A 230,686-nucleotide genomic window follows, 5' to 3' on the forward strand; every position below is an offset into this window, starting at 1 on the left:
AAGGTCTGTTTTAGAAGAAATTAATCCAGAATTCTGTTTTAATTTGCATGATCAAAGAACAATTTTTGGCGTTGAGGGTACTTCAAATCCAGCAACAATTTCGTTTTTAGCCCCTTCAGAAGAAGAATCTAGGCAAATTACTAAGGGTAGAGCAGAAACGATGAATGTGATTATAGCAATGAATAAGTTATTGCAGCAAATCATACCGAATCATGTTGGAAGATATACAGACGAGTTTTATCCAACAGCAACTGGAGATAACTTTCAAAAATTAGGACATAATACTATTTTGATTGAAGCTGGGCATTATCCTAATGATTATGACAGAGAAGAAGTAAGAAAGTTCAATTTTTATGCTTTAATTCAAGGTTTTTTTCATATTTCAACAAATACTGAGTTCAGTAATTATGAAGAATATTTTTCTATTCCTAACAATATCAAGAACTTCTATGATGTTATTTATAGATCAAAAAATAATGAAAAAGATATAGCATATCAGTACGCTGAGAAGATAGAAAGTAATAAATTTGTGCTTACTTTAATTAAGGAGAAAGAAGGAGATTTAAAATCATATTTGTCCCATCAAGAATTTAACATAAATGATTGATCTTTGTTTTTCTTCTAATGAAAGTATATAAAAATTGAAAAAAAATCATATTTTAGCAGTATTACTTGAAATAAAACAAAAATGAAGAAATTTGTATTAGATGAAATAGATCATCAAATCTTAGACATTTTAATAGAAAATGCTAGAACACCTTTTACTGATATAGCTAAGAAGTTATTAGTGTCTGCAGGAACTATTCATGTACGAGTAAAGAAAATGGAAGATGAAGGTATAATAGAAGGATCTACATTGACATTGAATTATGAAAAAATGGGATATTCTTTTATAGCTCATGTAGGTGTTTTTTTAGAAAAAACATCAATGACACAGCATGTTTTAGAAAGCTTAAGATTAATACCTAATGTAACTGTAGCTTACGTTACAGCAGGAAAATATAATATTTTTTGTAAAGTTAGAGCAAAGAGCACAAACGATGCGAAAGATATTATTTATAGAATTGATGACATTCATGGTGTAAATAGAACTGAAACTATGATATCATTAGAAGAAAGTATTAATGATAAAAAGCGTTTAATGCATGCTATTTTTAAAGAAATATAGTTCTTTCTAAAAAAAAAGTAATAAAAAAACTGCCTTTATTTAAAGGCAGTTTTTTTATTGACTAATGTAAAGTAATTTCTAGATATAGAAAATATAGAGTATCATAATAGTTCGGGTTAATTCAATATATTTGAAAAATAAATATTATTTAATATAATGAAATTAACAAATAGAAGTTTACATCGTGACTTTGCTTATTTTTATGTAGGTTTAATTATTGCTTTTTCTTTTTCAGGAATTATTTTAAATCACAGAGAAGATTGGTATCCTATGAATTATACTTTCGAAAGTAAAGACGTTCAACTTAATTTGCCTGAAAACTTAGATTTGTTAACGAAAGAATATATTCAAGAAGAAGTAAGGAATATAGATGAAAAATATGATGGCCATAGAGTAAGAAAGAATACACTTAGAGTATATTTTAAAGGAAATATAATATTAGATGTTGATACAGCTACAGGAAAAGGAATAATAGAGTACAAGAGAAAAGTACCATTATTAGGACATACCATGTATTTACACAAGTCTACTAATAGTTTTTGGATTTGGTATTCAGATATTTTTGGAGTAGCTATGTTATTAATAGCAATTACTGGAGTTTTAATTCCTGCTGGTAAAAATGGTTTTTCTAAAAGAGGCTGGAAATTAGCCGTTTTAGGGATGTTGTTTCCTATAGTATTCTTAGTACTATTTTCTTAAATTTCCCAATTGAATTTATCGAAGATAACTTTCCAATTCTCAGTGAAATTAGATGTTAATTTGATTTCTTTGTTTAAGAAAGGATGAATAAATTCAAGATTATGTGCATGTAAAAATAAGTTGTCACAATCAAAATTTTCAATAAACATCATATTATGGTTTTTATCTCCATATTTTGGATCACCTATTAAGGGGTGACTTATTTTGTTTGTATGTATTCGTAATTGATGTAATCTTCCAGTTTTTGGAGTTAATTTCACTAAACTATACCTTGATGTATCATATGGTTTTACAGGTATATCTAAAATCTTCTGTTTTATAGTTTCAAGTTTAGTTTCTGCCTCTTTGTATACATTTGAATCTCTTCCTTTTACTGGACTATAAATAATGGTACTTTGTGGAGAATGACCTCTTACAATCCCATAATAAGTTTTTTGAATTAAACTTTCTGTAAAAAGGTTTTGAAATTTTGAAACAAACTTGGTTTCTTTAGCAAGTAAAATAATTCCTGAAGTTTTTCTATCTAGTCTATGAATAGGATAATATTTACCCTTAATTTGTTCATCAAGTAATTGTAATAATGATTTTTCGTCAGAAACATTTCTAGAATGATGTGCATGATGTACAACAACATTGTTAGGTTTTGTTACACAAACTATATACTCGTCTTGATAAATAACTTCTAGTTTCAAAATTAAAAATACTTTTAAATGAATGATTTGATTTATAATTGTACCTCTTTCTTAACGTATACTAGCATCGCTAATGAAAGTAATCCACAAGCCAAAAAGCCTATAAAAAGAGGAATAGATGTCGTTGTTATATAACTACCTATAAACATAGCAATAGGAACTGCCATTATTGTAGATATAAAACCATTAAATGCTGCGCCAATACCAGCAATATGACCTATAGGTTGCATTGCTAAAGCTCTTAAGTTTCCAAATAAAAAACCTATCGAAAAAAATTGAAGCGCAAAAAACAATAAAATAATTTCAATACTAGGGTTTTTAGAACCATAAAATAAAGCGATATAAATAATAGGAACTAGAATAAAAACATAAGTAAAAAAATAGACTAGTTTAAACATACCAAACTTCATGACTAAAGTTCCATTTAAAAATGTTGCAAAACCTACAGAAATAGCTAGCCCAGCAAAAATAAAAGGAAATTCTTCATGTAAGCTATATTGTTCTTGAAAAATATATTGTGAAGCACTTAAGTATACCATAAAAGAGCCTGTAATTAGCCCAGAAATTAAAGTAAAAACAAATGCTTGCTTCTGTTTTTTAAATTCTTTATATCCGTTAATAAAAAGCTTATATGAAAAAGTAGTTTTATGCTCTTTTTTTAAAGTTTCTGGCTGTCTTTTCCACAGCCATATCATAATTAATACTCCAAATATTAATTGACTATAAAATATAGATTTCCACCCATAATTATCAAGCATAATTTTACCTAATGAAGGAGCTACTACTGGTACTAAAATGAAAATTACAACTATAAAAGACATTATTTTAGCCATATAGTTACCACTAAAACTATCACGTACCATTGCTATACTAATGGTTCTTGGTGCTGAAAGACCAATTCCTTGTAAAATTCTACCAATTATCATCATTTCAATACTTGAAGCTGTAACACAAATAAAACTAGCTAAAACAAAAATAATAAAGCCAAAATATATTATTGGTTTTCTACCAAAACTATCAGAAATAGGACCTGCAATTAATTGACCAAAACCAAGACCTAAAAATATCATAGTAACAAGAAGTTGATTATCACTTGTGTCTTTTAGATTGATAGAGTATCCTATTTGATCCAAAGCAGGTAGTAAAGCATCAATAGATAAGGCAACTAATGACATTAAAGAAGCCATTAAAGTAATGAATTCTAATTTAGAATTATTTGAAGTTTTATGCATTTTACAAAATTACAACAACTAGTAAGTTAAATAGTGAAAAAAGGAAATTAAAAAGAAAATAAAAAATGGTGCCATTAGCTTTAAGAAGGGTTAAGGTTCACTAATAGCACCCAGTATATAATTAATTTGTTATAAAACAATTAAAAAATAAAATACCCTACCTTTTTTTTAAAAAAATGTTAAGTTTGTTGCAATGAAAACAAAAAAAACAATTTGTCAACCAAAAGTATTTGAAGATGTTTATGATAAACAATCAAAATCTTTACATAATTTTATGTATTACAAATGTGGTGATAAAGATTTAGCAGAAGATTTTGTTCAAGAATCTTTCATTAAGTTATGGGAGAATTGTTCAAAAGTACTTATAGAAAAAGCTAAATCATTTTTATTTACTGTTGCTAACAATATGTTTTTAAATCATGTTGCACATAAAAAAATTGTATTGAAGCATTCTTCTGAAAACAAGAAAGGTTACACAAATGAGACCCCCGAATTTATAATTGAAGAGAAAGAGTTTTTAAGTAAGCTTAAAAATGCTATAGCAGATTTACCTGAAAAACAGCGTGAAGTTTTTTTATTAAATAGAATTAATAAAAAAAAATATAGAGAAATTGCTGAAATGCTAGATATATCTGTTAAAGCAGTAGAAAAAAGAATGTCTTTGGCATTAAAAGCATTAAGAGATAAAATAGGGAGGAATTTAAAGTAGGGTAGCTTATACTTTACTTGTTATACAATAAGAAAGGCAGAAAATGAATAAAAAGATAGATGATGATTTTTTAGCTAAGTGGTTAAATAATCAGCTTACAAAAAATGAATTAGAAGATTTTAAAAAGACTTCTGATTATGCTTTGTATGAAAAAATAATGAATGTATCGTCAGAGTTTGAAGAACCTATATTTGAAAAAGAAAAGGTATTTGAAGGTATAAAAGAAAGTACAAGTGCTTTGTTAAGTACAGAAAAAAGAAAGTCTAAGGTTTATAAACTAAATTGGTTATCAGCAGCAGCGTCAGTTTTAATTATATTTAGTGCTTTATATTTTTTTAATAGTTCTACGAGCCATGAAACTGGTTATGGTGAACAGTTAGCAATAATATTACCAGATAGTTCTGAAGTGCTTTTAAATTCAAAATCATCAATTAGTTTCAAAAAAAGAGATTGGGAGAGCTCTAGAGAACTATTTTTGAAAGGTGAAGCACATTTTAAAGTGAAAAAAGGAGAAACCTTTAAAGTAGTTACCGATTTAGGTGAGGTTAAAGTACTAGGTACTCAATTCAATGTTCAATCAAACAAGGAATATATTGAAGTCCATTGTTTTGAAGGTAAAGTAAGAGTAAACTCTGGAAAGGCTAATAATATTTTAACAAAAGGTAAAGCAGTAAGGAATTTTAATAATGGTCTAGAAGAAAAATGGAATATAGATCAAGAAGAACCTACATGGAAAAATGGAGAAACTTCATTTAAAAGTATAGCCTTGAAATTTATAGTTTTATCTATTGAAAATCAATATCATATTAAAATAAAAACTTCTGATATAGACCTAACTCAAAAGTTTACTGGAAGTTATACCCATGACAATTTAAAAGTTGCTTTAAAAACTGTTTTTGAACCTATGAAAATAGGAGTTATCTTTACAGATACAAAAATGGTTACATTAGTTAAAAAGTAAATGAATTTTAAATTTCATGTTTTATTAATATTACCTTTTTTTTGGGCAATAAATTCTTTACATGCTCAAAAAAATAAACAAAAGGACTCTATACAATTAAGAGACCTTTTTGTTGTTTTAGAAAAAAAACATGAAATAAAATTCTCCTACAATGATAAACTCATTAAAAATAAGTTTGTAGAAAACTCATTTATTAAACTACCTCTAAACAAAGTTCTTGATAAAATAGCCATTAATTTTAAATTAAGGTTTGAAAAAATAACAGAAAGATACATTACTGTTTCAAAATCAGGAAAATTATATCAGATTAGTGGAAATATTTTTGATAAAAAAGATAAAAAGCCAATTCAAGGAGCTAGTGTTGTTTCGTTACGTAGAAACAAAGGTGTGATATCTAATGAAAATGGCTTTTTTAAACTATCTAACCTTATTGAAGGTGATAAAATTGAAGTGTCCTTTATAGGTTATGATACTAAAACATTAATAGTCAATGAAGAATTGACTTCTGAACAATTATCATTAATATTGAGTGAATCTACTACTTTATTAGAAGAAGTTTTAGTTTCCGACTACATGGTTGGAGGTATTGATAAAAAAACTGATGGATCTTTAGTAATTTCTCCTAAAAAATTAGGTACAGTTTCTGGATTAACTGAACCCGATATATTACAAAGTGTACAATTATTACCAGGAATTAACAGCCCTGATGAAACTGCTTCAGGTTTGTTTATAAGAGGAGGTACTCCTGAACAGAATTTAATACTTTTTGATGGTATTAAAATGTATAACTCATCACATTTCTTTGGAATGATATCTGCATTTAATCCTTATATTGTTGATAAGGTTAAAGTTTTTAAAAGTGGAGCTAGTGCTGAATATGGTAATCATACTTCTGGTGTAATTGATATAGAAACAAATAAAGAAATACCTAAAAGTTTTAATGGAGGGTTTGGTGTAAATATGACACATTTTGATGCGTTTATGAATATACCTATTTCAAAAAAAATTGGAATTTCTTTATCAGGAAGAAGATCTTTTACTGACGTTTTCAAAACAAATACGTTTAATAGATTATCAAAAAAAGTTTTTCAAAACTCAATTATATCAAGAAACGAAAGTGTTGGGACAGAATTATATGATAGTAAAAATGATTTTTATTTTTTTGATGTTAATTCCAAACTTACTTATAAACCTTCTTCTAAAGATATTATTACATTTAATTATTTATTAGTTAGGAATAAATTAAACTATGTTTTTAATACTAAAAACTCTAATAGGTATATAACAGAAGATGATTTACAAATAAAGAATACTGGAATTAGAACTATGTGGGAACGTAAACTAGGAAATAATTCTATTTTAAGAACAAATTTTTATTCATCAACTTATGATTTGAATTATGAATACAATGGGTCATTTGACTATGGTAGTCCATACACGCAAAAGGCGCTGAAAAGTAATATCATTAAAGATTTAGGATTTAAAAGTGTTTTTGAGAAAAAATTAAATGAAAAATCGTCTTTTCTAACAGGTTATGAATTTTCAAATAATAGTGTAAGTTACAGTATTGAAAGAGGAGTTAAATCTACAATTTCAAGTACAAAATATAAAATAGCTGACTCTGGAAATAATAATTCCCATGCTTGGTTTTTTAATTATGGATTTAATAATTATAAAAAAACAATTGTAAACGTAGGAGTTAGAACAAACTATTTTACACTTTCTGATAAAGTTTATTTTGCACCTAGAATCTATTTTCAACAACAATTATTACCTAATTTATCATTTAAAACTTCTTTTGAGTTCAAACAGCAAAATATAGGAAGGTTGTTAGAAGTTCATACTTCAGATTTTGGTTTAGAAAATGAAGTTTGGTTACTGATTGATAATGAAGAGTTACCAATTTTAAGAAATAAACAATATACTTTCGGTGCTATATATAAAGCTAATGGATTAACATTTGACATAGATTATTACAGAAAGTATAGTAAAGGAGTAACTTCAGCTACAAAGGCTACTGAAGGAAATATTAGAGGTTTTTATCAAGGTACGAGTAAGGTTGATGGAGTTGATGTATTGTTAAAAAAATCTATTAATAATTATAATACTTGGGTGAACTTTAGTTACAGTAAATCTAGGTATATTTTTGATGAAGTTAATAATGGGAAATTTTTCTCTACAAATTTTGATACAACCAATAGTTTTTTGTGGGCACATAATTTGAATTTAGGTAACTTTAGTTTTTCATTAGCCTGGATTTGGAAAACAGGAACACCTTATTCACCAGTTGAAAGAATTGAAAATAATGGAAATCTTGTCTTAGGAGATCTTAATTCAAAAAGACTGCCAGCTTACCATAAAATGGATTTATCATCCAGTTATTCTTTTAATTTTGATAAAAATAAAAAGTGGAAAGGAAAAATAGGGATTTCATTATTAAATTTATACGACAGAACAAACTACTTGAGGAGAAGTTATAGTAGTGTTTGGGATGGTACAAAATATAGTATTCAACAAAGTGAGCAGCTATCTTTAGGTATGACTCCAAACCTAGTTTTGAGAATTTTTATCAAATAAATTTTTATTTTAAAAAAACAAAGCTATCTTTGTTTAAAGAAAATAAAAATATATTGAACAATATAAAAACCATATTCACAATTAAAGATCTAGAAAATATTTCTGGAATCAAGGCACATACTATTAGGATATGGGAAAAAAGATATAATTTATTTCAGCCTAAAAGAACGGACACCAACATTCGTTATTATTCTTCAGAAAGCCTTTTAAAGTTATTAAATGTAGCCTTATTAAATAAGCATAAGTATAAGATATCAAAAATTGCAGAAATGTCTGATGAGCAAGTAAAAGTGACTGCTCGTGAATTATCTTTTAATTATGCTGTAGGAGATGAAGCTATAAATTCTTTTAAAATATCAATGTTTCAATTTGATAAAGTATTGTTTAATAATACATATAACAAGCTTTTACATAAAAAAACATTTAGGCAAATCTTTAAAGATGTATTTGTTCCTTTTCTTGAAAATATTGGTTTATTATGGCAAACAGATACTTTACTTCCAGCTCATGAGCATTTTATATCTAATTTAATAATTCAAAAAATACAACTTAATACTGAAAATTTAGAGTACATAACCACTAAAGAAGATCTTACGTATGTTTTATTCCTTCCTGATGGTGAAATACATGAGATAGGGCTTTTGTACTTAAATTATGAATTGGTATTAAGGGGCTACAGAACTATCTATTTAGGACAAAGTTTACCATTGAATAATTTAAGTTACTTTTTTGATAGTGATACCAAAATGTGTTTTGTTTCTTCAATGACTGTAAAGCCTTACGAAGATAAAATAAAAGGTTATTTTAAAGAAATAGATGAAATACTGAGTACAACTAACCATAAATTCATAGGTATTGGTAATAAAGCCATGTTAGTTGAAAATGAACTATTCAATTCGAATATAAAGGTTTATCCTTCGGTTATAAAAGTATTAGAGAAAATATAGTTATTAAGTCTCTAATTTGTTAAGTTGTTATTGTTTTAACAAAAAAATGACACTTTAAATTCTATATATAAATTAATTTTGTTTAACTTTGTGTTGATATGATTAAACAAGAAAATAAAATATCAATAATAGGATCAGGTTTTTCATCATTGTCTGCAGCATGCTATTTAGCTAAGTATGGTTATGAAGTTGTAGTTTATGAGAAAAATAAAACTATTGGTGGTAGAGCAAGACAGTATTTAAATGATGGGTTTACATTTGATATCGGACCAACATGGTACTGGATGCCAGATGTATTTGAAAAGTTTTTTGCTGATTTTGGTAAGAAACCCTCTGATTATTACAAGTTAGAAAAATTATCGCCAGCTTACCAAGTTTATTTTGGTAAAAACGATAGTATTGTTATTCCCGACAATTTTCAAGAAATATGTGATGTTTTCGAAAAAGAAGAAAAAGGCAGTTCTAAACACTTAATTAAGTTTATGAAATCTGCCGAAGATAATTATGATATAGCTGTGAAAGATATGGTATATAAGCCAGGGGTTTCACCGTTAGAGTTGATTTCATTTAAAACAGCAGTCAGATTAAGTCAGTTTTTTTCTACGATACGAAAGCAAGTTAGAAAGAAAATAAAAAGTGAAAAATTAATTCAGATACTAGAGTTTCCTGTATTGTTTTTAGGTGCAAAACCTAGTAATACACCTGCATTTTATAATTTCATGAATTATGCTGATTTTTCTTTAGGTACATGGCATCCGGTCGGAGGAATGTATAAGGTAATTGAAGGAATGTCTAAATTGGCAAAAGATTTAGGAGTTCAGTTTAAAACTAATGCTACAATAAATTCTATTGAAGTAGATGAAAGTAATAAAGTTTCAGGAATGCAGGTAAATGGGGAAAGAGTTGAAACAAATTTAATTTTAAGTGGTGCTGACTATCACCATACTGAAACACTATTACCAACTAAGTTTAGGCAATATTCAGAAAAGTATTGGTCAAATAAAACATTTGCACCATCATCTTTATTGTTTTATATTGGGTTTGATAAAAAATTAAAAAATGTATGTCATCACACGTTGTTTTTTGATACAGACTTTGATGAACATGCAAAAACAATTTATGACAATCCTAGTTGGCCAGAAAAACCTCTATTTTATGCAAGTTTTCCATCAATAACTGATGATTCATTTGCTCCTGAAAATAAAGAAGCAGGAACAATTTTAATTCCTTTGGCGCCAGGTATAGAAGATACTCCTAAAATAAGGGAAAAGTATTTTAATATTGTTATAGAAAGGCTAGAAAAATTAACAGGTCAAAAAGTAAGAGATTCTATTTTATTTAAAGAAAGTTATTGTGTAAATGATTTTATAAAAGATTACAATTCTTACAAAGGAAACGCTTATGGATTAGCTAATATTCTAACACAAACTGCTTTTTTAAGACCTAAAATCAAAAGTAATAAGGTAAACAACCTATATTTTACAGGACAATTAACGGTTCCAGGACCGGGTGTACCACCGTCTTTAATTTCGGGTAAAGTAGCTTCAGAACTAATTTTAAAAACACGTAAATAATGAAACAATTATTTGATCAAGTATCCTACAATTGCAGTAAATTAGTAACTAAAAAATACAGTACTTCTTTTTCTTTAGCAACAAGAATGTTAGCCCCCGAAATTAGAGCTGCAGTATATAATATTTATGGATTTGTAAGATTTGCAGATGAAATAGTTGATACATTTCATGAATATGATAAAGAAGCATTGATGTATCAGTTTGAAAAAAATTATTATTTAGGCAAGCATCAGGGAATTAGTTTAAATCCTATTTTGAATTCTTTTATACAAACTGTAAATAAATATCATATAGAAGATGAATTAATTCAAGCATTTTTAAAAAGCATGAAAGCAGATTTATTTAAAACGGAATATACTACTCAAGAAGAATATAATGAATATATATATGGTTCTGCTGACGTAGTTGGTTTAATGTGTTTACGAGTTTTTGTTAAAGGTGATAATGAGAAATATGAAGAATTAAAAAAAGCTGCAATGAGATTAGGTTCAGCTTTTCAAAAAGTTAATTTTTTACGTGATTTAAAAGATGATATTGAATTATTAAATAGATCTTATTTCCCAAATATCGATTTAAAACAGTTAGATAAGGCCTCAAAAGAACAAATTATAAATGAAATTGAAGATGATTTTGAGTTTGCTTATAAAAACGGAGTTTTAAAATTACCAGTTGAAGCTAAATTTGGAGTATATATTGCTTATAGATATTATAGAAGATTATTAAAAAAACTTAAGTCTGTCCCTTCTTCTCAAATAATGGATACAAGAATACGAATTTCAAATAGCTTGAAAATTAGCTTACTTATGAGAGGGTATGCTAGGTATAAATTAAATTTATTATAAATGAAGTGGTTGTTTACCTTTTTATTTTTTAATGTGTTAATTTTTAATAGCATTCCTGATTATGTTCAATCATATCATAAAGCAACAACTAAAAAGCAAGAAGTTGAGTTTATAAATAAATACAAAAACAGTTCTAAAATAAATATTATTGCTTATGTCGTTTCTCTAGAAATGAAGCAAGCTAAATATAAATTTTTCCCTTGGAAAAAATTATCAATTTTTAATAAGGGAAAAAATAAATTAGAAGGATTAATTAGGGATAACCCTGATAATGTAGATTTAAGGTACATACGATTAGTTATTCAAGAGAATGTTCCTTCGTTACTAAATTATAAATCAAACATAACAGAAGATAAATTGTTCTTAAGTAATATTATGAAAATAAAAGATACTTCAGACTATTTAGATTTTTATATAAAAAAGAATACATCTTTATGATCACATTTGCAGTTGTAACAATAGGAACTTTTATAATTATGGAAGGTGTTACTTGGTGTACACATAAATATGTGATGCATGGATTTGGATGGTTTTTACATGAAGATCATCATCAACCAGGATATCCTCATGTTTTTGAAAAAAATGATGCTTTTTTTGTAGTTTTTGCTGTACCAAGTATTTTACTTTTTTATTTTGGGATTAGGCCTGAATTAAACTCCTTGTTTTTTATTGGTTTAGGTATTTTGCTTTATGGCTTAGCTTACTTTTTAATTCATGATGTTCTTATTCATCGTAGATTTAATTGGTTTAAAAACACAAGTAATAGATATTTAAGAGGTTTAAGGAAAGCACATAAAATTCATCATAAACATTTAGGAAAACCAGATGGAGAATGTTTTGGAATGTTGTTTGTTCCTTTTAAATATTTCAAAAAAAGACAGTAGCAATGAACAATTACTTATATCTCATATTAAATTTAGGGAGTTTAAGTATTCCTTTACTGTATAGTTTTTTTGAAAAAGAATTTCACTTTATTCAATATTTTAAAGCAGTTGTATTAAGTATTATTTTGGTAGCGATACCATTTTTAATATGGGATGGTATTTTTACTTACTATAGAGTTTGGGGGTTTAATCCAGATTATCATTTATCAATTGATATTCTAGGAATGCCACTTGAAGAATGTATGTTTTTTTTCTGTATTCCTTATGCCTGCTTATTTACTCATGAAGTTTTAAAATTCTATTTACCAAACTTTAAGTTATCAAAAGGAACAACAATTATAGTTTCAACTTTGCTATTGGTATTAGTGTGTTTTTTATTAATTTTTAATTTTGGTAAATGGTATACAACTGTAAACTTTATATTTTTCATACTATTATTAATTTATAGTATTAAGAATCATTTACATGTTTTAGCTAATTATTTGCCAAGTTTTATAGTAATAATGATTCCATTTTTATTAATTAATGGAATTTTAACAGGAAGTTTTATTGATGAACCAGTAGTATGGTATGATAATACTGAAAATTTAAATTTTAGAATATTTACTATTCCATTTGAGGATGTGTTTTACGCTTTTAATTTACTATTTTCAATACAATTATTGTTTAATTATTTAAAAAAAGGGAGCATGAAAAATAAACCTCTTGTACGCTTTGTTGTTTTTTTAATTGTTAATTATTTAGCGTTATATATAGGTGTAATATTAATGGAAAATGGACCTAGAGCTGAATGGTACCTTTCGCTAAATAAAGCTCCATGGACCCCACCAGGTTGGGTGTTTGGAGTTGCTTGGTCATCAATTATGTTCTTCTTTTCTTTCTACATGACTAAATTGAGCTTTAAGTTTAATTTTTTTAATAAAGAATTGATTGTATTGTATACTGTTCAGTGGATATTGAATGTAAGTTGGAACTTATCTTTCTTTAATAATCATCAAACTATATTAGGACTTGTAGTAATAATGATTTTATGGTTATTAATAGGTTATTTTACTTTTAAATACATAAAAACCTTAGGAGTTTATACACTATTAATAGTACCTTATTTGGTTTGGATGACTATCGCAACTAGTTTAAATGCTTATATAGTTTTAAACAATTAAAATAAATAACAATGGCTCGAAAAAAAAATATAACAGCAGATAAAATAATAGAATTATATATGGATGAAGTATTAATGGGAACAAATACTTCAAGTACAATATATGCTTTTTCAAAGAATAATAATTTTGAAGAAAGTGAATTCTATAGACACTTCAATAGTTTTGAAACTCTTGAGAAAAAAGTTTTTGCAATTTTTTGTAGTAAAACGGTTGAATTATTATTAAAAAATGATGATTACAAAATGTATGATTCTAAAAGTAAATTATTAAGTTTTTACTATACATTTTTTGAATTGTTATCAGCTAATAGGTCCTATGTAACTTTAAAGTTGAAACAAAACAAGAATAAATTAGAATCTTTAAAATTATTATCAAAATTAAGATTAGAGTTTCAAGAATATATTTCAGCAGAAATTCACACAGATAAAATTGATTTTAAAAATAAAACAGCAAATAAAATTCAAGACAAAGGGTTTTTAGAAGCTTCATGGATGCATTTACTATTTACAATCCAATTTTGGCTAGATGATGAGTCAGAAAATTTTGAAAAAACAGATATTTTTATTGAAAAATCAGTGAAAGCAAGTTTTGATTTAAGAGATATAACACCTGTTCAAAGTGTGTTTGATTTTGCTAAATTTTTGTGGAAAGAAAAAATGCCTACAGTATGAAAAGTATAGATAACATTCCAACATCAAAAATTCAACGTGCTTCTAAATTAATTACTACTGGATTAAAAGTAGGAGTTAATTATGCTAAATACTATGGAGAGAAGATAGTAAAATCAGAAGAGGAGGCTAAGGAAAATTTAAATGAAGCTAATGCAACTGATATTTATGATGGATTAAAAACCTTAAAAGGATCAGCTTTAAAAGTAGCACAAATGTTAAGCATGGAAAAAAACATTTTACCAAGTGCTTATGTAGAAAAATTTTCGTTATCGCAATTTTCTGTTCCTCCATTATCGCCTCCTTTAGTTGTGAAAACCTTTAAAAATTATTTTAAAAAATCACCTTTAGAAGTTTTTGATACGTTTACTGCTAAATCAGTGAATGCAGCTAGTATAGGGCAGGTTCATAAAGCAACTAAAGGAAGTAAGAATTTGGCAGTTAAAATTCAATATCCTGGAGTGGCTGAAAGTATTTCTTCTGATTTAGCAATGGTGAAGCCAATAGCTATTAAAATGTTTAACATAAAAGGGGAAGGTTCAGATGAGTATTTTAAAGAGGTTGAAAATAAATTAACTGAAGAGACTAATTATGTATTAGAGCTTAAACAAAGCAAAGAAATTGCTGAACAGTGTAAGAATATACCAAATTTGAAATTTCCAAATTACTATTCTGAATATTCCTCAGAGAAAATTTTAACTATGGATTGGATGGAAGGAGTTCATTTATCTGAATTTACTTCAAAAAATAATTCTGTTGAAGTTTTAAATAAAATAGGACAAGCTTTGTGGGATTTTTATATGTATCAAATGCATGTTTTAAAAAAAGTACATGCAGATCCACATCCAGGTAATTTTTTAGTTTCAGAAAAAAATGAATTGATAGTAATTGATTTTGGGTGTATGAAAGAGGTTCCTGATAGTTTTTATGTACCCTATTTTGAATTAGCTCAAAAAGAGAATATAGAAAACTCTGAGTTTTTTGAAAGTAAGTTATATGAGCTTGAAATTTTAAGAGATGATGATACTGATGAAGAAAAGAAATTTTTTAAATCATTATTTTATGAAATGTTATCTCTTTTTACCCAACCTTTTCATGAAGAGGTATTTGATTTTTCAGATGACGTTTTTTTTAATAGAATAGCTGAGTTAGGTCAGAAATATGCTAAAAGCACTGAATTAAAAAAAATGAATGGTAATAGAGGTTCAAAGCATTTTATATATATAAACAGAACATTTTTTGGATTGTATAATTTAATGCATGATTTAAAAGCGAACCATATTCAAATTAATAACTTTAAAAGTTTATAAATGTATTTAACAAGGGCTTATATTGATAGTTTAGAGCATTTGTATAAAATTAACTTAATTAATGGTGTTTCTGGTTTTAAATCAGCGAATCTAATCGGTACTAAATCAACAAAAAATATAACTAATGTTGCAGTTTTTAGTTCAGTAGTTCATTACGGTTCAGCCCCACCAATACTAGGTTTCGTGGTTAGACCTACTTCTGTTAGGCGAAATACATATGATAATATTAAAGAAACAGGTTATTTTACAATAAATCATATTCATCATGATATTATTGAAGATGCACATCATACTTCTGCTAAATATTCATCAGAAATATCTGAATTCGATAAAACTAATTTAAAAGAAGAGTATTTGAATGATTTTTATGCTCCTTTTGTTGAAGGCTGTCCAATTAAAATTGGATTAAAATATATAGATGAGTATTATATAAAAGCAAATGGTACAATACTAGTTTTAGGAGAAATTATCGATTTGCATATTAATGATTCGCTAATAAAAGAAGATGGTTTTATCGATTTATTAGAAGGTAATATTGCAGCAATTAATGGATTGGATGCTTATACAGTTCCAAAAATAAAAACAAGGCTAAGTTATCAAAGACCTAAAAACTAAGGTTTTTCTGTAATTGCCTAAAAATAATATATATGAAAATACTTATTACAGGCACTACAGGTTACATAGCAAAACGTTTAATTCCTAGTTTACTAGAAAATAATCACAGTTTAGTTTGTTGTGTTCGCGATTTAACTAGAATTCCAGAGGATTTAAAGAATAAAAAGCAAATAGAATTTCTTAAAATAGATTTTTTAAATGTAGAAGCTGTTAGCGTTCCTATGGATATTGATGTAGCATATTATTTAATACACTCTATGTCTACAAGTAGTGAGAAGTTTGAAGAGTTAGAATATACATGTGCTATAAATTTTAAATCTATAATAGAAAAAACTATTTGTAAGCAAGTAATTTATTTAAGCGGTATTGTTAATGATGAATCATTGTCAAAGCATTTACAGTCTCGTTTTAAGGTAGAACAAACTTTAAAATCTAATAACTATGGACTAACAACATTTAGAGCAGGAATTATTGTAGGTAGTGGTAGTGCTTCATTTGAAATAATACGTGATTTAGTAGAGAAGTTACCGGTTATGGTTGCTCCAAAATGGCTAAAAACTAAAACGCAACCAATTGCAATAAGAGATGTTTTAACATATTTAAATAAAGCTTTGTTAGAGGAGAAGTTATATAATGGTTCTTATGATATTTATGGACCTGAAGTACTCACTTATAAACAGATGCTACTACAGTTTGCTGAAGCTAGAAACTTTAAAAGGTTTATTTTAACCTTACCAGTTTTAACTCCTAAATTATCTTCTTATTGGTTGTATTTCGTTACGTCTACCTCATTTAAATTAGCTAGCTCTTTAGTAGACAGTATGAAAGTAGAGGTAATAGGAAAACCTTCTAATATTAATTCTATAATAAAAATTGAACCTATTTCTTATAAGGAAGCAGTTAATAAAGCCTTTGCTAAAGTAGCCCAAAATTCAGTTATATCTAGCTGGAAAGACGCAATGATAAGTGGGGTTTTTAATAAACAATTAGGGCAATATATTAATGTACCACAGTATGGTTGTTTTAAAGATGTAAGAAGTAAAGAAATAGTAAATGAAAAGCAAACTTTAGATAAAATATGGAGTATTGGAGGAGAAAATGGTTGGTATACATTCAACTTCTTATGGAAAATAAGAGGATATGTAGATAAGTTATTTGGAGGAGTTGGATTAAGAAGAGGTAGAAGGCATAAAACAGATTTAGTTGCTGGTGATGCACTAGATTTTTGGAGGGTTCTTTTAGTTGATAAGGAAGAAAAAAGATTACTACTGTTTGCTGAAATGAAACTTCCTGGTGAAGCTTGGTTAGAGTTCAAAATAGTAAAAGGAAAGTTGTATCAAAGAGCTGTTTTTAGGCCTCAAGGTGTATTAGGAAGGTTGTATTGGTATAGTGTTTTGCCTTTTCATGCTTTTGTTTTTCAGGGTATGTTAAATCATTTAGTGAAAAAATAATAGTGAAAGGCGTAAAGAAACAGCATCTTCCTTTTAAAACATGTTTAGTGTGTAAATTACCTTTTTCATGGAGAAAGAAATGGGAAAAAAATTGGGATACTGTTAAATACTGTAGTAAAAAATGCAGAAAAAACTCAAAAAATGTACTTTAGTATGGTTTAGAAATGATCTTAGACTTCATGATAATAAAGTTTTAGATGAAGCTATAAAAAAGAAACTTCCAATAATTGGCATGTTTCTATTTAATAATGAAAGTAACTTAAACAAAGCATTCGGATATAGAAAGGTTGGCAAATTCCGTTTAAAATTCCTAGCAGAAACAGTATTATGTATTCAAAATAAGTTGAAAAAATATAATATACCATTGTTTATTTATAATAACTCTGTTAAAGAAGTTTTTTTTGAATTAAATAAACATTTTGAAATAGTAAATCTATTTTTTCAAAAAAATTGGACTCAGGAAGAATTAAATGAAGAAGAAAAAGTTATAGTTCATTTATCAAAAAAGACAATTGTTAAGCCAATTTTTAATCAATTTTTATTTGATGTAGATGATGTAATGAATTTGTTTTCTGAACTTCCTAGATCATTTAGTAGCTTTAGAAAGAAAATTGAAAAACATTGCGATGTTCCTAAACTATTGAATTATAAAATACCTCTTCAAGATAAAATAGATGTAATGTTAGGGGAGACTTTAGAGTTTTTTCAAGCAACAAATTATGAGCCTAAATATAAAAAACAAACAGCATTCCCCTTTGAAGGTGGAGAGGATGAGGCTATTAAAAGAGTAAATGATTATTTCTTTAAAACTAAAAATTTAACAGTTTATAAAAAAACAAGAAATCAATTATTGGGTATTAATTATAGCTCTAAATTTTCTGCATGGCTGGCTAATGGCTCTCTTTCTCCAAGATTTATTTATTGGAAAATTAAAGAGTTTGAAAATAAAATTATAGCTAACGAATCTACGTATTGGTTGTTTTTTGAGCTTTTATGGAGAGAGTTTTTTAAGTACGTATCTATGAAGCATGGTAATTTAATTTTCAAAAAAGAAGGTATTCAAAATAAAAAAGTTAATACTAAAATAGATAATAAAGTAATAAAGAATTGGGTAGAAGGTAATACATCGGATGATTTTGTTAATTCAAATATGTTAGAATTAAAGCGAACAGGGTGGATGAGTAACAGGGGGAGACAAAATACAGCTTCATTTTTTATTCATGACTTAAAACAAGATTGGCGAATAGGTGTAGCATATTTTGAAAGCCTATTACTAGATTATGATGTACATAGTAATTATGGGAACTGGATGTATATAGCTGGGGTTGGTAATAATTTAAGAAACAGCCCTTTTGATGTAAAAAAACAGGCAATATTTTATGATCCAGAAGGAGAATACAGAAAAAAATGGTTAAAGAGTTAAAATAAGTATTTTGAAAACATTAAGACTAATATTAGGAGATCAGCTGAACATAAAGCATTCTTGGTTTAAAGAAGTAAACGATAATGTGTTGTATTGCATGTTTGAAACAAAGCAAGAAGCTAGTTATGTTAAGCATCACATTCAAAAAATAGTTGGTTTTTTGGGGGCTATGAGAGATTTTTCTGTTAAGTTAAATGAAAAGAGACATAGCTTGATATACTTTAAAATAAATGATGAAAATAACTTTCATGATTTTAAAAATAACATACTACAATTAATAGAAAAGGAAGATATTAAACATTTCGAATACCAATATCCAGATGAGTATAGGTTAAATGAAGAATTAGAAACATTAGCTTCTAGCTTACCTATAAGTACATCTGTACTTTCTTCTGAACATTTTTATACAGAAAGAGAAGAGCTAACTGTTTTTTTTTAAAGATAAAAAACAAACTGTTATGGAGTCTTTTTATCAATATATGCGAAAAAAACATCAAGTTTTAATTGAAAATGACAAACCTGTAGGAGGAAAATGGAATTTTGATAAAAGTAACAGAAAAAAGTGGAAAGAAGAAAGCCTTATTCCTATACCATATGATATAAAACACGATGTAACAAAAATTGTAGCAGAAGTTAAAAGAGCTGGAGTCAAAACATTTGGTACTATTAATGAAAGGTATTTTGATTATCCGTTAAATAGAGATGAGGCCATTGGGCAGCTAAATTATTTTGTTAAAGAGTTGCTACCTTTATTTGGAGATTATCAAGATGCTATGCATGTTAATGAAGTGTATCTTTATCATTCAAAGTTGTCATTTGCTTTAAATATAAAATTAATAACTCCAAAGGAGGTTGTTAAAAAAGTTGAGACATCATATTATAATGATGAAGCTATAAGTATATCACAAGCTGAAGGTTTTATTCGTCAAATTTTAGGATGGAGAGAGTTTATGAGAGGTATGTATTGGAAGTTAATGCCTAATTTTAAAAAGACTAATTTTTTTGAACATAAAAATAAGTTACCTGATTTTTTTTGGACAGGGAATACTAAAATAAATTGTGTTAAAAATTGCTTGAAAAATTCATTAAACAATTCATATGCACATCATATTCAAAGATTAATGGTTTTAGGAAACTTGGCTTTATTATTAGAGGTAGATCCTGAAGAAGTAGATAAATGGTACTTAGGAGTATATATTGATGCTATAGAATGGGTACAATTACCAAACACAAGAGGGATGAGTCAATATGCTGATGGAGGAATCATAGCTACAAAACCTTACATTTCTAGTGCGAATTATATTGATAAAATGAGTAATTATTGTTTAGACTGTAGTTATAATAAAAAAGATAAAACTTCTGTTAACGCATGCCCTTTTAATAGCTTGTATTGGAACTTTTTAGCTTCAAAACAAGAAAAGTTGCAAAAAAATAGAAGAATGTTTATGATGTTTAATCTTTTAAACAAGATGGATTTAAAGCTTCTAGAATCAGTTAAATCAAGGGCTAAGAGTATAATTAATGAACCAGATAACTATTGATTGTTTATTTTGTTTAACTAAATATTGTTTTTGTTAAACAAAAATAGTATCTTTGATTAGGTTAGTATTATAACAATGATCAAAGAAGAAAAAATAGCAGTTGTTTGGTTTAAAAGAGACCTTAGATTACATGATAATGAAGCAGTTTTTAATGCAATTCAGTCAGGTAATAAAGTGTTGCTTTTATATGTATTTGAACCAATTCTTTTAAATGATCCTCATTATTCGGAAAGACACTGGAACTTTATTAAAGAATCTATTTATGATATAAATAAAGAATTAGAAAAGCTAAATACAAAAGTTTTAGTTGTACAATCAGAAATACTTCCAGTTTTTAGTTATTTATCATCACAAAAAAAAATAAAATCTGTTTTCTCTCATCAAGAAACAGGCATCCTAAAAACATATAATAGAGATAAAACTTTTAAGCGATTTTGTAGGAATAATTCAATTGATTGGATAGAGAATATTAATAATGGTGTATTTAGAGGAAGATCTGATAGAACTAAATGGAAAGAGGATTGGGAGTCTTATATGCAATCTAACCAGTTTCTATTTAATCCAAAGTCTCAAAATAATTTTGTTAATCAAGAAGAAATAGAATCTTTAGAAAAGAATTTAGATAAGTTATCATTAGAAACAAATAAAAACACTTCATTTCAATTTGGAGGAAGATCAACAGGGATTAAATATTTAAATTCTTTTTTTAATGAACGTTATGTTAATTATTCTAAACATATATCAAAACCTAATGAAGCAAGAAAAAGTTGTAGTAGACTTTCTCCATACATAGCTTGGGGAAACTTATCAGTTAGAGAAGTTTTTCAATATGCACAAGGGTATAGAATAAAAGCAAAAAATAAAATAGCTATTGATGCATTTACCTCACGACTAAGATGGCAAGCACATTTTATTCAAAAGTTTGAAATGGAATGTATTATGGAAAGTGAAAGTTTAAATAAAGGGTTTCATAAATTAAAAAAAGAAATTTCTGAAAAATACCAAAAAGCTTGGATAAATGGATTAACTGGAGTTCCTTTTATTGATGCATCAATGCGTTGTTTAATAGAAACGGGATATATAAATTTCAGAATGCGAGCAATGCTAGTATCCTTTTTCATTCATAATTTATGGCAACCATGGCAAGATGCTTCTAAATATCTTTCAAAAATATTTTTAGACTTTGAACCTGGAATTCATTTTCCTCAATTACAAATGCAAGCTGGTGAAACAGGAATCAATACTATTAGGATTTATAATCCTATAAAAAATGGTTTAGAACATGATTCAGATGCTAAATTTATTACAAAATGGGTTCCAGAACTTGAACAACTACCTGTAAGGTTTAGGCATGAACCTTATAAATTAACAACCTTAGAGCAAAAGTTATACAATTTTAACCTAGGTGTAAATTATCCAAAACCTATAGTAAATATATCATCTACTAGAAGGAAAGCATCAGATGTTATATGGAATATGAGAAAAGATAAAGATGTAATAGAAGAAAGTATTCGAATATTAAATAAACATATAGTTAAGTAATTATGCTAGTTTTTAATACCACATACACGGATAAAAGTGAAGAAAATGAAATAAACGCATTGGTTGGTTCTCCATTTTCTTTAATAAAAAAAATAAAATTAAAAGGAATTGGTAGCAAGAGGATGATAATTTATTCTGTAAGTGAAAATTTTAAAAAGTTAATAAATAATGTTTCAGACATTAATTATGCAAATATTGAATTAAGACCCAAAGGTATTATAGTACATTTTACACAACAACTCAAACGATTTTCGTGGGTAATACCTTATTACAAACTTGTAATTTTTAATGGAGATTATTTTAGTATTCATTCCAATTCAAGTTATATACAGCTAACTAAAGGAAAACGTAAAAATGAAAACAAAAGTATTATTCAGAAAATACTTTTATTAAAAAGTAAAATAAGTGAAGAATATCAATTTAGATAACGATATAAATAGAATTATAGAGATGGCTTGGGAAGATAGAACCACATTTGATGCTATTAAATTCCAATTCAATTTAAAAGAACAAGATGTAATAGTTTTAATGAGGAAAACCTTAAAGCCTTCAAGCTTTAAATTATGGAGAAAACGAGTACAAGGAAGGAAAACTAAACATGAAGCTAAGCGTACTTATGATTTAGGTCGGTTTAAGTGTTCAAGGCAACGCAGTATTAGTAATAATAAGATATCAAAAAGATAAATGAATAAAATAGCGATAACAAGGAAAGAACACTTTAATGCAGCGCATAGGTTACATAATAAACATTGGAGCAAAGAAAAAAATGAAGAAGTTTTTGGTAAGTGTAATAACCCCAATTATCATGGACATAATTATGATTTAGAAGTTACAGTTATAGGTCATATTAATGTAGATACTGGGTATGTTATTGACACCAAAATATTGTCAAGTATTATTAAGGAGAAAGTATTAGAGCCATTTGATCATAAAAATTTAAACCTAGATGTTCCTTTATTTAAAAATAAAAACCCAACAGTAGAAAATATTGCAGTAGTAATATATGATGAAATAATAAAAGAAATTTCCAATGATTTGGAATTAAAAATTAAACTTTATGAAACACCAAGAAACTTTGTTGAATACCCTTATAAATAAAAATTCATTAAATGATTTTTCAATAGAAGATATAGGAGACGATCATTTATATACAGGAATAGATACACCTTTAAAAAATGATGCATTTTCATTATCTGATAATGAGAAAAAGGAAAAAATAGCTAGTCTTTTTTCTCAAATAATGGATGTTATGGGGTTAGATTTAACTGATGACTCATTAAATGGAACACCTAAGCGAGTAGCTAAAATGTATATAGATGAAATTTTTTCTGGTTTAAACCCTAAAAATAAACCTAAAATAGCCTTGTTTGAGAATAAATATAGGTACAATCAGATGTTAATTGAAAAAGACATTCAATTTTATTCTAATTGTGAACATCATTTTGTACCAATAATAGGTAAAGCTCATGTTGCGTATGTTTCCTCAGGAAAAGTTATTGGGCTATCTAAGTTAAATAGAATAGTGCAATATTATGCAAAACGACCTCAAGTACAAGAACGTTTAACAAATCAAATAGCAACAGATTTGCAGGCTATTTTAAATACTAAAAATGTAGCTGTTATTATTGATGCGAAACATTTATGTGTATCATCTAGAGGTGTAAAAGATGATTCATCCTCAACAATTACCTGTTTTTATGGAGGAGTTTTTAATACAAAAGAAAAAATAGTTGAATTACAAAATTATATAAAATGAGTACACTAAATTTAATGGAAGAAGTTCTAAATTTTGAGAGTAATTATAAAAGTTTTAGAACTAGAAATGAAAAAATATTAGCTTCTAGAAAAGCAAAGGAATTGGTTTTGTCATTAAATAGTATCTATAAAAAAACAAAAGATAAAACCTTAATGGATACAATGAAGCGTATAACAGAAATTAAAAGAAAAATAGAGAAGAGGTTAAGGGGAAGAATGTAAAAAGAGTAATTATAATTTAAAATTATTATTTAAAGATGAAAACAGTTCTTGTAGTTGGAGGAAGTAAAGGTATTGGAAAAGCAATAGTTGATAAATTGAAGAATACTTGTAATATTATAATTATGAGTCGTTCTAAAGTTGATATTAGTGATAATGTGATTCAGTATTCATTAGATGTTTTAGCAGATGACTTACCAGATATTGAAAAAATTGATGGATTAGTATATTGTCCTGGTAGTATAAACTTGAAATCACTTACTCGCCTTAAAATAGAAGACTTTCAAAATGATTTTAATATTAATGTTTTAGGAGCTGTCAAAGTTATAAAAAAATACGAAAAATCATTAGTTAGTAACCAAGCAAGTGTTGTACTATTTAGTACTGTAGCAACGAAACTTGGAATGCCTTTTCATGCAAGTATTGCTGTTAGCAAGGCAGGAGTTGAAGGTTTGGCTAAATCTTTAGCTGCTGAATATGCTACAAAAATTAGATTTAATGTAATTGCTCCAACTGTTACAGATACACCTTTAGCAGCTCGTTTATTGAGAAATGATAAACAAAAAGAGACAATGAAAGAACGTCATCCTTTAAAGGATTATTTAGATCCTAAAGAAGTAGCTGCTTTGGCTAACTATTTATTGTCTGATGAATCTAAATCTATTTCAGGTCAAGTGTTTCCTATAGATGCTGGTATAATAAGTTTAAAGCTTTAAATTATGAAAAAATTAATTTTATTGTGTGCTTTTATGTTATTTAATAATGAAATTACAATTGTTGATTTTAAAAAATCAATTAAAGTAAATGAGTGGTACCAAACTAATGATAGCGTAATGGGAGGGATATCTACTTCTAATATGATTATTAATGATAGTGGTGTAGGTATTTTTAAAGGAAGTGTTTCTATTGAAAATAATGGAGGTTTTGCAATGACTCGATTATCAGTAGATGTAAATTTAAAAAAGTCTTCTAAAAATGTTATCTTAAGAGTAAAAGGAGATGGAAAAAAATATCAGTTTAGAATAAAATCAAGAAAATATCAAAGATATTGGTACGTTCAATCGTTTCAAACTTCAAACGAAATGGAAGAAATTGTGATTCCTTTAAATAGCTTTTATGCGTCTTTTAGAGGATATAAATTGAACATTGATAATTTTTCTGAATCAACAATAAAAGAAATAGCTGTATTAATAGGAAATAAGAAAAATGAAGAATTTAAATTAACCATAGAAAAAATTAGTATAAATTAAAACGCACTATGAGTAAGCTTCAAATAAAACAACAACTTTTTTTAAAATTATTTATAATTATGTCAATTTTTAGTTCATCAGTAAAAGCACAAACGTTAGAACCAAAAACTTCGGTTTATGACATTAAAATAAACGATATAAATAACAAGCCTATTGATTTAGGTATATACAAAGGAAAGAAAATATTATTTGTAAATGTAGCATCAAAATGTGGATTTACAAATCAATATAAAGGTCTACAAGAGCTATATAATACACATAAAGAGAATTTAATGATTATAGGAATACCTTGTAATCAATTTGGAGGTCAAGAACCTGGAAATTCTTCAGAAATTCAATCCTTTTGTGAACTTAATTATGGAGTAAGTTTTCTCATGACTGAAAAAATAAATGTAAAAGGAGAAAAGCAACATCCTTTATATACTTGGTTAACCAAGAAATCTTTTAATGGTAAATCTAATTCATCTGTAAAATGGAATTTTCAAAAATATTTAATAGATGAGAATGGAAGGTTTATTGATTATTTTTATTCAACAACAAGTCCTACAAGTTCAAAAATAAAAAAACACTTAATATAGTGAGTAAAAAGCCAGATAATATTGTATTCAATGAAGAAATAAATACGTACGATGCGTATTTAAAGCCTTATGCTACAAACCTATCTTCTCCAGTTATTAAAATTACTGATAGTATAAGTTGGAAAAAGCAAAACATTTATAAGGCAAACAATCAATTCAAAGCCGAATATGACGAATTAAAAAAAGCATATCAATCATTGATGAACAAATATCAATACAATGATATTGTATATAATGCAAAATTTAGTTTTGAACCTATTGTAGGAAAAGAGTATCATTTGTATAGAAGGAAAGGAGATGATCTTTTTTTATCAATATTAACTCCAAATGAATGTAATTTTAATTTTGTTGGTAGCTTTAGATTAACTCCAGACAAAATATGGCAAAAAACCGCGTAAAAAATGTTAGAATTTAAAGAGCACTCCGGAATATATACATTAGAAACTGAACAAGTTTTAAATGTAAGTTTAAAAGAAGCATGGAATTTTTTTAGTTCTCCAGAAAACTTAGAAAAAATTACACCTTCACATATGGGGTTTCAAATTACTTCATCTGTAGATAAAAAAGCATATGCTGGTCAAATAATTACATATAAAGTAGGAATTTTACCAGGTATAAAACAAAATTGGGTAACTGAAATAACACAAGTAAAAGAACAAGATTTTTTTATTGATGAGCAGCGCTTCGGTCCTTATAAAATGTGGCATCATGAACATTGGTTTAAAGAATTACCTAATGGTAAAACAGTAATGAATGATAAAATATCGTATAAAATACCTTTTGGTTTTTTAGGAGTAATTGCTCAGAAAATATTTATTAAAAAACAATTAACTACTATTTTTGAACATCGTTTTAAAACATTAGAGACATTATTTAATGAACAATAAAATTTCTATTCATTGGTTTCGAAGAGATTTGAGACTCGATGATAATACCTCTTTATATCATGCTTTGAAAGCTGAAAAATTAGTATTGCCTATATTTATTTTTGATGATGAGATTTTAGATAAATTACCTAAAGATGATGCTAGAATAACTTTTATATATAATTCCTTAAAAGAAATTCAGCTAAAATTAAATGCTTTGGGAAGCTCTATTCAAATAAAGAAAGGTGATCCATTTTTAGTTTGGAAAGAATTAATAAAGGAATATGACATTGAAAGCGTTTTTTTTAATAAAGACTATGAACCTTATGCGCTTAAAAGAGATCAAAAAGTAACTGATTTATTAGAGCTAAACAATATTAAAGTTAATACGTATAAAGATCAAGTTATCTTTGAAGAACATGAAGTTCTTAAAAAAGATAATACTCCTTATACTGTTTATACTCCTTATAAAAATCAATGGTTAACAAAATTCGACACAAAAAATAATACTAAATATTTTGATTGCAATGAATATTATAAAAATTATTTATCAATTAAAATTACTTTTCCAAGTATTGAAAGCTTGGGTTTTACTATAAGTAATATCAAAGTAAAACCATACTCTATAGATAACTTATCTAATTATGAAGAAGTAAGAGATTATCCTTTTATACAAGGAACTTCTAATTTATCACCTTATTTGAGATTTGGTCAGATTAGTATTCGTAAAATGGTTATTCATGCTTTAAAAATTAATAGTACTTTTTTAAGTGAATTAATTTGGCGAGAGTTTTTTATGCAAATCTTATATCATTTTCCTAAGGTGGTTACTCAAAATTTTAAATCGAAATATGATGCTATTCCATGGAGGAATAATAAAGAAGAATTTGAAAAATGGTGTAAAGGAGAAACTGGATATCCTATGGTAGATGCAGGCATGAGAGAATTGAATGCCACTGGTTATATGCATAATAGGGTTCGCATGATTACTGCAGGTTTTCTATGTAAGCATTTGTTAATTGATTGGAGATGGGGAGAGGCGTATTTTGCTTCAAAGTTATTAGACTATGAATTAGCATCAAATAATGGTAATTGGCAATGGGCTGCTGGTACTGGTTGTGATGCTGCACCTTATTTTAGAGTTTTCAATCCGGAAACACAATTAAAAAAGTTTGATAAAGAGTTAATTTATATTAATAAGTGGATTATTGATTTCAATGAATTAACGTATCCAAATACTATAGTAGAACATAAATTTGCTAGAGAAAGAGCTATAAGTACGTATAAGAACGCACTATAACTTTTCACGTCATTTTTTATCACACTTTCGTCATTTTTACTATTACTAACGTCATAATTTTGTCTTAACTATTATTAAGACTAAATAAAAATAAATGACACTAGACGAAACCCCCGTACTCGTTGATTCATCACTTTATGAAGGAATATTAAGTGATGAGTCATTTGGGAAAATAGAAGAATACACTATATCAATAAACAATGTTTTAAAAGAATTTTATAAAAGAAAAACTTTTTACAAAGGGGATAATATAACAGCAATCAAGCAACATAAAATAGATGCTAAGATTGACGATAAAACATATACATTTAAAGAAGCATTAGAATCTCTTAACGAACTTTATATAGATAATGCAATATCATTTCATAGTCCCAATTATGTAGCCCATTTAAACTGCCCTGTAGTTATTCCTTCAATATTAGCAGAAACTATTGCATCAACTATAAATACAGCAGTTGAAACTTGGGATCAAAGTACCTCAGCAACATTTATAGAACAAGAAGTTATTCGTTGGATATGTAATGAGTTTTCAATGCCAATTAACTCTGATGGTATTTTTACCAGTGGAGGAACGCAATCAAATTTTATGGCTTTATTAATGGCAAGAGATAACTATGCTTTTGCAAATTATGGAGTTAACTTAAAACAGCAAGGTTGGTTTAATGAAGTAAGTAAGTTTAGGATTTTTTGCTCAGAAAAATCTCATTTTAGCATTAAAAAGAATGCAGCTTTATTGGGAATGGGATATGATTCAGTTATCGCAATAAAAACTGATAGTGAAATGAAAATGGATGCTAATGAATTAGTATTAGCAATTGAAAAAGTTAAACAAGAAGGTAATATTCCAATTGCTGTAGTTGCTACTTTAGGTACAACAGATTATGGAAGTTTTGACCCGTTAGAAACAATTTCAATTATAGCAGAAGAGCATAATATGTGGTTGCATGCTGATGGTGCTTATGGTGGGTGTTTTGTGTTAACTGATACTCATAAACATTATTTTGAAAATATGAAGTCAGTAGATTCTATAACTATTGATTTTCATAAAACTATGTTTCAACCTGTTTCTTGTAGTGCTTATCTTGTTAAAAACAAAGAGCATTTTAAATATGTGTCATATTATGCTGATTATTTAAACCCACTAGAAGATAAAGACCCTGAACGACCAAACCTGATAGAGAAGTCTATTCAAACTACAAGAAGATTTGATGCTTTAAAAGTTTGGTTTACATTAAAAACATTGGGAGTAAAAACCATAGCTTCATATTTAGAAAAAGTACATTTTTTAGCAGTTACTATTTATCATGAAATAAAGAAAGATATACTATTTGAAACTGTTCATGTACCTGAGTTAAGCACAATTGTATTTAGATATAAAGTATTAAATGAAACTGATAATAAAGTGCATGATGCTACAAACTTATACATCAAAAACACATTATTTAAATCAGGTAGTGCTTCAATAGCAAGTACAAAACTACAGGGGAATATTTATTTAAAGTTTACGCTATTAAACCCTATGAATTCAGTTAAAAATCTCCGTGAAATTTTAAATATGATCAAACAAAAAGGAGAAGAATATTCAATAAATAATTAAAATGAAAGAAATATTAGATTTTATAGCAGTTGGTGTTGGCCCATTTAATTTAGGTTTAGCTTGTTTAACTGATCCAATTGATGGAGTAGAAGGGATTTTTTTAGATAAACAAGAGAGATTTGATTGGCATCCTGGTATGATGTTACAAAGTACCACGTTACAAATTCCTTTCATGGCAGATTTAGTAACATTAGCAGATCCAACAAGTCCATTTAGTTTTTTGAATTATAGTAAAGAACAAGGAAGAATATACTCATTTTACATTCGTGAAAACTTTTTGCTATTAAGAAATGAGTATAATAAGTATTGTCAATGGGCAATAAATAAATTACCTAATATTTATTTTAATACTGAGGTAAAGAATATTCATTTTAACGAAGAAGAAGAAGTTTATGTAGTTACAAGTCAATGTACTAAAACAGATGAAATTAAAACTTATAAAGCTAAGAAAATTGTTTTAGGAACTGGTACGCAACCATACATTCCTAACTGTGCTAAAAAATTAAAAGATAGAGCTACACATTCATCAAAATATTTGAATCATAAAGATGAATTGCAAACTAAAAAATCAATTACAGTAGTAGGAGGTGGACAAAGTGCTGCAGAAATATTTTATGATTTATTACAGGATATAGATACTAAAGGATATGAATTGAACTGGATAACAAGATCTCCAAGATTTTTTCCATTAGAGTATTCTAAACTTACTTTAGAGATGACTTCTCCTGAATATGTTGATTATTTCTACAATTTACCATCAGAGAAAAGAGATGATTTGATTAAAAATCAAAAGCATTTATACAAAGGTATAAATCAAGATTTGATTAATGATATTCATGATTTATTATATACTAAAAGATCGTATTCTGAAAAACCTTTAAAGGTATCACTAAGAACTAATACCGAGCTTAAAAACACAATTGTAAAAGAAAATCAAACTCTTTTAGAGTTACATCAAGTAGAGCAGGATAAATATCTTAAAATTAACACAGAAGGTCTGGTTTTGTCAACAGGGTATTATTACAAGTTACCAGAGTTTATAGAAGGTATTTCAAATAGATTAGAATGGGATAATAAGGGGCGTTATGATGTACATAGAAATTATAGTATAGATAAAAACCATAATGAGATTTTTGTGCAAAACGTTGAGCTATATACTCATGGTTTTGTTACTCCAGATTTAGGTATGGCTTGCTATAGAAATTCATATATAATAAAAGAGATAACAGGCAAAGAATATTACCCAGTTGAAACAAGTATCGCTTTTCAACAGTTCGGTGTACATGAAGAGGAGGAAATAGAAAAACCGTTAAATGTAGTAGTCGAATGAAGTTGAAATCATTTTTAATTCTAATGACGTTTATAGCGGTAGTAAGTGATTATTTATTACACCCATTTTATCCTCAGTTTTTTGCTATTCGTTTCGGAATGACCAATCCAGAAAATGTAGGTTTTTATTTTGCTGCAATTTGTTTTATGGTAATGATAGCGTTTCCTTTTTGGGCATATATATCAAAAAAAGTAGCTGAGCTTAAAATATTAATTTATACACAAGCTATAGCTGGTGTTTTAGCACTTTATTGTTATTGGACGAGTTCTTATATAAGTTTTTGGATAGTGTCATTAATAATGGTTTTATTTAAAGGTAGCTATTTATTAGTATATCCATATATACTTAAAATAATTAAAAAGGAAGAGCATGTATCAACTATTGGTTTATTATCTGTAATTGTTCACTTGGGCGGAATCCTAGGAGCCGTAATTGGAGGTTTTACAGTTGATTATATTGATCCTAGTTCAATATTTTTAATTATGGCACTTGGTGATTTTATTCAAATGTTGATGAGCGCTTATTTATTAAAAAGTAAAAAGTTTAATACTACTGTTATAATTTCAGCTGAGAATAAAAAAGAAAAAAACTCACTATCAAATGGATTGATATTAAAAATTGGGTTGCTAACGTTGATTCTTTATTTCAGTGATTTTATAATACGACCATTCTTTTCAATGTATTGGGAAAGTTTTTCTAATTATGATTCAAAATTAATATCAGGTACAATTTATGCCATACCAGGGTTTGTAGCATTAATAGCATTATGGATTAGTAATAAGCAAAAATCGAATGGATATGAAGGCATTATAATGGCTTTACTTATAGGTTTAGTAGGTTTGTTTTTACAAGGAATACCATTAGATAGTGTAGTTATTGTAGGAAGAATTATTTACGGATGGGCTATTTTTCAAGGAGTAGTAAAATTTGATGTTTTATTATTTGAAATGAGTACTCCCGAATCGTATGCATTAGATTATAGTAAGGTTCATTTTTTTCAAAATTTAGGAGTTTTAGTGGCGTCATTAAGTGTTGGTTTAGTTGTTGAAAACTTCGGATTACGCTTACCTTTTATAATTGCTTTGTCTGGTTTTATAGTAACAATTGTGTTATACATTTTCATTTTTAAATTAGTTTCTGTACCCAAAAACATTGTTAAAGCTTCTTAAATATGAAAAAAGAGACACTATTTACAAAGAGTATTCCTGATTTAGGAACAATTATAATTCGTGCATTTGATATAAAAAAAGATAGCATTATACTTCATAACTGGGTAAATAAAGATTATGCTGTTTTTTGGGGAATGCAAAATACTTCATTAAAAGAAGTAGAAGAGGAGTATGTAAAGTTAATGAAACCTGAACATTATGATGTTTTTGTAGGAGAGTTTAATAATGAAATAGCTTTTGTTTTAGAACGATACAATCCACAAAAAGATAGTATAACTAATTATTATAGTTCTAAAAGTACAGACTGTGGGGTTCATATTATAATAGCTCCTCCAAAACTTCCTAAAATTGATCATTTTACCTGGTACATGTTTCAATGTATTATGGATTTTATTTTTTCTAATAAGAATATAGAAAGAATACTGGTTGAACCAGATATACGTAATAAAAAAATGTTTGCCTTATGTCAAAGAATAGGTTTCACTTTAAATAAAATTGTTGAATTACCTCATAAAACAGCACAGTTAGCTTTTTTAAATAGACAAACATATAGTAAACACATAAAGTTATTTACACCTTCAAAACGTAGTGCAATGAATACATTAGATAATGTGGTATCACCACAACAAGCTATACAACATATACAACCAAAAGTTTGGCAACAGTCAAATAAATTATTGGTTAAAAAAGCAATTTGTGAATTTTCTCATGAATTACTAATAACACCAACATTAGTTTCATCATTAAAGAATGGATGGAATCAATACCTAATTAAAACAGATAATCAAGCAATAGAGTATAGGTTTGAAGCAAAGCAATTGGCTTTAAATCATTTAATGATAAATGAAGAAACAATTGTTAAAACTGAAAGTGGTGTAGAACTAGAATTAGATGCTATTTTATTTATTAAAGAATTTAAATCAACTTTAGGAATAGATAATGAAAAGATGCCGGTGTACCTTGAAGAAATCATAAGTACATTATATGGAAGTGCTTTTAAAATTGTAAAAGGAAATCCAAGTGCTAAAGAACTTGCAGCAGCCGATTTTCAAACAATTGAGCAATCTATGACCGAAGGACATCCTGGATTTGTAGCTAACAATGGACGTATTGGTTTTGATAGTAGTGATTATAGATCATATGCTCCAGAAGCAGGAAATTCATTTTCACTTTTATGGTTAGCAGGCCATAAAGCAAAAGCAGTTTATGCAGCTATTGAAAAACTGCCTTATAAGGAATTAATAGAGCAAGAGTTAGAGATTGATACTATTAATCATTTTAATGAGCTTATTACTGAAAAAGGATATAATTCTGATGATTACTTATTTATACCAATTCATCCTTGGCAGTGGTTTAATAAGTTGGCTACCATATTTGCCCCTGAAATAGCAAAAGGAGATTTATTATGTTTAGGGTATGGTCCTGATCAATATTTAGCACAACAATCAATAAGAACACTTTTTAATATAACTAATCCAAAAAAGTTTTATACGAAATCCGCACTCTCCATTTTAAATATGGGCTTTATGAGAGGCTTACCTTTATATTATTTAGGAACGGCTCCTAAAATGGCTGTTTGGTTAGAAAACTTACTTTACAATGATCCATTTATTCAAGAAACAGGATTTAAAATGTTAAGTGAAATAGGTTCTGTAAGTTATGTAAACTCTTATTTTGAAGAATTCGGAGTTCATAACGATTATAATAAGATGTTAGCTTCATTGTGGAGAGAAAGTCCCTATATGGCTATTTCCGAAAATCAAAAGCCAATAACTATGGCTGCTTTACTACATATAGATCAATATGGAAAGGCTTTATTACCAGAAATTATAAAAAGCTCTGGGTTAACAATAGAAAATTGGTTAAAAGATTATTTCAAGGCTTATTTAAGTCCATTAGTGCATTGTTTTTATCAATACGATTTAGTTTTTATGCCTCATGGAGAGAATATAATTTTAGTTTTAGAAAATAATAAACCAGTAAAAATTCTATTAAAAGATATAACAGAAGAAGCAGTTATTTTAAATCCAAATGTTGAGTTACCTGAACACTTAAAGAGAATGTATGCTCCTGTTCCAGAAGATGTCAAATTACTTTCAATTTTCACAGATATTTTTGATGGTTTTTTTAGGTTTTTAACTCCAATACTTGAAGAGCATATTGGTTTTTCAGAGCAAAGTTTTTGGAAACTAGTTGCTGAGAATTTACAAGAATACCAAAATGCGAATCCTCAGTTTAACGACAAGTTTAAAAAATATGATTTGTTTGCTGATACATTTAAGTTGTCTTGTTTAAATAGACTACAGTTAAATAATAATAAGCAAATGATAGATTTAGATGACCCCGTTGTATTACTTAAATTTGCTGGGAATTTAATAAATCCAATAGCAGTATTTAAAAAAGAAAATCAATTAGAAGAAGTATAATGACAACGCATATTGAACAGCAACTTTATAGTAGAGAGATACTAGATGTAGGTGTTATTTCATTACGTCCAATACATCTTGATAAGGATATTGATACTATATATAAATGGATTACTAATCCTCATGCAAAATATTGGGGTATGTTAACATCTACAAAAGAGGAAGTATATGAGGCTTATTATGAAATAGAAAAGAACCCTCACCATCATACTTATATTGGAATGTTAGATAATGAGCCTATATTTCTAATGGAACGTTATAAAGCTTCAGAAGATATAATTGGAAAACACTACCATGCTCATTTAAATGATTATGGTATGCATATTCTGGTAGCGCCGGTAAAACAAAGAATACCAAAATTTACATGGCATGTGTTTTCTACAATCATCAATTATTTTTTCAGCTTGCCTTATGTAGAAAGAGTAGTGGTAGAGCCAGATGTACATAATACCAAAATACATATACTTAATAAGAAAGCTGGTTTTGTATATCAACATGAAATAAAACTGGCAAGTAAAATAGCCGCTTTAGCTTTTTGCACTAGAGAAACTTATAAAAAAGCGTTAATAAAATTAACAGAGAAATAATGGATTCAACAATATCATATATAGAGCCTAAAACTTGGAGTATTGTAAATAAATTATTGGTAAAAAAAGCGATTAGTGAATTTTCTCACGAGCTTATTTTTATCCCTAAAAAACATACTAATAAAGAAATTTTCAATACGTATAGTATTACTTCAGATAATGGTAAACATACTTATTACTTTGATGCCAGAAAATTTGAGCTAGATCATTGGTATATAGAGGTGGAAAGTATTCAAAAGTATATAAATGAACAAGAAGAGACCGTAGATGCTATACGGTTTATTACTGAGTTTCAAAAGAAACTTCAAATACCTAATGGATTTCTAGCTACTTATTTAGAAGAAATTACAAGTACATTAATTAGTTCAGCATATAAATATAAAAAACAAAAATTTTCATCAAAAGAATTAGCCTATAAAAGTTTTCAAGAAATTGAACATGCTATGATTGAAGGACATCCTTGTTTTGTGGCGAATAATGGTAGAATAGGGTTTAATATAAATGATTACGAAAAATATGCACCAGAAACAGATAATCCTTTTAAAATTTACTGGATAGCGGGACATAAAAAATATGCTACTTATACAGCTACTGAAGAGTTTGGGTACAGTAAGTTATTAGGAAGTGAGTTGGGAGAGAATAAGCTTAAATCGTTTAATGAAAAATTAATAAGTCTAGATTTAGATATTGCAAATTATGTATTTATGCCTGTTCACCCATGGCAATGGAACAATAAGTTAATACATGTTTTTGCAGGTGATATTGCTAACCAAAATATAGTTTTCTTAGGTGAGAGTGATGACGAGTTTTCTGCTCAACAATCTATAAGAACTTTATTTAATAAAACTCATCCAAACAAGCTATATACAAAAACTGCTTTATCTATTTTAAACATGGGGTTTGTGAGAGGACTTTCGCCATATTATATGAAAAGTACACCTCATATAACGAAATGGATAAATAACCTGTTAAAAGATGATACGTATTTAACTACAAATGGTTTTACTATGTTAGGTGAGGTAGCTACGGTTGGGTATCATAATCATTACTATGAGGCATTGGGTAAAACAAACCCTCATAATAAAATGTTATCAGCTCTTTGGAGAGAAAGTCCGTACACTAAAATTACTTCAGATCAAGAAGTAGTAACAATGGCAGCATTATTACATGAAGATTATTCTAGGACTTCTTTATTGGTTGAATTTATAAAAGCATCAAAATTGAATGTAAATACGTGGATAGAGAAGTACTTAAAAGCATACTTAAGCCCATTGTTACATTGTTTTTATAAATATGAAATGGTGTTTATGCCTCATGGTGAAAATTTAATACTAGCATTAGAAAATCAAGTACCTGTTTATGTATTAATGAAAGACATTACGGAAGAAGTAATTGTTTTCAATGAAGAAATACATTTACCAGAACATGCAGATAGGTTATTTACAAAAACAACAGATAAAATGAAAGTACTGTCCATTTTTACAGATGTATTTGACTGTATTTTCAGGTTTATGGCACAACAGTTAGAAACCTATGGAGGTTTTTTAGAAGATAATTTTTGGGAATTGGTAGCAGATTGTATTTATGACTATCAAAATGAACACCCAGAATTGACCACAAATTTTGAAAAGTACAACCTTTTTGTACCAGAGTTTGATAGATGTTGTTTGAATAGATTACAATTATCTAATACAAAACAAATGCTAAGCTTAGCTGATCCAATTCAAAGTTTAAAATTGGAAGGAGTTTTAAAGAACCCAATAGCTAAGTATGCAAATAAAGATATTAAAAAAGAAGCACTAATAGAGGCTAAGTAGACTATGTTATTTAAAGAGTTAACAAAGGTTATTCAAAAAAGAAGAAGTCATTATGCAACTGATTTTTTAGATAAGAAAATAGCAAAGAGTACCATTGAAGAAATTGTAAACAATGGTATTTGGGCACCAACACATAAACTAACACAACCTTGGAGGTTTGTAGTTTTAGAAGGAAAGCATCATAAGAGTTTAGGAAACTATATGGCAAATTATTACAGAGAGTTATATGATGATGAACAATTTTCTACAGAACGATTTGAAGAAACAAAAACATATCCTAAGAATGCCACATTATTGGTTTTGATATTTCAACCAAGTAGTAGATTTCAATTACCGGAGTGGGAGGAAGTAGCCGCTATTTCGTGTGCAGTACAAAATATGTGGTTAAGCTGTACAAGTCTTAATATTGGTAGTTATTGGGATACTGGAGAAGCAACTATAAATTATATAAATAATTCAATAAAACTTGAAGAAAATGAAAAGTGCTTAGGAATTTTTTATATGGGATATCTAAAAGAAAATTTACTCAAAGTAAATAGAAAAAGAAAACCAATATCAAAAAAAATAAGCTGGCATAAACAATAATAATGGAAGCAAAAACAAAAAATAATAAAAGAGTAGAAGCAATAGATTTTGTACGTGGAGTAAGTGTATTATTAATGATACCTGTACATGTAATGATTGTGTATTCTACAATGGATACTTGGAATACTAGCATGTTAGGAAAAATAATTCAAGTTGCAGAAAAAGGAACTCCAATGTTTTTAGTAGTAATGGGGTTATCATTTGTTTTCTCAGGAAATCTAAGTATGAAAAAAATACTTATTAGAGGAATACGAATTTTAATGCTAGGATACCTGTTAAATCTTATGCGATTTATAATTCCTATGGTCGTATTTGGAGGTTTTCCAGAAGATTTTATAAAAGCTAATGGATTAACTCCAGGAGATCCTAAAAACTATATTTTTTATACGCTGTTAGGTGACATATTACAATTAGCAGGTATATCTTTAATAATTATGGGGATTATCATTAAAGTAATTAAAAATAAATATGCCGCTTTAATTTTAGCGTTAATCATAATGCTAACATCAAGAGCAGTTAGTGGATTCAGGTTTGATATTATAGGTATCGATTATATATGTGATTTATTATGGGCAAAAACCTATAATGTTTACTTTCCAGTGTTCCCATGGATGTCGTTTATTCTAATAGGTTTATTCTTTGGTATGTGGTACAAAGAACAAAACTATGACTTACGTTTTATGTTTGGTAAAATGTTACCATACGGATTAGGAATGCTTTTATTTGGAGGAGGATTATGTTATGTAAACTATGAATATCACTTTGGAGATTACTACCATTTAGGACCTGGAGGAACCATTGTATTAATGGGAATAAATCTTCTATTAATTTGGTTTGGAAATATCATTGTAAAGCATATTAACCCTAAAGTATTTTCAGTTATAAAATATGCTAGCAAAAACGTTACTTCTTTCTATTTTATTCAATGGGTAGTAATTTACTGGGGAATCCTGTTTTTTGGATACTCTCAACAGTCTCATCAATTGAAAATACTAGCAATTATAGTAGTATTTACTTTAATAACATTTACTGTTTTGTGGTTTAAAAATATAATTCAAGAAGCGATTAAACAAAAAAGAGTAGAAGAGTTAAATGAGAAACAAATAGCAATTAAATAAAACTACAAAAAATGAAAATTAAGTTAATCGTTTTATTGCTTGTTTTAAAAAGTGTAAACTCTTTTAGTCAAGTGAATTTAGCTGGTAGTTATGGTTTAGATCCAGTAGTGCAAATTTTTTTAGAAACCATTCATGCATATCAAGGGCCACCTATTCAAGAACTTCCTTTAAATATAGCAAGGCAAGCTATGGAAGATTTACAAAAAGAGGTGTCTGTCAATCAATATGTGTTTATAGAACATAAATCAATTCCATTTTTAGATAGAGAATTAAACATTAAAATAATAAGGCCTAAAAAAAGAAAGCGAAAACGGTTACCGGTAGTTGTTTATTTTCACGGTGGTGGATGGATTTTAAATAGTTTTTCTACTCATAAAAGACTGTTAGCTGATATTGCTTTAAAAGCTGAGATTTCCGTTGTTTTTGTTGAATATTCTAGAGCACCAGAGGTAAAATATCCAATAGCAAATGAAGAAGGGTACGCTACATTGTTATGGTTGGAAAAGGAAGGAAAAAAGAATAAGTTAGATTCAAGTAATATTATTGTATGCGGAGACAGTGTAGGAGGTAATATGGCTACGGTAGTTGCTATGATGGCAAAAAATAAAAAAGGTCCTAATTTATTAGCACAAATATTATTATACCCAGTTACGAATGCTAATTTTAATACACAATCTTATGAAAAGTTTTCAAAAGGGCATTATTTGTCTAGAGATGCAATGATTTGGTTTTGGAACTCTTATGCTCCTCAAATGGAGCTTAGAAATCTACCTACTGTTTCACCATTAAAAGCTACAAAAGAAGAATTGAAAGGACTTCCAAGAGCATTAATAATCACTGCTGAAAATGATGTACTAAGAGATGAAGGAGAATCGTATGCTAAAAAATTAAGAGAAGCAAATGTACCAGTAATATCTACTCGTTATGGGGGGACTATTCATGATTTTATTGTGTTAAATGCTTTAAAAGAAACTGAAGCTTCAAAAGCTGCTTTAAATCAAATATGTACGTTTTTAAAAAATACTTTTTCAAAAAAAAGAGATAAATAATTATGAATTTATTATCCATTGAAACTATGGTAGGCCAACTACAACATATGAGTTTAATAGTACTTATATTAATGCTAGTTGAATGGGGAATACTTATAATAACAAATTACGTTGAAAGTAAAAAAGAAGGAATTGTAAGTATAATATCATATTTAATTCAAAGTATACCTTATTTTTTACTTTCAAAAGTTATGATTGTTGGTACCATGTTTTGGCTATATGAACATCGTTTTTTTGATCTTAATTTTGAGTGGTATGTGTGGATTGTAGGGTATTTATTATATGATTTTACAGTGTTTTTTATTCATTTTTTAGGCCATAAAGTTCGAGTTTTATGGTGTATACATGGAGTTCATCATACTGCAGAAGATATGAATTTAACAGTGGTTGCTAGAGGCTCTATTTTCGACTTTGTTTTTACTCCTTTTAATTTCATATGGCTTCCTATTCTAGGTTTTCATCCACTAATGATTTTTATTATTGAGCCTATTGCACGTTTGTATGCTACATATTCACATTTAAGTGAAAAATTTATGGGCAAACATTATTGGTTAGAAAAAATATTTATAACCCCTTCTGTACATAGAGTACATCATGCAAAAAATCATATTTATTTAGATAGAAATTATGGAGAAACATTTAGTATTTGGGATCGAATTTTTAGAACATTTCAAACTGAATTAAAAGATGAGCAAATTTTATATGGAATAATGCATGATAAGTTAGATAGCGAAAACATATGGCATGTACAGTTTTTATTGTGGAAAGAATTATGGTCAGATGTAGTTAAAGCGCCTAAGTTATTAGATAAAGTTAAATATGTTTTTATGCCTCCTGGTTGGAATCATCTTGATGGAGGTAAAAAAGCAAGAGAATATCGAGATGAAGCATGGTTAAGCAAACAAAAAGCATAAAAAGAATTGATAATGTTAAATGAATATAAAAATATAGAAGTAAATTATTTTCCTGAACATGAATTGGTGTTGTGGAAAATAAAAACAGAAGGAATACCTAATTTTTCATTAGCTATCTTAAAAGAATTTCAAAGATTTTCTAAAGATCTTCAAATAATGTTTTCTGATAAATCGTATCCCTTAAAATATATTGTATCATCATCTAGTCACCAAGAAGTATATAATTTAGGAGGAGATTTACCTTTCTTTTTTAAAAGTATTAAAAATAGAGAAAAGAAAAAATTAGAAGAGTATGCTTATTTGTGTATAGATGCCATTTATAATATTTATACATCATTTAATTTACCTGTTTTAAATATAACTCTTGTTGAAGGAAATGCATATGGTGGAGGATTTGAATGTGTTTTAGCACATGATATAATTTTAGCAAATACAAAAGCTAAGTTTTGTTTACCAGAAAACAAGTTTAACCTTTTTCCAGGAATGGGAGCTTATAGTTTTTTATGCAGGAAATTAAACATTAAAACAGCCACAGAAATATTATATAGTGGTAAAGTGTATACCGCTAAAGATATGGAAGAATATGCATTGCTAGATAGTATTGAAGAAGAGGAGGGAATGCAAACTATTGTGAAGTATATAAAAAAAAACAATAGCAGTTTTAATTTTAAATATTGTCATTATAAAAACATTAAGAAGGTATTTCCATTACAAAAGAAAGAATTATTAGATATAACTGATACTTGGGTTGATGCTTGTTTAAACATGCAACCGGAAGATTTAAGAAGAATGGAGTTAATTATTAATGCACAAAAAAGAAAATTAAAACAAGTGGTTAAATAAAAACAATATGTTAAACCTCACAATAAGTGTTTCTGTATTGCTTAGGTGTTAAACTACTATTTTTTTTAAAAGCAGCAGAGAAATGAGTGGGGTTTTTATAACCAACGATATCTGATATTTCATAAATAGGTTTGGTAGTATGTAAAAGCAACTCTTTAGCCTTATTCATTCTCATGGAAGTTGAAAACTCTGAAATAGTACTATTAAAAATACGTTTAAATTCTTTTTTTAATACAGTATCATTTAATAAAACCTTTTTTGATAATTTTTTAATAGAAAATTGTTCATTTAAATTAGAAGAAATTATACTTTTAACTGTGTATAATTTTTTCACTAAGCTTTCAGTACCATTATTTTCCTTCTTTTGTTGTTCAACTTGTAATGATACTAGCTCTAATACTTTGGCTTCTAAAAATAAACGTTTCAAAATACCCACTCTATTATCAGTTAAAAGTTCAGTCAAAATATTTTGAGTTTTATCACAAATAGGAATAATAAAACTATTACAATTATTTTTATTAGTTGACTCTTGTACTGTAGAAAACAAACTGATTAATTGATGCTTTTTTATAAACTCATAAAAAAGTTTAATTTTTACTTCTCTTACTACTACATTTTTATAATATTTTACAAATCCGTTGAGGTTTTCAGAAAAAGATAAGAATGTTTCCTGTTCTTCATGTACCAAATCTTCACCAGTATGTTTACAATTAATTATTTTTCCACCTTGAGTTAATATTGATACCTCTAACGTATTAACAAGAGGTTTAGACTCAAAAATATAATTTTCATTAAAATTTCCGTGAAAGTATTCAATAAAAAGGCCGTCAAAAGAATGACTAACTAATGTTCCTTTGCCATATTTTTGACTAATCGAGTAGTGTTTTGAATAAATTCCACAATTATTATATACTTTTTCTTCTTGAAGAATAGTATTAAAAGTAGTTTTAGTTTTTTTTATCATTTGAAGGGTAGTAAAAAACACAAAAATAATATTTATTTAGTCTAAATAACTAAAAAAAGAACTAGTTTTTTAACCATATATTGTAAAGCATAAACTATTAAGGAAATGATTAAAATTAAAAGAATACTTCTTCTACTGATACTACTTATAAGTATAAAGGGAATTTCACAAAAAAAAGAGATTCAAATAATACCCCATAAATTAACAGATAATATTTACATGTTAAAAGGTATGGGAGGAAATATAGGTATATTCATTTCTGATAAAGAAGTGTTTATGATTGATAGTCAGTTTAAACAAGTGTCAAGTAAAATAATAGCAGCAATAAAAAAAATAACTGATAAACCTATTAAGTTTTTGGTAAACACCCATTGGCACGGAGATCATACAGGTGGTAATAGTAGTTTTAAAGATAAAGGGGCATTAATATTTTCACATGAAAATGTACGTAAAAGAATGCAAAAAGTTCAGGTAATTAGGGGGAGGACAGTACAACCGTCTGCAGAAAAACAATTACCGATAGTGACATTTTCAAAAGATATGATGTTACACTTAAATGGTGAAGATATTCTTATTTCACATGTTCATAATGCACATACTGATGGTGATGCACATGTTTACTTTATGACCAGTAATATTATACATATGGGAGACACTTATTTTCAAGGAAAATTTCCGTTTATAGATTTAGATAATGGTGGAAGTATTGATGGTTATATAGCATCAGCTAACAAAGTGTTATTATTAGCAGATGATAAAACAAAAATAATTCCTGGACATAGAAGTATAGCTACTAAAAATGAATTAAAGACATATGTTAAAATGCTTACTACCGTAAGAGACAGAATAGCTAAAGCTATAGAAGAAGGAAAAACATTGGAAGATATTTCAAAAGATGAAACTATAATTAAAGACTACAAAAAAGAATATGGCGGTTGGTTTATTTCAGCAAAAGAAATGAGAGAAACAGTATATAAAAGTCTTATCAAACAATAAAAAAGTAAGTCACCAGTAATTTAGTTTTAAATAATGGCTATTCATATTTATATGAGTAGCCATTTTTAGTTTAATCATTTGCTATTAAATATTTAGCCTATTATTTAAGTATAGTCATACTATAAAACTTTACATAGTTAACTTAAAAATTACATAATAGTATCGATTCGTAAAAGTTTTCTTAACATAAAAAATATTTACAAATAATAAAAAAAATGTTGATTTGTGGTGTTATTTTTTAACTATTGTAAACAAAGAAAACAAGATGGCTAACAGAAAATTATTATTAACAATATTTACTTTTATAGTAAGTATAAGCTTTTATGCACAAAATGCCTCCATAAAAGGAGTTGTAAGTGATGGAACTTACCCATTACCAGGAGCAAGTGTTAAGGTTGTAAACACAGCAAAAGGTTCAAACACAGATTTTGATGGAAATTTCAAAATTGATAATGTAAAACCAGGAAATTTAGTAGTAAGCATTTCTTTTATAGGATATGAAACTAAAATAATAAATATTACTATCTCTCCAGGAGAAACTAAAAATATTGAAACAGTTATTTTAAAACAACTGTCTGAGCAGTTAAATGAAATTGTTATAACTGCACTAGGTATTAAGAAAGAAGAAAAATCTTTAGGATATTCGGTATCTACTCTAAAGCCAAAGGAATTAAATGAAGCAAAAGAAACGAATTTAGTAAATGCTTTAAACGGTAAGATTGCTGGTGTACAAATAACTAATGGATCATCAGGGGTTGGATCTTCATCAAGAGTTGTTATTCGTGGGGAAGTGTCTTTAAATTCGAGTAAAAATGGACCTCTATTTGTTGTAGATGGTATTTCTATTAATAATAGAACGTATTTAAGTACTATGCAGAACACAGGAGGGAGTGAAATGCAAGAAGTTGATTACGGAAATGGAGCAGCTGAGATTAATTCAGATGACATTGAAAGCATAAGTGTTTTAAAAGGTGCAAGTGCTACAGCATTATATGGATCTCGTGGTGCTAATGGAGTTATATTAATCAATACAAAATCTGTAAGAAGGAACAAAAGACTACAAGTTTCTGTAAACACAGGTTTAACAATGGAAAGTGTTTTACGTTTGCCTAAATACCAAAATAAATACGGTCAAGGTTGGGCAGGAGATTTTAAATATGTAGATGGTTTAAATAATTCATTAGGTTCTAATGATCAAGAGGATGTTTCATGGGGTCCACTTGCAAATGGACAACTAATAACACAATTTGATAGCCCAACAATTAATGGCTTAAGAGCTGGAGATATTTTTGCTAGAGGTTGGGTTAGAGATGCTGATGGACGAATAATTTCACCAAGTACAGCACCTAATGATATCATTGCAACACCATTTGAAGCAAAACCTAATAATGTTAAAGATTTTTTTAGAACAGGTTATACTTCTACTATAGGAGCATCAGTTGGTTTTGGAGGAGAAAAATCAGATATTCTATTTAGTTTAGGCTTACTAGATAACCAAGGTATAATTCCTAATACAGACTTAACTAGAAAATCATTTAGAGTTAATGGAAGCGTAGATGTAACTGATAAAATGAAACTTTCATTAAAAACTAATTATATTAATTCAAAAAGTAATAACCGTCCAAGCTCTGGGTACGGTTCTGAGTCTGCAATGTACATATTTACATGGTATGGAAGAACTGTAAATACAAATTCATTAAAAGAATACTGGCAAAGAGGTTATGAAGGCTTAGAGCAGTTTAATTATAATTATGCATGGCATGATAACCCATATTTCATGTTAAATGAAAATACAAATTCATTTGACAAGCATAGAATTTTAGGAAATATAAAGTTAGAATACCAATTTACTGATGATTTAAAATTACAAGCAAGAAGTGGTATGGATTATTATGCTGATAAGCGGGAATCAAAAAGAGCTTATAGTACCCAACGCTTTTTAAAAGGGGCTTATAAAGATGAAAGAGTAGATTTTAAAGAAGTAAATACTGATGTGTTATTATCATATAAGAAAGACCTTAATGATTCTTTTGGATTGAGTGTTGATTTCGGAGGAAATATAATGCAACAAGAAGCTAATTTTTTATATAATGTTGCTAATAAATTAGTAATTCCAGAAATTTATAATTTAAAAAATTCAGCACTGCCTTTAGTTACTGATCAATATAAATTAGAAAAAGAAATTAGAAGTATATATGGAGTTGTAGGATTGTCGTTTGATAACAAACTTTTTTTAGATATCACAGCTCGTAATGATTGGTCTTCAACATTGCCAGAAGATAATAACTCCTATTTTTATCCATCAGCATCATTAAGTGCAATTATGAGTGATATTTTTGAATTACCAGAGGCATTTAACTTTTTTAAATTAAGAGCGTCATGGGCAAAAGTAGGTAATGATACAGAACCTTATAATTTAAAAACACCATACCAATATCAACTTCCATATGCAGGGAATAGAACATTAAGTAGAGGAAATGTTTTATTAAATGAGAACTTGAAACCAGAACAAATTACTTCTTATGAAGTAGGAACAGATATACGAATGTTTGGGAATAGATTGAATTTAGATGTAACTTATTATAAATCAATATCAGAAGATCAAATTATTAGTGTTCCAATATCAAATACAGTAGGGTATCAACGACAAGTAATTAATGGAGGTAAAATTCAAAATCAAGGTATTGAAGCATTAGTTACTGTTAAGCCTATTAAAACTGATAACTTCCAGTGGGCATCAAGCATAAACTTCACAAAAAATGTTGGTAAAGTTTTAGAGTTACCTGAGGGTACTGGTGATGTATTAACCACAAATTTTGCTTCTGTGTATTCTGCTGAAGGATCAAAAGTTTTTATTCAAGCAAGAAAAGGGGAAAGGCTAGGTAATATGTATGGAAGAAGATTTAAACGTTATAACGGAAAAATAATATATAAAAATGGTGCTCCTATAGTTGAAGATGAATTAAAGCTGCTAGGTAATTATAATCCTGATTTTTCAGTAGGTTTTAATAATTCATTCAATTATAAAGGTTTTTCTTTTTCTTTTTTAGTTGACTGGAAACAAGGTGGAACTTTAATATCAAGAACAAAGCAAGTAGGTACTTACGCAGGTAACTTAGAAGGTTCACTTGATAGAAATGACTATAAAGACATTGTTCCTGATGGAGTAAAAGAAATGCCAGATGGTTCTTATCAACCTTTAACTAGTGCTGATGCAATAGGGTGGTGGTCATACTATAAACCATTATACAATAGAAAAAGTAATCAAGAAACTGGAATTGTAGATGCAACTTATGTAAAATTAAGAGAAGTGAAATTTGGATATAATGTTCCTAATTCATTTGCTGAAAAATTAGGAATGGAAAGCTTAAGAATTTCATTAGTTGGAAGAAATTTAGCTTTATGGACTCCTTCTTCAAATCCACATTTTGATCCAGAGACATTAGCTTTACAAGGAAGTAATATTGTACCTGGTATAGAGGATGTATCGTATCCATCATCAAGAAGTTACGGAATTAACTTTTTATTTAAATTCTAATTCAAAAAAAATATTAAAATGAAAAAAAGTAATTTATTTAAAAGCATATTATTGGGGATAATTGTAGTTTTTTCCTCTTGTACTGACCTTACGGAATTGAATATCAATCCTAATGAACCAACTAAGCCTGAAGCAAGTTATTTGTTAACAAATGCATTATATACGATAGGAAATCAAACTGCAACTAACGGTTTTACATTTAGTAGTACATTAATGCAGTATCATGGTAAGTTTGATTTTAATGATGTAGATCAATACGAAATAGAAACCAATAGTGCTGTTTGGGTAACTAATTATAAGGTGCTTGCTGACATGAATGATGTTATAAATGGAGATAAAACTAGCACATCTACTAAAGCAGTAGCTAAAATATTAAAAGCCGTAATAGGAGCAGAGTTAACAGATTTATATGGTCCTGTTCCATTTTTTGAAGCTGGAGATAAAAATAATTTAACTCCTAAATATGATCAACAAAAAGAAATTTATACAGCTACCAACGGAGTTTTAGATTTACTTTCTACAGCAGTTTCAACACTTTCTACAGATAATTCAGCAATAGTTGGAGATATAATGTTCTCAGGAGAAAGAGAGCGTTGGATTAAATTAGCTAATGTTTTGCAATTACGCTATTTATTAAGAGTTAGTAGTAATTACCCTGCAGCTGCTACTAAAATTCAGCAAATTGTAGCTTCAGGAAATATTTTTTCATCAAATACAGATAATGCAATATTATCTTTTCAATCTGAACCGAATCATTGGTTTTTATCTAAAGTAAGAAATGGAGACTTTTCTCTATACAGTATAACTACAACAGTTCTAAAAATGTTGAAAGATAAAGATGATCCAAGATTAGCTTTTTACTTTAAACCCAATGATGCAGGTAATTATGTAGGAATTGTACCAGGATCTAATGATAGAGCTGGTAACTATACAGGGTTAAGTAGTAATTTAAGAGCAGCAGATGTATTAGATATGGTATTTATAACTTACTATGAGCAAGAATTTATATTGGCAGAGGCTGCTTTAAAAGGATACATAACATCAAATGCTCAACAGCATTATGAAAATGCTATAAAAGCGAATTTTAACTATAAAAAAATAACTCTTCCTTCTGATTATTTATCAAACACTTCTAAAGGTTTATGGAAAGGAACTCTTGAGAACATTATAAATCAAAAATATTTAGCTAATATAATGTCAGGACATGAAGCATGGTTTGATTATAGAAGAACAGGTTTTCCTACGTTAAATCCAGCTTTAAATAATAGTAATAGCGATAAAATTCCTGTTAGATTTAAGTATCCAACAGAAGAAACTTTTACTAATAAAACAAATAACTCTCAAGCTTTAGGTTGGCTAAATAGTGGAAATGACTACAATTCTAAATCATGGTGGGATAAATAAAAAATTTAAACATTGCCCGTTATTTTTATAACGGGCATTTATATTATGAAACAAACAATAATTTATTTAGTTGTTTTTGTATCTATTCTAATAGGATGCAATACTCAAATTATAAAAGATAATAAGGAGATTAAAAAAGACGAAGATAAAAGTCAAAAAGTATTTTTAATTACTTTAGATGGAGTTCGTTGGCAAGAGCTTTTTACAGGAGCAGATTCATTATTAATTAATGATGCTAAATATACCAAAGACTCAGCTTATATAAAATCAAAATACTGGAAAACTTCACCAGATAAAAGAAAACAGTTATTATCACCTTTCTTTTGGAATAAAATAGCTAAAAATGGTCAGTTATATGGTAACAGAAAATATAGTAATAAAGTAAATTTAAAGAATACTCATTGGTTTTCTTATCCAGGATATAGTGAGATTTTATGTGGCTTTGCTGATGATTCAAGAATTAATAGTAACGATAAAGTAAATAATCCTAACAAAACAATTTTAGAATTAGTGAATAATTTACCAGATTATAAAGGTAAAGTAGGTGCTTTTGGAAGTTGGGATGTTTTTCCATATATAATTAATGAAGAAAGAAGTGGAATTTATGTTAATGCAGGATATAGAGAAGCTAAGGGAAAAGATTTAACAAAGAAGGAGAAGTATTTAAATGGGTTACAGAAACAGGCTATACAACCATGGAAAACAGTTAGACAAGATATGTTTACTCATAATTATGCACTCGAGTTTATAAAAAAGAGTAAACCTAAACTAGTATATATATCTTATGGCGAAACTGATGATTTTGCTCATGATGGAGATTACGCTCATTATTTATTAGCTATTGAAAATACAAATAACATGATTAAAGAATTATGGGAATATTGTCAATCTAATACATATTATAAAGGAAAAACCACATTTATAATAACAACAGACCATGGAAGGGGTACTGTACCATTAGAAAGTTGGAAAAGTCATGGTCAAAATTTAAAATATCATGGTCAAAATTTCACAGTAAAAGGTTCAGATGAGACTTGGTTAGCAGTTTTAGGGCCTAATATTGAAGCTAAAGGTGAAATGAAAAATGAATTACAGTTATATAACAACCAAATAGCAAGTACTATTCAAAAATTGTTAAAAGTAAACGTTATTAGCGCTGAGGTTAATCAAGAAAATTTACCAATAATACAATAACAACACCATTTCTATTAACTTAAATAAGTTCAACGTTTATCGAGCTCGTTTGACTAAAAAAACACTATGAATATACGTTTTATACTACAAGCATCTTTAGCAACATTTGGTACATATTTTTGTATGTATGCTTTCAGAAAACCTTTTACAGTAGCTACTTTTTCAAATGAAGTATTTTGGGGGATAGATTACAAAATACTATTAATTATTGCCCAAATAATAGGGTATACAATATCTAAATTTCTTGGAATAAAAGTGATTTCTGAAATGAAATCAAAAAAGAGAATACTATATTTAATTGGGTTTATTCTATTTGCTGAATTGGCTTTATTAGGTTTTGCTATTATTCCAGCACCTTATACAATCATATGTTTATTTTTAAATGGATTACCCTTAGGAATGATTTGGGGAATTGTTTTTTCTTATATAGAAGGACGTAAGGCATCTGAATTATTAGGGGTGATTTTATCATCTAGTTTTATAGTATCATCAGGGGTTGTGAAATCTATAGGGAAATGGACAATAGATGCTCTTAATGTTTCTGAAAACTGGATGCCTTTTGTAACTGGATTGTTATTTATAACACCTTTAGTTTTATTTGCTTTTTTATTAGAAAAATTACCACAACCAACAGAAGAGGATCAATTATTAAAAACAATTCGACAACCATTAAATAAGAATCAACGTAGAACTATATTTAAACAATATGCTGCACCATTAACTTTTATTGTAATCTTTTTCATAACCTTAACTTCAATAAGAGATTTTAGAGACAATTTTGCACGTGAAATATGGGATGCGTTAGGCTATAAAGACGCAACTATTTTTACAATATCTGAAATACCAATAGCCTTAACAGTTCTTTTTATATTAGGTTATATAGGTAGTATTACTACAAACTATAAAGCATTTATGTATTATCATTATGTATTAATTATAGGCTCAATATCAATACTAATTTCAACTTATTTATTTCAATTGGGAGTTATTTCACCCTTTATATGGATGATAATATCTGGGCTAGGTTTATATAGCTCATATGTACCGTTTAATGGAATATTTTTCGATAGAATGATTGCAACTTTTAAAATAAACGGAAATGTTGGTTTTTTAATATACATAGCAGATGCATTTGGATATTTAGGTAGTATTTTAATTTTAATATATAAAAACTTTGGAAAGGCTTCAATTTCCTGGTTATCATTTTTTATAGATTCATTATATATTTTAGGCTTTTTAGGTTTTCTAATAACGATATATAGCATCTACTTTTTTAAGAAAAAACAAAAAAAATCAATTACAATAAAGCAATTAGTTTATGAACAATAAATACGACTTATTAATCGTAGGAGGTGGTGTTTTAGGAACATTTCATGCATACCATGCACTAAAAAAAGGGCTACGAGTTGCAATTTTAGAAAAAAACAGTATGCCACAAGGTGCTACTGTTAGAAATTTTGGTCAAGTAGTGCCTTCTGGGATGAATCAGAAATGGCAAAACTATGGAAGAGAAAGTTTAAATATTTATAAAGAAATCCAAGATCAATTTGATATTTCAATTAGACAGAATGGTACCGTTTATTTAGCTTCTAATGATGATGAAGTACAATTAATAGAAGAATTACATCAAATTAATAAAAACAATAATTATAGTTCACAATTATTAACGAAACAACAATGTTTAGATAAGTATAGTGGACTTAAAAAAGAGTATTGTAAAGCAGGATTGTTTTTTCCAGATGAAGTAACAGTAGAGCCTAGGGTAATGATTAATCGTTTACATATGTATATGCAAAAAGAGTTAAAAGCTACCATTTTATTTAATACCTCAGTTGTTAATGTTGAAGAGTCAAATGGAGAAACAATTGTATATACAGCTGAAGGACAAACATACAAATCGGTTAAAACGATTATATGTAATGGTAATGATTTTAAAATGCTATTCCCTTCAATATACAATAAAAGTGATTTAGTAGTATCAAAATTGCAAATGATGCAAACTAAACCACAAATAAACTATCAATTAAAAGGTTCAATATTAACGGGATTAACAATTCGTAGGTATGAGGCTTTTGAAGAATGTTCGTCATGGAAAGATGTGAAAACGAAAGAAAGCCCGAATAGTTTTGAAAAAAAATATGGGATACATATATTATTTAAACAAGCTATGGATGGATCTGTTATTATTGGTGATTCTCATGAATATGCTTCAGCAAATAATATAGATAGTTTAGGGTTTGATTTAAAAGAAGAAATTGATGCTTTTATGATTAATGAAGCTAAAAAAATCATCGATTTACCTACTTATGAAATTCAACATAGATGGGCAGGTTTTTATAGTCAATGTAAAACAAAAGACCTATTTGAGCACACTATTGGAAGTAATATTCACATAGTAACAGGAATAGGCGGTAAAGGAATGACTGGTAGTGCTGGGTATTCAAAACAAAATATTATAGAATTATATAAATAGAATGATGTTAAAAGAGATTAAAATGGTTGTTTTTGATATGGCCGGAACAACAGTAAATGAGCAAAATGTAGTTTATAAAACATTACATAAAGCTATTATGGAGCATGGTGTAGAGATAAATTTAGATTTAGTATTAAAAATAGGTGCAGGAAAAGAGAAGCATCAAGCTATAAAAGACATATTAAAGCATATAAAATCGAATAAAATAAATGAATCACTTGTAATATTCAATCGCTTTAAAGTTTTATTAAATGAAGCTTATGAGAATTTAAATGTAATACCAATTGAAGGGGTAGAAGATGTATTATTAAAAATAAGAAATAAAAAGATAAAAGTTGTTTTAAATACTGGATACAGTAGAGAAATAGCTACTTTTTTACTTCAAAAACTTAAATGGGAAGAAAATAAACAATATGACTTATTATTAACAGCGACAGATGTTGAAAGAGGGCGACCACACCCAGATATGATATATAAAGCGATGAAAATTTTTAATATTGAAAATTCAAAACTTGTATTAAAAGCAGGAGATTCAGCAATTGATATAGAAGAAGGTAAAAATGCTAATTGTGGAATAACTGTAGGAGTATTATCTGGTGCACAAACGAAAGAACAATTAGAATCAATGAACCCTGATTTTATTGTAAACTCATTAGTTGATATAGATAATGTATAAATATGATTATTCAATTAAGTAAAAAATATAAAGAGTTATGGGGTATTTGTTTTCTTTTAAATCAATTTTTAAGTAGTTAGTAAGATACTCTTAAAATCACTAAAAAAGAATAAATGAAATTTTGAAAATACGTAAGATAGCTTAATTGAAATATGTCAATTCTTTAAATTAAATTATTGTAAAGTACTTGTTCTTAAATCATTGTTTAAATGTTACCTAAATTAAGTTTCTTTTAAGACTATAAAAAACTGTTGAATACTGTTTACTAATAGTATATTTTTGATATATAAATTAACTAATAGTAAATAAATTATGAGAAAATCACCCTTCATTCAACAAGTTATTTTAATAACAATATTATTATTTATTGGATGTCAAAATGAGCACGAAATTCATCGTACAAAAGAAACAAAAAAAAGAGTAGTACTAGAAAAAACTTCTAAAAAAAAGAAAGTTTTATTAGTTGGAATTGATGGTTTGCAAATAGAAAAAATTAGTAATGCAGCCACACCTAATCTCGATAAGTTATTAATAAAGAAAGGGTTTTCTGGAGGAATCACAGGAACAACTTCTGAACAAAAAACTAAAAGTGGACCAGGTTGGACAACTATTTTAACAGGAGTATGGTTAAATAAACATGGAGTACCAGACAATAATAGCTCACATAAGTCTAAAGTTAAAAGCGTTTTTCAATTTATAAAAGAACATGATAATAATTTAGAAACAGCAAGTGTTGCTACTTGGTCACCTATTCATGATTTTTTAAGAGATCAATTACAGTTTATAAATTATAAACATCAGGGAGGTAGTGATGATAATGCGGTTAAAAATTCTGTCAATGAGCTTACAAATCACAATCCAGATTTTCTTTTTGTTCATTTAGATGAGGTAGATGGAGTTGGCCATTCAAGTGGATTTGGTTCAAGCTATAATAGTGCTATTTCAAGAGCAGACAAACGATTAGGTACAATAATGAATGCTGTAGAAAATAGAATAAATACAAAAAATGAAGACTGGCTTATTATTGTTACTACTGATCACGGAAGAGAAAATAGTGGGTATGGCCATGGAAATCAAACAACTTCTGAAAAAACAATTTTTGTAGGAATGAATAAACAAGGGAATGCAGAATTTAATAATTACATAGGAACTATACCTAATAAAGATTTTAATGGTATTTATGGAAATGTTGCACAAACTTCAATTATTCCAACTGTATTAACACATTTAAATATTCCAATAAAAAAAGAATGGCAATTAACATCAACATCTTTAATAGGTGAGGTAGGAGCTCAAAAAGTAATGATGAAAAATTCGAATACTTTGTATTGGCATGCTTCTTCATCAGGCAACATAGAAATTTATAGAAACAATCAATTTTTAACAAGTGTAAATAGTTTACAAGGATACTATGTAGATACTGCACCTTCTAAAGGAGATACTAATTATACGTTGTTATTAAACGGACAAACTAGTTCCGTAACTATAAACAATACAAATATTATTGCTGGTCTAGACTGGAATGATTTTATAAATAATAAAGCTTACTTTTTTAGAGATGATATAAAGTATGTTCGTTATAATAAAACATTAGACAAAGCTGATAGTGGGTATCCAATACAAACTAATAATTCCTCTTGGCCAGGACTTGGGAACTATAAAAATTTAATTAGTGCTGCCTTTAAATGGAGTAATCATAAGGGTTTTTTCTTTTTAAACGATGGACGATATATTAGATATGATATGAATACTGATATTGCAGATACAGGGTATCCAATTAGAGTAACAAATCAAAATTGGCCAGGTTTAGAAGCGTATGCTAAAAAAATTGTGGCTGCAATAAATTGGAATAACTCAAAAGCATATTTCTTTTTAAATGACGGAACGTACCTACGTTATAGTATTAAAAATGATAGGGTAGATTCAGGATATCCAAAACCGATAAACAATTCTACATGGCCAGGGTTAGGTAACTATGGAGCTAAAATAACAGCAGCAGTAGATTGGAATTTAACCTATTGCTATTTCTTTTTAAATAACAATACTTATATTAAGTATAATAAAACACTAGATAAAGCAGTTTCAGGATACCCAAAACCAATAAACAACTCTACATGGCCAGGTTTAAAATAATAATAATTTAATATTCCCCTTTAATTAAAAAGCTCGTCGTTAGCAAAAGGTAAAATCTCAAACTAATGGCGATGCTTTTATTTTTTAGTTATTATCTGAAAAAAAATATAAAACAAGCATAATACAATCTTCATCACTAGTATTTACAGGAACATGTGGTAAACGACCATTAAAATAAAGAGAATCACCTTCAGAAACGATTACTTCAGTAGTATCTATTAAATAAGTACAAGTTCCTTTTATAATGTATTTAAATTCCCAAGCGTCAGTAATTACTTTTTCTCTTTTTGAATTTGGAGATACAGTTAACATTACAGCTTCAAAGCCAACTGCATGCATGCTTTTACCAAAAATTTGAAAATAAGTAAACCCTTTTGCTTCAACTTCTTTTTCTATAAGTTGTTGTTCTTCTTTTTTAACATGAATATATTTAGCACCAGTTCTTTTTTCAATACCTTCAAAAAAGGTACTAGCATCAATATCTAAAGCAGAAATGAGCTCTAAAAATACAGGTAAAGAAGGGATGGTTCTTCCGTTTTCAATCCTTGAAATTAATCCATTACTAACACCAGCATTACTAGCTAAATTGCTAATGGTTGTGTTTTGTTTTTTACGTATTTCTTTAATACGTTTTCCAATACCTATTAAAAAATCATCCATATACTAAAGTAGACTCTATTTTTTTACTAAAGTACTTAAAAAGGATACTTTAAAACAAATGAAAAAGTTATTTTTAATAATTAATCAAACCTTCCTGTACTAAAATATATTCAGTAATTTCATCTAATTCTCTTTTAGTTTCAGGATGAATACCCCTTGCTGTAAAAAACTCACGTTTTCCTTGATTATTACTACCATACCAGTAATTAGGAACACCTTCAGTAAAAAACTCCATATTTTTAGTAAGAACTACTTTTTTAAAACGAGCAATATCTATATGATACAGTGTATCACTAATAGCTCCTTCTGTAGTGCAAGTTATTCTTTCATAATGATCTTGATTCCATACAATGCAGTTACCTGTATTAAAGAAGTAATCTCTTTTGAAAAAGATAAAAGATGATACGGATAGTAATGTAATGCTAATTGTAATTATTACTTTTTGTTTTATGCTGTTTGTGGGGGTGCTAGTAGTTGGTTTAGTTATATTAATACTAGTTTCTTTGTTACTAATATTTTCAATAGTATTATCTTTTATAAGATTACTATTTTTTAATTTAAAGTCTTCATAATCCTCAAACCCTAAATATTCTGCCATTACATCTTTTATAAAAAGGTCAGGGGCACTAACAGGAATATCCTTTTCTTTTTCTACATATCTCTTATGTAACCTACTAATTTTTTGCACACTTACATGATCAAATATTTCATTTCTTCTCTCTAGTAGTTCTTCCACAAAGAATACTGCTTTACCATTTCTAGATGTAATGGATTCATCTTTTTCTATACTAGTAAAAAAATCTACAATAAGTTTTTCAATCATGATTAATCAATTGTTATACAAATCTTATCCAAAAGTAATTCTGTTGTACAAAAATTGATTACGGTTATCCATAAACTAGACAAATACCACTTGGTTAAAAATTGATAATGTTTTGATTAATGGTAAAATTCAGATAATCAGAATCTTTGCAGTGGCATTGATCGAGAAAACAAAAAATAAAAATTCGATTAGTTCTAGTTAACAGATGTATAATCAGTGAATTTTCTTAGACAGGAAAGCTATTAAAAACTACTGATTTTCATCTTCACTTTCCACAAAAGAGGCTCGAGACTCTTTTAAAATTTTAGGCTTTTCCAAGCACTGTATCGACCTGAGCAATCAAGCTCGGAAAAGAAAACTAATGCTCAAAAATTTTAAAAGATTAAAAATTTTATAATATGAAGAAAATAATTTTTATAGCAGTTTTAGTAATAAGTGGAGTGTTTACATCATGTACAGATTTAACTGAAGACACCATTCAGGAACAACAAGAATTAGAAATTCAAAATACTGGGGGTGAAGAAGGACAAACACCAGATGAAGATGAGGATGAAGGTTAAAAATTTTTTTTTTTGATATTTATCAAAAGATAAAATTTATAAAAAAGGTTGAGTTTGTTACTCAGCCTTTTTATTTTAGTAGAATGAAAAAAAATAAGAATCTAGTTTTACTTTTTAGTATATTAATAATTATTTCATGCTATAATAATAAAGAAAACTTAACCCAAAAAGATAAAATATTAAAGTACTACTCATTGAGTAAAAATGATTCACTATCTATTGATAAAAGGAAAGAGAATTTAAAGAAAGCTTTTAAACTTATTGAAGTTATAAAGTTTGATTCTTTAGAATTGAAAATGCTTAATTATAATGTTATTTTATTTAGAAAAGAGAAGAATTATAAAAAAGCTATTCAAGCATCTAAGCATTTATTAATAAAAGCTTTAAAATATAATGACAAAAGAAGTATTGGTGAAGCATATTATAAACTTGGGTTGTATAATGAGAGAATTAACCAAAAAGATTCAGCATATTTTTTTTATAATAAATCTTTAAAAATTTATGAAGTTATAAATGATAGTATGAAAATAGGTAGAAGACTTTTAAATATTGCTATTATTGAATCAAGTTTTGGAGATTATAAAAAAAGTAATGCTACAGCAGTAAAAGCATTACAATTTTTCGATAAAAAAGGAACAGAATATATTGCTTCTATATATAATAATTTAGGTATAAATTCAAGAAAACAAGAGTTATATGAAAAAGCAATTAAATACTATGAAAAAGCAATTACTTTATCAAAAAAAAGGAATAAAATTAATATTTATAAAAATAATATAGCTATTTCATGTAAAAAAATGAAAAATTATGACCAATCAATCGATATTTTAAGCAAAATATTAATTGATTCTACTCTTAATAAATTTTTAGAAACTAAAGCTAGAGCTATTGATAATTTAGCCTATGTAAGGTGGTTGAAAAATTCAAAATTAAATGTATTGCCACAATTTTTGGAAGCTAAAAGAATAAGAATCAAAGAGAAAAATTTTGAAGGATTAATAGCTTCTTACGCACACTTATCAGATTATTATGGAGAATTAGATAAGAGTAAGTCATTAACCTATGCTTATGAAATGTATAATATAGCAACTAAAGAGAAAAGTCCTTATGATATCATTGAAGCATTGGATAAGATTTCAATGTTAGAGACGGCTGATAAAGGAATAAATTTTGCAATAAAAAGAAATAAGTTAAAAGACAGCCTAATAAAGGTAAAAGATAAAGAACAGTATAAATATGCTTTGGTGAAATATGAAAGTGAGGAAAATGAAAAAAAAGCATTAAAGAATAAGTATTTAGCTGAAGAACAAAAAACAGAAAAACAAGGTTGGATTTTTATTGGACTTACTACTATGTTAGGTTTTATAATGTATATCTATTACAAAAGAGCAAAAACCAAAAAAGAAAAAGTAATAGAGGTTTATAAAACTGAAACACGTTTAGCTAAAAAAATTCATGATGAATTGGCTAATGATGTATACTTAGCGATGAACAAAATACAAAATAAATCAGGAGAAGAATCTTCAATTTTAGCCGATTTAGAAAAAATATATTTGCAAACGAGAAATATCTCACACGAAAATAGTCCTGTGCTTACTGGAAATCAATTTGAAGGTTTTTTAAAACAGTTATTTGCTGATTTTTCTGCCGATGGTTGTAAAGTAATGAATAAAGGGCTGTCAGAAATAACTGTTAACGAGCTTTCTAAAGAAAAACAAATAGTTATTTACAGAGTGTTGCAAGAGTTATTAGTTAATATGAAAAAATATAGTGAGGCTAATTTAGTAATAGTTTCATTTTCTCTAATAAAAGATACATTACAAATACAATATAAAGACAATGGAATTGGAGTAGAAACACTAGAAATAAAAAATGGACTCCAAAATATGGAAACCCGTATAAAATCTATAGGAGGTTCTATTATTTTTGAATCAGAAATGCAAAAAGGATTTCAGGCAAAATTTCAATTTAAAAAGTAGTTATGTTTCAAAAAGTATTAATAGCAGAAGATGTCGATTTTATGTCTAGTGGAATTAAAATGGCATTAGAAAGCTTACAAATTCCAGTAATAGAATATGCACAATATTGTGATGAAGCGTTTTTAAAACTTAAAAAAGCGTTTTTAGACAATGAACCATTCGATTTGTTAATTAGTGATTTATCATTTGTTGAAAATCCTAATCCGCAACGATTAACATCAGGAGAAGATTTAATAAGAGAAGCTAAAAAATTACAAGCCACATTACAAACTATTGTTTTTTCAGTAGAAGATAAACCCTACAGAGTACAGCAGTTATGTAATGAGTTAGTAGTGAATGGATATGTATGGAAATCGGTTAACGGACAAAGAGAACTTAAAAAAGCAATAAAAAAAGTTTTCGATGGAGAGTTTTTTATATCGCACCAATTAGCGCATACACTAAGAAGTAAAGAAACTTTTGAAATTACCGATTACGATGTGTTTTTATTAAAACATTTAGCTGAAGGTATGGATCAAAAAGAGATTAGCATTGAACTTAAAGAAAGTAATATAAAACCGCACAGTATTAGTTCGGTAGAAAAACGGTTAAAGACCTTAAAAGAAAACTTTAATGCGAATAATCCCACACAACTAATAGCGATTACTAAAGATTTCGGATTGATTTAAAAGAACTTTACATATTATAATAGAACCCTACGGAAACCCGTAGGGTTTTCTGTTTTTAGCAAAGTAATTTTGAGGTAGTATTAATTTAAAAATATTAGAATTTATGGATGTTAAAATTTGCGAAGCAATTTCACAAAAAAAAATAATTACTTTTTATTATGAAAATGAATTAAGGAAAGTTGAACCTCATTGTTATGGATTAACTACAGCTGGTAATAAAGGATTAAGGGCTTATCAGGTAGATGGCTATAGTAAATCTGGTAAGTACGGTTGGAAAATGTATGATCTAAATAAATCTGAACAAATTAAGATAGTTCTTGAAAATTTTAATTTAAGAAATGATTATAAAAAGGGAGATAAAGGAATGACTTTAATTTATTGTGAGGCTTAATTAAAAAAAATTATGGAATATAAAGTAATACCATTCATTCCTTCTATTAATAGAAATAAAGAGAACTCAACACAGGTTGCTCAACAATTGGAGGATATTATAGCTAATTATACTAATCAAGGCTGGCAATACATTCGTTTAGAAAGCGTACAAACATATATAGTACCAGACCAAGGGTGTTTTGGTTTAGGCGCAAAACCAGGGTTTACAGCGTATAGACAAATGCTTGTTTTTGGAAAATAATGAAATATATTTTATTAATAATAATAAAACTGTATTGGTTGTTTAAAGCTAAAAACAAACCTCCTTGTTGTATTTTTAAAAAAAACTGTTCAAGGTATGTATATGAAGAAACAAAAAAGAAAGGTTTTTACATGGGACTTTTAGCTTTAAAATATAGAATACAGAATTGTAAATATAGTTTTGAAATTTATACTAACCCCAATAGTGGTAAATTAGAAATGATATTACCAAAAGGAGATATACTTGAAACAGAAAAGATAGCAGAACGATTATTAAATTAGTTTTAAACCCTACGGAAATCCGTAGGGTTTTGTGTTTTTACTAGAGTAGTTTTGAAGAAATATTAACTTAAAAAACAAGGAAATGAAAAAAACTATAATTATTTTATTGTTGGTAACATTTAGCTCATGTTATTCAGCCAAAGTTGTAACAACTCCAAAGCCAATACATAGAATAATCAAAACTAAGTTTAAGAAAAGTAAAAACTATATTAAAGCGAATGAATGGATGGTTGAATCTTTTATTAGCTCTAAAAGTGTAATTCAATTTAGTGATAAAGAAGAAGGTATAATTAAAGGAAAGTATTTAATGTATCAAGGAATACAAGGAACAAAATATACACCTAGTTCTAAACCTTATTATGGAATTATAACAATTCGGGTAAAAGATAATTCAGTAAAAATAGAAATTACTCCTTTAGGAGAATTTAAAGTTATGAAATATATGGGAAGTAATTATGGTTTTACTCCTGAACAGTTCATAATAAAAGGGAATTCTCTAGTAAATGACTTTAATGTGTATTTGAAAAATAACGAAGATACTTGGTAAAATATAGGTATGAAAAATAAATTTTTAATCGTTGTAATATTAATTTTAATAAGTTCTTGTTCCAGTGTATATAATACATATGATGTAAATGAAGATTTAATTTTATATAAATCTAAGTCTTTGGGGAGTAAAAAAATTATTGTGATTCCCAAAGGAGAGGTAGTTAAAGTTAAAGGAACAAAAGAGTATAAAAAAATTAAATATAAAAATTATTTAGGATGGGGTTATAAGCCAAAAGTAAGTAGAATAGCTTTTAAAATACGTAAAAATAAGTCTAGTTTTCATTCTACTAATAGTAGTTTTGGAACTGTATCTGTAAAGGGGTATTATAGAAAAGATGGAACTTATGTAAGGTCACACACAAGAGGAAAGCCTAAAGCTAAAAAACATGAAAGCTATTACAGAAAAAGAAAATATAAAAAAAAGAAGACGTTAAAGTAAAACCCTACGGAAATCCGTAGGGTTTTGTTTTTTGGGTACTCTAGTTTTGTTTTTATTAATACTCATAATCCCCCGAAAATGAAAAATATCAAAAAGGAAACCTATCAGTTACTAATTCCTGTTATCCTAATCAGTTTACTTCTAAGTAAAAGTCAGCAGCATACAAGTATTTTAAAAAAAAGAAGCAAAAATATACCCGTACTAGGGTGTTATATTGATATTGGTGGACGATGTACAGGTTCAGCTTATTGTAGGGCATGTAAAAATTGTAGTAGTTGTAAGTATTGTAATAATGGAGGTTCTTGTGGGGTGTGCTCAGATGGGTATAAAGCCCCCAGAAGGAAAAAGAGAAAAAGAACTTACCCTAAAAAACAAAAATCAATAAAGAAAAATATATATGATGGTCGAAATAATAGTTTAACAACTACGCAGCAATTAAAAGAGGAGCCTCTGTATTTAAGAATTTTGTTAGTTAATAAAGAAAACTTAAGCCTTAGAAGTGGTCCCAGTATTACCAATTATGAAATTCAACAACTACGAAAAGGAGAGGAGTTAGTAGTATTGGCAATGCATGCTCAATGGATTAAAGTTAAAGTAAAGAGAACCCAAACAATCGGTTTTGTGTATTATAAATATGTTGTTTTGGTTAATGATTAATTAAGTTTTGAGATAAAAATTATCGATAATGGATTCCCGTAATGTTTTAGAATTAACTAAAATTAGTTTTGAAAAAGTATAAATTTAAAAATAATTATAAAAATGGGTAAACCAAAATTCGAAATTACAAAAAGAGTAAACAATGAGTTTATGTTTAATTTAAAAGCAGGAAACGGAGAAATAATCTTAACGAGTGAAGGTTATGATAATAAACAGGGATGTAAAAACGGAATAATTTCGGTTAAAGAAAATGCACCTGAAGATAATAACTATGAAAAGAAAACAGCTTCTAATGGTAAATATTATTTTGTGTTAAAAGCACTAAATAATAAAGTAATAGGTAAAAGTCAAATGTATACCAGCACTTCAGGTAGAGATAAAGGAATAGAATCAGTAAAAGATAACGGACCTTCAGCAGATACAGTTGACTTAACATAAACAATTATCTGTAGAAGATAAAATTTATATAGTATTCATAAGCCTTATGGGAAACCGTAAGGTTTTGTTGTTTAAGGAGAGTAGATTTGAAGTAAATAACCAAACTAATATTTATTATAATGAAAGAGTTAAAAATTACCAGTGTCTTTATTTTATTTATTTTGATTTTAAGTTGTTCAACAGATAATACTGAAAAATTAACAGAATGGAGATGTGGTACACACAATGGTAACGAACTATGGACAGGACCTAAAGGAGGATGCTATTATAAGAATAGTAATGGAAATAAGACATATGTAGATAGATCAGAATGTGATTGTTAGTCGAAAGAACATGAAAACAAAAGCTACTCAATTACTTAATTATAACTTTTTTTTTTGCAAAAGGTATTTACCTTTTAATAATTTTAAATGCAATTTGTTTAATTCTTGAATCTTTCAAAGTACTGCGAGTACAATATGCTACTTTTTTTCAAATGATAGAGGAATTTTCTATAGTGATTTTTACTTTAGAATTTATTACAAGAATTATAATAGCAGAAAAGAAAAATGAAAAGGGGTGGAATTCTTATGTGTTTTCTGGCTATGGTATTTTAGATTTATTATCAATATTGCCTTTTTATTTACCCTTAATTTTTCCTTTCGATTTAAGAATGTTAAGAGTACTTAGACTTTTAAGATTAGTAAGGATTTTTAAATTAGGGAGGTATTCAAAATCTTTTAAAACAATTAATTTAATACTTAGGGAAGCTAAACCAGAATTATTAATAACAGCATTTATAGCTTTAGTATTAGTAATGTTGTCTTCTACTTTAATTTTTTATGCTGAAAATGAAGCACAACCAGATAAATTTTCAAGTATTATAGAAGCGTTTTGGTGGTCTTTAGGAACTTTAACTACGGTTGGAGTTGCAGATGTGTACCCAGTAACCCCACTAGGAAAGTTTTTAAGCGCATTAATTGGAGTAATTGGTATTGGCTTTGTAGCCTTACCAACTGGTATTATAAGTTCTGCTTTAATTGATAAAGTAAAAGAAGATAAAAAAGATTGTATCGATTGCCCTAATTGTGGTATAAAATAAATAACAAGTAAAATGATATGGGATTACAATTTTATAGACGCCTAAAATTAGGAAAAGGTTTAGGGTTAAATATTAGTAAGTCAGGAATATCTCCAAGTTTACGAACTAAAATAGGTGCAGTAAGCTCAAAAGGATACTCAATAAAAACAGGTATAAAAGGACTTAATTATAGAAAATACTATTCTAAAAAAGAAGCTATTGGGTGTTTCGGGATTGTATTTACAATCATTAGTGTTTTTATAGCATTATTAACTAAAAGAAAATGAAAAAACAAAATTATTTAAGATTACTAAACATAGTATGTTCAGTATCCTTATTTGTAGCAATAACCAACCTTCCTATAATATATTATAATTTTTTAAGAATACTAGTTTTTATAGGTTGTCTATTTATTGTTTTCAATTATAAAATCAAAAAAATGTGGAGGTTAGTATTTGTTCCGATAGCCATACTTTTTAATCCAATTTTTCCTGTTTTTTTATATTTAAAACCATATTGGATTCCTTTAGATATACTAGCAGGTATTCTATTTCTACTAGTAACTTTTTATGGGGCTGTTTTTAGTGAGATAGAATCAAAAACAACAACAAAGCAAGTTGTGAAAAATAGAAATATGTATAACGTAAAATATTAATAAATGAATGAAATAACTACCGAACTTAAAAGTCATTTTCTTAGATTATATCAAATGGCTTTTTCAGATGATAATTTTGATGTATTAGAAATGCAAATGTTATACAAATTTGCAGAAGAAAGGAAAGTATCTAAGAAAGAACTTGATACTATTTTATTATCACCTTATCATGATAGTTCTATACCAAATAGTCTTGAACTAAAAATAGAATATTTGTACGATTTAGCTGTAATGATTTGGGCAGATGAAAAAGTAACAAATGATGAAATTACAACTTTAAAAAAATACTGTTCAAAGTTTGGATTTCTTGAAGAAAATTTAAATGAGCTTACTGATTTTTTAATTGAAAATGCCAAAAGAAGTACATCAAAAACTGAATTATTAAAACAACTAATTGATTAACAAAATGGAAGCATTAAAAAAAATATTTATCACTAAGAAAGAAGAACCTGTAAAAAAAGTAGAAACAATAAGTGAAGATAAAAAGGATCATAAGTTTACTTTTTTTGAAAGTGGATATGGTTCATCAAAACAAGCATCTGGAAATCATAAAGTTTTTAGAGCTTGTTTAAATGATGTTTACATGGATTATAAAAGTAAATGCGCCGAAGATGATAAATTACAAAACAAATTAAAAGAACCACACATACAAGAAAAAGGTAGAGAGGGGATTGAGTTAAAAAAAAGACAAACTGTTAAAGGTATCTTAGAAGAAGAGATAAAGAAAGATGAGGAAGAAATAGAAGACTGTAAAAATCAAATAATTGATGTTAAAGAAGATCCAGAAAAGTATGTTGAAGATGTAGATAAAAAGCCTAAAGCTCAATTTTATATAGGATTAATAGTATTAGTACCAATTACTCTTTACTTGTTAGTGTTTTATATTTCAGCTTCCTATTCTGCCTTTTTTAAAGACTTTGAAAGTATTTCAAGTTTAGGGGTAAATAATACAATATTTTCTGCTGATGCTTTAACAAGTGCTTTTAATGATGGGGTTATGGAGGGGGTTTTTGTGTTAACAATTCCTTTTGCTTTTATGGGGTTAGGATATTTAATTCACATGTTTCAAAAGCACAAAAGTTGGGTGTCTTATGTTAAAATAGGTGTTCTATTTGTTATAACATTCATTTTTGATGCTATTCTAGCATACTTAATTGAAATGAAAATTTATGAATTTAATAAAACACCAGATTCACCAGATTTTAATTTATCAATAGCTTTTAGTAAAGTAGAATTCTGGGGGATAATTTTTGCAGGTTTTGTAGTATATATTATATGGGGGTTAGTTTTTGACTTTATTATGAAAGAATATGAAAATATAGATAAAATAAAAGCTTTTATTAGAGGGAAAAGGGAGACTATTGAAAATTTAAAAAAATCAATAATAGAAGCTGTAGAGAAGTTAAATGGTATTAAAAAAGATATTTCAGGAATAGAAGCTAGAATTACAGATTTACAGAGTACTATTGATGGATTTGTATTTCCTAATAAACGTTATTTAACTTATCATGCAGAATATGTAAAAGGTTGGTATTTAGCTGTTACAGATAATTTTGATAACTTAAAAAGGAGAAACGAATTACTATCTGAATGTGAAACAATAGAAAAAGAACACCTTTCAAAATATGATTTAACGAATGAAAATACTGAAGGAATAATTTATAAATCACAATTAAACTAAAGAAAAATGCGAATATATTTAATTATAGTTCTGAGTATTTTATTTTTTTCATGTAAAAAAGAAGTAGTACCTAATAATGAAAGCAGTAGTTATAAAAAGGTTAGTGTTAAAAAAAATAAAAAAAAACAAAATTTGAATATTAGTATTCTATTAGATTTATCTGACAGAATAGACTCTGTGAAATTTTCAAATCCATCTATGGAATATTATCAACGAGATTTAGGATACATTGAAAGTATTACAAAAGTATTTGAAAGTCATTTAATGAATAAAAAAACGTACAGTATTAATGATAAAATACAGTTATTTATAGATCCTGAACCATCAGATAGGGCACTAAATAAAAAAATAACTAACCTTAAAATTCAATTTGATAAAAAAAATGCGACTAAAAATAAAATAAAACAAACCTCTATAAAGTACAAAGAAGTTTGTACTGATATTTATAATACTGCAATTTCTGATGGAAAATACATAGGATCAAATATAAGAGGTTTCTTTAAAAACAAAATGAATGATTATTGTATAGATAATAAGTATCGAAATATTGTAATAATTTTAACGGACGGGTATATTTTTCATAAGCATGATATAATAAAAAGCAAGAATAAAACATCGTATTTAACACCAAAAACTATAAAAGGATTCGGTTTAAATACTGAAAAATGGAATAAAAAAATGGAAAGACATAATTATGGTTTTCTATCAATAGATAAGAAGTTAGAAAATATTGAAGTTTTAGTTTTAGGGATAAATCCAAGTAATAACAATCCTTATGAAGGAGAAGTAATCAAGGCATATTGGTCAAAATGGTTAACAGAGATGAGTATTAAAAAGTTTCAATTAAAAACTGCAGATTTACCAACCCATATTGATGATGTCATTAATAATTTCATTTTAAATTAACCATGCATCTAAAAACAATATTCCTTTTTCTTTTATTTTTTATAGTTAAACAAAAAGTACCCAAAGAATTTTATGCAAAAGTAATTGGTGTAAAAGATGGAGACACTATTGAAGTTTTATATAAAAAGAAACCATTAATTATAAGGTTAGCGCATATAGATTGTCCAGAAAAGAAACAAGCATTTGGCAATAAAGCAAAACAGTTTGTAGCTACCAAAATATTTGGTAAAAATGTGCGGATAATTAATAAAGGAAAGTGGCACTGGAATCGATTAATAGCAGAAGTATATTATAATAAAGTGGAAAATATAAATGAAACTTTAGTTGAAAATGGATTGGCAATGCATTTTAAAAAATACTCAAAAAGTAAAAGATACCATAATTTAGAACAAGTGGCTAAGAAACAAAAAATAGGAATATGGTCACAACCAAATAGTATTACACCATGGCAATACAGAAAATCAAACTACCCATGAAAAATATTTTATTAGTACTCATAATTTTTTCATTAACAGCATTTCAACAAATTAAAGAGAAGGAAGTATATGTTTGTAAAAGTGTTGCAAGCAAGCGATATCACTTAAAAAAAAATTGTAAAGGACTTACTTCCTGTAAAACCGAAATAAAAAAAACTACGAAAAAAAAAGCAAAAAGATACGGGCGAACACTCTGTAAATGGGAAAGAAAACTATTAAAAAAAAAATAAATTATAACTCTGTTGAAAACTAATTCAACAGAGCTTTTTATTTTTTAATGTTTAATCTTATTTTAGCGAATACTTCAATATTACAAGATATTTATGGCACAAGAAACACAATATACCGAAGATAATATACGATCGCTCGACTGGAAAGAACACATTAGAATGCGTCCAGGTATGTATATCGGAAAATTAGGAGATGGTTCATCCCCTGATGATGGTATTTATATTCTTGTAAAAGAAGTTTTAGATAACTCGATTGACGAGTTTGTAATGGGAGGAGGAAAAACCATTGAAGTGTCTGTACAAGGAAATAAAGTAATTGTAAGAGATTATGGACGTGGGATACCGTTAGGAAAAGTGGTAGATGTAGTATCTAAAATGAATACTGGTGGTAAATATGACTCTAAAGCATTTAAAAAATCTGTAGGATTAAATGGGGTGGGTACTAAAGCAGTAAATGCATTATCTACGTTTTTTAGAGTAGAATCTACACGTGACGGTAAATCTGCTGCAGCTGAATTCGAAAGAGGTAACTTAACAAATCAAGAGTTATTAGAAGAAACATCACGTAGAAAAGGAACGAAGGTAACTTTTATTGCTGATGAAACTATTTTTAAGAATTATAAATATCGCCCTGAGTATATTATAAAGCTTCTTAAAAATTATGTGTACCTAAATCCAGGATTAACTATTGTTTTTAATGGAGAGAAGTTTTATTCTGAAAACGGGTTAAAAGATTTATTGGAAGATAATAACAATCAGGAAGATATGTTATATCCAATAATTCATTTGCGAGGTGATGATATTGAGGTAGCAATTACACATAGTAAAACTCAATATTCTGAAGAATACCACTCATTTGTAAACGGTCAACATACCACACAGGGAGGAACGCATCAAGCAGCCTTTAGAGAAGCTTTAGTGAAAACTATTCGTGAGTTTTTTGGTAAGAATTTTGAAGCATCTGACATTCGTAAATCAATTATATCTGCTATTTCCATAAAAGTAATGGAACCAGTTTTTGAAAGTCAAACAAAAACTAAATTAGGATCTACTGAAATGGGAGGGAATCTTCCAACAGTAAGAACTTATATTAACGACTTTCTAAAAAAGAAATTAGATAATTATTTACATAAAAATACAGTCGTTGCTGAGCAACTTCAAAAGAAAATATTACAAGCAGAGAAAGAACGTAAAGAACTTTCAGGAATACGTAAATTAGCGCGTGATAGAGCTAAAAAAGCTAGTTTGCACAATAAAAAATTACGTGATTGTCGTATTCATTTTGGAGATACAAAAAAAGAAAGTTATTTAGATACTACATTGTTTATTACTGAGGGAGATTCGGCAAGTGGATCAATTACTAAATCAAGAAATGTAAATACTCAAGCAGTTTTTAGTTTAAAAGGAAAGCCTTTAAATTCATACGGACTAAGTAAAAAAATTGTGTATGAAAATGAAGAGTTTAACTTGTTACAGGCTGCATTAAATATTGAAGATGGCTTAGAAGGATTACGTTATAATAATGTTGTAATTGCAACGGATGCCGATGTTGATGGTATGCACATTCGATTATTATTGATTACATTTTTTCTACAATTTTTTCCTGAAGTAATAAAAGAAGGACATTTATATATTTTAGAAACTCCTTTATTTAGAGTTCGAAATAAAAAAGAAACTTTTTATTGTTATTCTGAAGAAGAAAAACAGGAAGCTATTAATAAACTAAGAGGTAAACCTGAGATAACTCGATTTAAAGGACTTGGGGAGATTTCACCAAACGAATTTGTTCATTTTATTGGAGATAATATTCGATTAGATCCTGTAATGTTAGATAAAGAAATGTCTATTGAACAAATGCTTGAATTCTACATGGGTAAGAATACACCAGATCGTCAGAAATTTATTATAAATAATCTAAAAGTAGAGTTAGATTTGTTAGAAGATAATTAAAAGTGAAAAAGAAAATAATTTTGATTAAAATGTATGTGAATAATACATTTAAATAGAATCAAAATTAAAAAAATAATAACCCCAAACGTATAAACGTTACTGTAAATGAGTGAAGACAATAACAATTACGAACACGACGAAGAATTAAATCAAGAACCTATTGAAAATGCAGAAACCATTACGAAAGTAACGGGGATGTATAAAGAATGGTTTTTAGATTATGCTTCATATGTAATTCTAGAACGTGCTGTACCTTCTATAGAAGATGGATTTAAGCCTGTGCAACGTCGTATTATGCATTCAATGAAAGACTTAGATGATGGGCGCTACAATAAGGTAGCAAACATCGTAGGTCATACAATGCAGTACCACCCGCACGGTGATGCTTCTATTGGAGATGCAATGGTACAACTAGGGCAAAAAGAGTTGTTAATTGATATGCAGGGTAACTGGGGTAATATATTAACTGGTGATCGTGCTGCTGCCTCTCGTTATATAGAAGCTCGTTTGTCTAAGTTTGCTTTAGATGTTGTTTTTAACCCAAAAACAACAGAATGGAAAATGTCGTATGATGGTAGAAGAAAAGAGCCTGTTGATTTACCAGTTAAGTTTCCGCTTTTATTAGCACAAGGAGCAGAAGGTATTGCTGTAGGTTTGTCTACAAAAATTTTACCACACAACTTTAATGAACTAATTGATGCTTCCATTAAGTATTTAAAAGGAAGAAGCTTCACAATTGTACCTGATTTTTTAACTGGTGGAATCGCTGATTTTACTAATTATAACGATGGTAAAAGAGGAGGAAAGGTTCGTGTAAGAGCAAAAATATCTCAGTTAGATAAAAAAACATTGGTAATTACTGAAATTCCATTCAGTACTACTACATCCTCTTTAATTGATAGTATTTTAAAGGCGAATGATAAGGGGAAAATTAAAATAAAAAAGATTGAAGATAATACAGCAGCAAATGTTGAAATAGTAGTGCATTTGCCACCAAATATTTCTCCAGATAAAACTATAGATGCACTGTATGCTTTTACAAATTGTGAAAACTCAATATCACCATTAGCGTGTACAATTCAAAATAACAAACCTGTTTTTGTGGGGGTTTCGGAAATGTTAAAGCATTCAACCGACTTAACAGTTAAATTATTAAAAAGAGAATTAGAGATTCAATTACATGAGCTAGAAGAACAATGGCATTTTGCTTCTTTAGAACGTATTTTTATTGAAAATAGAATTTATCGTGATATTGAGGAGGTAGAAACATGGGAAGGAGTTATTGAAGCTATTGATAAAGGATTACAACCACATATTAAGCACTTAAAAAGAGAAGTAACCGAAGAAGATATAGTTCGATTAACAGAAATTAGAATTAAGAAAATTTCTAAGTTTGATATTGATAAAGCAAAGCAATTTATTGAAAGTTTAGAAGAAAAAATAGCAGAAGTAAAACACCATTTAGATAATTTAATTGATTTTGCTATTGATTATTTTAAAGTATTAAAAACTAAATACGGAAAAGGAAAAGAACGTAAAACTGAAATTAGAATTTTTGATGATATTGTTGCTACTAAAGTAGTAATGCGTAATTCTAAACTTTATGTAAATAAAGAAGAAGGTTTCGTAGGTACGTCGTTAAAAAAAGATGAATATATTACTGACTGTGCCGACATTGATGATGTTATTATTTTTAGAGATAACGGAACAATGTTAGTTACTAAAGTTGCCTCTAAAACATTTGTAGGTAAAGGTATTATTCACATTGCAATCTTTAAGAAAAAAGATAAACGTACTGTGTATAATATGATTTATAAAGACGGAGCAAAGGGGCCTAGTTATATGAAACGTTTCAATGTAACTAGTATCACAAGAGATAAAGAATACGACTTAACTAATGGTAGTAAAGGTTCTAAAATGCTATACTTTACTGCAAATCCGAATGGAGAAGCTGAAGTTATTACTATTTTACTAAGAGCAGTTGGAAGTATTAAAAAATTAAAATGGGATATTGATTTTGCAGATTTAGGTATAAAAAGTAGAAGTGCAAGAGGAAATCAAGTAACTAAATATGCAATTAAGAAAATAGAATTTAAATCTGCCGGAGCATCAACACTAAAACCAAGAAAAGTATGGTTTGATGATACTGTTCAACGTTTAAATGTTGATGGAAGAGGTGAATTACTAGGAGAGTTTAAAGCAGAAGATAAAATTTTAATAGCTACTCAAAGTGGTAAAATAAAAGCAGTAACACCAGAGTTAACAATGCATTTTGAAAATGACATGATAGTTTTGGAAAAATGGAATTCTAAAAAACCACTATCTGTAATTTATTTTGATGGTGAAAAAGAACGTTATTATGTAAAAAGGTTCTTGGTAGAAACTGTAGATAAAGAAGAGCATTTTATTTCAGAACATGAAAAATCAAAGCTAGAAATTATAGCTACTGATTATCGACCAATGGCTGAAGTTATATTTTCAAAACGTAGTTTAGATAAAATTGAAGTAAATTTCGAAGATTTTATTTCAATAAAAGGAATGAAAGCTTTGGGTAATCAATTAACTACAGATAAAATTCGCACGGTTAATTTATTAGAATCATTACCTTATGATGAACCTGAAGAAGAAAAAGTAGAAGAAATAGAGGTTAATGAAGAAGAAGAAATTACAGAAGAAGCATTACCGCTTGAAGTAGAAGAAGTAGTGAAGCCTAAAGAATTTGAAGAAAGTAAAGATTCTAAAGCAAAAAAAGCATTAGAAAGAGCACTTCAAAAAAAGAAAAAGGGCTCGGATGATGATCAAACAGCTTTGTTTTAAATAAATAATACATTTATTAATAAAGCTTAATAGTTTTTAGCTAAATATATCCGAATAATATGAAAAACATATTGAAAATTGTACAAGAAAAACTAGCTCCATATATTGGTAAAGTTTCTTTTGTAATGGCATTATTAGCGTTATTAATCACTGTTATTACACTCTATACAAAAGGAAGTGAGACATTGTATTATGTTGTAAGTACATTTAGGTATGTAGATTTACAATTTTTAAAATTCGATTTTTTTGAAGTTTCTGGAGGTACTTTTTCAAACTCTAGTAGTTATAATAGACTTAATGGATTAAATATATCTTTTAATATAATTTTATTACTAGGTAGTATCTTTTATATTAAAACAAATAAAAAGGATCAAGGTTTATTACAATTTGCTCACGCTATTATATTATTTAGCTCTATAATCAGTGTTTTGTCTTTTGTAATACATCAGTTTAATAATTTCACTTTATTCAAACCAATTGTTTTCTTCTTTTTTGTTCTAAATATAGCTCAATTACTATTTAGTTATTTCGTATTAATGATAACTGAAGCTAAATATAGTAATGTAAAAAATATAAAGTTTGAAGAATTTAAAGATAATGAGTACCCCTTAGCTATAAAATATAAACGATTTTTACATTTATTGTTAGATAGTTTTTTATTCATGTCATTAACTTTTAACGCTTTTAAGCTATTACCAAGAGGTATTTTATATGATATGACAAAACTAATAGGTGATAGGTTTACTTTAACTATACTATTTGTTATTAGTGCTATTGTATATTATGGTTTTTTTGAAACATTTTTTAGAAGAACACCAGCTAAGTTTTTAACAAATACTTTTGTTTTAGGTACAGTAAAAGAAAAAGTTAAGTTCGATAATATTTTGGTACGTTCTGTATCTAGAAAAATTCCATTTAATACTTTTTCATTTTTATGGGGTACAGGATGGCATGATTCTATTTCAGAAACTACGGTAGTTTCTTTAGATGATAATAGAATACCTAAAAAATATTGGTTAATAATACCGTTTTTAATCTTGTTTTTCTTTACAAATTATCAGTTCAATAAGTTTAGAGTTGACTATATAAGATATAAAATTGAAAATGGAAAAATTGAAAGTGAAGCTGAAGTTTTAGATAAGAAAATAAATAATTTACAATTGTATGATTTTATTACTTTAAAAAACACTCATAATAATTGGGGTAGATCATATTTTTATAAAGTAATAGAAGTAAAAGGAGATCAATTAACTTTAGCAGAGATTAAAAAAACATATAATGAAAGGAATATAGAAGAAATTGATTTTTTATATGAATCTAAGCCAGATGAGTTTAAAAAACATAATGTGGATAAAGACTATTTGCGTAATGGAGTTTGCAGAGAGTATAGTTTTTTTAGCGGTTTTAAAGGCCAAGGAGTAACTTATATTGAAGGAGAAGAGCCAATGCGTATTTATGCTATTAATAATACATTTGAACCAATTCTTTTTTTTAAGTCTTATTATAATAGAAGTGACAATGAAGTAGAAATCGAGCTTGAAAATTATGGAATGATTTGTAAGCTTGTTAATGCCCGTGTATTAGAAGGTGATATAAAAATAAGTAAAAGGAATAGTTTTCCTCAAAAGGTTAGCAAGTACAATAATGATTTTGAAGTTTATATTGAGTTTAATAAAGAACGAAGTCCATTCTCAATTGAGTTAACTTTTGAAGATAATATTGATATCTATGAAAAACACCGATATGTATTCAAATCTGATGGAGCATTTAAGCATAGTTTTACTAAAGTAGAAGAGTGATTTAAAAAGTTATATTATAGATATAAAATAATTGTTATAAATGAAAACAATAGGATTAATTGGAGGTATAACTCCACAGTCAACAATCATGTACTATCAAGTTTTAAATAACTTAGCTAGTAAAGAATATGGTGATAAACATTCGGCTAAAGTAATTATTAATTCTGTTGATTTTGGAGAAATATCTAAGCTCCAATCTGAGGGTAAATGGGATGTTTTAGACGGTATAATGGCCAATGCTGCTAAAAGTTTAGAAAATGCTGGAGCTACTAGTATATTAATTTGTGCAAACACCATGCATTTAACTATTGAAGCTATTAGGAAAGTGGTACAAATACCAGTAATTCATATTGCAAAAGCCACAGGTGAACAAATTTTAGAAAAAAAAATATCTAAAGTAGCTTTATTAGGTACAAAATACACCATGGAAAAAACATTTTATATTGATGTATTGAAGAGTATGGGAATAGAGGTTATTATTCCTGAAAAAACAGATAGAGAAATAGTTCATACAATTATTTATGATGAGTTATCTAAAGGAGTATTAAAAGCTACCTCAAAAGAAGCATATATTACAATCATTAATAAGCTAGAAAAAAAAGGAGCTGAAGGAGTTATTTTAGGATGTACTGAAATACCTTTATTAATTCAGCAAGAAGATGTGTCAATCCCTGTTTTTGATACGACAACAATTCATGCAACCAAAGCGTTTAACCTTTCAAAATAATGAAAGATTTATTTACATATCAATTTGATTTAGATTCTTTTATAGGAATCATAGCTTATATTATTCTTGTAGTTTTTATAGCTTGGTTAATATCTAGAGGAATTCGATATATTATTTTACAAATAATAAAATATAGAAAAAGAGATAGGTTTGGTGGAACAAGTATTCAGTTTTTAAGAAACTCAATTAAGTTTATTATTGGTGTTCTAGGGATCATGTATATTATTATGACGGTGCCTCTTTTTAGAAACAAAGCTTCTTTTATTTTTTCAGGGGCAGGAATACTTGCAGCTATTATTGGTTTTGCTGCACAAGCAGCTTTATCTAATTTAATTGCAGGAGCATTCATTGTTATTTTTCGTCCATTTAGAGTAGGAGATTATATTAAACTAGATGAGCAACGAATGGGAATAGTTGAAGATATAACGCTTAGACATACGGTAATTAATAATTTTGAAAATAAAAGATTGATTATTCCTAATTCGGTAATTAGTACCGATTCAGTATTAAACCATACGATTGAAGATTCTAATATTTTAAGTTTCAATAATTTTAAAATAGGATTAAAGGCTGATATTGATTTAGCAAGAAAAATTATTCAAGAAGAAGCTATAAAACAACCGAATGTAATTGATAATAGAACACCTGCACAAGTATTAACTTCTTCTAATCAAGTAGATGTCCGTGTAATTGATGTTCATCCTGATCATATTCATATGAGAGCCTATGTTTGGTTAAATGAACCTTTTTTAGAGTTTAAAACTAAATGTGCTTTAAAGGAATCAGTTCATAAACGTTTTCTTAGTGAAGGAGTTCACTTACCAATTCCGATTAATAAAATTCTTAAACTATAACTACTTAATAGTTTTTTGATGTAAATAGTTTAGATTATAAGAAAACTCAAGAAATTCTATAAAATATAGAACTACTCTCAAAGTAATATTGATTAAAAAGGAGTAGTTTCGCGGTCTAATAATAGTTTAACATTAATTTCTTTTAATTAGAGCACCAATTGTAAAGAATAAAAATAAAATTATGGCCACTACATTTAAAGAATTAGGAGTTAACCCTTTTTTAATAAAAGCATTAAATACTTTAGATATTAAAACTCCTACACTTGTTCAGGAAAAGGTAATCCCTGTAATTTTACATCAAAAAAGAGATGTAGTTGCTTTGTCTAAAACAGGTACAGGTAAAACAATTGCTTTTGGATTGCCATTATTACAATTAATAAAAGAAGAGAAAAGCCATATTCAAGCTGTTATTTTAGCACCAACTAGAGAGTTAAGTCAACAAATTTTCAACAATTTAGAAGCTATTGTTCCAGAGAGCTCTAATATCTCTATAGCTTCTATTAATGGAGGAGTTCCTGTAAAATCTCAAATAGAGCGTTTAAAAGAAGATACTCATATTGTAGTAGCTACTCCTGGTCGTTTATCAGATTTAATAAAACGTGAAGCTATTAATGTCAAAAATATTTCTTATTTTATTTTAGATGAGGCTGATGAAATGGTAAGTGCTTTAAAAGAAGAGTTAGATAATGTTATAAAAGAAATTCCAAAATTAAGAAGAACATTATTGTTTACAGCAACGATGCCTGGAGCTATAAAACAATTGGTTCAAAATTACATGTCTAAACATGTGCTTCAAATTGAAGCAGATATGGCAACAGTTGGTAATAAAAGTATTGATCATCAATATGTAGTTGTTGAACCTATTGAAAAGTTAGATGTATTACTTCATTTTTTAAACTCGAGGGTTGGAGAACGAGGAATTATATTTTGTAAAACAAAAGCTGCTGTTAATAAATTGGCTAAAAAATTAGCTATAAATAAGTTTTCATCTGGTGCTATTCATGGTAGTTTAACACAAGGAATTCGTGATCGTATCATGGGGCAGTTTAGAGAAGGTTTTATTGATATATTAGTTGCTACGGATTTAGCAGCAAGAGGTATTGATGTAAAAGACGTTTCTTTTGTAGTTAATTACCATTTACCAGATACTTATGATGCCTATGTTCATAGAAGTGGGCGAACAGCTAGAGCTGGAGCAAATGGTTTATCATTAACTATTATTCAAGAAGAAGAAGTAGAAGATATAGCTGATTTTGAAGCTGAGTTAGACATTGTATTTAAGCCCTTTAAAAAGGCAGATGCTAAGAGTATTGAAGAAAACAACGGACTTATTTGGGCTAAGAAAATATTTAAAACTAAACCGAATAGAGAGGTTTCTCAAGATTTTAAAGCTAAAATAAAAACAATATTTCATCATTTAACAAAAGAAGAATTGATAGATAAGTTAGTGGCTAATTATTTAAATGAAACGAAAAGCTCACTAATAAAAGATGAAACTTTAAAAAAGAAAAAATAGTTAATTGGCATATAGTTATTCGAGTTTATTACTTTAGTAAAAAGATTAACTAACTAGAAATGTCTAAACTACCAAATACTCCTACAAGTATATTCTCTATAATGTCGCAATTAGCGAACAAACATGGAGCCATAAATTTATCGCAAGGGTTTCCTAATTTCCCTGTTGATGAGCGTTTATTGAATATAACTAAAAATCTAATAGGCAAAAATGTTCATCAATATACCCCGATGAACGGTTTGCCTTCATTATTAGAGAATATAGCATCCTTAACATTTAAAAATTATAAGCGTAAAGTTAATATAGCTTCAGAAATGTTAATAACAGCAGGTGCTACACAAGGTATTTACACGGTTATTAATTCATTTGTTAAAAACAATGATGAAGTAATTATTTTAGACCCTAGTTACGATAGTTATGAGCCTTCAGTACTTGTAGCTGGGGGTAAACCTGTACGTATTTCTTTGAACGATGATTATTCTCCTAACTTTAATAGAATTGAAGACGCAATTACTAAGAATACAAAATTAATTATAATAAATAACCCTCATAATCCTACGGGTAAAATTTGGAAAGAAAGTGAATTTCAAGCACTAGAAAGTCTTTTAGAAAAGCATGACCGTGTTTTATTACTAAGTGATGAAGTGTATGAATATATTTCATTTTTACACCCTCATATTTCTATAAATACAAGGCCCAAATTAAGAGATAAAGCAATTGTAGCATCTTCTTTTGGAAAATCATTACATGTTACTGGATGGAAAGTAGGCTATTTAATAGCTCCAGAAAAGTTAATGTTAGAAATAAAAAAAATACATCAATTTTTAGTTTTTAGCATTAGTAGCTTATCACAACATGCGATTTCTGAATACTTAGACATTGTTGATTTCAATGAAATTGAAAAAATGTATGTTAGTAAAAGAACTTTATTTCAAAATTTATTAAAAAATAGCAAGTTTGAATTACTACCCTGTGAAGGAACATATTTTCAAGTTGTAAATTATAAACAAATTAGTACAAAAGGAGATATGGATTTTGCTAAAGAGTTAATAGTAAAGCATGGAGTTGCAGCTATTCCTATTTCCGTATTTTATAAAGATTCAACTGATAAACAAATGTTGAGATTTTGTTTTGCAAAGACTGACGAAACGTTAATTGCAGCGGCTGAAAAATTAGTTAAAATTTAATTAGTTTTTGTTTCTGAAAACGAGTATTTGTTTAGTTGAATTATTAACAGAATAAGGTAAAATAGTGTTATAATCAACCGTTTTATCCGTTGCCAACTAGTAGATTGTTTTAACTTTGCAGCTTATATATTTTTAGAATGAAAAAAGAGTTTTTTAATTATACTTTTATAATTGTAGGTTGTGCTTTAATGGCATTTGGAGTTGTTGGTTTCTTGAGTCCTAATAGTATTGCTATGGGAGGTACAGGAGGTTTAGCTATTATTTTCAATAGCCTTTTTAAAATATCTATTGGTATATTATTTGCAATTATAAATATTCCTTTGTTATTGGTAAGTATAAAGTATTTAGGAAAGTATTTTGCTATAAAAAGTACGATAGCTATTTTATTAATTAGTGCATTTATAGACACACTTTCTCACTTTGTTAGTTTAGAACCATTAAGTAATGAACCTTTATTAGCTACTTTATATGGTGGAGTATTTGTTGGAGCCGGAATTGGTTTTATATTTAAAGGAGGTGGTTCAGCAGGTGGAGGTACGATAATAGCAAGAATAATAACCTCTAAAACATCATTAAAAACAGGAACCGTAATTCTTATTTTAGATTCTATTGTTGTTGTAGCTACAGGATTTGTTTTCAATAATGTTGAATTAGCATTATGGAGTATGATTAGTATTTTTATTACTACAAAAATGGTAGACGTTATTTTAACAGGACGACCTAATGGCCGAATAGTTCATATTTCTTCACCAAACAATTTAGAAGCTATTGGTTTGTTAATAAATGAAAAAATTGGAGTGAATGGGACTTTAATTAAAGGTAATAATTTAAGTTTAACTCAGGAAAAACACATGATATTTGTAACAGTTCCAATAAATAGATTGAGTACTTTAAGGCAATTAATACGTACTGAAGATACTTCTGCTAAAATGATTGTAATGGATGCTTCAGAAATGTTAGGAACCAAGTTTTTAAATTAGGTATTTCAAGTATTTTATAAATATAGTTTTTTAAATTACCATATAAGTTAATGGCTAACGCAATTATTAGTATCCATAGAATGAAAAAAAAATGGGAAATAACTGAAAAAGTCATAGGTGCATTTCAAATATTTTTTGGAATTTTAATCTTAGTACTAGAAATATGGAGTATTAAACTATCGTTTAATATAGGACTCAAACACTACAATTATTCTTGGGAAAATATATCTATATTTAAAGTATTCAAAAATTACCATTATCAAATATTAATTCCATTATTAACCATATTTGCTGGTGTAACATTAATGTTAAAGAAGAGAATAGGTTGGTTATTTGGAGTTGTTACATCAGTTTTACATGTAATGTCAATGATTTTATTTTCAGTAACAAATGCAACTGTAGAAAATAAGTATTTAAATTTCATTTATGTTTTTATTTCAACTTTATTTATCCTAATAACTGTATTGTTAATGAATAAGCATATTCGAAGTAAATATAATCTTACAAAACAAACTTGGGTAATAATTGGTTTACTCCTTATTTTATTGTTCTTAGATAAATTATTCATAAAATAAATTTATTGTAATAAATAGTTTTTTCATATAATGCTTCTAATTTTTTAAAGTTACGTTTTATTTAAAAATACTATCTTTATTCATTCAATTATCTTTTTAACTAAAAACAGAAATGAATGAGACTTTCAACTATTGCAATTATATTATGTAGTTCTTTTTTTCTCTCTTGTAAAACCGAGGGAAATTCAAAATCAAATGCTTCCTCCAAAGCAGACAAAGAGTTTAAAATTGACTATGAAAAATTTACTTTAAGCAATGGCTTAGAGGTTATTTTACATGAAGATCATAGTGACCCTATAGTTGCAGTGGCTACTATGATGCATGTTGGATCTAATAGAGAGAAACCTGGAAAAACTGGTTTTGCTCATTTCTTTGAGCATATGAGTTTTAATGATTCAGAGAATGTTCCTGTAGGAGCAAATAGAAAGATGATTCCTGAATGGGGAGGAAGTAGAAATGGTGGTACTTGGAGTGATGGAACTGTATATTATGAAGTAGTGCCAAAAGATGCTTTTGAAAAAATTCTTTGGATTGATAGTGATCGTTATGGGTATATGATTAATACGGTTACGAAAGCTGCTTTAGAAAGAGAAAAGCAAGTGGTGAAAAATGAAAAACGTCAGCGTGTTGATAATGCTCCTTATGGTTATACTGATGAAATTATAAGAAAAAATCTTTATCCAGAAGGGCACCCTTATAATTGGACTGTAATTGGTGCATTACCTGATTTACAAGCGGCAACTATTGACGATGTTAAAGAGTTTTATGCAAAATACTATGGAGCAAAAAATGGATCTTTAGTAATTGCAGGGGATATAAACATTGAAGAAACAAAAAAATTAGTAAAAAAATGGTTTGGTGAAATACCGAGTGGACCTGATGTGGAAGAACTGCAACCAATGCCTGTAACATTAACTCAAAATAAATCACTGTATTTTGAAGATAATTTCGCAAAACTTCCAGAGTTACGAATGGTAATTCCAACGATTGAAGAATACAATAAAGATGTATATCCACTTCAAGTTCTTAGCCAATTATTAAGTGGAAGTAAAAAAGCTCCATTATATCAAGTAGTGGTTGAAGAAAAAAAATTAGCCCCTAATATTAGTATTTATCAAAGAAGTAGTGAAATAGCAGGAGAATTTGTTATTAGAGCAAGAGCTAATGCAGGTACAGATTTAGATGATTTAAAATCTGCTATAGACGAAGGGTTGAAACGTTTTGAAAGTAATGGTGTTAGTGAACAAGATTTAAAACGTATCAAAGCAGAATTAGAAACAGGATTATATCAAAGTGTAAGTACTGTTTTAAACAAAGCATTTAAGTTAGTTCAAGATAATGAGTTTAACGGAGATCCTAGCTATATTACAAAAGCTGCTAAATTAATGAATTCAGTAACTGCAGCTGATGTTATGAGAGTTTATAACCATTACATTAAAAACAAAAACTATGTAATGACAAGTGTTGTTCCTAAAGGACAATTAGAATTAGCTATTACTGATGCTAAAGAAGCCAAAGTTTGGATAGAAGAAGTAAAGCAAAATGTAGCTAATGAAGAGGTAGGGCAAGGTGAAGAAGCTAAGTATGAAAAAACTCCAAGTACGTATGATAGGAGTGAACCAGCCTTTGGAGAATTACCTTTATTTAAATCTCCTGAGGTTTGGACTACATCTATAGATAATGGAATAAAAGTTTATGGAATAGAGAATAATGAAGTTCCTTTAGTTCAATTTGATTTGACAATTCCTGGTGGACATTTATTAGATTTTAAAGGTAAAGAAGGTGTAGGAAGTTTATTAAGTGATTTAATGATGGAAGGAACAGCATCTAAAACTCCTGCTGAACTTGAGGAAGCTATAGGTTTATTGGGTGCTAGCATAAGTGTATATAGTGCTAATGAAGATTTTCATATTGTAGGATCTTGTTTAACAAAGAACTTTAAAAGTACAATTGCTCTTGTAAAAGAAATATTGTTAGAACCTCGTTGGGATCAAAAAGAATTTGATAGATTAAAACAAGCATTAGAAACTAGTTTAAAAGGACGTGAAGCAAATCCAAATGTAATTGCTTCTACGGTAATGAATAAGTTAATTTTTGGAGATAAACATATGTTTAGTATTCCAGGTTCAGGTACTTTAAATACAATTAAAACAATTACAGTAGATGATTTGAAGTCGTATTATAAAAAATTATCACCTAAAAAAGCGACTTTTCATGTTGCTGGTGCTATAACAGAAGATGAAGCTTCAAAAACAATAAGTACACTAAATGATTTTAACGGTATTGATATTATACTTCCAAAACAAGAGTTACCTAGTGAATCAAAAGCTGGTAATTTATATTTTGTAGATGTACCAGGGTCTAAACAATCTGTAATTATGATTGGTAAATTGGTTTTATCTGCTACTGATGAGAATGCTAATAATTTAGATTTTGCAAATGAAATTCTTGGAGGAGGTTCAAGTGGAAGATTGTTTCAAACTTTACGAATTGAAAAAGGATATACATATGGAGCTTATTCTAGCTTTAGAAATAGTAAAGAAATTTCTCCGTTTTTAGTAAGAACAAGCGTTAGGGCTAATGCTACATTAAAATCTTTAGAAATAATTAAAAACATGATAAGCAATTATTCGAAGGATTTTACTCAATCTGATGTAGAATTAACAAGAAACAAACTTTTAAAAGCTGATACAAGAGCATTTGAAAGTTTAGGGGCAAAACTAAGAATGGTTCGTAATATGAGTAAATATAATAGATCTTCTAATTATACAGAAATGAATCAGAAAGAATTAGTTTCAATGACTTTAGAAGATTATAAAAAAATTATAGATACCTATTTACAAGAAAAGGAAATGATTTATTTAATAGTTGGTGATAAAGCATCACAATTAAAAGAAGTCAAAAAATTAGGTAAACCAGTAATTGAATTGGATATCTATGGTAATACTATTTAGCAGATTTTAAAAGAAATAACGTTAATAAACTTTATGAATAGAGTTTATTAACGTTATTTTTATAAGTTTGCCCAATAGGTACTTTATGCTCATTAATTAAAATACGATTTCCTTCAATAAATTTTATTTTATTTATTGCAACAATAAATGATTTATGTACTCTTAAGAAATCATTTGCATTTAATATATCTTCATAATACGAGATTTTTTCATGACTCACAATCATCTCATTTGTTAAAAATAATTTAGTGTAATTTCCATAAGCTTCAATATATAGAAGGTCATTTAAATTAATTTGATGATGTTTTTTATTGCCTTTAACAAAAAAACGAAAATTTGTTTCAGAAGTAGTATCTACTTCTTTAATCACTGTTTTAATAGTATTTAAATCAGTTATTTTATTAACTGCTTTTACTAAGCGATCAAAACTAAAAGGTTTTAAAATATAATCTACAACATTTAATTCAAACCCTTCTAAAGCATATTCTTTATATGCTGTTGTAATAATAGTTTTTGGAGGTTTTGTAAGTGTTTTTAAAAAGTCAAGCCCTCTAAGTTTCGGCATATTAATATCTAAAAACATAAAATCTATAGTATGTTCATTTAAATATTGCATAGCTTCCATTGCATTATAACAATTTTTTTTCAATGTTAAATGAGGTAACATGTTACAGAACTCTTCAATAATCTCATGAGCTAAAGGTTCGTCATCAATTATAATATAGTTAAGCATTTTTATTTATTTTTAGAGTGGTTTTATAAACGTTATTGGATATATCTATAGTTAATTCATGCTTATTATTGTACAATAAAGAAAGTCTTTTTTTAAGGTTTTCTAACCCAATACCTTTAGTTTTATTTATTTCATTAGGATCAAAATTATTTTCAATAACAAAAAATATAGCATCATTTGTATCGTATAAATTTATATTGATAAAAGCATTTTCAGTAAGAGTGTCAATACCATGCTTAAAAGAGTTTTCTAAAAACATTATATATAGTAAAGGTGCTATTGTTAAATGATGATTAACATCTTTATAATTGAAAGAAATTTCTACTGATTTTTTGTGCCTAATTTTATGGAGTTCAATGTAATTATTTAAATACTCAATTTCATCTAAAAGTTTTACAGTTTCTTTTTCTCCTTCATATATAGTGTAACGCATCATATCTGATAGCTTTAAAATAACATCAGGAGCTTGTTTAGAGTTCTTTATAGTTAAAGCGTATAAGTTATTTAATGTATTGAAGAAAAAGTGTGGATTTATTTGTGTTCTAAGTAACGATAATTCAGTTTTTGCTTTTTCATTTTTTAAATTTTGTAACCATTTCCATTGTTCAAAAACCCATACTAAAAAGAATAAAGGAATTGGTAAAAAGAAGATGTAAATTGGAAAATTTTCTTTAATCTTTAAATAAGCATCTAAATTTCCTGAAAGTAGCCTTAAATAGAAAAAGTATAAAAGTAATGGGGCGTAAATAAGTGTTATTAGTTTCCAATATTTTGTAAAGAATTTTGGAGCTATAATGTATGCAAAGCCTAACCAAAAGACTAATAAAAGGGTAAAAGTTATTGGGTTATCTGGTACCTTCATATAAGAATCTATTACTAATGCTACAAAGAAAATAGCGATTATAGCAAATACTTTTAACAGAACATTTTTTTTAGTTATTAGATACTTGTAATGATGAATAGGTAACGCAATTACTAACCACCAAAATAGAGTAATAATAAACACTTCAAAAGGTTGATCACGAGGTATGTTTAAATATTTGGTAGTATCTAAAAAGTAAAATATTGGAATAATAATTAAACCAATAAAGAAGGCTTTGTATTTTTTAAAAAACTTAATCATATATCAAAACTACTAATGTTCTTATGTTTTTACAACTATATTGATATACAGTATGAAAATTATGATGAACAAGATCATTTTTATGATGAACCTAGTTTTAATGTAAAAAATAGTATATGTATGTAAATAAGTTAATTGTACGTCACTTTAAGTTTTAAAAAGAAGATAAAAAAAACACATTTGTAATGTAATTAAAAAGGATCATTATGAATACACTAAAAATAGAAAACTTAACTAAAACATATTCAAACGGAGTAAAAGCATTAAAGGATATTAATATAGAAATTACTAACGGAATGTTTGGCTTATTAGGAGCTAATGGGGCTGGAAAATCATCTTTAATGAGAACTATTGCTTCTTTACAAGAACCTACTTCAGGAACTATTACATTTAATGACTCAAATATAGTAGAAACTCCAGAAAAGATTAGAAATTGCTTAGGGTATTTACCACAAGAATTTGGCGTATATCCAAAAATATCTGCAGAAAAACTATTAAATCATTTAGCAGTTTTAAAGGGGATTATTAATAAAAAAGAGCGTAAAGAACAAGTAACAGCATTACTACAACAAGTTAATTTATATCAACATAGAAAAAAAGCAGTGCATACATTTTCAGGAGGTATGCGTCAGCGTTTTGGTATTGCCCAAGCATTATTAGGAAATCCTCAAATAATTATTGTAGATGAACCAACAGCTGGTTTGGATCCAGAGGAAAGCAATCGTTTTTTAAATTTATTAAGTGAAATAGGGGAGAACGTTATTGTAATTTTATCAACACATATCGTTGAAGATGTAAAAAATTTATGCCCAAAAATGGCTATTCTCTCAAATGGTCAAATTATATCAGAAGGAAATCCAAAAACATTGGTAGAGAGTATTAAAAACAAAATATGGAGTAAAATTATACGCAAAGAAGATATTGAATCGTATAAAAAAGCTTTTGATGTTATTTCAACAAAATTAGTTTCTGGTGATACACAAGTAAGGGTTTTATCAGAGACTAAACCGGAAATAGGTTTTGAGTTAATTACTCCAAATTTAGAAGATTTTTACTTTGCAACACTTTTTAATAATCAATTAAAAAACGCATAAATTATGTTTAAACAGCTATTAAATTTTGAGGTTTATTATCAATTAAAACAACGTGCATTTCCAATATTTGTTATTTTATTTTTAGCGCTAGGTTATTTTGTAGGTAAGCAAGGATTTGCTCCTAAGGGAGTTCATTTTAATTCAGTATATCAAGTTTATTTTCATACAAGTCTTTTTACATTAGGAAGTGTATTTATTATTATGTTTTTCGCTGTTAGCGCAATGCTTAGAGATAAACAACATAATATGGAGAATTTAATTTACAGTTCTTCAATTAAAAAATCACACTATTTTTGGAGTAGATTTTTAGGTACATTTATTTTTAGTACACTAGCTTTTTCGCCTTTTATAGTAGGTTATATTGGTGGGAATTATTTTTCAAATTTAGATCCAGAACGTTTAGGTGATTTTAAACTATTAACATATTTACAGCCTTGGCTATATATTGTTGTTCCTAATATCTTTATTTGTACAACGGTTGTTTTTTCTGTAAGCACATTAACCAAAAGTAGTATAGCAACTTATATTAGTGCTGTATTTTTATACATGCTGTATTTCGTTTGTTCAATCTTTTTAAATTCTCCACTTCTTGCACAATCTGTTCCTGCATCACCAGAAAGTATGGCTATAGCTGCTGTTGCAGATTTGTTTGGGATTGCAGCATTTTTTGAACAAACACAATATTGGACTCCATTTCAAAAAAACACGCAATTATTATCATTTTCAGGTTACTTTTTTATGAATAGATTAACTTGGCTTCTTGTTTCCTTTGGAGTTTTATTAAGTACTTATAAATTATTTTCTTTTAGGAAAATAACAAAAAAAATAAAGAAAAAAAGGAGATTTAATAAAGAAAATATAACTTTAATAGACTATAAACCATTAGAGCAAATCCATAATTTTAAAACAAAAATAAAAACATTTATATCTTTAATAAAATTAGAATTAGTAAGTGTTTTTAAGAGTTTACCTTTTATTGCAGTTCTTATAATGTGGTTGTTTATTGTGTTTTCAGAATTATATGCAACAGTAATAGAAGGAGGTGAATATGGAGTTAGTTCGTATCCTTTTACGAATCAATTAATAGCTTTAATAGTTGACCCTCTAACAATTTTTAGTTTACTATTAATTATATTCTATAGTGCAGAAATTGTATGGAGAGAGCGTAGCTTAAATTTTAATTTAATTATAGATGCGGTTCCAACAAAAAATAGCACATTCTTTTTAGCCAAATTTTTTGTAGTAGTATTATTACCAATTATTTTAATAACTACAGGAATTTTAATGTGTATTATTTTTCAAGTAAGTTTAAGTTATACAAACTTTGAGTTTAGTTTGTATGCCTCATTGTATTACCATTATGGTTTACAATTAATGGTTTTCTCAATGATAGCAATTTTTGTGAATAGTATTACTAAAAGTAAATATGCTGGAATGGGAATTTTTAGTTTAATTGTAATATTAAGTTTAAAATCTAGTTTAATAGGACTAGAGCACCCGTTAACAAGTATTGGTTTTATGCCACGAGTTGCATATTCAAATATGAATGGTTTTTATGGAGGCTCAAGTTTATTTAACCATTTAGCATTGTATTGGTTAGTTTTTGGTCTTTTTTTAATGACTTTATCATTTAAAATGTGGAATAGAGGAGTAGTATCAGATCATTTATTTAAACTAAAAAAGCTACGCTATGAGTTGACTAAAATTCAAAAAGTATCAATTTCATTTTTAGTAGTACTATTTATTAGTTTTGGGTCAATAATATTTTATAATATGAATGTGATTGATACCTATGAAAGTTTCAATAATCAATTAGATTTTAGAGAACAATATGAGAAAAAGTTTAAAAAATATGAAAATTTAGAAAGACTTTTTCCAATATCTAGAAAAACAGAAGTAGCTATTTTTCCTTCAGATAGACGCTATACTGTAAAAGCAAATTATATTTTGAAAAATGGTAGTTCAAAACCAATATCAGAAGTTTTTATAACAGAAAGAGTTCCGTTAAAGTCTATTTCTTTAGAAAAAGGAACGCTTATTAAAAAAAATAATGAATTTGGTATATACATATTCAAATTAAACGAGGATATTCAACCAAATGACTCATTATTATTTAATTATGAGTTGGCTTATAAAGTTAAAAAATACGAAAACAATAAAACGATTGTTAAAAGCGGAACATATATAACACACAGAACATTTGAACCTATGCTTGGGTATAGCAATAGTTTAGAAATAACTAACAGAGTAGAACGAGAAAAAAGAAATTTACCAAAAAGAAAAGAAGTAGAAATATCAGATTCTCATATTGAATTAGATGATTTTAATAATGAAAAAATACATTTTGAAACCATTGTATCAACAAATAAAAATCAAAAAGCTTTAAGTTCGGGTAGTTTAATAAATGAATGGGTTGAAAATGATAGGAATTATTATCATTACAAGTCTAAAAATAAGATTATACCTATGATAGCTTATTTTTCAGGAGTATATAAAACTAAAAAAGTTAATCATAATGGGGTTTTAATTGAGCAATACTATGATGAAAACCACTCTTTCAATATTGAAGAAATAGAAGAAAGCGCAAAACAAACTTTAGATTATTGTCAAGCTAACTTTGGTAAGTATAATTTCAATCACCTAAGAATAGCTGAAATACCTTTACATTGGTCATTTGGAGGTTTTGCACACCCAGGAGTTATAAGTATGGTAGAAGACCGATTGTATTTATCAAATGTAAGTGATTCCTCAATATTCAATTTAGTAGCAAAAAGAACAATTCATGAAGTAGGACATCAATGGTGGGGACATACATTATCAGCAAAACCAGTTGCAGGAGGGGCTATTTTTGTTGAAGGCTTTGCAAAGTATACTGAGGCTGTAGTTATGGAAAAAATGTATGGAAAAAGAGCTTTATACGAATTAAGTGATAACACTAGAAGAAGATATTTTTATGGTAGAGCTTTTGCTGGTGAACAAGAGCCTCCAGTTTATAAAGTATTAGGACAAGGATATATTTCTTATGGAAAAGCATTAACCGTTTTATTAGCTGTAAGAGATTTAATAGGTGAGAAAGAATTAAATATAGTATTAAAGAGTTTAACAAAGAAATATAGAAATAGCAAAACTTTAGAAGTAAATTCCATTGAGTTTTTAGAGGCTTTGTATGATGTAACTCCTTTAAAATATCATGAATTAATTGATGATTGGTTTAAAAGAGTAATTACGTATGATTTAGCAATAGATAGAGGAGAGTTTAAACAATTAAAAAATGGAAAGTTTAAAGTAACTGTTACATTAAAAGCAAAACGATTTAATACTTTGGAATCAGGAGAAATTGAAGAGAAATCTATTAATGAACCAATAAAAATAGGAGTATTTAATTCACACCCTTCTAAAATAAAACGTAATGATCAAATATTATATTATCAATCATTCATGATTAATAAAGAAACTTTAGAGGTTACAATAATAGTTAATGAAGAACCAAAATATATCAGTATTGACCCATTTGGTACAAGAAATGATGAAAATTTAATAGATAATACTATAAAACTTTAGTGTTTAAATTAAAAAAGTAACTAATAATTTCTACCTGAATTTTGAATGATTTTTATGAAATAAGAAACAGAAATAGTGGTAATACTTATAAAATTAATTCTGATTAATATGAATGTCCAAGAAAAATATATAAAAAGGTTACAATTAGTTTAAAGTAAAAACTGATGAGAGGAAATATTAGAATGTATGGTACGCCTCTTTCAATTAAAGCAAACACACTTAATTATCATTTTGATAAACTTGAACAATTAGTAGAAAGTGAGTATAGCAAAAATAAATATGAATTATAATATTATGTAATTCAAGTAAGCCATTGTTAATTCAATGGCTTTATTTGTATATAATACTTTGTTTTTATTAAAAATGTGTTGTGATTATTGATTTTTTACACGAAGATTTTTTTTAGCCCAATTAAGATTATTTTTTGCAAATTGAAATGTAGAATCAATTTGTAATGATTTGGTTAAAGCTATTATTGCTTCTTCACGATTTTTTAATGCTATAAATGCACTACCTATATTATTGTAAGCAAATTTATTTTTAGGGTCAAATTCTAATGCCTTCTCAGAAGCAATAATACATTTTTTATATAATTTTTCATTATAATAAGCTAAACTTAAATTAATGTAATTATCCGCTGAGGGTGAATTTTTAGCTAAATCTTCTACTGATTTTAACTTTAGGTTTATTGTTTTTCTATTATTCAAATAAAAATTAGATAAAGAATCTTTAGGTATAATTTTCAAAGTTTCTTTAACCAAGTTATCTAATTTTTTATAATTTCGAGATTGATTATATATTTTCATTAATAAATGTCTTGTTTCTATACTAACATTATTTAATGAAAGAGCTATTTTAGCATTAGAAAGCGATTCTTGAAAACGACTTTTCTTAAAAAGAAAATCAGCATAAAAATGATAGCATTCGCTATTTTTTGGAGCATACCTAATAGCTTTTTTATAATAGGATTCAGCTTCAACAGGTTTATTCATGGCATTGTTTACTACAGCAATATTTACGTACAAAGTTGAATAATATGGAGAATATACAAGGGCTTTTGTAAAATAATCTAAAGCTATATCGTATTTTCCAATTTTCATTTGAGTTAAACCATAATTCATAAGTCCTCTTCCGTTTTTAGGACTTTTTATTGTTACATCATACCAAAGGCTTTCTTCAGAATGCCATACTTTATTACGTTCTCTTGTACCTGTTGTATATGCTGAAAGAATAATAATTCCTAGTATAATTATACCATATTTATACAAAGGCTTTGAATTTATAATTGATTGACGATTAATTATAAGAATACCAATTGACCATGTAACACTAAGTGTCAAACCTACAAAAGGAAAAAACATACGGTGGTCATTTGTAACTTCAGCAAGAGAAATAAAACTAGATGTAGGTGCTAAAGAAATAAAAAACCAAATAATACCAAAAGCTATAGGCCTTGTTTCTTCTTTTTTCGATGTTTTGAATGCAATTACAATTATAGTAATAACAAAAGCCAAACCAGCATAAATTCGTTCATCAAACACATTTGAAAATGCAGACAAATCAGTGTCAGCAGATAAATTAGTTGGAATAAAAAATGTGAAAATATAATGGAATAATACCCAAGGTTGAGTCATCAAATAATTTAAGGTTGAAACTCCTCCAGGTTCAAAAGATGGGCTTTGCATTTTTAAAACAAAAACACCCAAGAGACCACAAACTATAAAAGCTGGTAAAGTTTGAAGGAACGTTTGTTTTATAATAGTTACTCCATTTTTACTAAATATTTCGAATAAAGACTTTTTAACTTCAAACAACAATACATAGAAAAATAATATAGGAGCAAACATTGTGGCAGTTTCCTTTGTAAGAATACCAATTACCACAGGAATTAAATACAAAAATTTTTTTCGTTTCTTAGGATAAGATATGTATAAATAAAATCCAGCAATAACTGATAATGTAGATAAAGAATCACCTCTTTGATAAATGTAATTTATAGTTTCAGCATTTGCAGGATGAATTCCATAAAGTGCTACAGCAAAAAAGACTATAAAATCTGACCATTTATTTTGAGTTACTTTTGAAATTATTTTTCTGAATAGAAAAAACATAACTATCAATTGAATTAAAAACCAGATAAACGTACTCAAGTGAAAATAAAAAGGATTTAAACCACTTGCAACGTAATAATCAATGGTTAAAGACATCATTGTTAGTGGTCTGTATGTTTGATGGTTAGCCAAAGTAGAAGAGGTGGTGGCATCTTTAAAAAAAGAAGGAATGTTTTTTATATCTCGCACATAAGAGTTGTCCACTATTTGGTTATAGTCATCAAAAGCAAAGGTATTGTTAAAGTGGTTAGAGTATGTTAGTGTTACTAAAATTAGTATAGTTACCAACATTAATAACTTTTGTGTTTTTTTACGCATAAAAATTATAAGGTTAAAAGGCTTGTTAACAAATAATAAAAATGTAAAATTTTATATTTTATAGCTCTTTTTTTCTAAGCACGGTTATAAAATGTAAATCTCTTCCAAAAATTAAATTAAAAGGAAATGGATAAATAGGTACTTTGCAATTAATATTTTCAATTTCCAATCCTAACTCAGAAAAAGTAGTTTTCCAAAAATCTAGATTTTTGAAATTATAAATAACTTTAACACCATGTGGAGCATTTCCAACCCAATCCATAAACTTTAATATACCAAAATCAAGAGCATTATTATAATGATGATCTTTAATGATAATATATTTTTTACTTACCCTTGCTGCTTCAGTTATCAATTCTTTAATATTCGTTGTATGATGTAAAACATCTACAAATAGAGTAGCGTCAAATTCATCATCAGTATGTGGAATAGTTTTACCATCAAACATTTTAAATGGTATGGCACAACTTTCACGAGCAAAAACATCTATGCCTTTTATCGTTATGTTTTTTTTGTTATCTAGAACCATTTTTGAGATGGTACCATCTCCGCAACCAATGTCTAATAGATTAATATTGTCAGGAATTTGTATAGCTATTTGATTTGAAAGTACATCTATTCTTCGCAAGAATACATATTTATGATGTAATTTTTTAAATAAATTGAGCATGTTTTTTATTAAAATTTATAAGTGGATTAAATTTTTTATTTATTCATCTAAAAACTTAATATTTTGAATTGTTCCAATAATACTTGAAAGAAAACTTAAAAAAATAGTTTGAATACCTACAATTATCATAACTACAGATGGAATCAAAACTCTGAAGGAAACATTTAGATCATTTATATTCCCGTATCCTTCTTGTCTCCAATCCATAAATAAATTTAAGCTTGATAAAAAACCTAAAATAAATATGAATATACCCGCTAGTAATCCTTTTTCAAGATTAAAAAAATTAAATATATTTAAGAATTTTTTTTCAACAGGAATTAGTCCTTGATTAATTGCATAAATTCGACTTAGAAAAGAAAAGCTTAATATTTGATAACTTAATATTATTCCAGCACCACAATAGGTTAGAGTATGCAAATCAAAAGTTAGTTCTTTTGCATGAATAGGATTGATACTTATTATTATAAAAAAAAGTGTTGATAGTAAAAAGAAGAACATTCCTGGATAAAAGAATAACCATTTAGGACTATACATTAATAAGAATTTTAAATGTCTCCATCCATCTCTCCATGTCCTTAAATGTGGAGGTCTACTTCTACCATCTTTTGATAATATTGTCGGTACTTCGGTAATTTTTAATTTAAAAATACTAGACTTTACAACCATTTCAGAAGCGAATTCCATCCCAGTAGTTCTGAGTTCAAGCTTTTTAATACTATCTTTTCTGAATCCTCTTAAACCACAATGAAAATCTCTTATTTTAATTTTGAAAAATAATCTACCAATAAATGAAAGTACAGGATTACCAAGGTACTTGTGTAAAAAAGGCATGGCTCCTTTTTTTATACCTCCTTTAAATCTATTTCCCATAACTAAATCATAACCTTCCCTTAATTTTAAAATGTAAGGCATTAAGTTTGAAAAATCATAACTGTCATCAGCATCTCCCATAATTATAAATTTACCTCTAGCTGCTTCTATAGCTCCCATTAAAGCTGCTCCATATCCCTTTTTGTTAATATGTACCAAGCGTGCTCCATTTTTCTTGATTAATTCAATTGAACCATCTTTACTTCCATTATCACCAACTACAATTTCTCCAGATATATTATTCGTTAATAAGAATTTTTTTGCTTTTTTAATGCATATTTCTATCGTTTCCGCTTCATCTAAACAAGGAATTACTATAGATAATTCTATATTATTTTTTTGATCAATCATAATTATTTTTTCTTAATAGTTAAATTGAATTAGAAGTTTCTTATAATTAAAGTTTTATACCTATAATTTTAGATCCAAATTCTTTTTAAAGCTAAGTATTTTAATTAAATGTGTATTATTAATTTTTGGTAACATCTCGTCTAAAAAAGTGTTACCAGTGTTGGCGTAAATTTAATAAAAAAAGACGAATATTAGCTAAGTTAAGATATTTTCTAAATTAGAAAATGGAATGATTTTTCTGAAATTATTAACATAAAAACGTGAAAATTTGTTTTTTGCTTTTTATCCTTTTTTTTTGTTAAAATAGAAAAGTAGGTATTATTTATAAAATCAATTTATTTCCTTTATGAGTAAATAAAAAACAGAAATTTTTTATCTAATTTTATAAATAAATAATTAGTGGTAATTCAGGCCTTAAGTCAAATGATTTTTTTTGAATATTATTATCAAAATATAATTCCATTAAATGTACATTACTTTTTTTAACTGATAATCTTTCAATTTTGTTTACAGCTTTTATAGTTTTTGTTTTTAAATCTAAATCTGTTGAAGTAATAATAATATTTGTTAATTTTTTTGCCCCATTCGGGTGCTTATAAAACTCCCTAGCAAATGCGTATTCATTTGGAATTTTTTTTAAATCAGACAATGTTTCAAATTTTTCTGATTCTATTTCAGGATATACAACAAAAATAGAAGGTTCTTTAAGGTTCTTTTTTGAATTCTTAGCTGAATAAATATACATATTTTCCTTCATCCATTTTTGATGGTAGCTTATTTTTTCAAATGGAATTTTTTCTATGTCATAATTTTTTATTTTTAAAGCTATACTAAAAGGTGAGGCTCCATTGTTTCTGAAATTTGCTCTTTCTATAAAATCAAGCTCTTTATTTTTTAAATTATTGTTCTCTAATTCTTTTTGATTATAGACAAAAATAAGCTCCAAATAACCATTTAAAAAATGGAAGTATTTTCCTGATGTACCTTGCCCTAAATGAATTTTAGATAGAGAATCGGGAACAGATGTAAACCCAATATCAGTTAATTTTTTTTTTGCTTTTTTGGGATTATCAACCCAAATATTGAAATGGTCGAATTGTAAATTAGATAAAACATTTTTTTTTGCTTTTTTAGTATTAGATTCTCTCTCTTCATACTTACAAGAGAATAAACTAATTAATAAAAATAAAAGTATAAAGCGATTACAAAATAGTTCTTTTTGGTACATTGTTATTATTTTATGTATGTATTACTTAGTGTCTTTTGTTCTAGAATAAATAAAAAACATTTGTTTTAGCTTTTAGTATATACTTTTAGAACTACTATTAAGATAGTAATCAAATGTATTGTGTTTGTTAACAATGGTTCTTAATTTTTCTATTTACGGAGTATTTTTTCCATTTTACGGCCTTTTGCTAACTCATCTATAAGTTTTTCCATTCGCCTACATTGTTTATACACTTTAAATTGATCATCTATTTCTTCAATTCGATAACCACAAACTACTCCTTTAATCATGTGTGCATTTGAATGTATTTCTGCTTTTTCAAAAAATGTTTTAAATGTTACTTTCTCTTTAATAAGTGTTTGCAATTTATTTTCATCAAAACCAGTAAACCATTCTATTACTTGATGAAATTCTTTTTTTGTTCTACCATTCTTTTCTAATCTGTTCCAATAAAGAGGGTAAATAGAAGCAAAAATCATATTTGCAACTTTTTCATTTTTTTCAGTTGTAACCTTCATTTTTTAAGATTTTAAATTGGTTTTAATAATAAGTAAAAGCACAATGCAAGATAATAGAAAATTATCTGATTTTTGAGGTGGTACTTAACCAAAATCTTGTGTTATAAATAGTTTATAATTCATATTTAAATAAAACTCTATGTTCATTTATTCCATCATAATTTTCAAAATATGAAATCCCATCTATTTCTTTATTTCCTTTTTGAATTGAAAAACCTAAACTTTTATGAAAATTAATCGAGAGTTTGTTTTTAATAGAGGTTACACATTCTATTTCTTTTAATTTTAAACATTTAGCCTCTTTAAAAAAGTGAGCATATAGTTTTTTCCCTAAATTGAGTTTCCTAAATTCTGGATTTACCCCAATAAAATGTACATAACCTAATTTTGGATTATCTTGAGATATAAAACCAATAATGAATCCTAATATTTGATTTTGATCTTTTACAATGAAACTTGTATTAGTAAAATATTTAAAAAATAGCCGAGGCAACATATCTGTCATCTTTCGGCCTCCCCACCAATTATTTAATTCATTTATTATAAAATTATAATCTTCAGGACTTATCTTAGATATTTTAGCATTCATAATTTTAATTATCTAGAACATATTCTTATAAAATTAATTGAGTTTTCAATGACTAAATTTAGTAAATATATTACAAAAAGAAAGTCACTGATACTTTTTTGTGAGATTAACTTTATACTGTATTTTTTAGCTTCCAAATAATCTCGTTTGACTCTTTTTTTATTTAGTATTTTAAAAATAAATAAAATTTTTACTTTTTTAAGTTCTGATTAGGGGGCAAAAAAGGAATTACATAATTAAAATATACTATTTTAAGTCAAAATTTTTTTACTATTTTTCAGAGTAACTTCTTAATTAGATACAATAATTTTGCTTAGTTACAAAAGGATTTTTTTTTCTCTAAAAGAACTCATTTAATTAATTATATTTTTTTAATATTTTGTAAAAGAATGTTTTTTATCAATAACAGCAATTTTCAGATTGTTATAAATTTCACCTCTTATTAAATTAGCCATATGAAATCAAATAATAATTTAGAAGATATTAATGGGTTAGATCCTGAGAATTGGGAAGAAATGAGAGAACTTGGTCATCAAATGATTGATGATATGATTTCTTTTTTAAAGAATATTCATCTTGAACCAAGTTGGAAAGAAATTCCAAAAGATACTAAAGCATATTTTAAAGAAGATTTACCTGTGGAACCTCAGAATTCTAAAAAGGTGTATCAAGATTTTAAACGGTATATATTACCATATCATAAAGGAAATATTCACCCGAGATTCTTTGCTTGGGTTCAAGGTTCAGGAACCCTTATGGGGGCTTATAGTGAGATGTTAGCTGCTGTTATGAATCCAAATGTAACTATTGGTGAGCATGCAGCAATGTATGTTGATGAGCAGGTAGTAAAATGGTGTAAGCAAATGCTTAATTACCCTAATTCTAGTTCTGGAATATTATTAAGTGGAGGATCTATGGCAAACATTACTGGATTAACTGTTGCAAGGAATGCTCATTCAAATTTAATTCGTGAACACGGTATTCAAAAGAATAGCAAAAAATTAGTAGTGTATTGTTCTGAAGAAACACATAGCTGTATTACTAAAGCAGCAGAAATAATAGGAATAGGGAATAAATTTGTTAGGAAGATTAAAACAAATTCAGAGTATGAAATGGATTGCGATAAACTTTTAGAACAGTTACTTTTAGATATAAAAGAAGGGCTACAACCATTTTGTATTGTTGCAACTACAGGTACAGTGAATACGGGTGCAATTGACCCTTTAGAAGATATTTATAACATTTGCAAAAAATATAATTTATGGCTTCATATTGATGGAGCTTATGGAGCCTTAGCTAAATTAGACCCCAATATAGCACCAAAACTTAAATATATCGAATTAGCAGATAGTGTTGCTTTTGATTTACACAAATGGCTTCATGTTCCTTATGAATTAGGATGCTTATTGGTGAAGGATGCTGATACTCATAGAAGCACTTTTGCTATAACACCAAACTATTTATTACAAACTGGAAGAGGATTAGCTGGAGGTTTAGATGCCATTAATAACTATGGTTTCGAATTATCGAGAAGCTTTAAGGCATTAAAAGTTTGGATGAGTTTAAAGGAAACCGGAATTAAAAAACATGCCCAATTAATTTCAAAAAATAATGAACAGGCAAAATATCTTGAAAGCAAAATACTTAAAAGTAATGAATTAGAAATATTAGCTCCTGTAACAATGAGTATTGTTTGTTTCAGATATTTCAATAAAAAATTAAGCATGGAGAAAATCAATAAATTAAATGAAGAAATCATCATTCAATTGCAAGAAAAAGGAATAGCTTCTCCATCCTCTACAATACTTAATGATAAGTATTGTATTAGGGTTTGTATCGTAAATCATAAAACTAAAAAAGAAGATTTAGATTTTTTAATAAGTGGAGTTATTCAACTTGGTTCTGAAATTTTAAAAAATAATTTCTAAGATTATTTTTTGTATAAGTGATTTTCTTTAAAACAAAGGAGGTTTTAGTTGTTGATTATCAGTGTATAACCTTGTTTTTTAAGTTTTGTTGTTTTATAATTTTGTTGTAACATTTTGCAATTTGTAATACAATTATTAAACTTAAATTATTTAAAAATGAAAACTTTAGAAAAGACAAAAGAAGGAATAATTAATGAAGGGTTATCTGAAGAATCTTTTGAAGGGGTAGAAGTAAATTCAGAAAATGAATTTACAGAATTTGATGAAAACAATAATGAAGAAGCTGCACTAGATGATTACCATGAAGTAAGTAATGAAAATGAAACTATACTTGGTGAGGATACCGATAGTGAAGAACCTTTTTTAGGAGGTAATTCAGAATTGAATGAAAATGTTATTGAAAATACTGAAGACGATACTTTAGAAAAAATAGAGGGCTATGATTATTCTGTTGTAGATTCTAAAGAAAATACACCTCAGAGCATAGAAGGGGAGGGATTAAATGCTTATTATGGTAGTTATGGTGATGCAGATTTAGCTGAGTTAATGAGAACTGAAAGTGGGCAAAAAATGGTTCAAGAAGTTGTTATTGGTAAAGATGATCGTAAAAAAATAAATGGAACTACAAAATACCCGTGGAGAGCTATTTGTTCTTTAAAAATTAAAGCTAAAGATGGAACTAGTTGGATAGGTACTGGTTTTTTTAATAGGACCAAGAACTGTAATTACTGCTGGACATGTTGTTTATATGCATAAACATGGTGGATGGGCAAAAAGTATAGAAGTAATACCTGGACGTAATGGAGCAAGTAAACCCTTTGGGTCATGTAAAACAAGTCATTTCCACTCTGTAAAAGGATGGACAAAAAGCAAAAAAAGAAGTAATGACTATGGAGCTATTATTTTACCAAAAAACTGTAAGTTTGGAAACAAAGTTGGTTATTTTGGCTATGCAAATTATAACTTTTTCAGTTTACTTGGTTTAAAAGTAAACTTATCAGGATATCCTGGAGATAAACCAGCAGGAACACAATGGTGGCATTGTAGAAGAATTAAATTAGTTACACCTAGAACTTTAGTGTATAATATTGATTCTGCAGGTGGACAAAGTGGCTCTCCAGTATGGAAATATAAAAATGGTAAAAGATATGTAGTTGGAATTCATACGAATGGATCTTCACTAGGAAATTCGGCTACAAGAATAACTTCAGCTGTTTATAAGAATCTTAAAAATTGGAAAAATAAGTATAAATAAAATAGTATTAAACTAATAAGGAGGCTGTCTAAAAGGGTGTTAATCGAATATAAAAATCTTTTTAGATAGCCTTATTTTTATTATGAATAAAGTTACAGGAACAATTGTAGATAAAATATCAAATAGTCCTATATATGAAGCAGTAATTCTATTAAATAATGTGAAATTTCCATCAAATGATATTGCCCAATTAAGTAATAAAAAGGGAATATTTAAATTGGTAAATTTAGAAGTAGGGGAGTATACTATTCAAGTAATAGCAGAATCATATAAAAGTGAAATTTTAAATTTCAAGTGTGAAATAAACAGTGAAATAAATCTTGAAATACTATTAGAAAGCAAAAAATAATAAATTTATTAGATCTAAATGTTGACATAAGTATTTATATTTTAAAGAATTCCTAAAGTTAATTTAGCTTCTTCACTAATCATTGATCTATTCCAATTTGGTTGCCAAGTTAATTCAACTTCCACTTTATTAATCAATTTTAATTCTTCTATTTTTCTTTTTACTAGTTGTGGTAATGTTTCAGCAACAGGGCAAGATGGTGATGTTAATGTCATTGAAACATGTACACTATTATTTTCATGAATAATAACATCATATATTAATCCTAATTCATAAACATCTACAGGTATTTCAGGATCAAAAACTTCTTTAATTTTTTTTATTATTTCGTTTTGTAATTGTTTATTTATTTCCATATTCTATTATTTAATTTTTCTTTTCAATTTCTAGTTTAAAACCATTACTCAATGCTATTATTCTTAACAAAGAGTAATGGTATTACTTTAAAAATTAGTTTATCTTTTTCCTTTTATAATTATATATAGTTTCTGAGATGGTAAACCAACAGAAGTAATATATACCAATAGAGAAAATAATATCACCTATCATGCGTAACCATTTTAAAGTTTGAACAACAGGAGAGTATAATAATTCAGCATCTCTTGCAAATGAATAACCTTGAGTAATTGATATATAAGCTTGAATTATACCAATAGGCAGTAAACTAAATAGAACCATAGCAATTAAGCCAATATTTAAAAACCAAAAAGCTCTTTTTAATTTTTTACTTTCCCAAGTTCTATTAGAATAAAATCGTAAGCAAATTATAATGAACCCCATACCTAACATTCCATAAACACCAAATAAAGCAGTATGTGCATGAACAGCAGTTGTATTTAATCCTTGAATATAGTACAATGCGATTGGAGGATTAATAAGAAATCCAAACACACCAGCACCTATAAAGTTCCAAAATGATACAGCTATAAAAAAGAAGATAGGCCATTTATATTTTTGCATCCATGGCTTACTTTTTAAAAGTGTCCAACTCTCTTTTATTTCAAAACCCATAAGGGTTAGTGGAACAACTTCTAAAGCACTAAATGTTGCTCCTAAAGCAATTGCTTGAACTGGAGTTCCTGAATAATATAAATGATGTAAGGTTCCTATTATACCTCCGGCTAAAAATATGGTTGCAGAAGCAATAGAAACTCTTCCAGCTGTTCTTGCAGAAATTATTTCCATTTTTGAAAAAATAAAAGCAATAACAACTGTTGCAAAAACTTCGAAAAAACCTTCAACCCATAAATGAACTAGCCACCATCTCCAATAGTTAATAACAGGTAAACTACTATTTTCTCCATACATTAGTCCTGAGAAAAAGAACATCCCAATTGCAACTACTGATATTAATAAAATTGTAAGTAATTGTTTAGAAGCATCATTTTTACGAATAGCATAAACAATATGCCTCCCAACCATAAACACCCATAGTATTAAACCTATACCTAAAAATAGTTGCCAAAATCTACCTAAGTCCATGTATTCATAACCTTGATGACCAAAGAAAAAATTAGTTGTTAAATCTAAAAATTGATGAACTCCTAACCATTCTCCTAACATAGATCCCAAAACAATAATTAATAGCGCAACAAATAAAAAGTTTATTCCAAAAACCTGATACTTAAATTCTTTTCCAGAAATCATGGGAGCTAAGAATAAACCTGTAGATAACCAAGTTGCAGCTATCCAAAATACAGCTAATTGGGTATGCCAAGTTCTAGTTATAGAATAAGGTAAAAAACTAGCTAAGTCAATACCAAAAAAGGCTTGTCCTTCTACTGTGTAATGAACTGTTATAATACCTAAAACAACTTGTAAACCAATTAATAATGAAATTACAATAAAATATTTTAAAATTGCTTTTTGTGAGCGTACTAATTTCATTCCTGTCAAAGGATCAGTATTCGGTTTAGTTATTACATCACCTTTTTCATGATTTCTTAAATAATAAAAAGTTAAGATTCCTATAAAAAGAAGTAACAATACAATTGATAACCCTGACCATATAACTGAATCTTTTGTAATGACATTGTCTATTAAAGGTTCGTGAGGCCAATTAGAGGTATATGTATAATCTTTATTAGGTCTATTAGTACTCGCCGCCCAAGAAGTCCAAAATAGAAAAGCATTTAATTGTTCTAATTTAACAGAGTCAGTTAAAGCTCCTTTAGGTATAGCATATTCTTCTTTACCATCAGAAAAAATAGATGTATAATGTTTTACATTAGATTTAATAGCTGCTAATCTTTCTTTTGATATTGTAATTATATTAGTACTAGCATTAAATGTATTGGTTTTAATATCATTGATTAAACGTGCTTTAATAGCTGCTTTTCTTTCTACATTCAAGCTGTCATATGGTACTTGAAATTCTGTCTTTGACCAATGATTTAGTAAATATATAGCTTCTTTATGTATCCAATCTGCTGTCCAGTCAGGAGCTACATAACTACCATGTCCCCAGATAGAACCAACTTCCATTCCTCCAATAGATTCCCAAACATTTTGCCCTGTTTGAATGTCTTCTTTTGTGTAAATAATTTCTCCAGAATTTTTTATAACAACCTTTTCTGGAATAGGCGGTTGTGTTTGATATACTTCAGTTCCTACCCAAATTAACGCTATAAACGAAAGGGTTACAACACTTATAAATGCGATCCAAGTTTTTCTCATGGTTTCTATTAATTTTGTAGAGTTTTTTCTAATTCTACTCCTTTTTTAAATAATATGTTATTTTCTAAATGAATGTGTTTATGTAAATCTTCTTCAAATTCTTGTAATAATTGATAGGTTACTTTATATGTATTACAGGCATCTACAGGAGGAGAGTAATTATTACTTGATTCAGCAATTTTTCTAAATCGATGCCCTTCATTATCATGCTCTTTATGCATCATTGCTATCGGACTTTTTATACTATCAAACTGATTACTAGAAATAGTCGACTTGTTTTTACTAGCTTCAACTAATTTTTTGAAATAAGGGAATAGAATTAATTCCTCTTTTTTCATATGCATTGTTAAATCGTTAGCACTTTCAGTAAACAATTTATATATTTCAAATAGTTCAGGGTGACATATACCATGAACTTTACATAATTTATCAAGATACAATTTTAATTCTGGTATCGTTTTTTCTATGTATTTATGGTGTTTGTTGTAAATATAATCTGAAAGAAAATCTATATCCCAAGATTGGTAATTGTTGGTATCAACTTCTGTGTTGAAACAATTATTTAATTTGTTTATTAGTATATTTTCATTAATATTTTTGGTATTGCAAACAGTTTCTATACTTCTATTACCATTGCAGCAAAAATCTATACCATATGATTTAAAAATAGTAGCTGATTTGTAATTTTCTGCAACAATAGTACTTATTAAAGTGTTTTTATTAATATTCATTACTTTATGTTTTAAATGTAATTAATGATTTTAATGAAGGATATTTTGTTGTAAGTCATTGTTTTTTTGATTTTAAAAAAAGGGTAAGAGTTCCCAATAAGCTCTTTTACTCGTGCTTTTATGATATTTAATAAGATGTTGGGTTTATTGTTTGTTTATGAATTAAAAACAGTATTTAATTCATTTATTCATTCATTTTGTACAGTTAATTTCTTTAATAATTTAATTCCAAACATGAAAAGGCAAACTATTTTTATTACTTCTAATAAAATATATATTAAGTGAGCATTACTTTTACTTATAGTAATGCCTTGAATGATTTTCTCCGCTCGTTCATTTAAAATAGGTAGTAACCAAGTTGTTTGTATCAAAATTATTGCAACTACTATTAGAAATGAATAGTGAATTAGTTTACTCTCTTTATTGTATAATGATATAATATGTACTGATATACTTATTAGAAATATAATTTCCATAATATTTAAGGCCCTAAAAACTAATTGTCCAATACCTAAACCAAGTTCAGTAGTCATGTTTGGTGCTTGAAATTTTAACCAAGACTCCATAAAACTTATGGCGCCTACAAAACCAATCCATATAAATGTTATAACTATAATTTTTTTCATAAAATATATTCGGATCTTTTTATCTTTTTTGAAATTGTTTTTTTATCTTTTTAAAAAAAATGTATCAATATTCATATCATTAACTAGCATTAATAATGTGGTATTGTTTAACATTGATTTAAGTTTATTTCTAACTTCAATGAATTGAAAATGTAAGGGGCATGGTGATTTATCATTACACTCTTTTAAACCTAAACCACAACTAGTAAAAATAGAATCTCCATCTAAAACCTTTACAACGTCGCTCAACTTTATAGTATTCATTTTAAAATCTTCTATAACGAAACCTCCATATGGGCCTTTAATAGATTTTACTATATCTTTTCTAGTAAGCTGCTGTAATACTTTGGCTGTAAATGCTTGTGGAGAATCTATAGCACTTGATATAGTTGATAAACTCACTTTGATATCTTGAGCACTTTGTTGAGCAATAAAAATTATAGCCCTTAATCCATATTCACATGATTTTGAAAACATCTATTTAAATATTATACGGCAAAGTTAGTATATAATTTCATAAGAGACAAATTTATCCTTTATAAAAAAAAGCTTTATTTTTGAAGTGAAAATTATTTATAAATTATAATTGAAACTAAGCAATATAAATATTAAATAGATTTTTTAAAAGAGAGTATATATTTTAGCGTATTATGCGAAATAAATATTTAAATAATTTAAAACTTGCTATAATTCAATATGAAAACACTAGAAAATCAAAAATATAATTTTAAAAGAAAATTGTTTTGGAGGTTTATATTTTTATATATAATTCTTTATATTTTTCCTTATGGATTTGAATATATAAATGAGTTAAATCCTGAAAATATTTCCTTTTGGAAAGGAATTACTATTTGGTTTGGACAAACGTTTTTAGGTTGGGAATTTTATATTAATAATTTGCAAAATGGCTTTGATTCAAAATATGATTATTCAAGGTTTCTATTAATCGTATCCATTTCAGCAACAGGCTCTGTAATTTGGCTTTTTATAGATTCAAAAATAAAATATTCATACACAAATAAACTAAAAGTTTTATTACAAACTATTCTTAGATATCATATAGGTTTAACTTTAATTCTTTATGGCTTAGCTAAAGTGTTTTTATTGCAATTTGGTTCTTTAGATATTAATGATTTAGAAAATAATCTTGGAAATCAAAGTGGAATGGGTTTTTTATGGAAGTTCATGAGTTATTCTGATTTCTATTCAATAAGTACAGGGTTGATAGAGGTTATAGGTGGTGTTTTAGTATTATTTAGAAGAACAACTTTTATTGGGGCTTTTATTTTATTTATAGCCATGGTAAATGTAGTACTTGTTGATATAGGATATGATGTTAGTGTTAAAATGTTTGCTATTCATTTATTATTAATGACTGTTCTTTTAATTTTTGATAATTTAAAACAGCTAATTAATTTTTTCATCACCAATAAACCAACAATACCATATAATTTTGCTCCCCTTTTTAATTCAAAAAAAATTAGATATGGTTTGAAAGGAATTATTTTAATATATTTTATAATATCATTTAGAAATAGTTTTAAAGAAAGAATAAGGACTGAGAAGAACCCAAATAATATAGAAATGACTGGAATATATGATATTGATATTTTTATAAAAAATAGAGATACTATAAATAGTTTAAATGGTGATAGATTAGAATGGAAAACTATGAGGCTAAATTGTAATAAATATTACCCTAAACATGTTGTAATAAAAAATAGTGATGGTCAAACACAATGGTTTAAATTTGAAGAAAATGTACTAGATAAAACAATAACTTTTAAACCTATTGAAAATGCTTCAGGAAGTGATTATTTATTTTTTTATAAAAAAACAGGTAAAAATAAATTTACTTTTTCTGGAATTTATAAAGGTGATACTTTATCGTTTTCAGCTAAATCAAAAACTTTAAAAGATTATTTACTTACTAAAAATGAAACACAATGGATTAGAGATTTAGAATAAATATCTACTTAAATAGTATAAAAAAAACACCAATAAAAGAGTTACATTTACTAAGATTTTATTGGTGTTTTTTGTTAGAAATTAAAAACTAAATTTATTGAATTAAAACAAGTTTCTGACCAATTTTCAAGGTGCTTGATTTTCTAATTGAATTTGTTTTACAAATTGAAGTTATAGATATTCGATGTTTACTTGAAATTTTTGAAAGAGTATCTCCTTTTTTTATAACATATACTTGTTTTGTCTTTTTACTCTTTTTAATAGCCTCTTCATAGGTGTTACAAATCAAAATAGAACTTTGCCTTTTTGAATTATGTATATATGGAGTTACCCAATTTTTAGTTACCCATATGTTTTGAGATCGTATGTTGTTTTTTTCATTAAAAGAAAATAAATATTCAGGATATATATAAGTTCCTTTAAAACTAACTTCAAGGTGAAGATGGCTACCTCTTGCATTTCCAGTTGTACCTCCTTTACCTATTATTTGCCCTTTAACAACTGTATCATTTACTTTTACTAATTGTTTAGATAAATGAGAATAAGATGTTTCTAATCCATTATAATGCCTTACAACTACAACTTTTCCATGTCCTGAATGGTAATTTACATAACGTACTTTTCCATCAAGCATCACCTTAACATCATCACCAGTTACTAAGTCGATATCAATTCCTTTATGAGCTCTTCTTCTTCGCCATCCATAACGAGAAGTTATAACTTTTTTTCTATCAATAGGAGAAGAATAAAGGCTGTCCTTAAAAACTATATTAAAAGGATATTTTTTAATCTTAATTTTATAAGGGTTATAAGTAGATGTATCCCAATTCTCTTCCATAAATGAATTTGATATACTATCTTTTACTATGTTTTTAAAGTTTAATATTGAATCTATATTATATTCAAAAATTTGATGAATTTGTCCATAATTATTTGTGCTTAGAAACAGTATTAAAAAGAATGCAAATAATGATTTCATATATTTTTATTAACGTAGTTATAAGGTTCTATTTATGAATAGAACCAATGGTTTGATTAAAACTTTTATTTAAATACAGGTAATAATGATTTAAATAGAAAAATTATTTAATAAAATTTAATGGGTTTAAACGTTTACCATTTTGTTTTACTTCATAATGTAAGTGTGGACCTAATGAACGTCCTGTGTTTCCTACAAAACCTATAATATCTCCTTTTTTTACTTTTTGATTTTTAATAACATTAAAATCATTTAAGTGTGCATACCATGTTTCGTAACCATTGGCATGTGTAATTATAATTAAGTTCCCCCAAGCATTTTCAAGAGAGGCTTTATTAATAATACCGTCAGCAGTAGCTATAACAGGAGTTCCTATAGAAGCTTTAATATCAATGCCTCCATGAACAACTTTCTTTTTTATAATTGAGTTTTTTCTAAATTTTCCAAATAGACTTGTAATGTCTTTTTTTGAAGCATTTTTAACAGGAAATAGGGAAGGAGGGTTACTTACTAGATTTGATATATTTATTGTTTTTATAAATGAATCATTTGTACTTGATGGTTTGGTAAATGCTAAAGTTAGTATAGTGAATACAGGAAAAAGCACTATATATATAAGTTTAGATAGGTTTTTAGATTTAGGTTTTGTCATCATAGTAATTCTTTTTTTTAGTATTGGTTGATTAAAGTAGTTGTATAAATTATTTGGTTTTTGAATTTCAAGACTTTGTAATAATAACTCCATATATTGTGAAGTTTTAATTCCTTTTTGAAGAACTCCTTTGTCAGCTTGAAATTCATGAATAGATTTGAGTGATTTTCTATAAAAATAGAGTAACGGATTAAACCAAAAAAAGGAGATGTAAAATTCACTTAAAATAACATCCCAAGAATGTTTTAGTTTAATATGTATTTTTTCGTGTTCTACAATTTGTTGATTATATTTTTTAAATTCTTTTTTAGGAATAAATATCCATTTGAAATATGAAAATATTTCTGGAACATCAGCAAATACTAACTTATATCCATCTTCTCTTTGAATTATTGACTTATTTTTTATAATAAATATAGATCTTGTATTAATTAAAATTCTGATTAAATAAACAATAACAATCAAAAAATAAATAACTATCAATATTGAATTGAAATTTAAAAATGAAGAGGCTAATTCTTTTTGATTACTATCAAATACTTGGTGATTTTGAGAATTAACTATATACTCAAATAAGGGAACTTCTATAATTTTTGAAGATAAAACAGGAAACAAGTTACTTAAAATAGGTAGCAAGATAGAAACAGGAAGTAATAATATTAATATTCTTCGATTTATAATATGAAAAGTTAATCTGTTAAAAAACAGTATGTATATAAAGTATAATACAGAAAAAATACTAGTTACTTGTATTAGGTATACTAAAATATTACTCATTTTTTGCTTTTAATTTTTCAATTTTACTTTCTAGCATTCCTTTCATTTTTTCTAACTCTGTAAGATTTAAATCTTCATTATTAGTAAAAAATAATGCAAATTTACTAGCAGATCCGCTAAAAAAATTACCTATCACATCTTTCATGTGTTTTTTGAAATAAGTATCTTTTGATATTCTAGGATAATACTGCCTTACTTTACCAAATGTTTCAAATTTTAAAAATTCTTTTTTAACCAATACTCTTACTACCGTTGATATTGTAGTGTAGGCTGGTTTAGGTTCAGGGAATTCTGCTACTATATCTTTTAAAAATGCTTTTTCAAGTTTCCAAGCATATTTCATTACTTGTTCTTCAGCTTTTGTTAATTCATTCATAAGGCAAATATATAAATATTTTTAAATTACGACTACAAATATAGTAATATAACTATATTTGTAGTCATAAAGTTTTCTTAATAGGATAAATTATAGCGGTGTATTTTTTAAAAATTATTATTTTTGATGAAAAGAGTTTAATAAATATGTTTCAGAAATATTTAGTAGCAACTATTTTAATAGTTAATGTGTTTTTTAGTTTTGGTCAAAGTAAAGATTACCAGGAAATAAAAGCTGAAAAAATAGAGAAAGGATCCGTTTTTACAAAAATAATTAATAAAGAATTACCTGCTAAAGTTATTTATGAAGATGACGATATAATAGCTTTTTTACCTTTAAGATTACAGGCTAGAGTACATGTTCTGATTATTCCTAAAAAAGAAATTCATACAGTTAATGATATTACAGAAAATGATGCTTTAGTTTTGGGAAAGTTATTTTTGGTAGCAAAAAAGATAGCTAAAGAGCAAGGCATTGCAAAAACAGGATATCGCTTAACAATGAATGTAAATGAAGATGCAGGGCAATCTGTTTTTCATTTACACTTACATTTATTAGGAGGTGAGAACTTAGGTCCTATGATGAAAAAATAAATATTTTTTGAACTACAATAATTATTTTAATCCATTTAATGTTCTGTTTAAGCTACGAATAGTAATACCTAAATAATTGGCAATATCATTTTTAGAAAATATTTTATCATAATCCGGATAATTGTGTTTTAGTTTTAAAATATTTTCTTCAATAGAGTAGGATTGTTGAAAAGAATGCCTTGGTGCTTTATAACCTATTTTTAAAGCCATTGACTTTATTACTAATCTATTAAATAAACGATCATTATCAAGCAAATAGTTGTAGTTTTTATATGATATTTTGTAAACAACGACTTTTGATATTGCTTCAATAGAACAATAACTTAAATTCCCACTAAAAACTTCTAATTCACCAAACTCCATTCCTTTACCTAAAAATTCTTGAATAAAATCTTTTCCATTTTCATCAGATAAATAGCACTTAGTTATACCATTTTTAATGATATATAATGATTGATATCTTTTTTGTTGCTTTAATATAACTTCTTTTGGGTTATAATTCTCTAATAAAAAAAAGTTAGGATATTTTTCATTTAATAATTCAATGTATGTTAAAAAATCAACGTTAGTTCTAATCATTTTTGAGTTGGGACAATTGTCCTTTTTTAAAATTTCTAATAGGAAGTAATTTGCATTGTAAAATTATATAATAAATTAGAAATACAAATAAGAATGAATACATTATTACAGCAAATTCAATTTATAAAAGAAATAGATAAATTAAAGTATATACAACGTAAAACAAAGTTGTTTAATAGTGATAAACATGAAAATGATGCAGAGCATAGTTGGCATTTAGCTATGATGGCTTTAATTTTAGTTGAACATAGTAATGAAGAAATTAATCTTTTTAAAGTACTGAAAATGGTATTGATTCATGATATTGTTGAAATTGATTCAGGTGATATTTTTATTTTTGATACAACTAAAAATCATAATAATACTGAGGAAGAATTAAAGGCAGCGAAAAGGATTTTTGGAATGTTACCAGAAATTCAAGCTAAAGAATTTATTGATATATGGTTAGAGTTTGAAAGAGGGGAAACAAATGAAGCAAAATTTGCAAAAGCCATGGATCGGTTTGAACCTATTTTACAAAATGTTTCTAATAAAGGAGGAACTTGGAAAGAATACAATGTGGCTAAAGAAAAAGTTATAGAGAAAACCAAGCCAGTCATTTTGGGATCTAAAGCTATTTGGGATTACTCATTAGAGGAAATAGAAATGTCGTTTGAAAAAATATAATGTTATGATGGTTTCTAGTCAAAAAATTTATACCCCTCAATTTATTTTTATTTGTTTGAGTTCGCTGTTTTTTTCTGCAAGTTATAACATGTTAATTCCAGAGTTACCAAGTTATTTAAGTAATTTAGGTGGTGTTGAATATAAAGGACTCATTATTGCTTTGTTTACATTAACAGCTGGTTTTTCAAGGCCATTTAGTGGGAAATTAACTGATACTATTGGTAGAAAATCAGTGTTGATTATAGGTGCTCTAGTTTGTGTAGTTTCAGGGTTGTTTTATCCAATATTAACCAGTGTTTCTGGTTTTCTTTTTTTACGATTAGTGCATGGATTTTCTACAGGGTTTAGCCCAACAGCAATTGCAGCATATGTATCAGATATTATTCCCAAAAAACGATTAGGTGAAGCAATGGGAATTCAGGGAATGTGTTTTAGTACAGGATTAGCTTTAGGACCTGCTTTAGGGAGTTATATTAAACTATACTCCAATTATAATGTATTGTTTTACAGTTCTTCAATGATGGCTTTATTATCTATTATTTTAATTTTAAGAGTAAAAGAAACATTGGTTAATAAACAGCAATTTACACTACAGACACTTAAAATATCAAAATCAGATATTATTGCAAAAGAAGCTTTACCAGCTGCATATGTCACTTTCAGTACTTACTTAAGTTTTGGAGTTATATTAACTTTAATTCCTGATTGGAGTGATCATTTAGGTATTATTAATAAAGGAACATTTTTTATTGCATTTACAATAGCATCCCTTTTTGTACGATTACTAGCGGGTAAAATTTCTGATGTTTATGGTCGTAAAATAATAATTACTATAGGATTAGTTATTTTAAGTATTGCACTATTGTTACTTGGTAAATTAGAAAGTATTAATGGAATGTTGATAGCTGCAACATTATATGGAATAGCAATGGGAATAATCTCTCCAACGGTAAATGCTTGGACAATTGATTTGAGTAATCCATTAACAAAAGGTAAATCTATTGCTACTATGTATATTGCTTTAGAAGCAGGAATTGGACTAGGAGCATTTTTCTCGGGATGGTATTATACTAACATGGTAGAAAAAATACCTCAAATATTTTTTGTTTGTTCTATTATTGCATTTTTTGGATTGATTTATATGCTAGTTGAAAATAATCAAAAGTCTTGATAGTGTTTTTGAAATAAGAAGCATAAATTAATTGGCAATTTTTTTAAGTAATACATAGTCGTTTAAGCTATCTTTGATAAGATATTTCTAGATAAAAAACATGAAAGAATACCAACATACAGCATCAATAGAAAAAGTGGGTAAAAAGAAGCCTAGAATAACTATAGCTAAAGCTTTTAAAACTATTATTTGGCCACGACGTAACTTGGTTTTTATAGGATTAGTTTTAATAGTAATCAGCCGTATGGCTAGTTTGGTGTTACCTTGGCAATCTAAAATTTTATTAGATGAAGTTATTCCTAATAAAGATATAACCAAGCTCTATGAAGTATTATTGTTTGTAGGAATAGCATTGTTATTACAAGCAATTACATCATTTTTGCTTACACGTATTTTGAGTGTACAAGCACAATATGTTATATCAGAACTAAGAGCACAAGTTCAAAAAAAGGTATTATCATTACCTATTAGTTTTTTTGATAACACAAAATCTGGAAACTTAGTTTCTCGTATTATGAGTGATGTAGAAGGTGTACGTAATTTAATAGGAACAGGACTTGTTCAATTGGTTGGAGGAACTATTACAGCTGTAGTTTCTGTTGTATTATTGATTCGTATTAATGCTTGGATGACATTATTTGTATTTCTTCCTGTTGTTATTTTTGGTTTTGTAGCTTTGAAAGCATTTAAATACATTCGACCTATTTTTAGAAATAGAGGAAAAATTAATGCAGAAGTGAAAGGTCGGTTAACAGAAACTCTTGCAGGTGTACGTGTAATCAAAGGTTTTAATGCGGAACAGCAAGAGAATAGAATTTTTGAAAAAGGTGTAGATCTTTTATTTCAAAATGTAAAAAAGAGTTTAACAGCAACTGCAATTATGTCAAGTTCTTCTACTTTTTTACTAGGACTAGCTTCTTTAGGAATTATGGGAATAGGAGGTTATTTTATGATTCAAGGAAAGATGTCTACGGGTGATTTTTTATCTTTTACCTTGTACTTAGGATTAATGATAGCTCCAATTATACAAATGAGTAATATAGGAAGTCAATTTACTGAAGCTTTAGCAGGATTAGATCGAACTGAAGAGCTAATGAATATGACTCCAGAAGAAGAGCTAGGAAACCGTACTATAGAACTAGGTAATTTTAAAGGGAACTTAACATTTAAAAATGTGTCATTTGCATATGAAGAAGGAAAAAATGTTATACATGATGTAAGTTTTCAAGCAGAAGCTGGTTCAGTAATAGCTCTTGTTGGAAGTTCTGGTTCAGGTAAATCTACGATTGCAGGGTTGAGTGCAACATTTTTAAATCCACAATCTGGAACAATTACAATTGATGGAGAGGATTTAGCTAAACTTAAATTAAGTAGTTTTAGAAAACATTTAGGCGTAGTATTACAAGATGAGTTTTTATTTGAAGGTACCATACGAGATAATATTTTATTTCCAAGGCCCGAAGCTAGTGAAGAAGAATTACTACAAGCTGTAAAAGCTGGATATGTAAATGAGTTTACTGATCGTTTTGAAAATGGTTTGGATACGTTAATAGGAGAGCGGGGGGTAAAACTTTCTGGAGGGCAACGACAACGTATTGCTATAGCTAGAGCAATTTTAGCTAATCCTAAAATTATTATTTTAGATGAAGCTACATCAAATCTAGATACAGAAAGTGAGGCACTTATTCAGAAATCACTTGCAACACTTGTAAAAGATAGAACAACTATTGTTATTGCACATCGTTTGAGTACTATTAAAAAAGCTGATCAAATTTTAGTAATAGAATCTGGACGAATTGCAGAACAAGGAACTCATGATGAACTTATTGCTAAAAATGGAAGATATTTTGACTTATATACCTATCAAGCTAAAATATAACAAGCAGTATATTAGCGTCTTATAATAGTAAGCTAATTAATTCTATATTTTATTTAGATAAACTACAATATGTAGCAATCCTTGCTTATATTTGTAGCAAATGAAAAATATATCAAAAAACATACGTCATTTAAGGCATTTAAGAGAATTAACTCAAGAGCAATTTGCAGATGAGATACATATAACTCGATCAAGAGTATCTTCATATGAAGAAGGTCGCTCTGAACCTCCTATTGAAACATTAATAGTCATTTCAAATTATTTTAAATTACCAATAGATATTTTAGTAAAAAATGATTTAACTTATTCCAAAGAAACTTCTTTCATTGAAATAGGAAATCAAAGAGTATTATTTCCAATAACAGTTGATAGTGAAGATGATAATTTAATAGAAATAATACCTACTGAAGCTTCGGCAGGTTATTTATTAGGGTATAATGATCCTGAGTACATAGAACAATTACAACGAATTAAATTACCTTTTTTACCTGTAGGAAAACATAGAGCTTTTCCAATCAAAGGCGACTCAATGCATCCAATGAAAGATGGCTCTTTTGTTGTAGCCAGTTTTGTTGAGAGTATTGACGATGTAAGAGATGGAGTTTCGTATATTTTAGTTACAAAAAATGATGGAATTACTTATAAGAGAGTCTATAATAAAATTGAAGAAAACAATACTTTGTTGTTAGTTCCAGATAATAAAAATTACGAAACATATAATGTTCCTATTTCTGAAGTAGTTGAATTATGGGAGTTCACTTGCAGTATTAATACTCAAGAATATGATGAAAGAGATTTGAAAATTAGTAGTATAGCAACTATGCTAACTCAATTAGGTGTTGAATTAAGATCTTTAGCCAAATTAGAATAATGAATTATGCTGTAGTTGACATAGAAACCAATGGTGGTACTAAAATTACTGAAATAAGTATTTTTATATATGATGGTGAAAAAATTATAGATGAATTTACTACACTTATAAATCCTTGTACAACAATACCTGTTTTCATTACAACACTTACTGGTATAGATAACTACATGGTAAGAGAGGCTCCAAAATTTGAAGAAGTTGCAAAAAAAATACACGAAATAACTGAAGATTGCATATTTGTAGCGCACAATGTTAATTTTGATTATAGAATAATTTCTAAAGAGTTTACTTCATTAGGTTTCACTTTTAAAAGAAAAAAACTTTGTACAATTAGATTATCTAGAAAACTTATCCCTAATAGAAACTCTTATAGTTTAGGGGAAATTTGTCGATCTCAAAATATTGAAATAAAAGATAGGCATAGAGCTAGAGGAGATGCTGAAGCTACTGTAATTTTATTGGGTATGTTATTAGAACTTGACGAAAAGAGTACTGTTATTAACAGCTTTTTAAAAGCGAATTCTAAAGAAGCTACATTACCGCCATTATTATCTAAAAAAGTTTTTGAAGAATTACCTCAAGTTCATGGGGTGTATTATTTTTGGAATAAAAAGAAGGAAATTATATATGTAGGTAAAGCTAATAATATTAAAAAACGTGTTTTAAGCCATTTTCATGATAAAAAGAAAAAGGAGATGGATATGTGCATGAATATATCTAATGTTACTTATGAAAAAACAGGGAATGAATTAATAGCATTATTATTAGAATCTTCAGAAATAAAAAAGCACTATCCTCAATTCAATAGAGCGCAGAAAAAAAAATCACCTAACTATAGTTTATTTAGTTATACCGATAGAAAAGGAATAGTTCATTTAGCATGGAATAATTCAAAAATGATACAGGATGCTATTTATAAATTTTATTCTTTAAGTGAGGCTAGAAGTTTTTTAGAAAAACTATGTGAAGACTATGAGTTGTGTCCTAAATACTGTCATCTACAAACAAATACTCAAAGTTGTTTTCATTATAAAATAAAAGAATGTAGAGGCATTTGTGTAGAACAAGAAGATGTTGATCATTATAACCAAAGGGTTTTAAAAGCTATTGAATCTTTAAAGTTTAAAAATAATGATTTTATCATCAAATTAGATGGTAGAAACATCAATGAAAAAGCCTTTGTACTAATAGCGAACAATCAATACAAAGGATTTGGATATTATAAAGAACAAGAAGCTAATAGTATTGAAACAGGAGTTTATCTTGATAATTTAATACCTCATAATAATACTAATGAAACTAAAAAAATACTTAATTCATATTTAAAAAATCATACTTCTATTCAAGTATTGGAATCACAGAATTACTCATTTGAATAAGTATAATACCTATTATGTAGTTCATTAATATATGATGTAGCCTCTTTTTCTGATGTAAAACTAGGAGTCTGTTTATTCTCACCAGTTTCACGATTATGTTTATCTGTTAACGCTGCTGCGTGCATTTGTTGTATTTGAGAAGCGTGATCCTCGATTTTTATTGATGAGTTAGCTTTAGGAGGAAGAATACCTTTCATAGGGTTATCAGTTCTTGGAATTTTTAAGGTAGCTACATCTAAAATATGGGGTGCAGCTTTATCTCGTTCAGTTAATGGAGATAATTCAAACATCTCTTCTAAAGTTGCTAATATTGAGGTATGATCTAATGGAACATCACTTTTAGTTCTATATACAGTTCCTGCTTTAATTTTTGGAGAAATTAAAACAGTAGGTACACGAACACCATAACGATCAAATTCAAATCCAAAAGCCTTAGAAACTGCTGGTGGAGAAGTGGCTGTATTTGGAGGAGTTACATGGTCATAACAACCACCGTGCTCATCATAAGTAACAACAAGTAAGGTATCTTCCCAATAAGGAGATGTTTTTAAGGCATTATAAATTTCTAATAAATATTGTTCACCATCGGCAACATTATAGTTAGGATGTTGACTATTTCCTTTATGTCCCCAAATTGGTTCAAGAAACGTATAATCTGGAAGTTCATTATTGGTTAAAGCATTTTCAAAATCTTCAAAAGCTCCAACTTTACAGCCTTTTGGTAATTGACCAACAACTTTTTTCCCTTCTTTATTTGTTGTACTTGGAATATCTTGGCAAAATGCTACAGTATAAGGTTTACCATTGTTGCCAAAAATTCCCCAAGTTTTATCATTATCCATTAAGTGCTTAAAAATACTTTTAGCACTATAAGAATGTATTTCATCATATAAGTATCCTTGAGAAGTTCCCATATGGGTAAAAGCTCTATTTGGTAATGTTTCAGTTGGGGCAGAGCAGTACCAATGATCACAAACAGCATAGTTTTTCGCTAAACTAGATAAAACAGGTAGTGTTTCAGGAGTAAACATTCCCATAATGTCTTTTCCTACAACACTTTTTAAATCTGGTACATGCTTAGAATGTTCTTTAGGTTTTGGAGTATTATACCATTTTTTATAAACATCACTTTTATAGTCGTATTTGCTTTTTACAGTTTTGGTAGATGTTATTTTATCCGTTTTAGGATTCTCCATTTTTTCTAGTGGAGCGTTATCAATGGGATTCTCAAAATCTAACACAAAACCTTGATTAGGAGCAATACCCTTTGGAAAGGGCTTTTTTTCAGCTCCAAATAATTGATAATTTGTATTAGCAAAACCTTCACCAGGATCTTTTTTAGGCATAAAATAGGCATAAGGATCAGTAGGGTCAATTTTAAAAACCTTTACAGCATCTCCATTTCTATCTGGGTTTGTTTCTTTTCCTGTTAAACCTTCAAAAGGTTGTTTTGTTAATGGTGAAATATTATTTTTATAAAGAAATCCCAACATGCTATCAAATGAACGGTTTTCGAACATCATAACTACTACATGTTTAAAAGGTGATTTTGAAAGTGCCATAAATCATATTTTAATGAAGTGAAAATATATGAAAATTATAAAATACTGACAACAAGTATTTTACAACGAGTAATTAGAGTGGGTAAAAGTAGTTAACTAAAATTTATTCAATAATTTCTCCCTTTTCATTAGCAACAATCTTACCCCAACTTGCTATCGAAGTTAATACTGGAGTTAAACTTTTGCCAAAGGATGTTAGGGCATATTCTACTTTTAAAGGTGGCTTCTTTGTATAAACTTTACGAGATATCAACCCATCTTTTTCTAGCTGTTTTAATTGCAAACTTAAAGTACGTTCAGTTATAGTTGAAATTAATTTATAAAGCTCATTATAACGTTTTTTACCATCAATTAAGTAAATTAAAATTACACTTTTCCATTTACCTCCAATTAATTCCATTGCAATACTTGTAGTACATGAAAATAACTTATCATTATACTTTATAAGACATTTTTTATGTTTTATTTCCATAAATTTTACTTTTACAACTACAAATATATCAAACTATATTTAATATTTTAACTATACAAAGTATAGTAGATTATTTATATTTTAATTGATTGTTAATTAGTGTTTTGTGAGTTTTTGTGTATACTATCATTTTTGACCGTTATTGTATAGTTAATGAACTATCTATATTTTTGTCACTATACTTTTGATAGTAAGCTAATAATAATAAAATTAAATGATTATGAGTACAATAAAACCTAGTATAGCTAAAGATGACATTTTAAATGCATTTAAATATAGACATGCAACAAAAGAATTTGATAATATAAAAACTGTGTCGAAAGAAGATATAGATTTTATTCTTAAAACAGCCAATTTATCACCTAGCTCATTTGGTTTTGAACCTTGGCATTTTGTAGTGGTACAAGATAAAGAGCTACGTGAATTATTAAAACCAGTTGCATGGGGAGCGCCATTAAAGTTGGATACAGCCAGTCATTTTATATTAGGATTAAGCATGAAAACGCCTATGGTAAAACATGATTCAGAGTATATTATGCACATGATGAAAAATGTTAAACAGCTTCCTGAAGATGTTATTGAAATGTATTTAAAATTTTATAGAGAATTTCAGGAACGAGATTTTAATTTAGATACCGACAAGAAATTATTTGATTGGTCATCAAAGCAAACTTATATTGCCTTAGCTAATATGATGACTTCTGCAGCATTAGTAGGTATAGATAGTTGTCCTATAGAAGGATTTCACCAAGAAAAAGCAGAGCAACTTTTAAAAGAAAAGTTTGAAATAGATACTGATAAATATGGTTTATCATTTATGGTTGCTTTTGGTTATAGAAAAACTGCTCCAGCACATGATAAGTCTAGAAGAGATCTTAAAGATATTATCACCTGGAAGTAAATATCATTAATTAGTGATAAATATGACTAATTAATCTAGAGTTTGAAGTATTATAAAGGTTATTAAATTTATTTTGATAGCCTTTTTTTAATTGATCATATATACTAAATCTATATTACTCATTCGTGCCTGTTTCTTAGTGGAGCATAATAATTAGATTGTAAAATTAGTAAATGTTTACTAATTTTTGTTTTTATTTAGTAAAATGTAGCTATATTTGAATGTGATTTCAATACTATGCTTTTGAAAAATAAAATCAAATTAACTGCTATTGAACTGTTTAACCAACAAGGTATATCAACAGTTTCAATGAAACAAATAGCTGATGCAATAGGAATCAGTGCGGGGAATCTTAGATATCATTATAAAGATAAAGCGTCTTTACTAGAAGTTATATATAATGAAATGTACAACGAAACCTTAAACTATATCCTACCAAAAAATAGTTATATCACTCTTTTTCATTTTGAAGAAATGATGCTGAAATTTGATAATTTACAAGAACGTTACCTATTTTTTTTTTAGTGATGTAGTACATATATTGAAAACATATACAACTATTTCAAAAGCATATCAAGTTTCAAATTTAGTGCGCTTTAAAGAGGGACGCAAATTAATCGATTACTATATTGAATCAGGTAGGCTGAAGCCTGAAAATGATAATATTGATTACGATAAGGTTATTTATTCTATATGGATGATCAGCACCTTTTGGCAATCACAAAAACAAGTAATAGCTTCCAAAAAATATAAAGTAAATAAAGGTCATTCGATGCAAATGTTATGGAATATTCTTATGCCTTACCTTACAGATAAGGGTATGAATGAATATTTAGAATTAAAAAAATTTGTACCTCAAAAAAAATAACCAGACAAAACCATGAGAAAAATTGAATCATTATTAGAAGAATATGCTGTAAGCCATCAAACTACATTTAATAAGAAAATACATTACGTATGTGTGCCTCTAATTTTTTTTTAGCATCATAGGATTACTAGCAAGTATACCAGTTCCTAATAGTATTACCAATTTATTTCCTAAACAGTTAATATCGTATATAAATTTTGGAACACTAATAGTTTTATTCGGACTAATGTATTATTTAAGGTTATCATTTATTCTCTTTTTAGGAATGTTATTCTTTTCAATACTTGTTCTTTTAGGGATTAACCTAATAGTAAAAGCTGATTTATTACCTCTATGGAGTATAATGCTAATTATCTTTGTACTTTCATGGATCGCTCAATTTATTGGGCACAATCACGAAGGCAAAAAACCTTCATTTTTGAAAGATATTCAATTTTTAATGATTGGTCCTGCTTGGACATTGAGTCACCTGTTTGATGCTTTTAAAATTAAATTTTAGTACTAAAATTTTAATCTAACTTTTACTTTTCATCCCAAATACAAATCTTGTTATTTTAAATGGGTATATAAAAATTCTATAGATTAGTATAGTTAATGGAAAAGATGTAAGAATCAACAAGAATATTTTTGACAAAATACTAAAGTCAAGCGCAATAATATAGTATCCTACTATTATAATTATGGTTTGGTGTAAAATATAAAAAGGATATATAGCTTCATTACACTTATAAAGAAGGATACTTTTTTTGTTAAACAAAACTTGTCCATAACCAAGTAGTGTTGTTACAAAAGTCCAACTTAACATAGTACAAACTAAATACCATAAACTCCACCTGTTACTTATTGATAAATAGGGTGATATATATTCACTTGGCAATAAATAATACCCATAAAATAGTATAAAGCTAATAATAAAAGAGGTTAGATTGAATTTCCGATGTGCTATTAAGTAACTCCAACTTTTTTTTGAAGAAGTAAAAATCATTCCTGAAATAAAAAAATAACCATAATAAAAAGTAGAAGAAAGATTTGTAATATCTTTTGAATCGGATGGATATATTTTTTTTAGTAAAATTGTAATTATAAGTAAAGGTAATCCAGTTACTAAGATTCCATATTTATTAGCTGAAACTTTGTCAAATAAAGAAATTAATTTATCAGATCTAGTTGACTTCAAAAACAAAATCAAAGGAATTAGTATAATAGATAAAATAAATAAATTCTCAATAAACCATAAATGATTTGTTTCAAAATCTCCATTTTTATATACTTCAATATATGAACTATATTTATTTATATATTGAAAATATGTTTGTGGAGGAACAATAAAAAGAGTTCCAAAAATAAGAGGAATTATTAAACGTTTACTTCGTTCTTTAATAAATTCTAACCACGTTCTTTTTGAAAAAGCAAACATAGTTCCTGTACCAGAAATTAAAAACAATAGCGGTAATCTAAACTGTTCAAAAAGCACCATTATATCATCCAGTAATTTGCTAGATTCAGAATTCATAATATGAAAATCATCACCATTAAAAGGCATTCCAACATGATGAAAATATACAGCAAGTATAGCTATTACACGTAACCAATCTAAATCATATCGACGTTTTTTATCAATCAAAATAATAAGTTTTTTTGTTTATTGAGCAAACATAAAAACAAATTGAAGGCCTTTAATTGAATTGTGATATATAACAAGCTAAAGTGACGAAATACAAGAGATATTATCTTAAACTTTAGAGTAAGCGGTATTAAATTTAGTAATATTAGAACGTGATACAGGTACTTTTAGAGAGCTGTTTTTTAAAACTAATTCATAACCTTGAGCATTTCCTGAAATTGAATTAATTTTATTTAAATTAACCAAATAAGAGCGATGCGTTTTAAATATATTATGAGAAACTAATTTTAATTGTTCTTCAAGATCTTTTAGAGTTACACGAATTAATGTTTTATGAATTTTGTTAGTTGAAAATGTATAAACTTCTGTATAGTTACTTTCTACTTTTGCAAAGAGAAAATCTTTAATTTTAAGTTCAAAACAGTCTTCAGACATACTGTTTTTTATAGAAATTATTAAATTATGAGAGGTAGAGTCAAAATTAATAGGTGTTATTTCTTTTAAACTTGCCTTATGTTTATTTATTAAACGCTCTAAATTAATTGGCAGTACAACTACTAATAAAAGAATACCTATTAAAAACGTGTTTCTAATTTCTTCCCAAAAATATTTAAAAGACCAATTATCTGGATTGGTATAAATTAAATCACGTATTAAAAAACTAGTAATACCAATAACCAATAGAATCATTGAAAGATGGAATATTTCTTTTCCTAATGTCCATATTTCAGTATCTTTTTTTGAGTTATTTAATAGAATGAAATATAAGTAAGCAATTGGAAAAGGCGTAAATGCATGGATAAGCAATATCCAAAAATAACTTATTTTATGTTCATTGACATTAACAACAAAAGGTTCAAAAAAATATGAAAATAGAAAACTTAAAATAGCAATAAATAACAATAATAAAAGTAACCTATCACTTTTTTCATAATAATAGGGGTAAGGTTCTTTGAGGTAATTTTTAATTTGAGCTAACTTCATTCATCGGCTAAATTAATTTTTTAATTGAATTTATTAGTTTCAAAGTTCATTATATTTTATAAAACTTTAGCAAAAGGTAATACATGTTTTCAAAATTAAAGATATTAACTACTAAATTGTTAAAAAAGATATTTGATATATAGCATTTGATAATTTGAATTAAAGAGACTTTTGAAGCTTTATAATTAGCGTGTTATTAGTATATTTAGTACTTACAAATTAAATATATAATGCAAACTAGAGATTATGATTGCTATATTTATATAGCATCTACAATGGGTTTTAGGCAGCTAAACGATAATGGAGATACTATATTTATTGATAAAGAGACAGATGGGTATTGTAATATGTATGCTAATAATATAGCTGTAAGTTTTTTACATTCTATGAATAAAAAACAGATAAATGCAATTCACTATTTTGAAAATAATCATCCAAAAATTTTTGAAGTCCTAGTTAATCATCTATCTAATCAATTTAAATTACCGAAAGACGAATTAGGATTTAAATGTATTAATATACTTGATCTATTCATAGATGATTTCAGTATTGTTGAGTATATTTTTATAAAGGCGAATAAAGAAAAAATAAAGGTTAAAATGTTTAAAAGCATAATAGTTAATGAACAAGTAAAAAAAGGTTTTTTAAAGAATCAGTTATCAAATTAAAATCTTTTTTCTTAAAATAGAATAGTAAATATTCTGTATACAGAATATTTTAATCTTTGAATAAGTGTTATTACATTTTATAGTTTAACAAAGGGGGAAACATCTTATTATGATTAATTAAATCCTTGTTTTTTACTAAAACTACATTAATTTTTACTGGAAAATCCATGAGTCATCTAGGTATATTTGTACCTTATAAATAAAAACTAAGACATATACACTTAAAGTGTTTAATAAGAAATATCATGAATAAAACCATTTTAATTACAGGGAGTACAGATGGAATAGGGAAACTTACTGCTATTCAATTTGCAAAAGATGGTCATACAATATATATTCATGGAAGGAATAAAGAAAAATTACAACGTACAACCCTAGAAATAAAAGAAGTTTCAGGAAATAAAAACATAGGTGGTTTTACTTCTGATTTTTCAAATTTAGATGATGTTAAACACATGGCGAAGCATATTAATAATGAAATTCCTAAATTAGATATCTTAATTAATAATGCGGGTATTTTTAAAACTACAGCAACTAGTAATTTCAAAAATTTTGATATTAGATTAGTTGTTAATTATTTTGCTCCTTATCTTTTAACCAATACTATTCTTCCAATTATAAAAAAATCTGAAGCGCCAAGAATTATTAATCTAAGTTCAGCAGCACAATCACATGTTACTGATGAAGCTTTAGCGGGTATGGACATTCAAAATAGTAGTGAGGCTTATTCTCAAAGTAAACTAGCATTAACTATGTGGAGTTTTTACTTTGCTAAAACAAATTCAAAAATAATGACAATCGCTGTTAATCCAGGTTCTTTATTAAATACTAAAATGGCAAATGAAGCTTATGGACAACATTGGTCCTCAGCAACAAAAGGATCAGATATAATTTATGATTTAGCAGTTTCTGAAGAATACAAAAATAGTACAGGTAAATATTTTGATAATGATAAAGGAAATCCAAAAGGTTTTTTTGCTCCTGCTCATCCAGATGCTTATGATGAAAATTTAATTTTAGCATTAATAACAAAAACTGAAGATATTATAAATAACTAATTGATTTATGAAAAAAACAGTAATATTATTCATGTTGGTATTTACATTAATCATGTGTAAATCAAGAGAAAAGAAAGAAGAACCAATAAGTATTATACCTACAAATAAAGTCCTTTTATCATCTGAAATAGAATGGGAAGTACTAAATCCAGCAAGAGGAGACCAAAGTCCACAAGCTGGTACCATTTGGGGAGATAGAAAAGGAGAAGTATCAACTGGTTTTTTAGCGAAATTTGTTGACGGTTTTTCTTCGCCACCTCATATTCATAATGTCACTTATCGAGCAGTGGTTATCAATGGGTTCATACATAATGATGATAAAAATGCTAAAAATATGTGGATGACATCTGGTAGCTTTTGGACACAACCAGAAGGCGAATCACATATTACTTCAGCCAAAGGAAAAGAAAACATCGCATTAGTAGAAATTGACCATGGTCCATATCTTGTAAAACCAACGAGCGAAGCCTTTGATAATGGCGAAAGACCTGTAAATATAGATACTTCTAACTTAGTTTGGCTGAATAGCGATAAAACAAATTGGGTTGCTTCAAATAGTAAAGCAGAAATTAGTTTTCTTTTAGGGAATAAAGATAATGGTTTAAAGAGTCTTTTTATAAAGCTTCCAAAAAGATATAATGGAACAATAGAAACAAATGGAACGGTTTTACATTCAGTTGTAATTAAAGGCCTGATAAATTATAAGATACCTCAAAGTCAAGAAATAAAAGTTTTGGATGCAGGAAGTTATTTTGGTTCAACAGACAAATCGATACATACAGTTTTGAATAGTACAGAAAGAGAGATTATTATCTATATACGCACCAATGGGGATTTAAAAATTAATTAATGTCAAGAACTATATTTGAAAATATCGTAATTCAAAAATTTGAACAGGCAACATCGTTGGCCTTTTGTCAATACACACCTATACGTTTTTTTGAAATTTTACATATAGAAAAGGGTTCAGGAACAATTATAATCAATAATCATAGAGTAAAGTATAACGACAATGAACTATTCATTTTAATTCCTAATGATCAATATAATTTAGAAATTGAAACACGAACTACAGTTTCTGCTATAAAATTTCTAAATAATTTTTTTAGTACTTTTAGTTTAAATGAAAATGAAGTACAACGAAAAGATTGGTTCAGAAGAATAGAAACAATCCTACATAATTCTGACAGAACATCACATTTAAATATACAATTTAAAACAGATAAAAGTAGTTTGAATTTGTTGTTTACTGTGTTGTGTAACGAATACAATGATGAAAAATTGAAGAATGAAGTTGTATTAAAAACTACTTTACATACGATTTTACATATTATTTCTAGAAATGTAAATTTTATTTCTTCAAAAAAATCTAATTCTAAAATTCAAGATATTATTAATTATATAAATTATAATATTCACAACCCAGAAAAACTTACAAAAAAGGAATTAGCAAATCAATTTCATTTTTCAGAAAATTATATTAGTCAATATTTTAAAAGTAAAATGAATGTTGGTCTAAAAAAATACATTCTTAATTACAAATTAAAACTAGCTGAAACACGTTTAAAACATACCGATTTAACAATTACCGAAATTGCCCAAGAATTAGGTTTTACTGATAGTAGTCATCTTGATAAAACATTTATAACTTATAAAGGAATCACTGCTAAAACTTATAAAAAAAGCTTGAAAATTATCGATTAATTTTAGGTTCCTCTTTTTTTACTAAATCCTCATTTTTTCTTACTAAACCTTAACACTATACTCAAAGTAAATTTGCATTATAATTTTTAAACAATAGTTATAATGAAAAATTCACAAGAAGTTTTTGAAGCACATATGATGGCTGTAAATATGTTATATCCTTCAAAGGTAATGGAGGATTATTCGCATGATGCGATTTTTATTACGCCAGAAAATACCTATAAAGGAAAAGAAGAAATTTTCAGTTTTTATAAAGAATTCTTACCAAATTTTGAAGGTTTTCAATTTAATACTATCAAACAAGAAACCAATGATAATGTAGTTTATTTCGTTTGGAATGGAAAAAATCAACATTTAGATATACAACTAGCAACCGATACTTATATCATTGAAAAAGGTAAAATAAAACAACACACATTTGCAGCAATTAATAATTAATTTTTAACTATAAATACAATGGATTACAAAAATTTTCAAACATTTAATACAGAACAAAAAGGAGGAATATTAACTGTAGATATTAATTTTGGGCCTGTTAATGTGCAAGGTCAAGAAATGTTAGCAGACTTAAGCAGTTTATGTCTTCGATTAGAACGAGATAGAAGTGTTAAAGTAGTTGTATTTCAATCATCAAATCCTGGTTATTGGGTTTGTCATTATGATACCAACTTGTTAAGAGATATGTCAGAAGAAGCAGTGCCAAGAAATGAAGTTAAACTACTTGATTTACAATCTGTACTAGAACGATTAAGTAATGTACCACAAGCAACTATAGCAAAAATTGAAGGTTTTGCTCGTGGTGGTGGGCATGAAATGGCTTTAGCTTTAGATATGCGTTTTGCAGCTCGTGGTAAAGCAAAATTCATGCAAATGGAAGTAGGTATGGGTATTTTACCTTGTGGTGGTGGAGCATCACGTATGGCAAGACAAACTGGTTTAGGAAAAGCTCTCGAAATTATTTTAGGAGCAAGAGATTGGGATGCTGATGAGGCAGAAAAATTTGGTACTATTAACAAAGCATTAGATGCTAATGAAATTGGTGTATATGTAGATGCATTAGCAGAACGAATCTCTAAATTTCCAGCAGCATCTATCGAAGCTTGTAAACGTGCAGTTTATGCTTCTATCGATTTGCCAATTTCTGAAGCTTTAAAAGAAGAGGCCTATCAATTATTTCAAGCTACTAGTAAAACACCTGCAATCAAACGTTTTACAATCGCTGATGAAAATGGAGCACAATTTGATCACAATAATCAGAAAAACTGGGAAAACATGTTAATTGATTTACAAGAAATTCAAAGAGAATAACTATTGGCAACTAAGTTTAATTAATAGTAAAAACGGATGTTTTTATAGTAAGTAAAAGCATTCGTTTTTAATAAAAACATTTAAATAAAGAAAAATGACACATAATAATGCACTCGCACAAGCTCGTGCGCTTACTTTACCTTCTCGTGAAGCTTCACTACAACGAAAGTCGTCTGTATCTTATTTTTGGAATAGTAATCGGAAGTTATTAGAAAATGCATGGGCAGAATGGGAAATCGAAAATAAAGAAAATTTACTAATTCCTGATGAAATGCTACTTGACTCAAACTTACGACAAGTTATTAATGAAGCATGGAAAAACCCAGAAAAAGAAAATGCTGTAGCTGATTTATGGAAAGAAATTATTCCTGGGGTTTATTCTACACAGTTTTTTGACGTTGAACGCTTAACAGAATTCCGAAATTATTTAGAAGCTATAGTATCTTCGAAAATTCCTGTTCGACCACCATATGGTATTCAATTAAATCGTTATGGTATTATGCTTGACCCACGCTCGGAGGGTTACTTAGCTGCACCTAATTTCCAAGTTTTTTATAATGATATAATGAACCGCTATATGCGTCCGATTGCTCGTTTACTACTTGGTACTTACGGTTATGATAACCAAACATTTGGTTTTTCAATTCAGTACAACCCTGAGAAAGATAAAGATTTGCATGCACACACTGACGCTTCAGCAGCTACTTTGAATATAAATATTAATTTACCTGATGAAAAATTTAAAGGCTCACAAGTTGATTTCTATGATAAGACTTCAAGAAAAACTGTACAAACTGTTTTTGAACCAGGTAAAGCAATAATTCATAGTGGTAACATCGCACACGCAACACATCCAATCATCAGTGGTCAGCGAAGTAATTTGGTCGTGTGGCTATATGGAAACCGTATGCAAATTCCCCGTGGAGGAGTAAGTAGCTACGGTAGTGTTAATAACTCAGTATCTACAGAAATTAAAAAAGAAAAAATTAGTTCTCACCAACGTTGGAGCTTACCAGACAGTCCTAAAGATACTTTTGCTCCATTTTAAAACTTGAAGTTTATAATCTAAATTTGTTTATGATGTTTTTTGAGAGTCGAAATAAGTTAGTAGTAAATGTAGAAGCGGTCCTTGTAAGTATAAAGTAAGGTATTATTTAGAAAAATCGTAAAATATTTATACAAAAAAGAATTACTAAATAAGTAGCATCCTGTATTTGAGAAGAAGTGGTACTTGATTACTTGTTTATACTAACTTCTATTGTCCCTATAATGTTTATATGAACTCTTTAAATTTAATTAGTTTAACTTACTACGATATATGAAAATTTACAACTTTATTTTGTGTTTACGTACTATTAAAAAAAGTATGTAATTTCTAAGCTTTATAATAATTACTTTACAGAAATATTTGCAGGGTAAAGCATAAAATAATTGTCTAAATTTTGTATAGTCGTATTCATTTTTTCTAAATATATAACATATTGACATTTATGAATACTTTGAGTAATAGATAATACATCAGAAATTACAGACTTTTTAGCTAAATATTCAGCATCATCAAAACTAACTATTTTTAATTGTGTAGTATTTACTCCCTCTAATAACAATAGTTTGTTCATAGTTTTAGGAGTAGTAATTAAAATATCTACTCCTTCAAATATTTCTGATTTAAGTAAATCTATATGCTCTCTTTCATCACAAACATAAACACGTAATGAAGTAATTTTTGTAAACTTTAAAAAAGAATTGTATAATTCTAATGCTTTTTCATTATTTTCTACAAAAACAATAGCTCTAGGTGCAGTACCTACTTCTTTACATTTTAATTTTTGCATTGTTGTAAGAATCAACGCTGTTGTTTTACCACTATTTTTAGGAGCAACACAAAATAAATTTTTACCACTTTTTATTACTGGAATACTTTTAATTTGAAAAGGAGTAGGGGTATCAAAATCTAATTCTGATAACTTCTCTTTTATATTAACATCAAGTTTTTTAAAAGGCATAATTAAGTAAATAATGTATTTGATTATAAAAATGAGTATTATAAATACTACTCCAGTGTTTAAAGTAAACAGCTACAAATTTAAGTATAAATCTAATTACAAGTACACATGTTTTGTTAGAATGTTTTCTGAATTTTATATAAAATACCAAAAAAAATAAAAGAGTTATATTATTTTTGTGTTTTATAAATAGTTTGCATAAATCCTAAAATTTGTTAGAGAAAACACCACAATTATACCAAGAACAATTTACTAATACAGATTATTTTATATTCTGTTTAGAAGCGGTTGATGATATAGAAATGGAGACGTTTACCGAAACACAAAAAAAGTTAGAACAATTAACCATGCAATATGGAGTAGCAAGTATTTATAAAACATGCGACACTATTGAAGGGCTAGAAGTTAGCTTAAACACATTGGTTTTGGATGATCATAATTTTAAAGACTATGAAATAATATACTTAGTTATATCAGGTGAAGCAAACAGTATTTGTTTAAATGACTACTACTATAGCTTACAGGAAATTGCAGAAATTTTTGAAGGTAGGTTAAATGGAAAGATTTTGCATTTTTCAAATGCCAAAGTATTAGATTTAGACGAAGAAGAAGCTCAGTATTTTTTAGATATCACTGGAGCTAAAGGAATTTCTGGCTACGGAAATGAATTTAATGGAATTACTAGCTCAGATCTTGATAAAGTATTCTTTAACTTGTTTAAAAAAGACGAGAATATGTTAGCTATTGTAGAAGAATTATATCAAAGACATTATAAACTTTGTAAGTTACTTGATTTTAGATTGTATTATTAAAAAACAACATTTAAAGAAGCTATTCTAATTTATCTGAAAATTAAGTTTTTTTTGATAAAAAAAGTTTAATATTTAGATCTCTAATTTAAAATTTTAATAAGATTGACTTTGTATAATTTCCCAATGGGAATTGTATGTTCTTGAATGTGTATTCTATTCCCATCAATTTTATTAATATATTTTATGGCTATTGCAAATGATTTGTGCACTTGTAGAAAATTGTCTGAAGGTAATGACTCCAATACATCAGATATTTTTTCTCTTATGGTAATGATTTCATTTATTAAAACAATTTTAGTATAATTTCCTGAAGCTTCTATAAATAAAATAGTGTCTATTTCTATTTGTATATACGACTTATTCTGACGCAAAAAAATACGTTTTGTTTCTGGGGTGCTTTCTTCAATACTAGTATTTTTTGAAATAGTATTAGAGTCATTTATTTTGTTTACAGCTTTTAAAAAACGTTCAAAACTAAATGGTTTTAAAAGATAATCTATAACATTAAGTTCATAGCCTTCTATCGCAAACTCACTATAAGCTGTAGTAACTATAACCTTAGGTGGTGCTGTAAGCGTTTTTAAAAAATCAAATCCTTTTAACTTTGGCATATTTATATCTAAAAAAATTAAATCTACTTGATGAGTATTTAAATATTCCAAAGCTTCTAAAGCACTATAACAGTTTTTTTTGCAGCTTCATATGCGGTAACATTTCACAATATTCCATTATAATCTTATGGGCTATATGTTCATCATCTATAATTAAGTATCTCATTATTTTATATTTAAAGATAGTGTAACTTTATAAATATTAGTGTTTTCACTTAAAACAAGTGTATGCTTTTTGGGATATATCAATTCTAATCTTCTTTGTAAATTTTTTAGACCAATTCCTTGATGATTAGGTTTCTGATGTAATTCAAAATTATTTTCAATGTCAAAACTTACTTTATTATTATTTTCGGTTAAATAAATATGGATATAAGCATCTTTTTCTAAATTTTCTAATCCATGCTTAAAAGCATTCTCTACTAAAATAATAAACAACAAAGGCATAATTTTAGCTTGAGGATTTCCAATTTCAGAATTAAATTGAATATCAGACTTTTTATGGTAACGAATTTCTTGAAGTTCAATATAGTTTTTTAAATAATCTATTTCTTGTTTGAGGGTTACCCAATCTTTTCCTCCCTCATAAATACTATATCGCATCATATCAGATAGTTTGAGTACCATATCCCTTTCTTTAGAACCTTTTTTCATTAATCCATATAAATTATTGAGGGTATTAAAGAAAAAATGTGGATTAACCTGACTTTTTAAATGTAGTAATTCTGTTTTTTCTTTTTCATTCTTTAATTTAATAATGGATTTAATTTGTTTAAAAATCCAATGTGCAATTGTGATAAATAAAATAATGAAGTATAAAGCAATAAACTCTACAAATCCTTCAATTTTACCAAAAGTGTCATTAAAAATTACAAGGATAAAACCTACAATTACAAGTGTAATTTTATAAAATCTGTTTAGGTTTTTCCTTTTTCTATCAGATATTTTCAACTTCATATGTCAATATTAAATAAATAAACCTCCTCTTACAAATTAGTTGATAAATAATGGTTAGAAAGGGGTAAATACTTATTTAGTAGTGATGAAATACGTTTATACTTTCCAAAAGTGTTTGCGTCACACTTAAGAAGAGGTGTGCCCCATTTCCTTTTTCGTATTAGGAATAGCTTATAGGTTTGCGTTAAATAATTAATCAAAAAACAGTATGGAACTTATTATTGATAATTTATCAAAAACCTATTCTAATGGAATTAAAGCATTACAAAACATTTCATTAAACATACCTAAAGGCATGTTTGGCTTGTTAGGACCAAATGGAGCTGGAAAATCTACTTTAATGAGAACTATTGCTGCATTACAAGAAGCAGATACTGGAACTATTACTCTTGGTAATATCGATGTATTAAAACAAAAAAATGAATTACGACAAGTGCTAGGTTATTTGCCACAACAATTTGGTTTATATCCTAAAATATCTGCAGAAGTATTGCTTAATCACTTTGCTGTATTAAAAGGAATTACAAATAAAAGTGAACGTAAAGAACTAGTAAAAGCACTTTTGCATAAAACCAATTTGTACGATGTAAGAAAACAAAACCTTAAAGGTTATTCTGGAGGTATGAAGCAACGTTTTGGTATTGCACAAGCATTACTTAATAACCCAAAGTTACTCATTGTAGATGAGCCTACAGCAGGATTGGATCCTTTAGAACGAAATCGATTTTACAATGTTTTGAGTGAGTTAGGTGAACATACCGTAGTTATTTTATCTACACATATAGTTGATGATGTTAAAGAGCTCTGTACAAATATGGCAATTATTAATCAAGGTCAAGTTTGTTTAAAGGGGCAGCCACTTGAAATATTAGAGAGTTTAAAGGGTAAAGTTTATAAGAAAACAATTGAAAAAGAAGAATTAAAAATTTACAAAGAAAATTATAAGGTAATTAGTGAAAAGCTGTTTTTAGGAAAACCAACTATTCATATATTAAGCGATAAGAACCCGGGAGGTGGATTTTCTCTAACCAATGCAGAACTAGAAGATGTATACTTTTCTAAAATATTTAGTAATACTAACTCTAATTCTAACTAATTATGTGGTACAATATTTTTAAGTTCGAAATACAATATCGAATTAAACGTCCAGATACCTATGTGTTTTTCTTATTTCTATTTCTATTTTCAATTGTAGGTGTAGATTTTATTTTTCAAGGTTCAGAAATGGGATTAATGAAGAAAAACTCACCCATAGTTATAGCAAAAACTATGGGTGCTATTACTGGAATATTTATGATTCTTGCCTCAATGATTATGGGCGTATCTGTATTAAGAGATTTTGAGTATAATATAGAGTCTTTACTATTTTCTACTCCAATAAATAAAAAAGATTATTTACTAGGTCGATTTTTAGGATCTTTTACTGTTTTACTATTTGTGTTTTCAGGTATTTTATTCGGAATGATATTAGGTGAATTTATGCCATGGCATAGCCGAGATAGCCTGTTAGAATTTAATGTAATTGTATATTTAAAGACATTTTTAATAATAACCTTGCCAAACTTATTTTTTGGAGCATCTTTATTTTTTGTTACTGGTGCTTTAAGTAGGAACTTAGTTGTTGTTTACACACAAGGTATTATTTTGTTTGTAGTATTTATGCTAACCAAAGCAATTACTAATCCGTTTTGGCAAGCCATTTTAGATCCATTTTCATTAACTACTACCACTTTTATTACACAATCATGGTCTACTTTAGAAAAGAGTACACAATACCTTCCATTTTGGGGAGCACTTATATATAATAAATTGTTTTGGCTTTTTCTAGGCTTCATAGCGTTGACATATGGTTATAAAAAGTTTAATTTTCATTTAGTTAAAGAAAAGAAATCAAGAAAAAAACAAGTAAAAACATTAGGCGTTAAAGGGAGTAATGAAAATGTAGACATTGTATTACCTAATGCTAAAAAACAATATGGTTTACTAGCAAAATATACACAATTAAAACAATTTTCCTGGTTTTATTTTATAAGTATTTGCAAACAATCATCATTTTGGGGAATTGTTATTTGTGGTATGATTATCATTCTTATTAACTCAGTAAATCTTGGAACCGTATATGGAGTAGATAGTTATCCTGTAACGTATTTTATTGTTGATGAACTTAAAGAAACATCCATTTATTTCTTCATTATTCTTTTAGTATTTTATTCGGGAGAATTGATTTGGAAAGAAAGAAGTGCTAAACTACATCTAATTTATGATGCCACACCAATGTCTAGCTTTATTAACTTATTGGGCAAGTATGTTGGATTAAACTTAGTTTACGTGGTATTAATGATAGCCTTAATAAGTTCAGGGATTATATTTCAAACAATAAGTGGATATTATAAGTACGAGTTTCAAGTTTATTTTTATGGTTTTTTTCTAGAAATTTTACCTTTTTTAGCGTTATACACATGTGTAGCATTTTTTATTCAATCGGTAATAAATAATAAATTTGTTGGTATTTTATTTGTAATTATATTCTTCATTTCCAATATTGCTTTTGGGTTATTTGGTTTTGATCACGATTTGTATTTCTTTGGAGGTAGTTCATTAAAAACATATTCAGCTATGAATGGATATGGTCATTTTTTAAAACCATACCTCATTATTAAATCTTATTGGTTGCTATTCGGAATACTACTACTAATTATTGCTTCTTTAGTTCATATTAGAGGTACAGAAACCAACTTCATGAAACGAATAAAAGCTAGTAAATACAGAGTAAGCAAACCACTTTTCAAATTCGCATGCTTAGTTTTTTTAGCATTTATAACTATTGGAAGCTTTATCTTTTACAATACAAATATTTTAAATAAACACTGGAGTGACTCTGAAACCACCGCATATAGAGTAGCTTATGAAAAAGAACTAAAGCAGTTTGAATATATACCACAGCCAAAAATTATAGATGTAAACCTTCAATTAGAACTTTATCCTTCAACGCGAAATTACTTATTAGAAGGCTCATATATATTGAAAAACACAAATACTGTAAACATTACATCAATTCACATTCAAAAACTCATAGAAGAAAACGTTACGTTGGATAGTATTTCTTTTGAAGGCGGATTCACTATTAATCATCAATACGAAAAATTTGACTATTTAATTTTCAACCTTACAAAAACATTAAAACCAGGAGATTCTGTAAAGATGTATTTCAAGCAACGTTTTACTACAAAAGGATTTGAGCTAGGAAACTCTAATGTAAACATCAACAACAACGGAACATTTTTTAACAATTCTGATCTACCTACAATTGGATATAATAGAAAATATGAATTAAGAAATGCTGATGAACGTGAAGAAAATAAACTACCATTAAGAAATAATAAGTCTGATAGAAATAATACTAATGAATTAGTAAATGCTAGGTCAGGTAGTGACTCTGATGGAATTAATTTTGAAATGATTATTGGTACTTCAATAAATCAAACAGCATTAGTACCTGGGAATTTATTAAAAAAATGGACAAAAAATCATCGTAACTACTTTCATTATAAAATGGAAATTCCCATAATCAATTTTTACTCCATTGTTTCGGCAGTATATGAAATTGAAAAAGACACATGGATTTCTAGTAAAGATTCCATGAATAATAAGCCAGTTGATCTTGAAATTTATTATCATAAAGAGCATAGTTATAATATTGAACGAATGATAACTTCAATGAAAGCTTCTTTAGAGTATTATACCAAAAATTTTAGTCCTTATCAATATAAGCAACTTCGTATTATGGAGTTTCCAAATTATGCTCAATTTGCACAATCATTTCCAGGAACCATTCCATTTTCAGAATCTATAGGTTTTGTTTTAAATATTGATGATAAAAAAGATGTGGATATGGCATTTTACGTAACAGCACATGAAATTGCCCACCAATGGTTTGGTATGCAGGTTGAAGCAGCAAATGTAAAAGGCAGAAACTTTATTTTAGAAACATTATCACAATATGCTGCTATGATGGTTTTAAAACAGAAGTATTCAGAAGAAAAACTACTTCAGTTTTTAGAAACTCAAAAAGAGATTTATAAAAAAGGAAAAGATAGAGAAGCAGTCGAAGAACCTTCATTGGCATTGGTAGAAAATCAAGAGTATGTATATTATGCTAAAGGAGCAATCAATATGTATAAATTTCAAAAAATAGTAGGAGAGGAGCAAGTAAATAAAGCGCTGAAGAGTTTTTTAAATGATTGGAATACCACTAATGGTAAATTGAAAATAACTACAAACAGGTATGCAACTACTCATGATTTAATAGGATATTTTAGAAAAATTACACCAGATTCTCTTCAACATGTAGTAACTGATTTGTTTGAGAAAACAACGTTTAAAGAACAGTAGTTTATTATTTTCTAAACATAAAATATTTAAAAGGAAGAGAACTTATGTAAATACGATAGCGGATTAAAGAAATAAATTCCAAATATTTCTATATGCAAAATAGAATTGTTTGGGATTTATTAATCCTTTAACCTTAGAATGTGTATTTATAAACGTTACAAATAACAGTAATCTATAATATAGCTGGTATAAAAATACATTTATGCGTATTTTTAGGGTATGGCTAGACAGTTTAACAAAGGGTTACGTTTTGAGAAATTCAAAGAAAAAGAAATCCCAATTTTCGATAAACTCTTTGATATTTTCAAAGAATTATTAACCTATACTTCAGGAGATTTTGATGAGGCTTTTGAATGGCTAAAACAATTGGATGTAGAATATAGTTTAACTACTCCTGAATATACACTTGATGACTTTTTAGAAGATCTAAAAAATAAAGGCTACATAAAAGAAGAATTGGAAGATGGTACTGGAAGTTCAAAAAATAAAATTACTTCTAAAACAGAACAAGCACTGCGTCAAAATGCCTTAAATCAAATTTTTGGAAAATTAAAAAAACGGGGTGCTGGAAATCATAAAACCAAAGCTATTGGTAGTGGAGATGAGCATACAGGTGAATTTCGAAATTTTCATTTTGGAGATTCTTTAGATCGAATTTCGATGACTGAAAGCATAAAAAATGCGCAGATTAATAATGGTATTGGTAATTTTTCCTTAACGGAACAGGATTTAATTGTACAAGAGACGAATTTTAACGCGCAAATGAGTACCGTTTTAATGATTGATATTAGCCATAGCATGATATTGTATGGAGAAGACAGAATTACTCCTGCTAAAAAGGTAGCAATGGCATTAACAGAACTTATTAGAACCCGTTATCCTAAAGATACTATGGATATTTTGGTTTTTGGTAACGATGCTTGGATGATTTCCGTTAAAGACTTACCATACTTAAAAGTAGGGCCTTACCATACGAATACTGTTGCAGGGCTTCAACTTGCCTTGGATATTTTGCGAAGAAAACGAAATACTAATAAGCAAATTTTTATGATTACGGATGGTAAACCTAGCTGTTTACGTATGGCTGATGGTACGTATTATAAAAATAGTAATGGCTTAGACAAGCATATTGTAGAGAAATGCTACAATATGGCTGCACAAGCTAGAAAATTGCATATCCCCATAACTACCTTTATGATTGCAAGTGATCCCTACTTAATGCAATTTATCGAGCATTTTACAAAAGCAAATCAAGGAAAGGCCTTTTATACTGGTTTAAAAGGTTTAGGGGAAATGATTTTTGAAGATTATGAACAAAATAGAAAAAGAAGAATACGATAAATTTAAAATTATACATTATTAATAAAGAAGTATACTTAAAAAGGATACTATACTAGAATATACAATATGAATCATCAAGATATAAATACATTAGGTGAATTAAAAGCTACAGGATATCAATCTATTTCCATAAAAAACGAGTTAAGAAACAATCTAATAAATAAATTAAAGCAGCAAGAAACAGTTTTTACAAACATATGGGGGTATGAAGATTCAGTAATACCTGAATTAGAAACTGCTATTTTGTCGAAGCATAATATTAATCTTTTAGGATTACGAGGGCAAGCAAAAACAAGGTTAGCACGTTTAATGATAACTTTGCTAGATGAGTATATTCCTATTGTAAAAGGTTCTGAAGTAAATGATGATCCATTACGTCCTTTATCAAGATATGCCAAAGAACTAATAGCTGAACATAAAGACGATACACCAATATCTTGGATACACAGAGAGGAACGATTTTTTGAAAAATTAGCAACTCCCGATGTAACTGTAGCCGACTTAATTGGCGATGTAGATCCTATAAAAGCCATGAATTTAAAATTGAATTATGCAGATGACCGGGTGATTCACTTTGGGATGATTCCAAGAGCTAATCGTTGTATTTTTGTAATTAACGAAATTCCCGATTTGCAAGCCAGAATTCAAGTATCCTTATTCAATATACTACAAGAGGGCGATATCCAAATTAGAGGGTTTAAATTACGTTTACCTTTAGATATTCAGTTTGTATTTACAGCAAATCCTGAAGATTACACTAATAGAGGGAGTATTGTAACGCCATTAAAAGATCGTATAGGTTCACAAATTTTAACGCACTACCCAAAATCTATAGAAATAGCTAAAAAAATTACTACACAAGAAGCAACCTATCTTCAAGAGCAAAAAAACAAGATACATGTACCAGAACTTGCAAGAGATATAATTGAACAACTAGTTTTTGAAGCGAGAAAAAGTGAATATGTAGATTTAAAAAGTGGAGTAAGTGCCCGAATGAGTATCTCAATCTTTGAAAATCTTTTAAGTACAGCTGAAAGAAGATCACTTTTAAACGAAGAAACGAATACCTCGGTTCGTGTATTAGATTTTTTAGGAACTATCTCTGCGATTACTGGTAAGATAGAATTAGTATATGAAGGAGAACAGGAGGGAGCAGATATGGTTGCACAAATACTACTCAATAATGCGATTAAAACTATTTTCAATACCCTGTTTCCTGAAATTAAGAAGTTGAGAAAGGAAGGAGAAGCATCACCATATGACGCTATTTCGTCATGGTTTTCTTCTAAAGATGCTGTAGAATTATTAGATGATATGGATGAAAATTATTTTAGAGAACAGTTAGATTCGATAGCACCTTTAAATCTTTTAATTAAAAAATATCAACCTGAAGTTTCTGAAAAAGATATACCTTTTATGCAAGAATTTATACTTTGGGCATTATCCGAATATAAGATTTTAAATAAGGAACGCTTTAACACTGGTTTTCAGTTTAATGACTCGTTAGCCAATTACATAAAAAGAATTTAGTACTTCTTTAAATAGCTATGAGCATTCAAAAATGAAGGTGATAGGTTATAATAATCAGGGGAAAAGGAAAATTATAATATAATTTTTCCAAAAATAGTAGATAATGCAAGGGAATTAGATTCTGTTGAATAGAAATGCTGACAAAAATTAAAAAAAGTAGATACAATTGGATTCACTTACTCAGGTCGTATTAGGAGCAGCAGTCGGCGAGGCTGTTTTAGGCAAGAAAATAGGTAATAAAGCTTTACTTTATGGAGCAATTGGTGGAACTATTCCCGATCTTGATGTATTTCTAGGATTATTTACAGATACAATTACTGCGATAGAATTACATAGAGGATTTAGTCATTCTATCTTATTTTCTGTAATTATGGCACCTCTATTGGGGTGGTTAGTTAATAAAATAGAACGGAGTAGGAATCTTGGTTGGCAACCTTGGGCTAAGCTATTCTTTTGGAGTTTGATTACACATCCTATATTGGATGCTTTCACTACATGGGGCACTCAATTGTTTTGGCCTTTTAATATAAAAATGGCTTTCAATTCTATTTTCGTTGTTGATCCTTTATATACCTTACCTTTTCTTTTCTGTTGTATTACGGTTCTTTTTTGTAAACGTACTTCAAAACTCAGAAGACGATTTAATAGATTCGGGTTGATTATATCAACAAGCTATCTTTTTTGTACACTTATTTTAAAATCATTAGCGTATAAAAAAATTGAAAGTGAATTAAAAAATCAAGGCATAGAATATACTACCATTAGTACGCGTCCTTCACCTTTGAATACTATTTTATGGAATGCTAATATTGATACAAAAGAGAATTATCTGATTACTGATTATTCCTTTTTTGATACGCAACCCTTAAAATTTAAAAAGTACCCCAAACATCGTGAAAAATCAGAGGCATTAATTAAATATTTAAATGTACAACGACTTATCAATATTTCTGAAGGATGGTATATTATAGAACAAAAAGAGGATCAATGGTATTTTAACGATCTGCGATTTGGATTAATTCCAAGAGAAGATGGTAGTTCATTTTTTACTTTCTCCTATTACTTAAAAGAAAAGAAAGGGGAAATTCAGGCAACTGAAGTTCCTAAAACCAAGCGAGAAGCAAAGTTTTTGATGCAACGACTTTGGCATAGAATAAAAGGAAATTAATCTAAAAAATATAAATATGTTCGGAATATTCAAAAAGAAATCACAGAAAGAAAAATTACAAGCTAAGTATGAAAAACTCTTGAAAGAAGCTTATACGTTATCTACCACCAACAGAAAAAAGAGTGACCAGAAAGCTTTTGAAGCTGAAGAAATTATGAAACAACTAGAAAAGCTTAATTAATATTAACAAGAAGCAATTACAAAGCGAATGATGAGATCAAATTTATTAAATATAAAACTCCTTAATAATTTTACATAATGTTTAATTATAGCTACAAATTGTTGTTCGAATGTTTATTATAAACGATTCTGAGAATTTTACATTTTAAAATTATGAACGTAAAAGAATTTACTTTTTATTGAAAGGGTAGAGGAGTAGGATAACAACTATTATAGTTTATTTGGTATTAAACTTCTATTAATTCTAAATACTATCTTTACCAATTCATGAAATTAATACTTGACTTTATTCTAATCATAGGAATTCTATTAAACCTAATCGTTTTAATAGGGTTAATACGAGTTAAAAATAAAAAAATACCACAACAAATATTAATTGCTTTTTGGTTATTAATCTTAATTAATATACTTCATTTTTATGCAGCACTTCATAATTTAAGATCTTTTAATAGGACCACTTTTCTTATTGAAGATGGTTCTCGTTTTATAGGAGCGCCATTAATTTACATTTATTTAAAATCTCTTTTTTTTAAGCAAACAAACTTCATTAAAAAAAATAGTATACACTTTATTCCATTTACTCTTTACCTTTTGGGATATACTATACCTAGGCTTATTAATATTTTAAATGAACCTGACATCTTTAACCATATCCCAATAATCAATCAATCAATTAATTTAGCTTTAGTTAAAGATTTATATTTTATGGTGTATTGCTTTCTTTCTTTAAAATTATTTTATCGAATTAAAAAGAATATGAAACATCATTATTCTACAATAAATGAAAAAGACTTTTCGTGGCTAGAAATTTTTCTATTGAGTATTTCTACTGTAATTTCCGTAGATTTAATAATTACTTTGTTAGAAATATTTTTTGGATATAATGTTACATGGGATGGTTTTATTACAATTACATTCCTTATAATAGCCATGTTTATTCTAGGGTATAATGGACTAAAACAGTCAACAATATTTCTTCCCTATTTTTTACTTGAAAAGCAAACTGAGAAAAGAAGCCATAAAATTTTAAAAGTTATCGAATCTTCAGAAACTTTAAAGATGAAAATTGAAAATACTCTTAAAACAGAAAAAGATTATTTAAACCCTGATTTAACCTTAAGAGTATTGTCAGAAAAAATTAGTTTATCTGAAAGAAAACTCTCTGCTTTTTTAAATAATGAAATGCAAATTTCTTTTTACAATTTCATCAATTCATATAGAATTGAAGAAGCTAAAAAACGATTACTATCCAGTGAATATAAAAAATATACAATAGAAGGAATAGGGCATTCTTGTGGATTTAAATCGAGAAGTAGTTTCTTTAAAATTTTCAAAAAAGAAACAGGAGTTTCTCCTTCTAAATACAAGCAAACACTAGTAAAATAGTCCTTTTGCATCTAAAAAGACTTCATTAGCATTAAATAATTTTATAAAAAAAACGAATTATAGAATCTTTGCTCATAGATATTTTAACCATAAAACATGTATTAATTAATAATGAAAAAAACACTTATTATTTTATTAGCGATCTCTATAATTAGCTGTGAAAAATTAGAAATAAACAAACTACAAAAAACAGCACATCAAGACTCTTTAAGAACTCATATGAATTCGGTTTTAAATAACCTAAAACCCTTTCACTATTTGAAAGGTAAGGTACAAAAACAAACCATAGAAGGGTTAATGCAAAAATATAATGTACCTGGTCTTCGTATTGTTTTTACAAACAAAGGAAAAATTTCATGGTCAAAGAGCTACGGGTATGCTAACCTTAAAGATTCTATAAAAGTCGATAAAAACACTGTATTTCAAGGAGCATCATTAGGTAAACCTGTAACTTCAATGGCAGCGTTGAACCTTGTAGAAAAAGGAGTTTTAGAGTTAGATGAAGATGTTAATAATAAACTTAAAGGTTGGAAAGTACCTACTAATGAATTTACAAAAAAAGAAAAAGTCACACTGCGAAGGCTTATTGGCCATACCTCAGGATTTAATAGATATTATGGTGCAAATTATATGCCTAATGAAAAATTACCTACAATAGTACAGACGTTAAATGGAGAAAAACCTTCAAAACATCCTGCTGTAAAATTAATTGCTGTTCCAGGTGAAAAGTATACCTATTCTAATCCTGGATATTTAATCACTGAAAAATTGATGGAAGATGTTACTGGAAAGAAGTTTGAAAATATTATCGATGAATTAGTTTTTAAACCTAGTGATATGAAAAACAGCTCTTTTCAACAACCAGCTCCTAAGCATCTTATGGATGTAAGTGCAATTGGATATTCAGAAAATTTGCAACCGTATTATTATAATATTATTTCTTTTAAAGCTGCTGGAGCTATTTTAACAACCCCGGATGATCTTGCTAAATTTACATCAACGTTGATAGAAGATCATAAAAACGGAACCAATATCATACTCTCGAAAGAGATGATTTCTAAAGTATTTAATAGAGGATCAAGGCTAGAAAAATTAGGCTTTACATTATTTAATTGGAAAGATGATATTGCTTTTAGACATACAGGACATAACTATGGTTTTACTTCCTTTATGTTTGGTTCAGTTAATAAAGAACAATCTCTAATTATAATGACTAATGGATCTAATACTCATGAATTGTTTAGTCAGATTCTATATGCGGTAGCAACAGAATATAATTGGGATTACTTTAAATCAAATGAATATGAACCTATAGACATTTCAGGTAAAGACCTTAATGTATTCACTGGACATTTTGATTGGCACGGAAAAAAAATAATTATTACCAATGAACTTGATAATTTGTTTCTACAAATAGATAATTCTAGATTCAAACTAGTACCTGTGGGAACTAATACTTTTCTGGCTCCAGAAAACTCATTACTTATCACTTTTCCTGAGAACCTAGAAAACGAAATAAAAACAATTCATATTTGGGATAGGAATAATGATAATCATACGATTAATAAAATGTATTAAAAATATGAAGCATTTTTGCAATTTTAATATATAGTTAGAAATGTTTCCATGTAAATCTAAAATTTCAAATCCACGAGAATCGCGTATTTAAAAATATTTGAACACTGCACAACGCAGTATTAAAATATCCAAACAAGATTTAGGAGTATTGAAAGATAACTTGTTTGTCGCTTTAGTTTTAATAATGGAAAAACAACCAAGAGTTGTTTATTTAATTCCATCAAAAGATTTATCCCAAACAAACAATGATATTTTCATTGAAAACGAAGTGAGTTTAATGCCTAGTTTATCTAATTGGGAAATAAAAATATCTAGAAGTACAATTCCTGAATTGGCAAAGTATTCGCTAGAAAATATGACCGAAAAGTTATAAAGTTAAGGATTTCCGTAAATTACTGTTATCCTATATATCTAATTTTGATTAATAAACAAAACTTTATAAAAAATGGCAAAATTAGCAAATTACTTTATATCTGGTGTATGGAAAGATAATAATGATAATATTACTCACGTATTATTACACACTGTTAATGATGATAATTCATTTCAATACGGTGTTAAAACTACCGAGTTAACAGCTATCAACTTAATAAAACAAAGAAATACAATTAAGACTATTACTTGGGGATATCCTGAATGGCAAATAGGAGCTTTAGTAACTTATGTAAACAATAATAATCGTGAATATCTTAGAACTGTCCCAAATGCAACACAAAAAGACAACTTAGATAATGCTATTAATATGAAACCAATTAGAAATTAAAGTATGATGTTAAAATGACCTCATAAAACTTTGGCTATTGTTATACCAAAGTTTTATGAAGTCTTGATTTTTTGTTTCTTCTTGTATTAAGAAAAAAGAAAGGAATGTTTAATCCTTAATCAGTGTTTTTTATCTAAAAGGTAGCAATCAAATAAAACACTGTCATCGAAAACTCCCATTTCAAAAGCTTGTTCGCAAATAGCCAATTTAGTCTCTGAGTCAAAACTCGTTTGATTCATATTTTCTGCATCAGCAATGTAAATTTCCCACATTACAAAATCAATTTTATGTTGATGTTTATTGGTAACGATTCTGAGAATCTCGTATTTTAAAAATTACGAATCATTGCACAGAATATTAAATTCTCATAAATACCAAAAATGAATGTTTAATGACCCAAGTAATACAGTTTATATAGAAACGAGAATATTCTGGAATATTTAACATAATATAGAATTATAGCTATCAAATAAACCTTGAAGATCATAAGCCGTAATTTCTTTTAACATAATATCTGCCGATATAAGTCTAAAGACGTTATATCTGATATTATGTGTAAATAGCCTGATACGGCTATACAGAAATTACTATGTACATGTACTATAATGTTCTGCGTTATGTAACTTTGCTTTGGTAAAAAGCATTAGCAGAATATGTAATTTCTTAATTTTTTTCTTTCTAAAAACTTCTTTGCAACTATAATGGAATACGCTTTGCCCGAAACGACGATAGGAGTGGAGTGGGAATGTGTATGGAATGGGATTATTCTCTCTAATTTTCAAATTAATTGCGGTATTCCATGAAAAAATATTTATTAAAATTCTGTATATTGTAATTCCAAAACCTAAGCAATTGAATGACTAAATTATCTATTGAATTTGATAAAAGTATTAAAGAAGAACATAACTCTTTATCCAAATTATTAAAGCGTGAAAAAAAGTTATATTTATTAAAAAATAAACTTTTACTTAGAACTAAATGGTACCACTATTTTTTATTGCATCTTATATTAGGAATATTAGCGATAAGTTTTTCTTTTAATTTTAGTGACGTTCAATTGTTGAAATATTTGAGTTTTATTGAAATAGATAAGAATTATGCTGATAAAATTTTGCACGAATACACTCTTTATATAGGAACATTTATTTCTGTAACTTTAATCGTAACAACTTTTCTATTTAACTTTTTAAAAGAATTATTAGATTCAAATATCAAACTAATTGTAAGATATGTGAATTATGAAATTGTTGCATACTACGGCTTTGGTTTAGTTATTTCTTTGATTATACAAAAACTATTAAGTCTTAGTTTACCTTTTGAAAGACTTAAAAACCTAATAGTCTTAGACTTTTATTTATTATTGATATTCTTATTCGCTTTAGTTTTTTTATATGTTCGAATATTTGAAATAATTAAACCTACAAAATTAAAAGAAGTTTATTTAGATGATACAAGAAGAATATGCGCTTTAAACATATTTCATAAACTTTATGAAATTAAGAGTAAAAAAATTATTCGAGATTTTTTTACTAAAAATGGCTTTGAAGAAATCGACAATTCAATACATTTTTTTGGTGACGAACAAAGAAACGATTTAAATTATCTCTATAACAAGGATAAGAACAAAGGTAAATACCTTAGAGATATTCATTTTAAGAAATTATTTAAAAGAACTAATAGCTTTGAAACGAAACAATTTGTCCCATTAAATCTTGGGCAATATTTTATACCTGATTCAGATTATCTTTTATTAGGGCTTGAAAATAATAACAAAAAGTTCAGATATAATAAGACGCTAAAACTTTTAGGAGCTTCATCAAAAAAGATTTACGAAAATCATATTCTAAATGGTTATAAATTTTCTAAAAAAACTATAGAAAAAACATATGCTCAAGATGAATTAGATGAGAAGTTGGAGTTTATTTATGATGATTTTAATGATAGCATATATAAAAGAAATCATAAAGGAGTAAAGAAAACACTTAGCGACTTGGAAGTAATAATAGATTTATACACAGAAAATTTCGAATAATGTTTCTAGGCCATAGTTATAACAAATACGAGTCAAAAGTTTATTTCCCAAAGGCAATAAATATGCTTTATATCTCTTTAAGAGATTCGGCTAGACTGGATAATGAGGAAATTTTTAAGAGTATAATTTTATTTGTAAGAAAGAAAATTTATAGTTCAAGAAATCATAAGTCAATTTCAGCTTTTAAAGATTTGGTAATTATTTCTACTAGATTATACCCTTACGTTAGCCAGAAATATAAGAATATATTGATTGATTATTTGGGAATTAGTTTTCGAGAAATCATAAACTTTTATAGTGTTTCAACTATTAAAAGTGAAGAAAAAAATAATTATGAAAGAGAAGTAATTTTTGCAGAAATCAACTACTGGTCATTAATTCAATTAACAAAAGTAATTATAGATGGAAAAGATTATAAAAATTTCAATAAATTATTTGAAGAAGTAAGTCAAATAACATCTTGGTTTGATTTAAGAGAATCTAAATCCGAATTTCAAACAAAAGCAATAGAAGAAATCAGATTTATGCATAGAAGTTTTTATGTGTCAGTCTATTCTTGGTTAGTATTTAGTTATGCAAATAATAAGATATCTATTAACGAATTAGATAATTTTAAACTCAATGAAAATATTCTGAATGAACTTAAGTTTAGAAATGACATTAAGCTTTTTGAAGTATTTGTTGAGTTAAAAACAAGAGCTTTTAATGGTTTTTTTGAAATTGATAACTGGGAGTTAAAAAAACACAAATCGGGAAAAGCTTATATGGCTCTTTCAGCCAGAGATTGGTTAAATTTTGGATTTACAATTTTACTTTTAAATAATAGAAGGTTTGTCATTTCAAGATTTAATAATGAAATTAAGTTAAATGATTCTTTTAAGTTTCTATTAAATGATATTAAAGAGGTTCTTGGAAGGATTGAGAATAATTTAGAAGATAAGTGGAATGAATTCTTATATAAAAATCATCAAGATATAGATTTTAAAGAATTGTTTTTATCAAGTAAAAATGATATTCTTAACACTTTACAAGAACTAAAAAAGAAGCAGGAATTAAGTTACTATGCGGATGTTGTAAATGAAGAATTATCACTTTTAAAAGTTCAAAGCTTTAAAGAATCTGTTTTAAAGAATTGGAATAATAATAATATCATTCCGGAAGTTTTAAAGCGATATAACTGTGTTGAGTATCTTGATAATATAAAAGAAATTGATGGATATGGTTATCTTAATTTATATAATAAAATGAAATCAATGTTCATTGAGAGAGATGATAATTTCGTTTATGGGGCAAGTGATGTTGGAGCAAAACTAGCTAGAGATATTGAAAGACAGTTTTATTCTAATTTAAAGCACAAGAAAGGTTTTCTTGAAGTAAAGAATCTAAAAAAAGATATAGATTCAAAAATTACAATGATAGAGGATAAGTCGAAATATGTAATATTTACAGATTGGAAAGGCTTAGAACTTTTAAATAACAATAGAGAAGTCGAATATTTACAAGAATCAAAAGATAAGTTTTCATATGCCAAATATAAAGGCATATCAATAATTAGTAAATCTTTGATTTTCCCTAATACACTCTTATTAATTGACCTTGAAAGCTCTATAGAGTATACTATATATCAAGACGAAAAATGGTTTGCAAAGGAATTAATTATTGATGTCTTAGAATTAACACAAGAAGTTATCGATGATGAACTATCTAAGTATGAGGATAAATGGAAAGTTAACGAAGAGTATGAAGTAACTAAAGAAGAAGCTGAATTGTTAATTAAAAGTTCTATACTTATTAAAGTTTTATTTAAAAGTCAAATGAAAGTTAAGAACACTGATAATTATTATTTCTATAAGTTCTAATCTAAATGAATGAGCATAAAAATATCATAGTTTATTTAATTCCATCAAAACATTTAACTTATACTGAGAATAACATCTTTATAGATAACGAAGTAAGTTTAATGCCCAGTTTATCTAATTGGGAGATTAAAGTATCTAGTAATACAATTCCAGAATTAGCAAAGTATTCGCTAGAAAATATGATTGAAAAACTAAAAGTCTAATTGGAACTTGAACGACCTCATACTAATTTTGGCTAAAACAATAGGTGAGTGGAGCGTCTATATTTTAGGGGTCTAGTAGTACAGTTTCTTAAGAACTCCAACTTTTAATGCCTCTAAGAGCAGTCTTAAAAGTTAGCCCGCTTCCTAAAATATAGCGTAATGAGCCGTAATTGTTTCCAAAATTATATGCAGTCTTGAATTTTTGTTTCTTTTGTTTCAAGACAAAAGATATAATGAAACCTTAGAGAGTTCAAAAGTTGAATTTCTATTTGACATAATGTTAGAAGTACTAAACAAAAGAAGTTTAATTGGAGCTACACATATAACAAGTGTATAGAAATTTTAAAGTGTGGATTTGAGCTAGGGAAAATTTTATACTCTTGTGGCAACTTAACGAAAAGCTCGTAAAAAAAATATAACGAGAATATCCTCACCAACGTAAAGTTTAAAACAAATCTAAAAGGTTAGCTTTTTTTGGAGTTGGCAAGCGATGGATAATTGTGTTTAAAAAAATTACTGCGCAGCATAATTATTTTTAAAAAGCAATCGAGCGTTTGGCAGCGGCAATTTTACATAATGGCTAATTATAGTATCAAATTTATAAACGAGAAGTTCCTTGAGAATCGCGTATTTAAAAAAACTTGAACAATTGTACAGAATATTAAAATTAAACGAGAAGCAAAAACACGATAGTTTAATGACCCAAGTACAAATGCTTCTTATGAAAACCAATGACTGTGGGATATTTTACATAATGTAGAATTATAGCTATCTAATTTATGAAATGAATTTGTACTATAATTAATATTATGTTAAATAGATTTTTTATAGAAAGTAAGGAACTCCTTGAAATACTTCCTTTCTATAGAATATTTGGATACAATAGTTTACTCCTTTTTAGATAACACAGTTTTAAAAAAATTGATGGCAACTAATCCTAAGATACCTCCTAAAAAAGAAACAACACAATTAATACTAAATAGAAAAATGTTAATCGTTCCATGATTCATAATTGAATATGGATCAAAAACTAATCTACCAAAGGTTTTAATAAAAAAGATACTTCCAAAAACACCAGCAATTGTATTTCCTAGTATCCCAAATGAAATTTTTTTATAAATAGATCCCAAGAAAATAGCACCTATAATACCTAAAAAAATACTTACTAATGAAATTAATGTCCCTGTCATACAATAATCTAATACCAATTAATGACCATAATCCATTTTATCAATCTTACCTCCTAACAATCTTTTTTGTATAATCATGTATACAAAAAGTAATATAAAACCTATTATTCCCCATGTCATAGCTACTGACAACCCATATTCAGAGGTAGCTGTATTATAGATGGTTAAAGGTTCATTTATATCATTCACAGAGGGTAATATCACTGGGAATAATGATGCTAATGATGATGTAATTCCACCTAGTATTAACAACGTAGATAATAGAAAAGCATGACTATCTTTTTTAATTTTTTTAATAAAAAATAAACCAGCTAATCCAGTAATATAAATAAGAGGAAACACTAATAATAATGGAGTTTCTGCAAAATTATTTAATGAATTAGGGTTTACAATTTGCCACAGTATTATTGAGCATATTGTAAGTGCGATTAATGCTATATTCAATGTAAAAATAACCTCTTTTAATTTTTTATTTATAGACGAATTAGTTTTTAAAATCACCCAATTAGCACCATGAATAGCCAAGGTAACAACCGCTATTAAACCAATAACAATCGTAAACCAATCAATAACTCCTGGAGTATCACTTAAAGGACTAAAACTACTATCCCAAAGTGGTAAGAAAAAATAATGTCCTTCATAAATAGATACACCATTTTCAACACCTCCTAAATTTACACCTCGTATAATATTTCCTAGCGCTATTCCAAAAAAGAAGGCTAATAATAAACTAGAAACTCCAAAAGATTTGTCCCAAATGTCTTTCCACATTTGAAACTGAAATTGCCCTCTAAATTCTAAACCAATAGCTCTAAAAATAATTAACCATAATACAAGAATTAAAGGTAAATAAAACCCACTAAAAACAGACGCATAAAAAGTTGGAAATGCCATAAAGAGCATCCCTCCTGCCGCTACTAACCAAACTTCATTAGAATCCCAGAATAGTCCTGCCGATTTAGCAATGACTTCTTTATCTTTTTCTTTTTTTGCAAAAAATAAATGAATTATTCCTGCTCCAAAATCATATCCATCCAAAATAAAAAATACAACTAAAACAATTGCTATTATTATATACCAAAATATTTCCATAATCTAATGTGTTTGAGGTTTTGGACCTTCATTTATTGTTTTTCCTACTAAAACTAAAAACAAGAGGCCTAGCAGCATATATAAAGCAACAAAACCAAGTAAAGTAAATAATGTATTACCAGATGAAACTGTAGGTGAAATACCATCGCTTGTTTTTAATAAACCATATACTAAATACGGTTGCCTACCTAACTCGGTAGTATACCACCCCGTAATATTAGCCATATAAGGAAACGGGACTAAAAACATGATAGTCCATAATAAACGTTTAGAGGTGTATAATTTTTTTCGCCATAAAAAGAAAAATGCTAATGCCATTATACCAATAAATAAAGTACCTAAACCAACCATTATATGATACGAATAATACAATGCAGGAATATTATCAGGTAATTCTTCTTCTTTAAATTGATCCATTCCAGGAATTTGTTTATCCCATTCTTGATAGGTTAAAAAACTTAGGATGTTCGGAACAGCTATTTTGTTGTCTAACTTCTTTTCAACCATATTTGGCTGACCAATCAATACGATCTCTGCTCCTGCTTCTTCCGTTTCAAAAATACCTTCCATTGCAGCAAAAGTTGCTGGTTGGTATCTTGCTACATTCTTTGCGTTCCAATCTCCAGTAGGAAATGCCAAGAGAACACTAGAAATCAATCCGAAAACAACTCCTGTTTTTAAAAACAATTTTCCGTATTCTAGTTGTTTATTTCTTAAAACGTAAAAAGCACCTATACTAGCAACTACAAAAGAAGAAGTTACTACGGATGCTAATTGATTATGCAAAAAAGCTGGTAACAACCAAGGGTTAGTAAATAACGCTGAGAAGTTTTCCAATACAAACTTCCCGTTTTCTAACACTTCATAGCCTACAGGATGTTGCATCCAAGCGTTTGTAGCCAAAATAAACCAACCACTTGCCCATGAGCCTAAAAAAACTAAAAAACCCGTTAAAAAGTGTAGTTTTTGCCCCATTAATTTTTCTCCAAAAATAAATAATGCTAAAAATGAGGATTCTAAAAAGAAAGAGAACATTCCTTCCATGGCTAATGTTTGTCCAATAATACCACCTGTTAGTTCAGAAAACTTTGCCCAGTTAGTACCAAATTGAAATTCCATCGGAATTCCGGTTACGACTCCCATAGTAAAATTTACAGCAAAAATTTTCATAAAAAACTTAGCAGCATTGTTATATTTTTCAATGTTATTTCTTAAATATTTCCACTTAAAATAGACTATCAATAACGATAATCCCATGGTTAATTGCGGAAAAATATAGTGGAAAGTGATAGTAAATGCAAACTGCAATCTATCATAAAAGAGCATGTCATCCATAATCTAATTTTTAGAATATAAAAATACGAATCGATTCGTGAATTCTAGACAACTTTGGCTATAAAAAAGCGGCAAAAACGAACTTTTAACAGTTTATTTTTTCTCGAATTTTATAAATAACTCCATCCCTTGCCTATTAGGATATGAATTGTAACATTCATTAAAATTTTCGAATGAAAAAAACGGTTCAAAATACTTAATATACTCCTTTTTTGTTCCTCCAAATGGCGGATGATCATCATTTAGTTTTGCATCAAACAATAACCCTATTAACTTTCCTTCATCTTTTAAAACATCTTTCATTTTAATAGCATATTTAGCTCTCAATGTTGGATTAATAGCGCAAAAAAAAGTTTGTTCAATAATCAAGTCAAACTGCATTTCAAGGTCAAAAAAATCACCTAAAATTAATTGACCTTCAGGAAAATTTGGAATTCTGTTTTTTATGTTATCAATAGCTGTTTCCGACAAGTCAATTACAAACACATTTTTAAAACCTTTATTAAAAAGGTATTCTGCTTCATAAGAGTTTCCACCTCCAGGAATTAAAATTTTTAGTTCTTTATTATTTAGTTGATCAAAATAGGCTTTTAAAGGAGGAGATATTTCACCTAAATCCCATCCTATTTTATTGTTTTTATATTTATTATTCCAAAAGTCTGCTGCTAAATCCATCTAACAAAATTATACAATTTAAGTTTATTTTTTTCATAGAAATACAACAAAATAAGCTGTCCAATTAACAGATTACTTCAGTCGTTACCTTCCTTCGTAATGACAAAAAAACGTCACTGCGAACAAAATGCAATGAAGTGAAGTAGTCTGTTTATTATGGATTGAAATTTTAATAGGCAACTAATATTAGAGAGATTACTTCAGTCGTTCCTCCTTCGTAATGACAAAAAAACGTCACTGCGAACGTAATATAATGAAGTGAAGTAATCTATTTATGCTGAATAAAAACTCAATTGGAAACTATTATTGGAGAGATTGCTTCAGTCGTTACCTTCCTTCGTAATGACAAAAAAACGTCACTGCGAACAAAATGCAATGAAGTGAAGCAGTCTGTTTATGCTGTGTTAAAAATTTAATTGACAGCTATTATTAGAGAGATTGCTTCTTTCGTTCCTCATTCGCAATGACATATCTTTAATTTATAAATATAATTATAGGTATTACTTCTTTTTATAACGTATTTTACCAATTTCTATGCAGATAGCTGTACGTGCTAACATGGTAAAAATAAGTGCTCCCATAGCCCAAATACCTAATGTAATACCAATTTCAATACCAGTTGGAGTATATTCTGCAATCTTACCATAAGGACCAGGTATAAAACCAGGAACAATTAAACCAAACCCTTTTTCAATCCAAATAGCTATAAATAATATACTACAAGCAAAGAATAATACTTTAAAATTGTTTCTAAGTTTATGAAACGTAAGTAATACCGTTGCTATAACATTTAGTGTAATTGCTGTCCATATCCACGGTAATAATGCCGTTTTACCATCTAAACCAAAAAATAAATAATAAGCACTTTCACTATGGTGAGTTGGTGCATAAAACTCTTTAAATAATTCAGAAATTAACATAATTAAGTTAATTTGTGCAGCAACTGTAACTACCAAAGCTAATTTTTTAATCGTTTTATCTTCTATTTTAAATTCGGTATACGTTCTAATAATAGCCAACACTAAAATAATTAGAGCCGGACCAGCAGCAAAAGCCGATGCTAAAAAACGAGGTCCTAATAAAGCTGTATTCCAAAAAGGTTTTGCCTGTAATCCTTGGTATAGAAAGGCAGTAACTAAGTGAATACCAACCGCCCAAAAAACTGAAATTATTGCACCTGGTAAATACACTTTCTTTTTAGATTCCTTTCCTTGATAATGTCTAAATAAGATATAAAAAGGAATACTTAAATTTATAAATAAATACCCGTTAAGAGCAATAACATCCCAAGTTAACATTGAATTAGGAAAGTTAAATACACCAACAAAAGGAAGCATATGCCATAAAACTGATGGTCCTCCCATATCAGCTACTACAAATGCTAAACACATAATAAGTGCAGCTACAGCAAGCCCCTCTCCTATTAAAACTGCTTGTTTAAAATCTACATCCTTTAATACATACGTTGGCATTACTAACATAACAGCAGCTGCTGCTACTCCTACTAAAAATGTAAAATTTGAAATATATAAACCCCAACTTACTCTATCCGTCATACCAGTAACACTTAAACCGTGTTCTAATTGAATCGAATAACAGTACATTCCTATTAACATGATTAATGTTAAAAATGCCATCCATAAGTGGTATTTTTTAGAACCACTAGTAATAACATCTAGACTGTCTTTAACTAAACTTCCAAAAACTTTAAGTCTTCTCATTTTATTTTCTATTATAACTCTTAGTATATATATTATTTTGGGCGTTTCCCAAAAGGGCCGGGCTTTCCATTAAATCTTTTTAAAACCTTGCATTAACCAAGTAACTTTTTATTTGCTCGGGTACTCTTTTCTTTTAAAGAGATTACTTTGTCATACCTTCCTCGTAATGACGCTTTTTTTATGTATTATTTTAAAAAGGATACCACTTCAATCCCTAACGCAAAAGAAATTAATCCATAAAATACCAGAACTTAGGTTCTGTACCTAAATCTTCTTTTAATCTGAATACTTTTTTATTTTCTAATACCCAACGAATGGTACTATTAGGGTCGAGTAAATTACCAAATACACGAGCTCCTGTAGGACATGCTTCTACACATGCTGGGTTTTTTCCTGCTCTAGAGCGTTGTACACAAAAAGTACATTTTTCCATCACTCCTTTTTTACGCATTCTATTTCCTAAATAGTGTTGGTTTTTGTTTACTTCCTCTTCTGGCACTTCAGGTTTACTCCAGTTAAAACGTCGTCCATCATAAGGGCAAGCTGCCATACAATACCTACAACCAACACACCAATCATAATCTACAACTACCAATCCGTCTTTTTCACGCCAAGTTGCTTGTACAGGGCACACTTCTACACACGGAGGGTTATCACAATGAAAACACTGTGTACCCATGTAAAAATGGCCTTCCGCAGGAACTTCATGGTAATAATTATCATCAGCTTCATTAAAATTAAAGCCTTTTCCGTCTTTCATTTCATGAATACGGATGTATTCCATTTGTGAGTTTCTATCTTGATTATTTTCTTCAACACAAGCACTTACGCAATCCATATACCCCTGACATTTAGAGATATTAAAAGCGTAACCAAATAAAACATCATCTTCTGCATTTTTTGAAGACATACTAATTGTTTTTCCAGTACGTAATTGATACGAACGAACTAATCTATCAACAGTAGCCTTTTTTTCATCATCCTTCATCAATTTATAGTTTCCTTTAAATTGCTCTTCCCAGTCTATTTGTGCTTTTTCTTTAGATTCATCACTAGAAACTACACTTGTACAAGAAGATACTGCTCCTGCTCCAATTAATAAACTAGCGGTTAGTTTTTTAAAGGCACTACGGCGATCCATTTTAACATCAAAAACTTGCTCAAAACCATCTCTATGCTTTTCTTCTCCTATAGAAGCATTTATAGCAGCATCAAAAAACTCTACTTCATTTAATTCTTCTTTTGAAGTGTTAGAATTACACCCTCCAGAAGTTTTACCACAGCCACAAGAACTTGAGTTCGTTGTTTGTTTATGTTTACTATTTAGGTTTAGAGAAAACCATTTTTTATTGTTATTGCTCATGCCTAATTATTTACGTTCTTTTGTCTTTTCAGTATTAAATCTTGCTGGCCACTTAGTATCAAACCCAGGTGAATGTGGATTATGACAATTTACACAAGTCATAGAAACTCTTGGAGGTGCCCAACCACCAATACGCTTACCATGCGCGCCACCTGTCCAATCTTTATATTCTTTTTGGTGGCATTGGCTACATAATTTAAAACTCTTATTAAAATCAATAGTATGCCCTGTTAAACTTTTTAAATTGTTCATATCTTTTCCGTTATGGCAAGTGGTACAATTCATTGTTTCTTGATTGGCATGATTCAATTTTATATTCCAGTGTGCTTTTTTTATGTCAGCACTTTGCATCTCTTTTAATGGTTTGGTGTGACATTCGGTACATGCATATGATTTAATTTTTCCTTTTCTATCAGGAATCAAAAATTTAAGTCCATCTGCTGATATTTCAATTGTTTTTATATGATCCGTATATTTTTCTGACGTAATTGAGGTTCCTTTATAGTGTTTACTTTTCGCTTTAATTTTATCAGTAATACTATGATATTCATCATCTTTATGATGCTTACATGAAGAAATTAATAAAACAATTAATAAAGAAAAGCTTATTAAATATGTAGTTTGATACTTATTCATTTGTTTTAATGTTTCTTATAAATGTTCCTATTTCTTCAGTTACTTTGTCATTTGGTACATGACATTGACGACAATTTACACGTTCAGGGTGTGTAACTCTAATTTCTTTCGGAGCACTTGGTCCTGCATGACAAGCCAAACAATTTTCTCTTAACTGTATTTGATGTGGAATAGTTGGCGGACTTGTAAGTAATGCATTGTTTACCCCTACTTTAGGCGCAATAACATTTGCATAATTTCCAGCTTTAAATAGAGTTTGCTTTTTTTGTTCTACATGACATTGTTTACAGTTCACCAATTCAGGATGTGGTGTTACAGGTGTATAGGCTTTAAATTTCTCAACAAAGCCTCCATTTTCATGACATTTTAAACAGCTACCATCTCCTATATTCTGCTTTTCATCAATAGGATGAGGAATACTTGGTGGTGCGCCATGATACGCTCTATTATCATAATAGTTTTTTAAACTTCTTTGATGGGTCTCATCTACTGGCATGTTAACATAGTCTATAGCATGTTTAGACCGCTTAAAAACTCCTGCTTCTGAAGGAATTGTTACTATTTCTTTTTTATCCCTTACAGGAATGTATGCTTCTTCCTTACCTGTTTGATAACTATAATTCCATATAACAATAAATGATATAAATAGAATTATAAATAATGATATAATACCTAATCGCTTTCTCATACCTTATGCTTTTTCTACTTTAACAGCACATTTTTTATAATCTGGCTCTTTTGATATAGGGCAAAATGCATCTAAGGTTACATCATTGATTAACATGTTTTCATCAAAGAAAGGCACAAATACTTGTCCTTTTGTAGGTAAACCTCTCTCATTAATTGAAGCAGGTAAAATACATGAACCTCTTCGCGAGCTTACTTTTACTTTTTCACCTTTTCTTATGTTTAATCGTTTAGCATCGTCAGGATGAAACTCTACATAAGCATTTGGCATAGCTTTATGTAAAACAGGTATTCTTCTAGTCATAGAGCCTGTATGCCAATGTTCAATAACACGACCAGTGTTTAACCAAAACGGATATTCATTATCAGGAACTTCTGGTGCTGGTTCATATGGTCGTTGCCAAATAACCGCTTTTCCATCTGGTTTTCCATAAAAATGAAAATCTTTTCCGTTAGAGCAAGCTGGATCATACTTTGCATTAAAACGCCATTGTGTAGATTTTCCATCTACATAAGGCCAAATAGCTCCAGATTCTTTTTTTAACACTTCTAAAGGTGCCATATTGTGCTTTTTACCAGCATGAAACTGACGATATTCATTATAAATTTCTTCTACATGGTTTTCTTTAGAATATGGAAACAAATCTCCATAGCCCATACGCTTTGCAACTTCAATAAACATCCATGCATCAGGTGTTGTTTCACCAGGTCCTTCCACCATTTTGTTCCAGTGTTGGGTTCTTCTTTCAGAATTACCGTATAATCCAGATTTTTCTATATGCCAAGATGCTGGTAAAATGACATCAGCAACATCTGAGGTTGGTGTTGGAAATACATCAGAAACTACCACAAAGCACGATTCTTTTTCCATTCCTGGACGAAATCTACTTGTTCTTGGTAAGGATACTAACGGATTTACAGCTTGAGTCCAAATAAACTTAATATCTCCCCTATCAACAGCTCTAAACATTTCAGTAGCATGATACGTTGGTTTCGAAGGAATTCTTTCAACTGGAACTTTCCAAATTTTAGCTGCTTTTACCCTATGTTTAGGGTTCATTACAACCCCTTTAGGTAGTTTATGAGTAAATGTTCCTACCTCACGAGCTGTTCCACATGCAGAAGGCTGCCCTGTTAATGAGAAAGGACTATTACCAGGTTGTGAAATTTTTCCTGTTAATAAGTGAATATTATAAATAATATTATTCATCCATGTACCTCTTGTATGTTGATTTACACCCATGCACCAAAGTGACATTACTTTTTTGTTTGGATCGCCATATATAGCTGCTAAATATTTAATGTCTTTAACAGAAACCTTTGTAAGTTTTGATACTTTTTCAGGAGAATAGTCTTCTAAAAAGGCTTTATACTCTTCAAAATTAATTTTTGTAGGCTTATCTTTAAATTTATATTTATCCTCTAAACCATAGCCCATTTTAGTAAGTCCTTTACTAAAACTACAGTACTTTTCAATAAATGAATTATTAACCCAACCATTATTAATTATTTCATAACAAATTGCATTACCAACGGCTAAGTCTGTTTGAGGTTCAAATAAAATAGATTTATTTGCTGCCATACTAGATCGAGTTGTTCTAGTGGCAAAATCTATAATTTTTGCTCCTCTTCTATTTTTTTCTTCTAACATTCTAGAAAATAAAACAGGATGCATTTCAGCCATATTATTTCCCCAAGTAATATAGTAATCGGCATGATCAAAATCTTCATAGCATCCCATTGGTTCATCAGCTCCAAATGTTGTTAAAAAACCTGCTACAGCACTAGCCATACACAAACGAGCATTGCAATCTAAATTATTAGTACCAATGGCACCCTTCATAAATTTAGAAGCTACATACCCTTCAGGAATCGTCGATTGCCCTGATGTATACATAGCTACCGCATCTTTTCCATGTTCTTCAATAGTCGCTTTCATTTTATTAGCTACTATGTCTAATGCTTCATTTATTGGTGTTTTTACGTACTTTCCATTCTTTTTAACCAAAGCATGTGTTAACCTATCTTTTGATTGTATACACATGGTTTGATGGTACCCTTTTACACAAAGTAATCCTTTATTTACTGAAGAATTTGGATCACCTTTAACTGCAATTGCTTTACCATTTTCAACTCCTACTAAAATACCACAGCCAACACCACAAAATCTACATGGTCCTTTTTTCCAATCAAAATTGCCTTCAGGAATTCCAGCTTCTTGATCTTTTGCAAATAATATACCTGGAAACATAGTTGCTGCCGCTGTCATTGCAGATAGCATTGCCATTTTTTTAATAAAGCTTCTTCTGTTTGTTGTTGATGTATCCATATATTAATTCTTTATTGGTGTATTAAATCCTGAAACCATTGCTAACAATTTTAAACTAGCAATAGCATCCAATTTTTCTTTTAAAATTGTTTCTTGTATTTCATCTTCTGTTTCTGTAACCAAAACTAAAAGATCTTTATTTTCTGCTGGAAAAATTTCACATTCTGTTATTGATGAAATAGCTGTAATAAGCTCTTTCTTTTTTCCTGTATAAGGATGTGCTAAATAGCTTTTAATTGGCATAAGTGACTAGTTTTAAATTAAACTGTACACAAATTTGTCTTTTTAATTGAAGTTTAAACATGATAAATATCATGTGATAAAAAAGCAAAAATCCAGAATTAATCAAACACATCGTAAAACACTGAAAAACAATATATTGTGTTTGTTTTTTTATTATCATACATGAGTAGTTTAGTTTTATTATAAATAACTTAAGAGTTGATTATCAATTAATTTAGATCATTTTTAGATTGCTTAGTACAAGAACAACAAACCCTATCTGTAAAAGATCATTTTGTTCTTTTAAGATAGGGTACTATTAAATTTTATAATAATTGTTTAAATAATTATACTTGTCTATTAATTTCTTGTTCTAGTTTGAGTGCTTTTGAATGCAAAATATTGTTTTCTAAGTGTATATGTTTATGCAAATCTTGTTCAAATTCGTCCAATTTAGCATATAAAGCCTTAAATGTATTACAAACTCCTTCTGGTGGCATGTAATTATTTGTAAGCTTTGCTATTTGTTTAAAAACATTTCCCGCATTTTCATGCTCATGCTCCATCATTTGTATTGGATTATTTACAGTCCCAAATGGTGGAGTAACTGTATTACTTCCTTCTTTTTTAGCAATAACTAATTGCTTTATAAACGGAAATAATATTTGTTCCTCTTTTTGTAAATGCCCTATTAATTCATTTGCTACTTCATGAAAAAGCATATTTACTTCTGTTACTTCTATGTAATGATGTCCATGAACTTTAGCTACCTTATTTGCATACTGTGATATCAATGGCAAATTTTCTTTTATATAAGTGTGATGTACATTTTCAATATAAATCATTAAAAAATCTAATTCCCATTTATCATAATCTTCTATAATATCTTTTACTATATCTACTTCAGAAAGTTCTTTTTTTAAAATTAATTGATTTACATTATTCTTCAAGCAGGCTTTTTCAATTGAAATATTTCCTCCACAACAAAAATCAATTCCATGTTTTTTAAAAATATGAGCCGTTTTTATATTTTCAGTGACATATTCAGCAACTGTTTTTTCTTTTAATGTTGCCATTTTTATTTTTTTGATGAAAATAATGTTGGTTTAATGGTTACCATAACCCAACCCCAATTATTAGTATTATTGTCATTATTTCCTTTTAATATTTCCATCCCTTCAGTAGGAAACATATGTGAATACCCTGCTTTGATACCTATCTCTTTAGTAAACTTATATCCATATACTATATCTAACTCTGTACCTAATTGCTTAGAAACTGTAGTATTAATATCTGCTGCAGCAGAAAAATTATGAATAAACGTTGTTAAACTAGATTTTGGGTTTAATTTATAGTTTACTTTCATATATACATCTAATAACCCTACATTGTTAGCATGATTACCAACATAGAAATAATCCATAAGTCCATTAAACTTATGATTAGTTCCATAAAAAGGAGTAAATGCATAGTTCTTATTACCAGAAGTATTATAATCATTACCGCTTAATAATTCCATACCTAAACCTAGTTTGATCTTGTCTGTTGCTTTATAATTAGCTTCTAACCCTAATAAATAAGAGCTTAAATCTCTATTTAATATATCATTACCAAATTGGTAATATAAATTAGAAACAATATCTAATCCATATACTTTAGTTTTTATATGTGTTCCTATAGTTTGACTATATTTAAGACCTGTAGATGATTGTAAACCATTGTTTAAAAATAAAAAGCTTCCTGAAAAATTGTTCCATTCTTTATGAAACCAAGCAAATTGCATTGCTTTATATGTTTTAGGAGTTGTTAAATTAGTACCTACTAAACCTTCTTTTGACTGATTAAAAGCTAAACCAACGTCTATTCTGAAATCATTTTTTTTATATTTTAACAATGCCATATCATGACTACGTGCTTGTTGAGCCCAATTTACATTACCAAATATTCTACTATCATCATAAACTACTTCTTGACGTCCTAACTTTAATGAAAAATTTCGATCTAACAATATTTCTGCCCAAGCTTGTTGTAAACTTAAACCATTGGCATCTGCTATGTTTAATTGAGGAACGTCACCCCAAACTCTTACATCCTGAAAACTAATGTAAAAATTTAGTTTATCCATAGAAAAAGAGGTATTCAATCTTGTTCTTTGCGACACAAACATGGCTGCATTTGCATCATTAGGAAATAATGTTTTAAATCCATGTCTGTATTCTGCACGAGGTCGTAACTCTGCATCTATTTTTAGTTGTGAGTATGATAGTGTTGTTATAAATAGTAATAATATGCTACTTAAATATTTATTTATTTTCATGATGTTCATTTTTACATTTCTTTAACAAATTTCAATATAAAAACTCCTGTAAAACATGATAAAAATCATACCTCTCTTTTTTTAATTAAAAACCTTCTTTTTAGTATAAATAGTTACTGATACAAAATATTAATAAGTTTAAAGATGAACATTTGTTTGCCTTTTGAGTTTTATATATTTTTGCCCTCATGGAAAAATTAAAACAACGCTGGGGTATTAGTAGTAATTGGGATGTAATTGCTATTTTTATTGTTTTCGCTATTAATGGTTCATTTGCTGCTTGGGTTGCTAAACCTATTACCGCTTATTTAGGTTTGTCACCTGAAACTATATCTCCTTGGATATATTGGCCTTTACGTATTTTACTAATTTTTCCGATATACCAAACTACTTTACCTATTGTTGGATGGTTGTTTGGACAATTCAAGTTTTTCTGGGAGTTTGAAAAGAAGTTTTTAGGACGTTTAGGGTTAGGGTTTCTTTTTAAAAGCGAAGAAAATTAGAAAAAATAACTTTGAGTTAATACTCTACCATTTACTGATACTTCTAAGGGATTACCCTATACTTTAAATAGGGATTCTAGGTATTTTTATTAAAAAAAACATCTAATACTTTTGTTATAAACCCATATATCAGGTGATTAACATTGTTTTTTAATATAATACCATGCAGTAGAATGACATTGAATAATATTTTTAAAATTAAAGAACTGGACAATATTGTAAATTCATTAGAAGTTAAAGTTCAAGATTATTTAGCAGAAAAAAATTACTATATAAAGGACAGGAAATTAAAAAGGTTAATTGAATGGAATCATACTGTAATTAATCAGAAAATAGTTAAGGTTGTTTACCCAAACGAAGATTGCCCAAATGATATAAAAAAGATAGTAAAAGAATTTATTGTCAATGAGTTTAATACTTAATCATTATAAGAACATCCTAATACACTTTTAAATAACAATTTTGTTTTAATAAACCACCAGCAAATTATTTTGTTGGTGGTTTTTAATTTAAAAAGAACTAATATTATTTATCCTTCTTTTGTAGTAAGCTTAATGTATATTCCATTACAGTATCTATATCATTTACGTAATCATCTATAGATTGAGTAATTTCATGATCAGGCATAATACCTCTATCTATAGGAAAAGATGTAGCCGTAGTTATATAAGTATTTCTTGCAACACTATAAATAACCCCTGTATTAGGTAAACGCAGCCTCTTTTGACCACCAGTGCAAAACTGATTAGAGCCTAGCTCCTCTCCTATTAATGTAGCTAATTTAAGGTGTTTTACTAATGACATAAAATGCCCAGTTGTAGACCCTCCGTTTCCATCCATAGTAATGTAAGTAGCGCCCTTAAAGTTATTACTAAAGGGTTGAATTTCATCTAAACTTTCAGAAAATTGAGAACTAGAAAAATATGTAAAAGGAGTTTGAGACAAGTATTTTAATAAATAAATTCCTGCATCAGAAGGACCTCCTCCATTACCTCTTATATCAATTACTAAATTCTGAATATTCATTTTGGCCATGGAATCAAAACTATTGTCTATAAATGTTTTAAACTTTTTAAACCGTTTTCCATAATAGGCAAAACTTCTAATTGTTATGAAAGCAGTTTTTTTATCTTTTGAATAGTTAAAACATAAAGTTTCTTGACATAAATAATTAGGCAGTTTTTGAAAATTATTTTGATATTTTTTTAAAGGAGATAGTTTTATTGAATTAGATGCTCCTTTTAATAAAATGTTATAGGACTTAGGGAAACCTAATGCATAAGGTATTATTGATGTTGAATGTGCATTTAAAAAGTTTTTTTTATACGTTTCAATATTTCCTTGCGATGAAATATGCTTGAAAATTTCTAGCTTAATAACTTCAATCGACTTACCATTAATAGCTACAATTTCATCTTTTAAGTTTACTTTTTCTTTATTAATTAGTGAATTTGAAACATATAATTTATTATTAATCATTTTAACTTCAAGTGGAAATCGTAATTCAATAGGAATTAATTTTCTTTCTTGATTAAAGTACCCCATAGAAGTATGACTACAATTAATATTAGCTATTATTTCACTACAATACCAAAGAAAATCACTAAAAGTAGTACTTTCAGTTATCAGTTCTTTTTTCGATTCAATAGCACTCCAAAAATCTTTTTTACTGATGAATTTATAAACATTCGGATTAACTTCTGATAATCTGCGACCAAGTTCGTCTAAATCATCTTTATACTCTTTAATTTTATATTTTTTACCAAAACGAGTAGCATCGTATTTACTATATTTTAGTTTATTAATAATATCTTCAGCATTAATGTTTTTTGAATTTAACGCTAAAGATTTTTCATAATTTTTTATAGCTAATTCATTATTACCAGCTATTTTGTATGCCTCACCTAAACTATCATAAGGATTAGAAGATTTAGGGAACTCACTAACTAATAATTTAAATATTTCGATAGCCTCACTTACTTTTCCATTACTTAAATATTGATAACCAAGTGTATTTAACTCATTTTCTTTTTCAAAATTATATTTAGTTGGATATTCTTCTTTGAGCTTATAATAATATGCTATTGTTTCTTTAATTGTAGCATTAGGTAAAACTGAAATTGCTTCTGCTATAGATTTCTTTTGTTCAGTTTTAGAATTACAACTAATTATAAAAACTGTTATTAATAACAATTTTGTAAATACTCTAATAGGCTTTTTCATTTGTAATATTGTTTAAATTCAAAAACAAAAAAACATAAGTTTTGAAAATAATTAAATAAGAATACTCATCGTATTTGTTCAAAATTATAAATATGAACTTATAATTGTTCTCTATATTTTGATGGTGTAACTCCAACTACTCGTTTGAAATAAGTATAAAATGTTGATTTAGAATTGAATCCTGATTCTTTTCCTATTGCATCTAAAGTATACTTAGTATTAGAGCTAATTATTTGTTTTGCTTCTTCGACTCTGTATTCATTCACAAAATTTGAAAAACTTTTCCCTATACTATCATTCAAAAGCTGTGATAATTGATGTGTAGAAATAGAAAGTTCATTTGCGATATCAGAAGATTTTAAATTAGGATTTTTAAAAGGTTTTTTAGCATCCATGAATTCCTTAAGTTGAACTATTAATGGATTAGTTATTAAGCTATCCATTTTTTTATTCAAGTATTTCTTTTCAATGTAAAAAACCTGTTCCCTTTCTTTCTTTTTAAACAAAAAGAAAATAAAAAAAGAGTAAAAAATAGCTGAAAAAACAATTGAACCTACCACAAAATAGGTGAAACTAATCCAAAAATAAATACACCATAAAAGAAATATCGAGGTTAATAATAAAGATAACCACCAATTTTTAACAGTGATTTTTTCTTTTCCAAATTCACTATTTTTTATAGTTAAATAAACTACTTTAATTGAGAGTAATAAATAAATTAACCATTGAATATTTATTCCCTTTAAAATATATTTTTTATAAAAAATTGGATCCGTTCTAAATGGATATACAATATGCATTATAATAGCAACAGCAACCCAAAATAAAATATGATGCTTCCAAAATGAAAGTATCTTATTTTCTCTATTGGTAATTGATAGAACATATAAGAATAAAAAAGGACCAATAAAAAGAAAAGAAACGGGCCCAAATTTAGAATATGCATTTGGAGTTATATCACTAAAAAAATAAATTAATGAACGAAAAGCCCGTTCACTTAAGAAAAAAAGAAAAAATCCAAATAACTTATTAGATAATCTCTTTGATTTTTTATAGAAAATAAAATATAAGCTGACAAAAAAGCTGTTAAAAACACCTATAGCTCCAAAAAAGAATAAAAAAAGTGATGAAAAAGCCATTATTATAATTGTTAGTATCAAATATATAAACTTGATATTACTAATTTATCACTTATTTTTTTACATATTAACAATTATAAACAACAAAACTTTTACAAAAAATATTGTAAAAGTGTAATGTTGTTTTGTATAATTTTAGAGCTTATATTTTTTTAACGCGAACAGCATTCATTCCTTTCATACCTTTTTCTAATTCGAAAGAAACTTTATCATTTTCAGTTATTTCATCAATTAAACCACTAACGTGCGTAAAATATTTTTGCTGATCTAATGAATCTATAATAAACCCAAAACCTTTAGAAGAATCAAAAAATGATACTTTTCCTTTTCTAACAGGATCAATATCTTCTTTATCAATATCTAATGTTTTAGGTATGCTAATTTGTATGCTTTCTGCATCAACTTGAACCCTTTGTGCAGGATCTGGTGGTGTATCTGTAAGATTACCATAAATATCTACATAGGCAAATTCAATTCCTTTTTTGTCACTCTCCTTAGCTTCAGCTTTTCGAGCTTCCATCTTCTTTCTCTTATCTTCTCGTTTTTTTAAACGTTTCTTTTCTTTTTCAGCTTTGTTAAATGTCTGTTGCGATTTTGCCATTTATTATTTTTAAATTAAATTTCTGTACTACTTATTTATTTAAACAACATTAAAAACAGACTAGAAGTAGTACTTTTTTAAAGTTATTTATTTTATTTTGACAAGCTATAAATGCTTAGTTTAGAGTTCTTTTGTAGTTGATATTGATAAAAAGATATATTAACTTTTTAATACTAAAGAATGTTGTTTTCTTGGGTAAACTACGAATCTGCTTTTGCAAATATACGAATAAATGTACTTTTATGTTTATTTTTTCTGTATCACTACTTAATATACTTATTAAAATTATAAATTTTCATAAAAAAAAACTCATCTGAATCAGATGAGTTTTTTATTTTTTATTCTTTAGAGTATCGTATACTTCTATTTAAATAATCTGGTATTGTAGGATTATTTGGATCACTAAAATCATTTCTAGGATCACCATCCTTATTTTTATCTTCATATTTAGTTAAAATACCATCACCATCATCATCTACATCTAAATAATTAGCTACTCCATCCTTATCCGTATCATCATTTTTTGGATTTCCATCTCCATCTGGATCTTCAAAAATAGAAGCAACAGTGTCATTATCTTGATCAGTATTTTCTACAGTATCCCATAGTTCAATATAAAATAATAAAACTGAATTTGCTGGAATTCCTGGTCTACTTATATTTCTATACGCTAACCCTGAAGGGATAAATAAAACTCCTTTACCTCCTTTATCATATGTTATTGGTCCATTAGTTACAGTTTTATTTTCTCCTCCTTTGAAACTAGGGAAACTATGAGTCCATCCAGTTATTACGTTAGCTAGTGAAAACCATGTTGTATTGTTATCGAATTCACTACCTAAAGTTTTCTCTCCTAATATTCTTCTTCCTTTATATCTAGAGTAAACTGAGTCCATGATTGTTGGAAAACCTTTTTTTCTAAGTAAGTTTCCAGCACTGTTATATACAGGAGTACCATCACCAACAGTAATTACATAATAATATAACTTATAATTTATATCATTCTCTTTTATCTCTTTTGTTACTAACTTAGAATCATCAAAAAGTGCTGTTTCTCCAGATTTTAAAGGTTCTACAGCATCAGTAGTTACATTATAATAATTGTTTTTCAAAAACTTTACTATTGTGTCATTATCCATCTTCTCTTGTGCTGCATGATCAAAGACTTCAACACTAGAACCACTATCTCCACATGAATATAATACAATACTAGCTACAAGTATGTAAAAAAAATATTTAATTTTTATCATTTAATCTTAAGAATTTTGATTCGCAATTTACCATTTTTATACCTTTGTAAAAAATGAATTAATAATTTTTAACTTTTTATATGAGAATTGATAAATATTTGTGGTGTATTAGATTTTTTAAAACACGTAGTATAGCCACAGATGCTTGTAAAAAAGGGCATATAAAAATAAATGGTACTAATTTAAAACCATCTAAAGAAATATTTGGAAATGAAGAAATAGTGGTAAGAAAAAATCAAATTAACTATAAAATTAAGGTTTTAGACATTCCTCCAAGTAGAGTTGGTGCTAAATTAGTTGATTTATACCGTAAAGATTTAACTCCAAAAGAAGAATTTGAAAAAACTGAACTCTTGAAATACGCTAAAGATTATTATAGAAAAAAAGGCACTGGTCGACCAACAAAAAAAGATCGAAGAGATATTGACGATTATAACGATGGTAATGAATAATAGTAGTTTTTATAAAAAATAAAAAATGGAAACAAAAAATAATATTATACTTAATAATGTTCAAATTGAACAAAAAATAAAAAGAATTGCTTATCAAATATATGAGAGTAATAGTAATGAAAAAGAAATAGTTATTGCCGGAATTACACTAAACGGATTTCTTTTTGCTAAAAAACTAGCTACTGCCTTATCAAAAATTTCGTCTATTGAAGTGTTATTATGTGAAGTTTCTATTAATAAAAAGAAACCTATTAATTCAGTTACTACTTCTTTAACATCTAATGAATATAAAAATAAAGCATTAGTATTAGTTGATGATGTTTTAAACTCTGGTACTACTTTAATTTATGGTGTAAATCATTTTTTACAAGTTCCACTTAAAAGATTTAAAACTGCAGTTTTGGTGAATAGAAATCATAAAAAATACCCAGTTAAAGCAGATTTTAAAGGAATATCATTATCAACTTCAATAAAAGAACATGTTGTTGTTGAATTTAAGGACAATGAAACTATAGCTTATTTAAGTTAATAAGCTATAGATTTCGTTACATATTTCATCTATTTCTTTAGTATCAATAGCTATAGTGTGTTTTGCTTGGTTATAAAAATAACTACGTTCAAATAAATGTTTTGCTACAAACTCATTAAGATCTTCATTTTTAAGGTTTGCAACTAAGGGTCTTTGCTCTTTCTCACTTTTCAGCCTGTTAATAATAGTACTTATACTAGCTCTTAAGTAAAAAGAAATCGTGTTTTTTGATTTTGTAATTAAGTCCATGTTATTTCCATAGCAAGGAGTGCCCCCACCTAATGACAACACAAAGTTATCTTCTGCTTCTACTAATTCTTTGAGGTATTCATTTTCTTTTTTTCTAAAATAAATTTCTCCCTTACTTTGAAATATTTCTGAAACCGTTTTATTTTCTTTTTTTTCTATGTAATCATCTAAGTCAATAAATGGCAAATCGTACTTTTTTGCCACTATTTTACCTATGGTAGACTTTCCACTAGCCATATAACCTAAAAAAAATATTCTCATGATTATTGAAAATTAATATGTTACAAATATCTGTAAAAAAAACTTAAAAAAAGGTTTTGCGATTTAAAAAACCATTGTATATTTGCAACCGCTTTCAGAAGCAAACAATGACCTGGTAGCTCAGTTGGTAGAGCATCTCCCTTTTAAGGAGAGGGTCCTGGGTTCGAGCCCCAGCCCGGTCACAAAAAAGTTAAGCAATTTGCTTAACTTTTTTAGTTTAAGCACGTATGGCGGAATTGGTAGACGCGCAGGCTTGAGGGGCTTGTGTTCGTAAGAACGTGCAAGTTCGACTCTTGTTACGTGCACAATAAAAAAGACATCAAAATTTATTTGGTGTCTTTTTATATTAAAATCAATGCTTTTTTAAATTTAATTTTCTTAAATCAAACAGTTACTTTTTAGATTTATTTTTGTCCCTTGACGTTTTTCAATTAAAAAAACAGCTACTCGTCTCAATTTCACAGATTATTAACGTTATAAACTCCATTTATTCTTATTTTCGCAATATGCAAAAAAGACATTTTATTACATTATTCTTATTGTTTTTATCATTTATAGCAATAGCTCAAAATACTCCTAACGATAAACTAAAAGGGCAAATTATAGATACTGAGTCGAAAAAATCATTAAGTGCCGCACATATTTTAAATCTTAATACAGTAATTGGTACAATTACAAATGAAAAAGGTTTATTTGAACTTACGGCTAAAGCAAATGATACTGTTTTAGTTTCATTTTTAGGGTACTCATCTATAAAGCTAAAAGTTACTAATGATTTACTAAAAGGGAATGAAGTAATTATTTCATTAACTGAAAAAGCTGAGGAAGTAAAAGAAATAGTTATAAAATCTACTAAACTAATTGGAGTTTTAGAAGTAGATGTTAAACAAGTTCCGAAAGATAAATTTACAAGAATACACATTAATGGAATATCACAAACCTATGAAGTTGGTCGTCCTAAAAAAATAAGCTCTCCGTTAGCAAAATTATTAAACCCAGTAGATCTAGTTTATAATTTATTTGGAAAAAAACCTAAACAATTAAAAAAGCTTCAAAAACTTAAAAAAGAAGATGGCTTACGTAAAATGTTAGCTGGGAAATTTGATAGAGAAGTAATGATGGAATACTTAGAGATGGATCGATCAGAGTTAAATAAATTACTTTCTGACTGTGATTATTCTGAGTATTTTATAAAAAAAGCAAGTGATTTACAATTAATTGAAGCTGTTTTAAATTGTTACGAAAATTATAAAGCCCTTAAAAAAGGTAAGATAGAAAGAAATAGAATACCTGAAAAAACAGATTTAAAGCAGTAAAATTTTACTGCTTTTTTTATGTGCTTAATTCAGTTAAAAAAAGTAAATTTACGCCCTTTAAACACACACACAAATACAACTAGATAATGATTCATTTCTTTGGAAACGTAAACGGTAAAATATTTGCTGTTCAAACAACAGAAGAATTAACTACAGAAACAACTTCAAAACTTACTTGGTTATTTGGCAACCAATCTAAAATAAACACGGCGTCTCTTGACGCCTTTTTTGTTGGTCCAAGAGCAGCTATGATTACTCCTTGGAGTACTAATGCTGTTGAAATTACTCAAAATATGGGGATAACTGGGATATTAAGAATAGAAGAATTTGAAGCTGTTTCTCCTGATTTTTCAGATTTTGACCCTATGATTTCTCAAAAGTTCAATGGTTTACATCAAGAAACCTTTACTATTGATATTCAACCAGAACCAATAATAGAAATCGAAGATATTAATACCTATAATAAACAAGAAGGTTTAGCTTTAAGTTCTGAAGAAGTTGAGTACTTAGAAGGTGTAGCTGTTAAAATAGGAAGGAAATTAACGGATTCTGAGGTTTTCGGATTTTCGCAAGTAAATTCAGAACACTGTCGTCATAAAATATTCAATGGTACTTTTGTTATTGATGGAGAAGAGATGCCTACTTCTTTATTTAAGTTAATTAAAGAAACATCAAAGCAACATCCTAATGACATTGTTTCAGCATATAAAGATAATGTAGCATTTGTAAAAGGGCCTAAAGTTGAACAATTTGCACCTAAAAGTGCTGACAAACCAGATTTTTATGAAACATCAGAATTCGATTCTGTAATTTCATTAAAAGCTGAAACTCATAACTTCCCTACTACAGTTGAGCCTTTTAACGGTGCTGCAACCGGAGCTGGTGGTGAAATTAGAGATAGATTAGCCGGAGGAAAAGGATCTTTACCTTTAGCAGGAACTGCTGTTTATATGACTTCTTATTCTCGTTTAGAAGAAAATCGTCCATGGGAGCAAGCAATGGATGAGCGTAAATGGTTATATCAAACTCCAATGGATATTTTAATCAAAGCATCTAATGGTGCTTCTGACTTTGGAAATAAATTTGGGCAACCATTAATTTGTGGTTCAGTATTAACTTTCGAACATGAAGAAGAAGCTCGAAAATTAGGGTTTGATAAAGTTATTATGCAAGCTGGAGGTATTGGATATGGAAAAAATGAGCAAGCATTAAAAGACACTCCTAAAGAAGGTGATAAAATAGTTATTCTTGGTGGTGAAAATTACCGTATAGGTATGGGAGGAGCAGCTGTTTCTTCTGCTGATACTGGTGAATTTGCTTCAGGAATAGAATTAAACGCCGTACAACGTTCTAATCCTGAAATGCAAAAACGTGCAGCAAATGCTGTTCGTGGAATGGTTGAGAGTGATGAGAACTTTATTGTATCAATTCACGATCATGGTGCTGGTGGGCATTTAAATTGTTTATCTGAATTAGTGGAAGATACTGGAGGTAAGATAGATTTAGATAAACTTCCTGTTGGTGACCCTACCTTATCAAATAAAGAAATTATTGGTAATGAGTCTCAAGAACGTATGGGATTAGTTATTTCTGAAAAACATATAGAGACATTAAATAAAATAGCCGATCGCGAACGTTCTCCAATGTATACAGTTGGTGATGTTACTGGTAATGATCGTTTTACTTTTGAATCTAAAACTAATGGTAATAAACCAATGGATTTAGCTTTAGAAGACATGTTTGGTAGTTCTCCTAAAACAATTATGAATGATAAAACCATTATTCGTAATTATGAAGAATTAAATTATTCAAAAGAAAATTTCCAATCTTATTTAACTCAAGTTTTACAATTAGAAGCTGTAGCCTGTAAAGATTGGTTAACTAACAAAGTAGACCGTTGTGTTGGTGGTAAAGTAGCTAAGCAACAATGTGTTGGTTCTTTGCAAATCCCTTTAAACAATGTTGGTGTAATGGCCTTAGATTATAAAGGTAAAGAAGGAGTAGCAACTTCTATAGGTCATTCTCCTATTTCTGGGCTAATAAATCCAGAAGCTGGAAGTAAAAATTCAATAGCTGAAGCTTTAACAAATATAGTTTGGGCTCCACTTAAAGACGGCTTACAATCTGTTTCATTATCTGCAAACTGGATGTGGCCTTGTAAAAATGAAGGTGAAGATGCTCGTTTATATAAAGCTGTAAAAGCAATTTCTGAATTTTCTATTGATTTAGGTATTAATGTTCCTACTGGGAAAGATTCTTTATCAATGAAACAGAAATACCCTAATGAAGAAGTAATTTCTCCAGGTACAGTTGTAATTTCTGCAGGTGCAAATTGTAATGATATTAGTAAAGTAGTTGAACCTGTTTTAAAACCAAACAAAGGAAATATTTACTATATTAACTTATCTCAAGACTCTTTTAAATTAGGGGGTAGTTCATTTGCTCAAGTTGTTAATAAAATAGGGAACTCCACTCCTACTATTACTAATAATGAATTCTTTAAGTCTACATTTAATGTTATTCAAAATTTAATTAAAGAAGGCAAAATTGTTGCAGGTCATGATGTAGCATCTGGTGGTTTAATAACTACATTGTTAGAATTGTGTTTTGCAAATGTTAATATTGGAGCTAATTTAGATGTATCATCTTTAAACGAAACTGATAGTATTAAACTTTTATTTTCTGAAAATTCAGGTATCGTATTTCAATCTATTGACTCTTCTGTAGAAAAAGTATTAGCTGAAAATAATATAGAGTTCTTTAATATTGGTTCAGTAACTGAATCTGATAGATTAAATATTAAAAATGGAACTGATGTTTTTGCTCTATCTATTTCTGAATTAAGAGATACTTGGTATAAAACATCATATTTATTAGATAATAAGCAAACTGCTAATGGCTTAGCTAAAAACCGTTTTGACAACTATAAAAATCAACCATTACAATACACTTTCCCTAAATATTTTACAGGAAAACTTGAAGATGTTGTTGATTTAAAAAATAGTACAACAAAAAAACCTATAGCTGCTATTATACGTGAAAAAGGATCTAACTCTGAACGTGAAATGGCAAATGCTATGTATTTAGCAGGTTTTGATGTTAAAGATATTCATATGACCGATTTAATTTCTGGTCGTGAAAACCTTGAAGGTATTCAATTTATAGGTGCAGTTGGTGGTTTCTCAAATTCAGATGTTTTAGGTTCTGCTAAAGGATGGGCTGGAGCATTCTTATATAATGAAAAAGCAAATACAGCTTTAAAGAATTTCTTTAGTAGAAAAGATACCTTATCTGTTGGTATTTGTAATGGAGCTCAATTATGGATGGAGTTAGATTTAATTAACCCTGATCATAAAGTACATGGTAAATTGATTCATAATGATTCAAAAAAACACGAAAGTTCATTTACTTCTGTAAAAATTCAAGAAAATAATTCTGTGATGCTATCTTCTTTAGTAGGGTCAGAACTTGGTGTATGGATTTCTCATGGTGAAGGTAAATTCAATTTACCTGAAGCTGAAGAAAACTATCATATTGTAGCAAAATACGGATATGAAGGATATCCTAATAATCCTAATGGTTCCGACTATAATACAGCAATGATGTGTGATAAAACTGGACGACACTTGGTAACAATGCCTCATATTGAACGCTCTACATTCCAATGGAATTGGGCTAATTATCCTGAAAATAGGCAAGATGAAGTATCTCCATGGCTAGAAGCATTTGTAAATGCTAGAAAATGGATTGAAAACCAAAAATAATATATCTCTAAAATAAAAGCCTTTTGAAATTTCAAAAGGCTTTTATTTTACTTACACTTTCCGCTCACTGTATTATACTATTCATTTAGTAAAAATAATTCTATTTTCTTAAATAAGAATATTTTAGTTTGTTAATGCTAAAAGCAATTCGTTAAAGAAAACATAAATAATTGTTAATTATCGTACTTATGTAACAAATGTTACATAGTCTAAGACTAAATCGTAATACTTTTGTTTATTAATAGATATTAATCTTTTAGAAGGGTTAGATTAATGGTATTAAAAAGATTGAAAAGGGTACATTTATATGTGCCTTTTTTTAGTTTAAAAAAAATACTTTCTCATCTTTTCTTTTTAATCACTATCTACAGCTATTAAAATATAATACCTATTTACATTTTTAATTTCATAACGTATTGAATGATTTATTCTATTTAAATTAAAAAAATTGTATTCATCCTCTTCTTTATAGTATATTGTACTTGTTTTTAATATAAATTATGGCAACAACTAACAAGTCAATTACTACTTTGAATGATTTAAAAACGCCTAAAGGGAGTTTTTTATTAGGTAACTTAAAAGACTTTAAGAAAAAAAATAAGCACAGAATTTTAGAAAAATGGGCAAAAGATTTTGGTAATCTTTACACTATAAAATTAGGTCCCCTAAAAGTTCTTGTCTCTGCTGATTTAGAAATTAATAATACCGTTTTAAAACAGAGACCTGAAAACTTCAGACGTCTTTCTAAAATTGATGAAGTTTTTGTTGAAATGGGGTTTCATACAGTTTTTAATGCTGAAGGTGAGCATTGGAAAAAACAACGTAAGCCAGTTACAGAAGCCTTAAATGTAAAAAAAGTTAAAGGCTACTACCCTATTATTCAAGAAAAAACACAGAATTTACTTTCTAAAATAAACACATACACAACATCAAATCAATCCATTGAAATTTTAAATGATTTCATAGCTTTTACTATTGATGTTACTACTGAAATAGCTTTTGGATATAAATTAAATACAATTAATAATAAGAAAGATAGTTTTCAAAATCATTTAGAACTTATTTTTCCAATGATAAATGATAGAATAACAGCTCCTTTTCCTATATGGCGATTTTTCCCTTCTAAAAAAGATAAACAACTTAAAAGTTCACTTAAATCAATTGAAAAAATTATTTACGACTTTATTAAGGATGCAAAGAATAGATTAAAAAACAATCAAGAATTACGTGATAATCCATCAAATTTTTTAGAAGCCTTATTAATTGAAAGTGAAAAAGAAGATACCGTTTTTGATGAAAAAACATTGTATGGTAATGTAATAGCAATGCTTTTAGCTGGAGAAGATACTACTTCTAATACCTTAGCATGGACTTTGTTCTATTTAGGTCAACACCCTGAATTTGTTCAAAAAATTAGAGATGAAGCTAATAGCGTATATAACTCTTCAACACCTGAAAATTATGATCAAATTGCTTCACTAAAATATACAAATGCAGTAATTCAAGAAGCTATAAGGTTAAAACCAACAACTCCTATATTATTTTTCCAAGCAAATAAAGATGTTATTATAAACAATTTGTCCATTGCTAAAGACACTAGCATCATTCTACAAAATAGTTTTACTTCAATGCAAGAAGAGAATTTTACTAATCCTGAAAGTTTTTCACCTAACAGATGGATTAAATCTGAATGTCCATATCAAAATCATACACCAAAAGCTGTTAAAGCTTTTGGTGGTGGTTCAAGACTTTGCCCTGGAATGCATTTATCTTTAATAGAAATGACTACTGCTATTTCTAGTATTTGTAAACAATTTGATATTAACTTAGAAGGAAAGCCTACTGATATACAAGAAAACTTTGCTTTTACAGTTCATCCTGAAAACTTAAAAGTAAAATTTAAAAGCGCAAATACTAATTAGTATTTGCGCTTTTAAATTTATTTCCTAAACTTATTTCTAGTAATTATATATTTTAGTTTCTCTTTTACGTCTCTTCCTACATCATAAACCATCTGTTCATTACTTGGAAAATTAACAGCTCTCAATGACAATAAATCTAAATAACTTCTACCTAAAGCTCTTTTATCTCCTCTGTATGTTGCATATCTATGTTCAAAAATAAATTCACTTTCTAAAGGAAAATTTTGAATTCGTTGTTTTGAATAATTATCAAAATATTGAACCATACCAACTACTTGTGCCGATTTTGACTGAGTAAACTGATAAAAGTGACAATTAGCTTTTATAAATTTATCTACTTTTATTTTATTCCCTAAACTATCTTTTACTTGGTTTCCACTCGAATCTAACAAGTATTTAAATCCGTCTTTAATTCTTTTTTCTTTAATTATTTCCTTTTCATGTACTTGCTCAGGAGATATCCTTATATCTCTAAAAACAAGTTTCAAAGTAAAATCATAATTAACTCTGTTACTTTCTTTACTATGGTAAATAGTCCAAAAATCATTTAAACCATAAGTGTCAAAATTTAGTAAATCTTCTTCTAGTCTTTTAGGAATAACTTTATCTGTTTTATTTTCTAATGATACCAAAACAAAATCAGTTCCAATATTATGAGCTTCTTCTTGAAGCTGTCTAACATCTTTATAGTTAGGGCTAATTTTATCTAAATACTCAAGATCTTCATATACTCTTCTATAATCTTGTTTGTTTTTTGATGAGAATACTGCTTTAGATTTACTATATAAATATTCCGAAAGATCATTTTTGGCATTGATTATATCATTATTATAATCATTAAGACTAAAAATAGCGTTTCTACCTTTTGATAAATTTTTTAAAGGCAATAAAGGCTTTATTCTTTCTTGTCTATTATTTAAAGAAAGATATAAATTATAAATTCTTTCTAAATTTTCAGGGTTTTCTTCTTTTCTTAAAAAATCTATTTTAGACAATTCTCTTTCAGAAACTTTTTTAAATGCTTCTTGTAGCATAAAAACATAAGGTTGATATTTTTCTTTGTTTTTATTACTTGTTAACTTTTTTAAAGATAAATTAATTGCTTTATCATAATTACCTTTATTTATTGCTTCTTGAGTAGATTTAACACTACTACATGCTATCATAATTGAGCAAAAAAGTAATAATAGTATCGTTTTTTTCATAAAAGTATAGTTTAGATGACTTCTATAAGCAATTAAAATGCCAAAGAAAACCTAAAACAAAATTATACTTTTTTAACCTAAGAATTTACTCAAAATTTAAAATACTTTACTAATTCTTTTTACAAAAAGTAATGTTAAAAGAATTACTAATAAATTAAATTATATCTAAGTCTTTTTTTGCTTTTTCTAACAAGCCCAAAGCAACTGAATCCATCGAATTTTTTTCTATTAATTGAGCATTAAAAAAAGTTTCTTTGAATAACTTTTTTATTAAAGGCATTTTACTAGTTCCTCCAGTTAAAATAAGATAATCAATGGCTTCTTTTTTTACTCCAGCCTTAACACAACAATGATTAGATGTATTTAGAATTTTACTAACAATATTTTCAATTGAATTTTCTAATATATTTTTAGTTATGGTTAAATTCATCGAATTAGGCATGAATTTACTATTAAAAGCTATACTAGATTTTTCTGATAATTTTATTTTTGTAGCTTCTATCTGATCAAGTAACGAGTGTGCATTTTTATCATTTATTAATTTTTGAAGCTGAATTATTTTTTCTTTGTACTTAGCATTATTTACCATTTTTTTTACTAAAAGCTCCGTTTTTAATGTATATAATGATGTTGTTATTTTATTCCAATCAGATGCATACCTAAAAGGTGTATCTGGTAATATTAAACCTTTAAACTTATCGGGGCTTTTATAACCAAGTTCAGGAAAGAATGCTTTTAAAGCAAAATGACTATCAATATCTGTTCCACCTAAAGATACTCCTGATGTAGATAAAATATTTAAATCCTTTTTTTTGCCATTAACTTCAACCACCGTAAAATCACACGTTCCTCCTCCCAAATCTGCTACGATAGCTAGTGAATTATCTTTCAATCTTTTTTTATGATAATATGCAGCAGCTATTGGTTCTTCTAGAAAAGAATAATTTTTATAACCTACATGTTTTAAAATTGATTCTAATTGAGATATTCCTGAATTGGACTCATTATTTTCTTCAGATAAACGAACAGGTTTTCCTACAACTACATAATCAGTTACTCTACCTGTAAATTCTTCTGTTTTATTTTTAATATACTTTAGATAGTCAACAATAATATCGTGAAAAAAAATATTAGTTCCAGGTTTTAAGTTTGTTCCTTTTTCAAAAAATGACGTACCTAATATTCTCTTAAAACTTTTCATATACCTACCATAACCATTATTCACATATGTATCGGTAGCTAAATTTCCATAAATAGGTTTTTCGATTTCTTCAAAAGGAAAAAACACACAGCTTGGTAAGGATTTATTAATTCCTTCAAAAGGAACCATAATAGTTCTATTATCTTTATAAACTGTACTAATAGTATTAGATGTACCAAAATCTAAACCGCATATATTTTTCATAGTTGTTAAATTAAAAAAGGCGTACAATTTACAACTTTTTTTAATTTTAATTTTAAAATAAAATAGAGGCTATTTTTAAATAGCCTCTATTGGTTAAATAATTATTTATTAATTTATATTTTCTATTGTTGATTCACCTATTATTATACCTTTTTTAAGCTTTGCTTTTCCTTTGTATGTTATAGTAGCTTCTCCATAAGAAGTCACTTTTATTTTTTCAGAAGCACTAAGTTGATAAGTACCATCTCCATAAGCAGTTATTTTTACTTCATTGGACTTAATTTCATTAGCAACAACTTTACTGGCTCCATAAGCAGTTATTTTTTGTTTTTTTACAATTCCTTTTTTAATATTTATAAAACTTTCTCCGTATATGGCCAATTTTAACCTTTCCAGTTCAACTGAATTAATAATAACCTCTGATTCTCCTTTTATGTTAAAATTACATTCTTTTTGAATTAAATCACTTTTAAAAATAAATCTCTGTTCTCCCCTAAAAGAAAAATCGGAAACTTTTTTGTAGGTTATAACAGCTTTTACAATTGTACCTTTATATATAGGTACTTTTTGAAAATATCCATTTACCTTCATTTTTTTTGTTGGTGAAGAAATTTTTGCGCCTTCTAAATATAAATGAAGTTTTTTGTTTTTAACTTTTATATTTAATATTCCTTTACGTTCTTTATTTTCTTGAATATATATTGATTCTTTCTTTCCTTCTTTAAAAGTAACTTGAATATGAGGACTAATAAGTACTTTATCAAATTCTTCTACTGTAATCACTTTATCTTGAGCATTAATTTTAGTGTTGTAACCTAATAATACCACTAACGTTAGTATAGTAAATATTGATTTTAAATACATTTTTTTCATTTTACTCGAATTTTAAATATTTTATTAAATCTACTTTTGTAGCGTTGTATGCTTTTAAACCTACAACTATAAAAACTAAAGTTACTAATATAATAGGTGTAATTAAATAAGGTAATAAAGGCATATCTATCTTGTAAGCAAAATTACCTAACCAATTTTGCATAAAATAATATGCAAAAGGAATAAGAAATAAAGAAGCTACAACTGTTATTTTAAGGAAGTTTTTTATTAGCTGAAACATAATTTCTTTTACTGATGCTCCTAAGGTTTTACGTATTGCTACTTCTTTTAAGCGTTGTTGTATTGTTAGTGTTGCTAAAGCAAAAAGACCTAATAGAGCTATAATTACTACGATAATTGATAATATTAAAAACATGGTTTGCTGTTTTTTATACTTTTCGTACGTTTTAGCAAATTTCTGATCTAAAAATTCATAATTAAACGGATACTTTGTATCAACGTTTGCTCGCCAAAACGACTCTATTTCTGCAATTGTTTTATCAATATTATCAGTTCTAACTTTAAACTGAATTGATGGTAACCAATTTCTGGTAAACTCAAAGGTTTGCCAAGAAACCATAAACATTGGTGATATTTCTGTGTCAAAACCATCAAAATGATAATCTTGTATCATACCAATTACCTCTAAATCTGCTCGATCATCATTCATCCAACCTATTCTTACTTTTTTACCTATTGGATCATTATAAACTCCCATTCTTTTTGCCACAGTTTCATTAATAACAATACCTGTAATAGTATCTGAAGCAAATTTTTCAGAAAACCCTCTTCCTTTTAATACTTTAATTTTTGCAAAGTCTATATAATTTAAATCTACCAAATTAGAAGCACTATTAAAGCTAATATTTTTTTCTGTATATCTAAAATCTGTTCCGTTTACAAATCCTTCACCAGGAATAAACATACTAGTACTTATATCAATAATGTTTTCATTTTTAGAAAGTACATCTTTAGCTAATTTATATTTCTTGAACTGACCGTCACCTATATTATAAACATCTACGGATAAAGTAGATTCTTTAGAAAAACCTAAATCTTTATTTATCATAAACTGTATTTGGTAATTGATTACAAAAATACTGATGATAAAAAAACCAGAAATTAAAAACTGTATTCCTAACATTATATTACGTGCTAAATTTCCTCTTTTGGTTTTAGACACATTTCCTTTTAATACTTCTACAGCTTTAAAATTGGCAATGTAAATTGCTGGAATAATTCCAACTAACAAAGACACTAAAAACATAACTAAAAACAGCGTACCTATAGTAGACATTTGAAGTATTGAAATATCTTTTCCAACAAACTCATTAAAGTATGGTAATACTAGTTCTACAAGAATTAATGATAAAATATATGATATTATACCTTGGAAAATAATTTCTAAAACATATTGAAGCATCAATTGTTTTTTTGAAGAACCTAATGTTTTCTTTACACCTATTTCTTTTGATCTTTGTGTTGCTGTTGCAATAGATAAGTTAATAAAATTCACACAAGAAATAATAATTAGTAAAATAGATAAGCCTAATAAAATTACCAATAATTGATAGTTTCCTGTTCCACTTGGACCAGCACGTTTAGCTGTATTGTGTAAATAAATAGTATCTAATTGATCTAATACAACCTCTCTAAAGCCAAAACGTTCTTCATAAACTTCTAAAGAAACACCTCCTTCTTCTGCTTCTTTTGTGTATGCTTTTTCTATTAAAATAGTATCCATTTTTTCTTTCAAGGCTACCAAATCCGTATTTTCCTTTATTTTACAAAAAACTTCATTGTTATGATTTCCCCAATTTACTTCATAAGGTTCTTCAAAAGGAACAATCATATCTGGCTCTACATGTGAATTACCTTGTACTTTAAAAATTGTAGTTATTGTATAATCAATCTTTCCAATTTTAACAATTTTTCCAATTGCACTACCTTCTTTAAAAAGACGTTTTGCAAAAGCTTCTGAAAGTGCTAAATGTCTTCTGCTTTCTTCAAATTTTTGTGTGCTTCCTTTCAATATATCAAAAGGAAAAAAACTAAAGAACTGAGGTTCTGTATATACAACCTTTTTTGTGAATTCATTTAAATTTTCGTGAATAACAACTCTACTTCTATAATCATTATCAATCATTAATGTTTCTTCTACTTCAGGAATATCACTTTTATACAAGTGATATTGTCCTGCAGTTGCAACATGCCAAGTTCCGTTTGCTCTATGCTTTACATTTACTCTGTAAATGTTGTTTTTATTTGGGTTCCATTGATTGTAACTATTTTCTTCATTTAAGTATAACAAAATAATTAATAACCCTGCTAAACCTAATGTTAGTCCAGATACATTTATTAAAATGTTTAACCAGTTTTTTTGTTGATTTCTAAAGAATATTTTAAACCACGTTTGTAACATAATTTTAGTTTTTAGCAGTTAATTTTTCTATTTTTTCTAACATCATTTTAGCATTTTCATTCTTTGGATCTAATACTAATGACTTCTTGTAATTTTCTTTAGATAGCTTGTACATTTCAGAAACAAAATACGCTTCTCCTAAACTATCAAATACATTTCCAGATATTGGATATTCTTGGGTATTTAATTTAAAAACTGTAATTGCTTTTTCTAAACTATTGCTTCTTAAAAAAACATATCCAATACGATTTAAAGCACTTTCTAAATTTGTATTTGGATTTGCTGTTTTAATCTTTTTAAACTCAAGTATTGCCTTTTCTGTAGTTTCTTTTAAAAATGTATTAGATAGTTTTTCATTAATCAAAGAACCTTTATCCAATAAATTCTCATCTACCATTCCTGCTATATGATCAATTATAATATTATGAGTTGGATAATATTTAAATCCGTTAGATAAGAATATAATTGTCATATCATTTTTAATAAATTTTCTAAAACCAGTTTTAAGTCCACCTGTAAATCCATAAGAATCAGTATTATTTAAATTATAAAGTCCCCAACCATGTAAAAACTCATCTTCAGGATTATTATATTTAAAAGGCTGCCACATTTTTTCTTTTGTAGTAGGGGTTATGATAGAGTTCTTGTCAAAATTTTGATTCCATAAAATAAAATCATCTAAACTAATATTTAATCCGCCAGCTGCATCTCCCCTTTTTCCTTTAAACAAAACTTCATCAGCCTCTTGTTGATTCGTTTCATTATTATACATATACTCCAGTACACGATTTTTCACACGATTTTTAAAATCCATTGAAAAGAAAACAGGATTTTTTGCATTTTCAAATTGAGTGTTTAACACATAAGAATCAAAAGGAACACTGGTAACTTTATGTATTATTTTTGCTAAAAACCAATAATTCGTTTGAGTATATTTCCATTCATTTCCTTGAGTAAATAGTAATTCTTTTTGTTTTATCAATGAAAACATTTCGTTATCAGTAAGTTCTTTATTATTAGAAAAGAAATCAGGTAAACCAGAAGAATGAGTTAATAAGTTTGCTATAGTAACACTTTGCCATGTTAAAGGTAAATCGTCTATATACTGTCCTATAGTATCTTCTAAAGTCAATTTCCCTTCTTCTATTAATTTAAAAATGGTTGTTGCTGCAATTAACTTAGTAACAGAAAACACAGGGAAAATTGTTGATGCATCAACTTTTTTATTAGTTTCTATATTTTCAACTCCAAAGTATCCTTTGTAAATTGTTTTATTATTTTTTATAACTGCTAGTGCAAAACCAGGAATTTCGTGGATTTTTTTTTGATCTTTTAAATAACTCTCTATTGCAGTATTTAAAAAATTTTGCTCAGTATTTTGAGTTGATTCTTGTTCTTTTTTACAAGAAGTAAAAAGAACAATTATTATTAATATAAGTATGTTTATTTTTTTCATTTTAAATTTATTTTCAAAAGGTTAACCTACTGCACTAAAACATCTACTTTATGCTCATTTACTTTTTGAGAAATAATCTCACCATCTTTCAAAGTGATTATTCTTGTTGAAAATTGTGCATCATAAGAAGAATGTGTTACCATAACTATAGTAGCTCCTGAAGCATGTAATTCAGTTAATAATTCCATTACATCATTTCCGCTTTTACTATCTAAATTGCCCGTTGGTTCATCAGCTAAAATTAATTTGGGGTTTGTTACTAAAGCTCTAGCAACTGCTACTCTTTGTTGTTGCCCTCCTGATAGTTGTAATGGAAAGTGTTTTGCCCTATGGGCAATACCAATTTTTTCTAAAATTTCATTGACACGTTTTTTTCTTTCTGATGCTTTTACTTTATTATAAATCAATGGCAATTCTACATTTTCATATACTGTTAATTCATCTATTAAATTAAAGTTTTGAAAAACAAAACCAATATTAGCTTTTCGTAACCCAGCTCTTTCTCTTTCATTAAAATTAGCTACCTCAGTAGTATCAAATACATAGCTCCCATCATCAGGTGCATCTAATAGTCCAATTATATTTAATAAAGTAGATTTTCCACAACCTGAAGCTCCCATTATAGAAACAAATTCTCCTTCTTTAACCTCTAAACTTAATTTATTTAAAGCAGTTGTTTCTACTTCTTCAGTTCTGTATACTTTTACTAAATCTGTTATTTTAATCATAATATATTTTTTAATTTTTTATTGTCTTTTTAACTAACTATCAATACCTAATAATAAGTACTACTGAATATTAACCTCTTCTACATCTTTAAAAGCATCATAACTAGATGTAATTATTCTATCTCCTTCTTTTAAACCTCCTAAAACTTCATAATAAAAAGGATTTTCTCTTCCTATTGTAATTTTTCTTTTTACAGCTTTATTATCTGAACTCAAAACAAAAGCCCATTTACCGTTTGTGTTTTGATAAAATTGACCTTTAGATATTAATAAAGCTTTACTATTATTTGAAAGGAATAATTTACTTTTTAAAGACATTCCTCTTTTTAAATCATTGGTTAACGAGTCTTTTTCAAATTTTAATTCAACAGTAAATCTTCCATTAACTACTTCAGAATAAATTTTTGCTAATTTAATAGCATACGTTACTTTATTAACACTAACATTTCCTTTAACTCCTTCATTAAGTTTTGATATATAATATTCATCTACTTTAGCTACTAATTTATAACCATTTAGTACATCTACCTTTCCAACAAACTGTCCTTGTGTATAACTCTCTCCTAAAATAGGGTTAAATGAAGATAAGAAGCCATCAACTGGAGCTTTAACAATAAAATTTTCTTTATTTTTTCTAAGTAAATTTAAACTTTTTTGCATGTTAGCAATTGAAGAATTGATTCTTGCCAATTGAATGCCTCTATTTTTTTTCTCTTCTCCTACACTCTTCTTTATTACTCCACTTCGTTCTTTTTGAAAAGTATATTCTTGAACCGACTTTTGGTATTCATTTTTTGCTACTACTCCTTTTTTATATAATGTGGTATCTAAACTATATTGTCGTTTCGCATTTTTAAAATCATTATTAATTCTCAATAATTGCTGATCTAAATTTAATTGCTGATTGGTTATATTAACTCTAATGTTTCTCAAATTATTAATTTGTTCAACGATTGCTGTCTCTTGGGTCAAATAGTTTAATTCAGCATTTGGATTATACACTTTTAAAAGAGGTGTTCCTTTTTTAATCATTTGTCCGCTTTCAACAAAAATTTCAGAAACTGAACCTCCTTGAATTACATTAATTAAAACAGACGTTTTAGGTTCAATTGTACTATTAAATAAAAGTACATCTTCAAAATCTCCTTTAGTAACTTTTCTTATACTTAATGAATCTCTTTTTAAGTTGACTTGATTTTTACGGGTTACATTCATAAATGTAATTCCTGCTAATAATACTAATGGTAATCCCCAAAGTAACATTTTTTTTGTTTTTTTATTTTTCGTTTGTATTTGCTTATCCATAATTTAAGTCGTTTGATATAGATTATGCCAGAAATATGCCAGTAGAAAACAACTTGATAATAAATTGTAAATCAATAACTTATGTTTGCGTTTAAAAATAACATGTTCATAATCGAACATTTATTTGTTCATAATCATTCAAATACGTAATTATGTAACATGAGAAAAAAAGATGCAACTATACTAATTGTTGACGATGATGATGATATTTTATTTTCAGCAAGAATTAGTTTAAAAAAATATTTTTCTGAAATTATAAAAGAGAACAATCCTAAAAAAATAAGTAATCATTTAACGACTTCTACTGTGGATGTTGTTTTATTAGATATGAATTACAGAATAGGTTTTGAAGATGGTAAAGAAGGGCTGTATTGGTTGCAACACATTAAAGAGTTAAGTCCTGAAACAACAGTTATTTTAATGACAGCTTTTGGTAGTGTAAACTTAGCTGTGGATGCTATTAAAAAAGGTGCTACTGATTTTATTTTAAAACCTTGGAATACTGAAAAACTATATGGTGTTGTAAATGCAGGTGTTGAATTAGCTCGCTCAAAGAGGAAAACAACACAATTACAAACAGTTCAAAAACAAAACGATAAAGATTTTCATAAACAAACAGAACATATTATAGGAAATTCTCCTGCAATGCAATCTGCTATAAAGCTAGTTCAAAAAGTAGCTCCTACTGATGCCAATATTTTAATATTAGGAGAAAATGGAACAGGAAAATATGTGTTTGCTAAAGAAATACATCTTCAATCTACTCGTAAAAATCATCCTTTTATCCATGTAGATTTAGGATCTTTAAATGAAAATTTATTTGAAAGTGAGTTATTTGGTTATGTAAAGGGTGCATTTACTGATGCTAATAAAGACTCTATTGGTCGTTTTGAATTGGCAAAAGGAGGTACTATCTTTTTAGATGAGATTGGTAATTTACCAATGCATTTACAATCAAAATTACTAACTGTTGTTCAAAACAGAAAAATAACTCGTTTAGGCGAAGGAAAAGAACGTGCTATTGATGTACGAATTATTTGCGCTACAAATGCTCCAGTACATGAAATGGTTGATGAACAAACTTTTAGACAAGATTTATTATTTAGAATAAATACAATAGAATTAAACTTACCGCCACTTAGGGATAGAAAAGAAGATGTAGAGTTATTAACCACTCACTTTTTACAAAAATTAAATCAAAAATATCGAAAGAAAATTCAAGGTTTTTCTAAAGAAGCACTAAATGCACTTAACCAATATCATTGGCCAGGTAATATTAGAGAGATTGAGCATATCATTGAAAGAGCTATTATTATTACTGATAACACTAAAATTCAATTAGAAGATTTACATTTTTCAACAAAAAAGGCAACAAATTCTTTAACTGATAACTTAAATTTAGAAGAAACAGAAAAGCTCTTAATACAACAGGCCTTACAAAAACATCAAGGAAATATTTCAAGAGCAGCCAAAGAATTAGGACTAACAAGAGCTGCTTTATATAGACGTTTAGAAAAACATCAATTATAAAACAATGGGAAGACCTCAATATTATCAAATTAGTATAAGGATTGCTTTATTAATTTTTAATGGCGTTATTATTTTTAGCAGTTATACAAAAGGATACATCATTAATACCATAGGTTTTACTTTGTTGCTATTTTTTCAGTTTTTTTTATTTCTTAATTATCTGAATAAAATATTTTCAGATGTTGAAAAATCTATAGATTGTTTATTATATGATGATTATTCAAATTCTATATCTAAAGAGAAAAGAAAAAATTCATTGTACAATAAAACTGCATTATTATTAGAAAAACATAGAAAACAGAATATTCAAAAAACTTCAGAGCAACTTATACTTACTAATATAATTGAAAGTTTAAATATTGGTATACTTATTTTAAGAAAAGATAAACATGATTCTATTGAAGTCTTTCAGTTAAATACTACCTTTAGTAAATTTCTAAGAATCCCCAAATTTTATAAATGGAGTTTATTAAAAAGTAAATTAGGAAAACTTCTAACTCATATTTCAGACTGGAAACAACATAGACATACAGTAGTTTTAACTATTAACGAAGAAAAAGAAACTTTTTTCTTAAAAACGTCAGTTACTCAAACAAATGAATATGAATATTTAATTGTTTCTTTAGAAACTATTCAACAATTAATTGACAAAAAAGAAAAAGAAGCTTGGTATAAATTAATGAACGTAATGTCTCATGAAATTATTAATACGATTACTCCTATTAGTAGTTTAGCAGAAAATTTAGGATCTCTATTGCAAGAAGACTCTCCGGATGCAGATACTATTGATGAACTATCTCAAGGATTAGAAATTATAAATAGACGTTCAAAGCATTTAACATCTTTTGTTGATACCTACAGAAAATTAGCAGAATTACCTTTACCTCAAAAAGAAAAATTTAATTTAACTGAACTTGTTAAAAACACTATACAACTTTTTAATCAAGAGTTTATATTAAAAAATATTGAAGTTGAGTTCTCAATTAAATCTGAGTTTATAATTAATGCAGATAAAAAACAAATAGAACAGGTTATTGTTAATTTACTATCAAACTGTTTATATGCTTTTGAGAATATTAAACTTCCTAAAATAACTATTTCAATTTTTGGTGATAATATGCGTACACATTTGTCAATAGTTGATAATGGTATTGGTATTTCTTCAGAAATTAAAGATAATATATTTGTTCCATATTTTACAACACGCAAAGATGGATCTGGTATTGGACTTACTTTAAGTAAAAGTATTATAGAGTCTCACAACGGAATTATTCAATTTTCATCAGCTGTGGGTAAAACAACTTTTACGTTAACCTTTATCAAGTAGTTTACAATTGTAAATTGATTATTTGTTTATACAACGTAATAAACGAAGTCACTAAATAATAAAAGTAATTATATTGTGTAGAATAAGTAATGATATAGTGTTTATAGATAAAATATCAGTTTATAAACGGGTTTTCCACTAGGCTTAAGTCATAAACTTATTTTTACATTCGTATTTAAGTAAGTTATTAAAAATAAGTAGTATTTTAATTAATTGTCATACTTTTTTACTTAATTACATTTGTAAACTACTGATAAGAATTAAATTTCTTGGCTATTTTAATTGGACATAATTCATCATATAAGATTAAATACTTGTTGATATATTACTAATTATTAAACTAGTCTTTTCTATAGTTCCATTGATTACACGTATTATTGTCTTCTTTATTTATTTTACCTACCAAAATAACGTTAAATACATAGCTTAAAGCTCTTAAATAAGATTAATTAGCCTTTACACTCTATTGATAAGTATAATTACTTTGTTTTTTAGTATATACTAATTAAATATAATCTTTGTATGATACATCATACTCTATATTAATTACAAATGTTAATTATAATTTCCTGCATCTTTCTTTTTTACAATTATAAACTTACCCATCCCTTAAAAGAAAACTTTTTTAAGCAAAAGTATAGTTTTTCTCTATAATAAAAGATTAAATACTTGTTTTAGAGGTTTTTATATGTGTTTATCTGATTGTTTAGTTTAATTATTTTGTGGTTGTTATACTTTATTCTATTAATTGTGTATTAAAATACAATTGTTTACATTTGTATATATTATTAATAATTGACAATTGTGAATTCAGAAGCTTTTATAACTCGTTTAAAAATAATTTTAGAATACTATAATTTAACATCATCAACTTTTGCTGATACTATTGAGGTACAAAGATCAAGTATGTCACATTTAATGTCAGGAAGAAATAAACCTAGTCTCGACTTTGTTTTAAAAATCGTAGATAAGTTTCCAGATGTAGATTTATATTGGCTTTTGAATGGAGAAGGAAATTTCCCTAAAAAAAATGTTAACATTACTATTGAGCAAAAAAAAGAAGTCTTAGAAAAAACTAAAAACACGACTCCTTCTCTATTTACTCATAGCGAACCAACTAAAGAGATTCCAAATACTCAATTCTCAGAGAGTGCCAAAAAATTAATAAAAGTTGTCTTATTATATGATGACGGAACATTTGAAGAGTTTAAGCAATAATTTTATGTAAAAACCTATTCTTTTATATTTACATATACTGAATAAGTATATAATAATTTTAAAATACTCAATTCTCAGAGAGTCAAAAAATTCAATAAAAACTTTATTTTAATAATAGTACTCTTACTTTGCGTACTGATTTATAATTTATTTACATCAATCAAACTCTTGATTCAAAATATCAGTATTTTTGTATTATTTACTTAACTCTATTTTATTTTTACCTTTTTAATGAATAAATATATTTTAAATAATGATGTTCAATCATTTATAAATAATAATTTAAAATCAAATATTGATAAATTACTTTTCAAAGGCAGTCCTTTTAAACAGGTTACTATTCAAGAATTAGCCAATCAAATTATAGCTAAACAAAAGTCAGAAAAAAAATTACCAACTTGGTTTAATACTAGTACAATATATTACCCTGCTAAATTAAGTATAGAACAAACATCATCTGAAATAACCGCTGAATATAAAAACTCTATAGTTAAAGGTAAGACTATAATTGACATAACAGGAGGTTTTGGTGTTGATACCTATTATTTTTCTAAAATATTTGAAAATGTAATTCATTGTGAAATTAATGAAGAATTATCAAAAATTGTTAACTATAACTATCTCCAACTTGGAGTAGAAAATGTGCATACAATTCCTAAAAATGGTATTGAGTATTTAAAAGAAACATCAGAAAAAATTGATTGTATTTATATTGATCCTTCACGAAGAAATGATGCAAAAGGAAAAGTGTTTTTATTAAAAGATTGTCTACCTAATGTTCCAGATAACCTTGATTTTTTATTCTCTAAATCTGATATAATCCTTATTAAAAACTCTCCTATATTAGATATTTCTGCTACAATTAATGAACTAAAATATGTTAAAGAAATCCATATTATCGGAGTAAAAAACGAAGTAAAAGAACTTCTCTTTTTATTAGAAAAAAACTACAACAAAAATATAGAAATAAAAACACATAACTTTCTGATAAACAAAAACAAACAAGAATTTAACTTTAGCTTTAATTCAATTAGTGAAATTACCTTTAATTTACCTTTAAACTTTCTATATGAGCCTAATTCAACTATCTTAAAATCTGGAGGATTTAATCAAATTTCAAGTTATTATAAATTAGATAAATTACATCAACATTCTCACCTTTATACTTCTGAATTTTTAAAAGAAAATTTTCCAGGAAGAACATTCTTAATTGAGAAGTTTTTTAAATACAATAAAAAAAGAATTCGAAAAGAAATTTTAGACGAACAAGCAAATATTACTATTCGAAATTTCCCAAAAACAGTAGCTCAATTACGAAAAGAAACTAAGCTAAAAGACGGAGGTAATATTTATTTATTTTTCACTACAAATTTTAACAATGAACCTATTGTTATTAAATGCAAAAAAATAAAATAATAATAACTTTTCCACGTTCTTATAATGATAAGTGTCTATATCGGACGTGTTTTTTTATTAGGGGAAAATAAAACATGTCAGAAAGCCTTGATTTTTTAATCAAGGCTTTTCTTTTATATAATTATTTCCTTATTAGTATCTAATTCTATTGGGTGTTTATCTTTTTGAAAAAATCGAGCAGTTAAACTTCCTTTTAAAGTAATCTCTTTTCCTTTTACCTCTAACCAACTACCTTCTCGTAATCCTAAAACACTAGTAGCATTAAACACATGATATTCTTTTATTCGTGTTTCTCTTGTTTCTCCCATATGCTTTGAGTTTGGATTTGGATCAAGATAATGTGCATTAATATTAAAAGGAATTAAGCCTAAAGTTTTAAAACTTGGTGGATATACAATAGGCATATCATTAGTATTCATCATTGTTTCTCCGCAAATATTACTTCCAGCACTTGTTCCTAAATACGGAGTTCCTTTATCTAAAACTTCTTTCAAAGTTTCTAACACATCGTTATTATATAATTGATTTACTAATTCAAACGTATTTCCTCCTCCTGTAAAAATTCCAGTGGCATTAAGTATTGCTTGCTTCGGATTTTTAAATTCATGAATTCCTTTTACATCCCTACCTATTTTTTTAAAAGCTTTTCTAGCAATTTCAGTATAGTCATCATAACTTATTCCTCCAGGCCTAGCATATGGAATAAATAAAATAGTAGTTGCTTTTTCAAAATGAATTGAAAGTGCTGGTAATATATACTCTAAATACCCACTTCCATGAACTGTTGATGTACTTGCTACAATTAGTTTTTTCATAAAAAATATTTTTATAACTTTGGTAAAACTAATTATTTAAAAAAAATATACAATGAAAAAGTTACTTTTCTTGTTTTCTTTAATTCTTACTCTTGTTTCTTGCTCAAAAAATGATTCAAACATCCCAACAGTTACTAATAATGATGTTGTAGGCACATGGAATCTAACTGATTTTAAAATTGAAGGAACTACTAAAGGAACATACAAAGGGCAAAATTTTAGTGGTAATGTAAAATCACATGGTGAAAACTATAACTTTGCTTTTACTTTTAATCAAAATAATTCCCTTTCTTTAAAAGGTCTTTTTACTATAGTAACAACATCAACAATTTTAGGAGTTTCACAAACTAATAAAAGTGATGCAAAAGTTATTGATGGTTTTGATAATAATGCTAAATGGAATATTGAAAATAATATTCTAAAACTAACTACTAGCGGTGGGGAATCTTTTGAAATTCCAATTGATGATTTTCAAAAAGATAAAATAGTTTTAAAATATGTTGTTAATGAGAAAAAAACAATAAATGGTATTGATTTACAAATAAATGGTATACAGTACATAGTTTTAGAAAAATAGTATAAAATAGAATGCACTGTTAAATATAAACGCCTTACTATTATCTAGTAAGGCGTTTATATTTAACAAAAATTTACAAAGACATTAAAACATTTTTAAGAAGGGGACTTTGTTTCTTTGTTTAGTACAAACAAAAATTATATGCAAAAACAATTACTCTTCTTAATTATAACTACCACTACTCTTTGTTTTTCTCAAAAAAAGAAAACTGTCTTAAAAGGAATTTTAAAAGACAAACTTGGAGTAATAAAAAATGCTAACATTTTAAATTTAAATACAAAAGAAGGTACATTCTCTAATGATTCCGGGAATTTCTCTATTACCATTTCAGTAGATGATGTACTACAAATTTCTACTATTCAACACCATACCAAAAAAATAACTATTTCAAAAAATATTTTTCAACAAAAAAACATAACAATAAAAATGCATACTAAAAGTCATGTTTTAAATGAAGTAGAAATAAAAAGACATAATTTATCTGGTAATTTATTAATTGACATAAAAAAAACTCCAAAGGATACTATATCTGAGCTTGTTAATAAAATGATGGATGGTATTAAAAGTATGAAATTAGATGAAATAATGAACATGCCTACTGGTAGTGATGAAATTCATTTGTCAAAATCAGCAGCACCAGGAATTCCAAATGTATTTACTGACGGTATAAAACTTTACAGTGGCAGCATTGGTGGTGGTTACGAAAAAAAAAGAAGAGAAGAAAGAAAAAGACTAGAACAAAAAGAACAATTTCCTGACAAACTACTTCGTGACTTTGGAAAACATTTTTTTTACAGTGAATTAAAAATACCTAAAGAAAAATATTATCATTTTATAGAGTACTGTAGTCATACTAATGTTGAAGTTCTTTTTCATAATAAGAAGTTATTTGAAGTTATTGAATTATTAAAAAAAGAAAGTATGAGTTATCTTCAAATAATTAATAAAAAATAGAAATGCATAAAATATTTTTATCCTTATTAGTTATTATTTCTTTAAACATCCATTCACAAAATGAACGAAAGTATATGTATGGTAAAATTTATAATAAACTAGGAAACCTAGCTAACGTTCATGTTATAAACTTAAACACTAAACATGGTACTTACACTAATAATAGTGGGAACTTTAAAATTCCTGTTAATTTAAACGATAGTTTAAGATTCTCTTTTGTAGGGTATGAAACTAAACTTTTAAAAGTAACTGAAAAGCACCTTGGAATTCAAAATAATAACTTCGTTTTAAAAAAAATTACTTACACCTTAGATGAAGTTAATTTAAAAAAAAATAATCTCTTAGGTTTCTTGTCGGCTGATTCAAAATTAATAAAAAAAGAAAAAGTAATAAATGCTGAAACTTTAAAGCTTCCATTTGCAGGATCAAGAATCCTTACACCTGCTGAAAGAAGGTTACAAACTGCTCAAGGAGGTAGTACGCCATATATGTTAGGTTTATTAGGTGGTTCTGTATCTTTAGATTTAATAATAAACAGTATTTCTGGAAGAATAAAAAAGTTAAAAAAACTAAAAGTAATTGAAGAAAGAGAGAAAAAGATTAGTTTTATTAAAGATATTCATGAAAGGTACATTATTAATGATTTAGGAATTGAAAAAGATAATTTGTATCGCTTTATTTATTTTTGTGAAAATGATTCTAAATTTAATCGTATCTTAAACCAAGGCGAAATATCAATGATTATTTTTTTAAAACAAAAGTCTAAAGAATTTAAAAACCTATAGTATGAAAAACATCTCCCTTCTTATTCTTTTATTAATTTCCATAAATCTATGTTCTCAAAATGAACGTAGATATATTCATGGTAAAATTTTAGACAAAATAGGAATATTACCTAATGTTCATATTATAAATTTAAATACGAAACACGGTACATACACGAATAGTAATGGTGATTTCAAAATCCCTGCAAAAGTTAATGACAGTTTACGTTTTTCATATGTTGGTTATGAAACCAAAGTAATAAATGTTTTAGATAAATATTTTGGAATGCATGATAATACTTTTTTCATAAAAAAAATAGCTTACACTTTAAATGAAGTGGAAATTAAAAAACACAATTTACAAGGAAGTATAACTTCAGATATTAGAAAAACACCTGAAGATAAAAGAGAAGAAGCATTAAGAAAAACGATGGATTTTTCAAAAGTAGATATGAGTGTTGTTGAGCCTAATGACCATATTGATGAAAGGGTTCGTCCACACATTGTAAATACTGATCCTACTGCCAATTTTGCAGGTGTGGGTGCTACTGCAATTATTCCGTTCGGATATTCTAAACGTTTATGGGCACTTAGAAAAGAACTAGCTTTAAAAAAAGGTATGCCAGCTAAATTATTAGCTGAATTAGGAGAAAAATACTTTTTTGAGGAATTACAGATACCGCCCGAAAGATATTATCACTTTTTAGAATATTGTAACCCTTTAGGAATAGAACAATTACATAAAGAAGGAGAAACGTTAAAAATTATTAAAATTCTAACAACTGAACATATTAAGTATTTAGAAATAATAAAAAAGCAGTAATTTGGCTTAATAATTGACAGTAATTTTAATATGAAAAAAAAACTTTTTATAACAGTAGTCACTTTTAGTTTATTCTCATTTGCTACTCTTCATAAATATTACCTTGCTTTAACTGAAATCGAATACAAAGAAAATTCTCAATCTGTACAGATGATTATGAATGTGTTTATAGATGATATTGAAGATGCTATAAACAAAGACTACAATACTGACTTGCAACTATCTACAAAAAAAGAAGATAAAAACACCGATAGTTTCATTAAAAAATATCTAAATAAACATTTTAAAGTTTCAATAAATAATAACGTAAAAACCTACAATTTTATAGGTAAAGAATACGATGGAGATATTGTATATTTTTACCTTGAAATTGAAAAAATTTCATCTATCACATCTATTGAAATTAAAAATGATGTTTTAATAGAGCATTTTCCTGAACAGAAAAATTTAGTAAAAGCCACTATTAAAAAAGAACGTAAAAGTTTATTTCTTGATAAAAAAAATGATAAAGGTTTGTTAAATTTTTAACAAACTTTAACCATACCTCTTCCTTATTTATTACTTTTAGAACCTACTTAAACAACTAATTAGATAATGAAGAAAAATATTGTATTAATTTTTTCTGTTTTTTTTGTGGTTTCTTCCGTTTTTTCTCAAAGCAAGAGAGAAACACAAAAAGGGCATACAAATCAAAATAAATTTAAACAACTTAAAGATGAATTAGCAACACCAGATAGGCGGCATACTGCTTCTGGAGCTCCTGGTAAAAAATATACACAACAGAAAGTTGACTATTCAATGGATATTGTTTTGGATGACGATAAACAAAGAATTACAGGTAACGAAACTATTACGTATCATAATAATTCAGAAGATGAATTAACCTATTTATGGTTACAATTAGATCAAAATATGCGTGCATCTGATTCTAAAACACCAGATATTCAACCTACTAGTGCGCCTAAAAGAGGGGTTCCAAAAAGAGTATATGACAGGTATTTCCCTGAAAAACCATTTGATGGTGGTTTTAAAATTACTAGTGTAACTAATACTAATGGGAGTAATTTATCGCATACTATTAATCAAACTATGATGCGAATAAACTTACCTAAGCCTTTAGCTTCAGGAGAAACTTTTTCTTTTAAAATTTCATGGTGGTATAACATAAATAATCATAGAACTCAAGGTGGTAGATCTGGATTTGAACATTTCCCTGCTGATGGAAATAACAATTATGTAATTGCTCAGTTCTATCCAAGGTTATGTGTTTATGACAACGTTGAGGGATGGCAAAATGATCAATTTTGGGGAAGAAGTGAATTTGCTTTAGAATTTGGTGATTTTAATGTAAATATTACAACTCCTGCTGATCATATGCTAGGAGCAACTGGAGTTTTAATGAATGAAAGTGAAGTTTTAACTAAAAAGCAACAAAAAAAATTAGCTTTAGCTAAAAAGACTTTTGATAAGCCGGTATTAATAGTTTCTCAAAAAGAAGCTGAAGAAATTGAAAAAGGAAAATCGAAAAAAACTAAAACATGGAAATTTGTTGCTAAAAATGTACGTGACTATGCTTTTGCTTCTTCAAGGAAATTTATTTGGGACGGTATGGCTGTAGATATTAACGGTAAAACTGTAATGGCATATTCATATTATTCAAAAGAAGCTAACCCTTTATATGGAGATCATTCAACAAGAGCTGTAGCACAAACACTTAAAACGTATTCTAGATATACATTTGATTACCCATATCATAAAGCAATTTCTGTAGATGGTCAAATGGGAATGGAATATCCTCAAATTTGTTTTAATCCTGGTAGACCAAACCCTGATGGAACCTATTCTGATAGAGTAAAGTATAGAATGATTAAAGTAACTATCCATGAAGTTGGACATAACTTTTTTCCTATGATTGTAAACTCTGACGAACGTCAATGGACATGGATGGATGAAGGTTTAAATTCTTACATGGAAATGTTAGCTGAATTAGACTATGACCCTAATTTTCCTATAACAAGAGGATATCCTAAAAATATTGTAAAATATATGGGTGGAGATCAATCTAGTATTGCACCTATTATGACTAAAGGAGATAATGTATATCAATTTGGTAATAACGCATATGGAAAACCAGCAACTGCTTTATGGATTTTAAGAGAAACTATTATGGGTAAAGAATTATTTGACCATGCTTTTAAAACTTATGCAAAACGTTGGAAATTTAAACACCCTACCCCTGCTGATTTCTTTAGGTCTATGGAAGATGCATCAGCTATGGATTTAGATTGGTTTTGGAGAGGTTGGTTTTATACAACTGATGTTACTGATATTGGTGTTAAAGATGTTAAAAAATATTACACAACTGAAGGTCCTAATAATTCTGTAAATTTTGTTCAAGACAAAACAGAAGGTTTAAGCTTTGATTCAAAGAAAAACCCTAAATCAAAATATCATTATGAAATTACTTATAATAAGCCAGGTGGTTTAGTTATGCCTATAATTGCTGAGTTTACTTATAAAGACGGAACTAAAGAAAGAAAAACGTATCCTGCTCAAATTTGGAGACTTAATGACAATCAAGTAACTAAAATATTTTCTTCAGATAAAGAAATTACTAATATTACAATTGATCCAGATTTAGAAACAGCAGATGTAGATACTTCTAATAATAGTTGGCCTAAGAAAACTACTAATAAGTTTGATAAATTTAAAAAGAAAATTAAAAGTTAAAAACTTAACATAGTAAAATAAAAAAGCGGTATAAAATATTTTATATCGCTTTTTTCATATCTGTTTTTTAACCAAATAGATAAAAATTTGTTAAAGTTTTAACATATACTCTTTTTGACTAAGATTAATTCACTAATTTTCCAATTATTTAAAAACCAATAAGCACAAAATGAGAAAATATACTACACTATTATTTTCAGCTCTTTTTGTATCAGCATCTTTATTTGCACAAGAAACAACTAAGAAAGAGCCCCAAAAAGGTCATATAGACCAAAATAAATTTCGTCAATTAAAAGATGTTTTAGCGACACCAAATGATCAACGTACAGCTTCTGGGGCTCCTGGACATGCATATACTCAGCAAAAAGTAGATTATGTTATGGATCTGCGTTTAGATGAAACTTCAAATAAATTATATGGAGATGAATCTATTACTTATCATAATAATTCTAAAGATCATTTAGAATATTTATGGGTGCAATTAGATCAAAACATGCGTGCTCCTGATTCGAAATCTCCTTTAGTTGAATCAAAAGGTGCTAGTGGTTTTCAAACTCCTAAGAAGTTTGTTGAAAATAACATGTCAAAACCTAAAGCTTTTGGTTACAATATCGAAGCTGTTAAAAAAGCAGATGGTAGAGATTTATCATACACTATAAATAGAACAATGATGCGAATAAATTTACCAAAGCCTTTAGCTCCTGGTAATACATTCTCTTTCAAAATTAAGTGGAATTACACAATAAACAATGTAGTAACTGATGGTGGACGTTCTGGAGTTGAAGAATTCGCTGATGGTAATAAAGCTTTTATAATTGCTCAGTTTTTTCCTAGATTATGCGTTTATAATAACGTAGAAGGATGGCAAAACATGCAATTCTGGGGACGTAGTGAATTTGCGCTAGAGTTTGGAGATTATGATGTAAAACTTACTGTACCTGCAGATCATATTGTTGAAGCTACTGGAGAATTACAAAATGAAAAAGATGTTTTAACTAGAGAGCAACGTAAACGTTGGGAAAAAGCTAGAAAATCATATAAAAACCCTGTTCTTATCGTTACTCAAGAAGAAGCTGAAGTAAACGAAAAGAAAAGATCTACAAAAACAAAAACATGGCATTTTAAAGCTAAAAATGTACGTGATTACGCTTTTGCTTCTTCAAGAAAGTATATTTGGGACGCTATGGCTGTTAACATTAATGGTAAGAATGTTATGGCAGTTTCTTTATATCCAAAAGAAGGAAACCCTTTATGGGAAGAGCATTCAACAAGAACTGTTGCTAATACTTTAGAAGAGTATTCTAAATTAACCTTTGACTACCCATATCCTAAAGCAATTTCTGTTAATGCCAATGATGGTATGGGAATGGAATACCCTATGATTTGTTTCAATTTTGGACGCCCAAATCCTGACGGAACATATTCAGATCGTTTGAAAAAAGGAATGATTGGAGTAATTATTCACGAAGTAGGACATAACTTCTTTCCTATGATTGTAAATTCTGACGAAAGACAATGGACTTGGATGGATGAAGGTTTAAATTCATTTGTTCAAATACTAGCTGAATTTGATTACGATGCTAAATTATTCGCTCAAAATCCTACTAAAAATATTACGCGTTACATGAGTTTTGATCAAAAGCGTTTATCTCCTATTATGTCTCAAGGAGATTATGTATATAACTTTGGACCAAATGCATATACTAAACCAGCTGCTGGATTATACATGCTTCGTCAAACTATAATGGGTCCTGAATTATTTGATTACGCATTTAGAACTTATTCTAAACGTTGGATGTTTAAACACCCAACACCAGCTGATTTCTTTAGAACTATGGAAGATGCTTCAGGTATGGATTTAGATTGGTTTTGGAGAGGTTGGTTTTATACAACTGACTTTACTGACATAGGTATTAAAGAGGTTAAACCTTTATTTTTAACTGATAAACCTAATGAAAGAACTAAAAAATTACAAGAGCAATATCCTACATATTTTGCTCGTTTAGGAAAATTAGTTTTCTTAACTACTAAAAAAGAAGAAGCTAACTCAAAAGAGGTAGAAGCGCATATTAATGGGTTACCAGCTGCCGAAAAGGCTAAACTTAAAGAAATGCCTAAATATATGTATCAAGTTGAATTTGAAAAGCCAGGTGGTTTAATGATGCCTATCATTGTTGAGTTAACTTATGCTGATGGTACTAAAAAGCGTGAAACTTTCCCTGCTCAAATTTGGAGAATGAATGAAAATAAAGTGTATCGTGTATTCTCTTCTAGCCAAGAGATTAAAAGCATTGTAGTAGATCCTGATTTTGAAACAGCTGATATTGATACATCAAATAATAGTTGGCCTAAGAAAACAACTAATAAGTTTGATAAATTCAAAAATAAAGTTAAGCAATAACTTTCTTTTTATATTGTTAAAAAAACGTGGCGAATGCCACGTTTTTTGTTTGCATACATACTACAAAAAATAGTACTTTCGAGTTTTAAATAGGATAGAATGAAAGTTTGTATTGCAGAAAAACCAAGTGTTGCTCGTGAAATAGCTAATATTTTAGGAGCCAATACAAAACATGATGGATATTTTGAAGGTAATGGATATGCTGTAACCTATACTTTTGGGCATTTATGTACACTTTTAGAGCCTAAAGATTATAAACCCTATTGGAAAAGTTGGGATTTAAACAATTTACCTATGCTTCCAGAAAAATTTGGCACAAAAGTTACAGGAGACTCTGGAATACAAAAACAATTTCGAATAGTAAAATCATTATTTGATAAAGCTGATGTTATTATAAATTGCGGGGATGCTGGTCAAGAAGGAGAACTTATTCAGCGTTGGGTTATTAATCAAGCTGATTATAAAGGTGAAATACAACGGTTGTGGATTTCATCATTAACAGAGGAAGCCATAAAAGAAGGGTTTGAAAATTTAAAACCATCAGAAGGATACGACAACTTATATTATGCTGGATATTCTAGAGCCATTGGAGATTGGCTTTTAGGTTTAAACGCTACGCGTTTGTATACTGTTAAGTTTGGTGGTTATAAACAAGTTTTATCTATCGGTAGAGTGCAAACTCCTACCCTAGCTATGTTAGTTAATCGTTATAAAGAAATTTTAAATTTTAAACCAGTACCTTATTGGGAATTACAAACTTTATATAGAAATACATTATTTAGTTGTGAAGAAGGTCGTTTTTTAAAAAAGGAAGAAGGACAAACTTTTGCTAATAAAGTAAAAGAAAGTGATTTTGAAATTGTATCTGTAACCAAAAAGAAAGGTAAAGAATATGCTCCTAAACTATTCGATTTAACAGGATTACAAGTATATTGTAATAATAAGTTTGGTTTTTCTGCAGATGAAACCCTGAAAATAGTTCAAAAACTCTACGAAATGAAAGTAGTTACTTATCCTAGAGTAGATACTACGTTTTTACCTAATGATGTTTACCCCAAAGTGCCTTCTATACTTCAACGACTTACAAATTATAGTACGTTAACAAAACCTTTATCAGGAAAAAAAATAAGAAAATCTACTAAAGTATTTAACGATAAAAAAGTAACTGATCACCATGCTATTATTCCTACAGGAATTCAAGTTAACTTACAATACAATCAGCAACAAGTATATGATATTATAACTAAACGTTTTATTGCTGTTTTTTACCCTGATAGTGATATTTCAAACACCGCTGTTATTGGTAAAGCAGGAGATGTTTCTTTTAAAACTACTGGAAAAGAAATATTAACCAAAGGATGGCGCGTAGTATTTGAATATGGTAAAGAAGTTAAAAAAAGTGATGATTCAGGTATGCTTCCTACATTTACTAAAGGAGAAAAAGGTCCTCATGAACCTTCTTTTTTAGAAAAAGAAACAAAACCTCCACGTAATTATACTGAAGCTAGCTTATTACGTGCTATGGAGACTGCTGGAAAGCAAGTTGATGATGACGAAATGCGTGAGTTAATGAAAGAAAACGGTATTGGTCGTCCATCAACACGTGCAAGTATCATTGAAACGTTATTTAGAAGAAAATATATTGAGCGTCAGAAAAAATTAGTAGTTCCAACTCAAACAGGAATTGATTTAATTGATTTAATTGACAATGAATTATTAAAATCTGCTGAATTAACTGGGCTTTGGGAAAAACGTTTAAAAGAAATTGAACGAGGTGAATACCATGCTTCTACTTTTATTAAACAGATGAAAAAAATGGTAGATGACCTTGTTTACGAAGTGAGATCAAGTACCAAAACTAAAAGAATTTCATATGAAACCCAACAAGTTGAAACGACTTCTAAAAAAGTAAGTTCAAAAAAGAAAACAGTTGTAGGAAAAGAATGTCCAAAATGTAATAAAGGTCAACTCTTAAAAGGAAAATCTGCTTATGGTTGTTCAGCATTCAAAACTGGTTGTAAATTTACATTACCTTTTGAGTATATGAAAAAGAAAATATCTGAAAATCAATTTATTCGATTGTTAGATAAAGGTTGTACAACCAACTTAAAAGGATGGCAGTCTGAAAATGGTAAAATTGAAGGATTAATACGTTTTGATGAAAATTTTTCTCTTAAATTAGAAGTTAAACAATCTTCAAGTTCCTCAGCTACTAAAATTTCTGAGCCAACAAATACTTTAGCATGCCCTAAATGTAAAAAAGGACAACTTTTAAAAGGAAAAACTGCCTACGGATGTTCTGAATATAAAAATGGATGTGATTTTGTTTTTACTTTTGAGAACATTAAGAAAGAGGCTAAAGGTCAAAAACTAACTAAAGAATTAGTATTTAATATAATTTCAAAAAAATAGCTCTACAAAATTATTGTAGAGCATATTTTAATTTAAGGTTTAAAAACCTTCTCCGGGGGGAGGGGGACTTTGCGCTTGCGCCTTTTGTGGTGTTAACAACAAATAGATTCCTATAGCAGTTAAGGCCGAATACTTTCCATAATTCCCTATTTTTTTTAAAGCCTCTTTTCTTGTAATCTCTTTATTATTTGCTTTTTTCATTTACTAAAGAATTATAATTAATCTATTATTATTTTTTTAGTTGTAATTTTTGTTTCATCGACTATTTTAACAATATATACACCTTTAGATAAATTAGTTAAGTCTATTTCATTTTCGTCTAAACCTTTATATTCATCTTTTAAAACACCTACTCCTAACGCATTAAAAATAGTTATTGTAAATTGTTCTCCTTGAATGCCTTTAATTATTAATTTATTTGGAATTGTATAAACATATACATCATTTTTTTCTATTTCTGTTGTACTTAATAAAGCTTCTTTAGTATGAATAAAAAAACGTCCTACTCCATTTACATTTTCTTCAAATACAACTTTATACTTTGTTTGTGTATCTTCAATTTTTGTATATTTATTTAACTTTTTATCTTCTATATACACTTCTATTCCTTTAGGTAAATTAGTGTACTTTAAAGTAATACTTACCTCTTCCCCTGCTTTCGATTTAATTCCTAAAGGAATTACCATACTTTCATACCCTGAATCAGGTAATGATTGAATTGTAAAGTCATTTCCTTTTGACTCTTCCAATAAATGAGTAAATACATCAAAACTTGAACTTCCAAAATTACCAATATCATATCCTGGATCTAGTCCTTTTGTTGCTGTCTGATAATATTTAATGTGGGTATTAACAGTAATTCCTTTGCTCTCTGCAAATATCTGAATACTTGGCACTGATGATTTACTTCTTGAAAATATATCAACATCAGTACCTTCATGTTGCCTTTGATTTTCTTTAAAGTTTATCGTGTTAATCCCATTTCCTGTTTTTACAAAAAAGCCTTGCCCTAATGTTAACGAAGTTGACGAACTAACCAATGACTTTGCAACATATTTATTCTGCGAATTATCCCATACATAAACTCCAATATTTTCTGGATGAAATTTGCTTATATTCTTTTGAATAAAGTTTTCATTTGAATTATTATTAATTGGTAAAAATGCTGTATAAGGGTTTCCTATGGCATTCCATTTGATTTCATTTACTGAAATTGAGATATCAGTGGTAGTCAATGTTCCAGTAAATTTGACACTTCCATTAGTAGCTCTTGAAACTATATACCCCTTCCCTTTTTCAAAAGTTAAAGTATTAGTTTGAATATCATCTGCTGTATAATAAGTCCATTTATTTCCATCAGTTTTAGTATCATCATAATAAGCTACTGCATATCTATTTGGAGTAACAGTTGTATTTACACGAATATCATTCTCAGAAGATTCTATAAAATCTTTAATACTTTGACCAGAAACTGGAGCAGTAATTATACTCCATTTATTAGCTAATAATCCACTTCTTTCATAAGTTACATTACCATTTGCTATTCCTCTTACAATTAGAGTTCCACTTGTATTAGCTGAAGAACCAATACTAATCGTTCCTGTATTATTTAAATTACCATTTATAATGGTAATACCATTATTTTCTATAGTAAATGATGATAATTCTTGAATTTCTAAATCATTAATTTCTGCTGTAACTCCTGACTCAATAATTGGAGATGTTACCAATACTGGAATAATTACGTTTTGTGTTGTTAAAGCAACTGCGTTTAAAGTCCAGTTTCCATTATCTGTCCAATCTGTACCATTAATTCCTGTCCAAATTGAATTATTACAATCTTCTGTAAAATTAGCTTTTACATCTTTCTCCCAAGTTGATAAATAAGATGCAGATGCATAATCAACTTCAATACACGTTAGATAATCATTAAACTTAGCATTAAAATTAGTCATTAAATTATTGTTCCCGTTTCTAACATCGAGTGATACTAACAATGTTTGTGTAAGAGAAAGCTCCTCTAATTCCGGACAATTGGTTACATCTAAAGTTGTATATTGGTTTTTACTAGCTCTAAGTATCTTAAGTTTTGGATTGTCTAAAATTAAGCTGTTAATTTTGTTAGATCTTAATTCAACTTCCTCTAAACTTGGAATAACTGATAAATCTATTTCTGTTAAGTCATTCTCAGCAACATCTAAGATTCTTAGATTTGAATTACTCGATAAATCTAACGTAGTTAAATCATTATATTCTAAGTTTAATATTTCTAAAGCAGCAAAAGCCTCAATACCAGTTAAGTTAGTAATATCTAAACGATTTAAATCTAAGTTTATAACAGTTTTAATCTTCTCAGTATACACTGCATTATCATTAGTGATTCCGTTTCCTAAACTTGTAGCATCTCCTAGAGTAACTACATTTCCATCAGCATCATGAGTTTCTAAATAATTTTCGAAATTAGTATCAGCAATATATGTTACATCACAGTATAATGCGAAACTTGCTGTTGCATCTTTTACCCAAATATCAGGAAATAACTGAACTACTTTATCGGCTTTAATACATGTTAAACCAGAATTTCCTTGTCCATCAAACCAAGTGAAATTATCATTATTTCCGTTAGCTACGTTTAATGAAGTTAATTGATTATTAGCTATACGTAATTGTACAATACTTGGATACATTGAAATATCTAATTCTGTAAAATTATTATCATTAAGATTTAATATTCTCATTAATGGATTGTTAGAAATATCTATAGATTTAATACCAGTATCAGAAACACTAAGTGTATTTAAATTACTCAACATGGAAATATCAACATTACCTAAGTTAAAATTTCCATCTAAATATATTTTTTCCAGAATTAAGTTATTATTTAAATCTAAGCTTGCTAGGTTATTGTTCGCTAATGTAACGTTGGTTAGCTTTGTGTTTTTACTTAAATCAATACTCGTTAAATTAACATTATTACGACATCCTAAAAACCACATATTTTTAAAATCTTCGATACCTGTCATATCTTCTACTAATCCATTATGTAAATTAAACCCTTCAGAAATTTCAACTAAAGCTGTATATACATAATCGTCTATAACTCCATTTCCATAACCGTTATTTTCTAAGAACGTTTCAAATGCATCATCTGGAACATAAGTCATTCTACAATACTCAGCATAGTTTGTTGTGTTATCTTTAAACCAAGAAACTAATTCTGAAGCAGTTGAATCATCAACTTCAACACAAGTTAAGCTTGCGTTACCAGTAATATCAACACTCGCAATACTAGTATTATTTCCATTTCTTAAGTTTAATAGTGTTAATTGGTTATTAGAAGCATTGAACGAATCTAATCTTGTAAGGTTAGCTAAGTTTAACTCAGTAATCGCATTATTATGTACTTTTAAAGTAAACATGTTTGCGTTATTACTTAAGTCTAGTTCAGTTATTGCTGTATCATTACAAACCAAATTACTAATATTAGTATTGTTACTTAAATTAAGCTCAGAAACATTGGTGTTGTTAATTAGTAAGTTTAATAATGCTGGCTGATTTGAAACATCAATACTATTCAATGGATTATCGAATATTTCAACAGTTTCAATTAATGCATTGTTTTGAATGTTTATGGTTGATATAGAATTTCCAGAACAACTTAATGTAACCAATTTTAAGTTTTGACTGAGAGCAAGAGTTGAAATATTATTATTATTAATAAGTAAAGTTATTATCTCTGTATTATTAGTAATATCTAGAGTTGAAATATTGTTATTATCTAAATCAACATACTCAACATTACTATTGGTTGAAATATCAATATTATTAATGTCATTATCGTTTAGATCTAACTGAAATAGATTAGTTAATCCTGATACATTAATACTTGTTAATCCCATGTTTGCACAATACACTTGGGTTAAATTCACATTCGCCGTTAGGTCTAAATCTCCGTTTACAGAGTTTCCGTAAGCTCTAAATCGTTCCAATCCTTTGAATTCCTGTAAACCTGTAAAATCAGATATATTCTCATTATCGATAAATAGAATTTGTAAATTCTCAATCTTTTCTGTAGGAACATAATTATCTAATACTCCATTTCCTAAACTATTATCATTTCCTAAGGTAGTTCCTCCTGTATTTTCTTTATGAGTTTCTAGATAGTTTTCAAAATTAGCGTCAGGAATGTATGTTAATCTACAATATTTTGAATAGTTTGCTGTCCCATCTTTTACCCAATGAGATTGTGATAAGTAATCTGCCGTTGGATCATCCACTTCAATACAGGTTAAATTCGGGCAACCATATACTCTAAATTCAGTAAAACTACTATTGTTCCCGTTTCTTACATTTACCCCTTCTAATTCATTAATATTTCTTGCATTAAATTTTACTAAATTCATATTCTTACTAATATCAATAGATGTAATATTGGTTTCATCTAGATTTAACTCCTTCAAATTAGTTAAATGACTTACATCATAAGAAATTAATGGGTTTCCTAATAAATTTAAGGTTTCGAGTAACGTATTATTTTGGGTATTTAATGAGGTAAATTGATTTAAAGAAGCTACAATTCTTGTTAAATTTACATTTTTGCTTAGATCAATATTGCTTAATGTTGTTTCGTGAATTTGTAAATCTTCTAACAACAGATTATTACTTACATCTAATTTTGTTAAATTGTTAGAAGAAATCATAAACTCTTTCAATGAAGTATTTGTAGATAAATCAACACTAGTAAGACTATTTCTAGAGATATCCATTCTTTCTAAAGCGGTTAATCCTGTAATATCAATACTAGTTAACCCCATATCACTAGCATCAATTCTTTTTAGATTTGTGTTACTCGTAAAGTCTAAATTTGTATTTATTACATTACCAAAACACACTACAAACTCTAAAGAAGCAAAAGCCTCAATTCCTGTAAAATCAGTAATTCCTTGAAAATTTAAAAATAGGTTAATTACATTTTCAATATTAGTTGTTTTTACATAATCATCATTTGCAATTCCATTACCCATACTAGTTGGATCTCCAACAGAAACAAAACCTCCGTTAGTATCATGTGTTTCTAAATACACTTCAAAGTTATCATCTGGAATATATGTCCAATTACAATCATCACTAAAACTTACTGTTGCATCTTTCTCCCATCTGGACAAGTAACTGGCTGTAGGATCGTCAACTTGAATACAAAATAAGTTTGGATTTCCAGTAGCATATAACTCAATGCTACTACTATTGTTATCGCTTTTAATATTCAACGATGTTAACTGTGAATTTTTACATTCTACATATTCTAAATCTGGACTAGCACTAAAATCAAGTTCAGTAATAACAGTGTTATTCGCGTATACTTCAATTAACTTCGTAAGACTACTTAAATCTAAAGCTGATAAACCTGTACCATTAACTCCAATATCTTCAAGATTTATATTACTCGAAACATCTAAAGAAGTTAGTGATGGCATATCTTCAAGAAATAAATCAGTTAGGTTATTTAATCCGTTTACATTAATCGTTCCTAATTGATTTTTTCCTGCGCTTATAGTTTCTAATAAAGTATTATTTGAAACATCTAGAATTGATAAAGAGTTTCCTCCTACATATAATCTTTTTAGGTTACTATTATTAGAAATATCTATTGAGTTTAATACAACATTATCTCTAATTCTTAAATCTGATAATAAAGTATTGCCGCTTATATTAATAGTTGTAAAATTATTTCCATCGACATTAAAATAATTTAAGTTTGAGTTCGAACTTATATCGATATTAGATAAATTATTGTTTCTTAATTCTACTCTTTCCAAAACAGATAATCCAGAAATATCGATAGTATTTAATCCCATATCAGAACAAACAATCTCTATTAAGTTTGTATTTGTTGTTAAATCTAAATTTCCTGATGTAATTGTATTGTCGAATGCTCTTAACTCTTCTAAACTTGTAAAATCTTCCAAACCTGCTAAATCCGTAATTCCTTGGTTAGAAATATTTAAATACGTGATATTTTGAATTCTTTCTGTTGCTACTTTATTATCGTTTGCAATTCCGTTCCCCATATTTGTTGGATCACCAACTGAAACAACTCCACCTGTTGCGTTATGCGTTTCTAAATAGGCTTCAAAATTATTATCAGGTACATTTGTTTCTGTACAGAACAATTTATACTCTGTTTGATTATCTTTTCGAGTAAATTGGGTTTCAGCATAAGTTACATCATCAACAGTTACACAAGTTAAATCTGGATTATTACGAATATCAAAATCTCGAGGATCTAAACTTGAGTTGTTTCCATTTTTAATGTTTAAATACGTTAATTGATTATAAGCAATTGATAAATCTACTAAGTTGGTATTTCTTGACACATCTAAACTTGTAATGTTATTACTTTCTGCATATAATTCGACTAACTTTAGGTTATTACTAACATCTAAATTTGTTAAGTTGTTTTCATATACTTGTAATTCCATTAGTTCCACGTTTTTACTAACATCTAAAACTGTAAGTTGTGTATCTACACAATCTAAATCTTCTAGTAATAGATTTTGTGTTACATCTAAACTACCTAAGGGATTAGTATAGCAATACAAGTTCTTTAATGCTACATTGTTGCTAATATCAAGACTACTAAGTTGATTATTACTACAACCTAAGGTTTCTAAAAGTATATTTTGAGAAATATTTATACTTACTATTTGGTTTTGACTACAACTTAATGAAGTTAATAGAGGGTTGCCCGAAAGATTTAAACTTGTTAAATTATTCTTACCTATATTTATAGTATGCAAAGCTAAGTTTTGAGAAAAATCTATACTAGATAAAGAATTTTCAAAACAGTTAAAGTTTTGTAAAGCTGTAAAGTCTTCTAGTCCAGCTGCATTAGCTATAGTTAACCTAGAAATATCTAAAGATGTAACTGCCGAAATATTTGAAGTGTAAACTTTATTATCATTTGCAATTCCGTTACCCATGCTTGTTGCATCTCCAACTGAAACAACACCTCCATTTGCATTATGTGTTTCTAAATAGTTTTCAAAATTATCATCGGGAATATTTGTTTCTTGGGCGAAAAGTAAATTACTTAAAAGTAAAAATAAAATTACTAAGAATTTTAATTTCATAAACTTATAGGGTTATCTGTTTAATGAGCAAAAGTATTTTTAAACTTTCATTGCGAAGAATTTTAGAAGTGGCAAAAAGTGGCAACCTATAAAAAGAACTAAATATCAACTATTTAAAAAAATATTAATCAGTTATATAGATTCAATGTCTATAATATTAATTTGATGAAATTGTTTTATTTTTTCATATCTAATACTTCAAACGTATCAGATTATGTTAAAAAAGAGAAAAATAAAAAATTTACACTCATACTTTTTTATATCATTTCATCTTTATTTATATTTTTTATTTCAGATAATTGTTTACATTTTAACCATTAGTTTAATTTAGCATTACTATTTTAGTAACTAAATAATAACTAATAATTATGAGAAAAAAAATAAAACTTAAAGCTGTGAATTTTAATGTTTTTGAAATAAACAGATTGAAAAAAAATCAATTACATAATGTATATGGTGGTACTACTATTCAAGGAGCCCGTGGATCTAATAATAGGTTAGATGATGGAACTTTTCCTAATTAATTAGAATAAAAAATAAGAGGTTAAAATTTTAACCTCTTATTTTTTACTCTTAAATTGCTTGAATATAACTTTCTAACTCTTGTTTAGAAGCTAACTTCAATTTTTTTCTTATTCTGTATCTAGTTGACTTTACAGCATCTAAGGATGAATTTCTTACTACCATTATTTCTTTAATTGATAAATTCAATCTTAATAAAGTACATATCTCTCTTTCAGTTTTTGTTAAACTTGGATATAGCTCAATAAGTTTTGCTTCAAAACCTTTATTTACTTCAATGATTCTATTTTGTAAATCAGAAAGTTTACCTTCAGTTTTAATTTGCATTTGTATTTCAGAAGTTAATGTATTTACTTTTTGTTTTATTTCTTCTGGTACAACAGGTAATATTTCTTTTTTCAAACGATTTAACAGCTCTTGTTTAAACTCCATTCTCATGGTATTATCAGCTATTAACCGTTTTGTTTCATCTTCATTAACTTTAATTTTTTGATCTAACAGTTCTTTTTGTATTTGCTCTTTTTCTAATTTAATCTGTAACCTGCGTTCTTTTCCTTTATAATTTCTAAAAAGTAATATCCCTATTATAAGAGTACTCACTATTGTAAGTATGAATAAAATAAAATATAACCATTTTTTTGATGCTTCTTCTTTGGCTAATAATTCTACTTCTCTTTTTTCTTGATTAAAACGATAGCTTAATTCTAATTCTTGAACTTTTTTTATGTTTTCTATATTAAATATAGAATCAGAATGACGATTAAAAATTCTATATTGATTATATGCTTCCTTATAATTTTCCATTTTGGATTGTAAAAAACTTTTACGTAAGTAAGCCTTTGCTGTTAGTTCTCTAAATCTTTCTTTCAAAGCTATTTGTAAAGATGAATCAATATAAATTAAAGCTTTAGTATATTCTTTAGTTTTTTTGTATGTATTAGAGGCGTTTCTATAAGCTATACATAATGAATATTTCTTTTTATATTTTTTTGCATACTTTATATTTTCTTTAACCAACAATAAGGCTTTTTCATACTTTTTTTGACGTAAGTTTACAGCAACCATGTTATTATTTACTCGTTGAATATCATCTAAGCTATTAATAGATCTAAACATTTTTTTTGCCTTTTGATAACAAATTATAGCAGAATCAATACGTTTCGTTTGCCTGTATGATACTCCCATCATATTATACCCTGCAGCAATACCATGAATATCTTTTAAGGAACCTTTAATCTTAATTGATTGTTTGTAATGCTGAATTGCTTTTTTATGTTTTTTTTGATACCTGTATACCATTCCCATATTATGCAAAACATCAGATATGTGCTCTAAATCATTAAATTTTTCATAAATACTTTTTGCTTTTAAATAGTACCCTATAGCTATAGGATATTCTGCTTTCCTTCTATAAACAACACCTTTTACTATATAAGCTTTTGCTAATTGTTGTAAACTAACGCTATCAGCCTTATTTCCTATTAGCTTTAGTGCTTCTTCTATAATTTCGTTTGAAGCACTAAAATTTCTATCATATTGAAATTCTGCTAAATCAAGTAAAGTTTTTATTTTTTCTTCTTCAGACTTAGCCTCTGTTACTTCCTTAAGTAAATCTTCTAATGATATTGAACTATCTGCTTCTTGAGCAATAACACTAAAAAAATTTATTAAAAAAAGAAAAAAAATAAGATGTTTTATCATAAAACAAATGTAATTAGAAATTAGTCTTCCTATATTTTAATATCTCTTTAATATTTAATCCTCCTCCTTTATTATTGTGATTGGAGTTCCTTTTATTCCTGCATAAAAAACGATGATCTCAGCAGGTATATCAGCTTCATTCTTTCCATAATGCCATAAATTTACAAGTTCAACAATTGGATCACCAGCCTTAAGGTATAAAGTATCCTTAGTCTCGCTAATCACTGTTAATTCTCCTTTAAGTAAAACTCCTGCATTAATTTCTGGATGCATATGTTTTTTTAATTCTGTTTTTGGTGGAATCGTAATTTTTAATATTGTTACTTTAGGTGTTCCGTCAGGATATTTTGGTAAAGATGCCCCATTCCAACTTTTACTTGTTTCAATTAATTTTATAACTTTTATTTTTTTGTTCTCTTTTGATTTACAAGAAATAATAAAAGCCAAAAACATATAAAACGCAATACTATATTTTTTCATTTATTTAGGTTCTTAATTAAAAATAATTCAAGCCGAATTTAGGCTTATATCCATCTAGAAAAAACATTTTTAGATGTTTTTTTATTATAAAAAAACATTAAAAAAAACATAAACACCTAATTATTAAACCTATAAGTTGATTAATTACAAAAAAAATAGTATATTTAGATAAACCTTATAGTCCCCCCGACATGAATAAACTAATTATCTATGCATTAGCAGTGGTAATCCTACTCTCTTGCGAAAAAGAAAAAAAAAATTCAGTAAACATTCCTAAAAAGCATAAGAAGGAAAAGAAAGAGGAAAACCCAGACAAGTATGCTATTTGGACAGAAAAACAAGCTGCTAGACATCAAAAAATACTTCAAAAGTTGTCTTCAAAAGCTAAAAAAACCAATTATAAAAAAGGCCGTTCCTATTCTTATGATGAAAGTCATTTAAGAGGTACTTGGAAAAACAGAGGTCCTAAAAACATGCCCGGAGCATTTAAATTTACTGAAATGCTTGATGATACAGATGTTATATATGGAGTAAGCCATAATCATTATGCTAGTGAATTTAATTCAAAGGCTTTGATTTTTAAAGGAACCGTTTACAACCCAAAAACGGGTAAAGGTGGAGATGACTTTAAAGTACTTACTGCAAATTGGCCAAACAGATATCAAAATTTATTTGCTTTTAAAATCGACTCAATCACAAGGTTAGTTGCCCATATTGAAAATGGTCCACTATATTACTCTGATGATGATGGAACTACATGGTCTCAATCAAATGGATTACCAGATGCTAATACTAGTTCTATTATCAACAGACAAGATGATCATACTATATATGTAACTAATGGTCAATTGGTATTTTTTTCTACTGATAAAGGAGCTAACTTCTTTTTACTTAAAGAATTTAATACTAAAGAAAATAGTTTTTTATATACTCCCAGATACGATCTACAAGCAAATTCTGAAGCTATCTTTTTAGCTCATGGAGGTACCTTTTATAAATTAAATGATAAAAAAACTGATTTTTCAAAATTAGGAACCTATACCACTAACCACGGAAGTAGGTTATTTAGTATTGGTGGAGATAGTAGAGTTCTTTATATTACGGAAGATAAAAACTATTGGGTGTCTAACGATGAAGGAAAAACCTGGGTTAACAAACACCCTAAAGGAAATTATTATGGTAATAGAACAGTAAAAATGTCACCTGGTAAATTCTTTGCAGCACATCCAGAAAATCCTAGCATTTCAATTGCTGGATACTCACAACCTATAATTTCTTTAGATAAATTAAACACAAACCATTCAACAACTACAGGTTGGGGTAGATATCAAAATGGTACGAGTTTAAATACTGAAGACTATTATAATAGAATTCGATTTAATTACCATCCAGATTTTCAATCTTCTCAATTTTTTTATAATAGTACAGGAGATTTATTTTCTGTAAGGTGCAGTGACGGCGGGATTTTTATATCCTACAAAGAATGGGAAGATTTCCCTAATGAAGGAACTGCTTTTAACAATACTGGATATAAGGATGCTCATTATATTAACTTAAATGTTATCAATACCATAAACCCATTAATATATAGAAATAATTTATTTACTGGATATAGTAACCCTAATCATATTTATTACAGTACTCAAGATCAAGGAAGTGGAAGTATTATAAATGATGATAGTAAAAGAGAAGATAATAAAGAGGTATTAGATTTTTATCAAAGTATTGGTGGTGATGGCCCTCCAATTAACAGTCATGATGGAAAATATGCTTGGAAATGGCAAAGACAAGGTACGAAAGTATATGCTCCTGTTAAAATATATAGTAACACTGGAGCTTTTCAATCAATAAGTAAAATAAATCGTCAGTTTAAAGATGAATACTCAGTTAGCTTTACAAAAAAAACTGCAATGGCCTACGTTCAAACATATATAGATCGTACAGATTCAGATAAAAATATGTGGGTATTATCAAAAGATTTAAATAGAGTAACATGGGATGGTACTTCAATTACCTCTCATACCGTTGATAAAGGTACTAATCATGTAGCAGCTTTAGCTCAGGCAACACTTAATCCAGATAAATTGTATATGCTTCAAGATGGTAAAGTATTTATTTCAGAAGATAGAGGAACCACTTTTGACACAGAAATAACTACACCTTTTTCTAAAACTAATGAAGTTATTGGAAGAGGTGATATAGGTAGCGGAGTTGTATTACCTAATGATGACAATTGGATTTTATTTTGTGGACCTAGTACAAATAATGTAGGCTCAATTTTATCAAAAGATGGAGGACAAACTTGGATTGACATTACAGGAGATTTCCCTAGTGGAATTGATGCACAAACTAGTGGAATGGTTGTTACTTCTGGTGGTGAATTTGTATTTGCAGGAACTGATATTGGTCCTTATGTTTTTGATGTAGCTAAAGAAAAATGGTACTCAATTGCAGAAGGAATTGGTTTTTTTAATGCAACAGATGTAGACTATATTCCGTCAATAAACACAGTTCGCTTTGCTTCTTGGGGCTCAGGGATATTAGATTTCAAAATAGATACTCGCTCGTTATCTATTGATGATAACAATGTTGCATTTAAAACTAATTTTAACGTATACCCTACTCCTGCAAATGAATTTATAACTTTACAATTAAAAAATTCTATAAGCTCAAAACTTAATATCGATTTTTATAACATTTTAGGTAAAAAAGTACTGACAAAAAATGATGTTACACTTATAAATAATGAAGCTACAATTAATACTTCACAACTTACTCCTGGTATATATATAGCTAATATTTTGGGAGATAAAAATCAAAAAATGAGTAAAAAGATAATAATTCAATAGTTATTATTTTTACTTATTAAAAACGTATTATACTATTCAACTTGAAAATTATAATACGTTTTTCTTTTCATAATAATGATCAATAATCTTATCTGGGTTTTTAATAGTATTTTTTATCCAATTAAAATATAAAACTTGCTTTTCATCATCATTTAATTGCCAATCAATAGTAGTTTTACGAATACGAGATGTTATATCTTGTAAAGTAATTGCAGCGGCTACCGATATATTTAAACTTTCAGTGAAACCAACCATAGGTATTTTTAAAAAACCATCAGCTTCTTCTTTTATATAATCTGATATACCGTCTTTCTCAGCTCCAAATACAAAAGCAGATTTTTTGGTAACATCAAAATCAGACAACACACAGGAGTCTGTATGTGGAGTCGTTCCAATTATTTGATATCCTTTGGTACGTAATTCCTCTAAGCATACTTTTGTATTATCTCCATCTTCTTTAAAACGGTTAATATTTAACCACTTCTGACTACCTTTAGCTACATGCCTTGATACTTTATTGGTAAATTTATTTTCTATAGCATACACATCTTGAATACCAAAAATATCACAACTCCTTACTACTGCACTTGCATTATGTGGTTGAAAAATATCTTCTAAAACTACTGTAAAATGGCGAGTTCTATTACTTAATACTTTATGAAAAGTATTTTTACGTTTTTCTGTAATATATCCTTCTAAATAAGCTAATAATCCTTCATCAATCATGTAGCAAACATACTAAATTTTCATATTTTAGAGGTTTAATTTTTGATATGAAAAATTTAGTTATTTTATCTGGTGCTGGTATTAGTGCTGAGAGTGGTATTAATACCTTTAGAGATGCAAATGGTTTATGGGAAGGTCATGATATTTATGAAGTTGCTTCTCCTCAAGGTTTTGCTGCAAATCCTAAACTTGTTTTAAATTTTTATAATGAACGTAGGAAACAACTTACTACTGTCGCTCCTAATAAAGCGCATTATAATTTAACTGAATTAGAAAAATATTTTAATGTCAATATTATTACTCAAAATGTAGATGATTTACATGAAAGATCTGGTAGTTCTAATATATTACATTTACATGGTGAATTGTTAAAAGCTAGAAGTACTAAAAATGAACATGCAATTTATAACTGGAGTGATGACATAAATTTAGGTGATTTGTGTGAATATAATTCTCAATTACGCCCACACATTGTATGGTTTGGTGAAGATGTTCCTATGCTTGAAAAGGCTATTGAAATTACTAAAAAAGCTGATATTTTAGTTATTATTGGTACTTCTATGCAAGTTTACCCTGCAGCTAGTTTGATTAGTTACATTTCAATAAACACTCCTATTTATTTTATTGATCCGAAACCAGCTGTTAGTAAGAATGATTTTAACAACTTAACTATTATTAATGAAGTAGCTAGTACTGGTACTGAAAAGTTATTACGCTTTTTACTATAATAAAATCTAACAATTCAAACAATGAAAAAGATAAAACTACTCATTTCATTTTTTTTGATATCAATTATTGTTTTTATATTTTCAAAAAATGACTTTAAAAAAGCCCCACCTACTCTCTATTTTAATGCTAATATAATTACTATTAATAATGAACTACCAAATGCTAATGCTATGTTGGTTGAAGATGGAATTATAAAAGAAATTGGAGATATTAAGTTATTTAAAAACTCAACTGTAAAAAAAATAAATCTTAAAGGAGCAACGGTTATGCCTGGTTTTATAGATGTTCATACACATTTTGCTTTATCCATGTTTTTTGAAAAAATGTATGATTTATCAGGTTTTAAGCATGAGAGTAATTCTGATGTTTGGAGTTATTTTGAAAGCTGTGTAAAAAATGTTACTAAAAATGAATGGTTAGTTTTTAAAGGGTTAGATCCTGTTTTAGTTCCCGATTTAAAAACTCCTACTTTAAAATATTTAGATCAAATTGCACCTAATAACCCAGTAGTTATTTTTAGCCAAAGTTTACACAGTTATTGGGTTAATACAAAAGCTTTTGAAAGTGTTGGTATCAATAATACTGTTAAAAACCATTCGAAAAAAAGTTATTATGAAAAAGATTCTTTAGGTAATTTAACAGGTTTAATTATAGAACAAGAAGCTTTTAAACCGTTCATTGAGAAATTAAAAACTGAAGTGCTTACTCCTAAATTATTGAGTAATTCTTCTAAAAAAGTAATGAAAAAATATGCTAAAAATGGAAATACAACTATAGTTTCAACTGGATTAACAATTAATGATTCTAAACCATTAATTTTAATGAAACATCTATCTGATAAAAAACCTAGTTTGTTAGGTAATTTTTTAACCTTGATTAAACAACTTCCTGAAAGAATTCCAACTCCTCGACATTTTATATATGTACGCCATGATATGGCACATATTTTACCTAAAACAAAGGGAGAAATAAATGATTTTTATGATATCATTGGTATAAAACACTGGTATGATGGATCTCCATACACAGGTTCAATGTACATGAATGATCCTTATCTTATTTCAAAATTAACTACTAAAAAATTGCATATACCACCTAATACAAAGGGAAAAGCTCTTATTAATAAAGAAAAATTAAAACAGTTTATTAAAACATACCATAATAAAGGATGGCAAATAGCTATTCATACACAAGGTAATGCTGCAATAACTGAAACAGTTAATGTTTTTGATGAACTGAAAAGTGAGCTAGATTATAGTAATTCTAGACATCGTTTAGAACACTGTTTAATGTTACCTAATTCAGAGATATTAAGAATAAAAAAACTACAGTTACTCCCTAGCTTTCATATAAATCACTTATTGTACTATGGAGAAGCGTTGAATAATGATATTTTAGGAAAAAAACAAACAAGTAAAATATTAGCTATAAAATCTACACTTAATGAAAATATAAAAAGTACACTACATGCAGATCAACCAATGTTTGAAAGTAATCCTTTTAGATTGATCCAAACTGCAATTGAAAGAAAAACTAAAGAAGGTAATATAATTGGTATAAACGAGCGAATAAATTTATTAGAAGCAATTAAAACTTTAACTATAAATGCTGCTTTTCAAATACATAAAGAAGATAAAATTGGTTCTTTAGAAAAAGGAAAATACGCTGATTTTATTATTGTAAATAAAAACCCTTATACTTTAAAAACAAATGAAATTGGTGAAATTAAATGTATCAAAACTTTTATTAATGGTAATGAAGTTGTTTATTAATATTCTTTACTAACTCGTTATTAATTTATTAAAATACTCAAACAGCTCTCCTTTAGAAATAGAACTCCCTTTCTGTATTAAATCAAATAGTTCAGTATTTCTTTCTTCATTATAACCTTTGGTTCCTTCTAAAATTTCTACCTCTTTACTCTGTGTGTTTTTTAGTAACCATTCATACCCTTCTTGTTCTAATAAATTTATTTCTTTATTAGTTATTTGCACAACAATTCTATGAATATTTTCTTTTTCACATTTAAAAAGGTTTAAAACTCTTGGAGAAAAATGTTCTAAGTATTCAGTTTTACTAAGTACATCATCCCAAACAACATCACTAAAAACATTCATTTCATCTTCAGCAACTTTTGGTTTTTCCTTCTTAATTTGATTCCATTCGTTCACATCTATACTTTGCGTTGCTAAAAATCTAGCAAACTCATTATGCAAACTTTCAAACTGTTCTTTTGTTAATTGACTATACTTCATTCTAAAAAAAATAAGAGCAATCAAAGATACTTGATTACTCTTAAATTTTAAAGACTTATAAACAAAAAACTATCGTGTTACTGTACCAGTAATTGCAGATACTGGTCCATTACCCATTGCATAAGCTTTGTGATCTACTGCATCTGCAGGCACATCATGAGCTAACGGCTTTAAAACAAATGGTTTAGTACTATTATCAGGATCTGGTTCTACAGATATAACTATTTTTTTACCTCTTAAATCAGTTGGAAATATTAATCCTGTTGGTGCATTTTGTATATAATCTTCACCTGGATATCCTGGACCATTCCCCATACCTCCTTTAAAAGTAGAAGTTGCCGCATTATCATCAGCTTTTGCAGGGTCTGTAAAAGTACCTGTACTTACTGGAGTTCCATTCATTACTACCCATCCTTCATACTTCCATCCTGCTGATAATGTTGGTAATGTTAATCCTGTTGTAGCACTACCACTTGAATTATCTAAAAACCAAACACCACTACGCTCATTATTTGCCATCCCATCTGTTGGTGTTGCTAATATGTATTTTCCTGCTGATTTTGAAAAATCCCCTACTATACCTGATGAAGAAATACTTGCTGTATTACTAGTAAAATCTCCAGCTAAAATTTTAGTATCGGCTGGTTTAGGATCAGTATCATTTGCTGGTTCTATTGATAAAACAAATTTTGTAGCTACAGCAAGTTGTGCTGAACTAACCACAAATGATGTTTTTGATAATTTACCAGAATCATCAACTGTAAAAACTCCTGTTGTAACTGGTGCTCCATTTACAATAATCCAACCTTCATATTTAAAGTTGGCTCCCAAATTTTCTAAACCATTAATATTTACATTTAATACAGATGTACTTGGTGCAGTAGTATCATCATCACTACAAGAAGTAAAAGCTAAAGCAGTTACAGCTAAAACACCTAAAAATATTTTTCTCATTGTTTTTTGTTTTTAAGATTACTCCTACAAAGATATTTTAGATGATTATATTAAAATGTTAGCTATCTAACACTTAAGCTACTTTTTTTAATAATCTTAACTCTTTTCCTTTAAAATCTATGATTTCTTCACTTTTTAACTCATTCATCAATGTATTTAATGTTGGTCTTGAAGTGCCAATTAAAGTTGCTATGTCTTTTTGAGTATAAGGGTGTTTTATTATATGGTCTCCCGTTTCATCACATTCATACCCATAATCGTCACATAATTCATTAAAAAACTCAATTAAACGTGTTCTGGTATCTTTATATAATAATAATTGTAACCTTCTTTCAAGTTTTTTCATTCGTAAGCCAATAAACTTGTAAATTTTAAAACTCACAGAAACATTATCTCTCATCAATTCATACATAGTGTCTTTTGAAACTGGACAAATAGAAGTAGTATTATCAATAGATTGTGCAAATTCATTTCTCTTATCCTCCCCCAAAATTGCCTTCTCTCCAAAAATTTCACCTTTTGTAAGAATTGACTTTATAACTTCATCACCTTCTTCTGTATAGTACCCTATTTTAACTTTACCTTTATCAATAAGATAAATTTTATTGGCAGTATCTTCTTCAAAATAGATATAATCGCTTTTCTTATAAGAGTTTACCTTGTGATTTTCTTTATATGTAGGATATTTATGTGGGCATAATATCTTAAATAAGTTAATATCTTCAAAATACCAAATTGCACTCATAACATGTAGTTTTAAGGTTCTGATATTTTGTCTAAAAAAAAGTACATACATTACAAAAAAGCTCTGGTAAATACCAGAGCTTTTTTGTAATTATATAGAATATTAATGCTAAGCGTTTTGCTTTTTTATTAAGTTTAAGGCTGAACCTTCTTTAAACCACTCTATTTGACCTTCATTATATGTATGATTTGCCATAACAATATCTTTAGCCCCATCAGAATGAACCACTTCAATTGTTAGTGGTTTTCCTGGACTAAATTTATTTAAATCTAGAAAATTAAATGTGTCATCTTCTTGAATTAAATCGTAATCAGTTTCATTTGAAAACGTTAAACCTAACATTCCTTGTTTTTTTAAGTTTGTTTCATGAATACGAGCAAATGATTTTACCAATACTGCAGCCACCCCTAAATGACGAGGTTCCATAGCGGCATGCTCTCTAGACGATCCTTCTCCATAATTATGATCACCAACAACAATTGTTTTTACATTCGCCGCCTTATAAGCTCTTGCTGTTTTTGGTACAGCATCATAATCACCATTTAACTGATTTTTTACAAAATTAGTTTTCATATTATAAGCATTTACTGCTCCAATTAAACAATTATTAGATATATTATCTAAATGTCCACGATAACGTAACCATGGTCCAGCCATAGAAATATGATCTGTTGTACATTTTCCATGAGCTTTAATTAATAATTTAGCCCCGTTAATTTCAGTTCCTAATGGAATAAATGGTGTTAATAATTCTAATCGTTCAGAATCAGGATTAACTTTTATTTCTACACCACTTCCATCTTCTTCAGGAGCTAAATACCCATCATCTTTTACCTCAAAACCTTTAGGAGGCAGTTCCCATCCTGTTGGTTCATCTAACATTACCTCTTCTCCATTTTCATTAATTAACTTATCTGTCATTGGATTAAAGTCTAAACGTCCAGCAATAGTAATTGCTGCCACTAATTCAGGGGATGCCACAAAGGCATGTGTATTTGGATTTCCATCAGCCCGTTTTGCAAAATTTCTATTGAATGAATGGATTATAGAGTTTTTAGGTGCATTTTTAGGATCTTCATAACGTGCCCATTGACCAATACACGGTCCACATGCGTTGGTAAAAATCGTTGCATCTAAATTTTCAAAAACTTCTAAAATACCATCTCTATCAGCCGTATATCTTACTTTTTCTGAACCTGGATTAATACCAAATTCTGCTTTTGTTTTTAATCCTTTATCAATAGCTTGTTGAGCAATTGATGCTGCTCTAGACAAATCTTCATAAGACGAATTTGTACAAGAACCTATTAACCCCCATTCAACTTGTAATGGCCAATCATTATCATTAGCTTTAGTTGTCATTTCCTCACCAGCCTTGGTAGATAAATCTGGAGTAAATGGCCCGTTTAATAAAGGACTTAATTCTGATAAATTAATTTCAATAACCTGATCAAAATACTGTTCAGGGTTTTCATATACATCAGCATCACCAGTTAAATAATCTTTAACTTTATTAGCAGCATCTGCAACATCACTTCTATCTGTAGCACGTAAGTAACGTTCCATTGATTCATCATAGCCAAAAGTAGAAGTAGTAGCTCCTATTTCTGCACCCATATTACAAATTGTACCTTTCCCTGTACAAGACATTGCTTTAGCTCCTTCACCAAAATATTCTACAATAGCACCAGTTCCACCTTTAGCTGAAACAATACCAGCTACTTTTAAAATAACATCTTTTGGTGCAGTCCAACCAGATAATTTGCCTGTTAACTTAACTCCTATCAATTTAGGGAATTTTAGTTCCCAGGGCATTCCTGCCATCACATCTACTGCATCTGCTCCTCCAACTCCAATGGCTACCATACCTAACCCTCCTGCATTTACAGTATGAGAATCTGTACCAATCATCATTCCACCAGGGAATGCATAATTTTCAAGTACAACTTGATGTATAATACCTGCTCCAGGCTTCCAAAAACCAATTCCGTATTTGTTAGATACTGATTCTAAAAAATTAAATACTTCATTACTATTATTTAAAGCAGCTTGCAAATCTTTGTCTGCTCCTACTTTTGCTTGAATTAAATGATCACAATGAACAGTTGTTGGTACTGCTACATTTTTTTTCCCAGCTTGCATAAATTGCAATAATGCCATTTGAGCAGTAGCATCTTGACAAGCAATTCTATCTGGTGCAAAATCTACATAGTCTTTTCCTCTTATAAATGCTGTATTTGGGGCTCCATCCCATAAGTGAGTATATAATATTTTCTCTGCTAGTGTTAAAGGTTTACCGGTAATTTTACGAGCAGCATCCACCCTTTCAACTACCTTTTGGTACACCTCTTTTATCATTTCAATATCGAAAGCCATATATTTTTGTTTAGTTTTTGTTTCAAGTCTCAATTTAACAAAAAATCATGTAAACTACTTGATTCCTTTATAATTAATACCAATACAAACATCTAATTAATTGATTAATATATGTCATAAAAAAAATCTGAGTTAAAAACTCAGATTTTTATATATTAAAAAAACAATATAATATTACATTACTAATTGCTTTTGAGATGGTTTAAATTTAGTTAATACAATACCCTCTACAGCAGCTTCATATTCCTCCATAGTAGGTGTTCTTCCTAATATACAAGACAAAACAACTACAGGTGTTGAAGATAATAAAGATTCACCTTTTTTAGCATCAGTATCTCTTACTACCCTTCCTTGGAATAAACGAGTTGAAGTAGCCATTACAGTATCTCCTGGTTCTGCTTTTTCTTGGTTACCCATACATAAGCTACATCCTGGACGTTCTAAATATAATTTATTTTCGTACTTAGTTCTTGCAACTGCTTTTGGAGCACTATCGTCAAATACAAATCCGGCATATTTTTCTAGAACTTCCCAATCACCTTCTGCTTTTAATTCATCTACAATATTATATGTAGGTGGTGCAACAACTAAAGGTGCTTTGAACTCTACTTCTCCTTTTTGAGCCTCAACGTTTTTAAGCATTTGTGCCAATATTTGCATGTCTCCTTTATGTACCATACACGAACCAACAAAACCTAAATCTACTTTTTTAATTCCTCCATAAAAAGATAATGGTTGAATATTATCATGCGTATAACGCTTAGATACATCCTCATTATTCACATCTGGATCAGCAATCATCGGTTCAACTATCTTATCTAAATCGATAACAACTTCAGCATAGTATTTAGCATCTGCGTCTGGCTTTAATGCCGATTTAGTTCCTGTTTTAATTTCTTGAATACGATTATTTGCTTTATCTACTAATCCTTTAAGATCTTGCTTAGGATTATCCATCCCCTTATCAATCATAATTTGAATACGATCTCTAGAGATTTCTAATGATTCTATTAACGTATCATCTTCAGAAATACAAATAGATGCTTTTGCTTTCATTTCAGCAGTCCAATCTGTAAATGTAAATGCTTGATCAGAAGTTAATGTACCAATATGTACTTCTATAATTTTTCCTTGGAAAACATTCTCCCCTTCAAACTGATTTAACATCTGTTCTTGAGTAGCGTGAACCACATCACGGAAATCCATGTAGGATTTCATCTCTCCTTTAAAAGTAACCTTTACAGACTCTGGAATTGGCATAGTAGCCTCACCGGTAGCTAATGCTAAAGCAACTGTTCCTGAATCCGCTCCAAAAGCAACACCTTTAGCCATACGTGTATGTGAATCTCCACCTATGATTACATCCCAATCATCAACTGCAATATCATTTAATACTTTATGAATTACATCCGTCATTGCATGATATTTCCCTTCTGGGTGACGTGCAGTAACTAACCCGAAATCATTCATAAACTTCATTAATCTTGGTATATTAGCTTTAGACTTATCATCCCAAACTGAAGCTGTATGACACCCTGATTGATAACCTGTATCAACGATAGGTGAAATTACTGTTGCAGCCATCATCTCCAATTCTTGAGAAGTCATTAAACCTGTAGTGTCTTGAGATCCTACAATATTTACTTCAACTCTTACATTAGAACCAGCGTGTAATGTTTTACCTGGTGTAGTTCCAACAGCGTTTTTATTAAATATTTTTTCAACAGCAGTTAACCCTTGTCCTTCAATAGAAACTTCTTTTGACACTGCATAAACTTGTGGTACATCTATACCTAAAACTTTACAAGCAAAGCTTTGTAATTTCTTACCAAAAACAACAGCATAAGAACCTCCTGCTTTAATGAACTCCTTTTTTGGTGGTGTTAAAGCTGTAGAAATATCTTTTACTACTTTATCACCTTTAAACAATTGTTTTGTTTTTGTATTTATAGTAAATACAGTACCTGTAGCAACAGAATACTCTTCTTTTAAAATTGCTTCTCCTTCTTCGTCAACAATCGTATTTCCATCAGCATCTTTTTGCTTTACCCAGTTTTTTAAATCGATACCAATACCACCAGTTACCCCAACTGTTGTTAAGAAAATTGGTGCAATACCATTAGTTCCTGCAATTACAGGAGCAATATTAATAAATGGCACATATGGGCTTGAAGAAATACCTGTCCATAAAGCAACGTTATTTACACCAGACATCCTAGAAGATCCAACTCCCATAGTTCCTTTGTCGGCAATTAACATCACGCGCTTATTAGGATGCTTTTCTTTTAATGCTAATAATTCCTTTTGCATTTCTTTATTATGCTCAAACATACTCTGACCATGTAATTCACGATCTGATCTTGAATGTGCATCTGCTCCTGGAGATAATAAATCTGTTGAGATATCACCAATACCAGCAACAAAAGTTACAATTTCTATTTCTTCCTCAATTTCTGGTAACTTTGTAAAGAATTCTGCTTGAGCATAACTCTCTATTAATTCTTTAGCTATAGTATTTCCTGCTTTATATGCTTTCTCTAATTGTTCTGTATCTGCTTCGTATAAAAAAACTTGAGTTTTTAATACTTTAGCAGCTTCATTAGCTATAGAAATATCATTTCCTAAAGCTAAATCAAGAAGTACTTCTACAGAAGGACCTCCTTTCATATGACCTAATTGTTCAAAAGCAAAAGAAGGTGAAATTTCTTTTAAAACAAACTCCCCAAGAATAATCTCCTTTAAAAATTTAGCTTTAACACCAGCTGCACTTGTTGTACCTGGTAAAACGTTATAAATAAAAAAGTTAAGAGAATCTTCTCTATACTCATTATCAATATCTTTTATTTGCTTAATAATTTCACTTATTAGTGAACTACCATCAATTGGTTTAGGATGAAGACCTTGAACTTTTCTTTCCTCAATTTCTTTTATATAATCTTTATAAATACTCATTATATAAGTTTTTTTATTGTTAAAAGTGCTATTACAATCCCCTTATTGTATTATTTCAACTATTAGAGCTAAATACAAGCACCTTTAATCATGTTAGTACCTATAGACATGTAGTCTATTTTTGTTAATTTTTGCTATGCAAAAGTAGTATTTTAAGTCGAAATTAAAAAATAATCACTTAACTAGGCTTATTAGTAAACAAAACGTATCAAAACCATAAAAAAACACCAAAATCAATAAATTACACATTGTTATTTGTTAATTTTTTATCAAATTAACATTCAAGAAGAATTGTAAGAATGTGAAGTTTATATAAAAATTAAAAAAGCAGACCAATAAGCTGGATTCTGTTCCTTAAAAAGGCTCTTATCATTTATCTAGTTTTACAATTACTTGTAAAATCAATCTGCCTACCCCTTAGAATCGCGCGAGTAGCGCTCAAGCTCTAATGTACATGACATTGCACCGCATAGAGTTTACCTGGTTTCACTACAGCATTACCTGTACATTCTTTCTGTTGCACTTGTCCTCGGTTTACACCGGACGGTTGTTATCCGCTATGCTACTCTTTGGTGTCCAGACTTTCCTACTTATACTAAATATAAGTCGATAAGATAGGTCTGCTTAATTATCTTTATATATTTTCAACTTTTTTCATAAAAAACCCACTCAAAGATTGAGTGGGAAAATTGCTATGAAAAAGAAAAAGTGTCTAGAACGTCTTCTAGACACTGCAAATATATGATATTATTTTAATAACCAACACTAAAAAACCATTTTTAATATTTTTTTATTTAACTTTTAAAATCATAAAAAAACCCACTCAAAGATTGAGTGGGAAAATTGCTATGAAAAAGAAAAAGTGTCTAGAACGTCTTCTAGACACTTACAAATATATAACTTTTATAAAATATTATCTAATAAAAAAGTAGTTTATTTTCTTTATTAAGAAAACATGTCTTTTACTTTTTCAAAGAAAGATTTATCATTTTTCTGTGGGTTAGGGCTAAAGTTCTCATCTGTTTGCATTTGCTCAAAAAACTTACGCTGATCTTTTGTCAACTCTTGAGGAGTCCAAACATTTATATGAATTAAAAAATCACCATTACCATAACGTTCAATACTTGGTAATCCTTTACCTTTTAACCTTAAAATCTTACCAGATTGAGTACCTGGGTCAATTTTAATTTTAACTTTACCTGTAACGGTATCTATTTCTTTTGAGACACCTAATACAGCTTCAGAGAAATTAACATATAAATCGTAATGAATATTACTTCCTTCTCTTTTTAATGTATCATGTTGAACTTCTTCAATTAACACTAATAAATCTCCAGATATAGAATTCTTTCCTGGAGCTTCATTACCTTTTCCTCCAACTTTTAACTGAACACCTTCAGTTACACCTTCAGGAATATTAATAGATACAGTTTCTTCTTTTACAACCATTCCTTGCGCATCAGCTCCAGAAGGTTTCTTATTTAGCATTTCTCCAGCTCCATGACAAGTACCACAAGTAGTTGCTGTTTGCATTCTACCTAATATAGTATTTGTAACACGCATTTGTTGTCCACTACCATTACATGTTGTACAAGTTTTATATGTAACTCCGTCTGCTTGAACTTTTCTACGTACTTTAACTTTTTTCTCTACTCCATTAGCTATCTCTTCTAAAGTAAGTTTTACTCGTATACGAAGGTTACTTCCTTTAACTCTAGCTTGACGTTGACCTCCGCCTCCGCCGAAGCCTCCAAATCCACCACCAAATGCACCTCCGAAAATATCTCCAAATTGGCTGAATATGTCATCCATATTCATTCCTCCTCCACCTCCGAAGCCACCTTGACCTCCTTCAAAAGCAGCATGACCATATTGATCATAACGAGCTTTTTTATTATCATCGCTAAGAACCTCATAGGCTTCAGCACAAAGCTTGAACTTTTCTTCAGCTTCAGTATTTCCAGGATTTTTATCTGGATGATACTTTATAGCCATTTTTCGATATGCCTTTTTAATTTCAGACTGAGAAGCTGATTTTGATATACCTAATATTTCGTAATAATCTTGTTTTGCCATATTATTTCAATTGACCATTAACAATTAACAATAGCAGTTGGTAATTATTAATTGAATTATTAATTGTTTATGCTTGACCCATAACCACTTTCGGGTGACGGATAATTTTATCTCCTAATTTATACCCCTTTTCTACACAGTCTATGATTTTACCTTTTAAATCTTCTGTTGGAGCTGGTATTTGTGTAATAGCATCATGGATTTCAGAATCAAAATCATCTCCTGCTTTTACCTCTATAGCTGTTAACCCTTTTTGAGTTAAAGTGTTTTTTAACTTATTACTAATAAGTTCAATCCCTGTAAACAATTCAGAATCTTCACTTTTTTTTATCTCTACCAATCCTCTATCAAAATCATCCATAATTGGCAGTAAAGCTGTCATTACTTCTTGATTTGCTGTTTTAAACAACTCTATACGTTCTTTGGAAGTTCTTTTTTTATAATTCTCAAACTCTGCAAATAAACGTAAATATTTATCTTTTTCTATTTGAATTAATTGCTCAGCTGAAGGCTCTTCTTTTGCCTCAACTTCAACATTTTTCTTAGCTTCTTCTTGATTTCCTTCTAGCTCAGAATTATCAATAGCATCTTTTAATTCATCTTCTTTGGTATATTGATCTTTACTCATTGTAAATCTTTTCTTTTATATTCTTAATTTACTTAAACAAGAATACTGCCAATAAAAAAATAATGTCATAATGACACCATGTGTTTTTTTTAACTAAAAGTAATTTTTATAATTTTAACACATCAAATATGAATTTACCTTTTTTTTAACATATTTAATCTATACTTTTATAGCAGTTTAAAATAAAAATTATAAACATTTAAGTCCCTCATTAATTATGAAGAAAAATTTATTAAGTATTACTGGAGTTTCAATTTTAACTAAGAAAGAACAAAAAAACTTTACAGGAGGTATCTCGCTTGAAGATCCTAAAAAATGTGGTTGCGATTGCGCTGGAAGAGTTACTGGTCCTTTCTATTGTCATAATATTATTGCTTGTCCACAGGTATATACTTGTAACGAAGAAATGTAATTATTAAAGATTACACAAAAAAAGAAAACCAGCTACTATATGTAGCTGGTTTTATATTTAAAAAAATAATTGTTTATTAATTAATCTTCTATTCTTTCGATTTTTGCACCTATTGCTCTTAATCGTTCTTCTATATTTTCATACCCCCTATCAATTTGTTCAATATTATGAATAATACTGGTTCCTTTAGCTGATAAAGCTGCTATTAGCAATGATATTCCAGCTCTAATATCTGGTGAAGTCATTTTAGTTGCTTTTAACTGGCTTTGAAAATTATGACCAATAACAGTTGCTCTATGAGGATCACATAAAATAACTTTAGCGCCCATATCAATCAACTTATCAACAAAAAACAATCGACTCTCAAACATTTTCTGATGAATTAATACAGTTCCTTTAGCTTGAGTAGCAACTACCAATACGATACTCAATAAATCTGGAGTAAATCCAGGCCATGGAGCATCTGCTACAGTTAAAACAGAACCATCTATATAATTTTGAATTTCATAATTCTCTTGTTCAGGAATATAAATATCATCTCCTTTTTTCTCAAGAGTAATTCCTAGTTTTCTAAATACATTTGGTATTTGACCTAAATTAGCCCAACTCACGTTCTTTATAGTAAGTTCAGATCTAGTCATTACTGCCATACCAATCCAACTTCCTATTTCAATCATATCAGGTAAAATAGTATGTTCACAACCATTTAACTCTTTAACACCATCAATAATTAATAAATTAGATCCAACTCCTGAAATTTTTGCTCCCATGCTATTCAACATTTTTGATAACTGTTGAATATATGGCTCACAAGCTGCATTATAAATAGTAGTTCTTCCTTTAGCTAAAACTGCAGCCATAATAATGTTTGCAGTTCCTGTTACTGAGGCTTCATCTAGTAACATATCAGTACCTTCTAAACCTGTATCTGTTTCTACACCGTAAAAATACTCTTCTCTGTTATAACGAAATTTAGCCCCTAAATTAATAAACCCTTCAAAGTGAGTATCTAAACGACGACGCCCTATTTTATCACCTCCTGGTCTTGGTATGTATCCTTTTCCAAAACGAGCTAATAATGGCCCAACAATCATAATTGATCCTCTTAAAGAACTTCCATCTCTTTTGAATTCTGCACTTTCTAGGTATTCTAAATTAATGGCATCTGCTTGAAAACTGTATGAATTTGCCGATAATTTTTCTACTTCTACTCCTAATTCACCTAAAATAAAAATAAGCTTATTTACATCAAGAATATCAGGAATATTATTAATTATTACTTTTTCTGAAGTTAATAAAACAGCACAAATAACTTGTAAAGCTTCATTTTTTGCTCCTTGAGGCGTAATTGTTCCATTTAATTTTTGACCTCCTTCAATTTTAAATGATGCCATTTATTTTTTTCTGTATTTGTTGTTGTTATTAGATTTTGTTTTTGTGTTATTTTTATGGTGACCTTGATTATTTCTTTTACGAAGTAAGTTTTTACTTTCAGATAAGCTCTCTTCAGTATTTCTTATATCTAGTTTACCATCAGATAAATCATATAAATGATCCAATATTACTCCATCCTCAACAGTATCTTTATTCCAGTTTAAATAACATTTTTTCATATGATTAGCTATGGTAAAAATTAAAGCTTCTTTCATATCTCCATCTTCCCAAGTTAAAGCTACATCTATCATTGTTTGGATATTATTTCCATAAAAACGATATTTTGATGCCGATTTTGGGTAATCTAGTTTTGTTGGCTTTTCAGTTAACTCTTCTTTTGATGGGGTTTCATAAGGAGAATCTACATCCAATTTAAAATCAGCCATAATATGTAACTGATCCCATAATTTATGCTTAAAATCAGGAACATCACGTAAATGAGGTTGTAAATTACCCATTACATGTATAATGGCCTTCGCCATTTTATTTCTTTCTTCTTTTTCTTCAAGTTCAATACAATGATTGACTAATTTTTGTATATGTCTTCCATATTCTGGAATAATTAAAGTAGTTCTCCCTGAATTATATTCTAAATCAAACGTCATTTCTCTATTTTTATATGTATGCAAAATAAGTAATTATTATGAATAACTTATCCTATTACTTTTAATTTTGCGAATTGTAATAATAATTTCTTTTTACCTACAGTTCCAAACTCAATCTCTGCTTTTTTATTGGGTCCTTTACCGTCTAATGCCAGTACTTTACCAGTTCCAAAACGGTTATGTTCAACAATATTTCCAACTACAATTTCACCATCAAACAAATTAGTTTTTGAAGTAGCTTCTGACACCTTTTTCATTTTACTTTTCGGAGGTACCATTGTTGCTTTTTCCTTCTTAGCTAAAAATTCTTTTCTCTTCTTTTGAATTGGTTTTTGAAATCTAATTTTTTTAGATGAATCTTCATCTCCAAATAAACTTGCATCTATAAATCTATTCGCTGAAGGTTCAGGTACTTTTGGTGCCAGATATTCAACATACTTTTCATCAATTTCTTCTAAAAAACGACTTGGTTCACCATCAGTAAGTTTACCCCATCTATAACGTGTTTGTGCATAAGTTAAATAAGCTACTTTTTCAGCTCTTGTAAGTG

211 protein-coding genes, 2 tRNA genes, 1 other RNA gene and 1 pseudogene (2 of these 215 cut by a window edge) are annotated in these 230,686 nt (G+C 27.9%); 144 read left to right on the forward strand and 71 right to left on the reverse strand.

Annotated elements, in window-relative coordinates:
- From BLV71_RS13555 to BLV71_RS13565, 3 genes are all read left to right on the forward strand, one after another.
- Positions 1 to 607, forward strand: partial view of a M14 family zinc carboxypeptidase gene (locus BLV71_RS13555; RefSeq protein ID WP_093871071.1) — the 3' portion only. Its footprint begins 446 nt before the window's first position; 607 of the gene's 1,053 nt are visible here — the last part of the coding sequence; its start codon lies beyond the left edge, outside the window; the stop codon is at positions 605 to 607.
- Between the two features lie 81 nt (positions 608 to 688).
- The gene (locus tag BLV71_RS13560) at positions 689 to 1,168 is read left to right on the forward strand and encodes an Lrp/AsnC family transcriptional regulator (RefSeq protein WP_093871072.1); all 480 of its coding nucleotides are present in this window, start codon (positions 689 to 691) and stop codon (positions 1,166 to 1,168) included.
- Between the two features lie 156 nt (positions 1,169 to 1,324).
- Positions 1,325 to 1,867 (forward strand): PepSY-associated TM helix domain-containing protein, encoded by a 543-nt coding sequence (locus BLV71_RS13565; protein WP_093871073.1) that lies wholly within the window; start codon positions 1,325 to 1,327, stop codon positions 1,865 to 1,867.
- Here BLV71_RS13565 and BLV71_RS13570 read toward each other — a convergent pair.
- On the reverse strand, positions 1,864 to 2,559 hold the full coding sequence (locus BLV71_RS13570) for a pseudouridine synthase (protein WP_093871074.1): 696 nt from the start codon (positions 2,557 to 2,559) through the stop codon (positions 1,864 to 1,866). The genes BLV71_RS13565 and BLV71_RS13570 overlap by 4 nt on opposite strands.
- A 32-nt stretch (positions 2,560 to 2,591) precedes the next feature.
- On the reverse strand, positions 2,592 to 3,791 hold the full coding sequence (locus BLV71_RS13575) for a multidrug effflux MFS transporter (protein ID WP_218131773.1): 1,200 nt from the start codon (positions 3,789 to 3,791) through the stop codon (positions 2,592 to 2,594).
- A 193-nt stretch (positions 3,792 to 3,984) separates the two neighbouring features.
- On the opposite strand from BLV71_RS13575, the gene BLV71_RS13580 reads away from it, so the two are divergent.
- From BLV71_RS13580 to BLV71_RS13775, 40 genes are all read left to right on the forward strand, one after another.
- Entirely contained in the window at positions 3,985 to 4,500 is a 516-nt protein-coding gene (locus BLV71_RS13580) for an RNA polymerase sigma factor (RefSeq protein WP_093871075.1), read from the forward strand.
- Between the two features lie 43 nt (positions 4,501 to 4,543).
- The gene (locus BLV71_RS13585; RefSeq protein ID WP_093871076.1) at positions 4,544 to 5,461 is read left to right on the forward strand and encodes a FecR family protein; all 918 of its coding nucleotides are present in this window, start codon (positions 4,544 to 4,546) and stop codon (positions 5,459 to 5,461) included.
- Complete coding sequence (locus BLV71_RS13590) at positions 5,462 to 8,038, forward strand: TonB-dependent receptor (protein ID WP_093871077.1); 2,577 nt, start codon at positions 5,462 to 5,464, stop codon at positions 8,036 to 8,038.
- A gap of 53 nt (positions 8,039 to 8,091) precedes the next feature.
- A complete protein-coding gene (locus BLV71_RS13595) occupies positions 8,092 to 8,985 on the forward strand; it encodes a MerR family transcriptional regulator (RefSeq protein ID WP_093872036.1) in 894 nt (297 codons plus the stop codon).
- Between the two features lie 98 nt (positions 8,986 to 9,083).
- A complete protein-coding gene (locus BLV71_RS13600; RefSeq protein WP_093871078.1) occupies positions 9,084 to 10,559 on the forward strand; it encodes a phytoene desaturase family protein in 1,476 nt (491 codons plus the stop codon).
- Positions 10,559 to 11,401 (forward strand): phytoene/squalene synthase family protein, encoded by an 843-nt coding sequence (locus BLV71_RS13605; RefSeq protein ID WP_093871079.1) that lies wholly within the window; start codon positions 10,559 to 10,561, stop codon positions 11,399 to 11,401. The genes BLV71_RS13600 and BLV71_RS13605 overlap by 1 nt, the downstream gene beginning before the upstream one ends.
- The gene (locus BLV71_RS13610) at positions 11,402 to 11,839 is read left to right on the forward strand and encodes a hypothetical protein (RefSeq protein ID WP_093871080.1); all 438 of its coding nucleotides are present in this window, start codon (positions 11,402 to 11,404) and stop codon (positions 11,837 to 11,839) included.
- A complete protein-coding gene (locus BLV71_RS13615) occupies positions 11,836 to 12,285 on the forward strand; it encodes a sterol desaturase family protein (RefSeq protein WP_176974406.1) in 450 nt (149 codons plus the stop codon). Before BLV71_RS13610 ends, BLV71_RS13615 begins: the two co-directional genes overlap by 4 nt.
- A gap of 2 nt (positions 12,286 to 12,287) precedes the next feature.
- The gene (locus BLV71_RS19050; RefSeq protein ID WP_369813917.1) at positions 12,288 to 13,448 is read left to right on the forward strand and encodes a lycopene cyclase domain-containing protein; all 1,161 of its coding nucleotides are present in this window, start codon (positions 12,288 to 12,290) and stop codon (positions 13,446 to 13,448) included.
- Between the two features lie 11 nt (positions 13,449 to 13,459).
- Positions 13,460 to 14,119, forward strand: coding sequence for a TetR family transcriptional regulator C-terminal domain-containing protein (locus BLV71_RS13630; protein WP_093871081.1), 660 nt, complete (start codon positions 13,460 to 13,462; stop codon positions 14,117 to 14,119).
- Positions 14,116 to 15,426: an ABC1 kinase family protein gene (locus BLV71_RS13635; protein WP_093871082.1), complete on the forward strand. Its 1,311-nt coding sequence runs from the start codon at positions 14,116 to 14,118 to the stop codon at positions 15,424 to 15,426. The genes BLV71_RS13630 and BLV71_RS13635 overlap by 4 nt, the downstream gene beginning before the upstream one ends.
- On the forward strand, positions 15,427 to 16,041 hold the full coding sequence (locus BLV71_RS13640; protein ID WP_093871083.1) for a flavin reductase family protein: 615 nt from the start codon (positions 15,427 to 15,429) through the stop codon (positions 16,039 to 16,041).
- Between the two features lie 32 nt (positions 16,042 to 16,073).
- Positions 16,074 to 17,492 (forward strand): SDR family oxidoreductase, encoded by a 1,419-nt coding sequence (locus tag BLV71_RS13645; protein WP_093871084.1) that lies wholly within the window; start codon positions 16,074 to 16,076, stop codon positions 17,490 to 17,492.
- A 2-nt stretch (positions 17,493 to 17,494) separates the two neighbouring features.
- Complete coding sequence (locus tag BLV71_RS13650; protein ID WP_093871085.1) at positions 17,495 to 17,644, forward strand: DUF2256 domain-containing protein; 150 nt, start codon at positions 17,495 to 17,497, stop codon at positions 17,642 to 17,644.
- Positions 17,614 to 18,915, forward strand: a complete 1,302-nt coding sequence (locus BLV71_RS13655) for a DASH family cryptochrome (protein WP_093871086.1) — start codon at positions 17,614 to 17,616, stop codon at positions 18,913 to 18,915. Before BLV71_RS13650 ends, BLV71_RS13655 begins: the two co-directional genes overlap by 31 nt.
- Positions 18,916 to 18,925: 10 nt before the next feature.
- Positions 18,926 to 19,354 (forward strand): cryptochrome/photolyase family protein, encoded by a 429-nt coding sequence (locus tag BLV71_RS19055; protein ID WP_369813918.1) that lies wholly within the window; start codon positions 18,926 to 18,928, stop codon positions 19,352 to 19,354.
- Positions 19,355 to 19,373: 19 nt separating this feature from the next.
- Positions 19,374 to 20,456, forward strand: a complete 1,083-nt coding sequence (locus tag BLV71_RS13660; RefSeq protein ID WP_369813919.1) for a cryptochrome/photolyase family protein — start codon at positions 19,374 to 19,376, stop codon at positions 20,454 to 20,456.
- Positions 20,457 to 20,531: 75 nt separating this feature from the next.
- Positions 20,532 to 21,998, forward strand: a complete 1,467-nt coding sequence (locus tag BLV71_RS13665; protein ID WP_093871087.1) for a cryptochrome/deoxyribodipyrimidine photo-lyase family protein — start codon at positions 20,532 to 20,534, stop codon at positions 21,996 to 21,998.
- A 2-nt stretch (positions 21,999 to 22,000) separates the two neighbouring features.
- Complete coding sequence (locus BLV71_RS13670) at positions 22,001 to 22,426, forward strand: hypothetical protein (RefSeq protein ID WP_093871088.1); 426 nt, start codon at positions 22,001 to 22,003, stop codon at positions 22,424 to 22,426.
- Positions 22,404 to 22,682, forward strand: a complete 279-nt coding sequence (locus BLV71_RS13675; RefSeq protein WP_255405201.1) for a TIGR03643 family protein — start codon at positions 22,404 to 22,406, stop codon at positions 22,680 to 22,682. The genes BLV71_RS13670 and BLV71_RS13675 overlap by 23 nt, the downstream gene beginning before the upstream one ends.
- Positions 22,683 to 23,096, forward strand: coding sequence for a 6-pyruvoyl trahydropterin synthase family protein (locus BLV71_RS13680; protein ID WP_093871089.1), 414 nt, complete (start codon positions 22,683 to 22,685; stop codon positions 23,094 to 23,096).
- Complete coding sequence (folE, locus tag BLV71_RS13685) at positions 23,056 to 23,754, forward strand: GTP cyclohydrolase I FolE (protein WP_093871090.1); 699 nt, start codon at positions 23,056 to 23,058, stop codon at positions 23,752 to 23,754. The genes BLV71_RS13680 and folE overlap by 41 nt, the downstream gene beginning before the upstream one ends.
- The gene (locus tag BLV71_RS13690) at positions 23,751 to 23,975 is read left to right on the forward strand and encodes a hypothetical protein (protein WP_093871091.1); all 225 of its coding nucleotides are present in this window, start codon (positions 23,751 to 23,753) and stop codon (positions 23,973 to 23,975) included. The genes folE and BLV71_RS13690 overlap by 4 nt, the downstream gene beginning before the upstream one ends.
- 35 nt (positions 23,976 to 24,010) lie before the next feature.
- Positions 24,011 to 24,688, forward strand: coding sequence for an SDR family NAD(P)-dependent oxidoreductase (locus BLV71_RS13695; RefSeq protein WP_093871092.1), 678 nt, complete (start codon positions 24,011 to 24,013; stop codon positions 24,686 to 24,688).
- A 3-nt stretch (positions 24,689 to 24,691) separates the two neighbouring features.
- The gene (locus BLV71_RS13700) at positions 24,692 to 25,222 is read left to right on the forward strand and encodes a CIA30 family protein (protein ID WP_255405202.1); all 531 of its coding nucleotides are present in this window, start codon (positions 24,692 to 24,694) and stop codon (positions 25,220 to 25,222) included.
- Positions 25,223 to 25,281: 59 nt separating this feature from the next.
- A complete protein-coding gene (locus BLV71_RS13705; protein ID WP_093872041.1) occupies positions 25,282 to 25,800 on the forward strand; it encodes a glutathione peroxidase in 519 nt (172 codons plus the stop codon).
- Positions 25,800 to 26,198: a DUF2452 domain-containing protein gene (locus tag BLV71_RS13710; RefSeq protein ID WP_369813920.1), complete on the forward strand. Its 399-nt coding sequence runs from the start codon at positions 25,800 to 25,802 to the stop codon at positions 26,196 to 26,198. The genes BLV71_RS13705 and BLV71_RS13710 overlap by 1 nt, the downstream gene beginning before the upstream one ends.
- Before the next feature lie 3 nt (positions 26,199 to 26,201).
- Entirely contained in the window at positions 26,202 to 26,687 is a 486-nt protein-coding gene (locus tag BLV71_RS13715; protein ID WP_093871094.1) for an SRPBCC family protein, read from the forward strand.
- Positions 26,677 to 27,966: a cryptochrome/photolyase family protein gene (locus tag BLV71_RS13720; RefSeq protein ID WP_093871095.1), complete on the forward strand. Its 1,290-nt coding sequence runs from the start codon at positions 26,677 to 26,679 to the stop codon at positions 27,964 to 27,966. Before BLV71_RS13715 ends, BLV71_RS13720 begins: the two co-directional genes overlap by 11 nt.
- Before the next feature lie 94 nt (positions 27,967 to 28,060).
- A complete protein-coding gene (locus BLV71_RS13725) occupies positions 28,061 to 29,563 on the forward strand; it encodes a pyridoxal phosphate-dependent decarboxylase family protein (RefSeq protein WP_093871096.1) in 1,503 nt (500 codons plus the stop codon).
- A 1-nt stretch (position 29,564) separates the two neighbouring features.
- The gene (locus BLV71_RS13730) at positions 29,565 to 30,893 is read left to right on the forward strand and encodes a lysine N(6)-hydroxylase/L-ornithine N(5)-oxygenase family protein (protein WP_093871097.1); all 1,329 of its coding nucleotides are present in this window, start codon (positions 29,565 to 29,567) and stop codon (positions 30,891 to 30,893) included.
- A complete protein-coding gene (locus BLV71_RS13735; protein ID WP_233487160.1) occupies positions 30,890 to 32,062 on the forward strand; it encodes an MFS transporter in 1,173 nt (390 codons plus the stop codon). The genes BLV71_RS13730 and BLV71_RS13735 overlap by 4 nt, the downstream gene beginning before the upstream one ends.
- A 2-nt stretch (positions 32,063 to 32,064) precedes the next feature.
- Positions 32,065 to 34,488, forward strand: a complete 2,424-nt coding sequence (locus BLV71_RS13740) for a GNAT family N-acetyltransferase (RefSeq protein WP_093871099.1) — start codon at positions 32,065 to 32,067, stop codon at positions 34,486 to 34,488.
- A complete protein-coding gene (locus BLV71_RS13745) occupies positions 34,488 to 35,075 on the forward strand; it encodes a GNAT family N-acetyltransferase (protein WP_093871100.1) in 588 nt (195 codons plus the stop codon). The genes BLV71_RS13740 and BLV71_RS13745 overlap by 1 nt, the downstream gene beginning before the upstream one ends.
- On the forward strand, positions 35,075 to 36,892 hold the full coding sequence (locus BLV71_RS13750) for an IucA/IucC family protein (protein ID WP_093871101.1): 1,818 nt from the start codon (positions 35,075 to 35,077) through the stop codon (positions 36,890 to 36,892). Before BLV71_RS13745 ends, BLV71_RS13750 begins: the two co-directional genes overlap by 1 nt.
- A gap of 3 nt (positions 36,893 to 36,895) precedes the next feature.
- A complete protein-coding gene (locus BLV71_RS13755; RefSeq protein WP_093871102.1) occupies positions 36,896 to 37,477 on the forward strand; it encodes a nitroreductase family protein in 582 nt (193 codons plus the stop codon).
- A 2-nt stretch (positions 37,478 to 37,479) separates the two neighbouring features.
- The gene (locus BLV71_RS13760) at positions 37,480 to 38,595 is read left to right on the forward strand and encodes a heparan-alpha-glucosaminide N-acetyltransferase domain-containing protein (RefSeq protein WP_093871103.1); all 1,116 of its coding nucleotides are present in this window, start codon (positions 37,480 to 37,482) and stop codon (positions 38,593 to 38,595) included.
- An 11-nt stretch (positions 38,596 to 38,606) separates the two neighbouring features.
- A complete protein-coding gene (locus BLV71_RS13765; protein WP_093871104.1) occupies positions 38,607 to 39,644 on the forward strand; it encodes an alpha/beta hydrolase in 1,038 nt (345 codons plus the stop codon).
- 2 nt (positions 39,645 to 39,646) lie between these two features.
- Positions 39,647 to 40,558, forward strand: a complete 912-nt coding sequence (locus tag BLV71_RS13770; protein WP_218131774.1) for a sterol desaturase family protein — start codon at positions 39,647 to 39,649, stop codon at positions 40,556 to 40,558.
- 12 nt (positions 40,559 to 40,570) lie between these two features.
- The gene (locus BLV71_RS13775) at positions 40,571 to 41,401 is read left to right on the forward strand and encodes a crotonase/enoyl-CoA hydratase family protein (protein WP_093871105.1); all 831 of its coding nucleotides are present in this window, start codon (positions 40,571 to 40,573) and stop codon (positions 41,399 to 41,401) included.
- Positions 41,402 to 41,411: 10 nt separating this feature from the next.
- Here the strand turns inward: BLV71_RS13775 and BLV71_RS13780 are convergent, their stop codons facing one another.
- Positions 41,412 to 42,365, reverse strand: coding sequence for a helix-turn-helix domain-containing protein (locus BLV71_RS13780; protein ID WP_093871106.1), 954 nt, complete (start codon positions 42,363 to 42,365; stop codon positions 41,412 to 41,414).
- A gap of 105 nt (positions 42,366 to 42,470) precedes the next feature.
- Here BLV71_RS13780 and BLV71_RS13785 point away from each other — a divergent pair, with 105 nt between their 5' ends.
- The 8 genes from BLV71_RS13785 (at position 42,471) to BLV71_RS13820 (ending at position 54,779) form a co-directional block, all read left to right on the forward strand.
- On the forward strand, positions 42,471 to 43,361 hold the full coding sequence (locus tag BLV71_RS13785; protein WP_093871107.1) for an MBL fold metallo-hydrolase: 891 nt from the start codon (positions 42,471 to 42,473) through the stop codon (positions 43,359 to 43,361).
- A 265-nt stretch (positions 43,362 to 43,626) separates the two neighbouring features.
- Entirely contained in the window at positions 43,627 to 46,899 is a 3,273-nt protein-coding gene (locus BLV71_RS13790) for a SusC/RagA family TonB-linked outer membrane protein (protein ID WP_093871108.1), read from the forward strand.
- Between the two features lie 18 nt (positions 46,900 to 46,917).
- Positions 46,918 to 48,303 (forward strand): SusD/RagB family nutrient-binding outer membrane lipoprotein, encoded by a 1,386-nt coding sequence (locus tag BLV71_RS13795; protein WP_093871109.1) that lies wholly within the window; start codon positions 46,918 to 46,920, stop codon positions 48,301 to 48,303.
- 45 nt (positions 48,304 to 48,348) lie between these two features.
- Positions 48,349 to 49,497, forward strand: coding sequence for a phosphoglyceromutase (locus tag BLV71_RS13800; protein ID WP_143032793.1), 1,149 nt, complete (start codon positions 48,349 to 48,351; stop codon positions 49,495 to 49,497).
- 66 nt (positions 49,498 to 49,563) lie between these two features.
- Positions 49,564 to 50,826: a DUF5690 family protein gene (locus BLV71_RS13805; protein ID WP_093871110.1), complete on the forward strand. Its 1,263-nt coding sequence runs from the start codon at positions 49,564 to 49,566 to the stop codon at positions 50,824 to 50,826.
- Positions 50,816 to 51,970: a TIGR03364 family FAD-dependent oxidoreductase gene (locus BLV71_RS13810; protein ID WP_093871111.1), complete on the forward strand. Its 1,155-nt coding sequence runs from the start codon at positions 50,816 to 50,818 to the stop codon at positions 51,968 to 51,970. The genes BLV71_RS13805 and BLV71_RS13810 overlap by 11 nt, the downstream gene beginning before the upstream one ends.
- Position 51,971: 1 nt before the next feature.
- Positions 51,972 to 52,646 (forward strand): phosphonatase-like hydrolase, encoded by a 675-nt coding sequence (locus tag BLV71_RS13815; protein WP_369813921.1) that lies wholly within the window; start codon positions 51,972 to 51,974, stop codon positions 52,644 to 52,646.
- 312 nt (positions 52,647 to 52,958) lie between these two features.
- Positions 52,959 to 54,779, forward strand: coding sequence for an alkaline phosphatase family protein (locus tag BLV71_RS13820; protein WP_093871112.1), 1,821 nt, complete (start codon positions 52,959 to 52,961; stop codon positions 54,777 to 54,779).
- Between the two features lie 84 nt (positions 54,780 to 54,863).
- Here BLV71_RS13820 and BLV71_RS13825 read toward each other — a convergent pair whose 3' ends face one another.
- Entirely contained in the window at positions 54,864 to 55,439 is a 576-nt protein-coding gene (locus tag BLV71_RS13825; RefSeq protein WP_093871113.1) for a helix-turn-helix domain-containing protein, read from the reverse strand.
- Between the two features lie 73 nt (positions 55,440 to 55,512).
- Entirely contained in the window at positions 55,513 to 56,262 is a 750-nt protein-coding gene (locus BLV71_RS13830) for a hypothetical protein (RefSeq protein WP_093871114.1), read from the reverse strand.
- 398 nt (positions 56,263 to 56,660) lie between these two features.
- Between BLV71_RS13830 and BLV71_RS18630 the strand changes: the two genes are divergently transcribed.
- From BLV71_RS18630 to BLV71_RS13970, 28 genes are all read left to right on the forward strand, one after another.
- Positions 56,661 to 56,822 carry a hypothetical protein gene (locus BLV71_RS18630; protein ID WP_176974407.1) on the forward strand — a complete coding sequence of 54 codons (162 nt, stop codon included), beginning with the start codon at positions 56,661 to 56,663 and terminating at the stop codon, positions 56,820 to 56,822.
- Positions 56,823 to 56,905: 83 nt separating this feature from the next.
- A complete protein-coding gene (locus BLV71_RS13835; RefSeq protein ID WP_093871115.1) occupies positions 56,906 to 58,801 on the forward strand; it encodes a tetratricopeptide repeat-containing sensor histidine kinase in 1,896 nt (631 codons plus the stop codon).
- Between the two features lie 2 nt (positions 58,802 to 58,803).
- Positions 58,804 to 59,469, forward strand: coding sequence for a helix-turn-helix domain-containing protein (locus tag BLV71_RS13840; RefSeq protein WP_093871116.1), 666 nt, complete (start codon positions 58,804 to 58,806; stop codon positions 59,467 to 59,469).
- Between the two features lie 103 nt (positions 59,470 to 59,572).
- Positions 59,573 to 59,860, forward strand: coding sequence for a hypothetical protein (locus BLV71_RS13845; RefSeq protein ID WP_093871117.1), 288 nt, complete (start codon positions 59,573 to 59,575; stop codon positions 59,858 to 59,860).
- 12 nt (positions 59,861 to 59,872) lie between these two features.
- Positions 59,873 to 60,103, forward strand: a complete 231-nt coding sequence (locus BLV71_RS13850; protein ID WP_176974408.1) for a hypothetical protein — start codon at positions 59,873 to 59,875, stop codon at positions 60,101 to 60,103.
- Positions 60,103 to 60,384, forward strand: coding sequence for a membrane protein insertion efficiency factor YidD (gene yidD, locus BLV71_RS13855; protein ID WP_093871118.1), 282 nt, complete (start codon positions 60,103 to 60,105; stop codon positions 60,382 to 60,384). The genes BLV71_RS13850 and yidD overlap by 1 nt, the downstream gene beginning before the upstream one ends.
- Before the next feature lie 82 nt (positions 60,385 to 60,466).
- Positions 60,467 to 60,931, forward strand: coding sequence for a DUF4468 domain-containing protein (locus BLV71_RS13860; protein ID WP_093871119.1), 465 nt, complete (start codon positions 60,467 to 60,469; stop codon positions 60,929 to 60,931).
- 9 nt (positions 60,932 to 60,940) lie between these two features.
- Positions 60,941 to 61,372, forward strand: a complete 432-nt coding sequence (locus BLV71_RS13865) for a hypothetical protein (protein ID WP_093871120.1) — start codon at positions 60,941 to 60,943, stop codon at positions 61,370 to 61,372.
- A gap of 78 nt (positions 61,373 to 61,450) precedes the next feature.
- Positions 61,451 to 62,029, forward strand: a complete 579-nt coding sequence (locus BLV71_RS13870) for an SH3 domain-containing protein (RefSeq protein WP_093871121.1) — start codon at positions 61,451 to 61,453, stop codon at positions 62,027 to 62,029.
- A gap of 102 nt (positions 62,030 to 62,131) precedes the next feature.
- Complete coding sequence (locus tag BLV71_RS13875; protein WP_093871122.1) at positions 62,132 to 62,467, forward strand: YegP family protein; 336 nt, start codon at positions 62,132 to 62,134, stop codon at positions 62,465 to 62,467.
- 119 nt (positions 62,468 to 62,586) lie between these two features.
- Positions 62,587 to 62,790, forward strand: a complete 204-nt coding sequence (locus tag BLV71_RS13880) for a hypothetical protein (protein ID WP_093871123.1) — start codon at positions 62,587 to 62,589, stop codon at positions 62,788 to 62,790.
- A 41-nt stretch (positions 62,791 to 62,831) separates the two neighbouring features.
- Positions 62,832 to 63,548 (forward strand): ion transporter, encoded by a 717-nt coding sequence (locus tag BLV71_RS13885; protein WP_255405280.1) that lies wholly within the window; start codon positions 62,832 to 62,834, stop codon positions 63,546 to 63,548.
- A gap of 17 nt (positions 63,549 to 63,565) precedes the next feature.
- Positions 63,566 to 63,814, forward strand: a complete 249-nt coding sequence (locus tag BLV71_RS13890) for a DUF4236 domain-containing protein (protein WP_093871125.1) — start codon at positions 63,566 to 63,568, stop codon at positions 63,812 to 63,814.
- A complete protein-coding gene (locus tag BLV71_RS19060; protein ID WP_093871126.1) occupies positions 63,811 to 64,182 on the forward strand; it encodes a DUF6804 family protein in 372 nt (123 codons plus the stop codon). The genes BLV71_RS13890 and BLV71_RS19060 overlap by 4 nt, the downstream gene beginning before the upstream one ends.
- Positions 64,183 to 64,185: 3 nt before the next feature.
- Entirely contained in the window at positions 64,186 to 64,584 is a 399-nt protein-coding gene (locus BLV71_RS13900) for a hypothetical protein (protein WP_093871127.1), read from the forward strand.
- Between the two features lie 4 nt (positions 64,585 to 64,588).
- A complete protein-coding gene (locus tag BLV71_RS13905) occupies positions 64,589 to 65,863 on the forward strand; it encodes a YjgN family protein (protein ID WP_255405203.1) in 1,275 nt (424 codons plus the stop codon).
- A 6-nt stretch (positions 65,864 to 65,869) separates the two neighbouring features.
- Positions 65,870 to 66,769, forward strand: a complete 900-nt coding sequence (locus BLV71_RS13910; RefSeq protein WP_093871128.1) for a hypothetical protein — start codon at positions 65,870 to 65,872, stop codon at positions 66,767 to 66,769.
- 2 nt (positions 66,770 to 66,771) lie between these two features.
- Positions 66,772 to 67,245, forward strand: a complete 474-nt coding sequence (locus tag BLV71_RS13915; RefSeq protein ID WP_093871129.1) for a thermonuclease family protein — start codon at positions 66,772 to 66,774, stop codon at positions 67,243 to 67,245.
- Positions 67,246 to 67,568: 323 nt separating this feature from the next.
- The gene (locus BLV71_RS13925) at positions 67,569 to 69,425 is read left to right on the forward strand and encodes a DNA topoisomerase IV subunit B (protein WP_093871131.1); all 1,857 of its coding nucleotides are present in this window, start codon (positions 67,569 to 67,571) and stop codon (positions 69,423 to 69,425) included.
- 105 nt (positions 69,426 to 69,530) lie between these two features.
- Positions 69,531 to 72,242 (forward strand): DNA gyrase/topoisomerase IV subunit A, encoded by a 2,712-nt coding sequence (locus BLV71_RS13930; protein WP_093871132.1) that lies wholly within the window; start codon positions 69,531 to 69,533, stop codon positions 72,240 to 72,242.
- Positions 72,243 to 72,301: 59 nt separating this feature from the next.
- Positions 72,302 to 74,041: an RDD family protein gene (locus tag BLV71_RS13935; RefSeq protein ID WP_093871133.1), complete on the forward strand. Its 1,740-nt coding sequence runs from the start codon at positions 72,302 to 72,304 to the stop codon at positions 74,039 to 74,041.
- A gap of 40 nt (positions 74,042 to 74,081) precedes the next feature.
- Entirely contained in the window at positions 74,082 to 74,768 is a 687-nt protein-coding gene (locus tag BLV71_RS13940) for an aspartate/glutamate racemase family protein (protein ID WP_093871134.1), read from the forward strand.
- On the forward strand, positions 74,768 to 75,622 hold the full coding sequence (locus BLV71_RS13945; RefSeq protein WP_093871135.1) for a mechanosensitive ion channel family protein: 855 nt from the start codon (positions 74,768 to 74,770) through the stop codon (positions 75,620 to 75,622). Before BLV71_RS13940 ends, BLV71_RS13945 begins: the two co-directional genes overlap by 1 nt.
- Before the next feature lie 181 nt (positions 75,623 to 75,803).
- Positions 75,804 to 77,138 carry a DEAD/DEAH box helicase gene (locus tag BLV71_RS13950; protein ID WP_093871136.1) on the forward strand — a complete coding sequence of 445 codons (1,335 nt, stop codon included), beginning with the start codon at positions 75,804 to 75,806 and terminating at the stop codon, positions 77,136 to 77,138.
- 59 nt (positions 77,139 to 77,197) lie between these two features.
- Entirely contained in the window at positions 77,198 to 78,325 is a 1,128-nt protein-coding gene (locus BLV71_RS13955; protein ID WP_093871137.1) for a methionine aminotransferase, read from the forward strand.
- A gap of 137 nt (positions 78,326 to 78,462) precedes the next feature.
- Positions 78,463 to 79,305, forward strand: coding sequence for a YitT family protein (locus BLV71_RS13960; protein ID WP_093871138.1), 843 nt, complete (start codon positions 78,463 to 78,465; stop codon positions 79,303 to 79,305).
- Between the two features lie 50 nt (positions 79,306 to 79,355).
- Entirely contained in the window at positions 79,356 to 79,880 is a 525-nt protein-coding gene (locus tag BLV71_RS13965; protein ID WP_093871139.1) for a hypothetical protein, read from the forward strand.
- Positions 79,881 to 79,996: 116 nt separating this feature from the next.
- A complete protein-coding gene (locus BLV71_RS13970; RefSeq protein WP_093871140.1) occupies positions 79,997 to 82,834 on the forward strand; it encodes a M16 family metallopeptidase in 2,838 nt (945 codons plus the stop codon).
- 31 nt (positions 82,835 to 82,865) lie between these two features.
- Here BLV71_RS13970 and BLV71_RS13975 read toward each other — a convergent pair whose 3' ends face one another.
- Both BLV71_RS13975 and BLV71_RS13980 read right to left on the reverse strand, forming a co-directional pair.
- The gene (locus BLV71_RS13975; RefSeq protein ID WP_093871141.1) at positions 82,866 to 83,567 is read right to left on the reverse strand and encodes a LytR/AlgR family response regulator transcription factor; all 702 of its coding nucleotides are present in this window, start codon (positions 83,565 to 83,567) and stop codon (positions 82,866 to 82,868) included.
- The gene (locus BLV71_RS13980) at positions 83,560 to 84,690 is read right to left on the reverse strand and encodes a sensor histidine kinase (protein WP_093871142.1); all 1,131 of its coding nucleotides are present in this window, start codon (positions 84,688 to 84,690) and stop codon (positions 83,560 to 83,562) included. The genes BLV71_RS13975 and BLV71_RS13980 overlap by 8 nt, the downstream gene beginning before the upstream one ends.
- 206 nt (positions 84,691 to 84,896) lie before the next feature.
- Between BLV71_RS13980 and BLV71_RS13985 the strand changes: the two genes are divergently transcribed.
- From BLV71_RS13985 to BLV71_RS18885, 3 genes are all read left to right on the forward strand, one after another.
- A complete protein-coding gene (locus tag BLV71_RS13985; RefSeq protein ID WP_093871143.1) occupies positions 84,897 to 85,784 on the forward strand; it encodes an ABC transporter ATP-binding protein in 888 nt (295 codons plus the stop codon).
- 3 nt (positions 85,785 to 85,787) lie between these two features.
- Positions 85,788 to 89,345: an ABC transporter permease/M1 family aminopeptidase gene (locus BLV71_RS13990; RefSeq protein WP_093871144.1), complete on the forward strand. Its 3,558-nt coding sequence runs from the start codon at positions 85,788 to 85,790 to the stop codon at positions 89,343 to 89,345.
- 164 nt (positions 89,346 to 89,509) lie between these two features.
- Entirely contained in the window at positions 89,510 to 89,635 is a 126-nt protein-coding gene (locus BLV71_RS18885; protein ID WP_255405204.1) for a hypothetical protein, read from the forward strand.
- Between the two features lie 84 nt (positions 89,636 to 89,719).
- Here the strand turns inward: BLV71_RS18885 and BLV71_RS13995 are convergent, their stop codons facing one another.
- The 6 genes from BLV71_RS13995 to BLV71_RS14020 all read right to left on the reverse strand — a co-directional run bounded on the left by BLV71_RS13995 (position 89,720) and on the right by BLV71_RS14020 (position 96,003).
- Positions 89,720 to 91,774 (reverse strand): tetratricopeptide repeat protein, encoded by a 2,055-nt coding sequence (locus tag BLV71_RS13995; protein WP_093871145.1) that lies wholly within the window; start codon positions 91,772 to 91,774, stop codon positions 89,720 to 89,722.
- 58 nt (positions 91,775 to 91,832) lie between these two features.
- Complete coding sequence (locus BLV71_RS14000) at positions 91,833 to 92,444, reverse strand: class I SAM-dependent methyltransferase (RefSeq protein WP_093871146.1); 612 nt, start codon at positions 92,442 to 92,444, stop codon at positions 91,833 to 91,835.
- Between the two features lie 39 nt (positions 92,445 to 92,483).
- On the reverse strand, positions 92,484 to 93,668 hold the full coding sequence (locus BLV71_RS14005; RefSeq protein WP_093871147.1) for a glycosyltransferase family 2 protein: 1,185 nt from the start codon (positions 93,666 to 93,668) through the stop codon (positions 92,484 to 92,486).
- Positions 93,669 to 94,050: 382 nt separating this feature from the next.
- Positions 94,051 to 94,896, reverse strand: coding sequence for a hypothetical protein (locus BLV71_RS14010; protein ID WP_093871148.1), 846 nt, complete (start codon positions 94,894 to 94,896; stop codon positions 94,051 to 94,053).
- A 149-nt stretch (positions 94,897 to 95,045) separates the two neighbouring features.
- On the reverse strand, positions 95,046 to 95,414 hold the full coding sequence (locus BLV71_RS14015; protein WP_093871149.1) for a DUF2200 domain-containing protein: 369 nt from the start codon (positions 95,412 to 95,414) through the stop codon (positions 95,046 to 95,048).
- 112 nt (positions 95,415 to 95,526) lie between these two features.
- Complete coding sequence (locus tag BLV71_RS14020; protein ID WP_093871150.1) at positions 95,527 to 96,003, reverse strand: GNAT family N-acetyltransferase; 477 nt, start codon at positions 96,001 to 96,003, stop codon at positions 95,527 to 95,529.
- Positions 96,004 to 96,458: 455 nt separating this feature from the next.
- Here BLV71_RS14020 and BLV71_RS14025 point away from each other — a divergent pair, with 455 nt between their 5' ends.
- The 4 genes from BLV71_RS14025 to BLV71_RS14040 all read left to right on the forward strand — a co-directional run bounded on the left by BLV71_RS14025 (position 96,459) and on the right by BLV71_RS14040 (position 99,535).
- Complete coding sequence (locus BLV71_RS14025) at positions 96,459 to 97,931, forward strand: pyridoxal phosphate-dependent decarboxylase family protein (RefSeq protein WP_093871151.1); 1,473 nt, start codon at positions 96,459 to 96,461, stop codon at positions 97,929 to 97,931.
- Positions 97,932 to 98,087: 156 nt separating this feature from the next.
- Positions 98,088 to 98,687, forward strand: coding sequence for a hypothetical protein (locus BLV71_RS14030; RefSeq protein WP_093871152.1), 600 nt, complete (start codon positions 98,088 to 98,090; stop codon positions 98,685 to 98,687).
- Positions 98,680 to 99,186 carry a trypsin-like serine peptidase gene (locus tag BLV71_RS14035; protein ID WP_255405205.1) on the forward strand — a complete coding sequence of 169 codons (507 nt, stop codon included), beginning with the start codon at positions 98,680 to 98,682 and terminating at the stop codon, positions 99,184 to 99,186. The genes BLV71_RS14030 and BLV71_RS14035 overlap by 8 nt, the downstream gene beginning before the upstream one ends.
- 82 nt (positions 99,187 to 99,268) lie before the next feature.
- A complete protein-coding gene (locus BLV71_RS14040; RefSeq protein WP_093871154.1) occupies positions 99,269 to 99,535 on the forward strand; it encodes a carboxypeptidase-like regulatory domain-containing protein in 267 nt (88 codons plus the stop codon).
- A gap of 41 nt (positions 99,536 to 99,576) precedes the next feature.
- Here BLV71_RS14040 and BLV71_RS14045 read toward each other — a convergent pair whose 3' ends face one another.
- The 5 genes from BLV71_RS14045 to BLV71_RS14065 form a co-directional block, all read right to left on the reverse strand.
- The gene (locus BLV71_RS14045) at positions 99,577 to 99,891 is read right to left on the reverse strand and encodes an iron-sulfur cluster assembly protein (RefSeq protein WP_093871155.1); all 315 of its coding nucleotides are present in this window, start codon (positions 99,889 to 99,891) and stop codon (positions 99,577 to 99,579) included.
- Positions 99,892 to 99,985: 94 nt separating this feature from the next.
- Entirely contained in the window at positions 99,986 to 102,211 is a 2,226-nt protein-coding gene (locus BLV71_RS14050; protein WP_093871156.1) for a nitric-oxide reductase large subunit, read from the reverse strand.
- Positions 102,212 to 102,219: 8 nt separating this feature from the next.
- Positions 102,220 to 102,942, reverse strand: coding sequence for an iron-sulfur cluster repair di-iron protein (gene ric / locus BLV71_RS14055; RefSeq protein WP_093871157.1), 723 nt, complete (start codon positions 102,940 to 102,942; stop codon positions 102,220 to 102,222).
- A gap of 188 nt (positions 102,943 to 103,130) precedes the next feature.
- The gene (locus tag BLV71_RS14060) at positions 103,131 to 103,568 is read right to left on the reverse strand and encodes a hypothetical protein (protein ID WP_093871158.1); all 438 of its coding nucleotides are present in this window, start codon (positions 103,566 to 103,568) and stop codon (positions 103,131 to 103,133) included.
- Between the two features lie 42 nt (positions 103,569 to 103,610).
- Positions 103,611 to 104,045 carry an RrF2 family transcriptional regulator gene (locus BLV71_RS14065; protein ID WP_093871159.1) on the reverse strand — a complete coding sequence of 145 codons (435 nt, stop codon included), beginning with the start codon at positions 104,043 to 104,045 and terminating at the stop codon, positions 103,611 to 103,613.
- 219 nt (positions 104,046 to 104,264) lie between these two features.
- On the opposite strand from BLV71_RS14065, the gene BLV71_RS14070 reads away from it, so the two are divergent.
- Positions 104,265 to 105,536, forward strand: a complete 1,272-nt coding sequence (locus BLV71_RS14070; RefSeq protein ID WP_093871160.1) for a DoxX family protein — start codon at positions 104,265 to 104,267, stop codon at positions 105,534 to 105,536.
- A gap of 94 nt (positions 105,537 to 105,630) precedes the next feature.
- On the opposite strand, the gene BLV71_RS14075 is transcribed toward BLV71_RS14070, so the two are convergent.
- The 3 genes from BLV71_RS14075 to BLV71_RS14085 form a co-directional block, all read right to left on the reverse strand.
- Positions 105,631 to 106,515: a M23 family metallopeptidase gene (locus BLV71_RS14075; RefSeq protein ID WP_093871161.1), complete on the reverse strand. Its 885-nt coding sequence runs from the start codon at positions 106,513 to 106,515 to the stop codon at positions 105,631 to 105,633.
- A 103-nt stretch (positions 106,516 to 106,618) separates the two neighbouring features.
- Positions 106,619 to 107,944, reverse strand: coding sequence for a M23/M56 family metallopeptidase (locus BLV71_RS14080; protein ID WP_093871162.1), 1,326 nt, complete (start codon positions 107,942 to 107,944; stop codon positions 106,619 to 106,621).
- Positions 107,937 to 108,320, reverse strand: a complete 384-nt coding sequence (locus BLV71_RS14085; RefSeq protein WP_093871163.1) for a BlaI/MecI/CopY family transcriptional regulator — start codon at positions 108,318 to 108,320, stop codon at positions 107,937 to 107,939. The genes BLV71_RS14080 and BLV71_RS14085 overlap by 8 nt, the downstream gene beginning before the upstream one ends.
- 146 nt (positions 108,321 to 108,466) lie before the next feature.
- Between BLV71_RS14085 and BLV71_RS14090 the strand changes: the two genes are divergently transcribed.
- Positions 108,467 to 108,913: a histidine triad nucleotide-binding protein gene (locus tag BLV71_RS14090; protein WP_093871164.1), complete on the forward strand. Its 447-nt coding sequence runs from the start codon at positions 108,467 to 108,469 to the stop codon at positions 108,911 to 108,913.
- A gap of 21 nt (positions 108,914 to 108,934) precedes the next feature.
- Here the strand turns inward: BLV71_RS14090 and BLV71_RS14095 are convergent, their stop codons facing one another.
- Positions 108,935 to 109,492, reverse strand: a complete 558-nt coding sequence (locus tag BLV71_RS14095; RefSeq protein ID WP_093871165.1) for a Crp/Fnr family transcriptional regulator — start codon at positions 109,490 to 109,492, stop codon at positions 108,935 to 108,937.
- 87 nt (positions 109,493 to 109,579) lie between these two features.
- Between BLV71_RS14095 and BLV71_RS14100 the strand changes: the two genes are divergently transcribed.
- From BLV71_RS14100 to BLV71_RS14120, 5 genes are all read left to right on the forward strand, one after another.
- The gene (locus BLV71_RS14100; protein ID WP_093871166.1) at positions 109,580 to 110,158 is read left to right on the forward strand and encodes an HD domain-containing protein; all 579 of its coding nucleotides are present in this window, start codon (positions 109,580 to 109,582) and stop codon (positions 110,156 to 110,158) included.
- Positions 110,159 to 110,162: 4 nt separating this feature from the next.
- Positions 110,163 to 111,329 (forward strand): MFS transporter, encoded by a 1,167-nt coding sequence (locus tag BLV71_RS14105; protein ID WP_093872046.1) that lies wholly within the window; start codon positions 110,163 to 110,165, stop codon positions 111,327 to 111,329.
- A 100-nt stretch (positions 111,330 to 111,429) separates the two neighbouring features.
- On the forward strand, positions 111,430 to 113,208 hold the full coding sequence (locus BLV71_RS14110; protein WP_093871167.1) for an ABC transporter ATP-binding protein: 1,779 nt from the start codon (positions 111,430 to 111,432) through the stop codon (positions 113,206 to 113,208).
- 100 nt (positions 113,209 to 113,308) lie between these two features.
- Positions 113,309 to 114,079, forward strand: coding sequence for an XRE family transcriptional regulator (locus BLV71_RS14115; protein ID WP_093871168.1), 771 nt, complete (start codon positions 113,309 to 113,311; stop codon positions 114,077 to 114,079).
- Positions 114,079 to 115,458: an exonuclease domain-containing protein gene (locus BLV71_RS14120; RefSeq protein WP_093871169.1), complete on the forward strand. Its 1,380-nt coding sequence runs from the start codon at positions 114,079 to 114,081 to the stop codon at positions 115,456 to 115,458. The genes BLV71_RS14115 and BLV71_RS14120 overlap by 1 nt, the downstream gene beginning before the upstream one ends.
- Here BLV71_RS14120 and BLV71_RS14125 read toward each other — a convergent pair.
- Together BLV71_RS14125 and BLV71_RS14130 are read right to left on the reverse strand one after the other, a co-directional pair.
- Positions 115,443 to 117,020, reverse strand: a complete 1,578-nt coding sequence (locus BLV71_RS14125; RefSeq protein WP_093871170.1) for an alkaline phosphatase family protein — start codon at positions 117,018 to 117,020, stop codon at positions 115,443 to 115,445. The genes BLV71_RS14120 and BLV71_RS14125 overlap by 16 nt on opposite strands.
- A 103-nt stretch (positions 117,021 to 117,123) precedes the next feature.
- The gene (locus tag BLV71_RS14130; protein WP_093871171.1) at positions 117,124 to 117,492 is read right to left on the reverse strand and encodes a winged helix-turn-helix transcriptional regulator; all 369 of its coding nucleotides are present in this window, start codon (positions 117,490 to 117,492) and stop codon (positions 117,124 to 117,126) included.
- Positions 117,493 to 117,712: 220 nt separating this feature from the next.
- Between BLV71_RS14130 and BLV71_RS14135 the strand changes: the two genes are divergently transcribed.
- The 4 genes and pseudogenes from BLV71_RS14135 to BLV71_RS19065 all read left to right on the forward strand — a co-directional run bounded on the left by BLV71_RS14135 (position 117,713) and on the right by BLV71_RS19065 (position 119,760).
- The gene (locus BLV71_RS14135; RefSeq protein ID WP_093871172.1) at positions 117,713 to 118,393 is read left to right on the forward strand and encodes an NAD(P)H-dependent oxidoreductase; all 681 of its coding nucleotides are present in this window, start codon (positions 117,713 to 117,715) and stop codon (positions 118,391 to 118,393) included.
- Between the two features lie 243 nt (positions 118,394 to 118,636).
- Positions 118,637 to 118,918 (forward strand): TetR/AcrR family transcriptional regulator, encoded by a 282-nt coding sequence (locus tag BLV71_RS18890; protein WP_255405206.1) that lies wholly within the window; start codon positions 118,637 to 118,639, stop codon positions 118,916 to 118,918.
- A gap of 16 nt (positions 118,919 to 118,934) precedes the next feature.
- Complete coding sequence (locus tag BLV71_RS18895; RefSeq protein ID WP_255405207.1) at positions 118,935 to 119,261, forward strand: TetR/AcrR family transcriptional regulator; 327 nt, start codon at positions 118,935 to 118,937, stop codon at positions 119,259 to 119,261.
- 12 nt (positions 119,262 to 119,273) lie between these two features.
- Positions 119,274 to 119,760, forward strand: a pseudogene (locus BLV71_RS19065) (DUF962 domain-containing protein).
- A gap of 15 nt (positions 119,761 to 119,775) precedes the next feature.
- Here the strand turns inward: BLV71_RS19065 and BLV71_RS14150 are convergent.
- Both BLV71_RS14150 and BLV71_RS14155 read right to left on the reverse strand, forming a co-directional pair.
- Entirely contained in the window at positions 119,776 to 120,885 is a 1,110-nt protein-coding gene (locus BLV71_RS14150; RefSeq protein ID WP_176974409.1) for an acyltransferase family protein, read from the reverse strand.
- Between the two features lie 108 nt (positions 120,886 to 120,993).
- Positions 120,994 to 121,869 (reverse strand): LytR/AlgR family response regulator transcription factor, encoded by an 876-nt coding sequence (locus BLV71_RS14155; protein WP_093871174.1) that lies wholly within the window; start codon positions 121,867 to 121,869, stop codon positions 120,994 to 120,996.
- A gap of 230 nt (positions 121,870 to 122,099) precedes the next feature.
- Here BLV71_RS14155 and BLV71_RS14160 point away from each other — a divergent pair, with 230 nt between their 5' ends.
- The 7 genes from BLV71_RS14160 to BLV71_RS14190 all read left to right on the forward strand — a co-directional run bounded on the left by BLV71_RS14160 (position 122,100) and on the right by BLV71_RS14190 (position 127,655).
- The gene (locus BLV71_RS14160; protein WP_093871175.1) at positions 122,100 to 122,537 is read left to right on the forward strand and encodes a hypothetical protein; all 438 of its coding nucleotides are present in this window, start codon (positions 122,100 to 122,102) and stop codon (positions 122,535 to 122,537) included.
- Between the two features lie 245 nt (positions 122,538 to 122,782).
- Positions 122,783 to 123,595, forward strand: a complete 813-nt coding sequence (locus BLV71_RS14165; protein ID WP_093871176.1) for an SDR family NAD(P)-dependent oxidoreductase — start codon at positions 122,783 to 122,785, stop codon at positions 123,593 to 123,595.
- 7 nt (positions 123,596 to 123,602) lie between these two features.
- Positions 123,603 to 124,445 (forward strand): DUF4437 domain-containing protein, encoded by an 843-nt coding sequence (locus BLV71_RS14170; RefSeq protein WP_093871177.1) that lies wholly within the window; start codon positions 123,603 to 123,605, stop codon positions 124,443 to 124,445.
- Positions 124,445 to 125,299 carry an AraC family transcriptional regulator gene (locus tag BLV71_RS14175; protein WP_093871178.1) on the forward strand — a complete coding sequence of 285 codons (855 nt, stop codon included), beginning with the start codon at positions 124,445 to 124,447 and terminating at the stop codon, positions 125,297 to 125,299. The genes BLV71_RS14170 and BLV71_RS14175 overlap by 1 nt, the downstream gene beginning before the upstream one ends.
- Before the next feature lie 102 nt (positions 125,300 to 125,401).
- A complete protein-coding gene (locus BLV71_RS14180) occupies positions 125,402 to 125,737 on the forward strand; it encodes a nuclear transport factor 2 family protein (protein ID WP_093871179.1) in 336 nt (111 codons plus the stop codon).
- A gap of 18 nt (positions 125,738 to 125,755) precedes the next feature.
- Positions 125,756 to 126,607 (forward strand): enoyl-CoA hydratase/isomerase family protein, encoded by an 852-nt coding sequence (locus BLV71_RS14185; RefSeq protein WP_093871180.1) that lies wholly within the window; start codon positions 125,756 to 125,758, stop codon positions 126,605 to 126,607.
- A gap of 94 nt (positions 126,608 to 126,701) precedes the next feature.
- On the forward strand, positions 126,702 to 127,655 hold the full coding sequence (locus BLV71_RS14190) for a 2OG-Fe(II) oxygenase (protein ID WP_093871181.1): 954 nt from the start codon (positions 126,702 to 126,704) through the stop codon (positions 127,653 to 127,655).
- A 343-nt stretch (positions 127,656 to 127,998) separates the two neighbouring features.
- Here BLV71_RS14190 and BLV71_RS14195 read toward each other — a convergent pair whose 3' ends face one another.
- The gene (locus BLV71_RS14195) at positions 127,999 to 128,613 is read right to left on the reverse strand and encodes a DEAD/DEAH box helicase (protein ID WP_093871182.1); all 615 of its coding nucleotides are present in this window, start codon (positions 128,611 to 128,613) and stop codon (positions 127,999 to 128,001) included.
- A 212-nt stretch (positions 128,614 to 128,825) separates the two neighbouring features.
- Between BLV71_RS14195 and BLV71_RS14200 the strand changes: the two genes are divergently transcribed.
- Entirely contained in the window at positions 128,826 to 129,425 is a 600-nt protein-coding gene (locus BLV71_RS14200; RefSeq protein WP_093871183.1) for a DUF6642 family protein, read from the forward strand.
- Between the two features lie 80 nt (positions 129,426 to 129,505).
- Here the strand turns inward: BLV71_RS14200 and BLV71_RS14205 are convergent, their stop codons facing one another.
- Positions 129,506 to 130,087, reverse strand: a complete 582-nt coding sequence (locus tag BLV71_RS14205; protein WP_369813922.1) for a LytR/AlgR family response regulator transcription factor — start codon at positions 130,085 to 130,087, stop codon at positions 129,506 to 129,508.
- A gap of 114 nt (positions 130,088 to 130,201) precedes the next feature.
- Positions 130,202 to 130,993 carry a sensor histidine kinase gene (locus tag BLV71_RS14210; RefSeq protein ID WP_093871184.1) on the reverse strand — a complete coding sequence of 264 codons (792 nt, stop codon included), beginning with the start codon at positions 130,991 to 130,993 and terminating at the stop codon, positions 130,202 to 130,204.
- A gap of 208 nt (positions 130,994 to 131,201) precedes the next feature.
- Here BLV71_RS14210 and BLV71_RS14215 point away from each other — a divergent pair, with 208 nt between their 5' ends.
- From BLV71_RS14215 to BLV71_RS14255, 10 genes are all read left to right on the forward strand, one after another.
- The gene (locus tag BLV71_RS14215; RefSeq protein ID WP_093871185.1) at positions 131,202 to 132,089 is read left to right on the forward strand and encodes an ABC transporter ATP-binding protein; all 888 of its coding nucleotides are present in this window, start codon (positions 131,202 to 131,204) and stop codon (positions 132,087 to 132,089) included.
- 2 nt (positions 132,090 to 132,091) lie between these two features.
- Positions 132,092 to 135,385 carry a M1 family aminopeptidase gene (locus BLV71_RS14220; RefSeq protein ID WP_093871186.1) on the forward strand — a complete coding sequence of 1,098 codons (3,294 nt, stop codon included), beginning with the start codon at positions 132,092 to 132,094 and terminating at the stop codon, positions 135,383 to 135,385.
- A 219-nt stretch (positions 135,386 to 135,604) separates the two neighbouring features.
- A complete protein-coding gene (locus BLV71_RS14225) occupies positions 135,605 to 136,726 on the forward strand; it encodes a vWA domain-containing protein (RefSeq protein ID WP_093871187.1) in 1,122 nt (373 codons plus the stop codon).
- Positions 136,727 to 136,792: 66 nt separating this feature from the next.
- Positions 136,793 to 138,256, forward strand: a complete 1,464-nt coding sequence (locus BLV71_RS14230; protein ID WP_093871188.1) for an AAA family ATPase — start codon at positions 136,793 to 136,795, stop codon at positions 138,254 to 138,256.
- A 166-nt stretch (positions 138,257 to 138,422) separates the two neighbouring features.
- The gene (locus BLV71_RS14235) at positions 138,423 to 139,424 is read left to right on the forward strand and encodes a metal-dependent hydrolase (RefSeq protein WP_093871189.1); all 1,002 of its coding nucleotides are present in this window, start codon (positions 138,423 to 138,425) and stop codon (positions 139,422 to 139,424) included.
- A gap of 16 nt (positions 139,425 to 139,440) precedes the next feature.
- On the forward strand, positions 139,441 to 139,605 hold the full coding sequence (locus tag BLV71_RS18390; RefSeq protein WP_113787148.1) for a Lacal_2735 family protein: 165 nt from the start codon (positions 139,441 to 139,443) through the stop codon (positions 139,603 to 139,605).
- 266 nt (positions 139,606 to 139,871) lie between these two features.
- Positions 139,872 to 140,990, forward strand: a complete 1,119-nt coding sequence (locus BLV71_RS14240) for a helix-turn-helix domain-containing protein (protein WP_093871190.1) — start codon at positions 139,872 to 139,874, stop codon at positions 140,988 to 140,990.
- Between the two features lie 111 nt (positions 140,991 to 141,101).
- Positions 141,102 to 142,568, forward strand: a complete 1,467-nt coding sequence (locus tag BLV71_RS14245) for a serine hydrolase domain-containing protein (RefSeq protein ID WP_093871191.1) — start codon at positions 141,102 to 141,104, stop codon at positions 142,566 to 142,568.
- A gap of 97 nt (positions 142,569 to 142,665) precedes the next feature.
- Positions 142,666 to 142,941, forward strand: coding sequence for a hypothetical protein (locus BLV71_RS14250; protein ID WP_143032795.1), 276 nt, complete (start codon positions 142,666 to 142,668; stop codon positions 142,939 to 142,941).
- 72 nt (positions 142,942 to 143,013) lie between these two features.
- Positions 143,014 to 143,331 (forward strand): DUF3892 domain-containing protein, encoded by a 318-nt coding sequence (locus BLV71_RS14255; RefSeq protein WP_093871193.1) that lies wholly within the window; start codon positions 143,014 to 143,016, stop codon positions 143,329 to 143,331.
- A gap of 119 nt (positions 143,332 to 143,450) precedes the next feature.
- Here BLV71_RS14255 and BLV71_RS18635 read toward each other — a convergent pair whose 3' ends face one another.
- Positions 143,451 to 143,603: a hypothetical protein gene (locus tag BLV71_RS18635; protein ID WP_176974410.1), complete on the reverse strand. Its 153-nt coding sequence runs from the start codon at positions 143,601 to 143,603 to the stop codon at positions 143,451 to 143,453.
- Positions 143,604 to 144,187: 584 nt separating this feature from the next.
- Between BLV71_RS18635 and BLV71_RS14260 the strand changes: the two genes are divergently transcribed.
- The 3 genes from BLV71_RS14260 to BLV71_RS14270 all read left to right on the forward strand — a co-directional run bounded on the left by BLV71_RS14260 (position 144,188) and on the right by BLV71_RS14270 (position 147,425).
- Complete coding sequence (locus BLV71_RS14260; protein WP_093871194.1) at positions 144,188 to 145,363, forward strand: hypothetical protein; 1,176 nt, start codon at positions 144,188 to 144,190, stop codon at positions 145,361 to 145,363.
- 62 nt (positions 145,364 to 145,425) lie between these two features.
- Positions 145,426 to 147,222: a hypothetical protein gene (locus BLV71_RS14265; protein WP_143032796.1), complete on the forward strand. Its 1,797-nt coding sequence runs from the start codon at positions 145,426 to 145,428 to the stop codon at positions 147,220 to 147,222.
- Positions 147,223 to 147,227: 5 nt separating this feature from the next.
- Positions 147,228 to 147,425 (forward strand): hypothetical protein, encoded by a 198-nt coding sequence (locus tag BLV71_RS14270; protein WP_093871196.1) that lies wholly within the window; start codon positions 147,228 to 147,230, stop codon positions 147,423 to 147,425.
- 887 nt (positions 147,426 to 148,312) lie between these two features.
- Here the strand turns inward: BLV71_RS14270 and BLV71_RS14275 are convergent.
- From BLV71_RS14275 to BLV71_RS14330, 12 genes are all read right to left on the reverse strand, one after another.
- Positions 148,313 to 148,615 carry a hypothetical protein gene (locus tag BLV71_RS14275; RefSeq protein ID WP_093871197.1) on the reverse strand — a complete coding sequence of 101 codons (303 nt, stop codon included), beginning with the start codon at positions 148,613 to 148,615 and terminating at the stop codon, positions 148,313 to 148,315.
- Positions 148,616 to 148,633: 18 nt separating this feature from the next.
- Complete coding sequence (gene cydB, locus BLV71_RS14280; RefSeq protein ID WP_093871198.1) at positions 148,634 to 149,707, reverse strand: cytochrome d ubiquinol oxidase subunit II; 1,074 nt, start codon at positions 149,705 to 149,707, stop codon at positions 148,634 to 148,636.
- 3 nt (positions 149,708 to 149,710) lie between these two features.
- Positions 149,711 to 151,042: a cytochrome ubiquinol oxidase subunit I gene (locus BLV71_RS14285; RefSeq protein ID WP_093871199.1), complete on the reverse strand. Its 1,332-nt coding sequence runs from the start codon at positions 151,040 to 151,042 to the stop codon at positions 149,711 to 149,713.
- Positions 151,043 to 151,135: 93 nt separating this feature from the next.
- Positions 151,136 to 151,717 carry a methyltransferase domain-containing protein gene (locus tag BLV71_RS14290; protein WP_093871200.1) on the reverse strand — a complete coding sequence of 194 codons (582 nt, stop codon included), beginning with the start codon at positions 151,715 to 151,717 and terminating at the stop codon, positions 151,136 to 151,138.
- A 500-nt stretch (positions 151,718 to 152,217) separates the two neighbouring features.
- Positions 152,218 to 153,438: a sulfate reduction electron transfer complex DsrMKJOP subunit DsrP gene (dsrP, locus tag BLV71_RS14295; protein WP_093871201.1), complete on the reverse strand. Its 1,221-nt coding sequence runs from the start codon at positions 153,436 to 153,438 to the stop codon at positions 152,218 to 152,220.
- 229 nt (positions 153,439 to 153,667) lie between these two features.
- Positions 153,668 to 154,801 carry a 4Fe-4S dicluster domain-containing protein gene (locus BLV71_RS14300; protein WP_093871202.1) on the reverse strand — a complete coding sequence of 378 codons (1,134 nt, stop codon included), beginning with the start codon at positions 154,799 to 154,801 and terminating at the stop codon, positions 153,668 to 153,670.
- A 6-nt stretch (positions 154,802 to 154,807) separates the two neighbouring features.
- Entirely contained in the window at positions 154,808 to 155,437 is a 630-nt protein-coding gene (locus BLV71_RS14305; protein WP_093871203.1) for a cytochrome c3 family protein, read from the reverse strand.
- On the reverse strand, positions 155,430 to 156,125 hold the full coding sequence (locus BLV71_RS14310; protein WP_093871204.1) for a multiheme c-type cytochrome: 696 nt from the start codon (positions 156,123 to 156,125) through the stop codon (positions 155,430 to 155,432). Before BLV71_RS14310 ends, BLV71_RS14305 begins: the two co-directional genes overlap by 8 nt.
- 3 nt (positions 156,126 to 156,128) lie before the next feature.
- Positions 156,129 to 158,453, reverse strand: a complete 2,325-nt coding sequence (locus BLV71_RS14315; protein WP_093871205.1) for a molybdopterin-dependent oxidoreductase — start codon at positions 158,451 to 158,453, stop codon at positions 156,129 to 156,131.
- A gap of 3 nt (positions 158,454 to 158,456) precedes the next feature.
- Positions 158,457 to 158,696 carry a hypothetical protein gene (locus BLV71_RS14320; protein ID WP_093871206.1) on the reverse strand — a complete coding sequence of 80 codons (240 nt, stop codon included), beginning with the start codon at positions 158,694 to 158,696 and terminating at the stop codon, positions 158,457 to 158,459.
- A gap of 326 nt (positions 158,697 to 159,022) precedes the next feature.
- A complete protein-coding gene (ric, locus tag BLV71_RS14325) occupies positions 159,023 to 159,751 on the reverse strand; it encodes an iron-sulfur cluster repair di-iron protein (RefSeq protein ID WP_093871207.1) in 729 nt (242 codons plus the stop codon).
- A gap of 2 nt (positions 159,752 to 159,753) precedes the next feature.
- On the reverse strand, positions 159,754 to 160,992 hold the full coding sequence (locus tag BLV71_RS14330; RefSeq protein WP_255405210.1) for an alginate export family protein: 1,239 nt from the start codon (positions 160,990 to 160,992) through the stop codon (positions 159,754 to 159,756).
- Positions 160,993 to 161,180: 188 nt separating this feature from the next.
- On the opposite strand from BLV71_RS14330, the gene BLV71_RS14335 reads away from it, so the two are divergent.
- Positions 161,181 to 161,495: a DUF6787 family protein gene (locus BLV71_RS14335; protein WP_093871208.1), complete on the forward strand. Its 315-nt coding sequence runs from the start codon at positions 161,181 to 161,183 to the stop codon at positions 161,493 to 161,495.
- A 173-nt stretch (positions 161,496 to 161,668) separates the two neighbouring features.
- Positions 161,669 to 161,917, forward strand: a complete 249-nt coding sequence (locus tag BLV71_RS14340) for a hypothetical protein (RefSeq protein ID WP_093871209.1) — start codon at positions 161,669 to 161,671, stop codon at positions 161,915 to 161,917.
- Between the two features lie 103 nt (positions 161,918 to 162,020).
- On the opposite strand, the gene BLV71_RS14345 is transcribed toward BLV71_RS14340, so the two are convergent.
- The 4 genes from BLV71_RS14345 to BLV71_RS14360 all read right to left on the reverse strand — a co-directional run bounded on the left by BLV71_RS14345 (position 162,021) and on the right by BLV71_RS14360 (position 166,708).
- On the reverse strand, positions 162,021 to 163,718 hold the full coding sequence (locus BLV71_RS14345) for a S41 family peptidase (protein ID WP_093871210.1): 1,698 nt from the start codon (positions 163,716 to 163,718) through the stop codon (positions 162,021 to 162,023).
- 98 nt (positions 163,719 to 163,816) lie between these two features.
- Positions 163,817 to 164,857 carry a helix-turn-helix domain-containing protein gene (locus BLV71_RS14350; RefSeq protein ID WP_093871211.1) on the reverse strand — a complete coding sequence of 347 codons (1,041 nt, stop codon included), beginning with the start codon at positions 164,855 to 164,857 and terminating at the stop codon, positions 163,817 to 163,819.
- 142 nt (positions 164,858 to 164,999) lie between these two features.
- Entirely contained in the window at positions 165,000 to 165,458 is a 459-nt protein-coding gene (locus BLV71_RS14355) for a cold-shock protein (protein ID WP_093871212.1), read from the reverse strand.
- A 338-nt stretch (positions 165,459 to 165,796) separates the two neighbouring features.
- Positions 165,797 to 166,708, reverse strand: coding sequence for an FKBP-type peptidyl-prolyl cis-trans isomerase (locus BLV71_RS14360; protein ID WP_093871213.1), 912 nt, complete (start codon positions 166,706 to 166,708; stop codon positions 165,797 to 165,799).
- 80 nt (positions 166,709 to 166,788) lie between these two features.
- On the opposite strand from BLV71_RS14360, the gene BLV71_RS14365 reads away from it, so the two are divergent.
- Positions 166,789 to 167,160 carry an RNA-binding S4 domain-containing protein gene (locus BLV71_RS14365; protein ID WP_093871214.1) on the forward strand — a complete coding sequence of 124 codons (372 nt, stop codon included), beginning with the start codon at positions 166,789 to 166,791 and terminating at the stop codon, positions 167,158 to 167,160.
- A gap of 25 nt (positions 167,161 to 167,185) precedes the next feature.
- Entirely contained in the window at positions 167,186 to 167,689 is a 504-nt protein-coding gene (locus BLV71_RS14370; protein ID WP_093871215.1) for a phosphoribosyltransferase domain-containing protein, read from the forward strand.
- Here the strand turns inward: BLV71_RS14370 and BLV71_RS14375 are convergent.
- The gene (locus tag BLV71_RS14375) at positions 167,681 to 168,199 is read right to left on the reverse strand and encodes a shikimate kinase (protein ID WP_093871216.1); all 519 of its coding nucleotides are present in this window, start codon (positions 168,197 to 168,199) and stop codon (positions 167,681 to 167,683) included. The two genes, BLV71_RS14370 and BLV71_RS14375, sit on opposite strands and share 9 nt — an antisense overlap.
- A gap of 109 nt (positions 168,200 to 168,308) precedes the next feature.
- Between BLV71_RS14375 and BLV71_RS14380 the strand changes: the two genes are divergently transcribed.
- From BLV71_RS14380 to BLV71_RS14400, 5 genes are all read left to right on the forward strand, one after another.
- Positions 168,309 to 168,381 (forward strand) — tRNA-Lys (locus tag BLV71_RS14380).
- Positions 168,382 to 168,420: 39 nt separating this feature from the next.
- Positions 168,421 to 168,504: transfer RNA gene (locus tag BLV71_RS14385), tRNA-Leu, on the forward strand.
- Between the two features lie 201 nt (positions 168,505 to 168,705).
- Entirely contained in the window at positions 168,706 to 169,515 is an 810-nt protein-coding gene (locus BLV71_RS14390; protein ID WP_093871217.1) for a carboxypeptidase-like regulatory domain-containing protein, read from the forward strand.
- A gap of 86 nt (positions 169,516 to 169,601) precedes the next feature.
- The gene (purL, locus tag BLV71_RS14395) at positions 169,602 to 173,279 is read left to right on the forward strand and encodes a phosphoribosylformylglycinamidine synthase (RefSeq protein WP_093871218.1); all 3,678 of its coding nucleotides are present in this window, start codon (positions 169,602 to 169,604) and stop codon (positions 173,277 to 173,279) included.
- 500 nt (positions 173,280 to 173,779) lie between these two features.
- Positions 173,780 to 175,201 carry a cytochrome P450 gene (locus BLV71_RS14400; protein WP_093871219.1) on the forward strand — a complete coding sequence of 474 codons (1,422 nt, stop codon included), beginning with the start codon at positions 173,780 to 173,782 and terminating at the stop codon, positions 175,199 to 175,201.
- A gap of 17 nt (positions 175,202 to 175,218) precedes the next feature.
- Here the strand turns inward: BLV71_RS14400 and BLV71_RS14405 are convergent, their stop codons facing one another.
- From BLV71_RS14405 to BLV71_RS14435, 7 genes are all read right to left on the reverse strand, one after another.
- Complete coding sequence (locus BLV71_RS14405; RefSeq protein WP_093871220.1) at positions 175,219 to 176,406, reverse strand: hypothetical protein; 1,188 nt, start codon at positions 176,404 to 176,406, stop codon at positions 175,219 to 175,221.
- Positions 176,407 to 176,560: 154 nt separating this feature from the next.
- On the reverse strand, positions 176,561 to 177,811 hold the full coding sequence (locus tag BLV71_RS14410; RefSeq protein WP_093871221.1) for an Hsp70 family protein: 1,251 nt from the start codon (positions 177,809 to 177,811) through the stop codon (positions 176,561 to 176,563).
- A 108-nt stretch (positions 177,812 to 177,919) separates the two neighbouring features.
- On the reverse strand, positions 177,920 to 178,684 hold the full coding sequence (locus tag BLV71_RS14415; RefSeq protein WP_093871222.1) for a GIN domain-containing protein: 765 nt from the start codon (positions 178,682 to 178,684) through the stop codon (positions 177,920 to 177,922).
- Position 178,685: 1 nt separating this feature from the next.
- Positions 178,686 to 181,106 carry an ABC transporter permease gene (locus BLV71_RS14420; protein ID WP_093871223.1) on the reverse strand — a complete coding sequence of 807 codons (2,421 nt, stop codon included), beginning with the start codon at positions 181,104 to 181,106 and terminating at the stop codon, positions 178,686 to 178,688.
- Between the two features lie 4 nt (positions 181,107 to 181,110).
- Positions 181,111 to 182,562 carry a serine hydrolase domain-containing protein gene (locus BLV71_RS14425; RefSeq protein ID WP_093871224.1) on the reverse strand — a complete coding sequence of 484 codons (1,452 nt, stop codon included), beginning with the start codon at positions 182,560 to 182,562 and terminating at the stop codon, positions 181,111 to 181,113.
- A gap of 26 nt (positions 182,563 to 182,588) precedes the next feature.
- Positions 182,589 to 183,290 (reverse strand): ABC transporter ATP-binding protein, encoded by a 702-nt coding sequence (locus BLV71_RS14430; RefSeq protein WP_093871225.1) that lies wholly within the window; start codon positions 183,288 to 183,290, stop codon positions 182,589 to 182,591.
- Positions 183,291 to 183,350: 60 nt separating this feature from the next.
- The gene (locus tag BLV71_RS14435) at positions 183,351 to 184,595 is read right to left on the reverse strand and encodes an efflux RND transporter periplasmic adaptor subunit (protein WP_093871226.1); all 1,245 of its coding nucleotides are present in this window, start codon (positions 184,593 to 184,595) and stop codon (positions 183,351 to 183,353) included.
- Between the two features lie 159 nt (positions 184,596 to 184,754).
- On the opposite strand from BLV71_RS14435, the gene BLV71_RS14440 reads away from it, so the two are divergent.
- The 4 genes from BLV71_RS14440 (at position 184,755) to BLV71_RS14455 (ending at position 190,086) form a co-directional block, all read left to right on the forward strand.
- Positions 184,755 to 186,125: a sigma-54-dependent transcriptional regulator gene (locus BLV71_RS14440; RefSeq protein WP_093871227.1), complete on the forward strand. Its 1,371-nt coding sequence runs from the start codon at positions 184,755 to 184,757 to the stop codon at positions 186,123 to 186,125.
- A gap of 4 nt (positions 186,126 to 186,129) precedes the next feature.
- Positions 186,130 to 187,452, forward strand: coding sequence for a sensor histidine kinase (locus BLV71_RS14445; RefSeq protein ID WP_093871228.1), 1,323 nt, complete (start codon positions 186,130 to 186,132; stop codon positions 187,450 to 187,452).
- Positions 187,453 to 188,256: 804 nt separating this feature from the next.
- Positions 188,257 to 188,670, forward strand: a complete 414-nt coding sequence (locus tag BLV71_RS14450; RefSeq protein ID WP_369813923.1) for a helix-turn-helix transcriptional regulator — start codon at positions 188,257 to 188,259, stop codon at positions 188,668 to 188,670.
- Positions 188,671 to 188,901: 231 nt separating this feature from the next.
- Positions 188,902 to 190,086: a THUMP-like domain-containing protein gene (locus BLV71_RS14455; RefSeq protein WP_093871229.1), complete on the forward strand. Its 1,185-nt coding sequence runs from the start codon at positions 188,902 to 188,904 to the stop codon at positions 190,084 to 190,086.
- Between the two features lie 113 nt (positions 190,087 to 190,199).
- On the opposite strand, the gene pepE is transcribed toward BLV71_RS14455, so the two are convergent.
- The gene (gene pepE / locus BLV71_RS14460) at positions 190,200 to 190,901 is read right to left on the reverse strand and encodes a dipeptidase PepE (protein ID WP_093871230.1); all 702 of its coding nucleotides are present in this window, start codon (positions 190,899 to 190,901) and stop codon (positions 190,200 to 190,202) included.
- A 52-nt stretch (positions 190,902 to 190,953) separates the two neighbouring features.
- Here pepE and BLV71_RS14465 point away from each other — a divergent pair, with 52 nt between their 5' ends.
- The 8 genes from BLV71_RS14465 to BLV71_RS14500 all read left to right on the forward strand — a co-directional run bounded on the left by BLV71_RS14465 (position 190,954) and on the right by BLV71_RS14500 (position 201,562).
- Positions 190,954 to 191,478 carry a hypothetical protein gene (locus tag BLV71_RS14465; protein ID WP_093871231.1) on the forward strand — a complete coding sequence of 175 codons (525 nt, stop codon included), beginning with the start codon at positions 190,954 to 190,956 and terminating at the stop codon, positions 191,476 to 191,478.
- A gap of 141 nt (positions 191,479 to 191,619) precedes the next feature.
- The gene (locus BLV71_RS14470; protein ID WP_093871232.1) at positions 191,620 to 192,432 is read left to right on the forward strand and encodes a peptidase associated/transthyretin-like domain-containing protein; all 813 of its coding nucleotides are present in this window, start codon (positions 191,620 to 191,622) and stop codon (positions 192,430 to 192,432) included.
- A 2-nt stretch (positions 192,433 to 192,434) separates the two neighbouring features.
- A complete protein-coding gene (locus BLV71_RS14475) occupies positions 192,435 to 193,217 on the forward strand; it encodes a carboxypeptidase-like regulatory domain-containing protein (protein ID WP_093871233.1) in 783 nt (260 codons plus the stop codon).
- Position 193,218: 1 nt separating this feature from the next.
- The gene (locus BLV71_RS14480; RefSeq protein WP_093871234.1) at positions 193,219 to 194,019 is read left to right on the forward strand and encodes a carboxypeptidase-like regulatory domain-containing protein; all 801 of its coding nucleotides are present in this window, start codon (positions 193,219 to 193,221) and stop codon (positions 194,017 to 194,019) included.
- 30 nt (positions 194,020 to 194,049) lie between these two features.
- Positions 194,050 to 194,547, forward strand: a complete 498-nt coding sequence (locus tag BLV71_RS14485; protein WP_093871235.1) for a DUF6702 family protein — start codon at positions 194,050 to 194,052, stop codon at positions 194,545 to 194,547.
- A 66-nt stretch (positions 194,548 to 194,613) separates the two neighbouring features.
- The gene (locus tag BLV71_RS14490) at positions 194,614 to 196,749 is read left to right on the forward strand and encodes a M1 family metallopeptidase (protein ID WP_093871236.1); all 2,136 of its coding nucleotides are present in this window, start codon (positions 194,614 to 194,616) and stop codon (positions 196,747 to 196,749) included.
- Positions 196,750 to 196,918: 169 nt separating this feature from the next.
- Entirely contained in the window at positions 196,919 to 199,150 is a 2,232-nt protein-coding gene (locus tag BLV71_RS14495) for a M1 family metallopeptidase (RefSeq protein ID WP_093871237.1), read from the forward strand.
- 99 nt (positions 199,151 to 199,249) lie between these two features.
- Entirely contained in the window at positions 199,250 to 201,562 is a 2,313-nt protein-coding gene (locus BLV71_RS14500; protein WP_093871238.1) for a type IA DNA topoisomerase, read from the forward strand.
- Positions 201,563 to 201,601: 39 nt separating this feature from the next.
- Here BLV71_RS14500 and BLV71_RS18640 read toward each other — a convergent pair whose 3' ends face one another.
- Together BLV71_RS18640 and BLV71_RS14505 are read right to left on the reverse strand one after the other, a co-directional pair.
- Positions 201,602 to 201,763: a hypothetical protein gene (locus tag BLV71_RS18640; RefSeq protein WP_176974411.1), complete on the reverse strand. Its 162-nt coding sequence runs from the start codon at positions 201,761 to 201,763 to the stop codon at positions 201,602 to 201,604.
- A 17-nt stretch (positions 201,764 to 201,780) separates the two neighbouring features.
- A complete protein-coding gene (locus BLV71_RS14505; protein WP_093871239.1) occupies positions 201,781 to 208,692 on the reverse strand; it encodes a T9SS type A sorting domain-containing protein in 6,912 nt (2,303 codons plus the stop codon).
- Positions 208,693 to 209,060: 368 nt separating this feature from the next.
- Between BLV71_RS14505 and BLV71_RS18645 the strand changes: the two genes are divergently transcribed.
- A complete protein-coding gene (locus BLV71_RS18645) occupies positions 209,061 to 209,216 on the forward strand; it encodes a hypothetical protein (RefSeq protein ID WP_176974412.1) in 156 nt (51 codons plus the stop codon).
- A gap of 49 nt (positions 209,217 to 209,265) precedes the next feature.
- Here the strand turns inward: BLV71_RS18645 and BLV71_RS14510 are convergent, their stop codons facing one another.
- Positions 209,266 to 210,915 carry a tetratricopeptide repeat protein gene (locus tag BLV71_RS14510; protein ID WP_093871240.1) on the reverse strand — a complete coding sequence of 550 codons (1,650 nt, stop codon included), beginning with the start codon at positions 210,913 to 210,915 and terminating at the stop codon, positions 209,266 to 209,268.
- A 54-nt stretch (positions 210,916 to 210,969) separates the two neighbouring features.
- On the reverse strand, positions 210,970 to 211,395 hold the full coding sequence (locus BLV71_RS14515; protein WP_093871241.1) for a cupin domain-containing protein: 426 nt from the start codon (positions 211,393 to 211,395) through the stop codon (positions 210,970 to 210,972).
- A gap of 191 nt (positions 211,396 to 211,586) precedes the next feature.
- On the opposite strand from BLV71_RS14515, the gene BLV71_RS14520 reads away from it, so the two are divergent.
- A complete protein-coding gene (locus BLV71_RS14520; RefSeq protein ID WP_093871242.1) occupies positions 211,587 to 214,244 on the forward strand; it encodes a T9SS type A sorting domain-containing protein in 2,658 nt (885 codons plus the stop codon).
- 48 nt (positions 214,245 to 214,292) lie between these two features.
- On the opposite strand, the gene BLV71_RS14525 is transcribed toward BLV71_RS14520, so the two are convergent.
- Positions 214,293 to 214,970 carry a TrmH family RNA methyltransferase gene (locus BLV71_RS14525; RefSeq protein WP_093871243.1) on the reverse strand — a complete coding sequence of 226 codons (678 nt, stop codon included), beginning with the start codon at positions 214,968 to 214,970 and terminating at the stop codon, positions 214,293 to 214,295.
- 47 nt (positions 214,971 to 215,017) lie between these two features.
- Between BLV71_RS14525 and BLV71_RS14530 the strand changes: the two genes are divergently transcribed.
- The gene (locus BLV71_RS14530; protein ID WP_093871244.1) at positions 215,018 to 215,698 is read left to right on the forward strand and encodes an SIR2 family NAD-dependent protein deacylase; all 681 of its coding nucleotides are present in this window, start codon (positions 215,018 to 215,020) and stop codon (positions 215,696 to 215,698) included.
- A 21-nt stretch (positions 215,699 to 215,719) separates the two neighbouring features.
- A complete protein-coding gene (locus BLV71_RS14535; RefSeq protein ID WP_093871245.1) occupies positions 215,720 to 217,471 on the forward strand; it encodes an amidohydrolase in 1,752 nt (583 codons plus the stop codon).
- Between the two features lie 9 nt (positions 217,472 to 217,480).
- Here the strand turns inward: BLV71_RS14535 and BLV71_RS14540 are convergent, their stop codons facing one another.
- The 8 genes from BLV71_RS14540 to BLV71_RS14575 all read right to left on the reverse strand — a co-directional run bounded on the left by BLV71_RS14540 (position 217,481) and on the right by BLV71_RS14575 (position 227,685).
- Positions 217,481 to 217,954: a DUF6495 family protein gene (locus BLV71_RS14540; RefSeq protein WP_093871246.1), complete on the reverse strand. Its 474-nt coding sequence runs from the start codon at positions 217,952 to 217,954 to the stop codon at positions 217,481 to 217,483.
- Between the two features lie 69 nt (positions 217,955 to 218,023).
- Positions 218,024 to 218,908: a hypothetical protein gene (locus BLV71_RS14545; RefSeq protein ID WP_093871247.1), complete on the reverse strand. Its 885-nt coding sequence runs from the start codon at positions 218,906 to 218,908 to the stop codon at positions 218,024 to 218,026.
- A gap of 73 nt (positions 218,909 to 218,981) precedes the next feature.
- On the reverse strand, positions 218,982 to 219,653 hold the full coding sequence (locus BLV71_RS14550; RefSeq protein WP_093872049.1) for a Crp/Fnr family transcriptional regulator: 672 nt from the start codon (positions 219,651 to 219,653) through the stop codon (positions 218,982 to 218,984).
- Between the two features lie 108 nt (positions 219,654 to 219,761).
- Positions 219,762 to 222,029: an aconitate hydratase gene (locus BLV71_RS14555; RefSeq protein WP_093872050.1), complete on the reverse strand. Its 2,268-nt coding sequence runs from the start codon at positions 222,027 to 222,029 to the stop codon at positions 219,762 to 219,764.
- 174 nt (positions 222,030 to 222,203) lie between these two features.
- The gene (locus BLV71_RS14560; RefSeq protein ID WP_093871248.1) at positions 222,204 to 224,981 is read right to left on the reverse strand and encodes a bifunctional aconitate hydratase 2/2-methylisocitrate dehydratase; all 2,778 of its coding nucleotides are present in this window, start codon (positions 224,979 to 224,981) and stop codon (positions 222,204 to 222,206) included.
- 320 nt (positions 224,982 to 225,301) lie between these two features.
- Positions 225,302 to 225,608, reverse strand: an RNA gene (rnpB, locus tag BLV71_RS14565) — RNase P RNA component class A.
- Between the two features lie 318 nt (positions 225,609 to 225,926).
- Positions 225,927 to 227,057, reverse strand: a complete 1,131-nt coding sequence (gene dnaJ / locus BLV71_RS14570) for a molecular chaperone DnaJ (protein ID WP_093871249.1) — start codon at positions 227,055 to 227,057, stop codon at positions 225,927 to 225,929.
- A 67-nt stretch (positions 227,058 to 227,124) separates the two neighbouring features.
- Positions 227,125 to 227,685: a nucleotide exchange factor GrpE gene (locus BLV71_RS14575; RefSeq protein WP_093871250.1), complete on the reverse strand. Its 561-nt coding sequence runs from the start codon at positions 227,683 to 227,685 to the stop codon at positions 227,125 to 227,127.
- Between the two features lie 217 nt (positions 227,686 to 227,902).
- On the opposite strand from BLV71_RS14575, the gene BLV71_RS14580 reads away from it, so the two are divergent.
- A complete protein-coding gene (locus tag BLV71_RS14580) occupies positions 227,903 to 228,097 on the forward strand; it encodes a hypothetical protein (protein WP_093871251.1) in 195 nt (64 codons plus the stop codon).
- Between the two features lie 80 nt (positions 228,098 to 228,177).
- Here the strand turns inward: BLV71_RS14580 and murA are convergent, their stop codons facing one another.
- The 3 genes in view from murA to BLV71_RS14595 are tightly spaced (at most 47 nt apart) and all read right to left on the reverse strand, a layout consistent with a single transcriptional unit that may run on beyond the window.
- Entirely contained in the window at positions 228,178 to 229,491 is a 1,314-nt protein-coding gene (gene murA / locus BLV71_RS14585) for a UDP-N-acetylglucosamine 1-carboxyvinyltransferase (RefSeq protein WP_093871252.1), read from the reverse strand.
- Positions 229,492 to 230,136 carry a DUF4290 domain-containing protein gene (locus BLV71_RS14590; protein ID WP_093871253.1) on the reverse strand — a complete coding sequence of 215 codons (645 nt, stop codon included), beginning with the start codon at positions 230,134 to 230,136 and terminating at the stop codon, positions 229,492 to 229,494. It abuts the gene before it with no gap.
- Between the two features lie 47 nt (positions 230,137 to 230,183).
- Positions 230,184 to 230,686: the 3' portion of an ATP-dependent helicase gene (locus tag BLV71_RS14595; protein ID WP_093871254.1), read on the reverse strand. 1,828 nt of this gene lie beyond the right edge of the window; 503 of the gene's 2,331 nt are visible here — the last part of the coding sequence; its start codon lies beyond the right edge, outside the window; it ends in the stop codon at positions 230,184 to 230,186.

It is taken from the genome of Tenacibaculum sp. MAR_2010_89, assembly GCF_900105985.1.
In the GTDB taxonomy this organism is placed as follows: Bacteria; Bacteroidota; Bacteroidia; order Flavobacteriales; family Flavobacteriaceae; genus Polaribacter; species Polaribacter halocynthiae.

Bases quoted from the DNA above. Each gene is read 5' to 3' on its own strand.
- BLV71_RS13560 (WP_093871072.1), top strand. From the start codon at position 689: ATGAAGAAATTTGTATTAGATGAAATAGATCATCAAATCTTAGACATT.
- BLV71_RS13565 (WP_093871073.1), top strand. From the start codon at position 1,325: ATGAAATTAACAAATAGAAGTTTACATCGTGACTTTGCTTATTTTTAT.
- BLV71_RS13575 (WP_218131773.1), bottom strand. From the start codon at position 3,791: ATGCATAAAACTTCAAATAATTCTAAATTAGAATTCATTACTTTAATG.
- BLV71_RS13580 (WP_093871075.1), top strand. From the start codon at position 3,985: ATGAAAACAAAAAAAACAATTTGTCAACCAAAAGTATTTGAAGATGTT.
- BLV71_RS13585 (WP_093871076.1), top strand. From the start codon at position 4,544: ATGAATAAAAAGATAGATGATGATTTTTTAGCTAAGTGGTTAAATAAT.
- BLV71_RS13590 (WP_093871077.1), top strand. From the start codon at position 5,462: ATGAATTTTAAATTTCATGTTTTATTAATATTACCTTTTTTTTGGGCA.
- BLV71_RS13600 (WP_093871078.1), top strand. From the start codon at position 9,084: ATGATTAAACAAGAAAATAAAATATCAATAATAGGATCAGGTTTTTCA.
- BLV71_RS13605 (WP_093871079.1), top strand. From the start codon at position 10,559: ATGAAACAATTATTTGATCAAGTATCCTACAATTGCAGTAAATTAGTA.
- BLV71_RS13610 (WP_093871080.1), top strand. From the start codon at position 11,402: ATGAAGTGGTTGTTTACCTTTTTATTTTTTAATGTGTTAATTTTTAAT.
- BLV71_RS13615 (WP_176974406.1), top strand. From the start codon at position 11,836: ATGATCACATTTGCAGTTGTAACAATAGGAACTTTTATAATTATGGAA.
- BLV71_RS19050 (WP_369813917.1), top strand. From the start codon at position 12,288: ATGAACAATTACTTATATCTCATATTAAATTTAGGGAGTTTAAGTATT.
- BLV71_RS13630 (WP_093871081.1), top strand. From the start codon at position 13,460: ATGGCTCGAAAAAAAAATATAACAGCAGATAAAATAATAGAATTATAT.
- BLV71_RS13635 (WP_093871082.1), top strand. From the start codon at position 14,116: ATGAAAAGTATAGATAACATTCCAACATCAAAAATTCAACGTGCTTCT.
- BLV71_RS13640 (WP_093871083.1), top strand. From the start codon at position 15,427: ATGTATTTAACAAGGGCTTATATTGATAGTTTAGAGCATTTGTATAAA.
- BLV71_RS13645 (WP_093871084.1), top strand. From the start codon at position 16,074: ATGAAAATACTTATTACAGGCACTACAGGTTACATAGCAAAACGTTTA.
- BLV71_RS13655 (WP_093871086.1), top strand. From the start codon at position 17,614: ATGCAGAAAAAACTCAAAAAATGTACTTTAGTATGGTTTAGAAATGAT.
- BLV71_RS13660 (WP_369813919.1), top strand. From the start codon at position 19,374: ATGGAGTCTTTTTATCAATATATGCGAAAAAAACATCAAGTTTTAATT.
- BLV71_RS13665 (WP_093871087.1), top strand. From the start codon at position 20,532: ATGATCAAAGAAGAAAAAATAGCAGTTGTTTGGTTTAAAAGAGACCTT.
- BLV71_RS13670 (WP_093871088.1), top strand. From the start codon at position 22,001: ATGCTAGTTTTTAATACCACATACACGGATAAAAGTGAAGAAAATGAA.
- BLV71_RS13680 (WP_093871089.1), top strand. From the start codon at position 22,683: ATGAATAAAATAGCGATAACAAGGAAAGAACACTTTAATGCAGCGCAT.
- folE (WP_093871090.1), top strand. From the start codon at position 23,056: ATGAAACACCAAGAAACTTTGTTGAATACCCTTATAAATAAAAATTCA.
- BLV71_RS13690 (WP_093871091.1), top strand. From the start codon at position 23,751: ATGAGTACACTAAATTTAATGGAAGAAGTTCTAAATTTTGAGAGTAAT.
- BLV71_RS13695 (WP_093871092.1), top strand. From the start codon at position 24,011: ATGAAAACAGTTCTTGTAGTTGGAGGAAGTAAAGGTATTGGAAAAGCA.
- BLV71_RS13700 (WP_255405202.1), top strand. From the start codon at position 24,692: ATGAAAAAATTAATTTTATTGTGTGCTTTTATGTTATTTAATAATGAA.
- BLV71_RS13705 (WP_093872041.1), top strand. From the start codon at position 25,282: ATGTCAATTTTTAGTTCATCAGTAAAAGCACAAACGTTAGAACCAAAA.
- BLV71_RS13715 (WP_093871094.1), top strand. From the start codon at position 26,202: ATGTTAGAATTTAAAGAGCACTCCGGAATATATACATTAGAAACTGAA.
- BLV71_RS13720 (WP_093871095.1), top strand. From the start codon at position 26,677: ATGAACAATAAAATTTCTATTCATTGGTTTCGAAGAGATTTGAGACTC.
- BLV71_RS13725 (WP_093871096.1), top strand. From the start codon at position 28,061: ATGACACTAGACGAAACCCCCGTACTCGTTGATTCATCACTTTATGAA.
- BLV71_RS13730 (WP_093871097.1), top strand. From the start codon at position 29,565: ATGAAAGAAATATTAGATTTTATAGCAGTTGGTGTTGGCCCATTTAAT.
- BLV71_RS13735 (WP_233487160.1), top strand. From the start codon at position 30,890: ATGAAGTTGAAATCATTTTTAATTCTAATGACGTTTATAGCGGTAGTA.
- BLV71_RS13740 (WP_093871099.1), top strand. From the start codon at position 32,065: ATGAAAAAAGAGACACTATTTACAAAGAGTATTCCTGATTTAGGAACA.
- BLV71_RS13745 (WP_093871100.1), top strand. From the start codon at position 34,488: ATGACAACGCATATTGAACAGCAACTTTATAGTAGAGAGATACTAGAT.
- BLV71_RS13750 (WP_093871101.1), top strand. From the start codon at position 35,075: ATGGATTCAACAATATCATATATAGAGCCTAAAACTTGGAGTATTGTA.
- BLV71_RS13755 (WP_093871102.1), top strand. From the start codon at position 36,896: ATGTTATTTAAAGAGTTAACAAAGGTTATTCAAAAAAGAAGAAGTCAT.
- BLV71_RS13760 (WP_093871103.1), top strand. From the start codon at position 37,480: ATGGAAGCAAAAACAAAAAATAATAAAAGAGTAGAAGCAATAGATTTT.
- BLV71_RS13765 (WP_093871104.1), top strand. From the start codon at position 38,607: ATGAAAATTAAGTTAATCGTTTTATTGCTTGTTTTAAAAAGTGTAAAC.
- BLV71_RS13770 (WP_218131774.1), top strand. From the start codon at position 39,647: ATGAATTTATTATCCATTGAAACTATGGTAGGCCAACTACAACATATG.
- BLV71_RS13775 (WP_093871105.1), top strand. From the start codon at position 40,571: ATGTTAAATGAATATAAAAATATAGAAGTAAATTATTTTCCTGAACAT.
- BLV71_RS13780 (WP_093871106.1), bottom strand. From the start codon at position 42,365: ATGATAAAAAAAACTAAAACTACTTTTAATACTATTCTTCAAGAAGAA.
- BLV71_RS13785 (WP_093871107.1), top strand. From the start codon at position 42,471: ATGATTAAAATTAAAAGAATACTTCTTCTACTGATACTACTTATAAGT.
- BLV71_RS13790 (WP_093871108.1), top strand. From the start codon at position 43,627: ATGGCTAACAGAAAATTATTATTAACAATATTTACTTTTATAGTAAGT.
- BLV71_RS13795 (WP_093871109.1), top strand. From the start codon at position 46,918: ATGAAAAAAAGTAATTTATTTAAAAGCATATTATTGGGGATAATTGTA.
- BLV71_RS13800 (WP_143032793.1), top strand. From the start codon at position 48,349: ATGAAACAAACAATAATTTATTTAGTTGTTTTTGTATCTATTCTAATA.
- BLV71_RS13805 (WP_093871110.1), top strand. From the start codon at position 49,564: ATGAATATACGTTTTATACTACAAGCATCTTTAGCAACATTTGGTACA.
- BLV71_RS13810 (WP_093871111.1), top strand. From the start codon at position 50,816: ATGAACAATAAATACGACTTATTAATCGTAGGAGGTGGTGTTTTAGGA.
- BLV71_RS13815 (WP_369813921.1), top strand. From the start codon at position 51,972: ATGATGTTAAAAGAGATTAAAATGGTTGTTTTTGATATGGCCGGAACA.
- BLV71_RS13820 (WP_093871112.1), top strand. From the start codon at position 52,959: ATGAGAAAATCACCCTTCATTCAACAAGTTATTTTAATAACAATATTA.
- BLV71_RS13825 (WP_093871113.1), bottom strand. From the start codon at position 55,439: ATGGATGATTTTTTAATAGGTATTGGAAAACGTATTAAAGAAATACGT.
- BLV71_RS13830 (WP_093871114.1), bottom strand. From the start codon at position 56,262: ATGATTGAAAAACTTATTGTAGATTTTTTTACTAGTATAGAAAAAGAT.
- BLV71_RS18630 (WP_176974407.1), top strand. From the start codon at position 56,661: ATGAAGAAAATAATTTTTATAGCAGTTTTAGTAATAAGTGGAGTGTTT.
- BLV71_RS13835 (WP_093871115.1), top strand. From the start codon at position 56,906: ATGAAAAAAAATAAGAATCTAGTTTTACTTTTTAGTATATTAATAATT.
- BLV71_RS13840 (WP_093871116.1), top strand. From the start codon at position 58,804: ATGTTTCAAAAAGTATTAATAGCAGAAGATGTCGATTTTATGTCTAGT.
- BLV71_RS13845 (WP_093871117.1), top strand. From the start codon at position 59,573: ATGGATGTTAAAATTTGCGAAGCAATTTCACAAAAAAAAATAATTACT.
- BLV71_RS13850 (WP_176974408.1), top strand. From the start codon at position 59,873: ATGGAATATAAAGTAATACCATTCATTCCTTCTATTAATAGAAATAAA.
- yidD (WP_093871118.1), top strand. From the start codon at position 60,103: ATGAAATATATTTTATTAATAATAATAAAACTGTATTGGTTGTTTAAA.
- BLV71_RS13860 (WP_093871119.1), top strand. From the start codon at position 60,467: ATGAAAAAAACTATAATTATTTTATTGTTGGTAACATTTAGCTCATGT.
- BLV71_RS13865 (WP_093871120.1), top strand. From the start codon at position 60,941: ATGAAAAATAAATTTTTAATCGTTGTAATATTAATTTTAATAAGTTCT.
- BLV71_RS13870 (WP_093871121.1), top strand. From the start codon at position 61,451: ATGAAAAATATCAAAAAGGAAACCTATCAGTTACTAATTCCTGTTATC.
- BLV71_RS13875 (WP_093871122.1), top strand. From the start codon at position 62,132: ATGGGTAAACCAAAATTCGAAATTACAAAAAGAGTAAACAATGAGTTT.
- BLV71_RS13880 (WP_093871123.1), top strand. From the start codon at position 62,587: ATGAAAGAGTTAAAAATTACCAGTGTCTTTATTTTATTTATTTTGATT.
- BLV71_RS13890 (WP_093871125.1), top strand. From the start codon at position 63,566: ATGGGATTACAATTTTATAGACGCCTAAAATTAGGAAAAGGTTTAGGG.
- BLV71_RS19060 (WP_093871126.1), top strand. From the start codon at position 63,811: ATGAAAAAACAAAATTATTTAAGATTACTAAACATAGTATGTTCAGTA.
- BLV71_RS13900 (WP_093871127.1), top strand. From the start codon at position 64,186: ATGAATGAAATAACTACCGAACTTAAAAGTCATTTTCTTAGATTATAT.
- BLV71_RS13905 (WP_255405203.1), top strand. From the start codon at position 64,589: ATGGAAGCATTAAAAAAAATATTTATCACTAAGAAAGAAGAACCTGTA.
- BLV71_RS13910 (WP_093871128.1), top strand. From the start codon at position 65,870: ATGCGAATATATTTAATTATAGTTCTGAGTATTTTATTTTTTTCATGT.
- BLV71_RS13915 (WP_093871129.1), top strand. From the start codon at position 66,772: ATGCATCTAAAAACAATATTCCTTTTTCTTTTATTTTTTATAGTTAAA.
- BLV71_RS13925 (WP_093871131.1), top strand. From the start codon at position 67,569: ATGGCACAAGAAACACAATATACCGAAGATAATATACGATCGCTCGAC.
- BLV71_RS13930 (WP_093871132.1), top strand. From the start codon at position 69,531: ATGAGTGAAGACAATAACAATTACGAACACGACGAAGAATTAAATCAA.
- BLV71_RS13935 (WP_093871133.1), top strand. From the start codon at position 72,302: ATGAAAAACATATTGAAAATTGTACAAGAAAAACTAGCTCCATATATT.
- BLV71_RS13940 (WP_093871134.1), top strand. From the start codon at position 74,082: ATGAAAACAATAGGATTAATTGGAGGTATAACTCCACAGTCAACAATC.
- BLV71_RS13945 (WP_093871135.1), top strand. From the start codon at position 74,768: ATGAAAGATTTATTTACATATCAATTTGATTTAGATTCTTTTATAGGA.
- BLV71_RS13950 (WP_093871136.1), top strand. From the start codon at position 75,804: ATGGCCACTACATTTAAAGAATTAGGAGTTAACCCTTTTTTAATAAAA.
- BLV71_RS13955 (WP_093871137.1), top strand. From the start codon at position 77,198: ATGTCTAAACTACCAAATACTCCTACAAGTATATTCTCTATAATGTCG.
- BLV71_RS13960 (WP_093871138.1), top strand. From the start codon at position 78,463: ATGAAAAAAGAGTTTTTTAATTATACTTTTATAATTGTAGGTTGTGCT.
- BLV71_RS13965 (WP_093871139.1), top strand. From the start codon at position 79,356: ATGGCTAACGCAATTATTAGTATCCATAGAATGAAAAAAAAATGGGAA.
- BLV71_RS13970 (WP_093871140.1), top strand. From the start codon at position 79,997: ATGAGACTTTCAACTATTGCAATTATATTATGTAGTTCTTTTTTTCTC.
- BLV71_RS13975 (WP_093871141.1), bottom strand. From the start codon at position 83,567: ATGCTTAACTATATTATAATTGATGACGAACCTTTAGCTCATGAGATT.
- BLV71_RS13980 (WP_093871142.1), bottom strand. From the start codon at position 84,690: ATGATTAAGTTTTTTAAAAAATACAAAGCCTTCTTTATTGGTTTAATT.
- BLV71_RS13985 (WP_093871143.1), top strand. From the start codon at position 84,897: ATGAATACACTAAAAATAGAAAACTTAACTAAAACATATTCAAACGGA.
- BLV71_RS13990 (WP_093871144.1), top strand. From the start codon at position 85,788: ATGTTTAAACAGCTATTAAATTTTGAGGTTTATTATCAATTAAAACAA.
- BLV71_RS18885 (WP_255405204.1), top strand. From the start codon at position 89,510: ATGAGAGGAAATATTAGAATGTATGGTACGCCTCTTTCAATTAAAGCA.
- BLV71_RS13995 (WP_093871145.1), bottom strand. From the start codon at position 91,774: ATGCGTAAAAAAACACAAAAGTTATTAATGTTGGTAACTATACTAATT.
- BLV71_RS14000 (WP_093871146.1), bottom strand. From the start codon at position 92,444: ATGCTCAATTTATTTAAAAAATTACATCATAAATATGTATTCTTGCGA.
- BLV71_RS14005 (WP_093871147.1), bottom strand. From the start codon at position 93,668: ATGATTGATCAAAAAAATAATATAGAATTATCTATAGTAATTCCTTGT.
- BLV71_RS14010 (WP_093871148.1), bottom strand. From the start codon at position 94,896: ATGTACCAAAAAGAACTATTTTGTAATCGCTTTATACTTTTATTTTTA.
- BLV71_RS14015 (WP_093871149.1), bottom strand. From the start codon at position 95,414: ATGAAGGTTACAACTGAAAAAAATGAAAAAGTTGCAAATATGATTTTT.
- BLV71_RS14020 (WP_093871150.1), bottom strand. From the start codon at position 96,003: ATGAATGCTAAAATATCTAAGATAAGTCCTGAAGATTATAATTTTATA.
- BLV71_RS14025 (WP_093871151.1), top strand. From the start codon at position 96,459: ATGAAATCAAATAATAATTTAGAAGATATTAATGGGTTAGATCCTGAG.
- BLV71_RS14030 (WP_093871152.1), top strand. From the start codon at position 98,088: ATGAAAACTTTAGAAAAGACAAAAGAAGGAATAATTAATGAAGGGTTA.
- BLV71_RS14035 (WP_255405205.1), top strand. From the start codon at position 98,680: ATGCATAAACATGGTGGATGGGCAAAAAGTATAGAAGTAATACCTGGA.
- BLV71_RS14040 (WP_093871154.1), top strand. From the start codon at position 99,269: ATGAATAAAGTTACAGGAACAATTGTAGATAAAATATCAAATAGTCCT.
- BLV71_RS14045 (WP_093871155.1), bottom strand. From the start codon at position 99,891: ATGGAAATAAATAAACAATTACAAAACGAAATAATAAAAAAAATTAAA.
- BLV71_RS14050 (WP_093871156.1), bottom strand. From the start codon at position 102,211: ATGAGAAAAACTTGGATCGCATTTATAAGTGTTGTAACCCTTTCGTTT.
- ric (WP_093871157.1), bottom strand. From the start codon at position 102,942: ATGAATATTAATAAAAACACTTTAATAAGTACTATTGTTGCAGAAAAT.
- BLV71_RS14060 (WP_093871158.1), bottom strand. From the start codon at position 103,568: ATGAAAAAAATTATAGTTATAACATTTATATGGATTGGTTTTGTAGGC.
- BLV71_RS14065 (WP_093871159.1), bottom strand. From the start codon at position 104,045: ATGTTTTCAAAATCATGTGAATATGGATTAAGGGCTATAATTTTTATT.
- BLV71_RS14070 (WP_093871160.1), top strand. From the start codon at position 104,265: ATGAAAACACTAGAAAATCAAAAATATAATTTTAAAAGAAAATTGTTT.
- BLV71_RS14075 (WP_093871161.1), bottom strand. From the start codon at position 106,515: ATGAAATCATTATTTGCATTCTTTTTAATACTGTTTCTAAGCACAAAT.
- BLV71_RS14080 (WP_093871162.1), bottom strand. From the start codon at position 107,944: ATGAGTAATATTTTAGTATACCTAATACAAGTAACTAGTATTTTTTCT.
- BLV71_RS14085 (WP_093871163.1), bottom strand. From the start codon at position 108,320: ATGAATGAATTAACAAAAGCTGAAGAACAAGTAATGAAATATGCTTGG.
- BLV71_RS14090 (WP_093871164.1), top strand. From the start codon at position 108,467: ATGTTTCAGAAATATTTAGTAGCAACTATTTTAATAGTTAATGTGTTT.
- BLV71_RS14095 (WP_093871165.1), bottom strand. From the start codon at position 109,492: ATGATTAGAACTAACGTTGATTTTTTAACATACATTGAATTATTAAAT.
- BLV71_RS14105 (WP_093872046.1), top strand. From the start codon at position 110,163: ATGATGGTTTCTAGTCAAAAAATTTATACCCCTCAATTTATTTTTATT.
- BLV71_RS14110 (WP_093871167.1), top strand. From the start codon at position 111,430: ATGAAAGAATACCAACATACAGCATCAATAGAAAAAGTGGGTAAAAAG.
- BLV71_RS14115 (WP_093871168.1), top strand. From the start codon at position 113,309: ATGAAAAATATATCAAAAAACATACGTCATTTAAGGCATTTAAGAGAA.
- BLV71_RS14120 (WP_093871169.1), top strand. From the start codon at position 114,079: ATGAATTATGCTGTAGTTGACATAGAAACCAATGGTGGTACTAAAATT.
- BLV71_RS14125 (WP_093871170.1), bottom strand. From the start codon at position 117,020: ATGGCACTTTCAAAATCACCTTTTAAACATGTAGTAGTTATGATGTTC.
- BLV71_RS14130 (WP_093871171.1), bottom strand. From the start codon at position 117,492: ATGGAAATAAAACATAAAAAATGTCTTATAAAGTATAATGATAAGTTA.
- BLV71_RS14135 (WP_093871172.1), top strand. From the start codon at position 117,713: ATGAGTACAATAAAACCTAGTATAGCTAAAGATGACATTTTAAATGCA.
- BLV71_RS14155 (WP_093871174.1), bottom strand. From the start codon at position 121,869: ATGAAGTTAGCTCAAATTAAAAATTACCTCAAAGAACCTTACCCCTAT.
- BLV71_RS14160 (WP_093871175.1), top strand. From the start codon at position 122,100: ATGCAAACTAGAGATTATGATTGCTATATTTATATAGCATCTACAATG.
- BLV71_RS14165 (WP_093871176.1), top strand. From the start codon at position 122,783: ATGAATAAAACCATTTTAATTACAGGGAGTACAGATGGAATAGGGAAA.
- BLV71_RS14170 (WP_093871177.1), top strand. From the start codon at position 123,603: ATGAAAAAAACAGTAATATTATTCATGTTGGTATTTACATTAATCATG.
- BLV71_RS14175 (WP_093871178.1), top strand. From the start codon at position 124,445: ATGTCAAGAACTATATTTGAAAATATCGTAATTCAAAAATTTGAACAG.
- BLV71_RS14180 (WP_093871179.1), top strand. From the start codon at position 125,402: ATGAAAAATTCACAAGAAGTTTTTGAAGCACATATGATGGCTGTAAAT.
- BLV71_RS14185 (WP_093871180.1), top strand. From the start codon at position 125,756: ATGGATTACAAAAATTTTCAAACATTTAATACAGAACAAAAAGGAGGA.
- BLV71_RS14190 (WP_093871181.1), top strand. From the start codon at position 126,702: ATGACACATAATAATGCACTCGCACAAGCTCGTGCGCTTACTTTACCT.
- BLV71_RS14195 (WP_093871182.1), bottom strand. From the start codon at position 128,613: ATGCCTTTTAAAAAACTTGATGTTAATATAAAAGAGAAGTTATCAGAA.
- BLV71_RS14210 (WP_093871184.1), bottom strand. From the start codon at position 130,993: ATGAAGTTGAAAATATCTGATAGAAAAAGGAAAAACCTAAACAGATTT.
- BLV71_RS14215 (WP_093871185.1), top strand. From the start codon at position 131,202: ATGGAACTTATTATTGATAATTTATCAAAAACCTATTCTAATGGAATT.
- BLV71_RS14220 (WP_093871186.1), top strand. From the start codon at position 132,092: ATGTGGTACAATATTTTTAAGTTCGAAATACAATATCGAATTAAACGT.
- BLV71_RS14225 (WP_093871187.1), top strand. From the start codon at position 135,605: ATGGCTAGACAGTTTAACAAAGGGTTACGTTTTGAGAAATTCAAAGAA.
- BLV71_RS14230 (WP_093871188.1), top strand. From the start codon at position 136,793: ATGAATCATCAAGATATAAATACATTAGGTGAATTAAAAGCTACAGGA.
- BLV71_RS18390 (WP_113787148.1), top strand. From the start codon at position 139,441: ATGTTCGGAATATTCAAAAAGAAATCACAGAAAGAAAAATTACAAGCT.
- BLV71_RS14240 (WP_093871190.1), top strand. From the start codon at position 139,872: ATGAAATTAATACTTGACTTTATTCTAATCATAGGAATTCTATTAAAC.
- BLV71_RS14245 (WP_093871191.1), top strand. From the start codon at position 141,102: ATGAAAAAAACACTTATTATTTTATTAGCGATCTCTATAATTAGCTGT.
- BLV71_RS14255 (WP_093871193.1), top strand. From the start codon at position 143,014: ATGGCAAAATTAGCAAATTACTTTATATCTGGTGTATGGAAAGATAAT.
- BLV71_RS18635 (WP_176974410.1), bottom strand. From the start codon at position 143,603: ATGTGGGAAATTTACATTGCTGATGCAGAAAATATGAATCAAACGAGT.
- BLV71_RS14260 (WP_093871194.1), top strand. From the start codon at position 144,188: ATGACTAAATTATCTATTGAATTTGATAAAAGTATTAAAGAAGAACAT.
- BLV71_RS14265 (WP_143032796.1), top strand. From the start codon at position 145,426: ATGCTTTATATCTCTTTAAGAGATTCGGCTAGACTGGATAATGAGGAA.
- BLV71_RS14270 (WP_093871196.1), top strand. From the start codon at position 147,228: ATGAATGAGCATAAAAATATCATAGTTTATTTAATTCCATCAAAACAT.
- BLV71_RS14275 (WP_093871197.1), bottom strand. From the start codon at position 148,615: ATGACAGGGACATTAATTTCATTAGTAAGTATTTTTTTAGGTATTATA.
- cydB (WP_093871198.1), bottom strand. From the start codon at position 149,707: ATGGAAATATTTTGGTATATAATAATAGCAATTGTTTTAGTTGTATTT.
- BLV71_RS14285 (WP_093871199.1), bottom strand. From the start codon at position 151,042: ATGGATGACATGCTCTTTTATGATAGATTGCAGTTTGCATTTACTATC.
- BLV71_RS14290 (WP_093871200.1), bottom strand. From the start codon at position 151,717: ATGGATTTAGCAGCAGACTTTTGGAATAATAAATATAAAAACAATAAA.
- dsrP (WP_093871201.1), bottom strand. From the start codon at position 153,438: ATGAGAAGACTTAAAGTTTTTGGAAGTTTAGTTAAAGACAGTCTAGAT.
- BLV71_RS14300 (WP_093871202.1), bottom strand. From the start codon at position 154,801: ATGAGCAATAACAATAAAAAATGGTTTTCTCTAAACCTAAATAGTAAA.
- BLV71_RS14305 (WP_093871203.1), bottom strand. From the start codon at position 155,437: ATGAATAAGTATCAAACTACATATTTAATAAGCTTTTCTTTATTAATT.
- BLV71_RS14310 (WP_093871204.1), bottom strand. From the start codon at position 156,125: ATGAGAAAGCGATTAGGTATTATATCATTATTTATAATTCTATTTATA.
- BLV71_RS14315 (WP_093871205.1), bottom strand. From the start codon at position 158,453: ATGGATACATCAACAACAAACAGAAGAAGCTTTATTAAAAAAATGGCA.
- BLV71_RS14320 (WP_093871206.1), bottom strand. From the start codon at position 158,696: ATGCCAATTAAAAGCTATTTAGCACATCCTTATACAGGAAAAAAGAAA.
- ric (WP_093871207.1), bottom strand. From the start codon at position 159,751: ATGGCAACATTAAAAGAAAAAACAGTTGCTGAATATGTCACTGAAAAT.
- BLV71_RS14330 (WP_255405210.1), bottom strand. From the start codon at position 160,992: ATGAAAATAAATAAATATTTAAGTAGCATATTATTACTATTTATAACA.
- BLV71_RS14335 (WP_093871208.1), top strand. From the start codon at position 161,181: ATGGAAAAATTAAAACAACGCTGGGGTATTAGTAGTAATTGGGATGTA.
- BLV71_RS14340 (WP_093871209.1), top strand. From the start codon at position 161,669: ATGACATTGAATAATATTTTTAAAATTAAAGAACTGGACAATATTGTA.
- BLV71_RS14345 (WP_093871210.1), bottom strand. From the start codon at position 163,718: ATGAAAAAGCCTATTAGAGTATTTACAAAATTGTTATTAATAACAGTT.
- BLV71_RS14350 (WP_093871211.1), bottom strand. From the start codon at position 164,857: ATGGCTTTTTCATCACTTTTTTTATTCTTTTTTGGAGCTATAGGTGTT.
- BLV71_RS14355 (WP_093871212.1), bottom strand. From the start codon at position 165,458: ATGGCAAAATCGCAACAGACATTTAACAAAGCTGAAAAAGAAAAGAAA.
- BLV71_RS14360 (WP_093871213.1), bottom strand. From the start codon at position 166,708: ATGATAAAAATTAAATATTTTTTTTACATACTTGTAGCTAGTATTGTA.
- BLV71_RS14365 (WP_093871214.1), top strand. From the start codon at position 166,789: ATGAGAATTGATAAATATTTGTGGTGTATTAGATTTTTTAAAACACGT.
- BLV71_RS14370 (WP_093871215.1), top strand. From the start codon at position 167,186: ATGGAAACAAAAAATAATATTATACTTAATAATGTTCAAATTGAACAA.
- BLV71_RS14375 (WP_093871216.1), bottom strand. From the start codon at position 168,199: ATGAGAATATTTTTTTTAGGTTATATGGCTAGTGGAAAGTCTACCATA.
- BLV71_RS14390 (WP_093871217.1), top strand. From the start codon at position 168,706: ATGCAAAAAAGACATTTTATTACATTATTCTTATTGTTTTTATCATTT.
- purL (WP_093871218.1), top strand. From the start codon at position 169,602: ATGATTCATTTCTTTGGAAACGTAAACGGTAAAATATTTGCTGTTCAA.
- BLV71_RS14400 (WP_093871219.1), top strand. From the start codon at position 173,780: ATGGCAACAACTAACAAGTCAATTACTACTTTGAATGATTTAAAAACG.
- BLV71_RS14405 (WP_093871220.1), bottom strand. From the start codon at position 176,406: ATGAAAAAAACGATACTATTATTACTTTTTTGCTCAATTATGATAGCA.
- BLV71_RS14410 (WP_093871221.1), bottom strand. From the start codon at position 177,811: ATGAAAAATATATGCGGTTTAGATTTTGGTACATCTAATACTATTAGT.
- BLV71_RS14415 (WP_093871222.1), bottom strand. From the start codon at position 178,684: ATGAAAAAAATGTATTTAAAATCAATATTTACTATACTAACGTTAGTG.
- BLV71_RS14420 (WP_093871223.1), bottom strand. From the start codon at position 181,106: ATGTTACAAACGTGGTTTAAAATATTCTTTAGAAATCAACAAAAAAAC.
- BLV71_RS14425 (WP_093871224.1), bottom strand. From the start codon at position 182,562: ATGAAAAAAATAAACATACTTATATTAATAATAATTGTTCTTTTTACT.
- BLV71_RS14430 (WP_093871225.1), bottom strand. From the start codon at position 183,290: ATGATTAAAATAACAGATTTAGTAAAAGTATACAGAACTGAAGAAGTA.
- BLV71_RS14435 (WP_093871226.1), bottom strand. From the start codon at position 184,595: ATGGATAAGCAAATACAAACGAAAAATAAAAAAACAAAAAAAATGTTA.
- BLV71_RS14440 (WP_093871227.1), top strand. From the start codon at position 184,755: ATGAGAAAAAAAGATGCAACTATACTAATTGTTGACGATGATGATGAT.
- BLV71_RS14445 (WP_093871228.1), top strand. From the start codon at position 186,130: ATGGGAAGACCTCAATATTATCAAATTAGTATAAGGATTGCTTTATTA.
- BLV71_RS14455 (WP_093871229.1), top strand. From the start codon at position 188,902: ATGAATAAATATATTTTAAATAATGATGTTCAATCATTTATAAATAAT.
- pepE (WP_093871230.1), bottom strand. From the start codon at position 190,901: ATGAAAAAACTAATTGTAGCAAGTACATCAACAGTTCATGGAAGTGGG.
- BLV71_RS14465 (WP_093871231.1), top strand. From the start codon at position 190,954: ATGAAAAAGTTACTTTTCTTGTTTTCTTTAATTCTTACTCTTGTTTCT.
- BLV71_RS14470 (WP_093871232.1), top strand. From the start codon at position 191,620: ATGCAAAAACAATTACTCTTCTTAATTATAACTACCACTACTCTTTGT.
- BLV71_RS14475 (WP_093871233.1), top strand. From the start codon at position 192,435: ATGCATAAAATATTTTTATCCTTATTAGTTATTATTTCTTTAAACATC.
- BLV71_RS14480 (WP_093871234.1), top strand. From the start codon at position 193,219: ATGAAAAACATCTCCCTTCTTATTCTTTTATTAATTTCCATAAATCTA.
- BLV71_RS14485 (WP_093871235.1), top strand. From the start codon at position 194,050: ATGAAAAAAAAACTTTTTATAACAGTAGTCACTTTTAGTTTATTCTCA.
- BLV71_RS14490 (WP_093871236.1), top strand. From the start codon at position 194,614: ATGAAGAAAAATATTGTATTAATTTTTTCTGTTTTTTTTGTGGTTTCT.
- BLV71_RS14495 (WP_093871237.1), top strand. From the start codon at position 196,919: ATGAGAAAATATACTACACTATTATTTTCAGCTCTTTTTGTATCAGCA.
- BLV71_RS14500 (WP_093871238.1), top strand. From the start codon at position 199,250: ATGAAAGTTTGTATTGCAGAAAAACCAAGTGTTGCTCGTGAAATAGCT.
- BLV71_RS18640 (WP_176974411.1), bottom strand. From the start codon at position 201,763: ATGAAAAAAGCAAATAATAAAGAGATTACAAGAAAAGAGGCTTTAAAA.
- BLV71_RS14505 (WP_093871239.1), bottom strand. From the start codon at position 208,692: ATGAAATTAAAATTCTTAGTAATTTTATTTTTACTTTTAAGTAATTTA.
- BLV71_RS18645 (WP_176974412.1), top strand. From the start codon at position 209,061: ATGAGAAAAAAAATAAAACTTAAAGCTGTGAATTTTAATGTTTTTGAA.
- BLV71_RS14510 (WP_093871240.1), bottom strand. From the start codon at position 210,915: ATGATAAAACATCTTATTTTTTTTCTTTTTTTAATAAATTTTTTTAGT.
- BLV71_RS14515 (WP_093871241.1), bottom strand. From the start codon at position 211,395: ATGAAAAAATATAGTATTGCGTTTTATATGTTTTTGGCTTTTATTATT.
- BLV71_RS14520 (WP_093871242.1), top strand. From the start codon at position 211,587: ATGAATAAACTAATTATCTATGCATTAGCAGTGGTAATCCTACTCTCT.
- BLV71_RS14525 (WP_093871243.1), bottom strand. From the start codon at position 214,970: ATGATTGATGAAGGATTATTAGCTTATTTAGAAGGATATATTACAGAA.
- BLV71_RS14530 (WP_093871244.1), top strand. From the start codon at position 215,018: ATGAAAAATTTAGTTATTTTATCTGGTGCTGGTATTAGTGCTGAGAGT.
- BLV71_RS14535 (WP_093871245.1), top strand. From the start codon at position 215,720: ATGAAAAAGATAAAACTACTCATTTCATTTTTTTTGATATCAATTATT.
- BLV71_RS14540 (WP_093871246.1), bottom strand. From the start codon at position 217,954: ATGAAGTATAGTCAATTAACAAAAGAACAGTTTGAAAGTTTGCATAAT.
- BLV71_RS14545 (WP_093871247.1), bottom strand. From the start codon at position 218,908: ATGAGAAAAATATTTTTAGGTGTTTTAGCTGTAACTGCTTTAGCTTTT.
- BLV71_RS14550 (WP_093872049.1), bottom strand. From the start codon at position 219,653: ATGAGTGCAATTTGGTATTTTGAAGATATTAACTTATTTAAGATATTA.
- BLV71_RS14555 (WP_093872050.1), bottom strand. From the start codon at position 222,029: ATGGCTTTCGATATTGAAATGATAAAAGAGGTGTACCAAAAGGTAGTT.
- BLV71_RS14560 (WP_093871248.1), bottom strand. From the start codon at position 224,981: ATGAGTATTTATAAAGATTATATAAAAGAAATTGAGGAAAGAAAAGTT.
- dnaJ (WP_093871249.1), bottom strand. From the start codon at position 227,057: ATGGCAAAACAAGATTATTACGAAATATTAGGTATATCAAAATCAGCT.
- BLV71_RS14575 (WP_093871250.1), bottom strand. From the start codon at position 227,685: ATGAGTAAAGATCAATATACCAAAGAAGATGAATTAAAAGATGCTATT.
- BLV71_RS14580 (WP_093871251.1), top strand. From the start codon at position 227,903: ATGAAGAAAAATTTATTAAGTATTACTGGAGTTTCAATTTTAACTAAG.
- murA (WP_093871252.1), bottom strand. From the start codon at position 229,491: ATGGCATCATTTAAAATTGAAGGAGGTCAAAAATTAAATGGAACAATT.
- BLV71_RS14590 (WP_093871253.1), bottom strand. From the start codon at position 230,136: ATGACGTTTGATTTAGAATATAATTCAGGGAGAACTACTTTAATTATT.